Origin of the sequence: Methylomonas sp. LL1 (assembly GCF_015711015.1) — a bacterium.
Classification (GTDB): Bacteria; Pseudomonadota; Gammaproteobacteria; order Methylococcales; family Methylomonadaceae; genus Methylomonas.
Genome location: NZ_CP064653.1, coordinates 2,649,846 through 2,880,531 on the forward strand (window position 1 = coordinate 2,649,846; position 230,686 = coordinate 2,880,531).

Here is a 230,686-nt window from a genome sequence, read left to right on the forward strand (position 1 = left end):
TGCTGAATACCGTACTGAACTGGCAGCCGGATGCCGGTTGGAAAGATCGCGTGGTTCCGGAATGTGATCCGACCCAACTGATCCGCGACCAATTACTCGACTATGACAATGCCTTACAGACGGATGAAAAAGGCGTGTGGCTCGGATCAAAACGAGTAAAAACCCTGTCCGCCAAACGCACGCCCGACCATTTTTACTTCGGCAGCGCCAAGAGTTATCTGGGCGATATTTTGTCCGGTACCCGTGGTATCCGCCAGAATGCCTTGATCAGTCTGACCCTACATTACCCCGATGCCGAATCGACGCGCAGCAAACAGGAAGGCGTTCGGCAATTCATTACCAACCAGGTCAACACGCCGATTGCTCGATTCTTACCGGTATTGGTGCAGCGTAAACACAATTTCGACGTCTTGTTCGAAGCCTATGGCGACGGCGACCGACCGATTCGCAGTTATTTTGGGGTGCTGTTGTTCTGCGATGAATCTGATGAGGCGGCAGCTGTTTCGAATGCTCGGGTGTATTTTCGGGAACTAGGATTTCAGCTGCTGGAAGACAAATATTTCTGCCTGCCGTTTTTCCTGAACTGTTTGCCGTTTGGCCCCGAACGGTCGGCAATTGCAGATTTGAAACGCTACCGTACTTTGGCCACTCGCCATGCCATTCCCTTATTACCGCTGTTCGGCGATTGGGCCGGTACCGGCACCCCTACGTTGAATTTCGTTTCGCGCAACGGCGAACACATGGCCGTGTCGCTGTTCGATACCACCGGCAACTACAACCTCTGTATCGCCGCCGAGTCCGGTAAAGGCAAATCCTTCCTGACCAACGAAATCATCGTCAGCTATCTGACCGAAGGTGCGCAAATCTGGGCTATCGATGTTGGCCGCTCCTATGAAAACCTCTGCGAAGTGCTGGAAGGCGACTTCGTCAAATTCACCCACGGTTCGGGCATCTGCATGAATCCGTTTGAGATCGTGCAGAACTTCGAGGAAGAAGCCGACATGTTAGCGGGATTGGTCAGCCAGATGGCGGCACCGACCGAGAAATTAACCGACTTTCAAACCGCCGGCCTAAAACGGATTTTGAAGCAACTCTGGACCGAAAAAGCCCAGTCCATGTCGGTCGATGACATTGCCAAGCAACTGTGTTCCGAAACCGATCAGCGTTTGAAGGATGTCGGCGAGCAGTTGTTTCCCTTTACCACCCGAGGCGAATACGGTCGCTACTTCAATGGCCGTAACAATGCCAAATTCGCCAACGACTTCACCGTACTGGAACTCGAAGAACTCAAAGGTCGCAAGCATCTGCAACAAGTCGTTTTGCTGCAACTGATCTACCAAATCCAGCAGGAAATGTATTTGGGCGAACGCAACCGCCCGAAGATCGTCATCATCGACGAAGCCTGGGATTTGCTCACCGAAGGAGATGTCGCCAAGTTTATGGAACATGGCTATCGTCGGTTTCGTAAATACGGCGGTGCGGCAGTCACCATCACCCAGTCAGTGAACGATTTATACCGCAATGCCGCCGGCCGAGCCATCGTCGAGAACTCGGCCAATATGTATCTGCTCGGTCAAAAGGCCGAAGTCATCGAAGGCATGAAACAGGATCGGCGCCTACCGTTGTCGGATGGCGGCTATGAACTCCTGAAAACCGTCCACACCCTGCCAGGCGCCTATTCGGAAATTTTCTTCATCACCGAAATGGGCTCCGGCATCGGCCGCCTGATTGTGGATCCGTTCAAACGCATTCTGTTCTCGACCAAGCCGGAAGATGTTCAGGCACTGAAGCAGTTGCGTAGACAGGGACTCAGTCTGGGCGATGCCATTCAGCAATTAACAGACACACGCCAACCGAAATCACGGGAGTTTAACCATGGACGCTAAATCGCAATGGCTCAGCACTGTTTTGATTGCTGCCTGTTTGGGTGGAATCGGTGGGTGGTTTGCAGCTTATCAACAACTTCAGCAGCCACTGGCACGGCTGAATCTGGTTACACCGGTATTCGTACTGGACCGGGCCAAATTGATTCGATCAATTCCGCCCAACGCCAGCCAAGACCAAATGACCAAGATCGTCGATGACTGGCAAAGCCAGGCCAAAAAGCTCAGTGACGCGGGCTATCTGGTGATCGATTCTACGGCGGTGGTTACGGCACCTGACGATGTTTATGTCCGTCAAACCCAAAGGTGATGCGATGGACAAACCCATTACGATACGTCAAACATCCCACAGAAAGCCTATCGGCAAGTTCCTACTCAAGGCCTTGCCGATATTACTCTTCGTCTTGGCCGTCGAACGTTACGTTGGCCAACGCTTTCTAATCGGTGGCGATGATCAGGTTGATCGTTGTTTACCAGACAAATGGATCTATCTGATCGACACCTACAACAAGGACATCTGGCGCGGCGATCTGATGGCGTTTCGTGCCGAGCGCATGTCGCCGTATTTCAAGGACGGTCAGATCATCGTCAAAATTGCAGCGGGTGTAACCGGCGATCATGTTCAGGTCGACAGTCATCAAACCACGGTCAACGGTTCCTTGATCATCGAGGGTTTGCCGTTAGCGGAAAAACTCAAGAAACCCGCGTCGAGTTTCAAACGTGACGAAACCATCCCACCCGCCGCCTATTGGTTGACCGGCAAAACGGATAAGAGTTTTGACTCGCGGTATTGGGGCTATGTCTATGACCACCAAGTGATTGGGCGAGCTTATGCGCTATTTTGAATCCCTGTCCAATCGCCCGTGTCAGGTCGTGTTCTTTTGCTTGGCAAACGTATTACTGGTGGCCTCGGTGAATGCGGAAGAGGAATGGTTATCCAGATCGCAACGAATTCTGAATGCCTTGGATGGTCAAGCTAAGCCTGCGTGGCTGAATGGCAATCCTTATCAGTTGGAAGCAAACCGGCAAGCCCTGGAGGTGATACAGAACTCGAATGCCATGCAATCAATTTCAGCATCCTCAAACCCACTCGACAAAACGGTAACACCTCATCCTGGCAAACCGCTCAAAGTGGTGTTCGTTTCGTTTTCGCTCGGCGATACCGCATTGAAAGGCATATTCGAAGAGGCATCGGGACAGGACGATATGTTGTTGGTGTTTCGAGGCCCAAAACCCGGTCAAAAACTACCAGGTCTGTTTGCCGATCTGAAACGACTTCTGAAAGATATTGATCCCGTACCCAACATCGTCATCGATCCAGTTCGTTTTCAAAAATGGGCGGTAACGTCTGTGCCGGCCATCGTCGTCGAATCGCATGACAAGGCATTGCTGCAGGTGAAAGGTGTCAGCAGTTTGACCTGGCTAAACGACAAGTTCAAAGCCGGTACTAGCGGCGATTTAGGCCGATTGGGCGATGTCTACGACATCGCCGAAATCGATCTGCTCGAAGAAATCAAACGTCGGATGGCTGCGATCGATTGGCGGCAAAAGCAGCAACAGGCCATTGCCCGTTTCTGGGATCAGCAAAAATTCGAAGTGTTGCCAGTCGCGTTGGAAGATCGTGAGCGAGTAATCGATATGACGATCACCGCGCCGCGCAATCTGACTGCGCCGAATGGTCAGCTCATTGTCCGGGCCGGACAAACTGTCAATCCATTGGACAAAATGTCGTTCGGCTTATGCCTGATTGTGTTTGACGCCACCGAAACCGCTCAAGTCCAATGGGTTCGCCAATTGTCATGCCAGGACAAAAAAGCCCGCGTGATGTATCTGGCCACGTCTATGTCGCGTCAGGATGGTTGGGACGGCTTGAAAGCATTGGAAACATCGCTGAATACATCGGTGTACTTGTTGACGCCAGACGTGCGTAGCCGATTTCAATTACAACACGTACCGAGTCTGGTCGAGCAGACCGGCAATCGTCTTGTGGTTCGCGAACGAAAACTGCCGGCTTCGGTGGGAGAACGGTCATGAATTGCCTGATTTTCCCTTGGGCTTTTTGGCTGCTTATGGCACTGGTGACCAACCTTCATGCCGACACAACAACCAACGCCACCGATCCGCTGTGTGCCGATGCCGAGCTTTGGTCTGGCAAGCTGGTCACGGATATTTGCTGGAGCTGTCTGTTTCCAATTCGTGCGGCCGGTGCTTCGTTGGGTGGCGGTAATGTACCCAGTATCGCCACCGATGAGAAATTTTGCTTCTGCACCGATCCGATGGGCATACCACAATTGGGCATGACGGTGGGCTTGTGGAATCCTGCTCGGCTGATTGAGATCGTGCGCAATCCCTGGTGTTCGCCGGCACTGGGCGGACATAAAATCAGTGCCTCAAATGTACGACTGATCGCCACCACCGGCAAGGCGGATTTCGATGCCAGCGAAATGTCGTTTTTCAATTACCACTACTTCGCCTTTCCGCTGACCATCATGCTGGACCTGTTCTGGGATGGCCGTTGCAATAGCGACGGCTATCGGGACTTTGATTTGCTATATGTCTCGGAACTCGACCCAACCTGGAATAGCGATTTGTTGGCATTCTTTACCAGTCCGGAAACGGCGTTGTTCGCCAACCCGGTGGCGATATCGGCCTGTGTCGCCGATGCCGCAGCCGCCGCGACTGGAAATCCCCTGGATGCCTTGTTCTGGTGTGCCGGCGCTTGGGGCCATATGTATCCACTCTCAGGTATTTCTCCTACCAGCTACGGCACCGACCCGCGGATTACCAGTTTGCTGGCCACCCGTGCCACTGCGGCTTTGCATCGCCGGGGGCTGGCCTGGAAAACCTCAGGCAACGACGCCTTGTGCGGTGGGACAATTTATCCATTCATTCCCAAGTCGCAATACCGGCTGAGCATGTTTTATCCGGTCGCGGAAACTGAGTCCAATCATGTCATCGGCGAAACCACTTTCAAATGGGGTGCCGGCCGCACCTTTCCGGGGCCGGGCGAGGATCATCTCTACATCCTGTGGCGCTGGCAGGACTGTTGCGTGGGGTTGTGATGAGTTTCTGGGCATTATTCGAACCGCAGCGCCGGTTTACGCAGACACTGTCTGCGATTTTGTGCGTGGCGATGGCCTGGACGCCGTTTGGAGTGTCTTGGGCGGATGCCATGCAAAATTCAGCTAGCGAGGGTCAGCAGACCGGACAACAGCTTGTTGGCGGCTTTCAATTTCCGCTCGATACCGGCAGCGGGACGCTGACGTTGAACCCAGGCACTTCACAGGAAAGCGCCATTTCGATCGGCACACTGTTTCCGGACACAAACAGCGCCAATACATCGACCAGCGACTTTGCCAATCTCTATGGCAACAATCCCGGTACGCTCGCAGCGGGGCTAAATGCCCAAACCACCTTGAACGGCGAAAGCAGTTTCACCGGCGAAGCCTATCGGACCTTGATCGACAATGCCCACCAGTCGCATCCGGATTTACACAACGATACAGTCTGGAATGCCGGCGATCAGGTTTTTGCCAATTTCACGCCCTGGGCGCAGTCGTTTTCGGACTGTACCACGGTGACCACGCAAACCGAGACCAGTCATTCGGTCCGTATCCCCGACTATCAATTGTGTCTGCGCCAACCGACGGTGCCGCAAAGTTGTACGGCGACGCATCAAGTCAACGTAGAGACCCTACTCCGCTTTGTCTCCGGTAACGGTGGCATGTCTAGTTGTGGATCCGGCTGCATGGATTTGTATGTTGGCCGCGTTGGAGACAACTACTGGTCAGCCGGTTGCGGCGTATTCAATTGGGAAGTGACTTATAACGTCCTGCATCCGGAAGCCATCATCAGCGCCACACTGGAAGACGTCGAGTTCGATGATCATGCTCGCGTGTATTATGGCGGCAATCTAATTTACACCGGTTCGACCGGTTGGGGCGGCGCTTGCGAACTGAGTAATAGCTGGGTCGATCATCCCAATCGTGATGTCACCTATGCCTTCAACAGCACGGGCAACAAAGTCTTTAAACAGGAAACCATGGTCGGTGGTAATGGTGAAGGTTATTCCAGGATACGACTCCGATATGATTTGTCGAAACTGATCACCCAGGATCAATGGAGCTGGAGCGGTCCGAATTGCCAGAATTTGGCCAATGCCATTACCGACGGCATCTGCCAGGCTGGTAGTCAGTTGAGTTGTAGCAATGACCCGGCCAATGCCACCGGTTGTTATGTCGACTCGACTTCGCAAGTCATGGTCTGTGGTTCCGATTTAGCCCAAGCACCCGTGGCCAGTTCGACCGGAATTCGCAACACTTGCATGCGTATCGATGCCGCCGGGCAATGTGATTTGAACCAATACGGTCAATGCTGGACCGACACGGCCGGCACGCATTGCTTGGAGCCACCTGCCAACGGTATTCCCGCCAGGAGTTGTGACACTTTTGAGACTCAAGGCTGTTCATTCATCAAAAGCCAATGCCTGGATGTGTTGGCCTCCGGTACCTGCTGGGATAGCATTGATACCTATGACTGCGGCCAATCGGTTGGCATTCCCGGCATCCAAAGCAATACCCAGCAGCAATGCGCCGGACCGGTGCGCTGTATGGGTGAAGACTGCATCACGGTGAATCGCACTCAGAGTCAGGATTTCAGCAAAGCCGTCGCATTACTGAATAGTGCGCAGCAAATGGCCATGGATTTGCATTGCGACTACGCCAACGCCGATCTGCAACAGAAAGATCCCACCACTTGCCAAGTGTTCCAAGGAAAACCCGCCAGTTGCAAAATGGTCGGCGGCGCGCTCAGCTTGGTGGATTGCTGCGAAACGCCTGAGGGTGCTATGGGCTTAGGACGCTATATCGATTTACTGTTGGCCACCAGTCAATTGGATAATGCCGTCATGACCATGGACAGCACCTCCATCGTCCGTGGCGCCTGGGAAACCATGCGCACGCCGTTTACCCTGGCCGGCGATGCCTGGAATAGTTTTCAGGCGGATTTTGCCTCGGGCGTAAATGACTTGGTCGGTACCGATATGCTGAGTACATCCGACGTCGCCTCACAAGGCTTGCTGGACTCGCTGAAAGGCGAACTGATGAAATCGGTCGCGGAATGGATCGGTAATATCTTTGGCGAGGCTGCGGGTAATGCCTTGTTCAGTGCCGGCGGGCAAGCGGCTTTCGATTCGGCCGGCAATTTAACGCCGGCTGCTGAATCCGGCGGCGTTGAATTGGGTGGCGGCGCAGCCGTGGCAGGTGAAATGCTCAGTACCTTGATGACGGCTTATACCGTGGTCATGATCATCATCATGATTATCCAGATCGTATACGCCTGCGAACAAGAAGAGTACGAACTGGCGGCGAAAAAGCAGCTTAAAGTCTGTACCGACTTGGGTACTGTATGTGAAAGCAAGGTGGCAGGGCTTTGTCTGGTAAGAAAGGAAAGTTACTGCTGCTACAACTCACCGCTGGCCCGTATCCTCAACGAGCAAATCAAACCACAATTGGGGATGGATTTTGGTACACCTGAAAGTCCTGTCTGTACAGGGATTAAAGTCTCGGATCTGGATCGGGTCGATTGGACTCAAGTCAATCTGGACGAGTGGTTGGGCATTCTGGCTCAGACCGGGCATTTACCGACCGCCGCCAATGCTGCGTCCATGCTGAATCTCGATCAACTGACCGGTACCGGCAGCAGACTCAATCCACAAAAATACGGCGCCACCACGACCACGCGCCAAGATACGTTGACCCGCACACAAGGCCGCATGACCGATTTGGACGTCCCAACAGTCAAACGGCAGTCTGAATTGGAAGGCTGGGGCATGGGGCCGCAATAAATACGGCCGAGAACTTACTGAACGGCGTCTTTCAAGCCTTTGCCGGCTTTGAACGATGGCAGTTTGGCGGCGGCTATCGTGATTGCTTCGCCGGTTTGGGGATTACGACCTGTACGTTCGGCGCGCTCTTTCACTTCAAAAGTACCAAAGCCCACCAGTGCTACTGAATCACCCGATTTGAGAGCTGATTGTATAGATTGGGTAATGCCATCCAATGCGCGGCCGGCATCGGCTTTGGTTAGGTTGGCGTGGCTGGAGATGGCGTCGATGAGGTCGGATTTGTTCATTTTGGTATTCCTTGAGGTTAAAAAAACGTGTAATGATTTAATCTTATTTAATGGTATCGGTAAACATGAGCCCCTTCTACTTTAATCTGCTGGCGGTCTGTTTAATCTCATGACAACAACCTAGCCAACTGCGGATCGTTTCGCAGCAACACGCACCACTTGGCAACCGACGACAGCTCGGCATCGGGCCTGGTCATATCTCTTACTTGGAGAAGACAACTTTTGGCTTTCTCTTTTGCGACGGGGTTGCCACCGTTACCGCATTGTGATTTGGCTTTTTGGTACTGCTCGATCAAACGTGAAGCCTTAGTCCAAACCTTTCTACGCGCTTCCGTCAAAGGCTCATGCTCGTTTAACTTTAACCGGTTGACCGTTTCGGCCACACGCAATTTTTCCCACTCGGATGTTCCTGGTGCGGCGATAGCCTTGCCTTCCTCATCAAACGCCAGCAAGTTGACGTCACCGCAATCAATCGGATCCAGCAAATATTGAATTTCGGATTCTTCACACCGATTATCAAACGACGAACAAAGAGATCCGTCATTCAGCGGAAACCAACCGCCCTTTTTGCGATTCCCTACATTGCCGCAAGCCCGAAAATTCATGTAATCAAACGCCAGCCACCAATATCCGTCTCTGTCTTCACCGTCCGCGGATTTAGCTGCTTTTTTCGGGCGAAAATGCTCCACATCCAGATGTGAATAAACATCCCGAGCTTCGGAAAACCAGCACTTGCCACCGGACAACGCCAATAGCCAGGGTTTAAGCTTGCCCCAGTGCTGACTGTTGTCATCGATCAACATGTTTCGATCTTGCAAGTTTCCTGCACCATGATGCGCGGCCATCTCCGCGACCAGCCGATTAGACTCTGCAAGCCATTCCTGCCATTTTTGTTCTGACCATGGTGTCCAATCGGGGATATTGGCATCGGTCGGCAATCGATTTTCCAGATCGATAAATATCATTGCTCATCGTCCTCTTTGAGAATGGCGTTGATGATTTCATCGGCAATCACATCCTGTTCGGCTTGCTCCTCGGGTGACAATGCCGGTTTATGAAAACGGGTGTGCTGCGCCATCTTTCGTACAAACATTGCGTAATAAGGGTCTTTAAAATCAGCATTGGAAAACCCCAAATCGGCTAGTTCGGCGCTCAGGCGAGTGAGTTCGTCATTTTCTTCCTGCGTTCGCAGCGCATCCAGGGAAAATAAATAATTGCGCCGATGCAAACGCCGTTCGGTTTCCGCATCCAGTGTCGACGACAAGCCGAACAGGTCGCTTTTTAGCAAACCCGTTACGCCCATGCCTTGCGGATCGACATCCGGTGTATCGACCACCGTCTTGTTGCCTTGCTTACGCAGGATATGGACTTGCTCGCGTTTCAGGCTGCCGACCATCATGGGATCGTGAGTGGTAATAATGATTTGCGACTCGCCTTGACCAGCAATGCCGTTTACCGGCTTAAGTACACTTTCGATGTCATCGAAATAGCGCAATTTCCAGATGGGGTTCAGGTGGGTATCCGGCTCATCAAGCAGAAACAGACTTTCGCTACCTTGGGTAATCCGCATCAAACCTAGCACGGTCAAAATTTGCAATTCACCTTCGGAAAGCTGGGTAAAGCTAACCTTGCCGCCATGTTCGTCGCGTTTCTTGACCGTGATACGCACTTCCTCGATCAAATCGCCGATATAAGCGCCTTCGGCATAGCGGAAGAAGCTATCGGAACCACCGATCAGATTACCCAGCTCTTTAAGTTTGTCATTGCTGGGCACGAACAGGTAAAGCTGCTTTTGACGCTCCCGCCGGCCACGGAAATCGATCAGTTTAGTTTCCTCATGCTCGATGGGCGCCCAGGCCACTTGCCACAACTTGTCGAGGAACTCGCTAACGACATTGCCTCGCGCATACCAAAAGCGCGGATCGCCTTCCAAAATATCGTCGTCCTTTAACTCTCCGCGCAAGCGATGCGGCTGTTTCAATACGAACAAGGCCGACTCCAGCGATTCGATGTGCAGGTTATTCATCACCTTGGTAAACACCGGATCGTCCGACAGCAAACATGCCAACAACACCAACTGGCTATGGCCGCCCCGGCAATAAAACAGCCGGCGCAGCTTATCGTCGCCAAACTGCCTTAAGGTTTTGCTGTCCTCGCGCTTGCGCAGCTGCTCAATAACCCGGATATCCGACTCACTGGCGGTGAAATTGCGCAACAACTGTTCCGGCAACACTTCCTCGGCGGTAATCTCCTGGCGGCGATTGAATCGGCGTTGATGCTCCTGAAACAACGCCTCCAAACGTTCGTTGCGGCCCGAATAATAGGCAAAGATATGCGAAGGCAACAGTTCCTTGTGCTCCAGCAAATAACCTTGCGATTCCTTTTTGCCGTCCACCCAGACAAAAGGCCGTTTCTGTTTCGCCAAATCGGCTTGCAGCTGCACCTGAATCCCGCGAATGCTGTAATCCAGCTCGTAATCAAAACCGGCTTCACGGTCCAAATCCACATCCCTAAACAGAGTGATGATGGCTTCGATCAAGTTGGATTTGCCGGTACCGTTCTGACCGATCACGGCATGACTGCGAATGGTTTTTTCGCTTTCCCCGTTAGCTGATTGGAAAACCTCGCTGAAGGCGATTTCCACATCCTTCAGGTTTTTGAAGCTGCCGATCTTGATTCTTTGCAAGTGCATGGCTTATTCCATTCGCCTCGTATTCAGGCTGTCTCCAGCTGGCGCATATTGGCCATTTCCGGTTCCTGTATCCAGCCTTTGTCGACTTCCAATTTCAACTGGGCATAAAAGGCATCGATCTCGCCGCCGAAGCGTTGCCATAAATCCTTGGCGGCCATCTCGCCGTTTTGATGAGCGAGTATCGCGGCCAGTGGCGCTTGTTCCTTGGTGCTGGGCGGCGTACCCAGGCGCAATGGGGCGATCAGTTCGGTTTTGGGGGCTTTCAAGGGATGTTCCTCTTCTTCGGTGCGAATACCTGAAATCGCTGAAACACTTGCAGCAGCAAATAGCTCAGCAATCTTTGATGAATTCTCGATCTTCTCAAGCAATTGGTCGCAAATTATTCCATAGTGTTTTAATTGCCTGACGATTTCTTCGAGCACATCCGGTGGCGGTACTGGCACCGGAACACTTGCAACTTGGGATAGGTTGAGGCCTGGTTTGTCACCATAGATATATCGAGACAAAAACTTTCGCCCACCGTAACTATTCGTCATCCAGAAATGAATGAATTCACTTTGCTCAGGCTTTTTGATGCGAATTAGGGCTACATGCTGACTAACGTATGCATTAAAACCAAGAGCCGGCACACGAGCACATTTGCCGACATTCCCACCTGTGATAGTTAGCAATAAATCACCTTGTTGTACCAGTGAACGCTTACCTTCTGCTTTCTCCGGCAATGAAACAAAAGCTGGATTTTCAAAAATTAGAGCATCGTGTTTGATGTCTTGCGAACGGATGAATGCGTCGCCTGATGTTGATATATATCCCTTCCATCCTCTGGAACCACTGGTGATGTACTCTGCAAGTTCGCCAAGCGTCTGCCAATCCCATCCAACGGGAAGTAGCGGCAGCTCATCCTCTGACTTGGTGTCATTAATTGTTGAATTTGGCAGAAGCCACCCTCGTAGCGCCAAATCAAAAATGGCATCTCGAAGAGCCGCGACATCCTGCGGCGCTTGTAAAAGCTGACCGAAGTTGTCGGCAAGACGTGTCCAGTTGGTTTGCAGCTCACGCGGGTTGGTGGATGCGGCGACAGCTTGCAGGATGGATAGCCTTAGATTGTTTTGCAGGCTGCGGCGCTGTTGCTGCTGGAGTTCCAGCTCGTCGCACAAGGCCATCAGCTCATCGACCTTAGCGACGATGCGAGGAATCTCTTCCTTTGGTGGTAACGCAATTAGGATATTAGAAATAGAATCTTGATTGAGAGTATTGCCTTTGATTGCAGCCTTATTACCTGCTGAAATATCAAACCCATTCAAACATTTGAAAAAAAACTCTTTTAGAACAGCTGCGAATGGCTCAATCGTAATTATTGCTTCGTTGTGGTATGCGTCTATTCCCAGGATACACAACTTGCCAATCGTCAGTTTAAAGCTCATTAGTAGTGATCCGGCTGGAATTGGCGCACTTTTAAAAACTTCAACTCGTGCTACTTCTGATAAGGTTTCGCTGGTGGTACTAACAATCTTGCCATGCTGAAGGTCTGCAATAGAGAACCATGGGTAATCCCCTGTATTCCAGTATTTATTTTCCTTGCGAGATGGTGTCCGACCTGCAGAAAAACTACAAAGTTCGCCGAACCGGCACCACAGCCAATTGGGTGGAATTTGCCACGGACTTATGAATTGTTCATTACGAATTTTTCGATTAGTTCGTATTTCGCCCTGTTTACCAAGCGCTTCTCGACGCAACTGGATTTCGGTTAGAAATTCAAGCGCATTTTCAGTATCTTGTTGGGCTGTTAGTAGGCCTGATACCGCCAGGTGCAATATTAGCTCCCGCAACCGCGCGACTCCCGCCGGCGCATTGGCAATATGCCCAAACTCAGCCAAAAACTGCTTGGCATCCATCAGTCCATCTCCTCGCTGCGGTTCTCCAACCGCTGCCGTGACTGAGCGATGGCTTGATGCAGCTTTTGTTGCAGAATTTCCTTAGGCGGCAGTTCGGTCAGATATTCGGCGACGTGGATGCCGGTCTGATCCAGCTCCAGCAGTTCGATTTGTTCCTGCTTCTTGCCGCTACAGAGAATGATGCCCAGCGGCGAGGCTTCGCCGGGCTCCTGTTCATATTTCGCCAACCAACGTAGGTATAGCTCCATCTGGCCCTTGTCGGCGGCTTTAAAATCGCCTAATTTCAGGTCGATGGCGACCAGGCGTTTCAAGCGGCGGTTGTAGAACAACAGGTCGATGTAAAAATCGTCGTTGTCGATCTGCAAGCGCTTTTGCCGAGCGACAAAGGTAAAACCGGCACCCAATTCCAGCAGGAAGTTTTCCAGTTCGCGCAGGATGGCGTCTTCCAGGTCTTTTTCCAGGTAGCGATCTTGCAGGCCCAGAAAGTCGAGCACATAAGGGTCTTTGAACAGCAGATTGGGCATGATTTCGCCGGTTTCGCGCAGCGCGGCCAATTCGGCGGTCAATACTTCATCGGGTTGGCGTGATAGCGCGGTGCGTTCGAACAGCATGGAGTCCAGCCGACCTTGTAGGGTACGGGTGCTCCAACGTTCGGCTCGGCACATTTCTATATAGAATTCGCGTTTCAGCGGGTCGTCGATGTAAATCAGGCTGCGCAGGTGGGTCCAGCTTAATTGTCTACTCAGTGCGTAGACAATCTCTTCGGTTGGAAACACCTCGGCAAAGCGCAGCATGTGGCGCAGGTTTTTGCTGGAAAAACCGCGCCCATAGTCGGTTTCCAGCTGCTTGGCCAAGGTAATAACGATTTGTTCGCCGTATTCGGCGCGCTCGCCTTTGAGCACTTCGCGCTGGATGCGCAGGCCGATGTGCCAGTACAGCAGGGTCAACGCGCTGTTGACGGCGGTAGCCAGCTGAGCGCGGCTTTGGCCTATCAGCTGGCGAATATCGGTCAGCAGGGCTTGCGAGTCCGCATGATCGATGGGTTTCATACTTCAGCCTCGGCGGTAAAGTGGTGCGCCAACGCGGCGGCCAGCTCGCTTTTTAAATGGTTTTCGGTTTCCTCGATTTCGCCGAGCAGAGTTTTATATTTGTCCAGCAGTACGTCGGGATCGTGGCTTTCTTCCGCTGCGGTATTGGGATTTTTCAAATCCAGATTGTAGATCGGCCAGTACAGACGATCGCCGGCGGCCTGGGCATCGCGTGCGGCCAGTCGCAAAGCGTCAGCTTGTTCGCGCAAGCCGGCCATTTGCTCTTCCACTTTTTTACGATAGTCGGCATCGTTGACGCCGGTCAGCGAGGTGCGCAAATCCCTGACTTGGTTTTCTAGCGCGGCGGCCTGATTATTCAAATCCTCGGCCTTGTCCCAATGCGGCTTGGCGGCCGCTTCGGCTTGCTGTTTCAAGGTTTTAAAGTCGACTTTCCAGGCCTGCTCGCTTTCTATCCGGTCGGCGAAGTCGTTGTCCGCCTTACCCCACCAGGCTTTTTCGGCCTCAAATTCTTCCAGGCGGATCGGCTTGGTTTTGGAATAGCTTTTGTAGCCAGTCGGATACGGATGTTCGTAAAACCAGATGGCTTCGGTCGGCTTGCCTTTGTTGAAAAACAGCAGATTGGTTTTGATGGTGGTGTACGGCGCAAACACGCCTTTGGGCAGGCGAATCACGGTATGCAGGTTGCATTCGCTCAGCAGCAGTTCTTTGAGTTTGCCCTTGATGCCATCGCCAAACATAAAGCCGTCCGGCAATACCACGGCAGCGCGGCCGTCTTCCTTCAACAGCTTTTTGATGATCAAGGCCATAAACATGTCGGCGGTTTCGCGGGTTTTCAGATCGCCGGGATAATCGGAACCCACGCCGTCGTCTTCGTAGCCGCCAAACGGCGGATTGGTGACCAGACAATCGACTTTTTCGTTGGCACTCCAGTCGTTCCAAGCCCTACCCAGGGTGTTGCGACGTTCAATTTGGCTGGGTACTTCAATACCATGCAGCAACATGTTGGTGGTACACAGCAGATGTGGCAGCTGCTTTTTTTCCATGCCCCGAATCAGTTCCTCGATAGCGCGTTTATCGTCGGAACCCGATTTATCGCTCAGTTGGCGCAGAAAGTGGTCGATGGCGGCGGATAAAAAGCCACCGGTGCCGCAGGCCGGATCGAGCACGGTTTCGCGCTTCGCCAGGTTGGGATTGAGCGTTTGCACCATGAACTGCGTGATGGCACGAGGCGTATAGAACTCACCGGCATTACCGGCGCCACGCAGGTCGCTGAGTAGTTGCTCGTAGACATCGCCCAAGTGGATACGGGCTTTGAAGTCGTGGAAATTGATGGCTTCTTCCAGCTTTTCAATCACGGCCAGCATTTGCGGGCCGGATTTCATGTAATTGTTGGAATCCTCGAAAACCTGCTTGATGACTTTTTGGGTAGGGCCGTCCGCCGCGTCTATTTCCTTTAGCGTGGGAAACAGTTGGTTGTTGACGAAAGCGATCAGTTCGCTGGCCTGGATTTGCGGTTTCTTCTTGCCCTGGTCATCGGTTTTATAGGCAGCCCAATTGCGCCAACGGAGATTTTCCGGCAACGGCGATTGGTAGTCGGCATTGTCGTCTTCCCATTCTTCTTCGCGTTGGTCGAATACTTTGAGAAACAGCATCCAGGTCAATTGGCCGATACGTTGCGCGTCGCCGTCGACGCCGTCGTCCTTGCGCATGATGTCCTGAATGGATTTGATGGTACTGCTTAGATTCATGTTTTAGTGCTTATGTTGAAATACGTCGGCGGCAATAGCTCAGGCCGACTTTTGTTGTGTGGCTTCTTGATACAGCGCATTTTCCAGTTCATGGACGGCAAGCGCAAAGTTTTCCGCGCTGCCGAATATGCCGCGGCGAATTTGGGTTTTGGTGCCGATTTGGTCGAATGGCGGCAGTTCCAGCACTTTGCTGTCTTCAATGTCTTGAATGCCGTGATCGGCGAATTTATCCAGCAAGGCATCGAGTACGGCACGGGCTTGATCGCCATACTTGGAAAACACATCGCGTTTTTTGACTTGATTGGCGCGTTCGCGGCGGGTCAATGGTTTTTGGTTAAACGCCACATGAGCAACCAAGTCGAAAGCATCCAGTTGTTCGCCATTCGCTACGGCCTGCTGCAAGACTTCCAGCGGGATACCGAGGTCTTTGAGTTCTTCCAGGATAGCCTGCTTGCGCTCGGCTTCCGACCAACGGCGCAGAAAATCGGTCAAGGAACCGAATTGTGCTTGCAGGGATTTTTTGATGTCTTCCTTCAGCAGAACACGATAGTCCTCCGTAATCAGTTTGCCGTCGGCGTCCAGGTACTGCGAACGTTCAACAGCTACCTGTACGTCGATGTCGTCCAGTACGTATTTGATGCGACCCTCGCCACCGGTTCCTCCGCCAACGCCGGGTTCTTCCTCGCCGGGCACATAGGTTGGTGGCGTCGGTTCGGTAATGGTGGGCGGTTGGTCGTCGGGTGGAACCACAGGCTCGTCGGGTTTGGGTTCGTAAATAACCACGGGATCACCATCGAAGTCCGGGTCGGCAAACAACCGAGTCGCACCCTTGAAGTCCATGATGGTGAAGTAGAGCTTGTGGTAATCCTCGCGCAGACGGGTGCCACGTCCGATGATCTGCTTGAACTCGGTCATGGAATTGATGGTTTGATCGATGGCGATCAATTTGCAGGTTTTGGCATCGACGCCGGTGGTCAATAGCTTGGAGGTGGTGGCAATGACCGGATAAGGCTCGTCGTTATCGATAAAATAAGACAGTTGCGCCTTGCCTTCATTGTCGTCACCGGTGATACGTACCACGTAGCGGCGGTTGCTGGCCGCGGCGGGAATCAGTTTGACCAGTTCCTGACGCATACGCTCGGCATGATCTTGATCGTCGCAGAAGACGATAGTCTTGGCTTTGGGGTCGGTATTTTTCAGGTATTCCCATATCCTGCCGGCAACCAATTTGGTACGTTTTTCCAGAATCAGATTGCGGTCGAAGTCCTTGGTGTTGTATTGGCGCTGTTCAACGACCTGTCCGTTTTTGTCAATTTTGCCTTTTTCCGGCGTGTAGCCCAGGGCATCGGCATCGGTAACGATACGGATGACTTTGTAGGGAGCAAGAAAACCGTCTTCTATGCCTTGCTTCAGCGAATAGGTGTAGATCGGTTCGCCGAAGTAATGAGTGTTGCTGACGTCCTTGGTTTCTTTCGGTGTGGCGGTCAAGCCTAGGTGAGTAGCGGCTGTGAAATAGTCCAGGACTTCGCGCCAAGCCGAGTCATCGGCCGCACTACCGCGATGGCATTCGTCGACGACAATCAGATCGAAAAAATCGGCCGGAAACTGCCGGTAAATTTGTTTCCATTCTTCCTTACCGGTAACGGCCTGATAGAGGGCGAGATAAATCTCGTAATTTTTCTTCACCTCCCGATTACCGATTTTGTGCATGTTTTCGCCAAAGGGAGCAAAGTCTTGCTGCATGGTCTGATCGACCAGAATATTGCGGTCGGCAAGAAACAGAATGCGCTTTTTGGATTTCGCCTTCCACAAGCGCCAGATAATTTGAAACGCGGTGTAGGTTTTGCCGGTGCCAGTGGCCATCACCAACAATGCTCGTTGCTGGCCTTTGGCTATAACTTCTATCGCCCGATTGATGGCAACGCGTTGGTAATAACGGGGTTCGCGGCCGCTGCCGTCACTGTGAAAGGGTTGTTCGATTAGTTTAACGGCGGCAGGATCGGTCAAGCCTTTCCACTGTTGGTGCACGGCCCATAGTTCATCCTGACTGGGAAACTGCTCCAGGGCTAATTCCCGCTCTACAGGCTGAGTGAGTCCCGTGCGATCATGGAGCAGAAACCCGTTGCCGTTACTGCTAATGGCAAACGGGGCATCCAGTAATTCGGCATAAGCCAGAGCCTGCTGCATGCCATGCCCTACTGAAAATTTAGCTTGTTTGGCTTCTACAACCGCTATGGGAAGATTGGGTTTTGCATACAGCACATAATCGGCTCGTTTTGGCCCACCCTTGACCTCGGGGTTTTTGATCCGAGCCGCGAGTTTGCCGCGCACCATGACGCGGCCATCGGTAAGTTGCACTTCTTCACGAAATTGATGCTGTTGCCAGCCTGCTTGCTGGATCGCGGGCGTGATGAATTTGGTGCAGATATCGCGTTCGCTGAGGGTTAGTTTGTCCAAGCGTCTTTCCTTAGATTTAAGCGACTCCACGATAATCGGTAATTTTGCCTATCGTCCATAACCATTTTGCCGCGGCTATAAAGCCAACAATCGTTGAATCAGACATGGCAAGTTCCAAGTGACTACGCTCAATACGGCATAAAACACCCCGGAAATTACCATTGCAATGTACAAGGTCTTCTTACGTTTATTGAGTAAACTGAGGAAATTATCCTCTTTGTCCTTTCTTGAGGTGTAGTTTTGCAGCGTATCCAACCACTTTTGACTTTCTCTATAGGTCAGACTGACATCACGCCAATGCATGATTAGTTGAAGTGCGCAGGATAGGATCAGGTATCCGGCTAAAAATTTAACCACCAGAGAGAGCTCATCACTGATCAATAGAGACGCTAAGTTTTTTTGATCGAATTTTCCAATAAACGAAAAGCCGATGAAAACCAGTATTCCCAATATATCCCTGGTAAGAGACGCGACTAGGTCGCGAACTTTAGCCGCAAACAAATCAGCCTGAGCTTTCATATCCTTCATCAGCTCGCGCATCTCTTTATGGTAGGCATCCTTTCGCTCTAAAATGACGAATGCGTAGCTATCGCGAGCCTGCTGCAATGCAACATCCAGATACTCTTGCATACAGAAAAGCAGCGTGTCCTCAGCTTGGCTATCGATCGACAACCGATCCATTACGAGCTTGAGTCTTGTTTCCGGCCTCTCCTGATAAACCCAAGCAACCGTTTCAACTAATTTGGCAAGCGTCTGAGATTGGATAATCTGCCCTGGTTTCTCCAAGGGCATGGAAACCCGTTTGGTACCACGCAATGTTGCTTCGTATCGGCCATCGACACGTTTTAATTCTTGAACCAAACAAGCCGATAGAACCAGGGCGCTCATCTTGAGCAAGGGACCGGCGGTGTTTTCATTAATGACACCCCATGTCAGCGCAAAGCCGCTGGGGCAAACTCGTATCGATCTGTCTGCGGCATTGACATGAATCAGACCATGTATTTCGGACATCGGCGGCATGCTGACGGACTTGGCTTCCGGCACAGGGGCAGCGACTGGCAGTACCCATAAGGATTCACTGCCATAGGCATGCTGCAATCCATTGACCCTTATCGTCGTGGGATTTACAAAATCGGGCTCTGGACTGACAGGATGAACGAAAGGATCAACGGTTTCTAACCACCTGTGAAATCCATTTAGCGAAAAAAACAACAAGGTATCTTCAACATCTCGGGCTGGTACTTTTTTTGCCAGCGCAGATTTAGCCAAGACGAACCGCCACGGCTCGTCATCATAGGATGCGTCTGACAAATCATCTGACCCAAGATTTTGCGTGTCGGAAACTCGAATCACGCCAGCGCCAGAACAGTCCTCCTGGCTCAAGATATCCAGCAGTCGAGCAAGTTTGTTTCGAATAGCCCCATTCAAAGATTGCCCTTCAATAGTCAATCGACGACTTTCCTCTGTGACTACTGCAGAGTCAACGGCTAAGTCTTCAATGATGCCAAGCAAATCGGGGATAGTCATGGGTTATCAGTCTTTAGTTTCCAAACGATTCGTCAAAATTTTGATGAGTTTTCTGCCGCCCTCAACATTTTCGATCGTTATGCCAACGGCTTCATTATCGCCTTCGTAAGTTATGACGACCCCTTCCGCAGTCTGATAGATTTGTTTGCGCGCTTTTTGCGGTAGAGAGTCGGGTTTTGGCTTGAATCGCTGTCCGACAACACCTGCTTCCGCTAACTGCTGACGCAAGTCATTAATGAGTTCAGACTTTCTCCGGTCATCGTCATCACGGACGACCGCGTTGAGATACGCCTCTGTATCGAAAATGTCATGATCATTCAAATAATTTAGTGAGCGACCGGCGTAAGTGTTTGCATCCTCCCCCGGCGGCAAATCATCTTTAGGCAATTTTTTAGCCCATTGACGGACAGCGCTATGAGCAGACCGCGTCAGAACCGAATCCTGTTGCCGCTCTGTTACTCCCAGGAAGCCGCGAAAGTAATCGCTAAGGCCAATTCGCTTGGTTCTGTCAAAGGCCAAAACATCCCAAGCAAAACGATCAGAAACATCAATCAAGGCACATTTCTGTATTGCCGATTTGGTTTCGTTTAGCGAGTTTTCGATTTCTTCTACAACCGCGACTCTCTTACCTTCAAGTTCTTTATAACTATAGGAAAAGGAAGGCCGTTTATCCATTTTCACCAAAAACACCAGTTTCTTCCAATCGTTTGCTGCAGCGAGATACTTTACGGTAGCAACGACAAATACACCGGCAGCCATCTGTCCTTTATGACGTTCAGCAAAGTCGGATGTAATGTGACGAGATAGTTCTGTAAAGCGACCAGATTGTTCCACCAACTGTTCGCACTTCTCTTTAAGATGTACGGAATCCGGTTTAAAAACGTACTGAGTGCCTTCCGCTACATCTCGTAAGCGGTCCAAAAAGAAGGTTTTTTGCTTGCTCTGTAACTGAACTTCATCCAGGAAAACAACCTCTTGGTTTCCATCGGCGTCAGGTTGGATGATATGGAAAATAAACTCCACGATCTCCAAACTCTCCCTTTGCGTGTCACTTAATACTCCCTCAATCGACGATGGCATACCATTAGCTCCTTATAAGCATATTTATCTGGCTAATGATAGGCGGCTGACTAGCCATTTGTCACCCTAGAACATGGCCAATCGCAACTTTTTATGCAAAAGCGATGGTGCCCATGGAGTATTTGCCTTCGTCAGCTTTAGAATTATTGTCATGTATAGTTAGCAATAATTCTTAATAAATGTCAGGTATACCTATTTTCTGACCTATTTATGATTTGTCAGCGTGGATTAAAGCCATTCTGTATCAAACTTTTCCTGACCTTCTCTGCGACATTCAGCATCCGATGAGCTTCACCATCATCGACAGCGTTACTCCGAAAATCCGAGTATCCAACTCGCTTTAAGAACTGCGCCAAATCCCAAGCTTCCTGATCGGATAACTGAATCATCAAGAATATTTCAGGCGGTTGGCTTGTCATGTGGAACGAGCCTCATCGGCTTGTTTAGCCGAATAGCTTTCATCCGCAACTGATTCGTCTTCGGAAATGGATTCCGGCTCATCCTGCAGTCCAGATTCTTGCCGCGCCAAGCGCACCTCTTCTCCATGCCCTTGCGCATAGGCCGCCCGATGCGCCTGCCGTTCTATCGTGACAATCCGGTTGGCCAAGCGCTGCAAGCGTTGCTGCCAATGGTATCGGGCTTCCACGCAGTGCTTATTGTCGATGACCTGGCAAAGCCACAAGGTATCCATGACGATCATCAGTTGATCCAGTAAGCGAATCAGCTCGACGAACTGGGCAATCTGCGGCGAGGCGATCTTAGCGACAAATTCGGTCGGATGAGTGTAGGTCGGTGTTTCGGTTATGCCGTTGTCGGCTTTGAGTTTTTCCAGTCGGGCTTTTTCCTGCTGAAGCTGCTCGGCACAATCGGCGATCATCTTGCTGACAATGGCCTCGATTTCATCAATGGCTTGTTCCTGGCCGACGATGCGCAAAATCACATCGATCGCATACAGCGACTTGATCAGCCGGTCATAACTTTTGCGAATGACTCGAATCGCTTGCTCGCTATTGATCTTGAATGTGCGTTCGAATACGGGCCGGCTTATTTCAAGTCGAGCCGGTTTTACTGGGGCAGAAGCTTCAGCCATTTGCATTCCTTGATGAGTGTGGGATGGACTCCGATAGTAATCGAAGATTTTTTCATCCCTTTTGCAGCTAATGGTGAATTCGACATTAGCTGCAAGCTCACACCAAAACATTTCTGCTTCAATGCAGCCAAGTGTTATTGGCCGCAGCCTACCTGGTCTTTCCGGGCATTCATTTTTTGCCAGCAACACTTTCCCACTCTTCATGCTGTCTTTCCAGATAGCTTGATCCGGTTTCGGCCGGCGTTCCGTTTTTAAGCGGCGTCGATGGTTTTCATCGACGTGTCAGGTGCGTCAAGCCTGATGTGTGTTCTTTTTAACCCTGTTCTGGGAAAGCTTATCCCCAGTCGGGGTAAGCCTGCGGGACTCTACCCATCACCGCGCAGGTGGGTTTATTTCTTTTTTGTCGGGCGCGGCCGATTGGAGGATTTCATCATGGCAAGTCGTGGTGTGAACAAAGTCATATTGCTGGGCCGTCTCGGCGCCGATCCGGATATTCGGTATTTACCCAATAACGGCGGCAAGGTGGTGGCTATACGGTTGGCCACCAGTGAAGTCTGGAAGGACCAAGCCAAAGCCAAACAGGAACACACCGAGTGGCATAGGTTGGTGTTTTTCAAAAAACTGGCCGATACCGCCGAGCAGTATCTGCGCAAAGGCAGCAAGATCTATGTGGAAGGCAGTCTTCGCACCCAGCAATGGGATAAAAACGGCGAAAAACGCTACCGCACGGAAGTGGTTGTCCGTGAGTTACAGATGCTGGACCGTGCCGATGAAAACGGGGCGCCTCGTCACTCCAGTCAATCCTCTACCCCGCCAACTGCGGCAAATGTGGACGGCTTGGATGAGGACTTCGATGACATTCCGTTTTTCTGATTAGCTGTTTGCCATTGTTATCCGCTATTCAGATTGATCTTTAATTTACCCGCCTGGCAGCATCCGCTGTTTAGGTGTTTCACCCGATGGGGACGTCACTCCCCGGCTGGGGCATTGCGTCCTCTATTTTTTTAAGGAGACACGCCATGAGCAATCAACCTCGCAATAATCCTGTAAAAACCCGCAATCTGCCAATGCCCATCGATGTCAATCAGGTCTATGGCATTTCGGAGCAGTCCTGGAAAGTCCTCACCGACGTGACGTTCCCAACCGCTAGAACCCCGGAAGCCATCATGATGGCGCTGGATTACTGCAAGGCCCGCAAACTGGATATATTCAAAAAACCAGTGCATGTGGTGCCGATGTGGAGTGCCGCCTTGGGCCGCAATGTCGAAACCGTCTGGCCGTCCATCATGGAAATCCAGACCACGGCATCCAGAACCGGCCTTTGGGCTGGCATGGATAGACCGGTTTGGGGTCCAGATGTGACCAAAACCTTCACCGGACGCTACAAGGACGACAACGACCAATGGCAGGAATCTAGCGTTACTGTGACGTTTCCCGAATGGGTGGCGGTCACCGTGTACCGGATTGTTGGCGGCAAACGCTGTGCATTCACCGAGGAAGTGTATTGGCAAGAAGCCTATAGCACCGCCGGCGGCAAAAACTCACAAGTGCCCACCGCCATGTGGATCAAACGACCCAAAGGTCAGCTGGCCAAATGCGGTAAAGCGGCTTCGCTACGAGCAGCCTTTCCGGAGGAATGTGGCTATGCCGCCGAAGAAATGGATGGCAAAAGCATCGACGACATGAATGACAGCAGCGTGATTAACGGCACTGCCAGTCGTATCGACGAAGCGGACGTTATCGATGATGCAATTATCGGCAGCGTGGAACCACCGCGGGTGATTGATTTATCCATGATACCGCCCAAGGTACAAAAAGCGGTCAGTGAACTGGTTAGACGCACAGCCCTTGCCGGTGCCTGGAAAGCCGCCTACGACTATGCCAATAACAAGTTTGCGGGACTGGATTTGACCTATGCCATTGCTGAACTGGACAAGGCATCAGCAGCTGCTAAGACAGCATCGACTAAGGGTGATGTCAATCATCAGCCCATAGACGCTTCAGGTATGCCACCCGCTCATGATCCGGCTTCAGAGGCTTTGAACAAGGCTCGCGAGACCTTGGGGTCGGCACGCCAGTCATAGCCGTTTTAACTATCAACCACCGGTAAACAGCCGGTGATTATTTTCAACCCTACCAGGGCGTGCTGAATCGCCCTTGGGGTGAGATTCATGCCGCCCTTTTTGTTTAAGAGGAGATGTCATGAATGCCATTGATCAATCATCCAACCGCATACCGTGTCATACCGACTGGCATCGCTACGATTCACCCACGGTGATTCGCCGGCATGGCCGTGGTTACTTGGAGCGTAACTGGAGTCCGGGCAATTCTGTCCATGAAGTCCAAGCACCTACCAAGCCAGAACTGCAAAGTCTGGTGGAAAGCTACGGCGGTTTGGTCATGCCGACCCCAGATCTCGTGTTGCTGCTGTTTGCAGACTATCACTGGGCTCGGCGTTGTGAAAGCCAACTCATAAAACGCGGAATGTCGACACTGCGCCTAGGCTGCCATATCCAATTGCAGGAGTATCGGTGATGAAAGTCATCAATGTCTCTCAGCGATCGCCGGAATGGCGGTTATGGCGTTCACAAGGGCTTAGTGCCAGTGAGGCGGCGATCATTATGAATCGTTCGCCGCACAAGACGCCCTGGCGGTTATGGGCGGAAAAGACGGGGCTCGTGCTGGAACAAAGCCTGGACAACAACCCTTTGGTCCGAATTGGTATCGAACAGGAACCCGAAGCCTTACGCCGCTTTGAAGAAAAGCACGATGTAATGCTGCTACCCCTCTGCGGCGAGTCTGATTGGTATTCGCTGATGCGGGCGTCCTTCGACGGTTTGTCAGAAAACAACGAACCGGTCGAAATCAAATGCCCGCATGAAACGACTTTTCTGGATGTGGTGCTAAACCGCGAACAGTCTGAAGCCTATCAACTTTACTGGTGCCAGGTGCAACAGCAAATGCTGGTGGCGGATGCGCAGCGCGGCTTTTTGTTCTTCTATCACCAGGGTCAGGATGTGGAGTTTGAGATCGAGCGGGATGAAGTCTTTTTAAACCGGCTCGTCGATACCGCCATGGAATTCTGGTCGAACGTCAAACAGCGACAGGAACCCGAAAAAAATCCTGACCGTGATCTTTATCTACCCAAAGGCCATGCCGAACTGCAATGGCAGCAATTGGCGGCGAACTATCGCAGCCAGGCGTTAAAGATCGATGACCTGAAAGCCCAAATCAATGCCTTGGAAGCCAATCAATTCGACATCGAGCAAACCTTGGTGATGTTGATGGGTGATTTCATGGCAGCCGAGCATTCAGGTTTACGTGTCAGTCGCTTTCAGACCCAAGGCAGTGTGGATTACAAAGCGGTGATGAAGGCGCTACTGCCGGATGTCACCGAAGCAATACTCGACACTTACCGAAAACAACCGGCTAACCGCGTTCGCATTACTTGTCGGGATGACTCCGGCAGGCTGGCGGAAGTGCCTTTCGATGCGGAGGCGTTGAAAGACATGGTCGGTGCTGATTTCTGGTTCTGATCTCGGGTTTTGACGTCAGTGAGGAAAATTTAGTTGGAAAACAGTTTGGCTGTTTCATTCGAAACACGCTGAATCCGGTGTGAACCGGCGTTCCGCTATTGAGGCGGCATGAAGGTGAAACACTTTCATGTGTCAGGTGCGTCAAGCCTGGTTTGCAGTCCCGTCGGGGTTCATCACCCTAGCGGGTCATGGTGGCCCCTTTTATCAACAAAGGAGGTTCGCTATGAATAAAGACTTTTGGAAAAGCCTGTTTTGCTGGCTGGAAACCGCCAGTGTTGACGAGATTAGGCATAAGCAATGCGTGGTTAGGCAGATGCTCGGTCAAACCCGAGATCCGGATTTCAAAGCTGACATTCGCCGGATTTTGCGCTTTATGGACGAGGAAAACCTCGCCCGCGCGGAATTGGCGAACCTGATGCGAATTTCGGTATCGATGCCTCGCTAAAGGTAGTTTTGACAACGCTTTAACCTTTTTTCGTTCAACGTACTAAACCCCTGGCTAGCCAGGAATTTATCTCAACCCGACGGGGATACACTACCCGTCAGGGAAATGGTGTGTCTCGTGTTGCGGGTTTAACCCAAACATAAGGAGTTCACCATGTATCAATCCTATTCGATTGCCGATACCTTCGGCATTCCTGCACCGGCCTCCATGAAAGTGGAAGGCTTTATCCCTGGACAAAACGCCTATGTACCGGCGCAAAAACCCTATGTGTTTCGTAAGGATCACTTGCGCGACGTGTTGGCGTTTTTAGGCGCTCACAATGGCGACGGCTTATACCTGACCGGCCCTACTGGTTCCGGTAAAACCTCGTTGTTAGAGCAAGTCGCGGCGCGTCTCAATTGGGGCGTACATTCAGTCACCGGCCACGGTCGACTGGAGCTCAACGATTTGTTGGGTCAGTACATGCTGGTCGACGGCGGCGCGATGAAGTGGATCGATGGTCCGTTGACCCTGGCGGTTCGCTTGGGCCATGTATTGTTGATCAACGAAATCGATGCCATTGATCCGGCCGAACTGATTGGCTTGAATGAAATCGTCGAGGGCAAACCGTTGACGATTCCGCAGACCGGCGCTGTGATTACACCGCATCCCAAGTTTCGTTTGGTGGCCACCGGCAATAGTGCCGGTTCTGGTGATCAGTCGGGCTTGTATCAAGGTGTATTGCGTCAGAACCTGGCGTTTTTAGACAGGTTTCGACTGATGGAAGTCGGCTATCCCGAACCTGAAGACGAAATGAAATTGTTGGCCGATGTGGTGCCGAGCATGCCGGAAACGGTGCGCGAAAGCATGATCAAGGTCGCCAACCAGATTCGTAAAGTCTTCATCGGCGGCGCGGATGGCGGCGGCATGTTATCGGTGACCTTATCGACGCGCGGTTTAGTGCGTTGGGCATCATTGGTGGCCACCTTCAAAAGTGCGCCCAATGCTTTGGCCTATTCGCTGGATCGAGCCTTGACCTTTCGAGCCGAACCTGCCGAGCGCGAAGCGATTCATCGCATCGCCAAGGATGTGTTCGGCGATGACTGGCAGGTGTAATCATGGCTGCCTGGAATCTCTATCGTCATCGTAACAGTGATGGCAGCACTAAAGACTGGGCAGTCAGGAGTAACTCGGATGGTTCGATCACCACGCGTTGGGGGAAAACGGCAGATAGTTTGCCGGGCGTCAGTAACCGTTACGGACTTAAACAGCTCGACATCGAACGACAAAAACAGGCCAAGGGCTATGTGTTGGTCGGCGCAGTTGATATTGATGTTAACGGCAATGTGGTGTTTCCGGGTAAGACTCCGGCAATCCAACCACAAAACCCAGATCCTGAGCTAGTGCCAACACCACCGGTCGAGGCGCTGTATTGGACTATCGATTGTCGGGCAAAACAGGCCGTTCGAGTGGAATTGGGTATCGAGGTCAGGCGACTGATCGGCGCTATTCAAGCCTTGTCGGATGGCCATGCTACGCCTGAACTGGAGTGGAATGGCTGGCAACAATTCATTGATGCCACCCTCAATGCCGAAACCTTTGAACTAAGCGGTCAGATCAAATCAGCGCATGGTGTTTTTCCTTGGCTGTTTTTACTGGCGCTGAAAGCAAAAGACTTCAAGCGCGTGGAGATTGATATTGCCACCGAAACTGCCCGAGACCTCTCGGTTGATCTGAAAGTTGAACAGGACGTGCTGGCATTTTTCGGCACTGATCTGGACAGCATCAGAGAAACCGCTGAAGTCTTAGGTTTGCTCAAACCCCGATTAAATCTGGCAGCGGCCATGTCCGACACGGACGACTGCTGGTTTTAACCGGTTTGTACTTTTCATTTAACCCGAAAGGGGCACATCAGCCCCAGCGGGATGGGTGTGCCTCTCATTTTAGGAGGTTCCCATGTCTCATGAAACAAAAGTGATCTTAGACCGCGTGGTCTTGGTGAAAGTGGACGCCAATATCTACGGCGCCCGCAAGAAACTGAAAAAAGAAGACCTGGTGCTGGCCGACGGTAGCAAACTGCCGCCGGAGGATTTAGCAAGCCTGGGTTCCAAGCGATTGCTCGATCCCGATAAGCTGACAGTCTTTAACCGCCTGAAGAAGGAAGCCGAACGCATTTGCTTGCGCGTCGGCACCCGCTTTCTGGGTGGTTTTGCCGTGCCGGTTGAATCGGCCGCCAATATTACCGCGGAACTCGAGCGTATCGGGCTGGATTTTGCAGCGGCTAAAACCGAGTTTATCGCCGGTTACGATGCAGCGGTGACTGACTGGGTGGTTCGCCATCCAGAATTTGCCGGCATCATCGAGCAAGCGGTGGATTCAGTGGAGTTTGTCTCGACGCGCTTGTCGTTTGATTTTTTGGTGGTCAGTGTCGGGTTACCCGAGAGCTTGCCGCCGGCGGACGTCGCGCGCCTGGAAAGCAAAATCGGTTCACTCAGTGAGCAGATGTTCTACGAAATTTCCGTGGAAGCCAATCAACTCATCGAGCAATCGTTGCTGGGCAAGGAGCAAGTGACACGTAATGCGTTACGGCCGATTCGCCGCATGCGCGACAAGCTCGATGGGCTGGGCTTTCTGGATCATCGGGTCGCACCGGTCGTCAGCACCATTGACGACCTATTGACAAGAATCCCCAACAAAGGCGCCATTGAAGGCTGCATTTTGCAGGAGATTCTGGCCACGGCCATGCTGTTGTCCGATCCGGATAAAACCCGGCGGCACGGTGAAGGACTGTTGGCGGGTCAACTCCCCGTTGTTGAAGAGGCAGAAGTTGATGAAATCATCGATCACGCGGATTCCGAGCCAACAACTGTACCAACAGCACTAACACCTGTCATTGTTGAAACCGTTCCAGACAGCCCCGATTTTACCGATCTGTTTGACGGCATCTTTGACGATGAACTCGAAGCGGAATCGGCATCGGATGACTGGGCGATTGAGGTGTTGCTGGATAAAAGCCAGACCGACACTGCCACGGATGCTGATGAAGCCATCCAACCGGATGTTCAATCCGATCTGGTGCTGGTCAATGCTGATGGCGATGACGAGGAAGCTGCGGAGCATTCTGACCAGGACTACTGGTTCTGAATGAGCTGACGACATTTAACAATTCACCCACAGGGGCAAATTCATGTCCCGCTGGGGACATGGTTTGCCCAGTATTTTGGAGCACACCATGAAAAATAGAACCTTACACAATGCATTCCCCATCGTTGCGGCCGCCATTGGCAATCGCTTTGGCATTAAAGTCTGTGTCGGCGGTGATCAAGCCGAAACCGATGGCCAAACCATTTGGCTGCCGGCCTATGAGGGCGATGATCCTGATTACCAGGATTATGCCTGGGGCCTGTTGGCGCATGAAGCGGCGCATATTCGTTATTCGGATTTTACGCTGCGCTACGGGAGTTCGGTATTACGCCGGCGCTTATGCAATGCGATTGAAGATGTCCGCATCGAGCACGAACTGGCCAAGGACTTTCCGGGTACACGTCTGACAATACGCACGGTGATTGAAAAGATGATTGCCAAAGGCGACTTTGTGGCCAACAGCATTGATGATCATCCGGCCAATATTCTCTACAGCTTCGTGTTGAAAAGTTTGCGTGCAAGGGTACTTGGGCAATCTGCCTTATTGCCTTTGGTCGAGCAAACCGAAGTGGCATTAAAAACGAAATATCCGAAAGGTGCCGTCACGCGACTGAAAGGCTTGTTGTCCGAAGTGCCGCTGGGTTTGCAATCCGAGTCCGATTGCCTGCAATTGACGGATCGTATCCTGACCATGATTGAGCAGGAATTCGAGCAACAACGGCAGCGCAATCAGGCACAGCAATCGGCAGATGAGGACACATCACCTGAAACGGATGATGCAGATCAAGATGCTGGCTCAGCCGATTCGGAGCTTTCGGATTCAACAGAACAAGATGAACGTTTACCGACCGACACTGACGACGATCAGTCTTCAGAATCTGATGGTAAAGATAAATCGAATCCGGAAAATCCTGGCGATGAACCGACAAGGCCATCCGACAGTTCTTCATCCAACCCGCAAGGGGATGATGAAGAACACACGGAGATCGCTGATCCCATGGGCGTCTTGCAAACCTTGTTGACCGCTGGTGACAGTGACATCGACCAAGACCTGTTTGAATCCCTTAAATCGGCATTATCGTTAGCCGCTGAAAACGTGTCGGAACTGCTGATGCCCAATGGCAACGAGCCACCTATGGACGATCGAGCCGGTGAGTTTTTGCTGCGTAAGGTGCAAAGCGAATCGGGAAAAATCCGTGCCGCTTTGCAAGGCCTGGTGCAATCGCAAACCATCAGCCGCTCGCAACACGCTTGTCGTGGACGGCGGATGGATGGCAAGCGCTTACACCGCTTGCCACTGGGCGAAACCAAGCTGTTTCAGCGCAAACAGACCAAACCAGCACCCAATACGGCGATTCATCTGTTACTCGATAAATCCGAAAGCATGGGTTATCAGGTAACCGATAGCCAAGGCCAGCCCATCGGATCGCGTATGCCGATTGCGTTGGAAGCGACTTTGGCACTGGCGATGGCCTTTGAAGGTATTCCGGGGGTTAATCCTGGCGTCACTGCGTTTCCAGGCCATCAAGATGACTCGGTGTTCCGATTACTTGAGCATGGCCAACGCGTGAATGCCCGAACCGGCGCCTTCTCGCTGGCAGCCACCGGCAGTACGCCGATGACCGAAGCGATTTGGTTTGGTGCTGCGTCGCTGTTGCGTTGCCGGGAACCGCGCAAGGTGTTGATGGTGATGACCGATGGTCAACCCAACGACACCCTGAGCACACTGGAACTTTTGCAGCGCTGTCGGGATAGCGGTATTGAAACGGTCGGTGTGGGTTTGGGACTGGATGTCAGTCATCTATTCCCGATTGCCATCACCATTAACGATCTATCAGAGCTGAGAGCGCAATTGTTCGAACTCTCGAAATCGTTGTTGTTGGCGGCGTAAATCGCAGTCTGTTATCCGTAGCCCAATCCTTGGCTCAATGCCTTGGATTGTGGCTATGAGTAGCTGATTGAATCCGCAGTTTGCCGAATGTACTTGTCACACAACGTGTCCATTCGACAAACAGACACTTCATGCGTTCTTTCCAGAATGCTGAATCCGACTTCGGTCGGCGTTCCGTCATTAGGCGGCGAGCAAGGTGTTTCCTTGATCGTGTTGGGTGCGTTAAGCCCGATGTGAACCGCAGTTTGCCTTGGCAAATTGTCTGCAATTCATCCCGCTTCGGGCGACCATCGCCCGGCTGGGTGCTGTTCATTCGAAGTGTTTTCTTAAATTTTACAAAGGAGAACTTCAATGAACTTTATCTTCGGCATCATCATTTTGGCGATGTTCATCCTCGCATTGCGGGTGATTTGGGCAACAGCGTTGCAACTGCTGGCGATGCTTAAATCAGGCAAGGCAGCTATCAATCGCTATCGTGTTCAACGATCCGCCAAACGTTCACTGCCGGCCATCATGCCGCGCATAAACCATGACGTGGATTGGCTAGCGATGTCGGATTCGGTGCGTCAGGAAATTCATAGTCGCAACGCACTTTCCAATCGGCAAGTTGATCGATTGGATGTGGAGTTGCAGGTGAAAACCAAAACCATGGAACTGATCAAGGCAGATATTCAAATCGCCAAGCTGCAGCTGGAATTGGAGAAAGTCAGGCCGGCGGTGGTGTTGCAAGACATTGATTCCGGTAAACGGACTAAACGCTCGAAAAAAGCAACATCACTGACAGAAGGCGATTTAAACAAATCGTCACATCCGGTGCGTCAATTACGAACCGCTCTCAAGTCTGGCAATGTGCAAATGATTCCGGCTAATGAGCTCGCCCGCCATTGAAAACCGACCACTGAGCACCCGTTTGTGTTTTGACGATACGAACGGGGCTTCTGTCGACTGGTGCCTCAAACTGAGTCGTCAACAAGTCTGACGGTATCAATGCAGAAAGGTCTTGTTGGCTCTCGCGCCTGAGTTGGCGAATACGGCTCAACAGCGTCCAAGCAGTTTCTGGATCGTCAATATCGTTCAAGACTTCCGTTTCGGCGGCATCCAGATCGGCAAATAATTTTTTGCAGATTGGGGTGGTTTGATCGTTGGAATCCAGCGGAATTGCCATCGGCTTTTTCGTTGGAGACGCCTCCTTGGTCTGACTCAGACTGAGGAAATCAAAAATGCGCAAAATATCGTCAAACATGGCTAATTCTCTGCTATTTAATGAGTTTTAGCCACCATATACCGATTTTTATGCGAATTCAACCCCGCTGCATGAGGCAATTTTAGGCAATATTCAGCGTTTTTAACCATGCGGGAACCTCATCCTGCCGGGTGGTCGTTCCTGCGTTTTTTTGGAGGAAATGACCATGTCATTAATCGCTCAATCAAGCGTTAGCGCAACCATGACGGAAACCGGCACGGTTCGCTATCTGAATCAGTACCGCTGCCCCTACTGCCAAACCGAATGGGAGGATGTATGGGATTGCGGCTGTAACGATCGCTGCCCGGACTGCAACAAGGAGATCGAGCCTTATGAAAGCGCATTGATCGATGGTGAGTCGGCGGAAACCGAATTGCCAGTCGAAGAACCCGCCTCAGCCAATGTCACGGCGGCGGGGGTGAATCGGCTCTTCGTAGTCTCCTACGAAATCGACTATGTGCATCGCGTGTCGGTTGGTATCACTGCGGACAGTCCCGAAGCGGCACAACAGATTGCCGAACAGGCATTCAATGAAGCCAGCATTTGGGATGACACCGCTGCCATGCCGTTATTGTCTGATGAATATCATGAATTGGAGGGTGAAAGCCTGGTCTGGGAATGCGTTGCGGTTGAAGAATGGCCAGAACCGGATCATTCGGTACGGCAATTGAAGAAAGATCAAGCGGCCATGCAGGTTTGCCGGGGATTGGTTGAAGCCTATCAACAAGGCGAAGCCAAAGGCGGCAGTATCGATTGGGACGACTTGGATCAGTTAATTCCTCTGGCCCTACAAGCCTTGGGAAAACCTGCGCTGGAAATCCGATCCTGAAAAATGCGCGCGGTATTTATGTGCGCAATTTGTAAAAGCCTGAGTTAGCCAAGTCATTCGATTCGGCGCTCATTTTTATCCACCCAAACGGGAATGTCCTATTCCCGCTAGGGATGCGTGATGTTTCCGTATTTTTTGAGGACAACATCATGAAACACATCTTTGAACACACCTTCAGTACGGGTCATTGCATCCAATATCAGCGTTTGCCGTCCGGCACCTGTTACCACGCCGACACACCGGAACCGGTGGTCGAACTTTTGGAACAGCTTCGTCACAACCGGCGCAAAATCCGGCTGTATTACGGCGACCCAACAACCGGGCAGTCCTGGCTCGATGAGCACGATGTCATCGGCTGGATTGGTCGCTCGATGGGCACGATCAAAGTGCCGTTATTGATCGAACTGGGTGACATCGGTGGTCCGGCATTATTGGACCACTGCATTGTCCGTATCGACAGTCCTCGCCAGGTGCTTTACCAACACGAATATTTTCGAGTTGGTGACGTGAAACTGGTTAGAGGTGAGCTTAAACGCTTGCCCTGGGAAATCTGGATCGACGGCAGCATGCATGCCCGGTTCAAGGCAAAAAATGAAGCCCGGCAGTATCAGGACTTCATACAAGGCAAACGGTTTGCGTTGATCTAACGCGCCGTTTTGATTTTGACACTCGGTTAAGCCGAGATTTTTTATTTTACCCCTGCGGGATGATTCTATCCCGCCAGGGATAAATCTGTCGTCAGGGGTCTTATCGGAGATCACCATGATAGACAATCATCAGTATTATCCAACGCCTGAGGCTTTGAGCATCAAGGCTTGGGAAACCTTCAAGAACAAGAATTTTGTTCGTGTATTGGAACCTTCTGCAGGTGAAGGTCATTTAATAAAACCCAGGCCTTACAACCACTGGCAGAAAATTCCGGTCGATTGTATTGAAATCGATATCAGCAAGCACCCGATCTTGCGTTCGCAAGGCTATTCGGTAGTGGGTATGGATTTTATGCAGTTCAAAAGCGGCAGCCTGTATTCCCATGTGTTGATGAATCCCCCGTTTGCCGACGGCGCACAGCATGTGCTGAAGGCGTGGGAGATTTTGTTCGACGGAGAAATCGTGGCCATTCTCAATGCCGAAACCTTGAAAAACCCGTTTTCCAAGGAGCGAAAGCATTTAGTCCGATTGATTGAGCAGTTTGGCGAAGTCGAATACTTGTCGGCGATGTTTGCCGGCCAGGATGCCGAGCGCAAAACGGATGTGGAAATCGCGCTGGTCTGGCTGAAGAAATCCTCAACGTTTGAAGAAGAGCTGTTAGGCAACATCCTCGACGACTTACGTCGCGATCAAGTGAGTGCTGAGAGTTTGGCCGGCGATGACCAGCCCGTTCATGAACTGGCTTTAGCTAATGCCTTTATCGACAATGCAGTGCTGATGTTCAATGCCGCCGTCGAAGCGGCCCGGCAATCGGCATTCAGTGAAGCGCGCGCTATGCGCTATCGCAAGATGCTGGGGCAAACGCTCGGTGAATTGAATGGCGATGCGGCGGTCAAATCCACGCATACCACGCTGGATTGGGTGAAGAATCAGCTTTATACCGATTACAGCGATCTGAAAGATCGTGCCTGGTCGGGTATTTTGCGTTCCACGCAAGTCACCTCGCGGTTGTCGTCGTCGGCGCAAAAACGGCTGGAGTCGGATTTCGAGACGATTAAATCACTGGAATTCACCGTACCTAATATCTACGGTTTTTTACAGGGCATTATTGATCAGCAAGGCGATATTCAGCTGAGTATGGTCTGCGATGTGTTCGACTTAATCACCCGCTACCACAGTGACAACACGGTGTTTTTCATGGGCTGGAAGTCCAACGATAAACATCGCACGCTGGGCATGCGCATCAAAACCACCCGTTTTGTCATTCCGGGTCATGCCACCGAATCGTATCAAAAAGATTTGTCGTGGGAGTCCCAACGGATGCTGGCGGATTTTGACAAAGTGTTTGCGATGCTGGATGGCAAGTATGAAGCGGCTATAGGCTTGGAATCGGTTTTCCGAAATCACTTCCATGCCCTGCGAACCGGGCAAAGGATTAGCGGCAGCTATTTTGATGTTCGCTACTATCCGGGCGTGGGCACGATTCATTTCTTCCCCAGCAATAAAACGCTGATTGATCGGATGAATCGTCTGGTTGGCAATCATCGCCGTTGGCTACCGCCAACGGAAACCAAAGCCGGTACCGGTTTTTGGCAGCAGTTCGACCAAGCGGAAAAACTCGATAAGGCCTTCCGTACCGAAGTCAGTAAACACTGTAAACGGGATGGCCGGCATTATCACTTTGATCCATTTTGGGCGATCAAATACGGTGGTGAATCGGAACGGGAACATGGTCACGCCATGCTGACCCAAGCCATGAGCACTATATTGGCGAATCATGGCATTGATCCCGATAGTTTGCTGGATAGCGATCAAGACTCTATCCGGCAATTGGATTGGGATGGCCTGTCTGACAACAATTTGGCCTTAGCTTCATAGTCAGGGCGCAACACCTAAAGCATTACTTTTACATAACCACTGGTCTAACCAGTATCACCCGCCTCGGGGAGATGAACGACTCTCCCCAAGGGGTTAGTCTGTTTCATGTCTTTGGGGCTTTTTTATACCTGGAGATAACACATGAACACACAAACCCACGAAGTCGCGATGAAAGTTAACCAAGCCAATTTGGTTAAAAGTCTACGCTTCAGCTTCACCAACAAAACCACGGTGCTCGGCGAGCTCATCCAAAATGCCCGCCGAGCTAATGCAGCCATGGTGGTGATTAACTTTTGCCCTGAAACCAAAACGCTACAGGTTTTGGATGATGGCTGCGGCATCGACTCGATTGCAACACTACTGACAGTCGCCGAATCCGGTTGGGACGCAGACGTGGTTGCCCATGAGCATCCGTTTGGAATCGGAGTGCGACGTGAAGTCGTATAAGTAACTGTTTCGGCCGCTTCGGCGGCAATGAAACCTGCCATTCCCTTGGCAGTAGCCTACCGCCACATGCGGCCCTGGTAACAGGACGGTGTGAAGCTGGCGGGACAATGTAACCCATCCTCAATATGAGGTAAACCAAACCCGCGAGGGGGAAGTGTATCTGCGAGCACAACGCGGAAGGGGGCTAGGCTTGGTGGTACGGTTAACATATGTGAACTGTTGATAAACTCCGTGACGAACATAAGCCAAATGTGCTGACAGGCTTTAAACCAAAATGGTATGTGGCTGGCTGATCTGCTTCCGAGTCGGATCACAGGGGCATTAAAGCCACCGGAGAAAAGACAGAACCTAACCCACTGTTGTTATTTATGCGGAACACGGTAAACCCGATCCTTTGCCAGCGATGGCAAGCCGACCGCAAGGAAGGCCGATGGAGGGCGGGCATAGGATGGCGGAAAAAGCGAATGCTGCTCTGTAATGGGGTAGATAGGGATTGAAACATCATCCCGACTGGTAACGGTGCAGACTTCCGTTTGGTCTCTCGTCACGAGAGAGTTTGTAGAACCTTACCATAAAGGAGGAAAAGCAAATGAACGTCGTTACATCAGCGTGTGCAGCCTCCGGCTTTGAAGTGGACTGGCACAGTATCAATTGGGGCCAATGCCATCAACAAGTCAGAAGGCTGTAAGCGCGTATCGTGAAGGCAATACAGGAAGGCCGCTGGGGCAAGGTGAAAGCTTTGCAATGGTTGCTGATCCACTCGTTCAGCGGCAAGGCCATTGCCGTCAAGCGGGTGACTGAAAACAAAGGTAAGAAAACTTCGGGTGTGGATGGAAAAACCTGGTCAACTCCGAAGGCCAAATCTCAGGCGATGTTATCTCTCAGAAGACGGGGTTACCAACCGCTTCCACTGAGACGGGTCTATATTCCAAAGAGTAACGGGAAAGAAAGGCCACTGGGTATCCCGACGATGAAAGACCGGGCAATGCAAGCGCTATATCGGCTTGCACTGGAACCCGTATCGGAAACCACAGCGGATCCGAACTCTTATGGCTTCAGGCCCGAAAGATCCACGGTAGATGCAAGAGAGCAATGCTTCACGGTATTGAGTCGTGCGTATGCGCCGCAATGGATTTTAGAGGGTGACATTAAAGGCTGTTTTGACAATATCAGTCACCAATGGATGCTTGAAAATATCCCCATGGATAAATCGATACTCCAAAAGTGGTTGAAGGCCGGATACGTCTACCAAAACAAGCTCTTCCCAACGGAAGCGGGTACCCCGCAAGGCGGTATTATTTCGCCGACGTTGTCCAACATGACTCTGGATGGACTAGAAACCTTGTTAATGAACAGATTCGCCTTATCGAATAGAACCGGGCGGTTTAGTCATGGTATGGCAGCAAGGCATCAGGTCAACTTGGTTCGGTATGCAGATGATTTTATCATCACCAGTAGATCGAAAGAATTACTGGAAAGTGAAATCAGACCCATGGTTGAAAACTTCCTGCATGAGCGCGGCTTGCTGCTCTCGGCGGAGAAAACCAAGATCACGCATATCGACGAAGGCTTTGATTTTCTCGGATGGAATGTACGCAAGTACAAAGGGAAATTACTCATCAAGCCGGCTAAGAAGAATGTGAAGGCTTTTCTGGATGAAATCCGAGCAACGGTAAAGGCTAACAATCAAGCAAAGCAGACAAACCTGATAAGACTCCTTAATCCAAAAATCAGAGGATGGGCGAATTATCACAAAGCTGCGGTCGCTAAGGTTACTGCTCTTAAAGAAACTATTGCCATAACATGCTCATGCAAATAGTCAAGGAATTGAGCTTTAGGCGAAGTCTTATGACATTACATACTTAAAGAGCAGTATCTTTTCCAAGGTAGACAATGAGATTTGGAAATTGTTATGGCGATGGGCAGTGCGCAGGCATCCGAAAAAGAGTGGTTTATGGATTAGGCGAAAATATTTCAGTCCAAACGGCAGTCGCGGCTGGGGGTTTAATGCAGCCTTCTTGACATCAGACGGAAAACCGAGGCGAATGACACTGGTTAAGGCCACTGATACCGCTATTCGGCGACACGACAAAATCAAGAAGGACGCCAATCCCTATGATCCGAAATGGGAACCCTATTTTGAAGGCCGACTTGGTCTAAAGATGAGAGGTAGCCCGAAAGGTAAACGGCAATTGCTGATAATGTGGCTGGAACAGGCGGGAAAATGTTCGATTTGTAGCCAGCGTATTACGAAGGAAACGGGATGGCGAATCCATCACATCCTCTCAAAATCCAAAGGCGGCAAGGACAATCTATCCAATCTGACCCTAATTCACCCCAATTGTCTGTATAAAACCAAACCTAACACCGATAAGTAAGTTGTGTCACCGGTTTCCGCAAGGAAGCTTTGTAGAGGCTTGAGCCGGATGAAGGGAAACTGTCATGTCCGGTTCTTAGGGGAGGAAGCAGCAGCAATGCTGTTTCCTTACCCGACTTTTTATCGGCACTGTTTGCCTGTCGGCAAATCAGCGTCATGAGCAAAAGTGGTTCGATCGATATCGAAACCGGCCACATTTTGGCATTTAAGCCGGTGACGATCACGCCAGTCCAAGACTGGAATGGCATCACTAGCATTACCTTGCAGGATGTGGATATGGAAATGGGTCAAATTGCCACGACGCTGAAACGGTTGGCGCGCGGTTTCCCCATTCCAGTGCTGTTCAACGATCAATTGCTTGAACGTTCATGCGCACTGGATTGCGGGTTGGCCTTTGTCGACACCGAGATTGGCGCGATTTATCTGCATGGCATGGATCAACCCTATGGGGCGCAATATGAGTTCGATGTCTATCTGCAAGGTTTGCCCATTTATACCTCACACAGCTACACATCACATCGCCATATCATTCATCTGGATTCTTTCCGCTTTCATGCCCGCTTGCCGGATCGTGACAAGCTGGTGGATGAAGCCGATGTCATCAAACGCGTTAAAACCGTACTGGCGCAAACCATAGAACAGCGGTTTATCCAGATGAAAGCCACTCAGTCTGCCGAGGATTTCGTAGGTTTTTATGAAATGCTGCGGCATTGGGAGCTTCTGAAGTTACTCAATGATGTACCAGTAGTACCGCCCGAGGCTTTGCGCGAAATCATTGCGTATCCGGTTTGCGATACCGAAGTTTTTGATAACTTCGAGCAGCGGCCGGAAAAAGCCATGACCCGTGCAGAAATTATGGCCCGTGGCATCGTCTCGATTGATGATGACATCAAGCAGGACGGCGCCGGGCGTTTTATGTTTGCCTGGAGCCGAGACCATTTGCTCTATTACGGCACGTTGGATAGCGGGCATTGGCTCCATGCATTGGTTCGGCATCTTAATGATGAAGAACTGGTGATTGAACCGATCAATGAAAGCCATCAGGCTCAATTCCTAGGTGATTGGTGTTGGGTTCCCGTGCGTTTTTGCGAGGCTTACCGAATCCGGCTTGGGCAGGATGTTGTTGAGATCACGGATGAGGCTTGTTATCAAGGCCAGGAAAACGCCGATGACATCATTGTGCCCAAGGGTGATTGCTCAGCACAGGCATTGCAGCAAATGGCCAGCTTCAGAAGCGAATATGATGAATTTCAGGAATCGACCTTTGAAAGTGATTCGGATGCCTTCATCGCTTTTGTGGTGGCCAATACCGCCAGCGATCCGGTCAATGCCATGCAACGCTTGTTGCCGAATTTTTGCGGCTGTCCGGCGTTGTACGGCAAAGCCTTCGTGGTGGAGTTGGATCAGCAAGGCAAACCGGCTTCGGTGATGGCATATCCGACTGAATCGGGCCAAAAGCAAATCTTTCAAACCAGCATGGATAGTTAAAACTTGATGTGTGAGCGCATTATCCAGCCGGATAATGTGCTCATTTTCATTACCGAAAACAAGCTACCGATCCTTGTCTCCCTAAAAACATTGAGATGCACCTTCGAAATGCTATCTATCTACCAGTAGCCGCCCGCAACGCGTGATTCGGTCGAAACTAAACACATGCTCTCTTGGGCTTTCATAACATCGCCCAACCAATCTTCGCCGGTAATCCGGCTCGCCTTTTTCGAGATAAATAGTGGCGCCACATATTGGGCATACCGCCGAATACCGAACCAAGCGAACCACTCTTAAATCTCCATCTCGTAGCAGTTCGAACTGTGCAGACTGTTCATAAAAATTTGTGAATAGTTCATGGGCTACAACAATTCGATCATCCAACAATAATATCCAAGGCTTGATGATAGTGACCCAGGAACCATAAGGAATCACAAAAATACTTACCAGTAATGTCAAATCTTGCGTTGTCACCGGCCTGGGCACGGATAACGATAGCCATCCGGCATAAGCAATTAACACCGCGAACCCAGCTATGATTGCTAGCCAACCCAATATAACCCATACATGCCATTGTCTTAATTCGATTTGTCCATGCCGAAATAGCCAACTCGCGATCCAACTGGGTTTGACTTCACCCAGTTCAGTCATTTGGTAGTTGGCTTTCAACTCGGCTGCGTTGCTGCCAACCCGAACCGCCTCAATTGCTTGGGCTTCTTCCGTAATTTCCGGAACCGGCTCCGCCTTGATATAGAACGTCGTGAGTCGCCCCGGACCGCCCTTTGTGCTTTTTCGTTCCGGCTTCGGGTAATGCTGTAGCCCGCGTTTACGAGCAAACTCTACAATTTGCCCCTCGCGAGTTTCGCAATATTTCTTTAATGAGCCCGGCCAGTCGATCCATTTTTTAGGTTCGGCACTTTCTAAAGTTTCACCAACAGCGGCGACGATTTCTTCGGCTGTGAACCGTCGCTTCGACTCATCGAAATCCGCTTTCTTTAACGATTCCTGGGCTAACGCGCGCAATATGCGGTGGCCTTTTTCATCGCTTTTCTCACTATCCAGCCAGTCAATCAAGCATTGAATTACCTCGCGCATAAACCACCCCAAACCAGGTAACCGACAGTAACGGACTGGTTAGCGAATAGCCGATTCATAACAATGTCCTCCATAACAAATTCGAGATGAGCGATATAAAAATGATTTTGGAATGCACTTATTCAGGTCAAACACCAATTATGGCTCCATTTGTTGTAGGCAAAGCCTCTGATAAGCAGGACGAGATTAGAAGAATTTCAGGATCATTCAATCCATCAGGCCGAACAAATAGCCTGGCGTTATCAAAGTGGCCATCCATCACACGCCGAAAGAGGCATCACCAACTCAATAGGACAATTATTTTCAACAAAGCCAAATCATATCTATCGGGGGTTCCGGAGCTTTGTGACCCAAAACAGGTCACTTTGCGACCGGGACATTTGCGTGTTGTCTTCTTAGCATATCGACAACAGTCGTTAATCAACTCAGAGGTGTTTATGTCAACACTGGATGAAGATCTTGCCCGGTTAAATTTCGAATATCTCATGCTCGCAAGGGAATGCGCACGCAGTAATCCGGCGGAAACGGCCTGGCGCTTTGGATTAGATCGGGTTGGCATAGACCGTCTCGCCGGCATGACACAGGAGCAACTTCGTGAACGGGCCGAAAGTAGTCGTGCAGTGATTCAGTTATTGCCTGTCTATGCCCCAAGCAACTTGCCCATGGTTGCCTATGTGGATCTGCTCCAACCCAATATCACTGGAACCGCGGATGAAACCAATGCCCTTTAAAAACAGGCCAAACATTGGGGCAGACTTGCTATTGGCGGAAAAACTAATCCAACTCGGCGCCCGTCCTCCAATTGTCAGCCAACTCTGCCATTTAACTCGAAAGCAAAGCATCGCATTTTTTAAGACGGTACAAGGGCAAGCACCCAAACAAGGCATGCTGCCACACGATCATCAATGGGCCATTCGCTCGGCGTTCAACAACATTCATGCCTCGCTATTTTTAAGCATGATTGAAGACATCAGACACCGGCTTTCTACCCCGAACCTGGATGCGACCTTACTGGTTGCGGCCTATGAGATCTACAGCAACGTTGCTTCAAGAATGTTAGCTGATCGGCAATTTATCCAACCTAACTCCAGCCAACATTATCCGTTAGACATCAACCGGGCTTGGTATTTAATTACCCTGCTCTCTACGGGTGATTTGGTATTCATTCTTTGTGGACGTTGCCACGCCCGTTACCTGGGCATGATTCATCCTGATACCGCATTTAGTCAATGCCCTATCTGCGACGTGTGGACTGATCGCTCAGGTCGACGGCGTTGGGTTTCCGCAAAATCAAAAAACCACGCCTTGAACAAACCAAGCGCTCGCTAGAGACGATCCATCAGCTACTAAGGAGAAGTCGCATGCATATCGTTGTCGTTACAGCCACCCATTCCCAAATACCCCAGGCAATCCATGGCAAAAATCTCGCGCGACTGGCTCGCGAGTGCTTTGCCAATCAGCAATCGTTGACGATTGATTTTAAGGACGTCAAAACCATCACGCAGGGGTTTTTTCAGGAATTGTATTTTCCGCTGGTCGCCGAATTCGGATCCGATTATCTGAAATCTAAACTGAAAATAGTCAATATGGCGGGGTACATCGACAACATGATGCAGTTAGCATTCAAAAATCTCGAGGTCTACTTTGACAAACTGACGGCGATTGATCAAGTGGGTTGCGATGAAGAAATTTATGCCATGAATCAAGCCTGGCTCATCAAAGCCAGAGAAATCGCACGGGAGAATCCTGTGCTGACCGAATTAATCTTGGGGATTACCGATGAGGCCATGCGCTTGGCAGTTGGGCGTTTATCTTTAGAAGACATTGACTTCATTGCCCGCTCCAACTGGCTATGTTTTACCCCCCGATTTTCGAGTCAGTTTATACAAAACATCAACAGAGAATCGCCACAGATGGTGGAAGCCATGCTCGGATTAAGCGGCACTATTGATTAAGGGAGGCGGCGAATGCTCAAGAAATATCAACAACAAACCTTGGCAATAGAGCTGCTCAATCTCCACGCCAAGGTAAAAATTGTGCATCAGGCAACAGGCATTCCGATCAAGTTGTTGCGACAGACCTACCGACAATTACATGGCCGTTCGCCCAGTCGTGGATCCATCAAATTTTCCACCCGTGGCCTGACTGGAAGCCGGCGGAAATACAAGGACGTAACGCTGTTTGCCGTGTGCTTTCAGGCTGCTTCAAACAAATCGGCTGACAGTCAAATTCAAACACTGATAAGCGCTTTTGACGCCTACAAGCGTTCCTATCCTTCCGGGCAACTCGACTTTTCGGCTGCTTGGGTGGTGGCCCAGGACATCAAAGATAAAAAAGTTCAGATTTCGACATGCAAGAATTGTCGAGCCTGGGTTTTATTGAATGCTAGGGAAGATCTATCTGAGCGTTGCGGTGTGTGTAACAGCTCTTTGCAATTAGGTTGATCCTGTGAATACTGAAAGCGAACAAAAAACGACAGAAATTGCCAAAGAAAAAGAGTTCTTAAAAATCAGTGATATGTTGGAGAAATTAGGTGTGACTCGCACTCAATTTTGGCGAATGAGGAAGGCTGGCGAAGTACCACCACCGGTAATTAAGAATCCTCAAATGTGGCTAGCAAGCAAAGTAAACGCTTTCTATGAAAATAGGGCAAACAAAGAGAGTGACAGTTCGCTTTAGGTAGCGACTGCAATGCTTCTAGATCTTAATTCCAAACGTTACTATGACTTTGGCGAAAACACTTGCTTATGTGACGTACGTTTTTCAGATGGTAAACCGAAAAATTTTCGGTTTTAAGAGAAAAACAAAGTGACCATAAAAGTGACCACGCATAAAAAAAGGGCTTAGGTATTTATACCTAAGCCCTTGATTTATTTGGCTCCCCCGGACGGGCTCGAACCGCCGACCTAGTGATTAACAGTCACCCGCTCTACCGACTGAGCTACAGGGGATTAATATTTATTAACTTCTCAAAATGGCGCGCCCGGAGAGATTCGAACTCCCGACCGCTCGGTTCGTAGCCGAGTACTCTATCCAGCTGAGCTACGGGCGCCTATTTGATCCGCCTATTATGATTTTTTTTACTACTTATGTCAACTACTTTTTATCGATTTTTAAAGTGGCGGAGAGAGAGGGATTCGAACCCTCGATGCGCTTTTGGCACATACTCCCTTAGCAGGGGAGCGCCTTCGGCCTCTCGGCCATCTCTCCTAATCTTTGTTAAATCTCAGAGGCCTTGGATTCAGACTGCTCTTTCTTAATCCTCTCGTAGATTTCTTCCCTATGAACAGAGACATCCTTCGGAGCATTAACGCCGATCCGAACTTGATTCCCTTTTACGCCGAGAACGGTGACGGTGACTTCATCACCAATCATCAAGGTCTCCCCCACTCTACGTGTCAAGATAAGCATACCATCTCCCTACATGTCCAAAGCACTTTGTTTGCGAAACAAACTGAGCTGACAATTTTATTATCTTTTATCAAAAAAGGAAAGTTTATTTGAACTTTCTTTATCGGACTAAACGCTCTCATCACTGTAAAATGAAATTTGTATCAATAAAAACGAGAACTTGACATGCTGATTCAGTGGTACCCAGGTCATATGCATAAGGCCAGCAAGGAAATTAAACATGCCTTGCCGAATATCGACCTGCTCATCGAAATACTCGACGCCCGCATCCCCTATAGCAGTCAAAACCCGATGCTCGCCCAATTACGTGGCGATAAACCCACGATACGCGTGCTCAGCAAGACCGACCTTGCCGACCAAGAGCTGACTCGCCAATGGCAAACCCATTTGGAACTGGAGCAAGGCGTTAAAACGCTTACGACCACCACCCAGCAACCGGAAAGAATTAAACAGATCATCGATCTGTGCGGAAAAATGCTGCCGGAAAAAACCGAGGCCAACAAGGTAATCCGCACCATGATCATGGGCATACCCAATGTCGGCAAGTCGACCATTATCAATATACTGGCCGGCCGCACCATTGCAAAAACCGGCAACGAACCGGCGGTAACCAAACAGCAACAACGCATCAACCTGCCCAACAACATCGTGTTGTCGGACACACCGGGCGTGCTGTGGCCGAATGTAGAAAACCGCAATAGCGGCTATCGCCTGGCGGTTTCGGGCGCTATCAAGGATACCGCGTTTCAGCACGACGATATTGCCTTATTTGCACTGGAATATCTGCTAAAAGCCTATCCAGCTTTACTGCAAAACCGCTATCGGTTCGGCAGTCTCCCTGAAGATGCATTGGGTGCATTGCAGGCTATCGGCAAAAAAAGAGGTTGTTTGCGCGCGGGCCAACAAGTCGATCTGGATAAGGCCGCCAAACTGTTTTTGACCGAACTGAGAGCCGGCACCCTAGGCCAAATCAGCCTGGAAACGCCCGAGATGATCGCGGCCGAAATGATTGAACTGGCCGCGATCCGGGAAGAAAAGGCCGCTAAAAAAGCCGCCAGAAGACGCAAATAATCAGGACGCCAGCAGCATATTGTCCAGTGCCTTCTTCGCCAGTGCCGCTTGCTCGGCCGGCACGGACACCTGATTCACCACATGGCCGGCCGCCAGATTTTCCAGCACCCAAGCCAGATGTTGCGGATCGGTGCGGAACATGGTCGAACACATGCTCAAGGTCGGCGCCATGAAATGCACGTCCTTGCCCTGCTCCTTGCAATCCTGAGCCAGACGGTTGACCAGATTTAGTTCGGTTGCCACCAGCCAGCGGGTGTTGGGTTCGGCCTCGCGGACGATTTTCAAGATCATTTCGGTGGAGCCGATGTAATCGGATTTTTGGCAGACCTCGAAACAGGCCTCCGGGTGCGAAATCACGATGGTATCCGGATATCTTTCCTTGAACGCATCGATCTGCTCGGGTTGAAACGCTTGATGCACCGAACAATAACCTTTCCATAAAATCATCTTGGCATCGCGAATTTGTTGCTCGCTCAAGCCGCCCTGGGGCTTGTTAAAATCCCAAGTCACCATCTGTTCCAACGGTATACCCATCCGATAACCGGTGTTGCGCCCCAAGTGCTGATCGGGGAAAAACAATACTTTTTCGCGTTTTGCGAAGCTCCAATTCAGAATTTTTTCGGCATTCGACGAGGTGCAGACGATGCCTTCATGCTGGCCGCAAAAGGCTTTCAAATCGGCGGCTGAGTTAATGTAGGTCACAGGGGTGACGGTATTTTCCACATCAATGACAGTCGCCAGTTCGTCCCAGCACTGCTGAACCTTGAGCTTGTTGGCCATGTCGGCCATCGAACAACCGGCCGCCATATCAGGCAGAATCGCGATCTGTTCCGGCCGTGACAGAATGTCCGCGACCTCGGCCATGAAATGCACGCCGCAAAATACGATGTATTCGGCTTCAGATTGCGCGGCCTCGCGCGACAGCTTCAGCGAATCACCGAAAATGTCGGCATGTTTAAACACTTCATCGCGTTGATAATGATGCCCCAAGACAATGCAACGATTACCAAGCTTGGCCTTGGCTGCCTTGATGCGTTCATCGCACTCAGGGTCATCGAGTAGCGCATAGCCATGTATGGGAAGAGCGGTATCAGACATAAGTGTAACCAAAATCAATGTAAGGCACGCATCGCGCGCCATTTATCAAAACCCAAGAGGTACGCGACGTACTTCTACAAGACCATTAAACAACGCATCAATACAACGCATTTTGCAACAAATTCATGGCCGCCGGACCGCTTTGACCTTGTATGTATTGCAATACCACCGGCACGAACTGGCCGATCATGTTGGCGTCCATACCCAACGTTTGAAACGAGCCCGCTAGCACCGCCAAACTCCCCAGACCATTGGTTTGCTCCCCCATTAATCCGGCCGCTAAACCAAACAATGAGTTGGACGAGGTAGATTGGGGTACGGCGGACAAATATTGATCCATATCCGGCACATAACTACTCAGGCGCATAAAATCACTGGGGTTCATGCGCTGCTGGGCCAGCGAAAAAATCGATCCCACGCCGCCCATGGCTTGCCGAGAATTGACACCCAACTGTCCAGTCAAAACATCCACCAATTCCGGCTCCGGTGCCTGATACCCGGCTTGCCGCGCCCCCGAAGTTTGCCCCCCAGCCGAAGCAAACGTCTGCCCGCTAAATGGTTGCTCGGACGCACATCCCGCGACCAATAAGACCGTACAAACCACTGAAAGCGACATCCAATGAGTCATCTAGTAAACTCCAAAAACTAACTGTAACAACGGAAGACCGTGAATTGGGCCAGCAATTCAAACGATACAAATGAAAGCATCCGGCATAAGCCGCGCTAGCCATCGCTAACGCGGCCCGACAGACCTAGTCAACCTGTTTTTCATCCTTACCGGCGGGCTTACGTAAGCGGATACCCAGTTCCTTCAACTGCTCATCACTGACTAACGCAGGCGCGTTGAACAGCGGGCAAGCGGCGGTCTGGGTTTTTGGGAAAGCGATGACGTCGCGGATCGAACTGGCGCCGGTCATCAGCATCACCAGACGATCGAGACCGAAGGCGATGCCGCCATGCGGCGGCGCGCCATATTTCAACGCGTCGAGCAGGAAGCCGAATTTTTCGCGGGCTTCTTCGTGGCCGATGCCTAGAATCGCGAACACGATTTGTTGCATCTCGGTGCGGTTGATCCGGATCGAGCCGCCGCCGACTTCGGTGCCGTTCAGCACCAAATCGTAGGCGCGCGACAAGGCTTTACCGGGATCGGCTTTCAGTTCTTCGACCGAGCAGCTCGGCGCAGTGAAAGGATGATGAATCGCGGTGAAGCGTTGGGCTTTATCGTCCCAGGCGAACATCGGGAAGTCCACGACCCACAAGGGTTTCCACGGACCAGTCAGCAGGTTGCGGTCCAGACCCAGCTTGACCCGCAAGGCACCCATGGCTTCGTTGACGATATGAGCCTTGTCAGCGCCGAAGAAAATCAGGTCGCCGTTTTGGGCGCCGACTTTTTCCATGACCTTGGCCCAAACCTCATCCGGTGCGAACTTGATGATGGGCGATTGCAGGCCTTCGACGCCGGCGACCAGGTCGTTGACCTTGATATAGGCCAGCCCTTTGGCGCCGTAGATGCCGACGAACTTGGTCAACTCGTCGATCGTACTGCGGCTCATGTCGCCGCCTTTCGGCAGACGCATGGCTACTACGCGGCCGTGCGGATCGTTGGCCGGACCCGAGAAGACCTTGAAATCGACTTCGCGCATTTCGTCGGCGATGTCGACCAGTTCCAATTCAATACGCAGGTCGGGGCGATCGGAGCCGTAGCGGCTCATGGCTTCGGCATAGCTCATCACCGGGAATTTATCACCGAGATCGACGTTGATGATGTCCTTGAACAAACGGCGAATCATTTCCTCCATCACCGCCATGATCTGCTGTTCGCTCATAAACGAAGTTTCGATATCCAGCTGGGTAAACTCGGGCTGGCGGTCGGCGCGCAGGTCTTCGTCGCGGAAGCAGCGCACGACTTGATAGTAGCGCTCCATGCCGGCGATCATCAGCAATTGTTTGTAAAGTTGCGGCGATTGCGGCAAAGCGAAGAACGAATTCGGATGGGTGCGGCTAGGCACGATATAGTCGCGGGCACCTTCCGGGGTTGCCTTGGTCAGATACGGGGTTTCGATTTCAAAAAATTCGTTATCGTCCAAGAACTGGCGCAAATGACGAGTCACGTCGCGGCGCACCTTCATGCGCTGTTGCATCACGGTACGGCGCAAATCGATATAGCGATAGCGCAAACGAGTTTCCTCGTTGACTTCGATGTCGCTTTCCAGCGGGAACGGCGGGGTTTCCGATTCGTTCAACACTTCGATGTGCTTGCCCAGTACCTCAATTTGACCGGTGAACATGTTGGGATTATGCGTGCCTTCGGGACGGTCGCGGACGATACCTTCGATGCGCAGCACGTATTCGCTGCGCACGCTTTCGGCTATCGCAAAGCTTTCGGCCATATCGGGATCGAACACCACTTGCACCAAACCGGCTCGGTCTCGCAGGTCGATAAAGATAACGCCGCCATGGTCGCGGCGGCGGTGTACCCAGCCACATAAAGCGACGGTTTGACCTAGATGTTGGGTGTTCAATTCTCCACACTTGTGGCTACGCATATTGGTTCTCGGGTTAATCAAAAATTAGGTGCAAGGGACAAGATGAAAGATGAATGGCAAAGTTCTGCTTTTTTGCAGCTTTAGCCTTGAGTCTTTCGCCTATTTTATTAATGGCAAGCGCAGCTACCGCCGCAACCACCGCCGGTGGAGCCACTGCTTGAACTGGAACTTTCGCCGGCAACATTTTTCTTATTGCCGCTTTTAAAATCGGTTTCATACCAACCGCTGCCTTTCAAACGAAAGCCTGCGGCGGAAATTTTCTTTTTCAACTCTGCTTCATTGCAGGCCGGACAAACAAGCAACGGCTCGGCACCCAATTTTTGCAGGGCTTCATGCTGATGACCGCAGGCATTGCATTCATATTCGTAAATGGGCATAGCGACTCCAAAAAAAATCAAGAACAGGTTATGAATAGGGCTGACGCTTGAATTTTTCAAGGCCCGTGATGTTAGAATTAGGCCCATTTTAATCGAACTCGAATGAAGATGGCGCAAAAATGGATAAATTGATCGACAAATTGACAATTGCCCTCCCGGACGACTGGCATTTGCATGTTCGAACCGGCTCGATATTAAAAACAGTGATTAGGCATAGCGCGCGCCAATTCGGCCGCGCCATTATCATGCCGAACTTGAAGCCCCCCATCACCAGCGTCGAACAAGCCTTGCTCTATAGAAACGAAATCCTGGCGGCACTGCCGGCGGATTCGGCATTCCAGCCCTTGATGACGCTATACCTGACCGGTAACACCAGCAGCGAGGAAATCCAAAAAGTCGCCGAATCCGAACATGTCCACGCCTTTAAATTGTATCCGGCCGGCGCCACCACCAACTCCGACGCCGGTGTTGGCAATATCGAGGCCGTCTACCCGCTTTTCGCGGCGATGGAAAAACACGGCGTGCCCTTGCTGATTCACGGCGAAGTGACGAATGCCGAATACGACATCTTCGACCGGGAAAAAATCTTTATTGACTCCCAACTAAGCCAAATCACACAACAATTTCCGGCCTTGCGTATCGTCGCCGAGCATTTAACCACGCTGGAAGCCGTCCAATTTGTCGAAGCGGCTAATGACAATGTCGGCGCCACCATCACACCGCAACATTTATTGTATAACCGCAACGCGATCCTGGCCGGCGGCATTCGCCCACATTTCTACTGCCTCCCCATATTGAAACGCGAGCATCATCGCCAGGCCCTACTAAAAGCCGCCACCAGCGGCAATCCCAAATTTTTTCTTGGCACCGACAGCGCGCCGCATCCGACATCCCTAAAAGAAAACGCCTGCGGCTGCGCCGGTTGCTATAGCGCCCATGCCGCATTGGAATTGTATGCGGAAGCCTTCGAACAAGCCGGCGCGCTGGACAAACTGGAAGGCTTTGCCAGCTTTCACGGCGCGGACTTTTATCGCCTACCCAGAAACACCGGCACCATTACTCTGGAAAAAAACAGCTGGTCAGTCCCCGCCCAATACGAAGATACCGACAATCGGATCACCCCACTAAAAGCCGGCGAGCAACTGCATTGGCAACTAACCGCTGCCTGTAACGGTTGATTGCAACCCGGCTCGGCGCATATCAACCAACATTCGCTGACGAGCGACATAGCAAGATACTATGGTTTTTGCCTCCGCCATCCCCATTGACACTCCAAACTGTCAAAATAACTTAAAATAAATGTGTTTATAATAAATCATCCTCCTCTTTCCCCCAATCCGGCAAGGGTCACCCAAAGACAACCATAAATACGGCACATAATTTGCTATAATTTTGGACGTTTTAAACACCTAATTTCACCCCTTCCCGACTTAAATTACCACCTCATTTCATTCCCGCCATGCCATCCGTCTCTAAAGACCTTATTTACCGCTGGGGCGTTTTCCCTCTTTGGCTGTTACTCACCACCACAATTTTTTTCCGCAACCCGCTTCCGATCGATGAAACCCGCTACCTCAGCGTGGCTTGGGAAATGTGGCAACGCGGCGATTTTCTGGTGCCCTATCTAAATGGCCACACCTACAGCCATAAACCCCCATTATTGTTTTGGCTATTCGAGAGCGGCTGGAACTTATTTGGCGTCAACGAATGGTGGCCGCGCCTGATCGGCCCCCTTTGCGCCTTGTTGAATCTGATTTTGATTCGCCGTCTCGCCGGCAGACTTTGGCCCGATACCCCACTGATCGCCCTAAAAGCACCCTGGGTATTGATTGCCACATTACTGTGGACACTGTTTGCCAGCTCGACCATGTTCGATACATTGCTGACCTGCTGCGTGCTGCTGGGCATGATAGGCTTTTACGAGGCTGCCCATGCTTCATTCAACAAAGGCTGGGGCTATTTCACCTTGGCGATTGGCTTGGGCTTGCTGGCCAAAGGCCCGGTAATATTTCTACATTTACTGCCGACCGGCCTGTTGGTATTCTTATGGACCGAGCACGGCAGCATCAACAAGAAATCCTGGTACGTCTATCTGATATTGGCAATACTGGCCGGCTGCGCCATAGCACTCAGTTGGGCCATTCCCGCCGCCTCGGCCGGCGGCGAAGCCTATGCCGGCGAAATACTTTGGCATCAAACCGCCGACAGGACTATCAACACCAAAATACACGCCCGTTCCTTCTTCTGGTATTTGCCCTTCGTCCCCTTACTCGCATTTCCCTGGATTACCTGGCCTCGTCTTTGGCGGAACGTGCGCCTGACTAGCATTTCCAAGGATGCCGGCCTGAGATTCTGCCTAATCTGGCTACTGGCCGGACTATTGATTTTCTCTAGCCTGCCCAGCAAGCAATTACATTATTTAGTTCCGCTATTACCCGCCTTTGCATTAATGTGCGCCCGGATATTGAGCCTGCGGGATGCCCAACGCAAGCTACTCCAGGAGCTGCTACCTGCATTGTTCATGAGTTTGATAGGTTTATTTCTGATCATGCTCCCGCATGTTCCCGGCCTATCGAAACTCAAATGGGTACAACTGGTTCAACCTTACTGGGGCTTGAGCGTAATTACCATCGCCCTAACCCTGGCGGTACTCGTGGTGCATTTTCGAAAACTCTCGATCCTTTCCTTATCCACCGGCTTGGTCGCTACGATTTTTATCGGCTTTATTTTCTTCTTCGAATATACCGGCCTACAATATAACCTCAGGCCGGCCGCTTTAATGATTAAAGACTATCAAGACAAACAAATCCCAACGGCTTTTGTCGGCGACTACCAGGGCCAGTTTAATTTTCTAGGCCGCATGACCCAACCACTAACGGTGATAGCCCAGGAACAAGTTTCGGATTGGGCGCTGCAACATCCCAACGGCTATTTAATTTATCTGGAAAAGGACAAACCGGAACAAGCGGCTTATTCGCAACCTCATCGGGAACATTGGCTAATCTTCAGGACCACGGAGCAGGTCCTGTCGGCGAACCACTCTTAAACCTTGCTCAAAACACAGGTTTATTTTGGGTTAAAATACAAATCTTTAAACCTTTTACACCATTACAGGTCAAATTTGAGCACGCTCCTCTCCCACTGCAGAAGACAGGCCGAAGGGGATAAAAAACTGAATTTTGACCTGCAATAACTAATTAACTTAATGCTTATTTATTCATGAAAATTTCGGTCGTGGTTCCGGTTCATAATGAAACCGACAATGTGGAGACGTTAATTGCGGAGATTCATCAATCCTTGAACACTCAGGATGCTTACGAAATGATTTTTGTCGATGACGGCAGCACGGACGACACCCTGCTGAAATTGAATCGAGCCATGCAAACCTACCCGGCTCTGCGTGTTCTGCATCATCAAGACAGTTGCGGACAAAGCCGCGCCATTCACAGCGGCGTGACGGCGGCGCAATATGACTGGATCGCCACCCTGGATGGCGATGGCCAAAACGACCCGGCCGACATTCCCGAGCTAATTAATGCATGGTCCGCGCATGAATCCGACAAACTCTGGATGCTGGCGGGCTTTAGACACCGCCGCAACGACACCGGATGGCGCCGTTTTTCATCAAAATTCGCCAACGCTATCAGACAAGCCATCTTGCACGACCACACTCCCGATACCGGCTGCGGTTTGAAATTATTCCGCCGGGATAAATTTCTGGCTCTGCCCTATTTCGACCATATCCATCGTTTCATGCCAGCCTTGGTACAGATGAGCGGCGGCGAAGTGATTTCGGTCAAAGTCAATCACCGCGCCAGACATCACGGCCAATCCAAATACGGCACCCTGGACAGGCTGATGGCGGGCATCGTCGATTTATTAGGTGTTATCTGGCTGAAGAAGCGCCACAGCCTGCCGGTTGTCAGCGAGGTAAACCATGGACAATAACACCATTTGGCTAATTGTCGGCTTTGTCGGTCAAGCATTATTTTCCGCTCGTTTTCTGGTGCAATGGCTGGCCAGCGAACGGCAAAAGAAGAGCGTAATCCCGGTGATGTTCTGGTATTTCAGTATTTTGGGCGGCTCCACCCTACTGGTCTATTCGATCCATAAGGAAGATCCCGTTTTCATTCTGGGCCAAGCCGGCGGTTTATTGATTTATGCGCGCAATCTGTATTTTGTGGTCAGACACGCCAAGCAAGAGCAAACGGCGGGAACTTCCGAATAAGCGATTACGAAAACTAATTCAGGCACATTGTTGCGATTTAGTCCCGACATTTCTACACTTAGCCGATGTCGTCCTTCACTTCCAGCCGGGAGATTTACGATGCGCGGATTAATCTTTATATTAATGCTGATTTCGGCGACGGTCGAGGCCGAAGTATTTAAATGTACCGAGAAATTCGGCAAGACCATTTATCAAGCCAGCCCCTGCAAAACGGCCGCCAAGGAACAACAGCTCGACATCAAATCCAATCCCGCCAAGAACACGGAAGCCGAAGCGAAACTGGAAGCCATCCAGAACGAATACGAAAGCCGAAAAATCGCCCAGGAACAAAAGGACAAGGAACTGGAACAACAACGCATGGAAGCGGCGTCATTGGAAATTGCCAGACGCAATGCCATTGCCCAGCAGGAACAAGCCGAAGCCCAAAAAAGACAGGCCGAAGCCCTGGAAAGGCGAAATCAATATAACGACCGCCCAATCTACATCCTGCCCTCGACCATTCCCAACTCCCCGCCATTGCACCGGCATCCCGGATCGGCTACCGATTTCCCCAGAGCCGAACCGAGACTGCGGAATGATAGTCGAGACCGCCTGAACTCCGTCCGCCATGATGAAGCGATGACGGACCACCGGCGCGGGATGGACTAACTCAATCGCCCATCAGCAACCTCGCCGCCGCTATGGCTTTACGGACCTGTTCCGGCGCGGTACCACCAATATGGTTACGCGCGGCAACCGAACCTTCCAATTTCAAAATATCGAAGACATCGACGGCAATCGACGGCGCAAAGCCTTGTAGCTCCTCCAGACTCAGTTCGGACAAATCGCGCTGTGTTTCCAGCCCCAGGCGCACCGCCAGCCCCACCACTTCGTGCGCATCGCGGAACGCCATGCCCTTGCGCACCAGATAATCGGCCAGATCGGTCGCGGTAGCGAAACCGCGCTTGGCCGAGTGATACATATTTTCACGCTTGGCCTTGACGTGCGGCATCATGTCGGCAAAGGCGCGCAGACAATTGATCAAGGTGTCGGCGGTATCGAACAAGGGCTCCTTGTCCTCCTGATTGTCCTTGTTATAAGCCAAGGGCTGGCTTTTCATCAGCATCAGCAAGCCTACCAAATGTCCGGTCACGCGGCCGGATTTACCGCGCACCAACTCCGGCACGTCGGGATTTTTCTTTTGCGGCATGATCGATGATCCGGTACAGAACGCATCCGGAATATCGATAAAATCGAATTGAGCGCTGGCCCACAACACCAATTCCTCGGAAAAGCGCGATAAATGCATCATGATCAAACTGCCGGCCGCGGCAAATTCGATCGCAAAATCGCGGTCGCTGACCGAATCCAACGAGTTATAAGACGGCCGCGAAAAGCCTAGCAGTTCCGCCGTCATGAACCTGTCGATCGGATAACTGGTACCGGCCAGCGCCGCCGCGCCCAGAGGCATGATATTGATCCGTTTCTGGCAGTCTCGCAGCCTTTCCTGGTCGCGGCACAACATCTCGAACCAAGCCATCAGATGATGGCCGAAGGTGACCGGCTGCGCGACCTGTAAATGGGTAAAACCCGGCATGATGGTATCGGCCTCCTGCTCGGCCAGTTCCAGCAGCGCCATTTGCAGGCGCCGCAATTGAACCAAAATGGTGTCGATCTCGTCGCGCATATACAGGCGAATGTCGGTCGCCACTTGGTCGTTGCGCGAGCGGCCGGTGTGCAGCTTTTTACCGGCAATACCGATCAAATCGGTTAGCCTCGCCTCGATGTTCATATGCACATCTTCCTGCTTGATTGACCAGACAAATTCGCCGCGCTCGATTTCGCCGCCGATTTGCGCCAAACCGCGCTGAATGTCGGCCAACTCCTGTTCGGACAGAATACCGATTTTGTTTAGCATGGCTGCATGAGCCAGCGAGCCTTGAATATCCTGCCGTGCCATGCGCTGGTCGAAACCGACCGAAGCGGTAAATTCCTCGACGAAGGCGTCGGTAGCCTGGGCGAAACGAGCGCTGGAAAGTTTTTCGGTATTAACGGTGGTCATATCAAATCGAACCAAGAGACAAAAGAAAGGGCAATTATACCGTCCTTAACTTATTCGCCCGCCGTGGTGCATGATATTTTTTCAACATCTAAAATCCGCGCGCCGAATAGTTAGGATCATTGTTGGCCGATACAAAAAAACCGGCCACGACTGAAAGCCGGGCCGGTTTTTTAACCGGGATTCGAAAGCCTTGAATCAGGGCATGTACATGCCGCCGTTGACATGCAAGGTTTCGCCGGTAATGTAGCTTGCTTGTTCCGAAGCCAGGAAAGATACCGCATGGGCAATTTCTTCCGGTTGTCCCAGACGGCCCAGCGCGATTGAGCCCAAGAGCGCGTTCTTGATGTCTTCCGACAATTCCTTGGTCATATCGGTATCGATAAAGCCCGGCGCCACGGTATTGACGGTGATGCCGCGCGAGCCGACTTCTTTCGCCATCGATTTGGCAAAACCGACCATGCCGGCCTTGGCCGCCGCATAGTTGGCTTGGCCGGCGTTGCCGGTGGAACCGACCACTGATGAAATATTGATGATGCGGCCGTAACGGGCCTTCATCATGCCGCGCAGCACGGCTTTGCTCATCCGGAACACCGAGGTCAGGTTGGTGTTGATGATGTCATCCCATTCCTCGTCCTTCATCCGCATCAACAGGTTGTCGCGGGTGATGCCGGCATTGTTGACCAACACCGCCGGCGTGCCGTAGGAGTCACCGGATACTTTGATGAAATTTTCAATGTCGGCGGCATCGGCAACATTCAATTTAAAACCCTTGCCGTTTTCGCCCAGATAACTGGAAATCGCCTCCGCGCCGCTGTCGGAGGTGGCGGTACCGATCACGTAAAAGCCATCGGCAAGCAGTTTTTCGGCGATAGCGCGCCCGATACCACGACTGGCGCCGGTAACGATGGCAACTTTTTTATCCATGTAAGTGCTCCAACACGTTGTTTAATGATTCGGGATCGAACATGGTCATATGTATCGCATCCGGGGCGATGCGTTTGTTAAGCCCCATCAACACCTTGCCGGGACCACATTCGATAAAACCAGCCACACCTTGTTCGTGCATGAATTTAACGCTTTCCACCCAGCGCACCGGTTTGAACAATTGTTCTTTTAGCGCATAACGGATCACTTCCGGCGAACCGTGCGACTTAACATCGGCATTGTGGATCAATGTCACGTTCGGCATTTCGACATTGATTGCCTGCAAAATATCATTAAGTTTGTCGGATGCAGCTTCCATCAGCGCGCAATGCGACGGCACGCTGACCGGTAATTTCAACACCCGTTTGGCGCCCAATTCCTTCAATGCCAGCATGGCTCTGTCAACCGCGGCGGTTTCGCCGGCGATGACCACCTGCCCAGGCGCGTTAAAATTGGCGGCGGCGACAATTCCGCCGTTCGCCACGTCCATGCAGGCATTGACCACTTGGTGATCTTGCAAGCCTAAAATCGCCGCCATCGCGCCGACACCCACCGGCACGGCTTCCTGCATCAAGCGGCCGCGTTCGGCCACCAGTTTGATGGCATCCTCAAAAGCAATTGATTCGGAACAAACCAGCGCGGTGTATTCGCCTAGGCTATGACCCGCCATCCAGGCCGGACGGATCGGAGTTTTTTCGCACCAGACTCGCCACATCGCCACGCCGGCGGCCAACATGGCTGGTTGAGTATTTTGGGTTTGATTCAAATCGGCTTCGGGGCCGTTTTCCACCAGATTCCACAGATCAAAACCCAGCACATCGGACGCTTGTTCGAAGGTCTGTTTAACCCGAGGATAGGCGGCGGCTAACTGGGACACCATGCCAACCGATTGCGAACCCTGGCCCGGAAATACGAAAGCTAAATTATAGTTTTGTTCGTTCATAGACTTTGCCTAGTATTTAATTAGGGCCGAACCCCAGGTAAAACCCGCACCAAAGGCTTCCATCAACACCAACTGGCCTTTCTTGATCCGGCCATCACGAATTCCTTCGTTAAATGCCAACAACACGGATGCGGAGGAAGTATTGCCTTGATTCTCCAGCGTCAAAATCACCTGATCCATCGCCATGCCAAGTTTTTTGGCGGTAGCGGCAATAATCCGGGTATTGGCCTGATGCGGTACCAACCAGTCAATATCGCTCTGCTTTAGTCCGCTGGCATCCAGAGTTTCATCGACAATCCGGCCCAGGGTGTTGACGGCAACCTTGAATACTTCGTTGCCGCGCATGTTGATATAACCCGCTTCATCTTGCTTGGAAAACACCGCCACTTGCGGATTGGGGCAATACAACAAATCCTCGTAACCGCCATCCGAATGGATGTGGGTCGACAAAATACCGGGCTGATCCGATGCTGTCAGCAGGATGGCACCGGCGCCATCGCCGAACAGGATGCAAGTGCCTCTGTCGGTCCAATCAACGATACGAGAGCACACTTCGGAGCCAACTACCAACACATTTTTACTAAATCCGGACTTGATATATTGATCGGCGATACTGAGCGCGAAAACCGATCCGGAACAGGCCGCCTGCACATCAAAGCCGACACATTGGCTAATACCCAGGCGCTGCTGCAATAAACAGGCGGTGCTGGGATACACCCGATCAGGCGTACCGGTGGCGACGATAATCAAATCAATATTTTGTGCATCGATTCCCGCCATTTCGATGGCTTGCCGGGAGGCGATTTCGGCCATGCTGGACGCGGTTTCTTCCGAGCCGGCAATCCGCCGGCTCTTAATCCCGGTACGTTCGTAAATCCAACTATCAGAGGTATCCACCATGGTGGAAATATCATCATTGGTGCGGATGGTCTCGGGCAAATAGCCACCCGTGCCAATCACATTACTCCAATAGGTCATGCTGTATCCTTCTGGGCCAGAGCGATTTCAAGTTTTTCGCTGATTTTACGAATGACATCTTTCTCAACCTCTACTTGCGCCAGGTGAATGGCCGTTTCGAATGCCAACTCATCGGCACCTCCATGGCTTTTAATCACCAAACCACGCAAACCGATGAAACTGGCTCCATTATATAATCGCGGATCAATACTATCTTTGAATAATTTCAGTACCGGGTAGGCTACCAAGCCCGCCAACTTTGTGAACATGTTGCGGGAAAAGGTTTCCTTCAATTTCACGGCGATCATTTTTGCCGCGCCTTCTATCGATTTGAGCGCAACATTACCGACAAAACCATCGGTTACGATCAGATCGACTTTGACATGGCCGGCGTTGATGGAATTACCTTCCACATAGCCTATGTAGTTCAGTCCGGAGCTTTCCAACAATTTGGCGGCGGCTTTGACTTGTTCATTACCCTTCATATCTTCTTCGCCGATATTCAGCAAACCGACACGAGGCCGTTCGATATTTTCAACCGCCTTGACCACTTCCTCGCCCATTACGGCGAATTGGTACAGGTGTTCGGCGCTGGAATCGACATTACCGCCCAAATCCAGCACATGGGTGTGGCCAAAGGTCGACGGCAAGGCTGACATGATGGCTGGACGCTCGATGCCGGGAATCATTTTTAAAACAAAACGCGCGGTCGCCATCAAGGCCCCGGTATTACCGGCGCTGACACAGGCATCCGCCCGACCTTCCTTTACCAGATTGATGGCCACTCGCATCGATGAGTCTTTCTTGTTTTTCAGCGCCTTTTGCGGCGGCTCGTCCATTTCGACGACTTGCGAAGCATGCTGTACACTGAGCCGGTCTTTGAACTCAACGAGCGCATCGGACAACATGCCGTTCAATAACGCTTGATCGCCAACCATAATCAATTTTAATTGGGGATTTTTTCTTAAACTGGCCAGTGACGCGGGAACCGTCACTTGGGGACCGAAATCCCCGCCCATAGCATCAATCGATAGAGTTGAGCTCACGCTTTGGACCTAACCCTTGAAGTTGTAAAGGAGGAGACACATCGTTGATAACGTGCCATTTTTGATAGTTAACAAGCTCGATACTCTGTTAGAAACCGCAAACGATTCAAATGAGCCCGAATCAGCAAAAGCAAGCGACTGGTTTTCGCTGATTAGGCTTGTAAATGACCTCGGCGGCTACTAACAGCCGTCGGATTTTTACTCTTCGTCGATATTGCTAGCGATGATTTGACGACCTTTGAAAAATCCATCGGGAGTCATGTGATGACGCAAATGCATCTCACCGGTCAATGGATCTTGCGCCAGGGTTTTGGCGGTTAATGCATCGTGTGAACGACGTTGACCGCGTCTCGCGCGCGATACTTTACTCTTTTGTACTGCCATTTTTACTCTCCAGTTTTTTTAAGTTTGGCTAAAACAGAAAAAGGGTTATTGGTTTTGGTCCGGCTCTCGCCGTCAAATTCCGCGTCCGTGGAACTACGCCGCGGAATGCAGTCATATCCATGCTTTGGATAATCGGGCAGCGCCAGCAATATCTCGTCTTCGATCAACTCGTTAAGGGATACTTTTTCGCCGTCGAACAACAACGGCTCGCAATCGACCTCAAGCTTTTCGGCTTCTTGAAGCGAAGACACGACACCCAACTTGAACGACAAATCAATCGGCCAGGACAAAGCTTGCAAACAGGATTGACACTCCAGCACCAACGTAGCCTTAATGCTTCCGGATATTAGAGCCTGTTTACCCTGCTTGGCAAACAACACCTCGACTTTGACCTCGCCATCGTCGGCCAGAACCAAGTCCGACAAACGCCCGAGCGCGGCTACTTTTATCGCGCCGGATAAAATACTCCGCCTTTCGGCGAATAACAAAGGATCAATTAGGTCGGGAAGTTTGTCTGACATAACTGTACAATCATACAGATTACTCTTTGTTGCGTCAATCGGACAACCCCTTAACTTTCTCACGATATGCAAACACTTGTTCTGGCCTCAAGCTCAACATACCGCCACGACCTGCTGAAAAAATTACAGCTGGATTTCATCGCCTGCAGCAGCGCCATTGATGAAACCCCGCTAGCGGGCGAATCGGCCCATGCCCTGGCACTGCGATTATCGATAGCCAAGGCCCAAGCTATTGCCGATAAATTTCCGAACCACTTGATCATCGGCTCGGATCAAGTCGCGTGCCATGGCGACATGCTACTGGGCAAGCCCGGCAATCGGGAAAAGGCCTTTCAACAACTGAAAGCCCAATCGGGCCGGATCATCCGCTTTTACACCGGCCTTTGCCTGCTGAATAGCGCTAACAATGCCTGCCTGACAGACATTGACGTCTGCAATGTACACTTCAGACAGCTGAGCGATCGGCAAATTCAACGCTACCTCACGATTGAACAGCCCTTCGATTGCGCCGGCAGCTTCAAATCGGAAGGCTACGGAATCGTATTGTTTAACAAGATCGAGACTGAAGATCCCAATGCGCTGGTCGGCCTGCCGTTGATTAAACTGGTCGGATTGTTGGCTCAATGCGGCTTGGCAATTCCCTGAGACGGGTTTTTATCCGGCATCAGTTGCTCGAACATTTGCAGAAACTCACTATCAGCCCGCCGCATCACGTCCTCAACCTGATCCCGGCTCAGCCGCACAAAAGCCAAGGTTTGATCCGATATATCGACCAGCGTATGCTCGGTCGACCAACCGCCGCTTCTATCATCGACCAGCCGGCTGGCCAAACTGAGTAAATAGGCATCCAGTTTATAAACCAGCGCCGAATCCGGATTACGGTAACACCCTATCACTTCATACAACGATTCAGGCAGCCCCCATGCCTTGAGCAGCTCCCGCCCGACATCGGCATGGGTAAAACCGATAATCTGCTGCTCGAAACGGGGTAGCAAACGGCGGTCATGATCGATAGTCACCAACACTCTCAAGGCCTGCTCGGGCATCACCTGGTACAGCACCAACGAACCTATGTCATGCAACAATCCCGCCAGGAACAAACGCTCCGCATTCAGGACCGCGCTGCTCTTGGCCAATAACTTCATCACCACGGCACAATGCACGCTACGCATCCAAAATGCCGTCATATCCACCAAACCCGACGGAATTTTGGCGAACCGATCCACCACGCAAGTCGCCACTACCAGATTATAGAGATCATCGACGCCCACGACCGCGATGGCCCTGGAAATGCTGTCGATTTTGGATTGAAAGCCGTAAAAGGAACTGTTTACCAATCGCAACAAGCGGGCGGACAAGGCCGGATCCCTTGAAATGACCCCCCCCATATCCACCATCGAAAACCGGGGGTCGCGTATCATTTCGTTCAACTGAAAATAAATATCCGGCATCGAGAATAAATCCTTAGCCTCGGCGACCACGGCCTGTGCGGTTTCAAATTTCACGCTTAACTTTTCCCGTAGAGCCTTAACACATGCTGCACATAATTTTGGGTTTCGGGGTACGGCGGAACCGTATTGTTGTATTTCATCACCGCCCCCTCCCCCGCGTTATAACCGGCCACGGCCAGTTTCAGATTGGAATTAAACATGGCCAGCAAATCTTTTAGATAGCGGGTTCCGCCATCGACGTTTTGCTCGGCGTCGCGGCGATCGGTCACCCCATAGCGCCGCGCCGTATCAGGCATCAATTGCATCAAGCCGACGGCGCCCGCCGATGAAACCGCCAGCGGATTATAGGCCGACTCGGCCTGGATTACCGCATGCAGCAACTTGGGATCCATTTGATGCTTGGCCGCCGCCTTGGCCACTAAATCGTTGAACTTGAGTTTGTTACCGGCCATGAATTTAACATCCCTGGCATAAGTTTTAGGCCGGGTGCGGATAATCAGCCTGTAATTGAAGCCTTTCTTGGGCTGATCCGTGTAATAGACCCGCCCATCCGGGGCAACGTATTTAAAAATATCGGCGGATACTGGCGATGAAATAGATAACAGTAAAATAACGATCCGTAGCAATTTCATCCGCTTCACCACCTCGATAGACTCAACTCGCCGCGCTAATGGAGATCAGACTGGCCGCTTCGACGGCTTTTGCCCTCGCATCGGCCACATTATCGGCGGTAGCCAGCGCCACGCCCATGCGCCGGGACACAAAGGCCTCGGGCTTTCCGAACAGCCGTATCTCGCTATCAGCTACAGCCAGCGCCCGCCGCAAGCCCTGATAAACCACGGCCTCGGCATCGATACCGCCCAGAATCACCGCGCTAGCGCCGGTTTTATCCAGCTCGGTGTTAACCGGCAACCCCAAGATAGCCCGCGCATGCAGATCAAACTCGCTTTGGCGCTGACTGACCATGGTCACCATGCCAGTATCGTGCGGACGCGGACTGACTTCGCTAAACCAGACCCGGTCAGCCTTGACGAACAATTCCACCCCAAACAACCCCAAGCCTCCCAACGCCTCGGTGACTTTGCCGGCTATCTGTTGCGACAAGGCGATGGCGTTACCGCTCATGGACTGAGGTTGCCAGCTTTCGCGGTAATCGCCGTTTTCCTGGCGATGACCGATGGGCTGGCAAAAATAGGTCGCGATCCGGCCCTCGGTATCCAAGGCTCTAACGGTCAGCAAGGTAATCTCGAAATCAAACTCGATTTTGGCCTCGACGATGACTTTTCCGGTGTCGGCACGACCGGCGGCTTTGGCATAATCCCAGGCGGCTTGCAATTGCTCTGGACTTTTGACCATGGTCTGACCCTTGCCGGAAGACGACATGGTGGGCTTGATGAAACAAGGGTAGCCAATGCCCGCATCAACCGCCGCCCGCAATTGCTCGAATGTCTCGGCGAACGCGTATTTCGAAGTTGGCAACCCCAGTTGCTCGGCGGCCAGTTGCCGAATGCCTTCCCGGTTCATGGTCAATTGAATGGCTCTGGCATTCGGCACGATATTCACGCCGCCCTCGGCTTCGATCTCGGCCAAGGCGTCGGTGGCGATGGCTTCCAGTTCCGGCACGATAAAGTCCGGTTTTTCGGCGGCGATCACGGCTTTCACCGCCACGGGGTCGGTCATGTCGATCACATGGCTGCGATGCGCCACTTGCATGGCCGGCGCATGGCCGTAGCGATCGACCGCTATCACCTCGACGCCGTAGCGTTGCAGGGAAATAGCGACTTCTTTTCCCAGTTCGCCACTACCCAGCAAGAGAGCCTTGGTGGCGGTTGGACTGTTGGGGGTGCCTATTTTCATGTCGATTTGGCCAGATAATTTTCGATGTCTTGTTTGGAAAAACCGATTTTCTTCGCCACCCGGTCGGCATGACTGACCCTCGAAATGCCGGGAATCAGTTTGAACGTGGGCAACTCGTCGGCAAACTCAACTTGCATCGGCGTCGCCGTGCCTCGTTTGACGAACACATCGACCAATTGATGGTTATGGGTAATCAAAATGGTACTGTTGCCTTTGCGGTAAAAACCGTCCAGCACGTCAATGGACGACTGCATTTTCTCTTCAAAGGTAGTGCCTTCCGCCATTTCGTCAAGCACCAGCAAACTTTTAGCCGTGGTGGCCAGGAATATATCGCGAGTACGCTTCAGCTCGGTACCGAAGCGGCCTTCGCCGTCGTCCAGATGACTGATCTCCGGTGCCTGATAAAAAATCCGGTCCGCCACCGCCAGCAGCGCCGACTTGGCCGGCACATAACAGCCTATTTGCGCCAATAATTGTATTTGGGTGATGGTCTTGCAAAATGCGGTTTTCCCGCCACTGTTAGGACCTGTCACGCACAGCAGACGTTCCCGATCCATTGCAAAATCGTTGCCGACATAAGCGGGATTTTTATGGCCCAATACCGGATTTTTGGCATCTTCCAGCTTGATGGCGTGCCGATCGGCCGCGTGCATTTCAGGCAAGGCCATTTCGCTGCCATAATCTTCGGCGTATTTGATAAAGGCCAGCAACTCGTCCAGTTGCCCCAAGCCATCCAGCAACTCACCCAGCGCCGGGGAGTTTTTGTACCTCGCGCGGAGCGGTATGATGCAATTATCCCTGTCATAGCCGCCGATCACAGGAATATAAGCCAACATCAACGGCAGGAAAAACACCGAAGCGATCGAAATACCATCCTTGGAAAACTGAAACATGTCGCTCGGAAAAACCTGCACCAAGCCCCAGATGGCGGCCAGCACCATGCCGATCAACAACGGCTTGAACAAGGTCGGCCGGAATATGGTGGCCGGCGAAAACGCGTTTTTGCGTTCTTCCTTGCTTTGTATGCCTTTTTCGCTGTTGTAGACCGGCCCCACCATCAGCGAATAATCATTGCTTTCGGCAAAGTTGCCGATTTTATTGTATACGCTTTGCAGATAAGGGCTTTGCGGCGTGCCGGAGTTTTGAATGGCGCCGACCAGATTCAATACGAAGCGCACGCCGCGGTTGTATTGCTTGTAGCCGTAACCCTCTATTTGATTGTCTTCGCGCGCGGTACCGAAACTGCCCAGAAACTCGCCGAACAACAACACGTACAAGCGCTTTTCGCCGGCCGCGGCGTTGGCGACGATGTTCTCGACATTAGCCCGCACATCCGGATTGTCGCGTATCTCCCTCACGGCTTCCTGCTTGGCGGCTATCGCGTCAAGTTGGTCCAAGGGTTGCGTCAACGAACGGTACAACACGGTCTGGCCGGCGATAGTGCTGGCGTAGTTGACGTAGTCGAACAGTTCGTCGACCTCTATGGTATTAAAGGCGCCTTGATCAATCACCCCTTCCCCGGTCGGCAGCGGCTTGCTGGATCGAACCACCGGCCATTCATCGTTCCAACTTTGTAAGACGTTCTGTTGCATGCTGCCTCCCCCGGTTTTATGGTCCGCGCGTTACGCGGATTTTATTAATTCGGCCATGACTTCGACATGCGCGTCGCTGTCGTTCAGGGCCGGAATGTAGCGATAACTGTTGCCGCCAGCCTCGATGAAGATTTCCTTGTTGGCGATGGCGATTTCTTCCAGCGTTTCCAGACAATCGACCGCGAATCCGGGACAAACCACATCCACCTGCCGGATGTCCTGTTGCGGCAAGTCCCGCAAAACCTCGACACAATAAGGTTTCAGCCATTCGGCCCGGCCGAAACGGGACTGAAACACCAACTGCCATTGCTTATCCCGCAAACCCAGTTCATCGGCCAACAAGCGCGCCGTGGCCTGACAATGGTAAAAATAAGGGTCGCCCCATTCGGTCAACTTGGCCGGCAAGCCGTGAAACGACATCAGCAGCAGCGCGGCCTGGCCGTGACTTTGCCAGTGAGATCGAATCGAATCGGCCAAGGCTTTGATGTAAACAGGGCTTTGATAATAATCACTGATAAAACGCAACGACGGCATGTGTCGCCAACCGACAAACTCGTCGGCCACCACGTCGAAAATCGAAGCCGTGGTGGTTGAGGAATATTGCGGATACAGCGGCAGGATGACAATGTCCTCCACCCCCTGTTTGTTGAATTCCCGCAATTTCAGCCGCAAGGCCGGCTTGCCGTAACGCATCGCGCAATCGATCTGCAGCTTATCGTCAGCCAAGCGCTTTGCCAGTTTATCGCTCAATTGCCGGGTAAACACTACCAGCGGCGAGCCCTTATCGGTCCAGATCGAGCGATAGGCATGGGCGGATTTACGCGGCCGAAACGGCAATATAAAAAAATTTAATATCATCCACCACAGCGGCCTGGGCAAGTTGACCACCCGAGGATCGCCAAGAAACTCGCGTAGAAAAGCCCGAACATCGGAGGTGCTAGTTGTCGCCGGCGAACCGAGATTGACCAGCAATACCCCGGTTTTTTTTGCGCGCGCGTCGCTCATCACAGCTTATTTACGGTTGATCAAATTCAAGAATTCGGAGCGGGTGCTGATCTCTTCACGGAAAATGCCCAACATGACCGACGTCGTCATCACCGAATTTTGTTTTTCCACGCCGCGCATCATCATGCATAAATGCTTGGCCTCGATCACCACCGCCACCCCGCGCGCGTCGATCGCGGTTTCCACCGCCGTGGCGATTTGCCGAGTCAATTGCTCCTGAATCTGCAGGCGGCGGCCGTACATATCGACGATACGCGCCAGCTTGGACAGTCCCAGCACCTTGCCTTGCGGCAGATAACCAATATGGCATTTGCCGATAAACGGCAACAAATGATGTTCGCACAAGGAATACAATTCGATGTCCTTGACGATCACCATATCCTCGGTATCGGCCTGAAATATCGCTCCATTCAGCACCTCATCCAAGGTTTTTTCATAACCGTTATTCAGAAATTTGAAGGCCTTGGCCGCCCTTGCCGGCGTATCGCGCAAACCTTCCCGATTCACGTCTTCGCCAATTGCTTGAATAATTTTGGAGAAATATTCTTCCATCACCGCCCCCAGGTAAAAAAATGTTGTGAGTATACAGCATCAATTCGTAAACTCTAAGGCACGCAACAGCACGCCCTCGTCCGCACCGTTCTTATTGGCATTCTCGCTGATATGCCGGCGCCAGGCCCGCGCGCCATCCACGCCATGAAACAAGCCCAGCAAATGGCGGGCGATACAGTTCAACCGGACACCTTGCCGCAACTGCCCTTGAATATAAGGAATCATCGCCAATATCACTTCTTGCCTGGATTTAATTGGGTAGTCATCGCCGAACAAGCGGCTATCCACTTGACTGAGCAAATAGGGATTGTGATAAATCTCCCGCCCCAGCATCACCCCATCGACCCTGTCCAGCAGTTCCAGCGAGGCTTCCAGGCTGTTAATACCGCCGTTGATGATAATTTCCAGCCGTGGAAAATCCTGTTTCAACTGAAAAACCATCTCATAACGTAGCGGAGGAATATCGCGGTTCTGCTTGGGTGAAAGCCCGGAAAGCCAAGCCTTGCGGGCATGGACGATAAAGCTTTCACAACCGCCCGCCGCCGCCACCGATATAAACCGGGTTAACTCCGGGTAAGAATCCATATCATCGATACCGATACGCGATTTGATCGTGACCGGAATCGACGCTGCTTGCCGCATCGCCGTCACGCATTCGGCAACCAATTCCGGCTCGGCCATCAGACAGGCGCCAAAACGGCCGTTTTGCACCCGATCGCTAGGGCAACCGACGTTCAGATTGATTTCATCGTAGCCATAGTCTTCGGCAATTTTGGCGCACAGTGCCAGATCACCTGGATCACTGCCTCCCAACTGTAAAGCCAACGGATGCTCTTCCGGATTAAACCCTAAATGCCGCTGCCGGTTACCCTGCAAGATAGCCCCGGTCGTCACCATTTCGCTGTAGAGCAAGGCATGTCGCGACATCAAGCGATAAAAATACCGGCTATGCCTATCGGTCCAATCCAGCATCGGGGCAACCGAAAAACGTCTGTTGATTTTTGTGCTAACCATTCAAATTCTAAAACTGCTTAAATCGATATTCTGACAACATCGACGCCCGCCATCAAATTTAACCCTATTCCCAAGACCAGCCGCTATTGCATTGGGCTGCGGCCATTGACTTTCAACCTATCCCGCTTTATATCCGATCAAGCCGATTTTCCCGCATCGGAATACAATAAGTTCAAAAACCGGACCGAATAATATACAGCTTATGCATCAAGGCCGTTGTTGACTCGGCCATGCGCGTTTCAGGGAAGAAGAAACTCGATCCGCCTTTTTCCCGTTCCAGCCGCTTATGAAACTGTTTAATGTCGACTATGTTTAATCGCTCTTGGCCCATCCGGGTTTGGTTTTTGCTGCTGACGCTTAGCTGCTTGCCCATGGCGGCCTTGTCGGCTCCGGCCGCCCAACCCCATCTGGAAAAAGTCCTCCTGCAACTGAAATGGTTTCACCAGTTTCAGTTTGCCGGCTATTACGCGGCGATCGAGCAGGGTTATTTCGCCGAAGAGGGTTTAGAGGTCGAGATTATCGAGCGCGACCTTGAAAAAAGCGTGGTCAAGCAGGTGGTCAACGGTCAAGCCGACTATGGCGTCGGCGATTCGGGCTTGCTGGCCGAATACGCCGGCGGGGAACCGATTATTGCATTGGCGGCGATTTTTCAGCACAACCCGCTGGTGTTTATCTCCCGCCAGGACTCCGGCATCATCAGCCCCTATGAAATGGTCGGCAAGCGTATAATGCTGGACACCCTGAGCAGCAACGAAGCTCCGCTGAAAGCCCTACTGGCGGACGCCGACATCAGCAGCGCGGATTACACCCCGGTCAAGCAAAACGTTGATTACAGCCTGTTGAGCCAGGGCAAGGTCGACGTCATTTCGGGCTACATTACCGACCAGCCATACTATTTCAAACAACAAGGGGTCAAGGTCAACATCATCAACCCGCAGAATTACGGCATCGATTTCTATGGCGATATTCTGTTCACCAGCCACAATGAACTGTCCCGGCATCCGGGCCGGGCCGATCGTTTTCTGAGAGCCGCGTTGAAGGGCTGGAAATATGCGCTGGATCATCCCGATCGATTGATAGCGCTGATTCATTCCCAATATCATGGCCGGCTGCCGCTGAGTCATTTGCAATTCGAGGCCCAGGAAACCCAAAAACTGATTTTGCCCAATCGGGTTCCCCTGGGCCAGATCGATCCGCGCCGGCTGAAAATCGTCGCCGAGCATTACGCCAAGGCCGGACTCAAAACCAAGCTTTCGGAAGCGGAACTGGCGGCCTTCATTTATCGGCAAATACCGGGCGATTTGGAACTGACGGAAGCTGAAAAAGCCTGGCTTGCCACGCATCCGGTTATCCGGGTTGGCATAGACCGCGACTTTCCGCCCTACGAATGGATAGATCAAAATGGCAATTATGTCGGCATGGCCGCCGACTATATCAAGTTGCTCGAAACCAAACTGGGGATACGCTTCGAAATCATCGGCGATCGAAGCTGGATGGAAATCATGGACATGGCCAGGCGCGGCCAACTGGATATGTTGTCGGCGGCCGTCAAGACCCCCGAACGCGCCCAATACCTGACCTTCACTCAACCCTTCAAGGCTGGACCGGTCGTGATCATCGACAATGGCCAGGGCGGTTATATCGGCAGCCTGGACAATTTATCGGGCAAGCGAGTAGCCGTGGAAAAAGGCTACTTCATGCAGGAGTTACTGGAAAGACATCATCCGCAAATACAGCTGGTACTAGCCGACACCATCAAACAGGCGTTAAACCTGGTGATTGACGGCAAGGCCGATGCCTATGTCGGCGACGCCGGCTCCACCAACTATGCGATAAAAAAAGAAGGCCTACTCAGCCTGCGATTTTCGGGTCAAACCGAGTATCGCAGCCAGCACAGCCTGGCCATCAGCAAGTCCCAGCCTGAATTGTTTTCCATCATCAACAAAGCGATGCTGACTATCCCGGCCGAAACCAGCGATGCCATTTTTAACCGCTGGCTAGGCCTCCGCATCGAACAAGGCATCAAACTCGGCACCGTATTGACCTATGCCGCCGCGGTTCTGGGGTTTTTCCTGATTTTTGCCTATTGGTTGATTCGCCTGCAACGCGAAATCGGCAAACGCCAAGCCTTGCAGGAACGCGAACAGCACCGTACCAGGGTCATGCAATTACTCACCGAACAAAACCCATTACCAGAGGTGCTGGATAGCATCGCCCGCGATGTGGAAAACCTAAATCCCGGCATGCTTTGCAGCATTCTGCTGCTGGATGCCGACGGCCGGCACCTGCGCCAAGGCGCCGCGCCCAGCCTACCAGCCTTTTACAACCAAGGCATCGATGGAATTGCCATCGGCCCAAATGCCGGCTCCTGCGGTACCGCGGCATTTACCGGAAAGCGCGTGATCGTGTCCGATATAGAAAGTCATCCTTATTGGGCGGCTTATCTCGGCCTGGCCCACCGGGCGAAACTGGGCGCCTGCTGGTCGCAACCGATACTGTCGACCCAAGGCAAAGTGCTGGGTACATTCGCTATTTATCACCGCCAACCTCACCAACCAAGCGCCGACGATCTGCAACTGATCGAGGACGAAGCCCGCCTGGCCGCCGTGGCCATCGAGAAAACCGAGGCCAAATCCCGCTTGCAGTTGGCCGCCAGCGTTTTCACCCATGCGCGCGAAGGCATCATGATCACCGATCATGCCGGACTGATGATCGATGTTAACGAAACCTTCAGCCAGATCACCGGCTATCCGCGCGAAGAAGCCCTGGGCCGCAATCCACACATCCTGCAATCCGGGCGCCATGGAGCGGAATTTTACCAGGTGATGTGGCGGGAATTGCTTGAGTTCGGCTATTGGAGCGGCGAAATCTGGAATCGGCGAAAGAACGGCGAAATCTATGCCGAAATGCTGACCATCAGCGCGGTACGGGATGACAACGGCACTACCCGCAACTACGTTGCCTTGTTCACCGACATCACCGACATCAAGCAACACCAACAACAATTGGAACATATCGCCCACTATGACGCCTTGACCGGCCTGCCGAATCGGGTGCTGTTGGCCGACCGCCTGAAACAATCGATGATCCAATGCCAACGGCACCACTGTTCCTGCGCGGTGGTTTATATGGATCTGGACGGCTTCAAGGCGGTTAACGACAGTCACGGTCACGATGTGGGCGACGAATTACTGGTCAATATTGCTACCCAAATGAAATTGGCGCTACGCGAAGGCGATACCTTGGCCCGCATCGGCGGTGACGAATTCATAGCGGTTCTGGCCGGCCTGGAACAACCTCGGGATTGGCGGCCGGTGCTGGCGCGCCTATTGGCCGCCTCATCCAATCCGGTCAAGGTGCGCGGCATGTTATTGAATGTATCGGCCAGCATCGGCGTCACCCTTTACCCGCAAGACCAGGCCGATGCCGACCTTTTGTTGCGTCATGCCGATCAGGCCATGTATACCGCCAAACAAGCCGGCAAAAACCGTTTCCATTTATTCGATGTCGATCATGATACGGCAGTCCTCGCCCAACGCGAAAACCTACAATACATTCAAGAAGCCTTGGACCGAGGCGAGTTCGTCATGCACTACCAACCCAAGGTCAACATGAAAACCGGCGAAGTCATAGGCGCCGAAGCCCTGATCCGTTGGCAACACCCCCAACGCGGCCTATTGCCGCCGGCCGAATTTCTACCGATTATCGAAACCCATCCGCTCAGCGTGGAACTGGGAGAGTGGGTGATCGAAACCGTACTGACGCAAATGAGCCAGTGGCATGCCGCCAACCTGGCCATTCCGGTCAGCATCAATGTCAGCGCCCGTCAGTTGCAACAGGAAAATTTCATCGCCCGGTTGAAAGAACTGATAGCCGCGCATCCCGAGATTCCGCCCTCGCATATAGAACTGGAAGTGCTGGAAACCAGTGCGTTGGAGGACATCGCGCAAGTTTCGGAAGTCATGCATGCTTGTCAACAGATGGGGGTAGGTTTTGCATTGGACGATTTCGGCACCGGTTATTCCTCGCTGACCTATCTGAAACGGTTACCGGCCGGTTTGCTTAAAATCGACCGGAGTTTCGTGCGCGACATGCTGGACGATCATGAAGATCTCGCCATCGTCGAGGGCGTCATCGGCCTGGCCACCGCTTTCCGCCGGCGGGTGATTGCCGAAGGCGTGGAAACCGTCACTCATGGCGAACTTTTGTTACCGCTGGGTTGCGAACTGGCGCAAGGCTTCGGCATCGCCCGTCCAATGCCGGCCGCCGAACTGCCTGCTTGGATCGCCGATTGGCGCCCGCACCGGATCTGGCAATCCTGGCGCGATCGTCCGACCAACCGGGACGATGTGGTGTTGGTATTTACCGATGTCGAACATCGGCATTGGTTACGTTCGATAGAAAACCAGTTGACGGATAATATGACGATGCGGATGCCGCTGAATGCGCATGACTGCCATTTCGGCCGTTGGCAACAAGTCGAGGGCCTGCAACGCTATAAACATCACCCCGAAGTTCAACAGGTGATCCGCCTACATCATCAGTTGCATAGGAGCGGACAGGAATTGATTGACGCGCACGGACGAGGCGAAAGCATCGATTTTCCGGCCCGGCTGGAACAACTAAACCTTCTTCAGCGTGAATTGACCCTGCTCTTACGCAAATTGATTAATGGCGAGGTGCATCCGGCGAACGAGGACTGACCGTTACCCGGCATTCGTCAGAGGTAATTTATGGCAAAAATTTCCCTGAATTCATGTAGGGGCGATTTTAATCGCCCTGGGCGAATGAATTCGCCCACAGGACATTCGAATATCGGGAACTTATTTTTGACAGAATCCTAAGCTTTCAGCATGGCTTCGAATTGTTCGATCGAGACCGGTTTACCCAGCAAAAACCCTTGGTAATTCAGACAGCCCAGGCTCTCGAGAAAATCCTTCTGAAAACAGGTTTCAACGCCTTCGGCGATGACTTCCAGCTTGATACTCTCGGCCAGCGCGATGATCATCTTGGCGATGGCGGCATCGTTGGCGTTGATCAAAATCTCCCTGACAAAACTTTGATCGATTTTTAATTGATCCAGCGGCAACTGCTTCAAATAGTACAGCGAAGAATAGCCGGTACCGAAGTCGTCCAACGCAAAAGTCACGCCCTTGTTCTTCAGCTCGGTCATTTTGACGATAATGTCTTCCACATCGGTTGCCAATAAACTTTCGGTCAGTTCCAGTTTGAGCTTTTCCGGAGCCGCGCCCGATTCGGCCAATACGGCGAATACCTGATGAGCAAAGTCCGGCTGGCGGAACTGGCGTATGCTAACATTGACGGCGATGGTCAAATGCGAAAACGCCGGCCGCGAGGACCATTCCACCAATTGCGCGCAAGCTGTTTCCAACACCCAGCGCCCCAACGGCAGGATTAGCCCCGTTTCTTCCGCCAGCGGAATAAACTCGCTCGGCGACACCATCCCGCGCAACGGATGCCGCCAGCGCAGCAGGGCCTCCGCCCCCTTGATTCGGCCTTGATCGTCCACCTGAGGCTGATAATACAGATGGAACTGCTTTTCCCGCAGGCCATCGTGCAAGGCCTTTTCCAGGTCGGCGCGGGCTAAAATAGACTTCTGCATGGTCGGGTCGAAAAAACGCAGCGTGTTACGGCCCGCCGCCTTGGCTTGGTACATCGCAATGTCGGCCTGTTTTAGCAGCTCGTCTATCGAAGTTTCCTGGTTAACAAATAATGTCGCCCCTATGCTGGGCGTGCTGTGGTGCTCATAGCCATCCAACTGATAGGTCTTGTTCAGTTGGGCCAGGATTTTCTCGCCGACAATTTCGGTCTGAACCGCCGCTTCGGAGACATTCTGGCTGAGATCTTCCAGCATGATGACGAATTCGTCTCCCCCCAGGCGCGCCACGGTGTCGCATTCGCGCACGCTGGCAACCAGCCGCATGGCGACCTGTTGCAACAGCCTGTCGCCCTTATCATGGCCCAGGCTATCGTTCAGAGTCTTGAAATTATCCAGGTCCAGAAACAACAAAGCCCCAACCATTTTGCTGCGGGCATGAGTCACCAGCATTTGATGCATCCGGTCCCGCAACAAACGCCGATTGGGCAATTTGGTCAAGGGATCATAAAAAGCCAGACTTTTGATCTCATCCTCGGCCGCCTTGCGATCGCTGATGTCGATGTGGGTGCCGACGTAGTGCGTCACCATTCCGGTGTCGTCCTTGACCGCGGTGATGGTCAACCACTTGGGATAAATCTGGCCGTTTTTGCGTTTATCCCAGATTTCCCCTTGCCAGGTTCCGTAGCGATTCAGGCTTTCCCACATCGCGGCATAAAAACTGTCATCGTGCCGTCCGGATTTCAGGATGTTCATTTTTTGGCCGACCGCTTCCTCCGCCGAATAGCCGGTGGAGTCGGTGAAGGTTTTATTGACGCGCAAGATCACCGCATTGGCATCGGTAATCACCATGGCCTCCTGCGATTCAAAAGCTGTCGCCGCAATCCTGAACTCGGCCTCGGCCTGTTTGCGCTCGGTAATATCGATAGCCGATCCCACGTAACCGCCGAATTCGCCGTTTTCGTCGTGAATCGGCACGCCCTGATCGAGTATCCAGCGCCAATCGCCTTGAGCCCGCCGCATCCGGTATTCGGTCATGATCGGCTTATGGTCGAAAATATTCTTGTAATATTCGGAAAACACGCTGGCCCTGTCATCCGGATGTATCAGATTAGTCCAGCCGTCGTGGGTAATGGCTTGCTCGATGCCAAGACCGGTGAAATTCAGCCAGGTTTGATTGACGAAGGACGGATTGCCGTTGACATCGGTAATCCAAATCATGGCCGGCGACACATCGGACATGCGCCGGAATCGCTCCTCGCTGGCGCGCAAGGCATCTTCCATTTTTTTCCGTTGGGTAATGTCGCGCAAGGCGCTGGCAAAGAACAAGCCTTGCTCGGTCCGAATCGGACTCAGACTAATCTCCACATCGAATTCGGTGTTATCTTTTTTTAAGGCCACCACCGTCCGCCCGCTTCCCATCTCCCTGGTCATCGGCGTGACGGCAAACTGCTCGCGCAAGGCCGGATGAGCCGCGCGATAGCGCTCCGGCACCAACAGCTCTATCGTCTGTCCGACCAGCTCATCGGCGGAATAGCCTAGCAACAGCTCGCATTGATGGTTGATCATGGTAATAACGCCTTGTTGATTGCTGATCAACATCGCGTCGGGCGTGGCGTTGAATATCGCGCGCATATAAGTTTCGCTGGTTTTCAATGCCTTGGGACTTGGCAATTGCAGCAATTCCGGAATCAGCGGCCAAATCAGTATCGCGGTGACTATCGAAACCAGCGCGGTAACCAGCTTGATCGATCCATCCAGCCAATAAGCCGGATGCCAAATCGTCCAAATACTCATCAAATGCGTGGTGCCGCACAACAGAATAAAAGCGCCGAACAACACGAATACCCAGCGATAAACCAGATCGGTGCGCTTATAAACGAAATACAACAAGGCAAAAGGAATAGAATAATAGGCCAGCACAATCAGGCTATCGCTGATCACGTGCAACCATAAAACGGATGGCTGCCACAGATAACAAGCACCGTGCGGCATAAAACTGTTTGAGCCGTTGAATAAATCGAGTAACCAATCAAACATTATTCTCTCCTAATTTGTATGGGAGTTTAATGACAGAACAGCCGCTTGTCGAACCTTATACGAGCCGTGTTGGTCAAGGAATTTGACAGCGATACGCCGCTATACGCAGAATGCCGGAGCAGCCGTATATCAACGACACCGGCCTTCGAATCACGATCAACGGATGAAAAAACGTGCATGACTCACTATAAATTAGCGGCAACGGCTTTTCTGATTCTGGCGGGGACGGCCGGAACCACCCTCTACCTGCGCAACGGCAAATCCGAAGCCTCCACGCTGACACTTTACGGCAATATCGACATCCGCCAAGTGGAACTCAGCTTTCACGATCCCGAGCATATCGCGCAAATTTTGGTCAAGGAAGGCGAGCGGGTCAGCCAAGGCCAGTTATTGGCGGTACAAGCGTTGGAACGTTTTGGATATGCCCGCGACCAGGCCGCCGCCCGACTGGAAGTGCAGCAGCATGTACTCGACAAACTGTTACATGGATCAAGGCCGCAGGAAATCGGCAAGGCCGGCAGCGATGTCAAGGGCGCGCAAGCGGCGGTGACCCTGGCCCAAAAGGAACTGGGCCGTTTGCAACATCTGGCCGAGCGCAAACTAACCTCCGCCGAGTCGGTGGACAAGGCCAAGGCCCAATACGACGGCGCGCGGGAAAATCTGCAAGCCCTGAAGGAGCAATACGCCTTGACCAGCATCGGCCCGCGCCGAGAGGACATTCAGGCCGCCCAGGCCCAACTGAAAGCCGACCAAGCCGCTTTGCAACTGGCAAACCAATCCTGGCAAGATGCGCATCTCCATGCACCGCGAGACGGCATCATACAAAACCGCATTCTGGAGCCGGGCGACATGGCCAACGCCCAAACCCCGGTATTGACGCTGGCGCTGACCGATCCGGTCTGGGTCAGAACCTATGTCCCCGAAACCGAACTGGGCAAACTGCGCCAAGGCATGCCGGCCGTCATCAACAGCGACAGTTTTCCCGGCAAGACCTATCATGGTTGGGTGGGCTATCTCTCGCCCACCGCCGAATTCACCCCCAAATCGGTGGAAACCAGCGAATTGCGCACCAGTCTGGTCTATCAAGCGCGGATCTACGCCTGCAATGCCGATGAGCAATTGCGCCTGGGGATGCCGGTAACGGTACGCATCGACACCCTGCAAGCCCCGTCTAACCCTCCGGCCTGTCCCGGCGTATCGTGAACCAAGCAACCGAGCTCGCATTAAAGTTCGAAGCGGTCGGCAAATCCTTCAAAACAGGCCGCCGCCAGGTCCAAGCCCTGCGGGACTTAAACCTGTGCCTGCAAGGCGGCGGAGTTACGGCGCTGGTTGGTCCGGATGGCGCCGGCAAAACCACGCTGTTGCGGTTGGCCGCCGGCTTGCTGTTGCCGGATAGCGGCCGGGTCGAAAGTTTTGGTTTGAACACAATCGAGGCCGGCCCGCGCCTGCATCTGCAAACCGGTTACATGCCGCAACGTTTCGGCCTGTACGAAGACCTCAGCGTACTGGAAAACCTGAATCTGTATGCCGACCTGTACGGCATCTCCGAAATCGATAGGCAAACCCGCTTCGCCGAATTAATGCGGCTGACCGGGCTGGCCAAATTCAATGACCGCCTGTCCGGCCGTCTGTCCGGCGGCATGAAGCAGAAACTGGGATTGGCCTGCACGCTGGTCAACCGGCCTCGCCTATTGCTGCTGGACGAACCGTCGGTCGGAGTCGATCCGCTGTCGCGCCGCGAACTATGGCACATCATCAGCAGCTTGGTGGCCGACTTCGGCGCCACGGTGCTGCTCAGCACGGCTTACATGGACGAGGCCGAACGTTGCGACCATGTGGTGTTGCTGGATCAAGGCAGAATCCTAAAACAAGGCGCGCCCGCCGACTTCCATCGATTGGCCGCCGGTTGTAGCTACAAGGTGTCCAGCCCTATTCTGAACAACCGCCAAATCCGCCAGCGGATGGCGGAGCTTGCCGATGTGATCGACGCCGTGGTGCAAGGCGAAGGAGTGCGCGTGGTGTTGCGATCGGCCGTCAAAATCCATTGGCAAAACTATTTCAGCCCCGCCGACGAGGTAATCGGCGTTCCGTTACCGCCGCGTCTGGAGGATGCGTTTATCGGCATTTTACGGGAACACAACGGTGAAAAAATGCTCCCGGAACATGTTTGCCCCATCCCGGACAGCGAGAAAACGCAAACCAGGCCTGTGATCGAAGTCGATGCGGTGGAGCGCTGGTTCGGTGATTTTCAGGCGGTCAAAAAACTAACTTTTCAAGTGCAACATGGCGAGATTTTCGGCCTCCTGGGCGCCAACGGCGCCGGCAAGACCACCACCTTCAGAATGCTGTGCGGTTTACTGCCGGCCAGCAACGGCAAGCTGAAAGTCGCCGGCGTGGACTTTAGCCAAGCCCCGGCCCAAGCACGCGCTCGATTGGGCTATATGTCGCAAAAATTCTCCTTGTACGGCCAGCTTTCGGTGCGGCAGAACCTGGAGTTTTTCAGCCATGCCTACGGCTTGCGCAAGCGCTGGCGGCAAGAAAGGATAGCCTGGGCTCTGCAACAGTTCGATTTGCAGCCCTTTGCCGACAACGACAGTTCGGATTTACCACTGGGTTACAAACAACGGCTGGCGCTGGCTTGCGCCTTGATGCACGAACCGCAAATCCTGTTTTTGGACGAACCTACTTCCGGCATCGATCCGTTGGCCCGCCGTGAATTTTGGACCCGCATCAATCAGTTGGCGGCCCAAGGCGTCACCATTTTAGTGACCACCCATTTCATGGAAGAAGCCGAATATTGCGACCGTTTGTTGATCATGCGCGAAGGCGACATCCTGGCCGCAGGCACCCCGGCGCAAATCAAACAACGCAGCCAGGGCGATGCCAGTCAAGCTCCGGTCGACAGCATGGAGGAAGCCTTCATCCGGCTGGTCGAATCCAGTGGAGCGTCTGACTGATGCGGGTTACCCACCAACGCCTGCGGGGACTGATACGCAAGGAATTTTTACAGGTACTGCGCGACCCCAGCAGCCTGGCAATCGCCTTTGCGATGCCGGTATTTTTATTGCTGCTGTTCGGTTACGGCGTCTCCCTGGATGCCAAGCATATGCCGCTGGGCTTGGTGGTGGAAAAACCGACGGCGGAGACCCGCGAGTTTACCGGCGGCTTCGAGCAGTCCGAGTATTTCGAGAGTTATTATTTTAGCGACATGCCGACGGCCAGCCGCGCACTGGAAATGCGGCAAATCAACGCCATCATCCACTTACAAGCCGATTTCGAGCGGCGCCTGTACCAGCGGGAACCGGCGCCGATTCAGGTCATCGTCGACGGTGTCGACGCCAACACCGCCCGTCTGCTCAGCGGCTACATTCAGGGCGTTTGGGACAAATGGATCAACCGGCGAGGCGAAATTCGCGGCCTAAGATCCATGCGGGCGGTACGACTGGAAACACGGGTCTGGTACAACAGCGCCTTGCGCAGCCGGAATTTTCTGGTACCCGGCCTAATCGCGGTGATCATGACACTAATAGGCGCCTTGCTGACCGCGCTAGTGGTGGCGCGGGAATGGGAACGAGGCACCATGGAGGCGCTGATCGCAACGCCGGTCAGCGTGCGCCAAGTCTTGCTGGGCAAGTTGGTTCCGTATTACTTGCTGGGCATGGGGGGCATGTTGCTATCGATCGCAATGGCGGTATGGTTGTTCGAAGTGCCTTTGCTGGGTTCGCTGTGGGTATTGCTGGTTTGCGGCTCGCTGTTTTTACTGGTGGCGCTGGGCATGGGTCTATTGATCTCGATTGCGGCCAAGAATCAATTCGTCGCCGGCCAGATCGCCATCACCGTCACCTTTCTACCGGCATTTTTGCTGTCCGGCTTTATTTTCAATATCGACAGCATGCCGGCGGCGGTACAACTGTTTACCCATCTGGTCGCCGCCCGCTACTTCGTGGCGATTTTGCAAACCGTGTTCCTGGCCGGTAATGTCTGGGAAGTGATCATCCCCAATGCGCTGGCTCTGAGCTTGATGGCCGCGATATTCCTGGCGCTGGCTCTCTGGCACGCGCCGCGCCGGCTGGAATAAATTATGTGGTTGCGCATCCATGCCTTGTTAATCAAGGAATTCCTAAATCTGGTCAAGGACAAGAAAAGCCGCTTCGTGCTGATCGTACCGCCCATGGTGCAGTTGTTCGTGTTCGGCTATGCGGCGACTTTCGATCTTAATCAAGTACCGATCGCGATTTATAACCAAGACGCCGGCATCGCCTCGCGCGATTTGATCGCCCGCTTCAATGGCGCGCCAGCCTTCCGAGAAGTGCTGCGCATCGGGCACCAGGCCCAAATCGCCGAAGCCTTGGACAGTAAACAAGTCTTACTGGTGCTGCATATCGACCGGCATTTCAGCCGCGATCTATTGAGCGGGCGCCAGCCGGCGATGGTGCAAATCCTGCTGGACGGCAGGGACTCCAATACCGCGCAGATCGCGCTGGGTTATGCGCAATCGGTACTGAGCGACTTCAATATGAACTGGGCGAGGGAAAGGCACATCCCGCTAGCGCCGGCGACATTGCAAACCCGCGCCTGGTTCAATCCGAACCTGGAAAGCCGCTGGTTCATCGTGCCCGGCATCGTCGGACTGATGACGCTGGTGGTAACCATGATCGTCACCGCGCTATCGGTGGCACGCGAGCGCGAGCAAGGCACCTTCGATCAATTGCTGGTAACTCCGTTTACGCCAACCGAAATCCTGATCGGCAAGGCGATACCCGGTCTTATCATCGGCGTGCTCGAAGCCACGTTCGGTATCGTCATGGCGCTATTCTGGTTTCAGGTACCCTTGCTCGGCAGTCTGGCGGCCTTGTATCTGGGCATCGTGCTATACGTGTTCTCGGTAATCGGCGTGGGGCTGATGATCTCGTCCATGTCGGTCACCCAGCAGCAAGGCTTGCTCGGCGGTTTTCTGGTGATAGTGCCGGCGGTGATTCTGTCGGGCTACGCTACCCCCATCGCCAACATGCCGGAATTTGTGCAAACCCTAACCCTGATCAACCCCTTACGTTACTTCCTGGTCATCATCCGAGGCGTATTCCTGCAAGGCCTGGACAGCGCCGCGCTCTTCGACCAGTATTGGCCGCTGCTGATCATCGGCGTGCTATCGCTCGGTTGCGCGGGCTGGTTGTTCCGCCGGCGCTTGTATTGACTGGGCCGGGAAATCGGACAAGCTCTAACTCGGCGGCAAGGGTTTGATATTGCTCCGCTCCAGCCTCCCACCACAGCCGCATCAAAACGGCTCACTCGGGCGGATTTCATCGGCTTCGTCGAGCAATTTCAATATTTTCTGGTAGTCGAAATAATCGGCAAGGCGCGATAACGCACAACCCAATGTTGAGTCTGTCTCCTCGATTTGGGCGATAACTTTCGCGATGCGTTTGCAATCCAGGCTTACCGAGGCGTTACGCAGCTCTTGACGCAGCGTGGCGGGCAATGCGGCCAGATCCGCCGGCATCACTGGGAGGCTGGCGCCAGCAGGTGCGTCGCCTTGGTAGATGTATTTCAAGCCCAGCTGCCGGGCCAAACAGTCATAGATTTCGTCGAAGCGGTAAGGTTTACTGACAAAATCGTCCATGCCGGCATCGAGCATTTCCTGTTGTTGTTCCTTAAAGGCCGAGGCGGTAACGGCGACAATCTTGACCGTCTGTCCCTCAGGCAATCGCCGCAGGCGCCGAGTCGCTTCGATACCGTCCATCAGCGGCATTTGCCTGTCCATCCAGATCAAATCGGGACGCCAGCCTTGGAACAGTGTTAGGCATTGTTCGCCGTTACCGGCGATTTTGACCTCCAAGCCGAGGTCGGTCATCAGCCGGCTAAGCAGCAACTGATTCTCCCGCTGGTCCTCGACTATCATGATCCTATACCGGGGCTGGCCTGGGGCCAGTCCCGCCACTTCGCCTGGTTTGCCGGTCTCGCGTCCGAGAATGTCGACAGAACTTGCCGCTTCCACCGGCAGATCGATCCGAAACAAAGAACCCTTGCCTAACCGGCTTTCGACGGCAATGTTGCCGCCCATCATCTGCACGAATTGGCGGCTGATGGTCAACCCCAGGCCAGTGCCTCGTCGAACGTCTGTATTCCCGAGTTGCACGAAGGGTTCGAACATGCGGGGCTGGTCTTCCAAGGCAATGCCGGGGCCGGAGTCTTCGATTTCGACCAGTAAATGGCGTCGGGCATTATCCTTGACACCCAATCGCACGGTGATTTCGCCCTGTTCGGTGAACTTCACCGCGTTGTTGATCAGATTGATCAGGATTTGCCGTATTCGAGACTTGTCACTCCTGATATAGCGTGGGAATTCCGCCGACTGCTCTAGCCGCAACTGCAAGCCTTTTTCCTGGGCGCGGATTTTCATCATCTCGGTAACCTCCTGTACCAGGCCGCCCAAATCGAATGGCGTAATTTCCAGTTGCATTCGCCCAGCTTCGATCTTGGCCATTTCCAACACGTCGTTGATCAGATTCAGCAGGTGTTCGCCGCTACGGTTGATGATGTCCAGATTCTCGCGCTGGTTTAGAGTCAATTGCGGGTCGCGGCGCATCATGGCCGAGAAACCGAGAATGGCATTCATCGGAGTCCGCAGTTCGTGGCTCATGTTGGCCAGGAACACACTTTTGGCCTTGTTGGCCGCTTCGGCGGCATCGCGGGCCTGCAGCAACTCTCGGCCGCGCCGCGCCAGTTGCCGTCTATCTTCCTGAAACTGCTCGACGGCATGCGCCATTTCGTCGATCTCGTCGTCATTCGCTCGCGGCACGATAGCAGCGCCGTTACCCTCCCGCAGGTTGCGGCTGACATACTGGAGACGGGTCAAAACATGCCGCCCAAGAAATGTCTGAGCAACCAGCCATGCCAGCAGTAAACTGCCGGCCAGCAATATCTCCACCCAACGTTCGTTTCTTCGCGAAGCGTCCGCCAGTTCTCGCACGACTCTACGATACGCCACGCTGAATTGGGAATTCAGCACCTGCGCCGAAAGCACCATCGCGCTGGCCTGGCGGCTAAGTTCGTCGTCAAACGCCCGTTCCAACACTTGCCGCCCGGATGAGGTGCGTTGGCCGGCGGACGGCAAGGACGCTTCGGCCTGCAATCCGCTCTCCCGCAATTGCGCCACGACGTTGGCCGTATTGCGAAACAATTGGCTAGCCTGATGCAATTCGAGTATCACCGCATCGTTGCCGGCGGCGGCGAGCCGCTCCACCAGGTCGTCGAATAGATCCATCTGTTCGACGATGCCGGCATAGCTTGCGCGCATCCTGGCTAGCGAATCGGCGCTCGCCAGTTGATAGGACTCGCGTTCGATCAGCAAGGTGCGTTGAACCAAATCCTGTGCTTCCTGCATGCGGACCAGACGGTCTTCGGCCAGTAGCCGGACGCTGGCGGCCGAGGTCCGCAGTGCGTAAACCGCTGTCAGCCCACCGGCCAATATCAACAATGCCAATACGCCCGCCGCGATCAGGAACTGCCAGCGCAAGGACCTCGGCCATAAGCGGCGGTGAGTTGTCATGTTTTTCAGCGCTTCCAAATTTGCCGGTAAATATCCCGATAACCATTATCGGGATCGTAGCTCATCCGGGGTCCGCCGTCGAAGGCAATATTCCCCGCCGTCACCAAATGAACCGGAATGACATAGCCCGTGACGGCTTCGCCCGCCATCAGCCGATTCAATTCGTCGACCAATTGCCAGCCCTGGAGATTTAGAGGTTCGGCGACGGTCGCGGTTTGAAAGGTTCCGGCCCGGATGCGCAGAAAGGCGGCGGGACTACCGTCACCCGCGGAAAGCAGGCTGATGCTCCCGCTCGGCCTGCCCGCCTTGATCAACTCGGGCACCGCGTAGTCGAAGTAGATGTCATTGATCGCCAAGGCGTGCGTCCAGCGCATGCCGTAACCTGTCAGCAACTCTCGCGTGACCTCGGGCATTGCATCGGCGGCCCGCGAAATCGCCACATCCCGGATTTCCAACAAGGTGCACGTCGCGCACGCCCGCACGATCGCCGCCATCGCATTGGCCTTGGCCATGGCGATCTCGAAATTGCTGTCGGTGAGAATCACAACCCCAGCGGGGTCCCGAGCTTCGGCAATAGCCGCCAGCGCCGTGATGCGCGCGACCTCCAGCGGATCGGTGGACACATTGATCGCGACGGGGCCGTCCGCAATCACCCCAGCCGTCGGGGCGACATGCCAACCGACCATGGCAATACCTCGCTGAGCGAGCCCCGCCAGCCGCGTGCTCAGGCTATGAACATCGGCGCCGACGATGATCATGCCGTCCGGCCGCGATGCCGATGCGGCTTCGATTGCCTTGCCGCGCCCATCGGGCGTCCCGCCCGCATCGTAAACTCGAGTACTCCAGCCGATTACCTCGGCGGCTTCCCGGATACCCAGAGTAACGCCGAGAACGCCGCCGTTGCGCAAGTCCTCGCTGACAATCGCCACCCTCGCGCCGGCCCGTGCCGACGGTCCCGAACGTGGGCCGCCCCAGGGTAAACCGTGTTCTTGAAAACTGGCGAGAATTTGCTGTATCTGTGCCGGGGAGGTGGATACCGATATGCTCTCGACTCCATCCGCATAGCCAGAAACAGCGCGGAACAGGCATAAACAACCTACCGAGACTACTTGAAGAATGCGCGAAAACATGACTGATATTCCTCCGTTATCCGTCTTGCAACGGTTTACCGTTGCCGGCCCGGTCGAGCGCCATCAGGATCGCCGGATAGTCAAAATTCCCGAGTAAAGGGAAAGAGCATCACCCGGCATATTATCGATCAGCCCGGCTTAGCGTATCGTATTCGCCAATACGATGACTGTCCAGCCTCGGCCTACCCAACGTATCCTTGTGGTCGTAGCGGCGAATGGAACTTTGGGCGGGAATAGAATTTGCGCTTTATCCGCCGAGGCAGTGATCGCTATGATCTTTACGGCCTATCAGCGTAAGCGCCGAGCCGTTTCGATGCCGTCTATCACCGGCATACGCTTGTCCACCTGGATAAAATTGGGACGCCAGTTATGGAATAGTTTCAGACCTTTCGAGCCAATCCCGCCGATTCAAATCATATAGTTGCCTGGCTGATCAGTACGGGCCATCGAGAACTAATTTAACAATCAGCTTATGCTCCATCTATTCAACAACAAATCTTTTCAAACTTGCCGTGAAAGTCATGGCCACACGGCTTTCATTTGCCGGGGTGGCGCGGTGATTTCAGAATCGTTAGGTCTTAATTCAACCCTAATCAAATACTAATAATACCCTAACTTTTGAAAGGTAATCTGGGGGTGCTTCACTTCACTATCCCACGGCGACTGGAACTTGCATCCAGGTGCATAACTGGTCAGTTAATTCCATGCATCGGGAAAACTCGCCCTAACGATAGCCACCTTTCCAAGGAGACCATTAAATGACTGTCACAAACATACTTTATTTTAATAAGGAGCCACTTCCTGGCTCAAATGCACGACCGACCCAAATCCATAAGGGTGTAATGCTTGCGTTGTTGATCGGCGGTAGCGCCTTCTCCGTCGGTACAGTGTCGGCTGCCGGGGCGGGGGCAGAATGGACGACCGCTGGTGGTACGCCTGAAGGTACTCGTTATAGCGAACTGGCCGAAATTACCCCCGCCAATGCTGCTCAACTCAAGGAAGAGTTCTCGTTTAAAACCGGCGCCCATGGCAGCCACATGGGCGAACCGCTGGTGGTCGGTAATACCCTGTACGTCGTTACCCCTTTCCCCAACAAACTCATCGCTTATGACCTCACCAAGGGTCAGACCAAATGGACCTATGCCCCGCAAGTGAGTGAATACGCCAAGGGCGCCAATTGCTGCGGCGGGATCAATCGCGGCGCGGCTTATGCGGATGGCAAGATTGTTTTCAACCTTCTCGACAATACCACAGTGGCTGTCGATGCGATCACCGGCAAGGAAGTCTGGCGCAATCACATGGCTGATCCTCATACCGGCGTGACGATGACAGTTGCGCCGGTCATTGCCAAGGACAAGGTCATTACGGCCTCTTCCAGCGGCGAGATGGGGGTTCGTGGATGGATTCAGGCGTTAGATCTGAAGACAGGCAAATCACTATGGCGTGCTTATAACACGGGGCCCGACAAGGATGTATTGATCGGCCAGAATTTCCGGGATAACTCGGTTTACTACAAAGACCAAGTCGATCAAGGTGCGAGCAGTTGGCCGAATCAGCGGGCTTACTTACTGGGTGGCAGTGCTGCCTGGGGTTACCTGACTTACGACCCGGAACTGGATTTACTGTTCTACGGCACCAGCCAGCCCGGTGTTTGGAACGCGGAAATGCGTTGTGAAAAATCCGAATATGAGAAAAACCCGCGCAAGTGCGACAACAAATGGGGCGCCTCGATCTTTGCCAGAAAACCCGACACCGGCGAGGCGATCTGGGCCTATCAGTTCGTTCCGCATGACAGTTGGGACTACGACGCAGCCAGCGAGAATATCGCCGTCAATCAAACAATCACCGTAAGAGGCGTTACCCACGACAAACTGCTGGTCCATTTCAACAAAAATGGTTTTGCTTATACCTTCGACCGAGCGACCGGCGAAGTGTTGTTGGCGCCTCAGTTTGTCGAGGATGTGAATTGGGCCAATGGCGTCGATCTGACTACCGGATTACCTGATGTCAACGATGACATGCGTGTCCACCAGGGTGAATTGACCGAAAACATCTGTCCGTCAGTACTGGGCGGAAAAGGTTGGGAACCTGCCTCCTTCTCACCGAAGACCGGTTTGTTCTATGCGCCAACATTCAACCTGTGCAGTAACCTGGAAGCGCTAAAGGCCGAATTCATTTCCGGTTCTCCATACATGGGCACCGACTACAGCATCGGCGCGGCGAAGGATAAGAGTTATGCCAGCGAATTGATCGCTTGGGATGCCGCTAATGGCAAGAAAAAATGGGGCGTCAAGGAAAGCGCCTGGATCTACGCCGGCACACTGACGACGGCCGGTGGGGTGGTTTTCTACTCAACCAAGGAACCTTTGTTGAAGGCAGTTGATGCCAACACCGGCGAGCCTGTGTTTAGCACCAAACTGGAATGCAATACCGTTGGTAATCCGATTAGTTTCGCCGGTCCCGACGGTAAACAACGCATCGCCGTATTCAGTGATGATAAGTGTGCCGCCAACGCAGGCAGTGGTGACGACGATCACCAGTCTGGTAACGGCGGCTGGGTTCACGTCTACAAATTACCCTAATTGCCATGTTATTCACAGGTACGGAGCAGGGCCACATCTCCCAACGACCTCAGCTTTTGTCAGGCAGGACGCGCGCTTTACTCGCCGCTGTTTTATTGTCATGCGCGACCGCGGTGACGGCAAAAGACGAGCTCCGAGTTTGCGCGGATCCAGACAATTTGCCGTTCTCTAATCAGAAGCAGGAAGGCTTCGAGAATAAGATCGCCAAGTTGTTGGCCGCCGATATGCACGCGAAGCTGAATTTTTACTGGCAAAAGCAACGGCAAGGTTACATCCGTGAAACGCTTGGGGCGAAATATTGCGACGTGGTGATGGGGGTACCCTACGGTTACGAACGAGTGCTCTCTACCCGCCCTTATTACCGTTCCGGCTATGCCTTCGTCACGGCGAAGAACCGCAATCTGGCGTTCAAATCTTTTGACGATCCACGCTTGCGCGATCTGAAAATAGGCCTGCATGCTATCGGCAACGATGGTTCGAATTCGCCGCCGGCGAATGCTCTGGCTCGTCGAGGCATTGTCGAGAATATCGCCGGCTACTCCATGTGGGGCGAGGAATCAATAACAAATCCTCAAGCTCAAATCGTGGATGCTGTCGCCAAGGGAGATATCGATGTGGCCGTGGTATGGGGACCGATCGGGGGCTTTTTTGCCAAACCATACGGTAAGACCCTGGTAGTAACCCCCGTGCCCGCCGACGAGCAGATGCCTTCTCTGCCTTTCGCCTTCGATATATCTCTGGGCGTTAGAAAAGACGATCAAGCTTTTGCGGCGAAACTGGAAAAGAGCCTGGCGCGGAAGCAGCGTCAGATTCTGAACATTTTGACTGCTTACAAAGTACCACTTATCAAACCACTCAGGGGTTCCACTTCATCCCAACCAGACCCGGATCAGGTGGCCCTTCAAAATCAAAACACGAGGTAAATCAATCATGAGAGTTCTACCGAATATAGTTTATATCGCCTTAGGGCTAATCTTGTTCGCGGGCGGAATGAGCACCGCCAATGCGGACAGACCGAAATCAGAAAAGTCTTCAACATGGTCGACATCGGATTCAAAAAGCTCTAAGGGTACGAAAGGGACAGCCGGTACAACAATAACCACAACCCCTAATTGCATCACTCCTACCCAGGATGCCGCAGGGGAGGGTCGCCGAGCCTTTATGCGAATGAATTGCTATAGCTGTCATGGCATGGGCGCCCATGGGGGTAGCATGGGACCCAGCCTGGTTGGCGAAGCCGATGAAACCTCCGAGGCGGTTCTCAACGGGGAGGGCGAGGGGATGCCCTCTTACAAAAACAATCTGTGCCCCAATGATATTGCCAACCTGACGGCTTATCTACAATTGCTCGGCACGGGTACAGAACCGACTTTTGTGAGATGGTGGGAACCCAATCCAACCAGATAGGCATCCAGTGGATACGGGCGGCTAACTGACTAGTTGCCCGGTCCTTTAACCAGAGTGTCGAGCTATACTGCTACCAACAAGCCGCATAGTCGCGACAATAAGCCACCAACCTAAACAAAATCAATTTTTTATGAGGTATTTCGATATGAAATGGGAAAAACCGACCTACACCGACCTACGTTTTGGTTTCGAAGTTACGATGTATATCTACAACCGCTAACTAGCGGTTGATTCCTTGAACGTGGCTCGACAACGATGTGGGGCCACGTCTTTCCGCCCAAACTAAGTCATATCAGATAATCGATCGTGCTTATCCGGCTCTAGCATGGCTTGCATCCGCATGTGTTGCATCGTTAGTCCAGTCTGAATTTAGAGTGTTAGAGTGAGTGGCGGCGGAATCACGCGTTCATGTTCTTGTCTCAAAAAACGATCTTGCGGCGGGCGGACAGATGGTGATCCGAATAACTCTCGTGCTGATCCAAGCCAACGATCTCGCAATGGCCACCGTTGTGGTTGTACTCCCCCGCGAAGTGGTGGATGAACTCCATCACCGTGTGGTCGATTAAATCGGTCTCGCTAAGGTCGAAATACACGGTTTTGCGTTGAGGGAAATCCGCCAACAAGCTTTTCAGGGTGATGATGTTGGAGAACACCGCCGCGCCCGATACTTCGATGTGATAGGTATCGTCATCGGTCTGATCAATCTGGTAAGCCATCGAAAACGCATTGCGCAATTTCAGGCCGCGGCTAACGTGAATTGCCAGTTCGACCACGATGCCGATCGCCACCCCGATCAACAAATCGGTAGCCAACACGCCAAGTATGGTGATCACGAATACCGCGAAATGGTCGAGACCAACAGCCAGCATCTTGGCAAACTCCCTGGGCGAAGCCAGACGAAAACCGGTGAACACCAATAGGGCCGCCAAGGCGGACAACGGAATTTCATGGATCAGTTTCGGAAACAACGCCACGAAAATCAACAGGAACACGCCGTGAAAGAAGTTGGCCCACGCGGTTTTGGCACCGTTGTTGATGTTGGCCGAGCTACGGACGATTTCCGCAATCATCGGCAAGCCGCCGACCATGCCTGAAACCAGATTACCTATACCAACCGCGGTCAGATCGCGATTCAAGTTGGAATTGCGTTTATAAGGATCGAGCTTGTCCACCGCGGACGCGCTCAACAAGCTTTCCAAGCTACCGACCAGCCAGATGGTGATGACCGAAATCCAAAACTCGACGGTGGCGATTTTGGAGAAGTCGGGAAAATAAAAACCGGCCATGAAATTTTCCGGCACCGCAACCAGGAATGATGGGCCGACGGTAAATTGATGATGCGGCAGAATTTCCGCGTCCGGCAGAAATAGGTATTGGTGGATATGGTCCAGATCAAAAAACTGGCCCAATACCAGTCCCATCAACACCACCAACAGCGGCGCCGGAATCATTTTTAAGGTGGGATGCTTGATCACCGACCAGAGAATCAACAACAGCAAGCCCAACAAACCGATCACCGATACCTCGGGGTTCATCTCCATCAGGGAATGCGGAACCTCGGCAATAGTGCCGAACAAGGACTTGGCTTCCGGTTTAACGCCAAGCAAGGTATGAATCTGCTTGGCCATGATGATGATGCCGATCGCCGCCAACATCCCGTGTACCACGGACGATGGAAAAAACGCACTGAGTTTGCCGGCCTTGAAAATACCCATCAACACTTGCAAAACGCTGGCTACAACGATGGCCGCCAAGGTGTAACGGTAACCTGCCATCGCATCGCCCTGGCCGAGCGATTGCACCGCATCGACGATCACCACGATCAATCCGGCGGCGGGACCGTTGATGGTCATGTAAGAACCGTTGATTCGCGACACCACGACGCCGCCGATAATCGCGGAAATGATGCCGGACATCGGCGGGAAGCCCGATGCCATCGCGATACCCAGGCATAGCGGCAACGCGATCAAAAATACAAGAAAACCGGATAGCAAATCGCTACGCCAGTTCTCAATCAAACCGGGTATTCCCAGCCGTGGAACCGCAACACTGGAGGAAGTCAACATGGCTATTCTCTCAAACGCAGGAAAACCTTAGTAAAGCGAAAAATGTGCCAGCCTTTGATTTCCTACTCTTAGTCTTGAAATAGCAGGGATTTTTTAACGAATAGCGCGAATAGATATTCGGTCTAAACACTACCACAAGGGAACCATAGTCTAATTCAACCGGTTGTTCCTGGTTTATTCGCACCATTCATCAAGACCTAGGTTACTCTTGGAAAAAAGCATTGCGGCAAATCAGGGCATTTTTAGAGTTGGCACGTGCCATGCCGGATAAACGGAGAAGCATTAAGGTGATTTTGAGAAAGTTTGTATCCATTGTCGATGCCAAATATGTCCTTCGCTGAGCAGACTTGTGCCGAGCAAAGCCGAAGTCGTTGAAGCGAACTGTGGACTTCGGCTACGCTCAGTCAACGACAAATGACTTGGCTTAGTCAACGGCAAATTGCTTGGATTGGTCCAGTTATCGCCACAAATCGCCTAACACCCTGTTTGATTAGCGAGGTTTTGCTCCAAATGTCTATTTCCCTAGATGATATTGCTCACAACGATAGTTTCGCCCCCAATGCCGTCATAGCTCATATCGCCCATTGGCTACCCAGTCAGGGACCAATCAAGGATTTCATCCACCACAACACCTTGCATGCCGTGCAGGATCGTTTGTTTCACGAAGGCTTGGCGCTGGCGGCCAAGGTTTTCGGCGCCAAACGCCGGAGTCGATGCGTTATTGTTTTTCAGTGGTATCATCCCATCATGGATACTAGGCCTATGAGCGTTGGCCCTGTTTCTGAGTTTCTTGGGGGCTGGTCGGTTTTCCGGTCACGCCGGCGTTTCTGGGCGAAGACTTGCTGCTTGTGCCATGTAAGCTTTTTGAGCCGCGGTAGGTGGCCCCCCATCAATGGGACATATTTTCGCGGGAAATTGCCTTAGGACATAACCCTGGAGCGGGCATGAATTCATCCAAATTGTCGGTTTCCAATGTATTAAACAGCTTAGGGATAGATTTGCCAATAGCCACGAGATCGGAGGATAGCCAGGAGCGGTTATATCCGGAGAAGGCCCGAAACAGTCCGGATCGTTTAGCTCGTCAACACACCGTGGTCGGCCGAATTGAATCCGCGCAAGGGCCGGTGGTCGATGTCCGTTGTGACTATCTTCCCCCGATAGGCCAGGCCCTGGATGTAATCAATGGCGATGGGCAATATGTGCTGGTGGTGTTTCAGCACTTGGAGCCGACACTGATTCGGGCGATTGCATTGCATTCGGTGTCCGGACTGTATCGTGGCATGCCCGTTTACGATCGAGGCGGCGCGCTTCATGTGCCGGTCGATCCGTCCTGTTTGGGGCGCATGCTAAACGTTTTTGGCGATCCGCTCGATGGTGGTGCGCCACTGCCGTCCACGGCTTTTCGCGACATTCTATCCGCCCCGCCACTGCTGTCGGAGACCCTGCCGGCCTCGCAAATCCTCGAAACCGGCATCAAGGTGATCGATTTGTTGTGCCCGTTTGTACGCGGCGGCAAAACCGGCCTGTTTGGCGGTGCCGGTGTCGGCAAGACCGTGTTGATGATGGAGTTCATGCACGCAGTCAGTTCCGCAATGCAGGGTGTTTCCGTCTACGCCGGCGTCGGCGAACGCATGCGCGAAGGCCACGAACTCTGGCATGAAATGGCCGATGCCGAGGTATTGCCCAAGGCGTTGCTGGTCTACGGGCAAATGGACGAATCGCCCGGCGTGCGCTTTCATGTCGGCTATACCGCGCTGGCCTATGCCGAATACCTGCGGGATACCTTGGATACCGAAGTGCTGTTTTTAATGGACAACATCTTCCGCTTCGTGCAGGCCGGTAGCGAAATTTCCGGCTTGCTGGGGCGGATGCCGGCCACGGTCGGCTATCAGCCAACCTTACTGACTGAAGTGGCCTCGCTGGAAGAACGTATCGTTTCCACCAAGACCGGCTCGATTACTTCGGTGCAGGCCGTTTACGTGCCGGCCGACGACATGTCCGATCCGGCGGTGGCAACCATTCTCGGCCACCTGGATAGCGTGGTAATTCTGTCCCGCCAACAGGCCGCCAAAGGCATATATCCCGCCATCGATCCGTTGCGCTCCGGCAGCCGAATCATGGATCACCATATTGTTGGCGAACGTCATTATCAGGTGGCGCGAGCAGTGCGCGAGCACCTATCGCGTTATCGCGAATTGGAGGACATTATTGCCATGCTCGGCATCGAGGAGTTGTCGCCGGAAGATCGGCGCATCGTCGAACGGGCGCGGCGTTTACAACGTTATCTGACTCAGCCATTCACCACCGTTGCCGACCATACCGGCATGCCCGGTGTGCGAGTACCGCTGGCCCGGACTATCGCCGATTGCGAGGCTTTCATGGACGGCAAATACGATCAGCTCAGCGAAGCCGATTGTTATATGAAAGGCGCGATGCCCCAATGAAATGCTTCGCACTGACCTTACTGGATAGTCACGGCGGCGCGGAGTTTGAAAACATCACCCAGTTTATCGGCGCTGATGACCACGGTAGTTTCGGTATTTTGGCCGGACATATTCAAAGCGTCATGCTGCTACGTTATGGTTTAGCGCGTTTTTGCGATCAGAGCGGTATCTGGCACTATCTGGCCCTACCCGGCGGCGTATTGCGCTTTGCCAATAATCAACTCACTCTCACCACGGTGCGTTATTTTCTGGGTGACGACCGCGACGCCATCTGCGAACAACTGGCCGAGGAAATGGCGCGCGCGGATTCCGAAGTCCATACGGCCCGCGCGACCCTATCGGAAATAGAACGTTCGTTGGTGCGGCGACTGGCGGAACTCAGTAGTCACGGAGCCGGGGGAATATGACCATGAACTTTCGCAATAAATTAATCGAGCACACCCGCCGAGATCTACGGCGCTTGGACGACAAAACCCGCCGTCCGGCAACTTGGATCGGTATGTTGTTCTATGGCGGCACCTTGGGCCTGCTTTTTGTCGTGCCTATCGTGGCCGGTGCTTATCTGGGCCGTTGGCTGGACACGTTGGCTTCGGGTTATTCGGTGCGCTGGACGGTCAGCCTGATTGTGTTGGGCATCGTGGTCGGCGGCTATAATGTCGTGCGGTTTTTACAGGAAAAATCTTGAATATGCCGAAAGCAGGTTCCGATCGGGAGTTAAGCCAATGAACAATGCCGAGTCCGTTGCCGATGTCGTTTTTCGACTCGGCCCGCTAGCGATCAGCAACACCGTGTTGACCACATGGGGGGTAATGGCGGGTTTTGGACTGCTGGCCATACTGTTACGTTTGCCCATCAACGGACAACCGTCGCGCTGGCAAAATGCCATCGAAGCGATTGTGGTGGCGATAGAAGGCGCGATTGGCGAAGTATTGCCGCCCGCATCGGTACGGCGGGTACTGCCGTTTGTGGCGACATTGTGGCTGTTTGTGCTGGTCGCCAATTTGGTCGGACTCATTCCCCGCTTGCACGCGCCGACCCGTGATTTGTCCGCCACGGCCGCGCTGGCGGTGCTGGTATTCGGCTCGACGCATTGGTTTGGCATTCGCGACCATGGCTTGCGCAATCATCTCCGCCATTATGTCGAACCTAGCGTGATTTTATTGCCGTTCCATATCATTAGCGAATTGACCCGGACCCTGGCCTTGGCCATTCGGCTGTTCGGCAACATCATGAGCCTGGAAATGGCGGCCTTGCTGGTGTTGCTGATAGCCGGCTTTCTGGTTCCGGTACCGTTATTGATGTTGCATGTGGTCGAAGCCGTGGTACAAGCCTATATCTTTGGCATGCTGGCACTGATTTACATTGCCGGCGCCCTGGAAAGCACCGAATCCGAATCTTCCTCATCCGTGGAGAACAAACCATGAACGATCTGCATTTATTCAGCATGATTTCCACCGGCGTGGCCGGCTTGGTGATCGCCATCGGCACCATGCTGCCGGCCATTGCAATGGGCAAGGCCATCGCCAGCGCGTTGGAATCCCTGGCCCGGCAACCGGAGGCGGAAAAAACCATTACCCGCACCTTGTTTATCGGCTTGGCGATGATCGAATCGCTGGCGATTTATTGTTTGGTGGTGGCGTTGATCGTGCTGTTTAGGAATCCGTTGCTGGAATATTTTTTGAGTTGATGCCGAGCGCCCCTGCTTGGTTAGCCAAGCACCTTCGTCCTAACGATCACAAGGCCTATGCGTCGCCCCGTCCCATTAAAGTAGGGCTCCAGGGCGCGGTTGCTTGCCGGACAGGACGCCGTGAATACGTCCATGTAGGCTCGACAGCGGCATCCTTGCCGCCGACGCCTGCCCGACAAACAACCGCGCCCCTTCCTAATTTTAACTTTTAGAGAAACCACATGGGCAAAGCCATATGATGCAATTCGACTGGACCACCTTCATCCTGGAAATCCTCAACTTCCTGGTGCTGGTGTGGATACTGCACCGCTTCCTGTATCGCCCGGTGTTGGCGATGCTCGACGCCCGTCAACAACATATCAAGGATGAAACACTCCATGCCGAACAACTCCGTGGCGAGGCCGAAACCTTGCGCCAACAATACCAGCAGAGACTGGCGGATTGGACTCGGCGACAGGAAGATAATCACCACCAATTGCAAGAGGAACTAGCACAACTACGTAGCAGCGCACTGGAAGAGCTGAAGCAAACCCTGGCCGATGAAGAAACCAAATTGCAAGTCCGCAACCAGAGCCTGATTGCCGCGCGGGAAACGGCGTTAGTACGGGAAGCGAGCAGTACGGCCTACGCCCAGGCGGCGGCAATGTTACAACGGCTGTCTTCGCCTGAATTGACGCAAAGGATTGTCGATGTGTTTCTGGAGGATTTAAACAAGCTGCCGGACAGCGAAAGTGCCGCATTGCGCAAGGCCGCGTCGATGCTGATTGCGGCTTCCGCCGTCGAGGTGGTCAGCGCTCATCGGCTGGAAGAAAACCTGCGCGCCAGATTGACTCAAGCTCTATCGGCCGCCGCCGGGCAAACCTTGCCCATTAATTTCAAGCAAGACTCGGCCTTGATCGCCGGGCTACGCGCGGTAATCGGCGAGTGTCAATTGCATGCCAATCTGGCCGATGAACTGGCGTTTTTCAATCGCCAAATCCACCATGGCTGAAACAAACGCGGCTTATCGTTTCGGTCTGCGTCTATCCGAGCGCGGCTGCGTGGCCGGCATCGGCGACGGCATCGCCTGGATACGGGGTCTGCCATCGGCGCGGCTCGATGAGTTGATCGGTTTCGACGACGGCAGCACAGGCTTGGTGTTCCAGTTGGGCAAGGAAGTGCTGGGCGCGATTTTGCTATCGCAAAGCCGAGGGGTCACCGCCGGCATGGCGGTCCAGCATATCGGCCGCAAACTGGAAATCGGTGTCGGCGACGCCTTGCTGGGGCGGGTGGTCGATCCGCTCGGCAGTCCGCTGGACGGCATGCCTCCACCGGAGCTGCGCCAGTTTCGGCCACTGGAGGCTGCCGCACCTACTATCATTGAACGCGATTTTGTCAGCGAACCGTTATATACCGGCTGCAAGATCGTCGATACGCTGATTCCGATCGGCAAGGGCCAGCGCCAGTTGATCATCGGCGACGACGGCATCGGCAAAAGCGCGCTAGCGTTGGACGCAGTCATCAATCAGCGCGGCCGTAATCTGTTGTGCGTGATGGTGTTGATCGGCCAGCCGCGTTCCTCGGTGGCCGGCACGATAGCAGCGTTAAAACAGACTGGCGCCTTGGAATACACCGTGGTGGTGGTGGCCGAAGCCAACGCCCTGCCGGGCTTTCGTTATCTGGCGCCGTTTGCCGGCTGCGCGCTTGCCGAACACTGGATGCGGATGGGCCGCGATACGCTGGTGGTTTACGACGACCTGACCCGTCACGCCCAGTCCTATCGCGAACTATCGCTGCTGTTGCAACGGCCGCCGGGCCGCGAAGCCTATCCGGGCGACATTTTTTATTTGCATTCCCGGCTGCTGGAACGCTCCACGATACTCGCTCTGGAATACGGCGGCGGCAGCATGACTGCATTGCCGATTATCGAAACCCGCCAAGGCGAGTTGTCGGCTTACATTCCCACCAATCTGATTTCAATCACCGACGGCCAGATTTATTTGGAAAGCAAGCTATTCGCGGCCGGCATGCTGCCGGCTATCGACATTGGCCGCTCGGTATCACGCATCGGCGGCAAGGCTCAACATCCCGCCATCAAAACCGCCTCCGCGCATATCCGCCTGGATTTTTTACAGTTTCTGGAACTGGAGCTGTTCGCCCGCTTCGGCACCCGCTTGGAAGCCGGCGTCGAACAAAAGCTCCAGCGCGGCCGTTTGCTGCGCGAAATTCTGAAGCAAGATCGCCTGCAACCTTTATCCGAACAAGCCCATTTGGCCTGGCTACTGGCTTATGGCGAGGGCTTGCTGGAAGGGGTAAAACCCGAACAGGCGGCCGCCGTGCTGTCCGGCATGCTGGATCAATTACCGGCCTCCAAGCTGAAACTGGACACACCCAAACAGCAATGGCTGATTGAATTACGGCAATTGCTGGCGCAAAAACCATGAGCCAGCGCCGCGAAGTCGAAGCGCGTTTGGCCTTGTTCGACGAACTATCCGGTATTCTCGGCGCGATGCGGAGCTTTGCACTGGCGGAGTTGCGCAAAGTGGGTAAGCGCGAACCGGCGCAGCAGCGGGTGGTGGCATCGCTGGCGGCGGCGTTGGATGATTTGGCCGACTGCTTACCGGAACAGGTATCGAGCAATCCCGCTAGCGACATCTGGCTGCTATTCGGCTCGGTGCGTGGCTTTTGCGGCAGTTTTAATGAAGATGTAATGCGTTTTTGGCGAGCCGAAACCCAGCAACAAGGCCGGTTGATTCTGGTCGGCGAACGTTTGCATCCAATGATCGATGAGCGGGAGGCGTTGCAACGGCTTAACGGTGCCGATGGTGGCCTGGATGCGCCGGCGGCAATCGATCGAATCCTTGCCGCGATCGCGGAATTACGCGGTAGCTGCGGGTTCGGTCTGATGGCTTGCCTGCGGGACGAACGAGGCGCGCGCGCTCAACGCTTATGGCCCTTACCGGTCACTGCTCCAAATACCAACAGCAACAATCCGCCATTAACCTACCAACCGGCACGGGAAGTCGCGGCCGGCGTAGCCGAGCATTATCTGTTTCATACCTTGCTGGCTTTACTGCTGCGTTCGATTCGGGTGGAAAACCACATGCGCTTGATGCAGATGGAAACGGCCCTACGGCATTTGGAACGTGGTAGTGATGAACTGCAACGGCAACGCAACCGCTTGCGGCAGGAAGAAATCGTCGAGGAAATCGAACTAATGGTGGGGCGGCGGTGATCCGCATCATTAATTTCCGCCCGCGTGGAACAGGCATCAATAGGGCGGCAGGTCGAATAAATTCGACCCTACAACCGTTCCGGCTTATCAAAACAGCCTGTAAGGCAACAGTTACTCTGAAAGTAAAAAATTAGGAGGGTGTTTCTACTTTCTTGGACCGGGGTGATGCCGAGCCTGCATCAGGGTTAGGTTTACCCTGTTCTGTTTTGAACCCCACGGCACAGCTTCACCACGACATCGAAGCGGTATGCATCCACCCAGGTGGAGATGCCTCTGGCCTGCTCAGGGTATTGCGGGCGCAGGCGATCGATGATAGCTTGCACCGCGTCGGCATCGAGTAGCTCGGCGGCTTCGGCCAGTTCGGCGCGCACTGCCGGGCTCAGCGGCGACAGGTCGAGCGCGGCATGCGGCGGCATCAGCTCGTCGGTCGGTTCCGTGCCGTCCTCGGCGTATCGATAGCGCACACCCAGGAGATCGCCCATCACCCTAAATAAACGGGATTCCTCCACCGGTTTGGCCAGCAAATCGTCGCAGCCGGCGGCGAGAATCGCGTCCCTATCTTCCCGAAAGGCACTGGCGGTCAGCGCGGCGATTTTGATGGCGTTACCGCCCGATAGCGAGCGGATGATTTTGGTGGCTTCGTAGCCGTCCAGCACCGGCATGCGCATGTCCATCCAAATAAAATGCGGCCGCCAACTCTCGAAGCAGTCTATGGCCTGTTGGCCATTTTCCACGGCCTTGACCTCAAACCCGACACCGCTCAACAGCAAGGTAATCAACTCGCGATTATCGGGGTTATCTTCCGCCACCAACACCCGCACCGGCGGCTGATCCGCCGCCAAACCAACAACCCGGCTAGGAGGAACGCTAATCGCCGGCGCGTCGGCTTCGGGCAGCGGCAAACCGAACCCAAACACACTGCCTTGGCCCGGTTCGCTGTCCACTTCAATCTCGCCCCCCATCAAGCGGACGAATTCGCGGCTGATGGTCAAGCCAAGACCGGTGCCCTCGCCCTTGGCCACGCCGGCATCGGTCTGATAAAAGGCCTGAAATATTCGTGACAAATCGTCGGCGCCAATACCGACGCCGGTGTCGGCCACTTCGAAACGAATGCGTTCTTCCACCGCTCGCAAGCGCAAGGTGACCGAGCCGTGATCGGTGTATTTGACCGCATTACCCAGTAAGTTGATTAACACCTGGCGTAAATGATGGGCGTCGCCGACCACGTAACGCGGTAGCTCGCCGGACTGCTCCTTGTCAAAACGTAAACCTTTAGCCTCCGCGCGGACTCGAATCATGTCCTCGACCTCCGCCAGCATGTCGGCCAAACAAAAGATTTCGTTTTGCACGGTGGTTCGCCCGGCTTCGATACGGGAGATTTCCAACACATCGTTAATCAGCGACAGCAAATGGCGGCCGCTACGATTAATGGTTTCCAACTTGCTACGCTGAGATTCACCCAAATTGGGGTCCCGGACCATGATCTGGGCGAAGCCCAAAATGGCGTTGAGCGGCGTGCGCAATTCGTGCGACATATTGGCCAGGAACACGCTTTTGGCGCGATTGGCGGCTTCGGCGGCGTCCCTGGCGCTAACTAACTCCGCCTCGGCCTGTTTGCGCGCATCGATCTCGCCGTCGCGTTCGCGCACCTTGATTTCCAGGCCGGCGTAAAGTTCGGCCAGGCGATCACTCATCCGGTTGAAACTGGCCGCCAGCTCGCGCAACTCTCTCGGTCCCGCCGAGCCCGCCCTGACCTGAAAATCACCCCGGGCCATGCGCGTGGTTGCTTCCGTTAAGCCTTGCAGCGACCCGGCCAGTGTTCTGCCGAAATAAATGGCCAGCAGACTACTGACGCAGGCAAGAAGCGCCAACATCGACCAGCCAATGCGCCGCATCCGCGACAAGGGCGCAAAGGCTTCGTCGGCATCGATTTTGACCACCATGCCCCAATGCAAGGCCGGCAGATAGCGCCAGGCGGCGACTACCAAATGATGGGCGTAATCGTCTATCATCACTTGGTATCCCGAGTGACCGGTCACGGCGTTACGTATCGGCGGGGCGGCTTCGCCTATTGGAACTCGATAATGGAATGCCGCGTTTTTGATATGCCGCAACGGCGCTGTGAATAGCAGGTGTTCGCCATCCCGTTGCGCCAGCACCGTTTCGCCGCTAAGGCCCAAGCCGGTGCGGTCGGTCACCACCGATTCCAGCCTATCCCAGTTGAATTGTAAAGCCACCGCGCCGATGGGCCGGCCTTCACGCAGAACCGGGGCGACCAGAAAACTGGCCTCCCGGCCTTGGGAGGGGACGTAAGGCGCGAACATGGTCTGATTGGTTTGCATCAAATCCAGCGCGGTTTCCACTCCCTCCGCCAATTTCGATTCGCGGTAAGGCCCAGTCATTAGATTGGTGCCTAAATCGGATTCGCGGGCCAGCGAATAAATCACGTTGCCTTCGGTATCGACCAGCAATAAATCATGGTAGTTACCCGATTCGAGGTAGGCTTGCATGATCCGGTCGGTTTCTTCGATCGCATCACGATAAGCAGGGCTTTGCGCCCCCTCGCCTTGCCATAATCCGGTGAAACGGCCGATGGCATCGACGATGGTCGGCCGGCCGCTCAACAGTTTTATATCGTCATCGCGTTCCTGTAGAAAGTTGTCGATCTGATCGTACTTCTTATTGGCTATCTGCACCAGATTGGCGCTCACCGTTTCCCGCAGGGCCTGTTCATATATCCGTAAAAAATACCAGCCACCGCCCAGCAGCGGAGCCAGCGCCAACACCATAAACGCCAGCAACAGCCAGATACGGATGCCGATCTTACTCATGGCGCATTTCCTGACTGGTTAATCAACTCTCGCCAGGCCCGCTGGGTCCGATACAACGGAAAAGGCGTGGGGCGTAACGGCCATTTGGAGGCATAGACCACGTCGAAGCTACCCTCCGCGTTGGCCTTGCCGATTCTCACGCTTTTCCACAAATGCCGGCTGCCCGGATCGACCGCCAGAATGCCGGAGGGCGCCGCTATGCTTTGCCTCAGCACCAGATGATTGATCAAATCGGCATGTTCGCCGCCGCCTTCTCGCACGGCTTGCGCCCACAAATGAACGCCGATATAGGCGGCTTCTATCGGGTCCGACGTCGGCCTATCCGCGCCAAACCGGTTTCGATACGCCGCCACGAATCGGCGATTGTTTTCCCCCTCGAGATTCTGGAAATAATTCCACACCGCATAATGGTTGGGCAAGCGCAGTTCGGGCATGGCATGTAATTCGCCCTCGGCGATGCTAAAGGACAGCACGGTCTGATCGGATAAGCCCGCCGCGCGCAACGCCCGGAACAAATGCCGGTTACTCTCGCCATTGACGGTATTGACCACTACGTCGGGCCGCAATTGCGAAATTTCCTGGGCTATCTGACTGAAATCGGCACTGTCCAATGGACGGTAGCGTTCCGCCAACAATGTCGAGTGCGCGGCCGTGACCAGATCGGCGATGATGCGGTTGGCCATGCGGGGAAAAACATAATCCGAGCCGATCAGATAAACCCGCTTGCCCAAATGTTGCATCGCCCAATAAGCCCCCGGCACGATCTGCTGGTTGGGCGCGGAGCCGGTGTAAATGATGTTGGGCGATTGTTCCAAGCCTTCGTATTGCACCGGATAAAAAAGCAGATGGTTATGCTTTTCCACCACTGGCTTCAGCGCCTTGCGGCATTCCGAGGTCCAGCAGCCGAACAGCGCCGAGACGCCCTCGTCCACGATCAGCCGCTCGGCCTCGGCGGCGGCAAGCCTAGGATCGGAACGGCTATCGACTAGCCGCATTTCCAACGGCCGGCCGAGTAAACCGCCGCCGGCGTTGATTTCCTCGACCGCCAGCCGGACCGCATCGGCCAGCGGCGCCTCGCTCATCGCCATGGTGCCGGTCAAGGAATGGATTACGCCGATTCGTATCGCGGATCGCGGTTGCGGATTACACGACAGCAGGCTGGCCGCGACTAGGCCCACGCACAATTTCAACAGCATTAGTCGAATCATGCGCTGGGTCATGACTAGCCCCCCTCTCTCAACAGTTCCTGGCCGGTATCGGCGGCGGCACGTTGAATTTGTTCAAAGCGAAATTCGTTGACCAAAACTTCCAGCTCGCCGGCAACAGTGGGATGGTTCTGACGCAGGCTCTCGATGATGCCGGCAAAGGCGTCCAAATCCAGCGCTTCCGCCGCCTGTTTAATGGTGGCACGCAATTCCAGGCTTACTTCGCTCAGATCGAAAATCCGGTTCACCGACTCCGGCGCCGCTTCGGCGTAACGATATTGCAGATTCAGCAGATCGCCCATGATGCGGAATAGGTGCTCTTCCTCGAAGGGCTTGCTCAAAATATCGTCGCAGCCGGCATCGAGAATATCGCCCAAGCGTTCCTGAAATACGCTGGCGGTCAGCGCCACGATTTTCACCTGATCCCCGCCCGGCAAGGCTCGGATTTGGCGGGTGGCTTCATAGCCGTCCATCACCGGCATGCGGATATCCATCCAGATAAAATGCGGCCGCCACTCCTTGAAACTGGCGACGGCCTGGGCACCATTTTCGGCCCCGCGCACCTCGAAACCCACGCTACCGAGCAGGCGGACAATCAATTCCCGGCTATCGGCCTTGTCTTCCGCCACCAGTATGCGTACCGGCGCCTGTCCCTCGGCTAATCCCAAGACTCGCGCTTGCACGCTCGGGATAGCCGCCGCCACGGCATCCGTCGCCGGCAACGGCAACGAGAAGGCGAATACGCTGCCTTGGCCCGGCTGGCTTTCGACGCTGATTTCGCCGCCCATCAGCCTGACAAACTCACGGCTAATAGCTAGCCCCAAACCGGCGCCCTCGCCGAACGTGGCACCGGCTTCGGTCTGATAAAACGGCTGAAAAATACGCTGTTGCTCGCTGGGATCGATACCGGTACCGGTATCGATCACTTCAAACAGAATATGGCCCTCGGAGGGTGTCAGCCGCAGGCTGATTTGGCCTCGGTCGGTGTATTTGACCGCGTTGCCCAGCAGATTGATCAACACCTGCCGCAGATGGTGGGCGTCGCCCAATACACAGAACGGCAGCGTGCCCTGTTGTTCGACGACAAAATGCAGCTCCTTGGCTTCGGCGCGCTGCCGGATCATTTCCTCGACCGAACGCAAAATATCGGACAAGTCGAAGGGCTTGCTCTGTATCAACGTGCGGCCGGCCTCGATCCGAGCAATTTCCAGCACATCGTTGATCAGGGCGAGCAAATGGCGGCCGCTACGATTGATGGTCCGTAACTCGCCGCGATGGCGTTCATCCAAGGCCGAATCCCGTTCCATCAATTGGGCAAAACCGAGTATGGCATTCAAGGGCGTGCGCAACTCGTGACTCATATTGGCCAGAAACGCAGTCTTGGCCCGATTGGCGGCTTCGGCGGCTTCCTTGGCCAGGGCCAGTTCGGCGGTGCGCTGGTCGACCAGTTCTTCCAGATGGAAACGGTGCTCGGCCAGTTCCTGTTCCAGCCGGGCCCTATGCAAGGTATAGAGTATGGTTCTGGCCAGGCCGTCGTAACCAAAGTCACCCTTGACCAAATAATCGGCGGCACCGGCCTTTAAAGTGCTCAAACCAAAATCGGTATCGCTCTGGCCGGTCAAGACGATGATGGGGGTCGCGCCCGCGACCGTGCGGATACGGGCCACGGTGTCGATGCCGATTGAGTCCGGCAAGGTCAGGTCGAGCAGCACAATGTCATAATTGACAACGCCGATCCGGCTCACGGCTTCGGCCAGGGTTTGCACCCAAGCCACGGCAAAGCGAGCATTGCGAAAACCGCGCAAGGCGATTTGGGCGAGTCCGGCGTCTCCCGGCTCGTCCTCCACCAACAACACCTGAATTTGCGCAGTATCCAGATCGGTCATGGCTTATTTTCGCGCGGCAGCCTGGTCAACACAAACCAATAATCGCTCAATTGGGCGATGGCCCCGACGAACTGCTCGATGTCCACCGGCTTGGTGATATAGCCTGAGGCGCCATGCTTGAAGCTGGCCAGGACATCGCGTTCGACTTCGGAGGTGGTCAGCACCACCACCGGAATATCGCACAGGGCTTCGTCGGCCTTGATCGCGGCCAGAAACTCGTCGCCGTTCATCCGCGGCATGTTCAGATCGAGCAGGATCAAATTGGGGCGTGGCGCCGTCTCGTAGGGTGGCTTGCGCTGCAGAAAATCCAGGCCTTCGCGGCCATCGAGCAAATGGTGCAAGCGGCAATGCACCCGCGCTTCGCTCAAGGATAGGCGCACCAGATGGGCGTCGGCTGGCTCGTCTTCCAGCAACAGTATCTCGAATGGCTTGATCTCAAGTGTCATAGTTCCTCAGCTCCCGTTCGGCAGGTCGAAAACCACGGCGGCACCGCCCTGCGTTGATGTTTCGATACGAATCTTGCCGCCCATGCTTTCGACGATACGCCGCGCAATGGCCAGGCCTATGCCGGTCCCGGCCAAGGGATTCGGCCGCAAGCGTTCGAACACGCCGAACACCCGCTCCCGGTATTCCTCCGCGATGCCGGGTCCATTGTCCTCGATCCGCATCCGCACCCTCGATTCTACTCTTTCCGCGCTGATCCGAATCGATGGCGTCACACCGGCTGTTGTGTGAATCAAGGCATTGCCGACCAAAACCTCCAATAAATCGATCAGACGCGGTAAATCCAGTAATACCGGAAGCAACGGTCGAATGTCGAGTTGCGCACCACTGCGGACAATTAAGCCGGACAGATTGCGCCTGACTTCGCCCAAGGCGATGGTGGGAGCATTAGGCTGCAATTTGCCGCGCACCATGCCGGCGGCCAGATAGCGCTCGATGTCGCGAACCAAATCGCGCATGCGCCCCGCCCCTTGCTCGATGTATTGTAGAGACAGTTGCGCGTCGTTGTCCCGCTCGATCTGGGGGCCGATGCGCTCGCGTAGCCGTTGGGTAAAGGACAGCAGACGGCGAGCCGGTTCCATCAGATGATGCGCGGAAATGTTGGCAAAATGGGTCAACTCGGCGTTGGCGCGCTCAATGGCTTCGTGTTGATGCCGGAGTTGGGCGGCAATATTGGTTTTTTCCCGCAAGCGCCGGCGCGCCAACACGCCCCAGATCAGAATTACACTTAAACCCACGCACCAGATGGCGCCGAAAATCAACAGTCTCTGCCGAATGGTAGCGTTCAGTTCGTCCAGATACGGCCGCATCGGCACCGCCACGCCAACACCACCACGCACTTCGCCGAGCCGATAGCCTTGGAAAGCGTGACACTTCAGGCAACCTTGCTGCACCCGCATCACGCCCATCAGCCGTAAATACGGTTCGCCGCCGATCTCGGCAAACTCGAACACCTCCTCGGCGCCACGCTCGAACTGATGCATCGCTTCGGCTTCCCAGAGGTCGGGAGCATTTTGCGGATTCATCAGTTTGAAACTGGTGATCTTGCCTTTGATGCCGTATAACTCGCCGAATTCTTCCATCAACTGCCGCAACATATAAGCCGGGTTCATCAACGTCAGCTTTTTGCCGGACGGGGTCTGGATGTCGCGTTCGGGAATATGCGCTAGAGCCGGATTGGGCGGTGTACGTTCGTTGATGGGTACATAGACGCCGCCGTGCTGGGTAGCCCATAAACGAAAGGCCTTATCCTTGTTGAAATTAGCTCGTGCCTCCTTGCGCGCCAACGCCTCCGTATGTTGCCTGGCAAGCAGCGCATCATAGTACAAAAAGCCGCCGAGCAAGGCACTCCAGAGCAACAGCGCGATAAAGCCTTGCCATTTCAGATAGCGCAAGTCATTCATGGCTGCTCCTTGTCATCCGGGAATACGGCCGCGTTCAATGGCAGTTCGATCCAGAAGGTGCAGCCATGCCCTTCCCCCGCCGATTCCACGCCGATGCGTCCGCCATGGTGTTCGACAATCTTGCGGCACAACGCCAAGCCCACGCCGGTACCCTCGAAGCGGGACTGTGCCTGTAAGCGGGAAAACACCTGAAACAAGCGGCCAATCTGAGCCGGATCGATGCCCACGCCCCGGTCGCGCACTTCGCAGCGCCAAACTTTGGCTTGCAAACTGCCGTGCACATTGACCATCGGCGCTTGGCCGGCTTCATGATACTTGAGGGCATTGCCCAACAGATTTTGAAACAGGCGCACTATTTCATCGCGGCTGGCCATCAAGCGCGGCCAATTGCCGCTGATCTCGATCCGGCCCGCCGTCGCGACGCATTCGGGCTGCAAAAATGACAAGGCCTCGTCCAGCGCGGTGCGCGTTTCCAGCCAGTCCAACGGTTCGGTTTTACGGCCCACCCGGGAAAAATCCAACAAAGCCAGGATCATCGCGTTCATGCGCCGCGCGCCGTCCGTGGCGTAGTCCAAATATTGACGCGTATTGGCATCTAGCTTATCCCGCAGCGATTTTTCAATCAACTGCAGATAGCTGCCGATCATCCGCAACGGTTGCCGCATGTCATGGGATACGGCGTAGGCGAACTGTTCCAGTTCGGCATTGGAACGTTTCAGTTCGGCCTCGACCTGTTTACGCTGGGTAATATCCTCGTAGACACCTAACACGCCAAACACGCTGCCGTCCGGATTTTTCAACGGCAATTTACTGGTACGCACCCAAGACACCTCGCCATTGGTACGCGTAATCGACTCCTCGTAGCCGGTCTTGGCCAAGCCCGATTCCATCACCCGCCTATCGTCCGCTTGATAGATTCCGGCGCAGCCCCGCCAAGCCAAATCCTCATCGGTCTTGCCGATCAGGTCGCCCTGCTCCGCGATGCCACTGTCGCGCAGAAAGGGCCGGTTGCCGCCGAGATAAGTTAGATCAGTGGATTTCCAAAATACGCCCTGCGGAATGGTATCCAGCACCAGTTGCAGCATTTGCCGGGATTGAAACAGCTCTTGGGTGCGTTCTTGTACCCGTTGTTCCAGCTCGGATTGCAAAGCCTGATTGCGTTTTTGGCTCAGACTCGTGCTGACCACCCAATGGGCGAAACCGGTCAAAAAACGCAAGATTGCCGGCAGCCGGGCTTCGGCAATTACCGGCACTTCCGCCAAGGCGCTTAGATAAGCGGCTTGGTCGAAACCGAATTCGGCGGCTTGGCGCTTGAAAAAGTCCAGATCGGGCGGCGCCAGCAAAAATTGGCCGATGAACAGATTGGCGATATGCCGGCCTTCGATCACAATAGGCGCGGCGCAATCGGTCAGACCGTTGCGGCAACTGTAAATGGCGTAATCTTGGCCTTGTTGCATGGCTTTCGACAGCGAGACATCGCTTTCGATGCAACGGGCGCAGGCATCCGGCTGGGCGCGATGAAACTCCATGCACAAGCGCTGCCAGCGGCTTGAGGCCAGCACATGGGCATTCAGATCGATGATACACACCGGCAAGCCCACCACTTCCAGGAAGTCCTCGAACATTTGATTCAGTTGGCTAAAGTCGATCAGTTTCGCCAACTCGGATACGTCTTGCGGCAAGGCAGCATTCCAGTCGCTGCCGATCGGATCGCTCATCGCCGGAATTTGCGGCGGAGTGACGAACAGCCGATTATTGATAGTGGATGAAGCCGCTTGAACTTCGTTCATCGCTGGTCCTCCTCGGGCCGCCGGCATAATTCGATGATTTTTTCGAAGCGATAATCGCTCATCCATTCGCCGATCAGCCGAGCCAGTTGAGGGTAATCGGCCAGCATGCCGTCGACGATAGTCCTCACCGCATCGGTATCCAGCAGTTCGGCCGCGGCTTGCAATTCGGCGCGCAACGGCTCCGGCAAAGTGGTTAGATCGGCTGGCGAGGCGTTGCCAGGCTTGCTCGGCGCGCTGGCGGAAACGGCTTGGTCGGCATAGCGGTAACGCAGTCCGAGCAAGTCCCCCATCAATAAATATAAGCGCGTTTCGTCGATAGGCTTGGCTAGCATATCGTCGCAACCGACCGCCAGAATTGCCGCGCGATCTTCATGAAAGGCGCTGGCGGTCAACGCGACGATCTTGACCTCGTTCCCGCCCGGCAGCGCGCGAATGGCCTGGGTAGCCTGGTAACCGTCCAATACCGGCATGCGCATGTCCATCCAGATGAAATGAGGTTGCCAGTCTTGGAAGATCTCGATCGCGCGCCGGCCGTTGCCGGCCAACCGCACCTCGAAACCGGTGCTGGCCAACAAGCTGGCAATCAATTCCTGATTGTCGGGGTTATCCTCCGCCACCAGAATCCGCACGGCGGGATGGCCCGGCTCCAGCCCGAGTACGCGGCGTTGACGGGATTCGACCAGCGGCACGTCGGCTTCCGGCAACGGCAGGCTGAAGCTGAACACGCTGCCATGCTGCAACTCGCTTTGCACATGCAGCTCGCCGCCCATCAAGCGGACATATTCACGGCTAATGGTCAAGCCCAAGCCGGTGCCTTCGCCCTTGGCGACACCGGACTCGGTCTGATAGAAGGGTTGGAAAATCCGTTCCAGATCATTGGTTGCAATGCCGGGGCCGCTATCGCTCACCTCGAAGCGGATGCTGTCGGCGCCCGGCGTCAAGCGCAGACTAATCCGCCCCTGCTCGGTGTATTTGACCGCGTTGCCCAGCAAATTGATCAGCACTTGCCGTAAATGGTTGGCGTCTCCGTAAACATAGCGCGGCAATTGGCCACTGTGTTCGACGCTAAAACTCAAACCTTTATGTTCGGCCCGCAGCCGGATCATTTCCTCGATGCCGGTCAGGGTATCGTTCAAATCGAACTCCGCATTCTGCACCGTGGTGCGGCCGGCTTCGATACGGGAAATATCCAGCACATCGTTGATCAGCGCCAACAAATGCCGGCCGGCGCGGTTGATGGTTTCCAGATTATGATGCACATCGGCGGGCAGCCGTTGGTCGCGCTCCATCAGTTGGGCAAAGCCGAGTATCGCGTTCAGCGGCGTGCGCAACTCGTGGCTCATGTTGGACAGAAACACGCTTTTGGCCCGATTGGCTGATTCGGCGGTATCGCGGGCCCGTTCCAACTGTTCGGTGCGTTCCCTAACCAGCTGTTCAAGATGATGGCGATGCTGTTCCAGCTCGGCTTCGGCCTGTTTACGCTCGGTCAGATCGTAATTGATGCCGACCATGCGTAGCGGCTGGCCGCTTTGATCGCGTATGGTTTGCGAGGCGGCTTTCAGGTAGCGAATCGAGCCATCGGGCCAAACCACGCGGAACTCCAGCCCATATTCACGTTCGCCGCGCAATGCCTCTTGGATGTTTTGATCGACCCGGCTTCTGTCCTCGGCATGCAGTCGACTCAGCCAGGCATCGTAAGTGCCGGCAAATTGATCATGCCTAATCCCGTATAAGCGGCACATCACATCGTCCCAGATCAGTTCGCGTTTGACCACATCCCAATCCCAGATCCCGATAATACCGGCGCGAGTCGCCACTTGTAAACGTTCGGTGGCTAGACGCAAGGCTTGATCGCGCGCCGCCAGCGTGTCCAGCATATCGTCGAACGCGCGCGCCAGCCCGGCGGCTTCGTCGACACCGTCCAACCGGGCGCGCCGCCGGCTATCGCCCGCCTGAATCGCATCGCTTGCTTGGCGAATAACGTACAACCGCCGGGTCAAGCGCCAGCCCATGATACCGACCAACACCGAGCCGATCAGAATCGCCGCAGCGGCGAACACCAGGCCGTCGCGAGTAATGCCGGCCAGACGGGCGTTCAACGTTTGCTGGCCTAGCCCCACCCGGACCCAACCTATTTGATGGTTGCTCAACACAACAGGACTTAGCGCATCGACCAAATCCTTACCACGGCTAACAATGTAAGGCGTGTAAGAGATGCCACCGGCATCGATCTTGGGTAAATCAAGCACAAACTGATTCAGGCGGGCCGGGTCGCTGTGGGCGACGATCCGGCCGCGCAGATCCAGAATCATCGCGTAGACGAGTTCCGGATAACGGCGCTGAGCGTAAATAATTTCTTGCAGACCGTAAAAATCGCGGGCTTGCAGCCAGCCGGCGGACGAGGTGGCGACGCTTTGAGCCAGCGCAACGGCATATTCGCTCTGCCGCTCCAGCAGCAATGCCCGCTGGCGTTCGATGGCGCCCCACATAAACAAGGCCATCACCGCCGTAATGGTCAGGGCCACTCCGATTATCAGCTGACGGCGCAAGGAGCCGAACAACAGGTTCCTCAGACGCTTAAACATTGCAAGATCCGCCGGAAAACAACTGGATTAAAGTAGCGCGCGTTTTCATGGCTCATTTTTGCTCGACCGGGCGCACGCTTTTCTCGAACTCGGCCACGTAATTACGGACCGCGTCATAGCTGGCATCGTCGGCGGCATTAAAGCGCGCGGTCTCCATGCCGGCCAAAATCGCCTGGCCTTCCGGCGTGGTGTCCAAAGCCAAAATCAGCGCTCTCACGCTATCGCGAATACTTGCCGGCACGTCGTCGCGCGCCATCACTGAATTGTTCAACAATGACGGCGTTTCCCAGGCAACCGTCAATTCCGCCGCTTCGTTAGGATGGTCTCTCTGAAACAGGCGCCAAGGCGGCGGCCAGGTCGCGCCGGCGGCGGATTGGCCCAGATAGGCGTTCATGATCGACGATTCCTGCGAACCGACATAGCGGTTTTCAATATCGCGGTTCACGTCGATACCGTGCAGGTGCAGGTAATACTGGGGCATGATGCAGGCCGCCAGCGCGGTCCGCGACGGGTAACTTACCACCTTGCCTTTCAGGTCGGCCGGAGTCTTGATGCCGCCGTCCTTGCGGACGATGAACAAGCCCTTGAAGTCCTCGGCGTTGCCGGCCATCGCGATGACGTGATAGCCCAATTTGATCGCTTCCAGCGTTTGCCAGGGATTGGGCAGCAGAAACTCCGAATCGCGGGCGCGAAATTTGGCTTCATAGACCTGATAGTCGCGTGATGCCTCCAGCTCGAAGTGAACATCGGTGATTTGCTGGTTCAGGTAATCAATCAGCGGTTGGTAGGCTTCGGAAAGCTTGCTGGGATTATGCAAGGGATGAACGGCCAGCCGGTAAAGCGGCTTTAGCGGCTCGATCGGCTGGTCGCCGTATTGCGGCCCTTGCGAGGTATCGGTTTCTGTTTCCGATTGGCAGCCGACGAAAAAGACTAGCGGCAACAGAAGGAAAAGTATGACGCGGAGCGGCGCGTTCATGAGCTGCCATCCAGAGTGGCTTTAGGCATGGAATACCCCCGCTGCTCGAACAACCGCAAGCAGGCGGCGGCCACGTCCTGGTCATAGATGCTACCCGCGCCTCGGCGGATTTCCGCCAACGCCAAGTCCAGTCCCAACGCCGGACGGTAAGGCCGATCGGAAGCCATCGCTTCCAATACATCCGCCACGCCTATGACCCGTGCCTCCGGCAGAATTTCATCACCTTTCAGTCCGCGCGGATAACCGCTACCGTCCATCCGTTCGTGGTGCTGCAAAATCATGTCCGCTACCGGCCAGGGAAAATGCACCTGCTGCATAATGTCGCCGCCCACCTGCGAGTGGACTTTTATCAGTGAGAATTCGAGCTCGGTCAACCGACCCGGCCGAATCAAAATATCGACCGGCACATAAATCTTACCGATGTCATGCACCATGGCACCCAAACGCAAGCCCTCGATCGAGTTCGAGCTCATGCCCAACTCCCTGGCGATCTCGACCGCCATCAACGATACCCGCCATTGGTGGCCGGCGGTGTAGGGATCCCGCTTTTCGATCGTCATCGAAATAGCCAGAATGGTTTCTTCCAGCACGGCGGTGTATTTTTTCTGGCTCTCGTGTAATGACTCCAGCGCCGTCCGCAAATCACGAGTCCGTTCTTCGACAATATCCTGCAAATCGCGCTGCAACCGATACAGTTTCAAGTGTGCCCGCACCCTAGCCAGCACTTCTTCCATCTGAAACGGCTTGGACACATAGTCGACCCCGCCGGCCTGAAAAGCCGCCAACTTGTCTTCCATATCCTGCAAGGCGCTGATAAAAACCACCGGAATGTCGCGGGTCTGCTCGTCGCGCTTGAGTTGGCGGCAGACCTCGTAGCCATCCATCTCCGGCATCCGAATATCCAGCAGAACCAGATCGGGCGGACTGGACTTGATCGATTTCAAGGCGACAGCGCCATCTAGCGCCGGACGGACTTTGTATCCCGCCTGTTGCAAGATGCCGCTCAACACGCGAAGGTTATTGGGCTGATCGTCCACAATCACGATATTGCCTTGGCTGTCGATGGGGTTATTCATAGTGCGCTTCCTGACATTGAGCATGAACCTATGTAGCCATATTAGCTTAATCCGCTACATGGGTCATGCTCTCGATAGTTAGCGCCTAGATTAGTTCGTCCGCCCAGGAATTAGGTTTGTGGTTTTGTGGGATTTAGCGATTTTTGAACGGCGAGCGGGCTTGGTTTTATTGATGCGGTAAGGCTTATCTCGGACATCAATAGGGGACAAATAGCCATCTTTGGCCCCCTATTTTCAGTTTAACTTTCTAACTCACAAATTTTTTTAAATTCCGGAATTCCAGCCGTCAAACGTCCGCGCAGGAAATTAAACTGTCTTTGTAGTTCGTCTTCTGCATCGCCGACATTTTTAAACACTTGAACAACTTTTTGGTCATTCAACATATCCGGATGCTGTTCATCAATGAATTCGAGCACTTCCGCGTCCAGTTCAGTGATATTTTTCAACGCAACTTCCATTCTGGACAATACCGCGTGTAACTCAAAAAGATCTTTAGCCATAAATCCTCACAAAAAATAATTATCACCAAGGGTTCTGTTGTGTCTACACAAAGCCCTCATTTTTCAATCAAGCAAAACCCAACTCAACCAGGGTTCCATCCATCACTTCAACCGGCATGGCCGGTTTATTGTTCCGGCCCGAAACAGGCCGAATAATCCTTGCACACCTCGCAAGATGGGGCACGGCAGACGTAAAGCCCTTCGGCTTCGCATAATTGTTTATAGAGAAACTTCTTCCACTTCATATCCTTGCTGTTGCGCTCGGCCATTTCCGGGAAGTTGTGTTTCAACATGGCGGACAGTTCCTGGCGGCTCCACAGCCCCAAGTCTTGCCACAAATGATCGCTACCCAGGCAAGCGGCCACGATGACGGCGATCAGACATTCGGTTTCCGGGCTTTGGACGGCGGCAAAGCGGCGCAATAGCTGCTCCAGATCCTGTTTTTCCAGCATGCGGCTGAAATCCAAGCTTTTACCGGATGCGGCATCCGTAGCCAGATCATAACCGGGGAAGCGTTGTTGCAGCAGTTGCTCGAATTGCCGGTCGCTCAGGCCCAGTCTGTCCGGCAGTACGCCATCGCCAACCTGCCAACTGGCGATGATCCGGGCCAACCAGATGCAATTGGCCGAACCGTCGGCACAAGACAGCAAATCGTCATAATAGTGTTGCCGGGTGGGGGATGATTGGATCATGGCTAGCATGGCGGTAATCCTCGTAACATAGAATGTCGCACCGGTTACGCATGGGTATGCTGCAAGGCCAGTGAGACATTGTCAGGGCTGATTAATACTCGACGCGTATATCTTCGTCGCGCACGATCATCTGGCAGGCCAGACGCCATTCCGATGGCAGGTCGTCGACGATCATTTGTTCCAGTTCCGCCTGAGTCACTTTACCCAGTTGTTTCAGAACGGTTTTCTCTTTTTCGGTTAACGGACCTCCCATGCGTTGATTCTTTTTGTCGATGCTGGAAACCTTGACTATGCAAGTACCGCATTCGCCGTCTTCGCATTCGAACTGGATCGGAATTTTGTTTTCCAGCGCCAGTTTCAAAACCGTTTGAGTATGACTACCGGCCACGGCATAAACTGTTTTGTCCCGGTATTCGGGACTGGTGAATGTAACTAATGCCATAAAAATAACCTCACTGAATTAAACGGGTTTGACGGAAATTTTGCCGCCCAACACCTGGGCCTGGCAGGCTAGGCGATTATGTTTACCCGCCATGTTTTCCCGTAGAATCTTGTCTTCCAGCACCGAGGGTTCGCTGAGATGATTCCAGCCCTCGGTCACTTTCATCAGGCAAGTTCCGCAGTCGCCTTCGCGGCAACCGTAGGTAATTGCCGAGCCAACTTTTTCGGACACTTCGATAATCCGAGTCCCCGCCGGCACGGTGACGGTGACATTGATATCTTCAAACGTAATGGTCGCTTTGGCCATTGTTGATGCTCCTTAGTGGTTGAAATAAATCCGAAAACCGCCCAATCCGGCGCATTTCCGGTTTGACTTTCCATTGCCGGAAAGGCAATGGTTGTTCCCGTTTCGTCCTTGAAACGGAGATTTTGTGTCGCTATCGCGAAACAATCCCCTCACGCCAAATCGGCAAAATTAATCACCTTCGACTCCCTAACCCCCATCAACTCCTGCGCCAACTCCAAACCAAACGCCTTGCATTCGACGATTTCGTCGTCGGTGGGTATCAACTTGACCCGCAATCCGGGAATCGGCACCCGCAATTTGAGCCCGCGCAAACGGTCTTCCACCAGACGCACGCCCTCTCCGGTCCAGCCATAGGAACCGAACACGCCGCCCAGTTTGCTTTTCAGACTGACCACGGTCAGCGAGGACAACAAATCCCAAATCGGTTTGACCGCATCGCCGTTGATAGTCGGCGTGCCGAACACCAAACCGTCGGCCTCCTCGATCAGATCGACGAACGGTCCGACTTCGCCGCCTTCCAGGTCGTATAGCGACACCCGCACGTCTTCAACTTGCATCGCGCCCTGATAAATGGCTTCGGCCATGCGCCGGGTATTACCGTAAGAACTGATATAGAAGATCAGCAGGGTTTTCTGATGGGGGCTGATTTCGCTGTGCAGCGCCGGACTGGATAATTGACGGTAGCGCTGGATGTAGCGTTGCGGCCTATCCCGCAGGATCGGGCCATGAGTGGGAGCGATCAGGGTTAGCGGCAACGGTTCAATCAACTCCAGTGCCCGTACCACATATTCCTTGAAGGGCCGCATGATATGGGCGTAGTAATATTCGAACGAAAAGCGGAAGTCGCCGGCCTGATCGTTGAACAAGCGCTTGTCACAGAAATGGCAACCGAACACATCGCCGGAAAACAGCATGGCTTCTTCCGGTGCATAGGTGCATTGCGTGTCGGGCCAGTGCAGATAAGGAGTATGCAAAAACTGTAAGGTGCGGTCGCCCAACGATACCGAATCGCCGGTCAGCACCGGAGTAAAGCTCAAGTTCTCCTGCTTCAATAGGCCTTTCAGCATCGACTGGGCTTTTTGCGAGATGAACAACTGCGCTTGCGGCGCCCGCCGCATCAATTCCGGTAAAGCGCCGGTGTGATCCGGTTCCAGATGATTGAGTACGATGACCTTGATTTCGGCGTAATCGGCCACGCTTTCCAACCTGGCAAAAAAGTCGTCGGCAAAACCTTCCTTGACCGTGTCGATCACCGCCACCCCGTTGCTGCCGCGCACGATATAGGCGTTATAGCTGGTGCCGTTGGCGGTCTTCAGGATGATGTCGAAGGTTCGAAGATTAGGATCGAACGCACCTATCCAATGCACCCGCTCCGACAGGGCCACCGCCAGAGGAACGCCGTCGTCGTTCTCCAGGATTACGCCGTTCATGGCCGGCAAGCCTGTTGTTTATGCTGCTTAGGGCAGGTTTCCAGATCACCGATGGGCGAGCTTGCCGCGAGGCCCAACCAAGCCTCGATTTGTTCGGCATCGAAACCGGCTCTGCGATGGCCTTCCACTTCCATCAAAGGACGCCGGATCAAGATCGGATCGGCGATCATCCATTCAATGGCCTGGGTTTCACTGGCCGTTTCCGGATTGATCTCGCCATTCTTGATGGCCGGCGCGCTACGGTTAAACCACTCAGCCACCGGTAAATCGCCAAAAAACGAGCGTAGGCGCTGACGATTTTCCGCCCAGGGATGGCGTAGCAAATCGTGTACGACCAATAGGTGACCGGCGGCTACCAGTAACTGCTTTTGCCGGGTGTTATTGAAACAACCCGGCTTTTCGTAAAACTGGATGATGGCCATGGCCGTCAATGGGCTTGTAATTCAGCCATCGCCTCGGCCATGCGTTCCGGTGGTATGCCGGTCAATGAACCGGGTGGATTGATCGGCACACCCAACGAATCCAGAATCGCGCCTTCGATGGGGCAGATGCTGGCGCATTGCGGCAATTCGAAATCGCCTTCGCATTCGGTGCATTTTTTCGGATTGATCAGAAAATATGCCTCGGCTTTATAGATCGCCTTGCTGGGACACAGGGGCTCGCAGGCATAACAATTGACACAGGATTCAATGATTTTTAAAGCCATAATGTTTCATCCTTCATATTTCGTGGATTGATTTATCCGGCGTGGATCGGGTTACGCCCGCTGGGCGCAACCCGACTCTGGCCCGCCGGTTATGCGGTGGCGCGCTCCTCGGATTTGACTTCATCCAGCTTGCCGGCCGCGGCCATTTCCTTGTACACCGCCATCACGGCGTCTTCGATCGGTTCCATCGCGTGCTCGCCGTTCGGGATAATGCCGGCTTGTTCCAGCATGTCCCACGGCTCATAACCGATTTTCGAGCACAACACCGCTTCGCAACCTTCCAAGGCCCGGATAGTGCGTTGCAATACGCTTTCGCCGTCGCCGCAGGTGTCGTCGCCGCTACAATACAGATCAGTCTTGCGGTGACTCATGAAACGCACGCCGTCCGGCGAGGCTTCGTAGATTAAAAATTCCTTGGCATGACCGAAGTGCTGATTGATTACGCCTTGACCGCTGGTAGCAATCGCCATCAGTACCGGCCGGGTGTTCAACTTGGTCTCCGCGGCGTGTTTGGCGGCGGATTCGGCCGCGGCAGCGCGTTTGCTGTGCATTTCCTCGGCAATCGCTTCGTGAATGACCTTGCGTTTTTCCATCGCCGCCTGATAATCGATTTCCATTTCTTCGATCTTATCCAGCGTGAATTCGTCGCCCCGGTCCTCGCCCAGCAAACCAACCGCGTCGGCGCGGCATTGCCGGCAGTGGCGCATCATGTTCATATCGCCGGAGCAGGCGTCCTGCAAATCCATCAACTCGTCTTGGGTCGGGCCGCGTTGGCCCATCACGCCGTAGAAGGTGCCGTGCTCTGCTTCCGCGATCAGCGGCATCACGTTATGCAGGAAGGCACCCTTGGCTTTGACGGTTTTACTGACTTCGGCCAAATGTTTGTCGTTGACGCCCGGTATCATCACCGAGTTGACCTTGACCAAAATACCCTTGGCCACCAACATTTCCAGGCCTTTTTGCTGCTGTTCGATCAGAATCCGCGCGCCTTCGATGCCGTGGATGCGCTTGTTTTCCCAGAAAATCCACGGATAAATCTTGGCGCCGACTTCGGGATCGAGGCAGTTGATGGTGATGGTGACATGGTCAATATTGTGTTTGGATAGTTCTTCCACAGAATCCGGCAGTGCCAGGCCATTGGTCGAAACACACAACTTGATATCCGGCGCTTCGTCGCTCAGGCGACGGAAGGTTTCGAAAGTGCGCTCGGGGTTGGCTAACGGATCGCCGGGGCCGGCGATGCCTAATACCGTCATTTGCGGGATGGTGGCGGCTACCGCCATGGTTTTCTTGACCGCTTGATCGGGCGTCAGCAATTCTGACACCACGCCGGGACGCGACTCGTTGGCGCAATCGTATTTACGATTGCAATAATGGCATTGGATATTACAGGCCGGTGCGACCGCGACATGCATGCGGGCGAAATAATGATGGGCGTCCTCGGAATAGCACGGGTGGTTTTCCACCTTGGCGCGAATCTCGTCGGATAAATGGCCCAGTTGGTCATCGGTTGTACCGCAAGAATGGGATGAACAGCCGCCTGCGCTGGCTGCGGGGGTTTCGTTTAATACTGGCAGTTCCATAATCTTCACCTCACTAGTTTGTTAATGAGGTTAAAGCATAGAGCATGCCAGACTATAAGTTATTGTTTTTAATCATAAACACGATATTTTTGTTTGTGAAACTTGTCATAAAGTCCACAAACCCAATACCTGCCAATGTTTACTAGGCGACAAAGGCTTTTTGGCGCACCGGATCGGCAGTCGATTTTCCCCGGCAAGACGGACTCGTCGCTTATGAATGTGCGAATACATTCGCACCGAATGATACAACCTTCATTCGGTAGCTAGCGCCTTGAAACCGGTTGCCATGTCGCGAGCCAAACGGTTTAGGCATTCATTCAGCGCCGCCACCATTACCCGATAATCATCGGTAGAAGCCGGCAATCGGTAGCTGCTTTGTTCGCTCTTAACCAGCCGATCGTCTTGACTGATTTGCCATTGGGCGGTCAAACCCGCCTGGCCTTGCGGATCGACATGAAATTCCAGGATCCTCACCGTCAACCTGTATTGCGCCTGTTTAGCCCCCTGGTTATTGGACAACTGCACATCGGCGGGCAGCAGTAGGCTTAAATCCTGTGCCAAAACCCGGCTGATATTTTCATCCAACGCTTCGGCCCAGCGATGCAGTTCGTGCAGTTGATAGGTGTTTTTGCCGGTCGCGGTCACCATCTGCGACCGCTCTAAATAGTGTGGGATACGAACCGGAGCAATCGATACGCTCGGTTTGGCCGTGGCGGATACCGATCCGGCAGGTTCGGCATCGGTGACGGGCTCCAATAAATAGAATTGAGCCGGCGGAGTCGATCCGATGCAGCCGGCCTGCAATAACAGCAAGGAAACCGCCGAAATCCGCAAAATCGATTGTGCTGTTTTCATCATTATTATCCTTTAATTTTCCTTACCTGAAATCAAGGCTTCCGGATGCCGTTCCAGATATTCGCCCAGATCGCGGATAGCCCGCGCGGCCTGCTTCAAGGCCAGCAAGGTATCGGACAGCGCCGATTCCGGACCGACCGCATCGCCCACCTTCCGCATCGATTCTTCCGCCCTATTCAGGGCCGTGGTTGCCGCCTGCAAGGTTTTATCGGTACTGTTGAATACCTTCGGCAATTCGTTGTGAAGTTGTTTGACCATCGCCTGCGTGTCCTTGACCAGAGCTTCGGTGCTGACCATCGTAGCCGTCGTATTCTGTAACAGCGGTTCCAGATTACTGTTGAGAATGTGCATGGTGCTCTCAATGTCCTGCAAGGTGTTGGCCAGAGCAACCTGAGTTTTTTTCAAGTCATCAGAAGCCAAAAGCCTTTTGATTTCCCGCAGACTGTCGGCAAAATCTTGTACTATCTGATCCAACGGCATGGAACGCAATTTTTCCGCGACTTGTTCGGCGGTATTGCGCAGTTCGTCGGTTGCGGTCGGTAGACCGGGTATTTCAAGCATGCCCTTATACTCCAGCCCGGTGAATACCGGTAGCTTGCCGGGATGCACATCCAGATCGACATACAACAAGCCGGTCAACAGACTCTGCATTTCCAATCTGGCACGAAAGCCGATATCGACCATCTTAGCCAGATCGGCCTTTCTTTCTTTCTCGCTGACTTCGGTGCGGAAAGAAGAGCCGCCGGAGCTGTTTAGCCCCCCTCTATCGATTTCCACCACCACCGGCTTGAAAACCTTGTTGCGCTTGGGATCGAACAGCAGGCTAATTTCCTTGACCTCGCCGATCTTGACGCCCTGCATTTTGACCGGCGCACCGACTTCGAGCCCATTCAACGAGGAATCGAAAAATACCACGAACTGCATCTTATCGGCCTTAAAGCTTTGTCCGCCGCCGAATATCAACAGCCCTATCACCAATAATGCCAACGCGCCGAGGGTAAAACCGCCGATGGCGGCGGGATTGATGGGTTTACTCATACGGAAACAGCTCCTGTTGCGAGTGTCTTATCGAACATGCCCTTCGCCACGCGTCAAAAATTGAATGATCCTAGGGTCGTCCGACTCAGCCAATAGTTTTTTCGGCGCGCCGGTAGCCAGCATGGTTTTACTCTCCGAATCGAGAAATACCGAGTTGGTGCCGATCGCGAAAATACTGGCCAGCTCATGCGTCACCACTACGATAGTGGTGCCCAAGGTCTGACACAAACTGATAATCAGATCATCCAGCAATCGGGCGCTGACCGGATCCAGCCCGGCGGAAGGTTCGTCGAAAAATAGAATTTCCGGATCCAAGGCCATCGCCCGCGCCAACCCCGCCCGCTTTTGCATGCCGCCGCTGATCTCGGCCGGATAATATTCCTCGAAACCGGCCAGTCCCACCAGCGCCAGTTTATAGGACACCATGTCGGCGATTTCAGCCCGGCTCATACGGGTGAATTCGCCCAACGGCAGTGCAATGTTTTCGGCCAGGGTCAAGGAGCTGAACAAGGCGCCACTTTGATATAACACCCCGATCCGCCGCATGATGTTAATCCGCTGCCGGTCATCGGCATGCCAGAAACTCTGTTGATCGTAATACACATCACCTTCAGCGGGTTGCTGCAAGCCGATCAAATGTTTCAACAGGGTGCTTTTGCCGCAACCGCTGCCGCCCATCACGATAAACACCTCGCCTCGAGCGATACTGAAATTCAGGTCGCGCTGAATGACGAAATCGCCATAGGCCATGGTCAGGTGTTCGACGCTAATATGAGCCTGTTTCATTTGCTGGCCTCAAACATCCAGCCGATTACAGATCAAGGTCAGAATCGAATCGGCCACGACAATGTAAACGATACTGTCAACCACCGCCGCCGTGGTGGCATCGCCCACCGCCGACGCACTGCGTCCGCACTGCATGCCGCGCATACATCCGGCGGTGGCGATCAATACCGCGAATACCAAGCTTTTGAATAAACCCACCACAAAATCGGGCAATTGCACGGCTTTTTGAATTTCGTTGTAATACTGAATAAACGACACATCGAAGAAACTGAAACTGACTAGCGCCCCGCCCATAATCCCCATCAAGTCGGCATACAGGCACAGCAAGGGCATTACCAGAATCAACGCCAGCATTCTGGGCAGCACCAAGAACTCGGTCGGTGAAATTCCCATGGTTTTCAAGGCGTCGATTTCGCTATTGACATTCATGGTCCCCAATTGAGCCGCATAAGAAGCGCCGGTGCGGCCGGACATGATGACGGCCGTCATCAATGGCCCCATTTCCCTAACCGTACCCAGCGCCACCAGATCGGCGATATAAATTTGGGCACCGAACATCGCCAGTTGCAAGGCGCCGACGAAAGCCAGAATCAAGCCCACCAGCAAACTGATCAGGGTGGCAATCGGTAAACCGCCGGGGCCGGCATCCTGAATACAGATCAACAAATCAACCACTCTGAAGCGGGCCTTGCCGCGAAGCAAGGCCCAGACGGCCAGTAACGCCTCCCCGACAAACACGACCAGCGCCCGGCCATCCTTGCCCAAATCGAGCACCCGGTTACCGACAACCGCCAGCATAGACACATGTTGTTCGCTACGGCGCGCACCCACTCGCTCCGGCACCGCGCGAGCCAATTTCAATAGGCTTTGCACCCCGTCCGGCAACCCGGAACTGTCCATCGCAACAGACTGGCTATCGCAATAATCGGCGATTTTCAACAGATAGCAGGGCAATCGGCTGTCCCAATCCCGCAGCTCCGAAGCCTGCAACACGATACGTTTTGGTGCCAATCGGTTCAGTTCTTCGATTATCAGCCCGACCGGCTCGATCTCGGCATCGCGCAACCAATGACCGCCGAATTGTACGATCAGACTGGCATCGGAGGTCGACTCTATCCGGACCTTGCCTGAAACCTCGGGGCTGTCGATTTTGATTGCATCACTCATAAACCGCTCACTTCTGGACAGTTCAGGAATTGGTCAAAAACAACCGCCAGAAATGGTGGGGAGCAATATTGTAGGGGCGAATTGATTCGCCCAATAAAAGACCCCGTGGCGAATAAACTCGCCACTACGGCAGATTCTGATGAGATCAGAAAGCTTGTGGGCATTGCTGAAGCCAAATATATCGTTGACTAACCGGAGTCGAAGCGACCGACAGTTTTTTTGGATTGGATAAATTTATTGCCATAAATCACCTAAGAATATACAGGCGCCAATATCAGACAACCTGCTGTTTCTGTTGTAAAAATTGCAGCACATCTTCGTTATTGACTTGATAATAAATATCCTCGACCGCCACGACCACGTTAACCGAGTAAAAACTAATTTCGTCGCCCAGATAATAATAAGAAGACTGCCAGCCATCCTTGCGTCTAAACACTACGATCTCCCCCCTATCCTGTTCGATCAACACATACTCTTCCAGGCTAGGCAAAGCCTGGTAACGCAATCGTTTTACGGTTTGATCGAACTTACGCGTGGTTTTGGAAAGCACTTCGACCACGATCACGGGTGAGTTTTTGTAGTATTCGTTTTCATTATCCCGCTCGCACACCACCATCACATCTGGATAGAAAAAAGCCTCCCAGGCCTTAACCTTCATATCCGACATGAAGGTTCGGCAGGGTGTGCCTTTGAGTTTGCTTCTAAGCTCGCCAGCCATGTTCAGCGCCAGCAAATTATGATTCTCGCTGGCACCAGCCATTGCATAGACTTCACCGTCGATGTATTCATGCTTGGTGTCGGCAAGCAATTCGCCTTGCAGATAGCCGGCTTCGGTTATTTTTTCAGCATATTTTAAATTCATGACTGTAACTCCGAATCATCAAGGTTGGTCCTTAAACCGGCACACACTGCAAACCTTCGACTTTTTGAAATCCACGCGGCAATGCCGTGCCGCGATTGGCTCGATTGCCGGTGTATTGGGCGATGTCCATCGCTTTCAGCGTGACGAAACGCTTACCGGACAGGATTTTCAGCTCGCTGCCCGCCGTCAGCGCCGTAACCGCTACCACCGCATCCTTGCCGGAAACAATGTCGCCGCTCGGAATCTGGATCAATTTATTGCCCTTGCCTTTCGCCAGTTCCGGCAAATCCTGAGCGGGAAAAATCAGCAATCGGCCTTGCAAGGTCGCCACCGCCAGCAAATCATCGCTATTGGGAATCGGCGCCGGCGTCATCACTTTCGAACCTGTTGGCAGACTCAACAGCGCCTTGCCTGCCTTGTTTTTGCTCAGCAATTCCTTCAACTGCACCCTAAAACCGTAACCGGCATTGCTGGACATCAACAGCCAATCGTCCGACTGGCCGCTAAACACGTCGGTGAATAAACTACCGGCCGGTGGATTCAGACGCCCGGTCAGCGGCTCGCCCTGGCTGCGCGCCGACGGCAGATCATGCGTGGTGATGGTGTAAACTCGGCCGGTGGAATCCAGCACATAAGCCGGCTGGGTGGTGCGACCCTTCGCCGAAGATAAATAGGCGTCGCCGGCCCGGTAGCTGAGGCTTTCCACCTCGATGTCGTAACCCTTGGCAGCGCGTATCCAGCCTTTTTGCGACAAGATGATGGTCACCGGCTCGTTGGCGATCAGCTCGGTGGTATCCAAGGCTTGCGCGGCTTCGCGGGCAACGATGGGCGAACGGCGGTCGTCGCCGTATTTTTCCGCGTCGCGCTCGATTTCCTTACGGATCAAGCGATTCAGCAAGCGTTCGGAGCCCAGGGTTTTCTCCAGCGCCTGGCGCTCCTGTTCCAATTCGTCCTGTTCGCCGCGTATTTTCATCTCCTCCAATTTCGCCAAGTGCCGTAACTTCAATTCCAGGATCGCTTCCGCCTGCAAGTCGCTCAAGCCGAAACGCGCCATCAACACCGGTTTTGGATGGTCCTCGGCGCGGATGATGGCGATCACTTCGTCGATGTTCAGATAGGCGATCAGCAAGCCTTCCAGGATGTGCAAGCGCGCCAGCACCTTGTCCAGGCGGTATTGAAGCCGGCGGCGCACGGTTTCGGTCCGGAAACTGATCCATTCGGTCAGAATCATCCGCAGATTCTTGACCTGCGGCTTGCCGTTCAGGCCGATCATGTTCATATTGACCCGGTAATTTTTCTCCAGGTCGGTGGTGGCGAACAGATGCGACATCACCGCGTCGACGTCGATACGTTTGGTCTTGGGGATGACCAGCAAACGGGTAGGATTCTCGTGATCGGATTCGTCGCGCAAATCCTCGATCATCGGCAGTTTCTTCGCCAGCATCTGCGCGGCGATCTGTTCCAGCAACTTGGCACCTGAGACCTGATGCGGCAAGGCGGTGATGACGATATTGCCGTCTTCCAGCTCGTATTTGGCACGCATTTTCACCGAACCGTTGCCGGTCGCATACATTTTTTGAATGTCGGCGGCGGCCGTGACGATCTCGGCATCGGTCGGATAATCCGGGCCCTTGACATGCGCCAGCAAACCTTCCAGCGGCGTTTCCGGCTCGTCGAGCAATTGCAGGCAGGCAGCCGCGACTTCGCGCAGATTGTGCGGCGGAATGTCGGTCGCCATGCCCACCGCGATGCCCATGGTGCCGTTCAGCAGCACGTTCGGCAAGCGGGCCGGCATCAGGCTGGGTTCTTTCAGGGTGCCGTCGAAATTGTCGGTCCAATCAACGGTGCCCTGGCCCAGTTCGCTGAGCAAGGTTTGCGCGTAAGCCGTCAACCGCGATTCGGTGTAACGCATCGCCGCGAAGGATTTCGGGTCGTCCGGCGAACCCCAGTTGCCCTGGCCATCGATCAGGGGATAGCGGTAGGAAAAGTCCTGCGCCATCAATACCATGGCTTCGTAGCAAGCCGAATCTCCGTGAGGATGGTATTTACCCAAGACGTCGCCGACGGTACGAGCCGATTTCTTGTACTTGGCCAGCGCCGTCAGTCCCAGTTCCGACATCGCATAGACGATACGGCGCTGCACCGGTTTGAGGCCGTCGCCGATATGCGGCAAGGCCCGGTCCAAAATCACGTACATGGAGTAATCCAGGTAGGCTTTTTCGGTGAATTCTTTTAGCGGGAGTTGTTCGAAGTTTTCCTGTACACCCATTGTTTTGCGAATGATCCTGTGTGGTTAGTCGCCGACGCGACACGATTGAGAGGTGGACTAAAATACCACAGCCGGGAGGCCGAGGCCTTATTGGAAGAAAACTGCTGATGTTTAATCGGAAAAGTTTTAACGGTCGGCTTAACGGCAAGGTGCTTACATCAGCCAATCCGGCCGCAGCAGCATCGCCAGCGCCAACGCCACCATTACGCAGCCGCTGATCAGTTTCAGCCAGCGGCCGGATTGTTCGGTCAGTTTATGACTGCCGAGCGTGATAACGGCAATCGCCACCATCAGGGAATCGTCGGCAATATAGGCAACAATGTAGAGCAGCAGATAAGCATAATATTGAATCATGCTGAAGCCCTGCTGGCTGAGCACGGCGGTATAGATGGCCGGCAAACCGGCGGTGCAGAGCAGTTCGATGAAATTGACGAGCACGGCTAAAATGGCAACCGATAGCAGCGAAGCCGCCAAGGCCTCGGTCTGCAACAGTTGCCGCATGCGCGCATACAAGCCGGGTTTGGCCGCTTCCGGTATCGAGAACGAAAAACCTTGCTTGAACGCAAAGTAATCCTTGACATTGACCAGGCCGATCAACAAAGCCATGCAGGCTAAGGCCCAACGTACCGGATTGGACATGCCCATGATCAAAAACACGTTCAACCAGGCCGCCATGAAAGCGAAATACACCGCGCCACTAATTAACACAAAGGTACCCGCCACCAGCGCCATTCGTTGCCGGTTTTGCATCCGAATCAACAAAGACAACAAAAACAACAGCACCCACATCGCACAGGGATTGAAGCCATCCAGCAAACCCAAGGCCAGCGTGAACAGCGGCAAACCCAAGCGTTCCACGCTGATGGTCCCAAACCAGCCGCCATCGACCTGCTGACCCATGGTGGCTGCATTGTCGATAAAAGCCAATAGCGGTGGTCCGCTATTTTCGGCGCTGTCAAAACCGACGAATACCTTGCCGTGCATCACAAAGGTCGGCACTCCTGGAGGCCAGATGCCGGCCTGCCGAGACAGGTTAATCAATTCGATGCGTGCATCAGGTTCTTGGTCCAGAGAACGATAAACTATTTTGAGCTGTGGCCGCTGCTGGGCAATCCGGGGCAAATATTTCTTGGCTTCGGCGCAATGCGGACATCCGTCGCGTACATAGACCTGTAATACGCCTATATCAACCGGATTGGCGGCGGAAGCGCCGAAGGGCAATAACAAGCAAATCAAACACAGGCAGCCCAGTATCCAGCCGAGGCCGGGACTACATAAGCCGCCCGGCCGATTGATGGCCGCAAGGAATACCGACATACAAAGCCTCGCTTTAGGCTTTGTGCTCCAGTAAAGCCGTCATTTCTTCGCGTTGAATGACTTCTTTTTCCTGCAGCAATTCGGCCAGCTTATCCAGCTGCGCTCTTTTGGAAGTCAATATCTTGTGCGCGCGTTGCTGAGCATCCTCGATCAAGGCCTTGATTTCGGCATCAACCACGCGAGCTGTTTCCTCGCTGTAATTACGTTGTTCGGAAATATCGCCGCTCAAAAATTGCAGTTGTTGGCGTTGGCCATAAATCAGCGGGCCGAGCTTTTTACTCATGCCCAGGTAACAAACCATGTTGCGGGCAATCTCGCTGGCCTTTTCCAGATCGTTTTGAGCGCCGGTGGAAACACTATCCAGCGCCAGTTGTTCGGCCACCCGGCCACCCAACAAAATCGCCAATTGGTCTTTCAATTCGGGCTCGGTGGACAGGTATTTTTCCTCGACCGGCAATTGCAAGGTAAAACCCAATGCGGATACGCCGCGCGGAATGATGGAAATTTTATGCACCGGCTGCCCGGTGGGAACATTTTCCGCCACCAGCGCATGGCCGGCTTCATGAAAAGCCACTCGGCGTTTTTCGTCGGGTCCCAGCACCCTGTTTTTCTTCTCGGGACCCGCCATCACCCTGTCGATAGCCGCTTCGAAATCTGCCATCGTCACGGTATCGCGGCCGCCGCGCGCCGCCATGATCGCCGCCTCGTTGGCGATATTCGACAGATCGGCGCCGACGAAGCCGGGCGTGCGCTTCGCGACCGTAGTCAAGTCGATGTCCTTATCCAATTGCATGGCCTTGCTGTGCAGCTTCAGTATCGCGATCCGGTCGACCAAATCCGGTTTGTCGACCACGATTTGCCGGTCGAAACGGCCGGCGCGCAACAAAGCTTTATCCAGGATTTCTGGACGATTGGTAGCAGCCATCACCACCACGCCGGAGGTCGGATCGAAGCCGTCCATTTCGGTCAACAATTGATTCAGGGTTTGCTCGCGCTCGTCGTTACCACCCATGATCGCCGGACCACCACGGGAACGGCCAATGGCGTCCAATTCGTCGATGAAGATGATACATGGGGCTTTTTGCCGGGCTTGCTCGAACAGGTCGCGGACCCGGGCGGCGCCGATACCGACGAACAGCTCGATGAATTCGGAGGCGCTGATATTGAAGAACGGTACCCCTGCTTCGCCCGACACCGCCCGCGCCAACAAGGTTTTGCCGGTGCCGGGCGAGCCGACCAGCAACACGCCTTTCGGCATCCGGCCACCGAGCTTTTGCAGTTTTTCCGGCGATTTTAAAAACTCGATGGTTTCCTTTAGTTCCTGTTTGGCGCTTTCCGCGCCGGCCACGTCATCGAAGGTAATCTTGCCGGTTTCCTGTTGAATTTTGATTTTGTTACCGATATTCAAAAAAGACCGCCCCGCTCCTCCGGTCATTCGCGGCAACAACCACATCCAGATACCGGCGAAAATTGCGATCGGGATGATCCAGTTGAACAAAATATTGCTGAGCCAATTGTCGCCGCTTCTGACCACGTATTCGACCTTGTGGTCCTGCAGATTTCTGGTCAGCGCTTCGTCCCACAACGGTATCGTGAAGAAATGCTTGCCGATTTTCTTGTCTTCTTCCTTGAGGCTGCCATTGATAAAGCGCTGGGTGACGACGGCTTTGTCGATTTTGTTATCGTTGACCAGATTCAGAAACTGACTGTAGGGGATCTCCTGTCCCTGCGGCTTTTCTCCGCCGGCCAACAGCGACAGCACGATAATGCCCAGCACGAAATAAAGCACCAACCGGGAAGGTTTATTGACGGGAGCGTTTGGACCGGATTTGGCATCGGCATTTGCATCCGGCTTGAGCAGGGATTTGACGGCGTTTTCCAACCAGCCCCAGGCCAGACATAACCAATCCAACAACATTTTGTATATTTCGGTCAGTTTTTGCTTGTCTATCATGACGCCTTACTCCCGATAAAAAATGAAACTCTCCGCCTAAGCTACCTCAGCTATCGGAATTTGCCAACTAAGCCTGAGACAATTGCCGATAAGCGCCACTGTAATACAACAACGGTTCGCCGCCACGGCAAACCACTTTTTCGACTTCGCCGATCACGATCCAGTGGGTGCCGGCCTGAATCTGCTGGACCACCTTACACTCCAGGCTGACTAGCGCCTTGCTTAACAAAGGCGCGCCGTTATCGCCCGCTTCCCAAGTCACGCTGGCAAAGCGTTCCGCCTGGGTACAATTACCGGCAAATTGGTTGGACGCATCCTGCTGGTCGCTGGCCAGAATATTAACGGCAAAATGCCGGCTCTCCAACAACGCACCACCGGTATCGGTAATCTTGTTAAGACAAACCAGAATTTGCGGTGGATCGACCGACACGCTGCTGAATGAAGTGGCGGTCATGCCCTTGGCACCCTGATCGGCCGATTGCGCGGTAACCACGGTCACGCCGCTGGCCCATAATTTCAGGGCATTTTTAAATTGAATTGCATCTACGCTCATAAAATTCTCTTGGTTAAAACCGTTGCGCGATCAAGCATTCAACAGCTTTTTAAAATCGTAATGATAAATAAATCCAGGCAATGCGAATACCACAAACAGACACAGGCTGGCGACATAAAATTCCCACTGCTGGGTATGCAATCCACCGGTCATTTTATATTCCAGCGCCATCGCCAATAATCCGGTCAAACCATACCATACCAGCCATTCCAGCCAACGCCACCAGGCGGTTTTATTCAATTTGATGGTCAGCAAAAAGCGTTCGCTCAACCAGGGCAGATTGGCGACGACCAATGCCGCCGTCAACAATACCGCATAAACGCCGGTCTGCATCAGCCGTTTTTAGGTCGCATGTGCGGAAACAGCAATACGTCGCGAATACTCGGCGAATTGGTGAACAACATCACCAGCCGGTCTATGCCTATGCCCTCGCCGGCGGTCGGCGGCATGCCGTGTTCCAGCGCGGTGATGTAATCGGCGTCGAAATGCATGGCTTCGTTGTCGCCGGCTTCTTTTTCTTCCACTTGTTTCTGGAAGCGTTCGGCCTGATCTTCGGCGTCGTTCAACTCGGTGAAGCCGTTGGCGATCTCTCGACCGCCGACGAAAAACTCGAAGCGGTCGGTGACATGCGGATCGTTATCGTTGCGGCGCGCCAGTGGCGACACTTCCACCGGATAGGCGGTAATGAAGGTCGGATTCATCAGCCGGTGCTCGACGGTTTTCTCGAAAATCTCGATCTGCACCTTGCCCAAGCCATAACCGTCCTTGACCGGAATCTTCAAATTCTCGGCCACTTTCACCGCCGCTTCGCGAGTCGACAAATCGGCCAAGGTCAGTTCGGGATTGAAATGCAGGATGGATTCCAGCACCGTCATCCGCGCGAATGGTTGGCCGAAATCGTATTGATCGCCCTGATATTCGATGATGCTGTGGCCGACCACGTCCTCGGCGATGCCTTTCAGCAAGGCTTCGGTCAGGTCCATCAAGTCGCCGTATTCGGCATAGGCCTGATAGAACTCCATCATGGTGAATTCGGGATTATGGCGGGTCGACAGGCCTTCGTTACGGAAGTTGCGGTTGATCTCGAACACCCGTTCGAAGCCGCCGACCACTAGCCGTTTCAGATACAGCTCCGGCGCAATGCGCAGATACAGCTCCATATCCAGCGCGTTGTGGAAGGTCGTGAACGGTCGGGCGGTAGCACCGCCGGGGATGACTTGCATCATCGGCGTTTCCACTTCCAGGAAGTCGCGGGCGATCAAAAATTCGCGGATGTAATTAACGATCTTCGAGCGCATCAAGAAAGTCTTGCGGGTCTCGTCGCTCATGATCAAATCCAGATAACGCTGGCGATATTTGATCTCCTGATCGGCGATGCCGTGGAATTTTTCCGGCAGAGGCCGCAAGGCCTTGGTCAGCAGGCGAATGTCGTCGACCTTGACGCTCAACTCGCCGGTCTTGGTTTTGAACAATACGCCTTCGGCGCCGAGGATGTCGCCGATGTCCCACTTTTTGAATTGGTCGTTGTAGACGCCCTCGGGCAAATTGTCGCGTGACACGTAAACCTGAATTTGGCCTGACATGTCCTGCAAATGACAGAAACTGGCCTTGCCCATGATGCGGCGGGTCATCATCCGACCGGCAATCTTGACCCGAATCGGCTCGGCCAACAGTTCCTCCTCGGATTTTTCGCCGTATTCGGCCAGTAATTGGCCCGCCACCACATTGCGGCGGAAGTCGGTCGGGAAGGCAATCCCTTCCTCGCGCAGGCCGTTCAATTTTTCGCGGCGTTGTTTAATCTGTTCTTGTTCGTCGTGTTCGAGTTCTGACATGTCTTCTTAGTAAATTTCTAATGCTTAATAAATAATTTGGTTACGCCAATCGCTTTAATTTCTCAACAAAATATCTGGCACTTGGACAATTAGGATGCTGAGCAGCACGGGCTACCCTGAATTGATGGTGTTTGATAAATCTATCGGCAAAAGCGATTTTGCTGCTTCCGGGACCGCGACCAATCGTTTGCAAGCCAATTTCTTTTAATCGATCCCAAGGCATTGACGGTGTTTGCTCGGGAAAATCTTCAAAAAAACGGCCTTGCTTAGTCCAACTTTTCATCGCATCGGTATCGGCCAGAAACCAAGACTCCATGGCTTTTCGCGCAATAATCACTAAATCGAAATTATCGTTACCGATAATTTCTTTGCGTTTGGTGATGCATGGGGCGCATTTTTCCGGGTCTAAATCAGCCAATACAACAATCTTATCTGGATTATGTTGTTTCTTTAATAAATTCACATATAACGAGATATTCCGAGAACAAAGATTGCCGTTACCTTGAACATCAATAACGTGATCAATAACTTGCAATTGATAATCTTGTTTTAACCAGTCGCGAAAAGACTGACTTTCAACAAGTTTTTTATCCGAAGCTCCCTCAACAACGAATCCAACCGTTACCAAGGCAAGCCTCCATCGAGCAGATTAGACAGCCAAGCCTTATCTAATCCAAGAGGCGCTAAATCTTCGTCCGTCAAACCTTGCTCGACGGCATTTCTCATCCGAGTTTTGCCTTTCTGTTTATCGGCCAACCATAATTCCTTAAGCTGCAAGGCTCGTACCACGGCTTCGCTATGAGTCGACATCCAAATCGCCGATCCGGGCCGGCTATATTCCCGAATCAAGCTCACCAATTCGTTAATGGCCTTAGGATGCAGACCTCTTTCCGGCTCTTCTACCAAAGTGAGGCCATATTCCGGGCTATCCAATACGGCAACCAACAAACACAATGCGTAAATAGTTCCATCGGAAACCATATTTGCCGGAAAGAGCCGTCTGGTGCCGAGTTCTTTGAATAAAATAGCGGTTTTACTGTCCAGTTTTTGTCTTTCGGTATTAATACTCTCTATGCCAGGAATTATTGTTTCCATCCATTCCAAAATAATGCCTCGAAACTTTTCGTCTCTTTCCAGTCGCCCCAATACGCTGGCAAGATTATCGCCTTTGCTATTCAATATAGTAGGGTCTTGATCAGAACTATTCGGCTCTTTTGAACTGATTGAATCAATTCTATAAAGGCGTATATTTTTTAGAAACCCTCCTATTGGAGTTTCAGAAAATAAAAGTAATGCAGAATAATCGACGGGAAAGCCTTTTACTTCCAAAGCACCATAACTTCCTTCAACAGCTATTAACTCCGCCTTGCCATTTTTATAATCTTGTATTAATAAAGGAAATTCACTCCTCATTCGCCTCAACAAAGGTGTGCTATCTAAATACAATTCTTCCGTAATCGATGGGTTTTTATCAAATCCATCGATACTCAATACATACTTGAAACGGACTGTATTACCCTGATCTTTTAGACTAATATCAATTTCGAAATCAAAACAACGCGCTTTTGATTTACGACGCTTTTGTGAATAGACATGCTCATAGCCACCATATTTTCTCAGTGCATCCTGAATACCGTTTCGGACAAACAAACTAACGAAATTCAACGCATCGAAAAAATTACTCTTTCCACAGCCATTGGCACCAGCAAATACCGAAAACGGCTGGACATTTTCCAACACCAAGGAGTCGATACTTTTAAAGTTGGCGATCTTAAGATGATGGATAAAGTAGGAAGCCACTGTTTATAGTCCGCTCTTCAAACTCGCCTCGATAAACTGATCCAACGCCCCATCCAGCACCGCCTGGGTGTTGCCAGTCTCGACGTTAGTGCGCAAGTCTTTGATGCGGGATTGGTCCAACACGTAAGAGCGAATCTGGCTGCCCCAACCGATGTCGGATTTGGAGTCTTCAATCGCCTGCAAACCTTCGTTGCGTTTCAGCATTTCCATCTCGTAGAGCTTGGCTTTCAGCTGCTTCATCGCGGTGTCTTTGTTCTTGTGTTGCGAACGGTCGCTTTGGCACTGGGTGACAATACCGCTGGGATTGTGGGTAATCCGTACCGCGGATTCGGTTCTATTGACGTGCTGGCCGCCGGCGCCGCTGGCGCGATACACGTCGATCCGCAAGTCGGCCGGGTTGATGTCGATTTCGATGTCGTCGTCGATCTCCGGCGATACGAACACCGATGCAAACGAGGTATGGCGGCGGTTGCCGGAATCGAACGGCGATTTTCTGACCAGGCGATGCACACCGGTTTCGGTGCGCAACCAGCCGAAGGCATACGGCCCTTCGAACTTGATGGTGGCGCTCTTGATGCCGGCCACGTCGCCCGGCGACTCCTCGATCAACTCGGTCTTGAAGCCCTTGGCCTCGCCCCAGCGCAAATACATGCGTTCTATCATTGATGCCCAGTCCTGAGCCTCGGTGCCGCCGGAACCGGATTGAACATCCAGGAACGCATTGTTGGCGTCCATCTCGCCGGAGAACATACGCTGAAACTCCAAGCCAGCCACCTGCTTTTCGTAACCTTCCAGATCGGCGGCCACGGTATCGACGGTTTCTTCGTCGTTTTCCTCCACCGCCAACAACAACAGTTCTTCGGCATCGTTCAGGCCTTGTTCAAGCTCGATAATGGTGTTGACGATGCCTTCCAGCATGGCGCGTTCCTTGCCCATCGCCTGTGCTTGTTCCGGTTTGTTCCAAATCGCGGGGTCTTCCAACTCGCGCAGCACTTCCACCAAACGTTCGCTCTTGGCCTCGAAATCCAGATAGCTTTTCAGTCCGGCGCTACGCTCGCGCAAATCGGCTATTTTGTATTTAATCGGATTAATTTCTTGCATGAACCCTCAAAACCCAAGCAACACGCCGGGACAGCCCGGCGACTTGAAAAAATGAGTAATTATAAACGATTACGGTGCAAGGTTGGGCTGACGGTTTTTTAATGACCAGACCACACAGCCTATGCCGGCCAATACAAACGGAATGCTGAGCAATTGGCCGGTGGTCAGCGCCAGGCCGGTGTCGTACATGGCTTGCTCGGTTTTGAAATATTCCAGGAAAAAACGCACGCTGAACAACATGCCGATAAAACAACCGAAGGTAAATCCCGGTTTGTCGCCGTGCCTTTTGTAAATCAGCAGCGAAATACCATAGATCACCAAGTAACAAAAGGCTTCGTAAAGCTGCACCGGATGGCGCGGCAGCGGGTCGATCCGCGCGAAAATCACGCCCCAGGGTTCCTGGGTCGGAATCCCCAAAATCTCGGAATTGAAAAAGTTACCTATACGAATCAAGGCGCCGGCCAGCGCGGTCGGAATGCTGACCCTGTCCAACAGCCAGAAAAAGCCGTCGCCGTATTTGCGCCGATATAGATACAGGGCCAGAATAATACCCAAGGTGGCGCCGTGACTGGCCAACCCGCCTTCCCAGATCGCCAGAATTTTGATCGGATGCGACAGATAATAAGCCGGATCGTATAGCAGGGTATGCCCCAAACGGGCGCCGACGACGGTCGCGATCACCATGTACCAGAGCAAGGTATCCAGTTCCTCGACATTCTTGCCTTCGCGTTGATACATCCACTGCATGGTCAAAAAGCTGCCGACAAAACCCAACGCAAACATCAGGCCGTACCAGCGGATTTTTAAAAAGCCAAAGTCAAGTAAAATGGGATCGATGTTCCAGATGAAATGTTCCATGCGTATTCCGGGATAGATTTTGAGATCAGGCTAAAGGCCAATAATTGTATCGTTCAGCGGGCTTTTTCGCCTTTTATCTTTCAACTTATCATCTTTGACTTGATACTTGAACCTTGCCGTCCAGCACGCGCACCGGAAAGGTGGCGACGTCCTCATAGGCCGGGGCACACTTGACCTGGCCGGTTTTAATGCAAAAACGGGCGCCGTGGCGGGGACAGACGATTTCATCGCCGTCCAGTTCGCCGCTGGCGATTTCCGCGCCGTCATGGGTGCAAACATCTTCTATCGCGTAAAACTGGCCGTCGAGTTTAAATACCGCGACATCATAACCATCGACATCCACCACCACATGCTCGCCGTTTGCCAGCGCCGATTCGGCCACCACATCGATCCATTCACTCATGCTGTTACTCTCACTTCAAATAAATGTCATAGCGCAATAACTTGCCCCGCAGGCTTTGGCTGGGCATGCCGCCCAAGGATTCGGCGTAATCAGGACTTTTCACCACCACCCGCTTACCGGCAGCCGTCCAGGCTGCTTCGAACAAGGCCTCGCGATCCAAATCGTCGCCGAGTATGTCGCGCAAGATCGCCATCGATTTGCGCGTCGCCGCCGATTGTTTGCGTTTGGGCGGAAACATCGGATCGAGATAAATGCAATCGGGCTGTTCCGGCAAGTTTGCCAATACTTCGATCGCATTGCCGGCCATTAATGTCGGCGGCGACAATTCGCGCTTTTGCACCCAGTCTTTTTGCGCCAAACGCTCGAAACCGTCCCGTATCAAAGCCACCATCACCGGCGAGCGTTCGATGCAGGTGATTTGATAACCCATGCGAAACAGCGCCAGAGTATCCTGTGCCCAACCAGCGGTGGCATCGACGATGCTGGCGGTTTTCTTGCCGACCGCCTGGGCCAGCAGATCTTTTTTCGGCGCGGGATAGGAATGTTGTTCGCCGGGACGGGGATCTATCTCGACCAGCAGACCACCCTTTTTCAAGGTTTGTTTATCCAGCAGCTTCAAACAGCCATCGCGGTAGCACAGGAAGAAGTCGTAATGGGCGCTTTCGGCATCAGCCATGGCCGCCAGCAAGGGCAAGCCCAGCCTCTCGCCCAGGGCTTGCACGGAGCCTGCGTCGGTATCGCCGCATAGAATTGCGGTATTGTTCATCGGATTTTAGCCGGGTTTTGGCTATAGCCCCTACCCGGCCCACACAATTCGACCATGGCCGACCGCTTATTCGGTGGAAACGGCTTGTTCCTGATTTTTCAGCGCGGCATCCAACGTATGCCAAGCCAGCGTCGCGCATTTCACCCGGGCCGGATATTCGCGCACGCCGGCCAATACCGCCAATTTGCCGATCGCTTCCAAGTTGATTTCCTCGGTCTTGCCGGTAGTCATTTCATGAAATTGCTTGAACAGGGTTTCGGCTTCATTCTCGGTTTTGCCCTTGACGATTTCGGTCATCAGCGATACCGAGGCGGTGGAAATCGCGCAGCCCGAACCTTGGAAACTGGCATCGCTGATCACATGATCGTCGATTTTTAAAAACAGGGTCAGCTTGTCGCCGCACAAGGGATTGAAACCGTCCACCCGGCGATTGGCATTATCCATCACCCGAAAATTACGGGGATTGCGGTTGTGATCAAAAATCACTTCTTGGTATAGATCGCGTAAATCTTCAAACATTAGCCAAACACCTCTATTAAGGATTTGATGCCTTGCATCAACACATCGATTTCTTGGCGGGTATTGTACATTGCAAACGAGGCTCGCGCCGTGGCCGGCACGCCGTAAAAATCCATCACCGGCATCGCGCAATGGTGGCCGGCCCTGATCGCAATGCCCAGACTGTCGAGCATGGTGCCGATGTCGTGCGGATGGATGTGATCCAACGTGAACGACAAGATGCCGCCCTTCTCCGCCGCCTGGCCGATGATATTCAGGCCTTTGACCTGCAGAGCCTGCTCAGTGGCATAAGCCAGCAATTCGGCTTCGTAAGCGGCAATGTTATCCATGCCGATGGCGCTGACGTAATCAATCGCAGCGCCCAAACCAATCACTTCGGCAATCGCCGGGGTGCCGGCCTCGAATTTATGCGGCAAGCCGGCATATTCGGTCTTGGCAAAAGTCACTTGGCGGATCATATCGCCGCCGCCCTGATACGGCGGCATGGCTTCCAGTAAGGCCTGCTTGCCGTACATCACGCCGACACCGGACGGGCCGTAGAGTTTGTGGCCCGAGAACACGTAAAAATCGCAATCCAGGGCCTGCACATCCACCGCCATGTGGGGTATCGCCTGAGCGCCGTCCAACAGCACCGGAATATTTTTGGCATGGGCGGCGGCAACGATTTTTTCCACCGGATTGATGGTTCCCAGCGCATTGGACATCTGGGTGATCGCCACCAGCTTGGTTTTATCATTTAATAACTGCTCGAACTCGTCGAAAAGCAGTTCGCCTTGTTGATTCATAGGCGCGACCTTCAACACCGCACCGATCTGCTGGCAAAGCATTTGCCAAGGCACGATGTTGGCGTGATGTTCCATCGCGCTGATGACGATTTCGTCGCCGGCTTTGAACTGCGATTTGCCGTAGCTTTGCGCGACCAGATTGATCGCCTCGGTGGCGCCGCGCACGAAGATGATTTCTTTCGTGCTGGCTGCATTGATAAACGCCCTGATTTTTTCCCTCGCACCTTCAAACTTGTCGGTGGCTTTGACGCTCAAGGTATGCACGCCGCGATGAATGTTGGCGTATTCGTGGCTATAGGTATGCACGATGCTGTCTATCACCGCTTGCGGCTTCTGACAACTGGCGGCGTTATCCAGATAAACCAAGGGCTTATTGCGGATTTTTTCGCCGAGGATGGGGAAATCGGCGCGGATTTGTTCGATGGGAAATATGGTCATTGCTAACTTTTTGTATTCGTTGATTTTGTCTTAACTAAAAACTAGAATCGCCCGAGTCGATTCGTAAACTGGATAAAGCTATGTCTGCCGTCTTTCCGCAAAAACACCTCACCGACATCGCCGAGTGGCATCGCATGGGTGAAGCCGGGATTTTTCCACCCGAAAGCCACATGGAACTCATCGAAGGAGAAATTTTACATATGGCCCCGATTGGATTTAATCATGCCGGGCATCTTAATCGCTTGAATCGTCTCTTCAACCGTTTATTGGACGATCAGGTAGTCATCAGCGTTCAAAATCCTCTACAACTGGACGATCTTTCCGAACCCGAGCCCGATTTCGTATTGCTCAAACCGGAGGCCTCTTTTTATACAACCCGCTACCCAACCGCGGCCGACGTGCTGTTGCTGATTGAAGTTTCCGACACTACCCTGCGTTTCGACCGCAACCAAAAACTGCGGCTCTACGCCGGCCACAATATCACCGAATACTGGATCGTCAATCTGATCGACGACTGCCTGGAAATCTATCGCCAGCCGCAAGACGGCGATTACCTGGACAAATCCGTATTATCCAAAGCCGATAGCCTCAATTTACAGGCCTTGCCGAAAATACAAGTCGCAGTTTCGGCAATTTTATAGGCTTATCGCGGGAAACCTCGCCAACAATTGCTCCAATAACAAGGCTTTCAAGTCGGCATCCTCGATCTTATCGACCATTTCGTTAGCAAAGGCAAAGGTCAAAATGTTTCTGGCCGATGCTTCGTCTATGCCGCGCGACTGCAGATAAAACACCGACTTTTCCTCCAACTGGCCGACCGTGACGCCGTGCGAACATTTAACGTCGTCGGCATAGATTTCCAGTTGCGGCTTGGTATCGACTTCCGCGTCGCCGGATAACAACAGATTGCGGTTGTTCATCTCCGAATCACTTTGCTGCGCATCCTCGGCTACTACCACCCGCCCCTGAAACACCCCGCGCGCCCTATTGTCCAGCACGCCCTTATAAAACTCGCGGCTGATACCGTTCGGTTTCAAGTGATTGATGCGGGTATGGTTATCCAGATGCTGGCGTTTACCTCCCACGAACAAACCGTTCAAAGCACATTCGGCCGCCGTATCCAGATCGCTGTGAATATCGCAACGCGCCAACAAAGCGCCAAACGCAAAATTGTGATGGTTAAATCGGCTATCCGCTGCCTGTTTAACGTAGGTTCCACCAAAATGCTGGGCTTTTTCCGCTTCCAGTTGCACCTTGTACAGAGTTAAACCGGCGTTAGGTCCGAGCAGGCATTCGTTGACTGACGCAGTGAAATAGCTCTCGCAGCCTCCGACATAGGTTTCGATAATTTCGGCTTCGGCATGGTCGCCAATCGTTATCAAATTGCGGGTTGCGGCCAAGGCATCGGCTTCGGTCACCACATGCAAAATCTGGATCGGCTTATCCAAGACCTGTTTGGCGGAAACGTCGATCAACACACCGTCATCGAACCAGGCATTGTTGAAAGCGATCAGACTGTGTTCGCCAGCCGTAACGGCTTGTCCCAAATAACTCTGCACAGTCTCTGGTCTATCTTGCAACGCCTGCTTCAGACTCGTCACCGTCACCGCATCCGGCAAATCGGCCAGATTCGACAAGACTTCGGAAAAACGGCCATTCAGCAGCACCATGCACCAGGCATTTTCGAGCCGGAAAGCATTCAGCCAATCGGCATCCACGGCATCACTCGATGCTGGCCTGAACAAGGTTTTGTTCAAAACCGACAGATTGGTGTAACGCCATTCTTCCTCGCGGGTATTGGGAAAACCGTGCTCGGCAAAGGCTTGCAAGCCTTTATTTCGAAACTGTTGCAACCAAGGCAAATCCTGTCCCGGTAACAAAGCAGCAATCGCCGGATAGGCCGCCAAATAGGGGGTTGTAGGTTGTTCGCCGCTCATCATGCCGCCTGCCCTTCCAACCAGCTATAACCTTTTTCCTCCAGCTCCAGCGCCAGTTCCGGCCCGCCGGATTTAACGATCTTGCCGTCGGCCAGCACATGCACCACGTCGGGCTTGATGTAATCCAGCAGGCGTTGATAGTGGGTAATCATCAGGAACGAACGGTCGGGGCTACGCAAGGAGTTGACACCCTCGGCGACGATGCGCAGTGCGTCTATGTCCAGGCCGGAATCGGTTTCGTCCAGGATGCACAGTTTCGGCTCCAAGATCGCCGCCTGCAATATCTCGTTACGCTTCTTCTCGCCGCCGGAAAAGCCTTCGTTGACCGCGCGGTATAAAAACTTTTCATCCATCTGCAACAGCTTGACCTTACCCTTGACCAAGGCCAGGAAATCCATCGCATCCACTTCCGGCAGGCCGTGATGCTTGCGCATCGCGTTCAGCGCGGCCTTCAGCAAATAAATATTGCTGACGCCGGGAATTTCCACCGGATACTGAAACGCCAGGAACACGCCTTCGCGGGCGCGAATTTCCGGGTCTAATTCCAGTAAATTTTTGCCGTCGTAAGTCACGCTACCGTCGGTGAAGGTGTAGCCGGATTTGCCGGACAGCACGTGCGACAAGGTGCTCTTGCCGGCGCCGTTTGGCCCCATGATGGCGTGGACTTCGCCCGGCTTGATATCCAGGCTTAGGCCCTTGAGGATGGGCTTATCATTGATGGAGACGTGAAGATTTTTTATGCTGAGCATGTGTTTTTACCTAAATTTTAAATAATCCCGAACCTTATCGTTCCCATGCTCCGGCGTGGGAATGTAGCCCTTGACGCTCAAGCGTCACGATTGACTTGACTAGGTTGTTAAACCCAGCGTTGAATCTTTTGTTCCGTTGTGTCGCTATCGCGACGATTTTTCTAAAGTCGGTTCTCGGACCGACAGCCGAGATACTTTTCTTTGCTTGTCCAAAGAAAAGTATCCAAAAGAAACGACACCCGGATGCCGCTTGTTTCCTGCGCTCCTCGTGTTTGATCGGGGTTTTCCGAAAGGGCCTCCCAGCCCCTACGGAAAACGCGATGCATCCCTGCATCGCCCCTAGCGGGCAATTCCGCTCAAACCCTCCGGTGCTCGGCGCGGCATAACGGGAGAAAAACCATCGCGAATTCAAAAACATTCTAAAAATGTAGGTCCGATTAGCGAAGCGTAATCGGACGGATGTTTAGTATTCCAAACAGCTCGATAAACACCATCCCACAATATTTCCTCTCCGAAACTTCGGAAATAGAAATTCTATTAATTCAATTCATTTGTCCGATTACGCTTCGCTAATCGAACCTACGCGAGCTGAACCACAGTGAAGCGCATCGATCGCGAACGATGTGCATCCTATCGTCGGCACATCCTAAATATTCTTTCCACACCCCAAACATCCAACCACTGAAAAATCTCGCGGCGGAGTTTATTCCCCTTATGCCGCGCCGAGCACCGGAGGCTTTGAATGGATTTGCCCGCAGGGGCGATGCAGGGATGCATCGCGTTTTACGTAGGGGCTGGGAAGCCCCTTCGGAAAACCCCGTTCAAAGCCTTCGGCGCGCAGGATTTACGCGGCATGGGGTGTCGTTTCTTTTGGGTACTTTTCTTTGGACAAGCAAAGAAAAGTACCTCGGCTGTCGGGCCGAAACCCGACTTACAAATAACCCCGTCGCGACAGCGACACCTTAATACAGCAATGAAAGCTAGAGCTTTCAAGACTACGTTCCCAAGCCAGAACTTGGTAACCAGAAAAACCAATAATCAAATCCTATCGGCCGCCTGTTCCGCCAAAATCGCGGCATTGCTTTTGATCCCATCACATATCATCTCCAACGGCAGATGACTCAAATTCTGTTCGGAAAACGGATTTTGCAATTCCCATCCGATTCTATCCAACGACAACAACGGATAAGCCACCAGCAAGGCGATAAACGCCGACATCAAGCCGGCTTCGGCAATCAGGGAAAACGGCAACAGCAACAGATAAATCAAGATGAAGCGCCGAGTCTTGATCGCATACACCAAGGGCATAGGCGTCTTCAAGATGCGTTCGCAGCCGCCGAGATGATCGATCAATAGGCCGCGCTGTTCTTCAAATTGGCTGAACACGATCACTTCGACCCAATGCCGGGTCCGGGCCTGTTCCAGCAAAGCCGCTATCTTGCCGCTGATCAACATCGGCATGTGTCGGGCGTGGCTTAACTCGGCGATCTCGGCCTCGGTCAGCAATGGCTTCAGATCATCGAGATTTTTTTGCTGGCGCAAGGCCTCCTTCAATGCGAAGGCAAATGCCACGATCCATTTATTCATGTCTTGCCGCCACTGCCTGTCGTCGGGCCCATAATGCCAGGTCATCAACAGCAGATTCCGGCTTTGGTTGACGATGCCGCCCCATAACTTTCTGGCTTCCCACCAGCGTTCGTGACCGGCATTGGTCCGAAACACCAGCACCAGACCCAAGACCGCGCCGGTATATTCGAATGGCGTCACGGCAAGTTCGGGCAGTTTGTAAAAATGCAGATCGATCAACGCCAATAGCAGCGTGTAACAGGCCACGGCCAACACGCCGAGCAGAATTCGCGGGGTTACCGAGCCGCGCCAGGCCAGCGCGCCACGCAGAAAGCCCGGAGACTCTTGCTGATTGCTGAGTTCGTCGCTCGGTCTGGTCTGTAAATCTCGTAATGGCATAACTTCGCGGCCTTAACCGACCGCCCCTTCCAGACTGATGCCGAGCAAGGCTTGCGCTTCCACCGCAAATTCCATCGGCAGTTCCTTGAACACTTCCTTGCAAAAGCCGTTAACGATCATCGACACCGCATCCTCGGCCGACAAACCGCGTTGCTGGCAAAAGAACAATTGATCCTCGCTGATTTTGGAAGTGGTCGCTTCATGCTCGACCTGCGCCGACGGTTGCTTGACCTCGACATACGGAAAAGTATGCGCGCCGCATTTGTCGCCGACCAGCAGCGAGTCGCACTGGGTGTGGTTACGGGCGCTTTCAGCCGATTTGGCCACTTTCACCAAGCCGCGATAGGTATTTTGCGCCCTGCCGGCGGAAATACCCTTGGAAACGATGGTGCTGCGGGTATTCTTGCCGATGTGGATCATCTTGGTGCCGGTGTCGGCCTGTTGCAGGTTGTTGGTCAAGGCTACCGAATAAAACTCGCCGACCGAGTCATCGCCCAGCAACACGCAACTCGGATATTTCCAGGTAATCGCTGAACCGGTTTCGACCTGGGTCCAGGAGACTTTGGAGTTGCGGCCACGGCATTCGGCGCGCTTGGTCACAAAGTTGTAAATGCCGCCCTTGCCGTCCTTGTCGCCGGGATACCAGTTCTGCACGGTCGAATATTTGATTTGCGCGTTGTCCAAAGCGACCAACTCCACCACGGCGGCATGCAACTGGTTTTCGTCGCGCATCGGCGCGGTGCAGCCTTCCAGGTAGGAAACGTGCGAGCCTTCGTCGGCGATGATCAGGGTTCTTTCGAATTGTCCGGTATTGGCGGCGTTGATGCGGAAATAGGTCGACAACTCCATCGGGCAGCGCACACCCTTGGGGATGTAAACGAAGGAACCGTCGGTGAATACCGCCGAGTTCAACGCGGCAAAGAAGTTATCGCCGGGCGGCACCACGGTGCCGAGATATTGTTGCACCAGTTCGGGATATTCCTGCAAGGCTTCGGAAATCGGGCAGAAAATCACCCCGGCTTCCTTCAGCTTGCCTTTAAATGTGGTGGCCACCGAAACGCTGTCGAATACCGCATCGACGGCGATGCCGGCCAGCCGTTCCTGTTCGTCCAGCGGGATGCCGAGCTTTTTATAGGTGTCGAGCAATTGCGGATCAACTTCGTCCAAGCTTTTTGGCCCTTGTTTTTTAGACTTAGGTGCCGAGTAATAGCTGATGGCCTGATAATCAATCGGTTCGATCTTGAGCTGCGCCCAGTTCGGCGATGGCATGGTTTGCCAATGGCGAAAGGCTTTCAAGCGATATTCCAGCATGAATTCCGGCTCGTTCTTGACTTTGGACAAGCGGCGGATCACGTCTTCATCGAGACCCGGCGGGAAGGTGTCGACTTCCAAATCGGTAACGAAACCTTGCTTGTATTCTTGACTGATCAGGTGTTCGATTTCTTGGGCAGTGGCGGACATAATCGTTCTCGATAAATTAACGGTACAGGCGGCTGACGGGGATACTGACTTCTTCGGGCTGTTTGAACGGCATTATCATGTCCGCCAAGGTCACCGACTCCAAAGCATTGGCAATCTTTTGGTTGATCAAATGCCAGTTGCCCTGTATCCGGCAGCCACTGGCTTGATCGCAGCCTTTATGGGAAGCCGAACACTCGGTCAATGCAATCGGCCCTTCCAACGCGGCGATGATGGTAGCCACGGTGATCCGGTCAGGCTCTCTTGCCAGGGTATAACCACCCTTGGCGCCTCGAGTCGAGGCTAAAACCCCGGCCTTGGCCAGAATTTTTAAAATCTTGCTGACGGTCGGTAACGCAATTCCGGTCGCATCGGCCAATTCCAAAGCACCATGCAAGCGGTATTTATCTCTGGCGATAGCGCTTAAAATCACCGTCGCATAATCAGTCATCTTACTTAGCTTCAACATGGCCCTCTCACAATTGGGACCATTTTAGTCTTATTTAATTCCCCAGTAAAGAACTTGGTTATTAAATTTTGCCGCTTTTAAAAATCAGCGGCTATCTTAGCCAGCCTTTACGCCTGAAATACAGGTAGGGTAAAAGAATGGAAAAAGCCATCAATGCCAGGGCAAACGGATAGCCCAGCATCCATTGCAATTCGGGAATATGCTCGAAATTCATGCCGTAGACGCTGGCGATCAAGGTTGGCGGCAACATGGCAACGGATGCCACCGAAAAGATTTTGATGACTTTGTTTTGGTTGATATTAATAAAACCGACCGTGGCGTCCATCAAAAAGTTGATTTTGTCGAACAAAAACGCGGTGTGGCTGTTCAGTGATTCGATGTCGCGCAAAATTTGCTGAGCATCTTCCAACTGAGTAGGGGAAAGCAATTTGCGGCGGATCAAAAAAGACACGGCCCGCTGAGTATCCAACATATTGCGGCGGATTCGGCCATTCAAGTCTTCCTCCTCGGCGATGTCGGCCAGAATCCGTTCGGCATCCTCATCGCTGACATTCTGGCTCAATACCTTCTTACTAACGGCTTCCAGTTCGGTATAAATATTTTCCAACGCATCGGCGGAATATTCGGCTTCCGCGCCATACAGATCCAGCAACATATCCTTGCTGTCGGTGACGAAACCAGGCTGGGTTCGGGCACGCAAGCGCTGCAGGCGGAATACCGGCAACTCCTCGCTACGCACCGAAAACAAAATATCGCCACTCATCACGAAAGCCACCGGCACGCTGCGGGACTTGCCTTCCCTGTCCAGTAAAAAATCGGAATGGATATGGATTTCGTTTTGCTCGACGTAAAAACGCGCGCTGGCCTCCAGATCGGTCAACTCGTAAGGATCGGGCAAATCCAAACCGTAATGCTGGCCTATCAACAGCCGTTGCGCCTTGCTGGGCGCCAATAAATCGATCCAGATCGGATTGACGTCATACAAATCATGCCGGCAGGTGATGGCTACCTTGGATAATCTGCCATCGACCAATTCGAACGCACTCATCTGGCCCATGCCGCAATGCGGTTCCCTGTCGCCCACCAATTGCTCGCGCAGGGTATCGGAAATTTCCCACAACACATCATCCTGACGCGCCGCTTCGATTTGCCCCCACACCAATAGCGCATCGTCCAATGCCAAACTGGATAGGATTTGGCCAACCTCGACGGCGGACAGGCGCGCCAGCAGCGTACAGAGCTCCGCCATATGCTGTTTTTGTACCAGGGATATAACCAGTTTACGGCGGGGAAGCGGTTGATTTTGCACCATACTTTCGACAAGTCGGTGTTTTTTCAACAGATCGCTGACGGTTTGCAGTGACAATAGAGGCTCCGGAAAAGCAGGTTCAGGTTTCAATCACCATGATAACCGACTTTATCCGCCTCAAGGGTTGGATGGATGGGGAGATGGCGCTAGATCAGTCTTAAACCGGCTTTGCGATGCCGGATATCGATGCCTTCTATCATATAGATCATGTATTCGGCGATGTTTCTGCTGTGTTCGCCGCAGCGCTCCAGGGTTTTCATGATATGCATGATGTCCATGGCTCGGCCGATTAGCCGGGCATCGCTCAGCACAAAACTCAACTGATGTCTGATGCCCTCCTGCAGTTCTGTTTCGCACTCAATGTCATAATGCAACAACAGATACGCCTGCGCCGACTCACCCTTTTCAAACGCCAGCGTCAACTTGGTCAGCATAATTCTGACCAGATTGCCGATTTTGACAATATCCGCCAATAATTTGGGATTGGGATCGCTGGTTCTCGGATCGAACAACACACCGACCAACTTGGCAAACGCGGCAATCTCGTCGCCGATTTTCTCCAATTCGTAGGCGATTTTGGACATCGAGATAACCGCGCGCAAATCGCTCGCCACCGGACTATGCCGGGCCAGCACTTGTATGACTTCATTATCGATTTGGATTTCGTAATGGTTGATTCGGCTGTCCCGCTCCACCACCCGCAATGCCAATTCCATGTCGGCCTCGTCCATCGCCAGCATGGTCTGCTCCAGTTGGTACATCACCAAGCCGGCCATTTCGACAATTTGGCCGTGCAATTGATTCAGTTCGCCATCAAAAGCCTGCAAGGTATGGTGTTTGGAAAATTCATCGCTAGATGCGTTCATCGGTATAGTTCTCATTCGGCTCGGTTCAGCTTATGAAATCTAAGCCTGTAACATGACAGTTTGATGACAAATCGCAGGTTCAAGGTCCGGCCACACCAGGATCACGGCCGATTTTCGGCTTGGTCAAGCAAGGCCAAGGCATAAGCCCCCGATTACCGCCATTCAGCCTTGGCATTCAAAGCCACGGCCACCAACTTTAACCGCCGCGGACGATTACATCTTTACAGTTACGCCAGCCCTGCTAATACCAGAGCCGCACTCCCATAACCGCCCGCAGGCTGTGATGATGTTCGCGCAAGGACTCCTCCTCGACGTAATCAAAACCGATATAGGGCGCGAACTCGCGTTCGATCTCGTAACGCAAGCGCAAACCGGCCTCGAATTCGGTGACGCCGGCCTTGACGCCCCGGTATTGAATATCCTCGGCCGCGACATTGAGTTCGACACGCGGCGCCAAAATCAGCCGTTGCGTCAGCAATAGCTCGTAACCCAAACTCAAACGCCCCAATACGTTGCCGTTTTCGCTGATGAACATCGCGCTGTCGACCTCGATAAAATAAGGCGCCAAACCCTGGAAACCGATCACCGCATCAAAGGTACGCTCTGGCTCGAAGGCCCGCCGGGCGCCGATCTGAAAATCCCAGAAAGTATCGATGTTACGGCTATAAAGCATCTGTAAATCGGCCCGGCCGAAAATATCCTGGTCGGCGGAATAATCGCCCTCGGTTTTCAACCACAACTTGTGGTCGTCGTTACCGATCCAGTGCTGCACATCCCATTTGAATAAATGCAGATTTTCGTTGCCCTCGTACTCCAGCCGTTCGGCCTTGAAATGGCTGAAAATCATGTCGTCGTCCTGGGCATGCACAGCGTTGAACAGCAACGGCAACCACCCTAGCCCTCGTAGGAGCGGCTTCAGCCGCGATCGAAGACTTAACAAGGCCAGAATCGCGTCAGTGGAGGACATACCCGGCCTTTTCCACGATCAGCTTACGGAACATACCGGTATCCATGTGATACAGCAAATGACAGTGAAACGCCCATTCGCCCTCGGCATCGGCCAATACGTCCACCGTGGCGGTTTGGCCGGGCTTGACATTGATTACATGTTTTTTCGGATTGTACATGCCGTTGCCATTCTCCAGATACTGCCACAGGCCATGGATATGAATCGGATGGTTCATCATGGTTTCATTGACGTAATGAAAACGCACGCGCTCGCCAAGTTTGACCCGGACCGGTTCGGCATCCGAATATTTGATGTCGTCGAACGACCAGATATAGCGGTTCATATTACCGGTCAGACGCAGGGTAATTTCCCGGTTGGGCGCCCCCATCAGACTATGCTCGGGCTGTTCGGATTTCAGCTGCTGATAGCTTAACAGCGCATGGCTGGGGACGGATGGTTCGGACGCGTCCATCGGCGCACTCGAAGCGTGGCCGGAATGGACTTGCTGTTCGACGTTTGGCTCGGCGTCATGGCCGGCATGATTGTCGCCGGATACCGCCGCTGCTTCGCCGTGTCCGGTATGCTGCCCCTCCTGCTTTTCGGGCAAGAGCCGTTCACCGTGAATAGCATGCGTTGCCTCGGCCCCGCTCTGCCCATGCCGCTCGTGACCGCCATGCCCGCCCCCCATATCCTCCATCGTCAACAAGGTCATCGGCCGCTTGGTTGGAATCGGCGCCAGCCAATCTTCCCGAGGCGTCAGGCTGGCATGGGCATAACCACTGCGATCCATGGCCTCGGCGAAAATGGCGTAAGCCTGCTCGGTTTGCGGTTCGACCAGTACATCATAGGTTTCGGCGACCGCGATCCGAAACTCTTCGACATCGACCGGCGCCACCGGCTGACCGTCGGCGGCAATGACCCGCATCTTCAATCCGGGAATGCGCACATCGAAATGCGTCATCGCCGCGGCATTGATAAAACGCAGCCGTAATTTTTCGCCGGGCTTGAACAGATAACGGCCTTGCATGTCCGGCGTCCGGCCATTGATCAAAAATCGATAGGTCGCGCCGGTCACATCGGCCAAATCGGTCGGTTCCATCCGCATCTCCCCCCAGGCCAACCGGTCGCTAAGCGTTTCCCAAAAACCCAATCGGCCGATGTCGGCGAAAAAATCGCCTAGCGTGCGTTTTTGAAAATTGTAATAGTCGTTTTGTTTTTTCAGTCGCGCCAGGGTGCGGTGCGGGTCGGCTTCCGGCCAGTCGGACAGCATCACTACATAATCGCGGTCGGCCGTTTGATGCTGATGCCGGGGCGCGATAACGATGGCGCCAAACAAGCCTTGCTGCTCCTGCATGCCGGAATGGCCGTGATACCAGTAGGTGCCGCTTTGCTTGACTTCAAATTGATAGGTAAAAGTCTGACCGGGCGCTATGCCGTCGAAACTGATGCCCGGCACCCCGTCCATTTGATAGGGCAACACGATGCCGTGCCAATGTATGGATGTTTGTTCTTGCAGATGGTTGGTGACTTGCAAGTTTACCTGCTCACCTTCCCGCCAATATAGAGTAGGTGCCGGCAAACCACGGTTGGCAACCACGGCTTGCTGCGCTTTGCCGATCAACTGTACCGATTGCTCGCTGATGTCGAGATGATAGGTATCGGCACTGGCAAAGCTCGGACCGAAAGCTACAACAAGTGCGTAGGCTTTAACCAACGGCGGTAACCACATTTTGGCTTTGATCGGGGTGCAATGAAATAAATGCTGGATTGCCAAGATCACCTCGACCGAGTCTCAATCATGAATAAAGCATGTCAGGCTATTTTTGAAAAAGCTTGTACCCATTGCCGACGCCAAAACTATCGTTCGCCGAGCGGACTTGTGCTGAGCGAAGCCGGGGTAGTCGAAGCGAATAGTTGACTTCGGCTCCGCTCAGTCAACGGCGTTTTATTTTTGTTCTTCAGTCAACGGCAGTTTTTTTGGCTCTCAGTCAACGACCATTTCTTTGACACTCTGTCAACGGCGGTTTTTTTTGGATGGGGTAAGTTTATTGCGATAAATTACCCCAGCTCATGTTTGTGCGATGGACTTTGCTGTCGACGGCTGTGCGCGTCAGAGCATCGGCACCAAATCCAGCTCGAACATTATCGCATCCTCGCGGCCATGCTTTGCCGGATAATAGCCCTTGCGTATGCCGATTTCCCGGAAACCGGTCTTACGGTACAGATCAATCGCGCCGGGGTTGCTGGGTCGCACTTCCAAAAACAGCTTTTCCGCCCGCGGCCGGGCATATTCGATCAAATGATTCAGCATCTTGCGGCCGGCGCCTTGGCGCTGAAAATCGGGGCTGACACTGATGTTCATGACATGCGCTTCGCCGGCCATCACCGAGATGATGCAGTAGCCGACGATGGCATCATCAGCCGCCTCGCAGACCCAATTGACATAATTCATCGCCCGGAAACAATCCTTAAACACGCCTTCCGACCAAGGAAATTCATAGTTCAGCGCTTCAATTTTCAACACCTGCTGTAAATCGGCATGATCCATCTTGCGCAGCCGCAGCAAATCCTTGCTATCCACCGAATCCGGAAAAACCTTGGCATAGAATTCGCGATCGGCGTCGTAAACAAAAACATCTTTCAGCTTGTGTAGCAGTTTCCACATAGGTTAGTTTTCCAGCGATTGATGAACGGACAACGCAAACTGTAAGTCGTCCCAGGCTTTGGCTTTTTCGGTCAGCGCGCGCAACAAATAAGCCGGATGATGCACCACCACCAGCGGGATATTATCCAACTGGTGTCGACTACCGCGTAATTTTGCCAGAGGTTGTTGCGTGTTGAGTAAATTTTGCGCGGCAATCCGGCCGACGGCAACAATAATCTTGGGTTTTATCAACTCGATTTGGCGTTGCAGAAAGTCATGACAAGCGGCCACTTCCTCGGCCTGAGGGTCTCTATTGTTGGGCGGCCGGCATTTCAGCACGTTGGCGATAAAGACTTCTTCGCGCTTCAAACCTATCGCCCGCAGCATCTCGGTCAACAACTGCCCGGCTTTGCCGACGAACGGTTCCCCTTGCAAATCCTCGTTTTGCCCAGGCGCTTCGCCGATCAGCATCCAACTGGCCTGATGACTACCGACTCCAAACACGGTTTGAGTGCGGGTTTCGCACAGTTTACAGGCACGGCAGGCGGCGACTTCGCTGCGCAGGTCGGTCCAAACCTGCTCGCTGGCCAATGCAGCATGAGCGGGCCGGGTTGGCGGCGGCAGGTGCTCGGTGGCGATTGGATGACAATCCGCTGCTGGATTTACTACATTCGGTATATTTTGAAAATCAACCGCCGCCGAAGACTCATCGTAATGAGATTCGCCCTCCACCGCTTGCGGTGCTTGAACGGCAATGGGCGGATACCTGGAAACCCAGACATCTATACCCATCGCCTCCAGATATTGCAAGCGCGTCGCGTTATCCATCGTTATCGGTCAGACATCGCCCTTCTGCGGATGCTGTCGTTGGTCGCCGCTTTGCAGCTTGTTGACCGCATTGATATAGGCTTTGGCCGAGGCAATCACGATATCGGTATCGGCGCCGGAACCGTTGACGATGCGGCCGGCATGTTCCAGCCGCACGGTCACTTCGCCCTGGGCATCGGTGCCGTTGGTGATGTTGTTGACCGAATACAAGGCCAGGGTAGCGCCGGTTTTCACCAGGCTTTCGATGGCTTTCAAGCTGGCATCCACCGCGCCGCCGCCTTGGGCGCAGCCGGTCATTTCCTTGCCGTCGATGCGAATCGTTACCGTGGCGTTGGGCACTTCACCGGTTTCGGAACAGACTTTCAACGCCACCAACTTGATATGCTCGTCCTCGGCTTCGAAACCTTGTTCGGAAATCAAGGCTTGCAAGTCTTCGTCGAAAATTTCGTGTTTTTTGTCCGCCAATTGTTTGAAGCGAAAAAACGCATCGTTCAACTCGGCTTCGCCGGCAAAATCCACCCCCAATTCCGCCATGCGAGTCTTGAAGGCGTTGCGGCCGGAGTGCTTACCCAGCACCATGCGGTTGGTGGTCCAGCCCACGTCCTCGGCGCGCATGATTTCGTAAGTCTCGCGGTTCTTCAACACTCCGTCCTGATGGATGCCGGATTCGTGAGCGAAGGCGTTGGCGCCGACGATGGCCTTGTTAGGTTGCACCGGAAAACCTGTGATCGACGACACCAGTTTCGAGCAGGTGACGATCTCGCGGGTGTCCAGGCGGGTGTCGCATAGGAAAAAGTCCTGGCGAGTGCGGATCGCCATCACTACTTCCTCCAGGGAAGCATTGCCGGCGCGTTCGCCCAAGCCGTTGATGGTGCATTCCACCTGCCGTGCGCCGTTCATCACCGCCGACAAGGAGTTGGCGACCGCGAGGCCTAAATCGTTATGGCAATGCACCGAGAAAATCGCTTTGTCGGAGTTGGGTATACGTTTGATCAAATTGGCGATAGTGGCGCCAAACTGTTGCGGCATGCTATAGCCAACGGTATCGGGGATGTTCAAGGTCGTAGCGCCGGCGTCGATAACCGCTTCCAAAATCCGGCACAAGAAGTCTTCTTCCGAGCGTCCGGCGTCTTCCGGCGAGAACTCGACATTGTCGGTGTACTGGCGGGCGCGTTTCACCGCCCTGACCGCATACTCGATCACCTGATCCGGCTGCATGTTCAGCTTCATCTGCATGTGGATTGGCGAGGTAGCGATAAAGGTGTGAATGCGCGAGCTTTGCGCGCCTTTCAAGGCTTCGCCGGCCCGGTCGATATCCTTGTCCAGCGCCCGCGCCAAACCGCATACCGTGCTGTCTTTAATCACATCGGCCACCGCCTGCACAGCTTCGAAATCGCCCTGGCTGGCGGCCGGAAAACCGGCCTCGATCACGTCGACTTTCATCCGCTCCAGCGCCCTGGCAATCCGCACTTTTTCGTCGCGCGTCATCGACGCACCGGGACTTTGCTCGCCATCGCGCAAAGTGGTATCGAAAATTATCAATTTGTCTTTCATGAGAACTCCGTCATGAAACGTTCGGCTCAATGCGCCGAGTAACAGGAAAAGGGTTTATTTTTAGGTAGATAGAATGTGCGCCCCTCAGGGCAGCAGCAGCCTTAAAGACAGGGCGAACGGAAAGCCGCCGGGGAATGGCAAGCAAATCAAATCAGCAAAATGAATGTGTGACTGAGCGTTCATGGCTAGGAACTATACTGCATTGCGGTAATAGGCTCAAGTATCCGATTGCCACTGGGTGCGATTCAAACTGAGGCGTAATTTAAGAAACGCTACGCGAAGCCAGTTTTGAAGTCTGTTTTCGTGCCGAATGACAAAATTAGTGAAAAATGGTCGATTGATTTTGAAGTGATTTTTCATGATTTGTGTCACACACCATACCCACTTTTGTCCCAAAAAATGAACTCCGGATTTTGTGCCACTAATATTGAAAAATTTCGCACCTTGCGAATTCCGCTGAAATCCGCCAACGATTCCAATTTCAACACCGTCAGGCAAACCCGCCAGCGGCGCCGACCGGCCATTACCCGCCCTTCAACGATTTCACACTGGCGGTCGCAATGCCTCATTGCTGACGTTCAAACCGTTGGACTACAACACTATCTTAAGCAAGATTAAGGATAAAGATCGGCCACCTCTTTTATCGTTTCATCGTCTTTATAGGCTTCGGACATTTTCACTTGACGAATAAAGTCGCGGGCCTGTGGTGTATCAAGATCACCGATTGACTTCAGCGCCATGGACTTGTCGATGTTGTATTTTGTTTCGTAAATGGTCTTTAGTAAAGGGAATTTCTCTTTCGCGCCAAGAATGCCGAGTGCGGAGATTGCCGCCTCGCGCATAATCGTTTCCTCGTGAGAGGTCAGGCGAACCAACGGTTCGATGGCTGCTGGGTTATTGGTATAGCCAAGCTCTAAAACTTTTAGATACTGTTCACTCGCCGCATCGGCTGAACCTGGCATGATGGATTTAACAATCTTTTCCACAGTTTCATTCGAGGCGGCCCGTTTGAAGACATGTGCATTCAGTTTAGCCGCGATTTCCTTCACCACCACTTCAAGCGGAATTTGGTAACAAGGCCGCTCCACTTCCCTAAATGCCCAAACCGGCACCTTGCTGTTTTTGAAATAGGCGGTAATACGCTGCGGGGCACCACTACCGATTAAATCCGCACTAAACGTCGTGAAGGTGTGATAAGGGGAAAATCCGCTGGTGCGCAAATTTCGGATACGGTAGTTCAACACTTTCAATTTGAGATCCGAGTTCTCTCCTTTGTCGTAGGCAACCTGTATACCCTGTGCATTTAGAACACGAGCCAGATTGTCGCCCAGATAGTTCATTTCGTCACCCATGTCGGGTAGCTCGACTGACAAGGTGCCCGCATTCAGGGGTTTAGCTTCGCCGGTACGTGCATCTGACAATCCGAATGAACGTGTTTCTGTTGTTAACACCGAGGTATAAACATTGTTCGGTGGTGGTACAGGCTTAATATTAAAGCTCTTGGTGCACCCGGATAGCAGCAAAGCAAACACAAAAACAATGAATTTTAGGCTTAGGGTGTTTAGCTGAATTGCCATGATATTGCATCCTTTATCAAAATGATTGTATTGGAACATATACGGTGCTCATGTTGGGGAGGTCGGACAAGGCACCCTAGTTTTGTATGGAGCAATAGTACTAGAGTGTTACTAACCTATTAATCATTTTCACTGCCAAAATGAATTCTATCTCTATCTCTATCTCTATCTCTATCTCTATCTCTATCATAATAATTATTTTTGTCTCAATCCATCTGCAAGGATACTCATCACAATCTAGCCAGATTAACATAGAAACAAATCTAAAGTCTGACATTGAAAATGTTCAAACACAGGCTTCCGGAAAATATGAGAAAAAATATACAGAATGTGCTTGGATTGAATTAGCTGATCCTAATTCTTAGCCTTATTTATTCAAAATTATTCTGCTTCATTTTTGCATCAATGGATGGAAGGAATTAATGGAGACATCCAGATTAAAAAACCAATCCCTATAATATCTAGCGGCATTGTAATTGGGATAAGCCCATACCATAAAGGATTTTCTTCGTGCTCTTTAAATAACTTAGAGATTGAAATAATTCTTAAGTTATATGGAACATTAAGAGTTACATCATTACCTGAATAAAATTCTACTTTCGGTGCGGTTACAAGCAAAAGGCATGGTTGGAGTAATGAAGTATCGCAAAGGTATGTACCCGAAATCGCATTAGTATCGTAAACCGGATATTGTTCAAAAATTATAAATGGCTGGTCTTTTTCTATCATTTCCTTAATTCGTTCACCTGTAAATCGAAGCGCATCATTAGTTGCTATATCGTTTGGAGATTTAATAACTTCCAAAGAAATGCCATTGTCGTTCATTTCTTGGCACCCATGTCTAGCTTGAATTGATATATCATACTCCTCTATAGAAGAGCGTTCTTTACTGTTATCTTCAATTTCAAATATTTTTCTTTGCTGATAATCAATTACACCGTAATTTTTGTAAATAACGATATCTATAGGAACTTCAAGAAATAGTTCTCTTTCCTGTTCCTTTGGAATAGTTTCATCCAATATACAAATCAAAAATTTTTGATTATTAAGCCGTGCACTCTGCAGACTGTAACGTTCTAAGCGTTTTTCGCCTTTAGCCTTATCGAGAACTATCGACGTGCACCCCTGCATAAGTATTAACAATATTAAAAATACTGCATTCATTATAAAAACCAATTTTTTCAATATAGCTTTTTCAAAACCCAAGCAAAGCAGAAATTATTGTATTTTCCTATCCGATTTACTTGGGCTTTAGTTGATAAAAACAAATAACAGTAATATGGTTTTATTAGTTTTCAAAAGATCTCATAGCATAAACAAATAGAGACTTGATTTATCTGTCTTAAAAAATACTCAATTTATATTAATTCAAAATCATGCTTTTTTCGCGCTAAAAAGCCATGGCATATTGAGCATTGGAACTGTTAAATAACTTGTTTATTATTGATATTATTAATCAGCTTAGTAAGCTTCTCCCATAGCCTCTGCAGCCCGTTGCGCCATGAAACCATGTACCGTTTTGGTGGGATGGATGCCATCCCAGAATAGATAGGTATCGGGTTTTTTGCAGGTGAACGGCGGTTGATTCGGCGTGATGCAGACGTCTGTTACATTAGTAATCCCAAACAGTTTTGAGCCGTTGTCTACTTGATCCGCGATTATCTCTTCTAGTAGACCGTACAGATTCAGAGTGCTGATCTTAATATCTGGTAAGACCGCGAGTTGCGCCTGCAATTGTGACAATGCAGCATTGAAGCCAGCCGATAACAAATTGGCGTTGTAGGCAATGGTATATTCGCTTGGAGTTGGCGGTGGCGTGAACAATTGATCGAGCAAGCTAACCGTTGGTGTATGTGCGATGTTGGGAACATTTACCAAAACAAAGTGCCGAGCGCCAAAGGCATAAAGCGTTTGCATTGTTTCCGCAATCTGGTTAATCGCTTGTCCGATCAGATATTCGGCCGCTTGCTGATCATAGGTTTCCAGCAATACATTCAATGCATCCCGCACGTCATTACCGCCTATTTCTATGACGAATAAGGTGTCGCCGGAAATTGGCGTTGAGACACCGATTTGATAATCGGTCAGGTAGGCATTAACTTGATCAGATAGATTAAAACGACAACGGATAACGGCATTAGCCGGCGTATCGTCCGTCACTGGCCGAGCGCGCGCACCCCCAACGGCATAATTGCTGGCTTTCAAGCCAGAATTCAATAACGCTGGCCTTACCGTTCCTGACAATCCTTGTCCAAACGCAAATTGTTCTATCCAGGTTTTACCATTGGTAAGCTGGTGTCCTCCACGCGCATAAACGCCATCCGGCACTAAAAGCTCATAGTACTCGTCTTCGATCTGCAATTTATCCATTTGGTCGTAAGGCGGCTTGTTTAACGGCACACCCAAATTGCACTGACCGAAGCCCAATTCGGTTGCGTTATTAATCAAGGTAAACGCATTGCCCGTGTCGCTTAAACTGCTTCCGAAAACTACGATTCTATCGTAGCTGGATGCCTTGGCCAAAACCGCAGGTGCGCATGCCAAAGATACCGTCAACAGACCAATTCTTATAATTTTTATACCGTATTGCATAACAACCTCCCAATAGAGATTTTTTATGGTTGGGAATACAAATGTGGCTTAATCGAAGTAAATCTAGGTTAGATTTACTTCGACGAACGGCAGGTGATTTTTTGAAGGTAAATGGTGGTGTTACTAAAAAATGCCATCACCATTGAGTACAGATTAAAAACCGAATCACCTGGTATGACGTTAACGATGTCATTTCGGTAATCCGGCTTTCCGGGTAAGGGATCCGCGACTTTCCGTCCCTACCTTACGATAGGTTTAGCTTTTAATTTTTATGTATTATTTAGCACAGAATTTCTAACATATCTACAGAGTAAAAATATCAACTTTTGAATTCCCGCCTGGCTGAGTAGCAGTGGAGGCAGAATCTGAATTTCAGCTCAGCGCGAATTCAGAGACATACTGAAAATGATGATAGTCCGATTTGGGTCGAAACCAGATATTAACTAATCATTGGTCGAAATAAGCTGCAAAATCCATCGATTGATGCGGTATCCCGATAATGTCGATTCCCAAGGGATTGAGCACATAAAAAATCAAATGAGAACCTTGTCTAAAATAGTAATATCCTTCTGCAATCGCTGCGAAACCTTGGAAACGAAGCGCTAGCGAGTGAAGGTTGAGTAGTCCCTGGAAGCCGTAGCGCCGGGCGGTTTTTCGACTAGAAAAACTGCAAGGCATCGCGAAACGGCGTCGAGTCATGCGAGAGCCAAGGCTTTGACCCCCTTGTTGGGTCAAAGCCGAGGTGACGCGGACGGCCAGGGCCGCCGCAGGCAATCACGTGGCGGTGTAGGCGCGATTGCTAGCCAAGGATGGCTAGCAATCTTTCCCGCCGGAAGCCGACACTCGCCGAATCCGACCGATGTTTGCCTAGATGTGGATGCTTGGCTAACCAATTAAACCGTTTATCAATGTCTGCCAAATAGCGGTTCCGCTACGACTTACCCCATTTTGCCGCCGTGTAGCGGCCAATGCTCTTCAAGTCACTAAGCGCCCTGGGGGTAATGCCATTACCCCTCGTTATCCAGCTCCCTAATAAGGGCGGCAACAGTATAATCCTGTACAAATTCACCTTTACTGGCTTGCGCAGCGCCCTCTGCAAGATGCGTTCGTAACGCTGCTAGTTTATACTTGCGTTCCTCAAGTTCCCGCAAAGCATCCCGCACAACCTCACTTGCCGAGCCGTAGCGGCCACTGGCGATTTCACTCCTAATAAAGTTTTCCCAATGTTCCCCAAGACTCAAGCTAGTAGTAGCCATAATAAACACTCCAGTATTCATATATAACAAATCTGAATATATCACGCCCCACTGCCTGTTTCAATGAACAGACCTTTCCAGAAAACCATGTCATTATCCTACTGTCGGCAATACATTCGACTAATGTCATTGGTAAACGTCGATAATTGGTCGCGGTAGGAATACCAGTTGCCCAGTACCCCCCGCACAGATCCCAGCTCCTCCCTCGAATACGAACGTCAAAGCGGTAACAAGAATGGGGATGTAATAATCTAACTCTGGGGAAGAAGCACGAGGTAATGCGCATGAACTCGGCTAAAAAGCCAGTCGCCTTAGCCGAGTAAACTGCCGATCAGCGGTGATTGCAGCAATATCGCTCCGGCAATCATTAGCGCACCGGTTAAAACCGCCCATAGCGTGCGCTTGTTGTTGTGGCGTAATTGTTTGCGCAGTTGGTTCATTTCCAAATTATGCTGCTGTATTTGTTGCTGCATCTGAGCATTGCTTTGCAAGGCCTGAAACACCAGCGCCGGAATTTCCGGCAGTTGCTCGGTGATTTCCGGCAGCTTGCTCAACAACTCCTTGATTTTCGCCGCCGGTCCCAGGCGTTGTTTGAACCAGTTTTCCAGAAACGGCTTGGCGGTTTGCCATAAATCCAGGTCGGGATAGAGCTGCCGTCCCAAGCCCTCGATATTGAGTAAAGTCTTTTGCAACAACACCAACTGGGGTTGCACCACCATATCGAAACGGCGGGCGGTCTGGAACAGTCTCAATAACAGCAAACCGAAGGAAATGTCTTTCAACGGTTTCTCGAATATCGGCTCACAGACGCTGCGTATCGCCGCCTCGAATTCTTCCACCCGCGTGGTCGGCGGCACCCAGCCGGATTCGATATGCATTTGCGCGACGCGGCGGTAATCGTGGTTGAAGAAGGCCAGAAAATTTTCCGCCAGATAGCGTTGGTCGGTATCCGATAGACTGCCGACGATGCCGAAGTCCACCGCCAGATATTTGTCCGGCAGTTCGACAAAAATATTGCCCGGATGCATATCGGCATGAAAAAAGTTATCGCGGAACACCTGGGTAAAAAAGATTTCCACGCCGCGTTCGGCCAGTTTTTTGAAATCGGCATTGCCGTCACGCAAGGCCTGAATGTCACCGACCGGCACGCCATGGATGCGTTCCATCACCATCACTTTGCGGCGTGTCAGCGGCCAGTGTATTTCCGGAATATACAGCGACTCGGATTTTTTGAAATTATTGCGGATCGCGCTGGCATTGGCGGCTTCGCGCAGCAAATCCAGCTCGTCCAGGATGGTTTTTTCGAACTCGGCCACCACTTCCATCGCTCTTAGGCGCCGCGCATCGCTCCAGAACCGCTCGGCCAGACGCGCCAGTTCATAGAGCAAGCCCACATCGGAATGGATTTTATCTTCGATATCAGGCCGCAACACTTTGACGATGACTTTTTCGCCGGTTTTCAATTTGGCGGTATGCACCTGCGCCACGGAGGCGGAAGCCAAGGGTTGCGGCTCGAAGTCATCGAAAGCTTCCTCAATGGTTCGTCCCAATTGCTGCTCAATGATGCTACGGGCAATATCGGCGGAAAACGGCGGCACCCTATCCTGCAGTTTAACCAGTTCCTCGGCGATGTCCTCGGGCAACAAATCCTTGCGGGTGGACAGCGTTTGCCCGAATTTAACGTAAATCGGTCCCAAGTCTTCCAGAGTACGGCGTATTCTGATGCCGCGCGACTCCGTCGGCTTGTTGAACCAATAGGTGGGTGAAAAAAACGCCAGATAGCGAATCGGTCTAAACAAATGGGTTTTAAGGACAATTTCATCCAGGCCGTGAGACATCATCACCCAATTGATATGAATGAGGCGCATGAGAATTTTAATGCGAAACACGGTGGGTCCTTAGGTTATTGGGGCTAGGAGGCTTTATTCAGGCCGGCGGCCAAACGCTCGATCCGAGCATTAAGCCGGTCGACATCGGAACGGCAGGCATCGATCCGTTGGAACATCAGTTCGGCTTCGGCCTTGGCGGGTAAGTCGCGAGTTTCTTCCTGCAGAAACTCTTCCAGATTCAAGCGAAAACTGGTCAAGGTGTGCTGGGTCCAGTCTCGGCTGCCGCGCAGCAAGCCACTCAAGCGCTGAGCAAAACGGTCGCCGGTGTAACGCGCCAGTTTGGCTTCCAGATTGATGTCCAGCTTTTCGAACAAACGCTGTAATTTATGGGCAAGTTGAGTATCGCCTTCGATCCGGACTTCGCCCTTGAACAGCGCACGCATCGGCGTGGCACTTAACCCCATCAATCCCAGCGCCGACAGCGAACCGCTTAAACCGGCATCGACCTCGCCGGCATAATTTCCCAGAAACTGGATTCTGTCATGAGTCGGACACAGGTAAAGGGTTTCGTCGAAAGGAGTGATATGGACCGCTATCACTTTACCGGCCATCGGCGCCAGTAATTGCTCCAGATGCTCGTCCAACCCCAGATAACCATTAAAAGCAGTTTCCAAGGCACCGATCAATAAGGGTTTGATATGACTCAAATTACCGGTCATCAGCCTGCCTGTTGTGCGAGTTGTTGCAGATAGTCGCGCATGTCTTCATTATTGACTCGGTGGTAAAGGTCGACCACGCCGACGCTCAAACCTATAGACTCGAAGCTAATGCTGTCGCCGAGGAAATAATGCTCGGCAAACCAGTTTTGCGCACGGCGGAACACTTCGATTTCGACATGGTCCTGTTCGATCAACACATATTCCAGCAAGCTGGGCAAGGCTCTGTAAGCCGCCAGTTTGGTGGTTTTGTCCAGGCGGCGGGTGTTTTTGGACAACACTTCGACAATCAGGGTGGGTTTTTCGGTGTAATAGTCGTTGCCTTGATCGTCGTCACACACTACCATCACATCCGGATAAAAGAAGCAGCCTTCGGTTTTGACTTTGATTTCCGAGGAAAAAGTCATACATGGACTGGCTTGCAGGTGATTGGTGACCATTTGCACGCAATTGCTCACTAGCAAACTATGGTTACGACTCGTCCCCGCCATCGCAAACACTTGGCCGTCGATATATTCGTGCCGAAGCTCGGCGATCAGCTCGCCTTGTAGATACTCTTGCTCGCTGATATAGGAATGAGCCCGTTCAAGCGCCATAAAACCTCCTAAGCGTGGGGCGGCCTTAAAACTTATAACCTCTATGCACGGCCACGATGCCCTGGGTCATATTGAAATACTCGCAACGCTCCAGGCCGGCTTCTTCCATCATCCGCTTCAATTCGTCCTGTTTGGGATGCATGCGGATCGATTCGGCCAGATAACGGTAGCTGTCTTCATCCTTGGCAACGATGGCACCGATTTTCGGCAGCAGGTTAAACGAGTAAAAATCGTAGACCTTTTCGGTGATCGGATCGATGGGATGAGAAAACTCCAGCACGATTACCCGCCCGCCCGGCTTTAGCACCCGATACATGGAGCGCAGCGCCGCATCCTTGTCGGTAACGTTACGCAAACCGAAACCAATACAAACGCAATCGAAGGTGTTGTCGGCAAACGGCAGGCATTCGGCGTTGACTTGGGCATAACGGATATTGCCGGCCAATCCGCGATTGATCAACCTATCGCGGCCGGTGCGCAACATGGCGGCATTGATGTCGGCCAGCACCACTTGACCGCTCTTGCCGACCCGTTTTTCGAACAGCGTGGTCAAATCGCCGGTACCGCCGGCCAAATCCAGCACGTGATCGCCCTCGCGAATATTCGCCAGCTGTACCGCCACCCGTTTCCAGATCCGGTGGATGCCCAGCGACATCAAATCGTTCATCACGTCATACTGGCTGGCAACCGAATCGAAGACACCGCGTACCAGCGCGACCTTTTCCTGCTTGGGAACTTGTTTAAAACCGAAATGGGTGGTGTTGTCGTTTGTCATGAGTCGAATTAATGGTTTGAGGGCGATTTGCGGCTGATGCCGGCGGCCGAAAGTTGCTCGAGATAGGCGGACCACAGCAATGGAAATTCCGAGCCTAATTTATACAATAAATCCCAGGAATAAATCCCGCTGTTATGGCCGTCGCTAAAGGTCAGCGCAATGGCGTAATTCCCCACCGGCCGAATATCGGTTATCGAGACATCCTGCTTGCCGATTTGCAGCGTTTCCTGACCCGGACCGTGGCCGACGGCCTCGGCGGACTGGGTATAAACCCGCAGATATTCGCTGGGCATTTCGAAAATACTGCCGTCGTCGAAATGGATTTCCAATACCGCCGACAGTTTGTGCAGCTTGATTTCGGTCGGCGAGCAATGACAGGGCGTTATTTTTAGGCGCATGGCTAGAGAATATAGCGGCTCAAATCTTCGTCGGCCGCCAGTTCCCGCAGATGCGCATCCACATAGGCAGCGTCGATACGAATGGTTTTTTCCAGCAAATCCGGCGCATCGAAGGAAATTTCCTCCAACAACTTTTCCAATATGGTATGCAAACGCCTAGCACCGATATTTTCCACGCTTTCGTTGACCTGCCAGCCCAACTCGGCAATGCGTTGAATGCCATCGTCGCTAAAACTGACCTCGACCCCTTCGGTGGCCAACAAGGCTTGATATTGCTCGGTCAACGATGCATCCGGCTCGGTCAGAATGCGGACGAAATCTTCCGCGCTCAAGGCACTGAGCTCGACCCGAATCGGGAAACGGCCTTGCAATTCCGGAATCAAATCGGACGGCTTGGTCAGATGAAACGCGCCAGAGGCGATGAACAAAATATGATCGGTCTTGATCATGCCGTATTTGGTACTGACCGTGCTGCCTTCCACCAGCGGCAGCAAATCGCGTTGCACGCCTTCGCGCGAGACTTCGCCGCCGCCCATTTCCGAGCGCTTGCAGATTTTGTCGATTTCATCCAGAAACACGATGCCGTGCTGCTCGACCGATTCCAGCGCGCTTTGCTTGATTTCGTCTTCGTTGACCAGTTTGGCGGCTTCTTCTTCCTGCAACAGTTTCAGAGCATCCTTGATCTTCAACTTGCGGGTTTTGGTGCGGCCGCTGCCGAGATTTTGAAACATACCCTGCAACTGGCTGGTCATTTCTTCCATGCCGGGCGGCGCCATGATCTCGACACCCACCGAAGGTGCGTTGACATCGATCTGAATCTCCTTATCGTCGAGGCCGCCCTCGCGCAGTTTCTTGCGCATTTTTTGACGGGTCGATTCTTCCGTCTCCGACAACATGCCACCCTCGGCCCTGGGCAATAATATGTCCAGTACTTTTTCCTCGGCGGCATCGGCGGCGCGGTTTTGGACTTTTTCCATCTCCGTCATCCGGGTCATCTTCACCGCGGTATCGACCAGATCGCGAATGATGGACTCGACGTCGCGGCCGACGTAACCGACTTCGGTAAACTTGGTCGCTTCAATTTTGATGAACGGCGCGTTAGCCAGACGCGCCAAACGACGGGCGATTTCGGTTTTACCGACGCCGGTCGGGCCTATCATCAGAATATTTTTCGGCGTGATTTCCTCGCGCAATTCAGGCGCCACTTGGCTACGGCGCCAGCGGTTGCGCAACGCAATCGCCACCGAGCGCTTGGCATCGGCCTGGCCGATGATGTGTTTATCCAGTTCGCTGACGATTTCTCTAGGGGTCATTTGACTCATGGTTTTACTCGTTCTCCGACGCTTGCGGTTCCGCGTCCAATTCTTCGATGCGCAGATTATGGTTGGTATAGATACAGATGTCGGCGGCGATATTCAGGGATTTTTCCACGATCTCCCGCGCGCTCAAATCGGTATTATCCAGCAATGCCCTGGCGGCGCTTTGGGCGAAGGCGCCACCGGAACCGATGGCCATGAAATCGTGTTCCGGTTCGATCACGTCACCGGTACCGGATAAAGTCAACAGGGTTTTGGCATCGGCGATGATCAATAAAGCTTCCAATTTACGCAAGGCCCGGTCGGTACGCCAGTCCTTGGCCATTTCGACGGCGGCGCGGGTCAGATTGCCGCGATGCTTTTCCAGCTTACCTTCGAAATGTTCGAACAAGGTAAAGGCATCGGCGGTGGCTCCGGCAAAACCGGCGATGACTTTATCGTGATACAAGCGCCTGACTTTACGGGCATTGCCTTTCATCACGGTATTGCCCAAAGTCACCTGGCCGTCACCGCCTATCACGACCTTGTCCCCGCGCCTTACGGCCAGAATAGTGGTGCCTCTAAGTTCTATGCTCATTGCTTATGACTGCTAATCAGAAAAGCCGGCAATTTTACATGTTCTGAATCGCGATGGGTTAGAAGTTTAGAGTTCCCACACCCGCGCAGGGGTTGTTTAGTCATTGAATTGTGCGGCAAAACTGATTAAAGTTCAGCTCGATAGCATAATAAAAACAAAACTATTCAGTGTGCCGTACGATCCCTTCTCCCGGCGGGAGAAGGTTAGGATCAGGGGATAAAACAAGCGTTTTGCCACGCTCCAGCGTCGCCTTACCCTAGCCTCTCCGGCTGGAGAGCAAATGTTGTGCTTCGCGCCGAATAGTTACATAAAAACAACATCAAGAGGCCCGCTATGAAAATATCCAAACTCCGGAAAAGCGCCATCCTACCGCTCACCCTGCTAGTCTTTGCCCAAGCCGCATCGGCTGTCACCCCCGCCGAGGAAGAAGAAAAAAAATGTATAAAACCAAAATTCAGGGATTTTGTGCCCGCCCCCAAATCCGAAGTTAAGCCGGAATCGGAGATTTCCTTTCATATCAACCACATTGCCGACCCACTACACATCAAAGCCAATGCTAAAAACATCCCGCTGAAGCTTGAGATCGTGGATAAAAAAACCTTTTATTACGTAAAAGCCAAACTGCCGGAAGAATTAAAAGATGGTTACGCCCGTATCCATGTTCAAGCCAGATCGGCGGAAGGCGAGTGCATCGGCCAGGATGGCTGGCTGATCAAGATCACCGACAACCCCAGCACTCCGGCCGCCGATGCAAAGCAGGCCGCAGCGCCGGCGGCAACGGAATAACTGGCCAGACTTAGCCGCGCCTAGCCTACACCGGCCCACCGGAATCTTGCCGGCCTCCGCTCCGAGCCGGGGTTTACCGCCCCGGCTCTCGACCCACCGTTACAGTGCCTAACCCGATAAAATCGAGATATTAAGCCTACCCATCCCCTATTCATCGAAGGCAGAATTATCCCGGATAATTTAGGCCGGCTATACTGAACCGAGTCAGCGACTGTTTCGGATTCAGCCATGAAAATTCACCATCTCAGCCCCGAAGAAGCGTTGGAAAGTCTGGAGTCGAGCCCCGATGGCCTCGGCGATAGCGAAATCGAGGAACGCCTGCACGAATACGGCTACAACCGGATTGAGGAAGCGCAAAAGCAATCGCAACTACTGTTGTTTGCCCAGGAATTCCTGCATTTTTTCGCCCTGATTTTATGGCTGGCGGCCGGACTGGCATTTTTCGCCGAATCTCAGCAACCCGGCGAAGGCATGGCCGCACTGGGTTATGCCATTCTAGGGGTGATCCTCATCAACGGCTGTTTTTCGTATTGGCAGCGCCATCAAGCGGAACAGGCCATCGCCGCCCTACAAAAATTACTGCCGCAACAGGTCAAAGTGATGCGCGACGGCAATTTGAGCCTGGTATTCGCCGACGAACTGGTGCCCGGCGATATACTGGTGCTGCAAGAAGGCGATAATGTCCCGGCCGATTGCCGATTGCTGGAGGCGTTTGCCCTGCGCGTCAATAACGCCACCATTACCGGCGAATCGCTACCCAAGGGCCGCGATGCGCTGCCCTCGGCGCTGGAAGACATGACGCAAAGCCGTAATATCCTGTTGGCGGGCACCTCGGTGGTCGCCGGCGAAGGCAAGGCCCTGGTGTTCGCCACCGGCATGCATACCGAATTCGGCAAAATCGCCCATACCCTGAAATCCACCACGAAAAACCTGTCGCCGCTGCAAATTCAGATCAGCCGCCTCAGCCGCTTCGTGGCGATACTGGCGACGCTGTTGGGCGTGATGTTTTTCCTGATAGGTCAAGCCATCGGCTTATCGTTCTGGGAAAACTTCATGTTCGCGATCGGCATCATCGTCGCCAATGTACCGGAAGGCTTGCTGCCCACCGTGACGCTGTCGCTGGCCATGGCGACCCAGCGCATGGCCAAGCGCAATGCGCTGATTCGGCATCTGCCGTCGGTGGAAACCCTGGGATCGACGACGGTCATTTGTACCGACAAGACCGGTACGCTGACCCAAAACCGGATGGCCGTTAAGCAAATATTTCTGGACAACCGCCATCTGCCGCCCGAGCAACTGGACGGCGACAGCCTGCAACATCATGCCGCGTTTTTGGCCTGCGCCGCCTTGTGCCATAACCTGAAACGCGTGGAGGCCAAGCAATTGCTTGGCGACCCGATGGAAGTGGCCTTGGTCGAAATGGCGCATGCCCAGGGCATGCGGATAGATTATCCCAAATTCGACGAAGTGCCGTTTGACACCGACCGTAAACGGCTGTCAACACTACACAACACCCCTCAAGGCAATATTCTGTATTGCAAGGGCGCGGTTGAGTTGGTGCTGCCACGCTGCCAACAAATCATCATCGACGGCACCGTTCTCGCAGTCGACGAATCCCGCCGCAAACAAATCATGACGGCCCAACAAACCATGGCCGATCAAGGCCTGCGCGTATTGGCGCTGGCCTATCGGCCATTGCCGCTGGTTATCGAGGCCGAACCGGATCGGAACATGATTTTTAGCGGACTGGTGGGACTGGAAGATCCGCCGCGGCCGGAAGTGGCCCAAGCCATGGCACAATGCCATGCCGCCGGCATCAAGGTCATCATGATTACCGGCGATCACCCGCATACCGCTGTAGCTATCGCTCGGCAAATCGGCTTGGTCAAATCCGATAATCCCAAGGTCATCGGCGGCGAACGTTTGAAAAAAATGACCGGCAGTCAATTACAAACCGCCTTGAATGCGTCGGAGATCATTTTCGCCAGAGTCGGCGCCGATCAGAAAATGCATATCGTCGAGGCCCTGCAACGCAAGAAGCATGTGGTCGCGGTCACCGGCGATGGCGTCAACGATGCGCCGGCATTAAAAAAGGCCGACATCGGCATTGCGATGGGCAAGGCCGGCACCGATGTCGCCAAGGAAGCGGCCGACATGATCTTGCTGGACGACAACTTCGCCAGCATCGTCGCCGCCATCGAGGAAGGCCGGGCGGTATTCGACAACATCCGCAAGTTTTTGACCTACATTCTGACCTCGAATATTCCGGAAGTGATCCCCTATCTGGCCTTCGTGCTGTTCAAGATTCCGCTGCCATTGACCATCATGCAGATTCTGGCGGTGGACCTGGGTACCGACATGCTGCCGGCACTGGGTCTGGGGGTGGAAAAACCGGATGCGGGGGCCATGAACAAACCACCGCGTTCGCAAAAGGAAACCCTGATCGACTGGCGCCTGCTTGCCAGGGCTTACGGTTTTTTAGGCGTGCTGGAAGCCACGGCGGCAATGGCGGCATTTTTCTTCGTGCTGAATCGCGGCGGCTGGCAATATGGCGAAATACTAGGCAGGCATGACAACCTCTACCAACAGGCCACCACCGCTTGTCTGACCGCAATCATCATGATGCAGGTAGTCAACGTATTTATTTGCAAGCAGCGCCAGCGTGGGCTTTTGTCCACCTCATTGCTGGACAACAAGTTCATTCTGGGCGGAGTCGTGGCCGAAATCACATTGATTTTGCTGATTGTCTACACACCTTGGGGCAACCTGCTATTCGGCACGGCGCCGATCGAGATGGAAGTCTGGCTATTCGGCCTGCCATTCGCGGCCGGCATGCTGCTATTCGAAGACATCAGAAAATGGCTGGTACGGCGTTTTCAATTATTCCCGCTTAAAATTGAAAGGGCGGTTCTGCGCCGAGGCTCGAGACAGAACAAACGCCCCGCTCTTGCGGCCCTGTTGTCGCTGTTGCCGCTCAGAAAAACGCCTAAATGAGGAAAATCAGTACCGCGAAGCATCGGCGCAACAGCTGCGCAGTCTCAACTTCCAACCAAGACTTTACTCTGAAAGTAAAAAATTGGGAGGCCGCGGTTGCTCGTTGAGCCTACGTGGACGTATTCACGGCGTCCTGTCCGGCAAACAAGCCTGCCCTTAAGTCACTTTGATGGATCGGGGTGATCTAAGTCTTCATGAGCGTTACTGTTCACCTTGGTCATGCTCAATAACCGGGCGTTGACCTTATTGCGTCGGCGTTTGCACGTTGCCGGCCACATCTGGATCACGACTGCGCAGTAGTTGCCGGGTCAGTTGCCTCATCCTGAGATCCTTACCGTTCAAAGCGGCACGTAGCACCCGGTCGGCAGCCGGATCGCCTTCGGCCCTATCCAATAACAAAGCCAGGGCCTGCAAACGGATGCCGTGGTCGGCATCGCGGCCGGCCAGGTCGGCCAGCAGGTCGACAGGCAGCTCGCCGCCAACATCGCGCAGCATTTCCAGGGCCCGCATCCGCACCGCCACGTCGCGGTCACGCAAGGCTTGCAACAAGGCCGGGTTGACGCTTCCGTCGGCGTAGGTCAAGGCTTCTAGCGCGGCATGGCGTTCGGCGGCGTCGAAGGCGTTGACCGCACTGTCGGCCAGCGCCGATGCGTCGTCGACATCCGGCGCGCCGCCAGGCTGCGCCATAGTCTGACTCGCGGCGGCGATGCGCTCAGCGCCAATAATCAACAGCAATTGTTTTCCGGCGCCTTTCGCCGAGCGATCCGGAAGCATTACATACGACAAACCGGCCAGGGCTTGCGCCATGGCGGCTTCCGGGGTGGCTCGCTCCAGGCGCATCGCCAGACGACTGTCGCCATCCGGCAACACGCTGCCCAACCGAACGCCGGCCAGCGCCGCCAAGCCGTCCACTACTTGCTTGCGGGGGCAATGATCTGCGACTCCGCTCAGCAAACCATGGTCCACGGTCAATGCAGCGCACTCTGCCCCGGCAGCGGCCGTAGCGCACAAGCTACCGGCTAGCAAGCCCAGGGCGGGTAAGCAAACGGAAAAGCCGGCCCGGTTTGGCAAACCAACGATATTAGCCATGGCTGGTGCGCTGGGTCGGCGTTATTGGACTTGCAAGGCCAGATTGTCGCCGCCGTCGTAACAACCGTTACCACCGATGGCTTTGCCGCCGGCCTGGGTGAAGGCCAGAAAATTACCGCTATAGCTCATCGGTCCGGAACAATTTAATGCGCTGCCCCATTTTGTCGTCAAACGATTATTCCTGACAATGGCATTTTGCCCGGAAACCGCGCTATTGTTGGCCTCGACCACGTTGTTTTCGATCAGACCACCGATCACATAACTGAAGATACCGGACAACTGGCTGCCGCGTACCTGGTTGTTGCGGGCAATGCCGGTGTGGCTGCGCAATTCAATACCCGACCCGCCGACGAAGCCGATGTCCAGGTTCTCGACCAAGCCGTTTTCAACCAAAACGCCGTCCCCCCCGGCGCCGAAAATCCGACCGTTACGCACCACGTAACTGACGCCGGCCGGCGCCTGGCCGTTATCGGTAAAGCGAACGCCATTGCCGTTGCCAATGTTGCAAGCAGTTTCAGGCCCGCCATTCTGGCCTGGGCAATAGGCCGGCCCGATGATGGAGAAACCGTTCAAATCCAGCGTTACCCCGCCCACGGTACTGACGATACCGTCCGTATTGGTATTCGGCAGCGTCAAATTGCCGCTGAGCTTGTAACTGCCGGGTTTAGTGATTTCCACCGGAAAGCCCGGCGCGTCGCCGGGCGTGACGCCGCCGGCCAGGGCCTTGGCCTGGTCGATCAAAATAACGCCGTCCACGGCTTGGGCGCTTGCAGACAGGACAAATAGTGCGGCGGTTAGAGTCAATTGTTTCATGATGGCATTCCTGGTAAAGAGAGTTAAACAAAAAGCGTGGATGTTATTTTTGCGTCCTTATAACGGCTTACATAGCCAGCGACCCAAAAGCCCAGGCCGATGAGCCACAAGGATCCCGGCTCCGGCACGGTGCCGATGGGATTGCCGCCGGGGATGTCGCCGTTATCGCCATTTCCCGGACTCCCGCCGACGTCTCCATTACCGGCATCGACCAACCCGCAGCCGCTGATGCAAACCAGGCTGTCGAGGCTGCCGCCGATTTCGAGATCGGGCGAAAACAGCGCGAAGGTCGGCCAATCGAAGGCGTCTAAATTCGGCGCCTCGGTCGGCAATAAATCGCTGCCGAACAACGCGGCCAGGCTGTCGTACAAATTCAGTTCGATGCGGGTGCCGGCGCCGTCGTCGCCTAACACCAGGTAGCCATCGCCAAGGCCGGCATAGTCGTTGAGTATCGACAGACTGAACAGTGAGCCATAAAGGTCATAGCTGGCGCCGCCGAGAAAGTCGATACTAATGCCGTAATTCGGGCCGACGCCTTGATAAGTACCGGTGTGAGCGCCCGGATTGACGTCCTGCCAACTACTGTCGTAAGTGAACAAGCCCGTGAAGCTGCCCCACCCGGTGGCATAGGGATCGTTATCGACGCTGCCGCCGAAACCGATGGTGATTTCCGCGCCTGAGGCCTGTGCCGATAAGCCCAGTGCCAACATCGCCGCATACCAGTGTTGTCGTTTCATCTATCCGTCCTGTCGAATCTAGCGTTGTAAATGAACGGCATGGACGGTAATCGGCCCATGCCGGATGAGCCTTTCGGCCTCGGAAAACAGTATGCAGGGGCTGTGTATCAAACGAATTTCAGCTTGGTTTCATTTGTTTCAGAGGCAGATGGGACGAAATTTCTGGGTGCGAGGGGAATTGAAGTGCAGGGTACGTTGAAGTTATCAATGCGGCGTTGCCACGCTTAAGATGCTGTCGCAAAAGTTAGGCGGGCTGAATGCAATGAAGTCCAGCATCTTGATTTTGTTGGGTTACGCTATGCTAACCCAACCTACGTTTTGACTTTATTACGCATCCTTAAGGCGGCGTTGCTTAACCGGGAAGGCGGTGAGAATGATAGGAACGGGGCCGTTTTGCTTTACGGTATCCGCCGCAGCCGGAATCGGTAGGAAAGCTTGCTGCCCGGCCAAGGCTGGCTGGCGGTTCCCTTGGGTAGCCACTCGCTCCAACGCTCGAAATCCTCGTCCGGATGCGCCGGCAGAGGCAACAAAAAATTTTGCGCGTACTGGTTGCCGATTTGCAAATCCAGCACCCGTTTGCCGCGATCGCCCAGCAACGGCAACTCGCCCGCGACGATCCAGCGACCTTCCGCCTCCCTGGCCTGTTCGATTCGTAATATGCCGGCATCGCTCCGACGCACGGTTTGATTATCAATGCAGGTCAAGTTTAACGACGAAATCGAGCGCTTGAAATGGTCGGTTGCACCGGCCGGTAGGCGGACCTCCACTTCCAACGCCAACGTCTGGCCGGCGATGGTTGGCGCAATATCCGCTCTCCATCGGCACAGTCCGGCGATGCCCAGTGCGAGTACCATTACAATGGCGACGGCGATACTCAGCGCCTTGAAGAAACCGCCCGCCGAATGCCCCCATTTCAAACCGCACACCGCGCCGGCCGCCAAACCAACGCCGCCGCCGGCCAGCGCCACCCCGGCGATAAAATACCCCGACTGACCTTCGCGGCTGGATATTTGATACCAATCGACACAGGCCTCGCCAAGCCTGGCAAAGGCCAGCAAGCCGACAACGCCGCTCGGCAAGGCGACCAGCGCCGCTTTCAACAACGACATTGCGCCAACGGCAACGATACCGCCCGTGGCGGCGAGCAAGGAGATTTTTGTCGATTTCATGTTAAACAACTCCTTATCAATGATCCGTATCCGGCGCGGCGCCAAACATCGTCTCGTGCATGCCCTTTGATACTTCGGCTTCAAAGGCATCGCCCAGGCGATGTATCAACGCCTTCTGCAACTTCGGGTCGCCGGGTTGGTCCGGCCAATAGGCTAGGCCGAACCCCGCGACATAGAAGCCGTCGGCCAAGACCACGACATCCTCGCCCTCGATCGCGAAGCTCCGCGTCACTTGCTGCGAATATTCCATGCGAAAATCCGGCTTGCGCTTGGCACCGGGGAAACGCGCCAGGAAGGCCGTGAAGGCTTCGGTCTGATCGGTTGTTACGTTGGGCATCCGGAATTCGGGCGAATTGACCACGTAAATCCCCCGCCTGGGCATAGGCTTGAAGTCCGGCCGCTCGGCCAAATGGTCGAGGCCGTCTTTCCCGAGCCGCCATTCGAAATGGTGCAGGATCCAGTCCGCGTCGATGTCCTCGAACCGGGCAAAGCGCATGCGCGCCGGATCGATAGGTAGCCGGCGCCAGTCCTGACCACCCAGTTCAGCCACCGCCAACACGGGCTGCTGATCGTGGTCGGTAGCCGCCAACCTAGCCAGCGAACGTCCATCCGGCGAGAATACGATCGCCCGCGGCGCGTAAGGTGCGAAAAGATCGAAGGGCAAGCGGGGAATCGCGCCGGCTCGGCGGGTCGCCGTATCGTAGACGCAAGCATTGCCCAACAGCAGTTGGCGCGCGCCGGTCAGGCTGCGGTAATTCGGCCCGTGGTACGCCGTGCCGGCACCCAGGCCGGCCAGCACCCGCACCTCGTTCTCGCCGCCGAAGCTCTTGCACACCACCGGCGCCAGCAACTGGCCAGCCTCCTGATGCAAGACATGGAATACGCTGGCGTTGTTCGGGTCGCCCACCAGCACCAGCAGATCAGGCACCGCGCCGTCGCCGACCGCGAAAATTGCATGGACCGCCTCGGTGCGCATTGGCTGGTCCAAGCCCATGCCCGTGAAACTGTCGATGACCAGCGGCTGTCCCCGCCAACGCAGGGACCAGCTTTCGTAGCTGGATTCGCGGTCATAATTGGCGCTACGCATCTTCCGAGTTTGGATCGTTACTTCGATGTCGCCATAACGTTCGCTCCGCTCGACCAATGCTTCGGTTTGTTCGGAACTGATCGCGCATCCCACCAGCAGCGTACTGACCAGGCAACCGGCCCAGCGCGATAATCGGTTATTTGCCATGATTTCCACCGTTTTGATGCTTGGCAATCGCCTTAAAGTTTCGCCAGCAACGCATCGCGAATCTCGCTGTCGTTGAGCATGCCCTGGGTGCCCAGCGCATAGGGGCAGCGCATTTCCAATACGCCGGCGTCGAAGTGAATGGAACGTGCTTCCATGTCGCCGACATTTTTCAGTTTGACCAGCTTCAAGCCATCGCGTACCGCTTGCTTCCCCATCTCGTCGATGCAAATCATGCGCAAGGCCATGTTGAGCCGATGGCAAGCGATGTTGTCCAGAAAGTTCAGCGCCGCGCCGTCTTCGGCCAAGCTGTCCCAATCGACTTGATACGGAATCGCCGCTCCGCAAATTTCTTCGATTTCGCGTTCGCGTTCCGGCAAGGTGATGTCTTGCAGCTCCTTGATTTTACGTCGTTCGGCCAGTGCCATGATGTTCTCCCGTGTTCGTTTAAAGTTTGGATGACTATTTTCCCGTTCGCCGATAAACGGCGGGCTGGGCTTCCCCGTCTTCGAGAATTTCCAGCCGGTCGCCGTCCAAGGACTTTATCGTCATTCCGGCGGCAGACCCATCGTCCGTCTCGCCCGGATAGAGCAGCAGCAACCGGCAGCCTTGAATTTGCCATTGGCCATCGACCAGTTCCGGACGGCTATGCAGCCAGGTATCGAAGCGGCCCCGGCCTTCGGTTTGGCCTTTTTCGAAGGCAATTTCCTCGAACGCTCCGAGCTCGGATACAATTTTCCAGGCGCCGGGCAAACGCTGCGCGTAACCGGCGCACCTGCTTTGCGAACATTGCCAGTTCTGTAGATCCAGCAGACGCTTGCGGTAGACGGCGGCCAGGCAAGCCTCGTCCAGGCAATCGTTACGGATTTCACGCAACCAGCGTTGTTGAGCTTCCTTAACTTCCCCGGCGGGGCAACGTCGGGTCGTAGCGGCATAAACCGCGCCAAGTTGCTCGTCCAGATGGCTCAACTCGCCGTCCCGGCAGATGAGACTTTCCACCGGCGCCTTGGCCTTGGCGCAGTCGAAACCGGCCGCGTGGGAGGTAACGTGGTATACGCCGAATCCCGCCAGCCATAGCCCCATCAGGGCAATTCGCAGACGTTTCATACCGAGGCCTCCTCGATTAGGCGACACAATCGGCGGATTGCGAGCAGGCGCTCGGCCGAGTTTTCAGTGTTAAAGGTCAGAAAAAACGGTCGCATCGCCAGATCGAACGGCTGTTGCGCCAACCCGTGCAAATAGGCGAGCAAGGCCGCGAAATGCACCGCCACGTCGCCGTCGCGCCGCTCCAGGCCTCGCCACAATGCTTCGATCACCGGCGCCGTCGGCAAATCGGCGGCCAAATCAATCGCGTCGCTCAAATCGTCCGCCCAGCTTGCATTTTCCAACCGTTCGGCAACGCTGGCGCTTTGAGCATCCTGATCGATCAGGGCCGGCGCTCGCTTCATCAACGCCAGGCGCACCGATGGATTGCCCCGTTCCGCCGCAACGGCGAGCGCCGCCCGCGCAGTTTCGCTATCGAGCGCGATCAGTGCTTCGACATCGCGCCAGTCATTGACGCCGCGAACTAGCAATAACGATTCGACTTGCCAGCGATCCTCTACGGACATCCGCGCCAGCAGCGCGAGGTCGTAGCCGACGCCGTCGTGCCAACGCTGGTAATTCATCCCCATACTGGCGGTGAAGCGACGAAAGGTTTCCGATTCCTCGGCAATTGGCAATGGCGAATTATGGACAGTGCCGTTGCCGACATATCGACCTGCTTCGTCGTAACGCATCAGCGGATAACTGGCGTCGTTTGCGGCTTGGTCCCGGTCATTCATTGCATTAACCCCCTGAAACTAGCGCCGCCCGCCGAATAGACGATGTCGTCAACCCGCCAAGCATCGGCCTCGCGAATCAATCGATACCGCAAGCGCGAGTCAAGGTCCGCGCCGGAAAACTTGACCTCCACCTCGGCCTTATCGCCGGCAATCCGCGCCGGTTGCACGGCAAAGCGGGGCGGATACTCCTGGCTGTCGGTAAAAGGGTCGCCGTTGATTGCCGGCACTTCATCGCTCGGCTGGGATTTGGCGAGATAGACGTTGGCCGCTTGCCACAAGCCCTCCGACAAAAACGGCCGCTTGTTTGCCAGCGTTTGCGCGGAAAATCCCATGCCCCCGGCAAAATGCGCTTCCAGCAAACGCTGCACCACGCCTTCCGGCGCCTTTGCCGCCGCCTTCGCGCCCGGCGCCCGCGACAAACTCCACACCCGGTTGTCCAGGCCGATCAAAACGGTATCTTCATCGGCATAATGAAAGTCGAACACTCCGCTATCGCACCATAGCGAGCTGCTGTTCAGCGGAAACCGGATTAATCCCAGCGCCAGCGCCGCCCGTGTCGCGTCGCCGGGCAGATTTCCTTGAAACAAGCCGGCTGCGGGCAATTGGATAAGCTCGCTCGACGCATTCTTGCAGGCAAATGGCTTGGGACCATCAACGCTATTGCCGGTCACCGTCAGCGTCCGTCCGGTCAAATCGGCCGCCCCTGGCAGCGGCGCGCCCCAGGGCGCCGGTAGGGCATGGGTAAAACGCCAAACGTCACGAAGCGTGGCGTCGACATCCTTGGCCACCACTTGGTTGCTTAATGCCAAACCCACCACTAACCCCACGGCGATGCCATTGCATAAGTGCCAGGATGCAAAAAGATTGTTCGAACTCATGCTGCCTCCACGATGCCGTCGTTGAAACGGCGTGCTTGTTAAGGTTGCAGTGTATCCCCACCGCGTTTCAATCCGATTTCTAAATCGGCTGGTTTTGTTTCAATTGTTTCGGGGCCGGCGCTGCATCAACAACAAGCCCATCAGCGAACTCAGCATCAACCAGGCCGAAGCTGGCAGCGGCACGGCGGCGACACCTATACTGCCGTGGCTGGCGATTTTGGAGAAATCCAGCAGACTTCTGTCCAGGCCGGCGACGCTGATGCGGCTGGCGTCCAAATGACCGCCGAAGCTTTCGAAGCCGAACAATTGCCAGACGCTGGCCGCAACCGGCAGGCCTTCCAGACGAAACACCAGGGCCAGGGTGCCGTTGAAATCCAGATGGCCGATGTTCGCTAACTGATCGTATTCGCTACCCGGAGTGGAGCCGAAGATTTCCATGGTCAGTACCGAGCCCTCGCCGTAGCTGACGTTGCCGTGGTTGAAATCGACTCTGGCCGAACTGTTACCGGGTTTATGGCCGGCGAGAAACTGGATGTCGCCGCTGAAGCTGCCGGCGCCCTTGACATCGTCTATAAAAGTCAGCAAACCCGAACCGGCGACGCTGCCGTTGTTGCTGAAGTCGCCGGCGATCAGCGCGTTACCGCTGAAATTCAGGGTTTCGCCGTTGCCCAGCGCGATGCCGTTGGCCGCGTCCAGTCGACCGCCGTCGGCTATGCTGGTTTGAACGCCCAGTTGCGCCTGGTCCTGATCCAGCAGGATGATCCGGTTGCCGCCCACGTCCAGCTTGCCGCCGTAATCGAAACCATCCGCCGACAAGTAATCGCCCACATTTAAAGTACCGCCTTCGGCGCGAATGGTGTTGCCGGCGGTGCCGCCGCTGATGGCCGCCAGCACCGAACCCTTGCCGCTCAGAGTGCCAATGCCGGTCATGTATAAACTACTGTTCGAGTCGGCGATGACCATGCCGTTATCCACGGCCAGCACGCCGGCGCGGACAGTGCCGCCCTTCAGATACAGCGGCGCAACATCGGACAAAGTCAGTGTGCCGTCGACATCCAGGGTTTGATTGGCATGGAGCGTGGAAAACGGCTTGTCGTTTGCCATCCCCAGATGATGATCGCCGAGCAGGTTGACGGTACCCCGATACCAATTGAATTGCGCGCCGTCCTCCAGCATCAACCCGCCGGTGCGCAGCACGCCGCCGTCCAAATTCAGCACGCCGCCGTCCTTGATCCAGGCACCCCTGGCATTCAAGGTGCCGCGAACACCGATATTGACCTCTCCGCTATTCAGATACAGCTGTTCATTGACTTGCCAACTGGAACCCGTGCCGGCTATCAAGACGGCACCATGATTTCCCGTCAGACCGACAATAGCGTAATTATTGACGACCTTGCCGCCATCGGCGATGGTCAGGCTACCGTTGCCGTCATAGCCAAGTACGAAGTCGTCGGCACCGGTGGTTTCCAGCAACGAACCATTGCCCGACACCCTGATCTCGCCGTTGGAGCCATCCGTCCAGCCAACTTGTAGCGACTTGCTAAGCACTTTTCCGCCTCCGACGATGTCGAGGGAACCACCCAGCAAAATGTCATCCCCGTTTTGCCATAATGACTGCGGACCGGCCACGGTCAACGCATTTGAATAATGTAGATTGGCATGCCGGGAGGTCATTTTTCCGCCATTGGAGACGTTGATTTCGCCAAGGGTGTTCAAATAACTTTTGATATTCCATTCGGAGCCGGCGCCCGTCACGGAGACGTGGCCGGTGCCGCCGATATTGCCGTCGCCGCCGCTGATACGGCTGCCCGTCTCGATAAAAAGCTCGGCGGCGGTATCGCCGCCGACATTAACCGCGTGGTTGTAACCGTATTCGATTTCGAATAGGTAATCGACGCCATTGCTCAATGTCAGACGGCGCGAAGCAATCGTCAAATCCTGATTGCTGTTTACGCCGATTCCGGCGGAACCGCCATCCCAGGTCTGATCCGCGCCGATCGCGACGGGCAGGTTGAGGGTCTGCATTTTCGCGCTTTTGTTGACGATGTTACCGGTGCTGGTGATTGCCTTGCCGTTTAAAATGTAAGCGCCGGAACCGGCCGCAAAAGTGATACCGGCAATGGAAAGGCCGGAGATGTCATTGTATGGAGTAAGGTCGTTGCTGCCTTGAAACTGCAGCGAGTCGCCGCTTATCGGAAACGACGCGGGAAGATTCCAGTTGGTATCGAGGAAATTAGGCGAATTGCTGTAATCGACAAACCCCCAGTTGCTGTTCAGCGCACTGCCATCCCAGATGCGGGTAGTAGCTTGAGCGGATTGAAGAAACAGGCCGGAGACTAAAATACCGGACAGGGCCACGGAAAGTGGCCGGCGTTTGAATGGCGATGGATACATGATCGGGCTCCTAAAAGTCGGTAAATGCAGATAACGGCGGCGAAGCCGGTCACCGGTTTCGCAAGCCCTGCCGGCAGTATAGGGAGCGCTTGTAACAATCTGGTTTCGTTTGGGCGGGTTTTTGTTTCAATTGTTGCGGCGGCGGATAAGATGGCCCGCCAAACAAAAAGGCACCGCCGGCATCCTTGCCGAACGGCGCAAACTGAGAAACAGGGGCGAATGAATTCACCCCTACAAGCCGATCCGAATTCAGGCTTGAACGACTACCCGGCGACGTTGATTGAACAAGCCCCCCAGCAGCGAAGTCAGCATCAGCCAGCCCGATGCCGGCAGCGGCACGGCGGAGGTGGAGGCTACCGACAGGCTGATGTGGTTTGCGTCGCGCAACAAGTCGAAGTGCAGACCGGCCAGTTCCGGGAAAAATATCTGGCTGAAGTCGCCCAGAAAACTATCGGCTTCGATTAGCGTGAAGAGATCGCCGGCCTTGGCCGAAAAGCCGTTCCACAGCGTGATGTCCAGAGCACCGCCCAGATTCAACACGCCGTTGACGTCGAAGGCATCGTATTCCGTGCCGCGCTGGTAACCGCCGATTTCCATGGTCAAGGTATTGCCGGTGCCGAAGCTGACATCGCCGTCGACCGACATGTAGCCTGGGCTATGGCCGGGACGCAGGTCGCCCTCGAAGAACACCTGTCCGCCGCCGGTAAATTCGCCGTTTCCCGACACCGTGCCCAGGAAGATACTGCCGGCGCCGGTGGCGGTTTTGATTTCGCCGTCGTTGACCATGTCGTCGTAGAACACGCTGGAGGTACCGAGGCCGGTGATGGCGATTTTGCCGCCGTCGTGGTTAACGATGTCGCCGGAGATGTCGTTGTAGCCTCCGGTCAGCGCCACACTGGCAACGTTGTGCAGGCCGCCGTTGAAACGCAGCGTGGCGTTGCGGCCGGCGATCACACCGCTGTTCGGGTAATTGGTCAAATTGCCGTTGACTTCCAGCTCGCCGCTTATCACCTCCATCTTGCCGACATTGGCGTGGTTATCGCCGTCGACCAGCAGGTTTTGCCCGGCGGCGACGCGGATTTCGCCTTCGTTGCCGAGATTGGCGTGTATCGCGCCATTGCCGGTCAACACGCCGCCGGCTTGATTGATGACGTTATAGGCATAGAGATTGTCGGCGACGATTTTACCGCTGCTGTAGACATCGCCGTTGATGCGGCCGTCGCCGGTCAGAATGCCCTTGCCGCCGATCATCAGATGGAGGCTTTCCGGGCTGATGTCGCCGCCGTTCAATTTCAACGTGGTGTAACCGTCTAAGTTTTGGGTGCCCAAGGCTAGGCCCTTGATTTGCGCATTGGCGGCGGGGCCGATCACTGTTTTGGAGGTATCGCTATCCAGGCTGACTTGTTGCAATTCGCTGGGCCGCATGTTCCAGTCCCAGTTCGCCGCATCGTCCCACGAGCCGTTATGGGCGCCGGTCCAGATCGATTCGGCGATGGTCAGCAAGTAGCCGAAACCCTTGCCGTCCTGAGAATGGGCCAGGCCGACGATCTGGCCGTGCTCGTTGATGTCGGTGGCGCTGATCAAGGTCATACCGGCGGCCGGATCGACCAGATCGTTCAAATCCTTCATGCCGGAGGATGCGGTCCACAAGAAGGCGCCGCTCGAAAAACCGGACCAATCGCGGAAGGCGCCGACCACTTGACCATTGTCGCTAATGGTATCGGCGTGGTAAGAACTGTTGGCCTTGAAGCTGTCCAGTTTATGGGCTTGGCCGTTTTCCCAGATCACCGCATGGCTATACAGACCGCCATTGCCGCCGTAACCGACGGCTACCCCCTGACTGTTGATGGCGTTGGCGACGGAATACCAATCGTCAGCATATTGCGGCAGAAGGGTCGTGCTTCCACCGGAATAAAGTGCCGCCTGGGCGTTTTGCCCCGACTGGTAACCGGCGGCCGTGCCGCTATCGTTGATGGCCTTTCCGTAAAAACTAACGGTGTCCGTCCAGATTCCGGACACGGTGTCATATAGGTTGTTGCCGATTACCATCGTCCCATTGTTGTTGATCGCCATAAAGTCCGATGTGTTGCCAAGACCCACTTCCGTCACGGTACCGTTAATCCAGTAAGTGGGGCTGTCGTTGCCTTTAATGCCGCCGTATGAGCGGCCAATCACCACGCCAGCATCGTTGAGGTCCACGGCTGACGCATCGGCTATTCCCTGCGGATTGGCGGCGTGCGGCAGGTAAGTAAAGGCGCCGTTACGCCAGAGCCATGCCTTATATTCCAGCCCCAGCTGAGTGCCGACCACATCGCCATGATTGTTGACGGCGGCGGCCATCATGTTTTGGCCCAACAAGTCCAGTTGAGCAGCCGGCACGGCTTGAGCGGTATCGACGGCGAGAGTGGCGGCAATGGCGACGGTTAATGCGTTCAATTTGAAGAAATTCATGGTTGCTGCTCCGAGTTAAAAAAATCGCGACGGGCATTTCGGCCGTCCGTGGGAGCAGTCTAACCAGCGCTTGTATCAATCGGGTTTCGTTTGGGCGGGTTTTTGGTTTCAATTGTTGCACCGGCAAATTAGCTGGCGCGCCCAGCCCGGTGAACAGTTGGCCGGAAGAAAGTGGGCACCGGCTTCCCCCGCCGGATAAGCGATGCCGGCGATGATCGACTCAAACTGGCCGCTACCCTCGTCGCCAATCCCAAGGACGCTTGACGGCTGTTTGGCATGGACAGCACAGACGGCTGAAGCCTTTTGCCCTGGTTGAAACAAACGAAACAATGGCTGAAGTACGATTGATACATGGCGCGGCGATACTGCTATCCACAGAACGGGAGTCACGGTGCGCACACCGGACCTACGATTCCCGTCAAATCAATCACGAGCCATAGGAGCATTCGATGTCGATCTACACAATCCCCCAAATTACTCTGCAAACGATGCCGCGTTTCCGGCCTGATCTTTCAGGTTGGCTGGATGCCGCGGCCAACTTCGGTTTGGTGATGCCGCTGGGCGCCGCCAGCGCGGTGTCGCTGGTGCCGCTGGTTGCTACCGGACAGGTTTCCCCGCCGTTGGCGCTAGCGGCCTTTTTGTGCGTCTATTCGAGCTATCTGATCGATCACCTGAGCGATGTCGGGCGGCTGGACGCCGGGCTGGCGTCGTCCCGGACAAAAACACTCGCCCGCATTTCGCTATTCAGGGGCCTAGGTCTCTGCGCTTATCTACTGTCGATGTGGTTGACGCTAAACTGCGCCGGTCTAAACGCGGCCATGATCCTGCTGTGTTTCCCTTTATCCGTGACCTTATATGCGACCCCGCTATTCGGCCGTTTGACGCGCGGCCTGTTCGGCTACCGGCGGTTCAAGGACATACCCGGCTTCAAGTCGATTTATACGGCATTTTTCTGGGGCTTGTTGATGGTCTATGCCGCCGTTTTCGTCGGTGGCACCGAGCCGCATATCGTCGGTTTTTTCTTCACATACATGCTGTTGTCCGATGTCGTCAATACGGTGTTTTGCGATTACAAGGATCTGGAACGGGACCGCGCCGAAGGCGTACTCACCTGGGTGACCATGCTCGGTCCGGCGCGTACCACTCGCTTGCTGAAACAAATCAACATTGCCGCCTTCGGATTGCTGATGCTGGCCGTCGCCGCGCACTGGATGCCGCACTGGTTGCTGGCGTTGGGAGCGGTTCATCTATATGTCCATGCCGTGATCGGCCAAGGCCATGCCATCACCGTTAACGGCGGTAATCCAGGCGATGCGCTGATGGATGCCGCGCTCGTTTTGTGGTTGCCGTTTGCCCTGCTGGGCATATTCATCGGCCAATAAGCACACACAGGAGGAAATGCTATGTCTACACAGGAATCTTGGTGGTTTACCCTATCGGGTTCGGCTTCGGCTCTGCTATGGATCGTCGCCTACGGGCTGATTATTCGGCGCGGTTTCAAGGACCGCAGCTACGGCATGCCGTTCGCTCCGTTATGCGTGAATATGTCTTATGAGCTGATTTTCGGCTTTGTGTATCCCGATCAGCCGCCCATGAACTACGCAAACCAGGTTTGGTTCGCGATCGATTTGATCATTTTCTACCAGTTTATCCGTTTCGGAAAAAGCGAGTTCGAACGGCTGTTCCCGCGCGCCTGGTTCCTGCCTGCCGTGAGCTTGAGCGTGTTGCTGGCGTTCGGCGGCGTGCTTGCCGTGACGCTGGAGTTTCACGATTTCCACGGTAACTACACCGGTTGGGGCGATCAATTGCTGATTTCAATATCGTTCATCTGGTTGTTGGCGCGGCGCGGCAGCGTCGCCGGACAGTCGGTGTATATTGCGCTGTCGCGTATGCTGGGCTCGATCGTGCTAATTCCGGGACAGATGATCCAGGGGCCGGCGGATTCGGTACTGCTTGGTTTTATTTATGTGAGTTTCGCGACACTCGATGCGATCTACATCGCGCTGCTGATCCGCCAATGCCGCCTGGAAGGCATCAATCCCTGGCGGCGGCTGTGATGGGTGAAGCGCCAATTCGCCGAGGGTATTGTCATCGAAGCAGGATACGGCATGAATAATCGAGCAAACATCTGCCCCGGTTGCTTGCGCTATCGCCTCGCTTGCAAAGCTTCGGCGATTTCCAGGCGCAGGATCCGGCGTTGGTCAACATTGCCTAGGCTGTCTTCCAGATAGCTGATGCGTAGCGGCAAGCCGTCGCTCAGATCCAGCGGCGGCATTTCTACGTTGCGAAAACCCGGCTGGGCATGGTCGCGGTAATAGCCGAACAACACGCCATCGACGGTGAAATTTTCCCACATCACGGATTCCGCGCCAGCGAGGTCTTTATCGGCTCTCCGCCTCCAATAGCCGCACAGCATACCTTCGGCGACTTTGACTCGTCCGCTTTGCAGCGCCTCCAATAACCGTTGCCTTTCCCAGCATGGCGATGCAGAGAAATAAGCCGCGGCCAACAACATGGCGACACCGAGCCAGGCCAGCCAAAGCCGGCGCCGATACCCGAACAGCGCCGCCATGACCGCCGCCGCCAGCCAGGCAACCGCCAGCCACCAACCGCCGTCCGCACCGGACTCGTTGCCTAAATCGTAAATCAACCGATAGGAACCCATCGCCTCCGCCCCATCCAACAGAATTGAAGCGATAGACCGCACCGCTTCCCCGGCCGGCGATAATACCGGAGAAGCGTATACAGATGACTTACAGATCGAAAAAAAACTTACTTTTTGGAAGGATTTGTAACTTGGCTACGGGAAACAGACGTTCGAATTCTAGGATTGCATTCCGAAAAGAGCCCCTCCTTGCAGTCCGAGGCTATCCTCGCCCTCCTATCCGACATTTAAGCTTGGCTTCAACGCAAAGCCGCTCTATCCGTTTACGCGCCTCGGCCAGCCACGGCAGGCCGGTTTCATGGGGGAGAAATTCACCATTGGGCGGCAGCGGGCAACGGGAGACATCGGCGCAAAAACACTCGCCAGTCGCAGCCATGGTTTCGATGACCGCAACGTCGCACCAACACCGGCTCGGATCGAGACTAACCCGGCCATCGCGGACGCTCAGGCAGTCTTCGCCGAGCAGGCCGCGCAGGCGGTGCAAATTGGTATGCAAGGCTCGTTTCGCGGCATCGCCGTCGGCATCGGGCCACAGCGCATCGGCCAAGACCTCCTGGCCGACGTCCCTGCAACCGAAGCCGATCAAGGCCTTTAGCAACTCCAACGGCTTGACCGGTGCCCGGCTGGCGGAAAATGCCAAAGGCTTGCCGTCGAGTCGGATTTCGAAGCGTCCCAGCGTCTGAATACGCACCGGCCACGGCCAGCCGTCGGCCTGTAATGGCGGCCGCTCCGGCAATAAATCGTGCCTTCGAATCAGGCCCTCGACGTAATCCAGAGCCACGCCCCGCGCCAATGTGGCGACGCAATAGCGGGCCAAGACCGGCCGCTGCCAGTGGATGCCGTAACAATTCGCCAGACCGTAACGCTTGCCGAACGCAAAAAACTCGGCGAGCGCACGCGACATTACATCTTCGTCGCCAAGGCTCTCGGCCAATTCCAGTTCGGCGAACAATACATCCCAATGGGCGACGACCGAGCCGCATCCCGGCGCGGCCGCCTTGGCTTTGTTCATGGCCGCCAACGCGCCGGCCGCATCCTGTTCGGCCTGACAACGCCAAACCGCCGCCAACAAGGCATACGAGGCGCAGGACAGAATTTCGGTGCGCGCGGCGTAGCGCTCGACTTCGCTCGCGGCATCGACGACCGCGGCATCGTCGCGCCTGGCCCTGGCTTCCAGCAGGCGCAGGAAATGATATTGATAAGCATCGTAGCCGCGAGGCATCGCCATGTAGGGCAATAGCGCCGCCAGCGCGTCGGCCGCGCCCTTGCGGTCACCGGCATAGGCCGGAATCAACACGGCCTGTAACTTGAAATAACAATCGAGAATGCGCACGCCACTGGTTTCGGCGAAACTCAGCGCGCGGCACAAGACTTGTTCGAGGCCGGCCATGTCGGCAGCCAACCAGTAGTGGAAGGCGTGCATGGTTTCCCACATCAAACGCACCAGCGGCGGCGTTGCTTCCCCCAGGCTGTCGGCGGCGAAACGCGCCGCCAGGCGTTCGGCGCGCAAATTATCGCCGCGAACGCCCAACCAATACATCAACAGATTCGATGCGGCGGCAACCTTGAGTTGAGGATCGCGAATGCCCGGCGTCAAGTCTTCCAAGCGCGCCGCGATGCCCTCCAGACCCGGCGTATCGGGATGGCGCAAGGTGGGCAGGAACAACGAAAAGGTCAACACGCCGGCTTCCAGTTCCGGATTCGGAAAAGCCGGGAAGCGCTCGCGCAACGCCGGCAGGACGGCCAGCCAAGGATCGGCGGCGGCAATACCCTCGAAAGCGAAGATGAAGCTGGCGCCAATCGCGATCCACGCCGAATAACAACCCGCGGCATCGTCCGCTACATCGAAGCCGGCGAACGCCATGGCGTAAAAGCGCCGTGCTTCCTCGGGGTTAATCGGCAAGCGGCAGGCGCCTTGAAAATAGCGTAGCCAGGGGCGACGGTCGAGTTCCGTTTCCGGCAAGGCCGCCAACCAGGCCGCAAGACCGGCGATCCGCCCGGCGGCGTGTAGTGTCGGCGCCAATACCAACAGCGCATCGGCCATCGCCGCCCAATCCTCGATCGCTAAAAACCGTTCGATACCGGCTTCGAAATCGCCATGCGCGCACAAGATCGAGGCCGTCCGCGCGGTAAGCTCGCGCCAACGGCTGGAAGCATAGTGACGGCTGGCGCGGGTCAGCAGAAACTCGCGAAACAGGGGATGGAATTCGTAACAACCGCTGCCCCGATGGTAAACCGTAAACAGATTGCGCCTGGCCAGATCCGCCAGCAAATTCTCGGCGTCGGCGCGCCCGGTCAATTCGGCGGCACTGTCCGGGCGGATTTCTCCCAGCAAGGCGCATAACATCAAAAACTCAGGCAATTCCGCTTCCAAGCCGGCCAGAATTTCGGCGGCAAAAAAATCGAACAACAAGGGATCGTCGGCAAGTCGATTTCCACCCTCGATGTCACCGTGTTCCAGCGCCAAGACCAAGCCTGCCGCCCAGCCGCCGACGCGCCGGTTGAGCAGTGCGGCCCGATCGTCGTTCATGGCGTGGCCGAGACGATTTGCCGCCAACCTCCTGCATTCGTCGTCGTCCAGACGCAGGTCTTGCCAGCCGAGTAACGAAACTTCGCCGCTCAGCCTCATCCTCGCCCATTCCGCCGGCGGTTCGTTGCGGCTGACGACGATGACCTGGGCGTTGGCCGGTGTTTCTTCCAAGCCATGGCGCAGCAAAACGTGTAAGGCCGCGTTGGCCGGCAAGTCATGGTAATCGTCCAGCACCAGCAAACGGCAATCCGTCTGCCACAGGCGGCGGAAGAAATTACGGGCGAACACCGGCAGCCCCAAGGCATATTCAGGCGTCAACAACGGCAAAGCTTCGTCGTCGGACATAAACCTGCCGGCGGCCAGACTTAGATAGGCAAAAAATGCCGCCGGTTCGGCATCGCCGGCATCGATGTGGTACCACAAGGCCGATTTGCCGCGCGCCTTCAACCAGCTGGAAACCAGCGAGGTCTTGCCGGAACCCGCTGGCGCGGCGATCCAGACCAGACGTGCTCCACTATCCAATTTTGCGAACAGGCGCGGGCGCGGCAGACAGCGTTCGGCCGACGGCGGGGTCAGTTTAAAAGGCAGAGTGTTGGCGGTTAACAGATTCATGGACTTATCGTAACAGTTCTTGCGCTAGCATTTTCAGTCGCCCGCGTCATCGGGAAAGTATCACTGCTGTTCGTTTCGATTCGGTTTCCGCCGCGTTGCTTTGGTTTCACCGCCCCGGAGAATTGTTTCAATTGTTGCAATCGCTGACTTAGCGGAAATTTACCGGGATAATGGAGTGCCATCCCCCTTTATACGAGACTTTGGCCATGACATCCCTACCCCGACTGCTGTTTGTCGACGATGAACAGGACCTGAGAGAAATCGCGTCCGAATATTTCGGCACCCAATACAGCGTGGAAACCGCCAAGAATGCCGCGGCCGCGCGTATCGCAGTGGAACGCAACAAACCCGACCTGGCGATACTGGACATCCGCATGCCAGGCGAGGACGGGCTATCGCTGGCCAAATGGCTGCGTGTCCAGCACCCTGAAATCGGCATTATCATGCTGACCACCGCCGCCGATGTAGTCGATCGAATCATCGGTCTGGAAATGGGCGCCGACGATTATGTCGCTAAACCCTTCGATCTGCGCGAACTGGCGGCACGGGTCAAGAGCGTGTTGCGCCGGGTCGCCGACCGGGCCGAGGCCACCTCCCAACCCAAGACGGCCGGCAAACAAGTCGCCCTGGGCCGCTGCATGCTGGACTTGCGAGAACACCGCCTGTACGGTGCCGACGGCAACGAAATCGCCATAACCGCGATGGAATACGACTTGCTGAAAGTCTTCGTCGAACATCCCAACAAGGTACTCAACCGCGACCGCATCATGGAACTGGCCCACCATCGCGGCTGGGACGTATTCGACCGTTCGGTCGATCTGCGCATCATGCGCCTGAGGCGAAAAATCGAATCCGACCCGGAAAAGCCCGAGCTCTTGAAAACCGTGCGCGGTACCGGCTATATGCTGGTGCAATCGTGACTTGGCTGGAGCTTGATTGCGCCGAGCCCGATTGCCGGCTGGAAAACCGTTACCGCAAACTCAGCATCCTGATCGCGCTACCGATGTTCGTCTTGGTGGCGATACTGGCGGGAGTGGAATACTGGTTACTGCGCGCACACACCCTGCAAAGTCTGGCCGAAAAAAACGCTGCGGTAGCTCAGGAGCTGGAAACGCTGATCCGCCGTAGCGGCGATCATCTGCGCCGCATGCAAACGGCTTACACCGATAGTTCGCCGGCTGTTAACGGTGAACTGCACCGTCATTTCGCCGCTTCCGGACCGGAAGGCCTTTACAGTCTGAACAGTCTGCCGCCGGCATTGCAAGACCAGACCGGCCAACTGCTCTGGCGCGGCGGGTCGGCGGATCAGGGCAAAATGATTTTGGCGGGTTTCGAGGCGTTTTCGCGGCTCTGCCGTTTTGATCATGCTACCGAACCGGGATTTTCGCATTCCTATTGGCTGGCGGCCAACGGCGATTTTTTTGGCGTTTATCCCTGGCAGCCCTCAAACGAGGCGCTAGCATGGTCCGGCTTCTCCATCAATAACCAAGGGTCTGCCGCATTGACAGGCGAACTGTTCCGCAAGGCATTGCCTGACCGTAATTTCAACGGTCAGAACTTCTGGCTATCGCCTCGCCCGTCCGGCGGCCCATCGGCGACATTACTCCATGCCGCGCCGGTGCTGGCCAGCGCCAAATTGGCCGCCGTCGTCGCCGTGGATTGGCCGCTGACCGAAGTACAATCCGCCTTGAAGCGCTGGTCTTCACCGATCGGCCGGCTGCTGATTCTGGATGAAAACACCTATCTGTTGGCCGACAGCGCCGGCATGAAGGCCGGCAGCATCTTGCAGTTGCCTCAACTCAAGCTGCCCGGACTCGACCGCAGCCAGATCGACGCAGGACTGGCGGCCGGAAAGCCCCTCGCCACTCGTGGCGGCGTGTTGATGGCGCGTGACGTAAGCGGCGCGCCGTGGCATTTGGTCACACTGGTGGACGAAGGCGAATTGGCCGGCTTGCTATGGCCGCAGCTGTTGCCCTATGCACTGATATTACTAGCCTTGGGCGCTACGTTATCACTGTCTTTATTTGCGTTGCGCCGCGAGTTTATTACCCCGGCTTTGTCGTTGGTGACCTATTTGCAACAACTGGCCCGCGACCCCAAATCTAGCGAGCCTTCGGTACCGAAATTGTGGCAACCCTGGGTGAAGGTAATCAGCCACACCTTCACCTCGCACCGCTCGGCCTTACAGCAATTGCGGGCCGGCGAGGCTTTCAAGTCGGCGATCGTCGAAAACTCGATGCTGGCGGTGATTTCGATGGATCAACAAGGCATGGTCATGGAATTCAACCGGGCAGCGGAACAGGTTTTCGGCATCAGCGCCGAACAGGCACTGGGCGCCGATTTGGCCGACTTGATCATCCCCGAACGCTACCGGGCCGCGCACCGCGCCGGTTTGCAACGGCATATCGAAACCGGGCGCTCCAAGGTCATCGGCGCGCATCTGGCCTTGAGCGCCCTGCATGCGGACGGTCACGAATTTCCGATCGAATTGACGATTTTCGTGACCCCGGTCGGCCAGCAAAGCTTTTTTACCGCCTTCGTCGCCGACCATACTCAGCGCAAGCAAGCGGAAGAAGAGGTCGCCCGCCAACGCGAAGCCTTGCGGCAAAGCGAAAAACTATCGGCGATGGGCGCACTACTGGCCGGCGTCGCGCATGAGTTGAACAATCCGCTAGCAATATTGATGGGTCGCGCTGCCTTGCTGGAGGATAAAACCCAAGACTCCGAATTGCAGAACGACGCCGCGCGCATCCGTGCCGCCGCCGACCGCTGCGGCCGCATCGTCAAAACCTTTTTGTCGATGGCTAGGCAAAAGCCGGCCGAACGCAAATGGACTCTGCTGAACGAGGTCGCCACCGGCGCAGTGGAATTGCTGGGCTACGGTCTACGTTCGGCGGGGATAGATCTGACGCTGGAACTGGACCCGGATTTAGCACCGGTAGAGATGGACTCCGACCAAATTGGCCAAGTACTGGTCAATCTGGTGGTCAATGCCCAGCAAGCCTTGTCTTCGGCCGTCCCTACCCCCCGCTTGCGATTGCAAACCGGCCAGGAAGCCGACGGCCAATTCCTGCGCGTGGCAGACAATGGACCGGGCGTGCCGCAGGAACTGTGCGAGCGGATTTTCGACCCGTTTTTCACCACCAAATCGGAGGGCACGGGCACCGGCATCGGCCTATCGGTGAGCCGGGCGATTTTGCGCGAACACGGCGGCGAATTGGTGTTGGAAAAAACCGGTTTAGGCGCCTCGTTCTTGCTAAGACTACCGATCAATGAGCGTCGTGCCAGGCCACGCGGCGCTAAATCGGCAAACGAACGGGAAGAGATCTGCCACGAAGGTATGGCACTGGTCGTCGATGACGAACCGGAAGTCGCCGCTGTGCTGGCCGATATTTTGCGCTCGGCGGGTTACGAAGTCCATGTCGCATCAAGCGGCAATCAGGCCATGCAATGGCTGGAACAAAACCGCTGTAACCTGCTGTTTTCCGATGTGCGCATGCCGGACATGGACGGCATCACGCTGTGGCGAACTTTGCGCGACCGCCACCCGGAACTGGTCAAGCATATGGCCTTGGTCACCGGCGACACGTTGTCCGCCAACATTGCGCCGCTGATTGCCGAAACCGGACTACCGTGCCTGGAAAAGCCGTTCCTACCGGAGGAAATCTTGCAATTGGCCGCGCGGATCGAAGTTTGACCGCTGTGAATTCAATCTAATCATTAAGCCTCCTTGGCATGATAAAAATGCCTATAAGACCTTTCTACGCCTTACGTCCGGTAAATGCCCGCGCTATTACTTATACTTCATCGACAAGGAAGCCGGCCCGTGTCCTTCCGTTTGCAGTTTTACTGCAATGAACAGTCGTGGCTTGAAACCGGAACCGACATGCTCAACTGATTATTTTAGGATTGTTGGGGGCCGACTTACTGGAGAGTCGAAATGTTTGCATTGAAACACCGGCACATCTGACCCGGCGCCATAACCCGAATAAACCGTGCAAGGCAAACCGGCTACGCCATTTGCCGCCCCAAACACTGGACACGCTCTATCTGTATCGTTCAGGTTGATTTCAGGGGCAATTTTAGACATTTCCGTAGCAGAGACTAATAAGTTAATCTATTTCCGCAATTAAACACTAGGACAAGTTCAACTTTGAAACCCCTTAGCAATCATTAGCATGGAGTGAACTATCATGACCGAATGGCACCAAGGTGACGCAGAAATGGCCATCACCCTCACGCGCGAGCGATTAAATCGGGCAATGGATTACAAATCCAAATACGACGCCGATGAACATAACCTGTGCCTGGCACTGATCCTGTTTAAGGATGGAAGTTCGGACGTACTAGCCGCCTATTCCAATGATAGCGCCATTCCCGAATCCATCCGGCTTGGATTAAATTTGATACCTAATTTGTATGCAGCCCTACCCAAAAATGAACGTTTCGGCTGCGACGGTATGGCGCAGTACCACACCGAACCGAAACTACTAAACTACCTTTGCGCCAACCCAAGCCTGCATCAAAACACCTTCCCCTCTCCCGCACCTAAGAGTTTTTATAGATCCATACTGGCCGGGCAGCGTGAGCAGGCTTCCAGACAGGCGCGGATGATGAAGCGAACCGAGGATATTGCCTCTCTCACCTTAGTCACCGAAATCGATTGCTGTCCGACTTGCACGGCACACTCAATTAACCGCTTTCGAGCACTGTTTCCCAACACGCCGCTTCATACGATAGAGCTTGGCAAGAAGGTAGCCGAAAAGAGCCCACCTCAACTCAAAGAGGTAAAGATCACAAAGATGAAAACCAATCTGAAAAAATAGGGGACGAAAATGTGGCTTAACTACTCGCTTCGCTGGGCGGGTTATTCAATCCGCACAAATCTCTTTATCGCTTTCGAGACCGTTAAAACGTTCAGGCCGGTTGTAAACCCCGGCCTGCTCAATCGTATCTCATCACGCACCTTATCGCATTAGCTTGGCTTATAGCCATCTTACCCGACGATTAGCAAGGCAATATAAGGTACGAGGTTGAATAGAAAAATTCCGATTTTGTAAATTGCCATTCCGGAATAATGGATGGCGTCGAATTTCTCAATTGACAAATGAAACCAGCGTCCGTGCAACCGAAGTAGCCAATCGTGAGCGGTTATAAATAATAAAGCCCAAAAAAGCAGCAGACCGTAGTTTATGACGGTACACCACAAAAGGGCATCATGCACTAATTCAATGTTCATGCGCGGCACTCCAGGGTTGCCTCAAAAAGCAACTGGATGCTATCGATAACGAGCAAAAACAGCAAATCGAATCCTAGTGCGGATAAAAAAGTCTATATACCAATAGCGCGTTCGCCACTCATTCACCGCTACGGCCGGACCAGCGGGACAGCAGTTCCGGGTAGGCGCGCAAGGATTGTTTGATTGCCACGATGTCGAAGCAATCGACTTCCGCCTGCAATTGAGCGGCAAAATCCACCACAACCGTCAGCGCATATTGCCGGCCGATTGCCGACAGATTGGCGGCGAACGCTTGGATTTCGGTCATGTCATTGTTGCCGGCAATCTGTTTACATTGATCGGCCAGCTTTTCCAGCGACCCCATGGCCAGCGGCAAGGCTTGCAACTCTGCCGGCGACAGTTGCGGCGAATCGTCAACGGCCGCTGCTTCCTCAATAATTTCATACGGCAGGAAGCGTTTCAATTCGGCGATTAAATCGGCTTTTAATACCGGCTTCCTTAAATAGCCGTCGAAATGCACGCTTTTGGCGCGCTCGTATTCGTCTTGCATCACAGAGGCGGTCAAGGCGATGATGGGGGTCCCGGAAAAGGTCTTGATGCGTTCCGCCGCCTGATAGCCATCCAGCACCGGCATGCGGATATCCATCAGCACTAAGTCGATGCCGCCTTGCGTGACCTTGTCTATGGCTTGCTGGCCGTTTTCCGCCTCCGACACCGATAACGGGCTGCCGACAAAGCATTCCCGCAGCAAGCCGCGGTTGTCCTCAATGTCGTCGACCACCAAGACACTGGCCGGGTAAAACTGGATGTGTTCGTCAGGCTGTTCGGTTTCAGGCTCGCGTGCCAGGCTGGAGACATCCACATCTTTTAGATGCAGGGTAAAGGTCGAGCCCCTGCCCTGCTCGCTGACCAGGGAGATTTCGCCACCCATCATCTCGGTCAAACGCTTACTGATGGCCAAGCCCAAACCGGTACCACCATACTTACGAACGTCTTGGCCTTCCAACTGCTCGAATTCCTGGAAAATTTGTTGCTGTTGATCAGGAGAAATGCCGATACCGCTATCCTCGACATCGATATACAAGTCCAGCTTGCTGCGAATGACGTCTTCATTGCCGACTCTGGCCCGCAAACAAATATGGCCGCGCTCGGTAAATTTGACGGCATTGCCGATCAGATTCAGCAGGATTTGCCGCAGCCGGGTGGCGTCCAGCAACAGATTTTCCGGGATGCGCGGATCGATATCCAGCATAAAATCCAGATTTCGCTCCCGCATTTTCATCATGAAAATTTGCCCCAGTTCGTTGAACAGGCCATGCGGATTACAGATGCTTTTATCGATACGCAACTTGCCGGCCTCAATCTTCGACAAATCCAGAATGTCGTTAATCAGCGCCAATAAATTGTGTCCGGCGCTTTGTATGGTTTTGACGAAAGATTTCAGCCGGTCTTCCTTGACCTGCTCGTTCAGCAACTCGGTAAAACCGATAATAGCGTTCAAGGGGGTACGGATTTCGTGGCTCATATTGGCCAGAAACTGCGACTTGGCCCGGTTGGCGTTTTCCGCCTGCAGCTTGGCTTTTTGCAAGGCGGCTTCGGTGTGTTTGCGCTGGGTAATATCCCAGTTGACCCCGGTGATTTTCAGCAAATGCGTATCGGTTTCGACACTGCAGGCGCCACTGTAGATGCTACGGATTTCGCCATCGGGGCGGACGGCGCGAAATTCGATGTGATCCTCGCAACGCTCGGCTTGCAGTTTTTCCATCGAATCGAGCAGCAAGACCCTGTCGTCCGCATGCACGTAGTCCAGCCAGGTATCAAAATCCAGTGGCTGGTTTGTGGGTATGCCGTACAGTTCGAACATTTTGGCATCGAAAATCAGCCGTTGCGGTTCGGTGATATCCAGTTCCCAGACCCCTAGCGACGCCACACCGGCCGCCAAGGCAAAACGTTGGTTCAACAAGCGCACCTGCTGCTCGCTTTGCTTGCGGCGGGCGATTTCCTTGCTGAGCTTGCGGTTCCAGGCAAAAATCAGCAGCAAGGCCAGCAGAAACGCGCCGACGACCTTCACCAATAACACGTAATCGGTCCTGGCGGCAAAACGTTCCTTCCCCCAATGATCGCTGATGGTTTGCCGTTCGTTTTGGTTAATCGAGTCCAGGGCCCGGTTGAACAGGTCGACCAGCAGCGGGTAATCCTTGCGGATGCCGAAACCCAGTTGGGTCATAAATTCGGTTTTGCCGACGATGCGCACGTTATTGATGCCCTGCTCGCCGATATGGTAGCTAGCCTGCGCCAAGGTACACAGCAAGGCGTCGACCTGGCCGGTCGACACCGCCGTCAAACCGGCTTGCACTGTATCGACATTTTGAAACCGGATGTCCGGATAGGCCTGAAAGATGGCCGGGTTATAACCATAATCCTTGATCACCGCCAAACGGCGCTGTTTGATTTGGCCGATACTGTCGACATAGTCCTCGTTGTCGCGCATCACGATAACCACCGGGCTGCTCAAGTAGGCCTGGGTAAACGCCAGCCGCGCGGTCAATTCGGAATCCACCGTCTCCGATAACACATCAATCTCGCCGTTTTTGGCTTTATCGACGGCTTCCCGCCAGGTGCGAACCGGGACGATATCGAAGCGAATACCAAGTTTTTGCGCGATCAGCTGTAAATATTCGTCAACGATACCGATGTAGCGGCCATTATTATCGAAGGCTTCATAAGGCAACCAGTTCGGGTCGCCGCTGAAACGAATCAGCGGATGTTCCGCCAGCCACTGCCGCTCGGCGGGGTTGAGTTCTAAAACCTCATTAGGGCGTTCGGTATAGCCCAGCCAGCGGTCGTTCAGGTTTTGCAGTTCCTTGGGCGGAATTGCCAACAGGGCTTTTTGCACAACGGACAGCAGCAGCGGTTTGTCGCTCGCGACCGCCATCTGCAACTTGCGTATCTCGCCGGATGGCAGCGGTTTGAAGGGGTGGATGGAACTGATGCTATTTTGTTTCAACAAATAATTCATCACCGGATAGGTCTCGAGCAACACATCGGCCTTGCGCTCGAGCACCGCCTGAATCGCCGCCATTAAATGTTCGGTTTCCAGAATTTTCAGCGTCGGAAAGTGTTGTTTGACCTCATCGATTTGGGCAAAACCCTTGGGAATGGCGATGGTTTTGCCGCTCAAATCCGCCAGATTCCGAGCCTTTACGGATTCGTGAATAAAAAAATACGCCAGGATTTGTTGATACGGTTCGGTAAAGTCGAGATAGGCGTCGCGTTCGGCGGAATAAAAAAGCGCCGGCAACAAATCGATCTCGCCGACCTTGGTTTGGGCCAGCAATGTGTCCCAATTGTCGATTCTGGCCTGAAATACCAGGCCACTTTGCTGGCTGATCAGTTGCAATAGATCCGCGCTGAATCCGCTATGCTTGCCCTGTTCATCGACAAAATCGTAGGGCGGCCAGTCTTTCTCCGCGCCGTATACCACCACGGGATGCTCGCGCAGCCAGGCTTTTTCCTCGTCACTCAACTGCAGCGACATGGCGGCGTCCCGCACGCTGGGCTGATAAAAAAAACCGTTGTCGACGTTATTGGTTTCGCTAAATCCCAGCCTGCGGTAATACTCCGCCGCCAACCGATAGCGATCCGGCTCGATAGCGCCGAGCGGCACCCATTCCGGAATCATCATCTGACGGGTGGCGCTGGCTTCGTAACGCAAATGCGCTTCCGACAGGCTGTTGGTGTAGCGTTTTCCGATCAATTCGATCATGCGTTCCGGATGCGCCAGCGCATATTGCCAGCCCTTGATGGTGGCACGGTGCAGTGCGGCAACCCGCTTCGGATGTTCGGCCAATTCTTTTTCGGTGGTGAAAAGATTGTCGCCGTAAAAATCGATGCCGTAGTTTTGCGGCTCGATGATGTTGATCTCTATGCCTTGCTCCCGCATCAGAAAAGGTTGCGAGGTCGAATAGGCGGACACCACGTCGACATCGCCAGCGATAAACGCCTGATACACGTTGTTGCCGAATTCAACTCGCTCGAATTTGTCCAAGGCACCCAGCGTTTTCAGCAGCAGAGCGTTTAACGAGGCATCGCCTTGATTGGTGGTGTTGAAAGCCAGTTTTTTGCCCGCCATTTCGTAAGGGCTGACGATGCCGGATTCGCGGCGGGCAATGAAAACCAGTGGTGAATGCTGAAAAAATTGATTGACCAGCACCACCGGCTCGCCCTTCAAGCGGTAAATCAGCAGGCTACTATCGGAAACCCCGTATTCGGATTCGCCGCGTAACACCTGCTCCACAAAATCCCGCTTAAAATCGATTTCCTTTAGCGTGACATCCAGGCCTTCGTCGCGAAAATAGCCTTGCTCGATGGCGGCATAATAGCCGGCGAATTGAAAACTGTGTTGCCATTTGAGCTGAATGCTGATTTTGTCGAGTTCGGCGGCGGCTGGCCAGGCGGGAAGCAACAGCCAGGCTAGTATCAGCAATCGAAATAACAGCGGGCAATTGGCGGTAGCGGTTTTTATAGCATTTAACCGGATATACAACACGGACTCCCGTCGCCGGGCTCATTTGGATTGGGTTATGGCAATGAATTCGTCCAAATGGGCTTGAAAAATATCCACCAATTCCGGGTCGAACTGGGTTTCGCGGTGTTCGATGATGTAGTTGACCGCAGTGTCGATATCCCAGGCCTCCTTGTAGTGGCGCTTATGGGTCAGAGCATCGAACACATCGGCCAAGGCCACGATGCGACCGTAAATATGAATCTCCGGCCCTTTTAAACCGCGGGGATAGCCTTTGCCGTTCCATTTTTCGTGATGTTCGTGGGCAATAATGGCGGCGGCCTTGATTAATTTGCGGTTGGAATGGGAGAGTAATTGGTAGGCGTTGGAGGTGTGATGCTTCATCATCACAAACTCCTCCTCGGTATAGCGTCCAGCCTTGTGCAAAATTTCCAGTGGAATGGTCATTTTGCCGATGTCGTGCATCGGCGAGGCGTGGTAGAGAATCTCCATGTCTTCTTCATTCAAACAGGGATGGTATTTTGCCAGCAAGGCCGAATTTTCCGCCACTCGCTTGATGTGCTTGCCGGTCTCGTCCGAGGTGGATTCCATCAATTCGGCCAGGATGAAAATCATCTCCTTCTGGCTGTCTTCCAGTTCCGACAGCAGGCGAACCTTTTCGAAATTGGCCTTGGCGGATAGGTCCAGATTGTGTTTTAACAGCAACTGCTTGGCATGATACAGCTCCAGATGTGTTTTAACTCTGACCAGTAGTTCGTTGGCATGAAACGGTTTGGTGATGTAGTCGACGCCGCCCAGGTCGAAGCCCTTGGTCACCGAATCCACGTCGACCTTGGCGGTTAAAAAAATCACCGGAATTTCCCGGATGGCGGGGTTGGCTTTCAGTTGCTGGCACACCTCGTAACCATTGAGGTTGGGCATCATGATGTCCAGCAGTATCAGATCGAAACTCTGAGGCTCCTGCTCAATCAAGCGCAGCGCTTCAGCGCCGGTGCTTGCAAAGGAAAATTGGTAATTTCCCTCCTTGAGGATGTTCATCGCCACCCGTATGTTATCGACAACGTCATCGACAATTAGAATGCGGCTGTTTCTTAACATAATGGTAATTCCCTGGTTTAGCGAAGCCCTTGACGGAGGCGCGGCGGCAGTGCCGCCCGATACCTCGCGCACGTTAATACGGCAGCAAGCCGGAAACATTAACGAAACCAAAAGTGACGGCAAATTTTAGTTTCCGAAGTTTAGGCGATAAAGGCAGATAATTCTAGCTTGGCCGAATGGATACGGCGACACTCGCGCAAATACTTCCGCAGCGCAGGCATAACCGGTTGGCGAAGGCAAGGCCGTAAGGTGTAGGGCGTTTTCGCGATAGCAAAATGCCGTGTGGTTTGAAGTCTTGGCGGATTGCCTAACGGCGAATCCGCTTTACGGCCTTCGAGCACTGTTTCCCAACACGCCGCTTCATACGATAGAGCTTGGCAAGAAGGTAGCCGAAAAGAGCCCACCTCAATTCAAAGAGGTAAAGATCACAAAGATGAAAACCAATCTGAAAAAATAGGGGACAAAATGTGGCCTGCCCCCTATTTCTTTCTAAAGACGGGCTAACGGCTTAGAAAGCCCACCCAGTGCAGTTTCCCTATGCTAAGGCAGCGGATGCTGTTCCAAATTAGCGTTGACGATTTCCTGATGCACGGAAAACACTTCATCGGAGTTAGGATCGACTTCGACACGCAGCCAATGCACATCATCGGCGCCAAAGGTTTCCAAGCGGGTGGCGTTTTCGATGCGGCGCTTGCTGATGCTGCCCAGCAGCGGCTTATCGACCCGGTAATAATGCGAATCGCCATGCGCCAGAATAACCGGTTTGGCGAAACCAACCACTTCGCGCTCAATGACCGCCAGGATTTCTTCGAAACCACGACGTCCCGCATGACCCTTGGCTAATTCGAAGCCAGGATTGGCTTGAAACATCAACAAAACACCGCGCGCCTTTTCCTGCTTGGCTTTAGCAAAAGTTTCTTCTATCCAGGCTTGCGCCGCCGCAATACGCCGCGCGGCTTCGTCATCATCAGCTGCGCTACGGGAGGCAAAAGGCGCCAATGCATTATTGCTGCCGACGATATGCACGGCGGCGAACATCACATGCTGTTCCATCCAACGGGTATTTTCAACAAACTCGGCATGGGCTGAATCGTCGGCCTGCGTCTCGACCCGCATGCTTTTTTGGCCCAGGCTTAAACCGGCAACCGGATAAAACACTTCCCGCAACTTATCCAAGCGCTCCAGGGGCAGATAGCTGCCGTTGTTGGCGCGGTGGCAGTCTGTCCATTCATTATCGCCCGGTGTCAAAATGAATGGCATGTTAAAGCGCTGAAAGCGTTGCAAACGATCGGTAAACATTTCATCCGAACACAAAGTGGAGCCGTTTTTGATGTCACCCGCATGTAATACCCACTTCAGTTGTTTGTTGGCATTGATTTCGTCTATGACGTTATCAAGCTTCCAAAAATCGGCCGGTGCATAAGGCGCATCGCCGATCAAGGCAAATTCGAATTTAGCATAGCCTTTGCCATGGCGATGCTCGTCATCGGCTAGGGAGGGCTGCGCAAAAACAGCCCCGCACAAGACAGCGGATGTCAATAATTTGAGCGTTGGATTTTTCATCTTCACTTCCTGACAAGGTAAAAAAAAGACCGAGAACGGCTGGCGAAACAGGTCCAGTGTGTCGATGGCAAATGACAGGAGGATGAAGGATTGGTTAAGGTTTTGAGACCATAAGCTGGCTAGCTCGGTAGAGACTCTGTTCAAAGTCAACGAAAATGTATTGTTTTTTACTCCGCTATCAATGAGCGCGCCGGGTGGAAACGAGAAATGTAAATAATTTGCCCGAAAGTACGCCTTAACGTACGACCAGGCTTTCGATCTTGTCTAAGGTGCCAATTACGCAAACTTTAACCGCCAGCGAAGCTCGTGTGAACCTCTACCGTCTAATCGATCAAACCGCAAAATCGCACCAACCCATTGCGATCACCGGCAAACGCGCCAATGCGGTGTTACTCTCCACCGAAGATTGGTCGGCCATACAGGAAACCCTCTATTTGCTCGGCGTCCCCGGCATGCGCGAGTCCATTTTAGAAGGCATGGCGGCGGTAGGGCGACAATAGGCGAAGCCGCATTGGACTGTTTAACATTCGGCGCAAATCCCCGTTGGTTATTGCGCCTTACGGCCTTGCATTCCTAGCGGCTTCAGGGCTTTATCTATCACCTGCAGATTTGTTCCTAGCGTTTCTGGGAGAATACCCAGCTCTTTTGGTGGCATTCCCAATAGCATTGGGCTATTGCCTGGAATCGCTGGATAGGCTCCTGTTCATGATAGCTATTTGCCCAGCACTGCTGGGGAGTTATCTAACGACGCCGGGGATTTTCCCAAGGTTGCTGGATATGATTCCAGCACCAGCAGCGATGTCACCAGCACAGTTATTGGCAACTCTGCGCCAACATCCAGCAAAAGGGATGCTGAAGTGAAGTGGAAGGGGGCGCTGCTCTTGGATGCTAAAATGGGCGAGAAAGGCATTTCCCTCTCGAAGCAGGACATGCGGAAAGCCGAAGCCTGCTTAGCAAAGTACCATTTTTATTATTTCCCAAGATAACAGACTTCAAATAAAGGTATGCGATGCATACCCTACATAACTTTCAAAAAACTCAAGAGCAGCATAAATGATCAAGTTTTCAAGTGCAATATTAGATAATTTTGCTCCAACTTTATCCAAGCTTAGTAACATTACACTTCCAGATTTGACAAACTATGATTCGCAGTCATGTTTTTGGGTGCAAAACTATCTGCTTTCTACAGAGTTTCGTGCAAGATATCCGGACCCATATCATCAAATAGCAATGTCTTATATGCGAAGAGTTGAAGCGTCATTTCGAGAATATGAGTTGGCTAGAACATCGTTGATCTCTTACGTTTCTGGTGAGCGGGAAAAAGTATCAACATATTTCTCAAGCATTTATCATTTCGAACAATTAGTATCTCAATCGTATCAAGCATATATGCTAATGAGGCATCTTCTGCATAATGAGACAGGTACAAAATACAACGAATTATTTAAATCTAGTGATGGTTCTGGGCTTAGTCGGTTATACAAAATATATAACTACATCAAGCATTGTGACGAAAAACTTTATTTAAATAAATTCCCAGAAAATGCATCAATTCCAATATGGCTTACGAATACTTGTATCTGTTGTCAAGAAGCTGAATTAAAATATGAAGAAATAATTGAAATGCTCAAGGATTTAGCCAATGGAGCCAATCGCTTTGGCGATCCCGAAAAGCTGATGGAAACGCCATAATTGGCCGTAAGGCGCATTCGTAGGGCGTCAATACGCTATCGCTAATGCGCCCTACAAATCTTCGCAAATATTAAACGCTTTCGAATTCCACAGCGGGGTTTTCTACCGTTTTGCCACGCCGAGCACCGGAGGATTTGGCGGGATCAGCCCGCCAGGGGAGCGGCAGGGATGACGCTCGTTTTCGGAGAGCTAGGGCAGCCCTTCCGAAAACCCTCGCCAAATCCTTCGGAGCGCAGGATACAAGCGGCATCCCGGTCGCCTGCTGACTCGTACCATCCAGGCACTCGCACTGCGTGCGCCGGTGGCGTCCAAATCTGCTCCCGGCAGATTTGTCTTTGGATACTTTCTTTTGGCGACGCACAAATTTGCCAGGAGCAAATTTGAACAGCCAAAGGCTGGCCCGTTAGGACGAAAACCATGGATGTTTTTCGTAGCGAAAGTATCACGGCCGTCGGTCCGCGAACCGACTTCAAAATCAGGCCGTTACGACAGCGACAGAAAGCTAGAGCTTTCAAGCCACCGATTTCCAAGCCGGAGCTTGGAAACAAGAAGAAAAATATTGTTCAGCAGGCGTTCCAGGTCGAAGCCGGTCTTGAACTCGGCGTGAAATTGCTCATGGATGCCGCGATGGCGATAACGCTTGGACCATGGCTTCGTCGTCATCCTAACGGATTCACCAACCTTTCAGTTCGATGTCCGGCCAAGCTCCCCCCGACCCATTCAACCGAATCAACAGAGCCGATTGCGACCCGGATATGGTCAAAAAACTCTCCCCATCAATAACGAATCTTGCCTTCCAACCGGTTCCAAGCCGAAAAAGGCGATCCGGCCTCGGGCAAATCAAGATAACGCATCGCAATATTGCGTTCGGCCGGCTGCTTGGGGATTTCGTCGTAAATGAAACTATCGTCGAAACCCGCCGCTGCGGCATCATGACGGTTGCAGGCGAAATAAACCGCTTGCAGGCGAGCCCAATAGATCGCGCCCAGGCACATCGGACAGGGTTCGCAACTGGTATAGAGGATACAATCGGTCAATTGAAAATCGCCCAACCGCTGGCAGGCCAGGCGAATCGCCATGATTTCGGCATGGGCGGTGGGGTCGAGGTTGGGTGTGACCCGGTTGCCGCTGCTGGCGATGATGCGCCGTTCCTTTACCACTAGCGCGCCGAAAGGCCCGCCGCCATCGGCTACGTTTTGTCTGGCCAGGTCGACGGCTTGTTGTAAAAAATCCTCGTGCATTTACAGCCCCAATGGATTGCCGGGATCGATACCTTCCATGAACGGCAAGCGCCGGTCTTCGTTGGTGATCTGGTAGACCTTGCCCAGCCAGTTATTGAATACGGCCTTGGCCGAGTCGCGCCAGGTAATATCCAGGTGCTCGACTATCCGTTCTTCCGGCATTGCTTGCAAGGGCTGAGCGCTAGCCTTGGCACTTTTCACATGTTCGGCATAATCGGCCAATATGCCTTGCACGTATGGGTCGAAGTAATGGTCGGGGTACGGCGGATAATCATCGCGCTCGCCGTTATAAAAACGCAGCACTTCGCGTTTGTACTCTTTTAGCAAGCTGATGTCGTCGTATTCCGGGTGGCCTTGAAAAAACACGATGCGGAAGCCATCCGGACTGACCGCCAAATGCACGCCGGCCTCTTCGCTAGCCACCAACACCTTTAGGCCATGTTTTTCCATATCGGCTTGAAACACTTCGTTATACCTGGAATGCGGCACATCGAAACGGGTATTGATTTCGGCAATCAACGGATGATTGCGGTCGATCACCTTATGCGAAAACACCCCCCAGCGTTTGGCCGGCAAGCGGGTACGTTCGACGCCGTAACACCGCTGAATCAAGGCATGGGTGGCCAGACAAGAGCAGAGTATCGAGGTCACGTTCTGTTTGGCCCAGGCAAACACTTCGGTCAAGGGCTGCCAAAACGCTTCGTCCTGCAAATGATCGTGGGTGACATTGGCGCCGCTGATGATTAAGGCATCCAAGCCGTCCCGCTTGATTTGCTCGAAGCTTTCATAATATCGATGGATGTGCTCCCAGGCGGCCGGGCTTCTTTCCAAGCCCTCTATGGTAAAAGGATGCACATGAAACTGGGCGATCTGGTTGCAGGCGCCGACCAAGCGGAAAAATTGGCGTTCGGTGGCTTCCAGCGCCGCATCCGGCATGATATTCAACAGCCCGATATGCAGTTCGCGTATGCACTGGTGGCTGGCGCGATCCGGCGTCAGTATTTCCTCGCCTTCATCGTGCAAGCGCCGGAAGGTCGGTAAATCGGTATGAGCGACTAACGGCATGGCAAAAATCCGCTCATGCGTCTTGCAGCGCAATGGCCCGCGCAATCAGTTGCATAAAATCGTCTTCGCTGGTCACTTTGGCGACGTCGTCGCCATTGACGGTATAACCGTATTGGCGGGCGATCGCTTCGTAGCGCGGCACTCTAGCCTTGAACAACTCAGGGAACACCCAGCAAACGAAATCGTCCGGATTGATCTGGTCGGTGGAAGCATAGCCGCGTTGACGCATGAATTCGCTGAGTTTTTCATCGACGAACTCCGGGCGGTAATACAACGGCTTGGGCTCTTTTTTAGCCCGTTCGATGATGGTCTGTTCCAGCGCCGGCGGAATTTTGATGTAGACGATTAGCGTATGTTTCGCCAAGTTTTCCAGCACTTCTGGACAATCCAGCTCACAAACGCTACCGCCGGCATCGTTGATGAAGTGTTTGTAACCATAGATGGCTTCGGCTTTATGAATGAAATCGGGCACGTCGTTCATCGCGGCGATCTCGGCCTGATGATGAAGTGCTTGCCTGCGCTTGAACTCGGCCAGCGTCAGGCCGCCCTTGGCCGGATCGCCGATCTTGCCCAGAAAGCTGGATACCGGGGCCAGATTTTCCACCGTGATGTTGCTGCAAATATAAATCGAGTCGGATTTGAGCAGATCGCGCAAAAAAGGCACACCCATCGCCTGCTGCTTGATGTTGTCGAGTATCGGTTCTTCCAGATACTTGGTGCCAATGCGGTAATCGCCGGAATAATGAAACCATTTGTCCTTGGGCAACTTGCTCGACAGGGTGGTTTTGCCGGCACCGGACATTGCCAGCAGGGTAATACTCTTGGATTCCCAGTCCAAAAATTGTTGCGGGGTCATTTTCATAATAAAGCTTACTCAGTCCAAATAATCGCTAATATCCAAGTCTTCCCGCTCCGGTCGCGCATGCACATCCGTATCCGAATAACCTAAATCGTCGGTTTCCAGATCGTCGAACGGCGCGCTCCAATCTTCCGGGTCTTCTATGTAATCAAAGGTCGACGCGTACCATGCGTCGTTATCGTATTCGCCCAAATCGCCATTGGCGTATTGCACGTCGATGGTTTCGTCTTTTGTATCAATGGCCACGACTTTAAAGGTCAAATTATTTTCAAAGTCTTTATACCAACGGCCTATGACCGGATCTGTAATGGTTGTCATCGTCGCATCCTCGCTGGGGTTGATCGTGGGGCTATCATAGCCGAGTTTTTCCGGGCAGTGTAAACAGACAGAAAAATTTGCCGGGCGAATTCATTTAGAATAGCGGCAACTTCTATTCCCACAAAAACAGGCCATGACCGAAGAACGCATTATCGAACTGGAAATAAAACAAGCTTATCAGGAGGATTTGATTCAGGCATTGAATCAGGTGGTTGCCGATCAACAAAAGCAAATCGGCAAACTGGAAGAAACTTGCAAATTATTGCACGACAAAATCAAGAGTCTGGCGATGGCGGAACGCAACCCGGCCATCATCGACGAAAGGCCGCCGCATTACTGATGGGGCACCGTCACCCGGTTAAAGCTAAATCCGGTTTAACCGGGCAACAGGGTGCATTCACGACCCTTGCTACGCAATTTTTTACAAAACGTCCGGGCCTGGTCCTGATCGAGCGCGGTCCACTCGGCCCGCCAAAATTGCCTACCTTTCATTCTGAGCCTGACAATATGCGGTTCTCCGCCTTTTGCCGCGGAACCCAAGGCATAGCGGGCTTGTTTTAAATCGACGTTGGCATCCGTTCTTCGGCTATGGTCGCCCAACATCACGGCCCAATTATCCGCCGAAGCATGGCTGCGGTGATTTCGCGTTTTAGCGGCATGCCTTTCGGCCGATCTTCCGGATGAACCTGGATTGATCTCGATCGCTTCCGCTTTGCCGGAACCACTATCGGCCCCCATCTGTTCCGCGCTTCCGGCGCACCGATTCGACGACAGCTGAAACGGCGGCGGTGCGAAGTTGCTATTGGTCAATTGTTCGACCGGCATGCCAAAAACGCCCGCCTGGGATTTTTCAAAACCCAGATCCAGTAAATTACCCATCTGATGAAAGCGTTCGCCGCTGCTGTGCGCGCCCAACAACACACCAATCAAACGCCGGCCGTCACGTTTGGCCGAGGCAATCAGGTTATAGCCCGAGCCGCAGGTAAAGCCGGTTTTTAAGCCGTCGGCATCGGGATAGGTTTTTAAAATCTTGTTGGTATTGGGCAATACCCGGCCTTTATAGGCAAATTCGGTAGCCGAAAAATAACGGTAATATTGCGGAAAATCGCGAATCAGCGCCGCCGACAGCAATGCCAAGTCACGGGCGCTACTGATCTGGCCTTCGTCGGGCAATCCGCTGGCATTCTGAAACGAACTGTTATACATGCCCATGCCATGGGCCTGCTGGGTCATCATCGAAGCAAAATCAGATTCGGTGCCGCCCAAGCGCTCGGCCAATAATACAGCCGCATCATTGGCGGAACGGGTAGTCACGGCCATGATGGCCTGTTCGACGCTAATGGTCTGGCCCCGGCGCAAACCCAATCGGGAACTGGGTTGGCGGGCCGCATGAGCCGAAACGGTCAGTTGTTCATGCAGTTGCAACCGTCCGGCTTCCAGCGCGGCAAAGGTCATGTAGATCGTCATGACCTTGGTCAATGAAGCCGGATACCAGCGCTGATTCGATTCGACTTCATGAACCACGCGCCCGCTATCGGCATCGATCACGATTGCCGCATAGCGGGCCGAGGCATCGGCGCCATAAAACAGCAGATAAGCCATTGTAAATAATGTAATTTTTTTGTTCAGTGCGAATTTCAACGGCTTAATTCTCTGCGATGTGACGGCTTAAGTATTTGATCGCGCTATTTAATCAGAATTATCGATTTCGAAAAAGACCCAATTTACCCGCGGATGCACAGTTTTAATCTGTTGCTCCATGGCGTTGATTAAATCCACCGCTTCGGCGACGGTCAAATCCGGCAATAATTCGGCTTTGATGGCGATCAACACTTGGCTGCCATGATTGATGGCCCAGAGATTAAGCAGCTTGACCACCGACGCTTGCTGCCGCAAATAATCGGAAACCGCGTCGCGAATCTCGGCATCCGCTTCGCCCAACAACAAGGAGTGCACTTCTCGCCCCACCAGCAAGGCAACTATTACCAACAACACCCCTATCAAAACCGATCCCATGGCGTCATAAACCGGATTGCCGGTCAACATGGTCAAGCCCAGCATTACGGCGGCAATGACTAACCCCAACAAGGCGGCCAAATCTTCACCGACCACCACCATCAATTCGCTGGAATAGGTCTCCTTGAACCAGCGCCATAAGCTACGACTAGCCTTTTCCTGCCGCAACGCCGACAGCGCCCCCTTCAGCGAAAACGCCTCCAGCACCACGGCTATCAACAAAATCAACAAGGCGATTTCGGCATTTTCCACTTCATGATGCTCACCAAACCGCAACCAACCCTCATAGATTGAGAACAAGCCTCCGACCGAAAACAAGGTAATCGCCACCATCATCGACCAGATGTAAGACTCACGTCCAAACCCCATCGGGTGCTGGACTGTTGCCAGACGCGCCGAGCGTTTCATGCCGACGAACAACAACACCTGATTGCCGCAATCGGCAAAGGAGTGAATCGCTTCAGCCAGCAACGAGCCCGACCCGGTCCACAAAGCGGCGCCGGTTTTACTGATGGCGATACCCAAATTAGCAGCAAAGGCATAAGCAATGGCTTTTGTAGAATTATCGTGAGACATGGTTTTGATTAAGCTAGTTGAAATCCAAGGAGGCGACCGCCCAATAATATTTATTAAGGTTTCCACCTTACCAGCAGCCAAGTTTAGTCTATTCCCCAAACCTGATAACGAAAAATCATCTGCTCTTATCGGTCGGGTCAAGACTCAAAAATTGGCAGAAAACGAGGGATATTTGTCATTGCATATCCACTAGGAATTAGCAATGATGTTAGTCAGACTTCAAGGAGCCCGACATGTCGACGTTCTCTTTTTCCAGGCCCGAAAGCTTCAAATTTGAATGCCGCACCATAGGCATCGTTGTGTTTCCGGGCGTCGAGGCATTGGATATCACCGGCCCCTCCGAAGTGTTTAATTTCGCCAATCTGAGCTTGCAAAAACAAGGCATCTCCGAACACAACATTTATTCGATCAAACTGTTAGCGAAAAAACCAGGTCCCGTCACCACCATGTCGGGCCTGCAACTAGTCGCCCCGGATGCTTATGGCGATTTGAATGCCGAAATCGATACTTTGCTAATTCCAGGCGGGGATATGGAACAAGTGTTATCCGACACAAAACTGATCGACTGGATCAAGGCAATGTCTCCCAAGGTTCGCCGCTTGGTTTCGGTCTGTACCGGCGCCTTTTTACTTGCCGAAGCCGGTTTGCTGGAAGGCTGCAAAGCCACGACGCATTGGAATTACTGCCAGCGACTCGCCAGAGAATACCCCGGCATTCAAGTAAAGCCGGATTATATCTTTATCCAGGAGGGACACATTTTCACATCGGGCGGCATCACTTCGGGCATTGATCTGGCGCTTGCATTATTGGAGGAGGATTGGGGCCGAGATTTGGCGTTGTTTGTAGCGCGTTTTTTAGTCGTATTTTTAAAGCGCCCCGGCGGTCAATCGCAGTTCAGTAGCTATCTTGCCTGTGAAGCCAGCCAACGTCCCGACCTGCGCGAGTTGCAGGCTTGGATTATCGAACATGTCGACCAGGATATGCGTATCGAAGCACTGGCCGAACGCATGGCCATGAGTCCGCGTAATTTTGCCCGGTTGTTTTTAACCGAAACCGGCATGACCCCAGCCAAATTCGTGGAAATGACCCGGATCGATCGAGCTAGACACTTGCTTGAGACAGGCGAACTTTCGGTGGAAGCCATAGCCAGCCAAACCGGTTTTAAGGATGCCGAACGTATGCGGCGGGCATTCATCCGCCTACTCGCGGTCAATCCACGCCATTACCGGCAGCGTTTCGGCCAATCGACTACCGCTTAGGCGATTTGGGAGATTTCTATTTCTCCAAATAACGGAATTTAGCGCAGGCAAGGGCGTAAGCCGAAGCCAGGTCAGTATCTTAAAGCCATATTCCTCAAAAGTTTTCGCAGAAAACAGCCGGCATCGTCCCATTCGTTGCCATTGCATTCTATGGCTTTATTCAGTCCACTCTAATCACAAGGAGTCAACCATGCGTATCTTACTCGTCTCCACCGCATTTTCCGGACTCACCCAGCGCTTTTATACCGAACTGGACGATGCCGGCTATCAGGTTTCCGTCGAATTGCATCTTGAGAACGAAGCGCAATTACTGCAAGGGATACAACTTTTTCAACCGGATTTGATTATTTGCCCTTTTTTGACCCGACGCATACCGGAATGCGTTTATCAACAATACCGTTGCCTGATAGTACATCCAGGCATCAAGGGCGATCGCGGCCCCTCATCACTGGATTGGGCCATACAGCAAGGCCATGAGGAATGGGGGGTGACACTATTGCAAGCCGCGGCCGAGATGGATGCCGGCGACATTTGGGCCAGTAAAACATTTTCGTTGAGGAAGGCCTGCAAAAGCAGTGTATTTAACCGCGAAGTCACTCAAGCCGCCGTCGATTGTCTATGGGAGGCCTTGAGCTATTTCGATGCCCCTAATTTCAAACCCGAACCGTTGGATTACGATAATCCCAAAATCAAGGGTCAATTGCGCCCGCAGATCAAACAAACCGACCGCCGGATAGACTGGAAAAAACATAAAACCGACGACATCCTGCGGCGTATCCATGCGGCCGACGGCTGTCCGGGAGTATTGGATGACATGTTCGGCAAGACGTTTTATCTATTTAATGCTGATAAAGAAACAAAATTGCGCGGCAAACCCGGCGAGATTATCGCCGTCGCCGGCCACGCCATTTGCCGGGCGACTTCCGACGGTGCAATATGGATTGGCCATTTAAAACCCAAACAAGCGGACGGCCAAGGCATAAAACTGCCTGCCACCCTAGCCTTGGCGGATCTTTGGCCGAAACCGAAAACCGGTTTAGCGGGTTGGATAACCATGCAGCCGAAAACTCTGGAAATCGACTACACCATACCCGGCAGACAATTAGCTTGTCAGGAAGTCTGGTACGAGTTGGACAGCGAAGCCGCCTATCTTTATTTTCCGTTCCATAACGGTGGCATGAGCACCGGACAATGCCGGTTATTGCTTGAGGTATACCGACACCTGGCAAGCTTGAATATCAAAGCCATCGTATTAATGGGCGGAGAAGAGTTCTGGTCCAACGGCATTCATCTCAACCATATCGAAGCCGCCGCCGATCCGGCCGAAGCATCCTGGCAAAACATCAATGCCATGGATGATCTGATTTATCAAATCATTACCACACAGGATAAATTAACCATCGCGGCGGTGGCCGGCAATGCCGGGGCTGGCGGCGCCATTCTGGCGATCGCACCGGATAAGGTAATAGTCAGGGATGGCGTGATTTTCAACCCCCATTATAAAAACATGGGGGGACTGTACGGTTCCGAATATTGGACCTACTTGCTACCCAAACGGGTCGGGCAGACGCTTGCCACTCAATTAACCGAAGGGTGTCTGCCTATCAGCGCCAAAAGAGCTTGGCAATTGGGCTTGGTCGATAAAGTGCTTGATCAACAACATTCGCTGTTTTATGCCCAGGTCAAACATTGGGTAACCGCCTATCTGAGCACTCCATCGGAACTGGACATTCTACTCAGCGAAAAAGCCGACACCCGTCGGATGGATGAAGCCGGCAAACCGTTGGCGACTTACCGCAAATTTGAGCTGACGCAAATGTATCGCAACTTTTATGTTGACCATGCCTATCATCAAGCAAGAAAAGATTTTGTGTGCAAAAAAGCACTGCAGCAAACCCCGCTTAATATCGCCAAACATCGGCAAGACCAGCCCCAAAAACCGTTGCAAGCCCTTGGAATCACGAATTTTGCTTGGCAGGATACTTATGCCTTGGGCGATGAAATCATCGACCGAGAACACAAAAGTTTTTTCGAATTAGCGACAAAACTGACGGATGCCTCCAACAAGGAGGCTATGTTGAATACGATGTTTGATTTACACGAGCACGTCAAAACCCATTTTGGCGCGGAGGAAAATGCAATGAAGCAAATAGGGTTTCATCACTATCAAAGCCATGCCAAGGAACATAATCTCATGCTGGAACAACTGATCCAGTTGACTCGCAAGATACAACATGACAACTGCAAAACGCGGGATACACAAAGATTTATCGACAAGTGGACCAAGCATATTTTGCATGCCGACATGGCATTTAACCAGCATTGGAAGGAAATGACCAAATACTGTATTTAGCCTAAACCATTGGCGTCATCGACTCGTACCGTAGATACCGTTAACGATCAGTCACTGCTCGGACTTGAATTCAGGCACCAGGCCTTTCAGCAAGGTCAAAATCCGCTGTTGATCCTGCTGCCGGCAGGCCTGGGTCAACTCCTGAATTTGTCTAAACCAAGCGTCGTTGTCGTAAACCCTGGCCTTAGCCAAGCGTAACTTGTTATAACCAGTTTCCATCAGAGGCTCTTCATCGTGAAACAACTCCTCATATAACTTTTCGCCGGGCCGCAAGCCGACAAACTCGATTGGAATATCCTGGCCCGGCACTTTCCCGCTCAAACGTATCATCTGTTCGGCCAAATAGACGATTTTCACTGGTTCGCCCATGTCCAGCACAAACACTTCGCCGCCCTCGCCCACGGTTTCGGCCTGCATGATCAGTTGGCACGCTTCCGGGATGGTCATGAAATAGCGGGTAATATCCGGATGGGTCACGGTAACCGGACCGCCGGCCTGGATTTGCTCGCGGAACAACGGCACCACGCTGCCGGCCGAATCCAGCACATTGCCGAAACGCACGGTCATGAAGCGAGTAGTGCCGGTTTGATTCAGGTTTTGGCACAGAATTTCGGCGGCCCGTTTGGTCGCCCCCATCACATTGCTGGGATTGACCGCCTTGTCGGTGGAAATCAGCACAAAGCGCTCTACTCCGCCGGCAATCGCGGCTTCGGCCACGATTTTGGTGCCTATCAGGTTGTTATGCACCGCTTCGCGCACCTGTCCTTCCAGCAACGGCACATGTTTATAAGCGGCGGCATGAAATATCACGTCCGGTTTCCGGCTATCAATCAATTGCCGCACGGCCAACGGATCGGCCACGTCGCCCAACACCGCCAAATGTTGCAACTGTCCATTCAACCGGGTCAAATCGGCATCAATCTTATACAGATTGTATTCGCATTGATCAAACACGATTAGCTTGCGTGGCTGTAATCTGGACAGTTGCTTGCAGAGCTCCGAACCTATCGATCCGCCACCGCCGGTTACCAAGATGGTTTTATCGGCCAAACTGGATTTCATACGTTGCCAATCCAGGCGCACCGGATCGCGGCCCAGAATATCCATGATCGATACGTTTCTAAGATTGGCCTTGGTCACCGCGCCGCTGAGTAATTCCTTGACCGAAGGCAGGGTTTGAAACGGTACGCCGCAGCCTTCGCAAATTTCCACGATGCGGCGCATTTGGCTGTCGCTAGCCGAAGGCACCGCGATCAACACCACCTCGATATCCCATTGCTCGACCAAATCGGGTAATTGCTCGACTCGGCCGGCCACCCGGATACCACGAATTTCGCGTTTGAATTTAGCCGATTGGTCGTCGGCAAATATAACCGGGATGTAACCGCTATGGGGGTTGGATAATAAATCCCGCGCCAGCATCTCGCCGGCGGAGCCGGCACCGATGATCAAGGCCCGCTGGCCGATGCGCTCGACGACCGCCCGCTCTTTCCAAAACCGATAAACGAATCGAGGAATGCACAGCAAAGCCAACAGCATCAGCATATACAGCGGCATCACCGATCTCGGCAAGCCCTCCAGACGATTGTAAAGAAACAAGCATCCGGCGATAAAGAAGATACCGGTCGCCACCGATTTAGCGATACGAACCAGATCAGGCATTGATGAAAAACGCCAAACGCCCCGATAAAGACCGAATGCACAGAACGCGGAAACCTGAATCGCAATCACCACCGGCGAAAACAGCAAGGCCGAATAAAAATATTCATCCGGGATCACATCCAGATTGAAACGAAACCAATAAGCCCCAAACCAGGCCAGCGGCACCATCAATAAGTCATGGATAAATATCGAGGTGCGCGAGCGAAACTTGAAGCTCATGCAACCGCCTCATCGGCCCGACCCGCTTTAAAGCGATAGGCCAGATAACACAGCGGCAGATAGGCCAACATCAGTCCGAATAAGGCATGGGAAGGATGCAGAAACACCAGCCATGATAGCGGTAACAACCAGAACAAATTAATCGCCCAACTCGCCAATAGCACCTTTAAATGTCCGTATTGCTTGGCGGCCTGCTGATAGGTATGTGAACAATGGGCGTCGTACCATTTTTGACCGCTAAGGAAACGATACAGCAAGGTGTAGGTCGCATCCACCACGAAAATACCGAACAGAATCAAGCCGCAATACAACAACACGGCCGCCTGCCGCGCGGCCATCAGAATCAAAAGCCCCAGCAACAAGCCCAGAAAGCCACTCCCCACGTCGCCCATGAATATCCTGGCCTTGGGCCAATTCCAGCACAAAAAACCTAGCGAGGCGGCGGCCAGACTGATGCTGATCCGAAACAAACCCTGATCCAAATAAAATAGATAGCCGGCCAAAGCCAGCGACACAAACAAAGATTCGGACGCGGCAATTCCGTCGGTACCGTCCATAAAGTTAAACAAATTCAAAAGCCACACCAAAAACAGCACACCTAGCGGATAACCCAGCCACGCCAGATCCACGATCCGTCGATTCAAAAAACCATCGATCGGCGTCGGTAGCAGCAACAAGGGTAAGCCCTGTAGAAAAATCAGCGCCATCAGCGCCGCCAACACATGAGTTAAAAAGCGCCAGCGCGCGGCAACATGTCCATGATCGTCGCAAAAGCCGATGCCGGCCACCAATAAACCGGAGCTCAGAGCAGCCAGTTCGATAACATCGATACGGCTCGTGAAAAACAGCATGAGCAATGCCGCCATAAAAGCTAACACAATGGCTAAACCGCCGCCGCGCGGGGTAGGCACGGTATGGGAACTACGTTGATTGGGAATATCCAACACTTTGCGCGACAAAGCATAGGAACGAATCACGCCAGTCAATAGGATTGAAACTAGCAGTACAACAGCAAAATGCAATAACACGCTATTTTGAATTCAGAAAACGGACGATGTCCGGTAGGGATTGTTGAAGAGTATGTTGGGGCCTAAAACCCAATTCGCGTTCGATTTTAGCAGACGAATACCAAGCCGAACCGGTTAATTTTTCCAGCGCGGCGCTATCGAAGGGAAAACGGCGCCCTATCAACTGACCGATAACATCACCCGTTTTAGCCAAGCCATTCAGAAAACCCAACGGTATTTCCCAGCTAATCGGCGACTTGCCCAGCGACGCTCTGATCCAATCGTACATTTGCCGGGTAGAATAGGTATTGCCATCGGTGACGATGTAAATCCGTCCGGCGGCTTCCGGTTTGTCGGCCGCCAGCAGTGCCGCACGCGCCACATCGTCCACATGCACCATCGAACGGCGATTATGCAGTTCCGGCAAGGGCGGAAATAAACCGCGCCGTATCGCCTTGATCATCCGGGGCAGATTGCCTTTGTCGGCATTGCCGTAAACCATGCAAGGCCGAATCACCACCGGATGCGGCACATAACCGCCATGCAAAACCAGTTGTTCGGCGGCGTATTTCGATTGCCCATAAGGGCTATCGGCCAGAGTATCATCCGCTTCATCCATCGGTTGCCCCTCCCGACCGCCAACGGCTTTCACGCTACTGAAAAAGATGAAACGCTTGACTCCAGCTTGCCGGGCGGCTTCCAGCAATTTGCGGGTTCCTTCGGTATTGACCTGGCTATATTCGATCGGATCCTGACGATTTTCCGACAGGGCGTGGGCCTTACCGGCCAGATGGAAGATAGTATCGACGCCCGCGCACAAACCGGCGGGACAGTCGTCAATAGCCAACTCCATAGAAAACTGATTAGGCGAATTACTGAATGGACCATGACTTAACGTTCTTATCGTAAACCCCTGGCTAACCAGTAACCGGCAAAGCCGGGCGCCGATGAAACCATTTGCACCGGTGACAACAACTTTTTTCGTCATAGTATTTCGCGATGAAGGTCCAAAGTTTGGGACAATACGATGCCATCCGAGAACACCTGTTCCACTCTCAGACGTCTCACATCGCCCCCATTTGCATTCCTAAATCCTGATTCAAAATCAACTTTTCCATGGCGGCTGATTCAACGCTTGGAATTGATGAAACTAAAAAAGAATGAACTAGAGATTTACTCAATGCAGTGTCTCACTGATGTACGCCAAATACTGTAATATTGGCTAAGTTTGGGCAGCTTAGAATATCAATCCAGCTTTAATTAGGTTCTATGATAACAGGCTCGGAAGATATGATCATGCGCGTATCGAGACCAGCAGTGCGGTTAAACTTTTAACCATAGACTTTGATGCGGCACAAAGCTCCTGTGACTACGATTTGTGGCGCAATACCGCTTGTAGTCCAACATATCCGCTCCATTTTTTGATAGAGTTCAACATTAACAGGTAACTTGTTAAGACTGAAAGCCTAGCCATCGCGCGCGAAATACAGCTCACCGCATCTTATTTTTCGCCCATTCGGCTAAATCGGTATTTTAACCCTTTAGCGAAGAACTGCCGGACGAACAACACTCAAAGGCTTAAACTACCGCGGTTCAAGCGACTATTCCAAAACCTTAAACTATTTCCCTGATGGAACCCAAAATACATTTATTCCCGTATTTTCAGCCTATCGTTAGTGTTGCCAACGGCAAAATAATCGGTTACGAGGCACTGGCCAGACAATTCGACACCAATAACAAAGTCATTTCCGCCGGTTCGTTGTTCGCCTCACCCAAACTGGATGCAAAACAACGTACCGAATTGGACCGCCAGGTTCGCTGGCAAGCCCTGCAAAAATTCGCCGAACTCGATTCCAATACTTATCTGGCGATCAACATTTCCGCCGCCTGGATAGATAACTTACGCCATCTCAACGCCCTGCCCACGTTAAACATGCTGGAACAGCTGAACATTGATCGTCAGCGTATCATCGTCGAAATTACCGAAGACCATGCCGACCTGGGTAAACTGAAGGAAATCGTCAAACGTTATCGTAAACAAGGCCTGCGCGTGGCTCTGGACGACTTTGGCACGGGCTCGTCGCAACTGGAACGGGTGATGGCCATTCGACCCGACATCATCAAGATCGACATGCGTTTGTTCAAACAGGCTACCAAGGGCGGCATTGCCAGCGAGGTGGTGAATCTGATGACGCGCCTGGGCAAGCGTACCGGTTGCCAGATTATTTGCGAAGGCGTGGAAACCGACGAGGAATTCCTATTCGGCCTGAACTGCGGCGCCCAGTTCATGCAAGGCTATCTGTTTTCGCCGGCACACCCCGAATTCAAGCCGCCTAATTTATACGAACAACACATTACGTCGTTACGCAATAAATTCCTGAAAAACACCCTAACCAAACTGCAAAGCAAAGTCAGCGCCATCAATACCACCAAAGCCTTGATTTATAGGCTGGCCAAAACCTTGCAGGGCGACTTCAATCTGAACGAACTGGCCAGTTGGAATTTCACCCAAAGTAACGTGATCCGTTTTTACCTGTGCGACAACAAAGGCTACCAATCCTCGCCCGATTTTAATTTTGTCGAAGACAAATGGTTCACCGACCCGCGCAAGATTGGCTATAACTGGTCCTGGCGCCCCTATTTCTTTCAACTGCTGGCATTGGAAGCCAGCGGCGATCGCGACCGTATTATCACGTCGGAACGCTACCGTGACTTCGGCAGCGACTTACTCTGTAAAACCCTGTCGTTACGCCTGGATGCCGACCGCATCTTGTTGGTCGACATCATTGCCACCGAATAACCCAAACTGGAACGCAATATGAACTACTGGCTCATGAAATCAGAACCCGACGCCTTCGGCATAGACGATTTGGAGCAACGCCCCGGCCAAACCGAACATTGGGACGGTGTACGCAATTATCAGGCGCGCAACATGATGCGCGATGAGATGAAAGTCGGCGACCAAGTGTTTTTTTATCACTCCAACTGTGAGCAACCCGGCATCGTCGGCATCGCTCAAGTCTCCAAGGAGAGCTATGCCGATTTCACCGCATTCGATCCGGATGACAAACATTTCGATCCGAAAAGCAACCCGGACAAACCCACTTGGTTCATGGTCGACGTGCAATTCGTCAGAAAGCTCAAGCGCACCATCAGCCTGCGGGAACTCAAGCAAAAATCGGAATTGGCCGACCTGGCTTTGGTAAGGCGCGGCAACCGGCTGTCGATCATGCCGGTCAGCCAACAGCAATGGCAGTTTATTTTAGGTTTGGAATAAGGTCGCGATGACAAAAACACTCATGCGATGCCGGAACCAGCATTAAAACAGTTCAAAGCAAACCGGCCGGATTTAGAGCCAGCCAAGGCTTCATCCGGCTGAGTCCTTCAAATGATCAATCGACTTGCTTATCCGAGCTTTTTCCGCGCCAGAAATAAATACCCGTGCCGATTGCTCCAATCACCAGTAGCAGCATCAAAATCGGATGCTGATAAAACATATCGAAAAAGGCACCGGTACCTTGCGAGGTAGCTCGATAATATGGCCCCATGCTGCGCTCCTAATCTAAACAGTTGATTCAACGGATGCCGATTGAATCCCTGGTTCAGGGTTTTCATGCCATAACAGGGAAACCCGGCACACAGTTAACCGGCCTGATTTGGAACATACCATGGAAATAGGCTTTGTCCAGGCACACACCCCGAGAGACGATGGGCGTCCCGCATGAAAATAGACCCAACCTAACCACACGGCGTCGCAGCCCCGCCCGCGAACAAACGATAGGCCGGATTGCCGGTTTCCCGCTGATATGCCAAGTTCAGCGTATCCAGACCGTGTTCAAAAGTCCGGCAATCGGCTTCGGTAATTTGCAAACCGATCAACACCTTGCCAAACGCGGCTCCGTGATTGCGGTAATGAAACAGGCTGATATTCCATTGGCTACCCAACGACATCAAAAACTTTAACAGTGCCCCCGGCCGTTCCGGAAATTGCAGGCTGTAGACGCTTTCGTTCAAATTGCCGGGGGCATGGCCGCCGACCATATGCCGGATATGGTCCTTGGCCAATTCATTGCCGGTCATATCGGTCACCGCAAAACCTTCGTTCAGCAACTGCTCTATCAATTGCTGCCTGTCGGCCTCAACGCCGCTACTGGTAATCCCAACGAACACCTGCGCCATTTGGCTATCGAAGTAACGGTAATTAAATTCGGTGATGCCGCGCTTGCCTAGGGTTTTGCAAAATTTCAAAAAACTACCCGGCGCCTCAGGGATTGCTACCGCCAGCAATATCTCGCGGTGCTCCCCCACCAACGTGCGCTCGGCCACGTAACGCAGCCGGTCGAAGTTGATATTAGCGCCGCTATCTATCGCCACCAGGGTTTGCTGGGTCACGCCGTTTTGTTCGACATATTTTTTCAAACCGGCCACCGCCAAGGCACCGGCCGGTTCGGCCACCGAGCGGGTATCGTCAAAAATATCCTTGATCGCCGCGCAGATTTCGTCGGTACTGACGGTGATAACCTGGTCGACATATTGACTGGCAATCCGAAACGGTTCCTCGCCGATTTTTTTGACCGCCACGCCATCGGCAAATAAACCCACTTGCGGCAATTCGACTCGCTGTTTGGCCTTCAAAGCCTGATTCAAACAATCGGCGTCGTCCGGCTCGACCGCGATCACTTTGATTTCCGGCCGCACGAACTTGACATATGCCGCGATCCCGGCCACCAAGCCTCCGCCGCCTACCGGTACGAAAATGGCGTGAATGTCGGCATTGTGCTGACGCAGAATTTCCATCGCCACCGTGCCCTGCCCGGCTATGACGTCGGGATCGTCATAAGGATGGATGAAGGTCATGCCTTTTTCCTTGACCAGTTCCATCGCATGAGCAAAGGCATCGTCATAGGAATCGCCATGCAACACGATCTTGGCGCCACGTGCCTTGACCGATTTGACCTTGATTTCCGGGGTGGTTTTCGGCATCACGATCAAGGCTTTGATGCCGAGTTTTTTCGCGGCCAGCGCCACGCCCTGCGCATGATTGCCGGCCGACGCAGCGATCACGCCATGAGCGGCTTGATCCGCCGTCAACGAGGCCATTTTGTTATAGGCCCCGCGCAGTTTGAAGGAAAACACCGGTTGTAGATCCTCGCGCTTCAAATAAACCCGATTCTCCAACCGCTCCGACAGCGTCGGTGCAAAATCCAGCGGCGTTTCCTCGGCCACGTCATAAACTTTTGCCCGTAATATTTTTTCTATGTAATTGTGCATTATTGTCCTCGGCAACGGCTTCATGCGTTGCCCACCTCCTACATCCATGTAGTCGTAAAAACAGCTGAGAGATTGACCTTAATCGGTTATTATCCCACACAAACACGGTCGCACCGCCGTGTCGGATTTAAAAGCAAACCCTCGTCAGGAAGAAAAACAATGACTCAAGATGAATTAAAAAAACAAGTGGCCGCGGCTGCACTGCAATATTTGAAAAATGTCCCGATCATCGGCATGGGTACCGGCTCGACCGTCACTCATTTGATCAATCAACTGGCCGATTGTGATTTCAAACACGACATCGAAGCGGCGGTTTCCAGCTCGATCAAAACCACCGAGCATTTACAATCGATCGGCATCAAAGTGCTGGAACTGAATCAAACCGGCGACTTGGAAGTGTATGTCGACGGCGCCGATGAAGTGACTCCACACAAAAAAATGCTGAAAGGCGGCGGCGGCGCGCTGACCCGCGAAAAAATCATCGCCGGCGCCAGCAAAAAATTCGTCTGCATCGTCGACGAAACCAAGTGTGTCGACGTGTTGGGTAAATTCCCGTTGCCGGTCGAAGTGCTGCCGCTGTCGCGCAGCTTTGTCGCCAGACAACTGGTCAAACTGGGCGGCCAACCGGAACTGCGCATCAACAAGGAAACCGGCAAACCCTACATCACCGATAACGGCTGCGAAATTCTCGACGTTCACAACATGAACATCCTAAATCCGGTCGAGATGGAACAAGCCATCAACAATATTCCAGGCGTGATCACCAACGGCCTGTTCGCGATGCGCGACGCGGATGTGGTGTTGGTAGGCAAAGGTTCGGAAGTGATTAGCTACTAAGCAGCACTTTTATTCCAGACAAAAGAAAAACCGCCCCGAAGGGCGGTTTTTTTATGGGCAACGATTGCGCCAAGGCAATTTATGCCTTGCGGCGTTTCAGGCCGATGAAACCCATCAATGCCGAACCGAACAACCAGACCGCGCCAGGAACGGGAACAGCGGCCGGGGTGACCGAAACAAGATTGGGAGAACCGTCATAAATACCAGTCAAGGTATCCACCACATAGCCATCTTGTGCGCCGTTCACGCCGACGCCGGTTAAATACTGATAACGGCCAGTGCCTTCGAACCAATTGGTGGCAATGCCCTCTACAGCCGCATTCCCCATTGCCGTTCTCGAGATGTCAAACCCGAATAAAGTCAGATCCGTGTAGGCCTGACTGAATGCCGATACAAAAGCATTGCCCGAAAAGGATACACTGAATGCACTGATTTCGCTTAAGCCTTCAGCGAAAAACGTAGCCCCCTTGATATATCCATCATGATTCAAATCTTCCCCTTCGAACGCCCCGGTAATTGTAGCGCCACCGGTGAAACCGGTCTGAGTGAATGTATATAACGCCGCATTCGCCGCGGAAGCAGAAAAAATCAAACCCGCAACCGCCGCAATCGATAACAATTTTTTAATCATGCCGATTGCCCTTTATTGTGCTGGAGTTGATGGTAATTGTGGATTGAAGCGGGTTCCGTTGGTGACCCCTTGCACACCGAAATTGTTACCAAAACTACCGACGAAGGATTCTTTGTTAGGTGAAAATTGCAAATCGAAATTGGAATCGATGTGGACGACTCCGGGAACGGGGTCAAACCCCATGGTCACATCGGCCGAACAGTTGGTGTTCATGACTGCGGTACCATGCACGGGACCATTGTAGCCGGGTTGGCCGGATGAGTTAGTACCGAATACACAGGTTCCGCTTAGCACGCCCGCATTAATGTTGATTTCGCAACGGCCGTTATGATTGAGTGTTTGGCTATTGACCGCTGCGTTATAAACCACATAACTCCCATTCAGATTAGCCTGAGTACATGGGGTGATCGGTCCGGCTTGAACTTGGCCCGCGATGAAAAGAGTGGAAGCGACAAACAAGATTTTTTTCATGACATTTTCCTTATAATTATTTTTCAGTTAAAAACTCACTGATTGAATCCAATTCGTCCCCCGCATCAAATTCAGAACCAAATCAACAGGTTAAGAGTGCAAAAACATTCCGCTTAACCTGGGGTCTATGATAAATCTTAAATAAGAAACATTACCAGCCGCCGCCCTATGCCAAACGTAGTCTTTCGGATGCCAAACGTATTTTGTTTCATAATTCACGCCGAAAACCGTACACTGTGGCCCATGGCATGGTAAGCCGATAACCTTGATCGAGTCCTTGACGACATGACAATACAAACACGCCCACATTGCTCGTTTTTTGGCGCTTGATCCTGCCGCCATGGATATCAAGTTGCCCTTGAACGCGAATCCGCAACTGGCCGTCAACAAAGCCGGCGGCGACGGCTTAAACCTGAAAATGCATCAATTGCTGGAAGCCAAGGTAGTCGACACTCAGATCATGCTGAACACGCTGGCCTTGAAAGTGGCCGACAAAACCCTCACCGTACGCACCGAGCAACCGCTGACCTTGCAAAGCGGACAGACCCTACAATTACAAGTCGTCAAACTACTGCCGCAGCCTGAATTTAAAATCCTGCCGCCAGCCTCGCCTCAAACCGCGCAGCTTGCACCCCCACTTGCACTGGACAACTTGATCCTAAAATTGGCGAGTCAGCCCGCTTCCGGCACACCCGATACAACTATCAAACTAAGCGATCTGCAAACCGGCCAACAGTTACCAGCTAGCATCATCAGCATCGCCAACAATAAAATCACCCTACAACTACTGCCCATGCCGGTAAACAGCGGACTGCCGTCAACACCAGCGACCATGACGCCGGCCAATCTTCTGCTGACATTGGATGCCAAACAAATATTGCCGCCGACCACGGCCAACCATCCGACAGCCTCGGCACCGCTAGCCACAAGCCTTGCGACGGGAACTCAGCTCACCTTGCAAGTCGTAAAAGCCGGCGACAAACCCACTTTTACGGTTTTAGCCACGCCCATCGATAGCGAACGACAAATCATCGAGGCCTTCAAACAATTATTGCCAATCCAAGCCTCACCGGCACCGTTGATTACTCATCTGCAACAAGCCTTGCCCGAACTGCTGACCGACGCCTCGCTGGCCGAAACCCTAAAAAATCTGGCCCAGAAAATTTTGAGCGGCATACCCGCCAGGCCACAACTCACCGAACCGACACAACTGAAACAAGCGGTTAACGCATCGGGCTTATTTCTGGAAAGCAAACTGGCCGAGCTGTTGGCGGGCAGACAAGACTTTTCCTTGCAAGACGACTTCAAACTCAAACTGAGTAAATTGATCCATCTACTCAACCAGGAATTGGCGGCCGAAACCGGCAACAAATCGACCGAGAACAGCGAAACATTGAAGGAAAGCCTGCAAAAAGCCCAGAGCGCGTTCGCCAAACTCACGCTGGACCAACTCAACTCGCTACCCAAGGATGACTCGCCCAAACAGGGCTGGGTATTGGAACTGCCTTTTTTTCATAACGACGCCGCCAACAGCGTAAAAATTGAAATCGAGCGCGATAAAAGCGGCCAAAGCGATGACCCGCAAAAAAACTGGGCCGTCAGCATTACCATAACCCCGCCCGATCTTGCTACAATACACTGCAAAATTTCCTGCTACGACGGCTCCGTCAATACCCGCTTCTGGAGCGAAGCCGCCGACACAGTAGAGAAAATCAACGCCCACCTCGACTACCTAAAACAGCAGTTCGAGCAAAAAGGATTAACAACCGGATTTATGGAAGCCCACCAAGGCCTGCCCGCACAGACTGACAGCATTAAAACACCCGTGCCCCATCTGCTAAGCGAAAAAGCCTGAACACACTGCCGCAAATACACCAGGACACTGCATGGACACTCAATTTGCCATTGAATCGCGTCGTTCCGTCGAGCAATTCGCCCCGGCTCATAGCTTGATGAAACAGGAAATCGAATCGCTATTATCGTTAGGCCTATTGTCGCCGACCGCCTTGAATATTCCGCCGCGCGGCTTTGATTTCGAGTACCTCCGCATGGTCCTACACCCTGATCGAGCCGGCAACGGCCGACCAACCATCAATCAAGTAGTCATCAGCGACCGCTTTGCCTAACCCTCCACCCCAATTTTGTAACCGATGACCCAGACATTAAAAACCGGCCCGACCGAACAAGTCACCCTAACCCAATTCATTATCGAGCAACAACGCGGCCTGCCGGACGCTTCCGGCACCTTTACCCTGCTGCTGAATAATATCGTCACCGCCTGCAAACAGATCTCCCATCGCGTCAACCGCGGCGCGCTGATCGGCGTATTGGGTAGCGCCGAATCGGAAAACGTGCAGGGCGAGGTGCAGAAAAAACTCGACATCATCACCAACGACATCATGGTCAAGGCCCTGGACTGGGGTGGACACTTGGGCGGCATGGCATCCGAGGAAATCGACGATCCGATCAAAATCCCCAAACAATATCCGAAAGGCAAATATCTGGTGTTGTTCGATCCGCTGGACGGCTCGTCCAACATCGACATCAACCTGACGGTCGGAACCATTTTTTCGGTGCTGCGCTGCCGCGAAGGCGTGGAACCGGAAACCGAGGATTTCCTGCGCAAGGGTACCGAACAAGTCTGCGCCGGCTTCGTGCTGTACGGCCCGTCGACCATGCTGGTGCTGACCACCGGCAAAGGCGTCAATGGTTTTACCTTGGATCAGGATATAGGCGAATTCATCCTGACTCATCACAACATGCGCATCCCGGAAGACACCAGCGAATTTGCCATCAACATGTCCAATCAACGTTTTTGGGAGCCACCGGTCAAACGCTATATCGACGAATGCCTGGCCGGCGAGGAAGGCCCGCGCGGCAAGAACTTCAACATGCGTTGGGTGGCCTCCTTGGTGGCCGACGTATACCGCATCCTCAATCGCGGCGGCGTGTTTCTCTACCCCTACGACTTACGCGACCCGGATAGGCCCGGCAAACTGCGCCTGATGTACGAGGCCAATCCCATGGCTTTCATCATCGAACAAGCCGGCGGCGTTTGCAGCACAGGCCAGGAGCGGGTGCTTGAACTAAAACCGCATGACATACACCAACGAGTACCGTTGATTTTCGGATCCAAAAATGAAGTCGAACGCCTTATCAGCTATTACCAACAACCATCCAACGGCTAGAAACTTGAACGCGTCCCATAACCAAGTTATTTGCAGCAACTGCAGTCTCGATAACATTTGTCTACCACGCGGCTTGTCTCAGGCCGAAATCGACAACATCAGCAAAGTGGTTAAAGCCCGAAAAACCCTGCAACGCGGCGATTTCATCTATCGCGAAGGCGATAATTTCAAAGGCATACTGGCGATCAAATCCGGTAGCGCCAAACTGATTGCCAACGACAACCACGGCAATGAGCATATCCTGAACATATTACTGCCCGGCGAATTATTGGGCTTCGACGGCTTATCCAACGAACGCCACGGCTGCGCGGCGATTGCCTTGGAAACCATGACCTTTTGCATCCTGCCGGCCGACAATATCGATCAACTGTTCCAGAACCTGCCCGGCCTGACGCGTGAACTGTTCCGCCATTCCGGCGAAAAAATGCTGGAAGATAAAAATCAGCTGGTACTCAGCAAACGGCCGGCGGAAGAGCGCCTGGCCTATTTTCTGATCAGTTTGTCGGAGCGCCTGAAACGCCGGGGATTTTCGTCGTCGGAATTCAAACTATCGCTGACCCGCCAGGAAATCGGCAATCATCTGGGCCTGGCCCTGGAAACCGTCAGCCGCTTGTTGAAGAAATTTCAGGATGACAATTTGATCGTGGTGCAAAACCGCTTCATTCAGATCAAAAACCTGAGCTTATTGAAAGGATTGCTGCAACCGGTGGATTGATGCCGCGGGCTGGGATTTGCGTTGTTGGTCCCAGCCTATGAGCCGCGACCATCCTTCAAAATTTGCTGAAGCTGTCTGGTTCTTTCGCGGGTCAGTTCAGCCTTGCTAGATAATAACAACAGGGGATACATGCTACCCCAGCAGATCCTTACATCCTCTTCCGCGCATGCAAACCTTGCTTCTAGGTCGGCGTCACGAAATGATAGCCAAGCTTTTTGGGCGAGACGCAGTTTGCTAATAAATAACGGGGCATCAGCCTCTTTTTTGATCAGAGCCTGATAGGTTTGATTTAACTCTTGATCCGCCTTAGCAAAGTCATCACTCGCACAAGCGTTAAGCTCTAATTGGTTCCCAGCTTCATTACATTTGATCTCATCATCGGCCCATGATGCTATTGGAGCAAGCGCGATAACGAACCAGAAAACTATTTGATGCATAGAGCAACCTCGGCAACGAAAAACTCAATCAATGTAGGATATGCATCGCGTACCTGTTTCAAATATTAAACGGTGCGAAATATCCGAAGAAGGTACGCGATGCGTACCCTACCCACTGGTTCCCAAACTCCGGTTTGGGAACAACGTCTTGAAAGCTCCAGCTTTCATTGATTTGATCAGGAAACAGGCGCTTTCAAGATCGGGTAGCCAAGTTGGAGTTTGGCTACCAAGGCGCCGTAAGGTGTAATCTGTAGGGCGTCAATAGGCGATAGCCGTATTGCGCCGCATGCCGGGTTTTATTCATTCGGCGCAATGCCCGTTGGTTATTGCGCCCTACGCGGGCTAAGGGGCGCGCCGCTTGGCTGACTTTAACGAAGCCTGCGCACCCTGGTAAAAAACAAAACTTCAAAACGGCTAGCGGGCGGCGCGTCCCTTTGAGCGCTGGGTTAGGTTGCGGACCCATTGTGAGCACCAATATGTTTTGCTCCGACCTTGAAAAGGAGCCAGGCTGAAACGGGCACTGTAACGAACGATAAGAGTTGACACCAAAAGAGACCAACTCCGAGCCAGGGCAACAACTCGACTGTACCAGCAGAGCACTGTGCAAGGTTTTTGAGATTGCCTTGGCATTCGAAGTATTCATACGCCCAAACGGCTAACTGCCAACCGCCGAGTGTTACAGCAGCGGGTAATAATGCAAACATGTATCGAAGAAACCATGACATACAAGCAACCTAACAATTGATTAGTAGGCAAATCTGCCTGATAAGTTGATATTGAGCGTATTTTCAGGCACTTTCACCCCGATATTCCACATACATTGTGTAAATTTTTCTCGATAAGCATCGCATGCGCGACTAAGCCAATGTCAATTCTTAATCCCAACACCCTTGTTCAACAACCACAAACTGAACACACTCAAAAACACAATAAACCCCACTGTCATTGCAAACGCCAGCACGACATCGACATCGGTCACGCCGATCAGGCCATAGCGGAAGGTATTGATCATGTACAAAATCGGGTTGCAGCGGGCAATGCCTTGCCATAGCGGCGGCAGCATCGCCAACGAGTAAAACACCCCGCCCAAATAACTCAATGGCGTCAACACGAAGTTGGGGACGATGGAAATATCGTCGAAACTGTCGGCGAACACCGCATTGATAAAGCCGGCCAAGGCAAATATCGTTGCCGTCAACAACAGCATGGCACCGGCGATTCCCCAGTGGGTGACGCTAACCTGGGTAAACAGCATGGAAATAGCCGCCACCACCGCGCCGACCATCACGCCCCTGGCGATACCGCCGCAGACATAACCGGTCAATATTACCCAGTTGGGTACCGGCGCCACCAACAGTTCCTCGATATGATGCTGAAACTTGGTGGAATAAAACGACGACACTACGTTGGAATATGAATGACTGATCACCGACATCAATACCACTCCCGGCACGATGTAATCCATGTAACTGACGCCATGCACGCTGCCGATGCGCGCGCCGATCAGCCTGCCGAAAATCAAAAAATACAAGGCGGTGGTGACGGCCGGCGGCAACAGCGTTTGCGGCCAGATGCGGGTAAACCGGCGAATTTCCTTGAACAGGATGGTGCGAAAGGCGACGGAATACATCATTGCACCAGATCGATAAACAGTTGTTCCAGACGATTGGATTTGTTCTTCAGACTCAATACCTCGATCCGCAATGCCGACAACTGCTGAAACAGGCGATTGAGCCCCAGGCTTTTCGGCACCGCCACATTCAACACCCGGCTATCGGCTAATTCGATGTCATAGCCGTCGATCACCGGCGCTTGCTCCAGGCTTTGCCCAATATCCAAGACAAAATGATCGGTATGTATCCGGTTCAACAGACTGTTCATGGCCGATTTTTCGACGATTTCGCCATTATTGATAATGGCGATATTGCGGCACAGGCTTTCGGCTTCTTCCAGATAATGGGTGGTTAAAATGATGGTGGTGCCCTCGCGGTTGACCTCTTGCATCATCTGCCACATCGAGCGGCGGATTTCGATGTCCACCCCGGCGGTCGGCTCGTCCAGAATCAGCAGACGCGGTTTGTGTACCATGGCTCTGGCTATCATCAAACGTCGCTTCATGCCGCCCGACAAGCGCCGGGATACCGTATTGCGCCTGTCCCATAAATCCATTTGTTTCAAACATTGTTCAGTTTGCGCCAGCGCCTGTTTGCGCGGAATCCCATAATAACCGGCCTGATACAACACCACGTTTTTGACGGTTTCGAACTGGTTGAAATTGACTTCCTGCGGCACCAAGCCGATGCTGCTCTTGGCTTGTTCATTATCCTTGTTCAAATCATGACCGAACACTTGCACCACGCCGCTGGTTTTAGTGACCAGCGAACTGATAATACCGATCAAGGTCGATTTGCCGGCGCCGTTGGGGCCGAGCAACGCAAAAAAATCGCCGCTATCCACCTCGAGATCCACGCCTTTCAAAGCCTGGAAACCGTTCTTATAGGTCTTTTTTAGATTCTGAATGGATAAAGCCTTCATGGGGTAGTTTATAATGCGACAACTAGAACAGGCGCGAGACCAATGGACAACGCCTAACGCCGGGAATTTTAACAAAATTCCCGATGCCGCCTCAGCCTAAATCAGGAACATAACCGTGCCTACTCCCATACCCACCAGTGTTGCCGCCGTCGATCTGGGTTCCAACAGCTTTCATATGATCATTTGCAGCCTGAAGGACGGCAAATTGCAAATCATAGACCGCTTGAAGGAAATGGTACGCTTGGCGGCCGGCTTGAGCGAAGACAAATATCTCGACCAACCCACTCAGGAAAAAGCCCTGGCCTGCTTGGAGCGTTTCGGGCAACGCATCAATAACTTCGCCCCCAACAGCGTGCGCATCGTCGGCACCAACACCTTGCGCCTGGCTAAAAATTCCCAACAATTCATCCGCAAGGCGGAAAAGGCTCTAGGCCATCCCATCCACATCATTTCCGGCATCGAAGAAGCCCGCTTGATCTATCAAGGCGTCGCGCATAGCCTGTCCAGTAACGCCAACAATCGCTTCGTGATGGATATAGGCGGCAGCAGCACCGAATATATCATCGGCCAACACGATACGGCCCACACCAAGGAAAGCTTGAACATGGGTTGCGTTACAGTCAGCCAAAGTTTTTTCAAGAACGGCGCCATTTCCAAAAAAGCCTTTAAAAAAGCCACATTATTCGCCGAACACCATTTGGAGCCGTTTCAGGACACGTTCAACAGCAGAAACTTCGACGAAGCCATCGGCGCTTCCGGCAGCTTGAAAGCCATCAGCAATGTGCTGGAAACCTCCGGCTTCAGCAACAACGGCATTACGCTGGACGGCCTGGAACAACTGGTCGCGCATTTACTGACACTACAACACATCGATCAAATCAACTTTCCGGCGCTAAGCTTGGAACGGCGTCCGGTGTTCATCGGCGCGGTGGCCATTGTCCATGCGACGTTCAAAACATTGAACATCCAACAAATGACCGTGTCCGACGGCGCCTTGCGCGAAGGCCTGGTGTATGACTTATTGGGACGGATTTACGATCACGACATCCGCTCGCAAACCAGCCGGACCATCGCCGAACGCTATCACACCGACATCCGCCATTCGGAACAGCTCAAGGAAACCCTGCGTTACATGGTGGCGCAACTGGAACATCATCCTTGCTTTGACGACAATTCGGCCAGTCTGCAATTCCTGGAATGGGCGGCGGATTTACACGAAATCGGCTTTGAAATTGCCCACAGCCAATATCATAAGCATAGCGCCTATATCATTGAAAACGGCGACCTGGCAGGCTTCTCCAAACAAGATCAGCAAATTCTGTCCCGGTTGGTACGCAGTCACCGTAAAAAACTCAGCCAGACCAGATTCGAAGACCTGCCTAGCCCCTGGGACCGGCACGCACCGATCATGACCATTCTGTTCAGGCTGGCGACGGTATTGCACCGCAACCGCCACAGCCAGCGTCCAGACTTTCAGATCAACATCGACGATAGAAACATACAACTGACCTTCCCCGAGCAATGGTTGGAACAAGCGCCGTTGACCCAGGCCGACCTCGGCCAGGAAGTACAATACCTGAAAGAAGCCAGGTTCAATCTGGCCTTTTGATCGATGTTCAAATCGTTAAATATCCCCAAACCGGTCAGAATTCTGCTTTATGCCGGCCTGATATTCATCCTGCTGTTCAATTTGTTATTGTTGTTCGCGATTGACGACACACCCTTGTTGAAAATGCACCAGGGCCTGAATCGCGACGACATCCAACGCGCCAAGCAAATCCTGCATCTGACACCGGAAGAACGGGACCAAATCAAGACCATCGTCCTGAATCAAAAAGACATCAACATCGCCGTCAATTACCTGCTGAATCACTTCTTCGAAAATACGGTTCAGATTCAGGTGGGGGAGCAAATCATTTTTGCCCAAATCGCGGTGTTCGTGCCCAAGACCATTTGGGGGCAATATCTGGATTTCAGCTTCAAATTGCTTCAAACCGATACCGGCGTCAAAATCAAATCCTTTAAAATCGGCGAAATATCGGTTCCCGACCCGGCGGCGAATTATCTGATTCCGGCCATTGCGCATACCACTCCGCTACGCAAATACTGGCAACTGGCCGATAACTACGTCAAGGACATCCGCTTCACGCCGGACGGCCTCCAAATCAGTTATCTGGGTTCCATGGTGCAAGCGGCCAAGCAACTGGCGATTCAAAAACACCGCGAATATCCTAACCTGCATTTGTACCAACAACAGATCAACGACATCGTCAGCCAACATGATCCTGCCTGGCGCCTATCCCTGATGGAGTTGTTGCAACCCTTGTTTTCATCCGCCTATCAGCGCTCGACGGATGACAACGCGATTCAAGAAAACCGCGCGGTGATCATCGCGGTGGGCAGTTACATCTACAAACACGAATTACGCCGTTATTTACCGCTGGGCCTGGTTTACAGCAAGGAATACCAGGTGTTTGCCTATAAACGCATCGACATTCCGCAACACTTTATCGCATCGGCCCTGTTGGCGGCGGTGGACGCCTCGTTGTTGAGCGAGCAATTGGCCGTAGACAAGGAACTGGGCGACGCCGAACAAGGCAGCGGCTTTAGCTTCATCGATTTGACCGCGGACCGGGCCGGCACCCGCTTCGGCCAGCTTGCGATCGCTTCTCCGAAACAAGCCCGTGAGCTGCAGCGCCAGCTATCGGAAGCCAAGGATTACACCGCCATCATTCCGAATATCCAGGGCTTGCCGGAGCAAATGGACGAACCGACATTCAACAGCCGATTCGGCAATACCGGCAGCCAGCCCTATCGGGATATGATTGCGGAAATCGATAAACGCATCGCGGACTTACCGTTGTATCAAGCACGTTAATTTTGAATAGCCCTCGGTTCCGCTGAATTGAGTCGGCTCAACCCTGCCCTACTCAATCACAATCGATAGTCACTAGCGAAATGTCGTCATGCGGAGCCACCCCATCCAGAAAAGTCGTCAAACCCAGCCCGACCTGAACCAGTCGATCATCCGCCGCCGCATCGCCCAGTATTTTCGTTAACCGGACTTCGCCGAACACCTCGCCGTCAGCCGCCGTCGCCTCGACCAAGCCATCGGTAAACATAATGACTTGGCCCGGCATGGTCCAGGTCATGGTTTCTATCGATGCATCGAATTCGTTGTCTTTAAGAATACCCAGGGCAAGATGCCTGGAATGCCAGTCGCGGACAACGTCCCCCCCGGCAGTCATGAACAATGCGGGCGGCAGCCCGCCGTTCCATACCTGAATCGTACTCAGGTCGGGATCTATCGCGACTAAAATGGCCGCGACGAAATATCCTGGCGGCAGGATGCGATTCAAGCGGCTGTTTATGCCCCGGCATAGAATTTCCAGCGATGCATTGCTCTCGGCGAATTCAAAGAATGCTTCAACCAACGGAATGGCATTCAACGCCGACGACAAGCCATGACCGGTCACATCGGCCAACAGCAGATACTGCCGTCCCGTTTCAGTCCGCACCACCGACACTACATCGCCGCTGAAGGCGCCCGCCGGCATATTCAGGTGCCCTATGCCCTGATCGGCCAAATCTTGATTGCGAGTCAGTTGTCGCATCATGTACTGAGCCAAACCGATCTCTTTTTCGGTTTTGTCTTGGTGCTGTTTCAGTGTTTGCAGCGCCTCGAACAAGGCATTTTGCATGGCCGCAATGCGTTGCATCGCTTGAATCTTGTATCTCAGGATGGACAAGTTGATGGGCTTGACGATGTAATCGTCCCCGCCTGCCTGCAAGCCCTCGATCTGATCCTCCGGACTGTCAAGCCCGCTGGTCATGATCACCGGGATCCAACGCTCCTTGGATAACTCCCTGAACTGTCTTGTAACTTCGTGACCGCTCATTCCCGGCATCATGACATCCATGATCACCAGATCCGGCGTTTTATCCCTAAAGAGCCGAATGGCTTCCTCGCCGTTTCCAGCCGACCTGGCCTGATGTCCGGTATTTTTTAAAAAGCGTTCCAACAAAATCCGGTTGGCGGGTTCATCGTCCACGATCAGAATCTTCAGGGAGGTGGAATTCATTTCACATTAGCGCTTACGTGGATTACCGGCCATGATGACCATTCAACTATCCAGAAATCCGAGGAATGTCTCGCCGGCCTCGCCTTTCAGCGCCGAGCAAACAGCCTTAATGTCATCCAGGGAAAAGTAAAAAGGTTGATTGCCGAGCGGACCGTTCGAGCAATCGCTCATAGCAAACCCCATTGCCCAGGTTGCAAAACATCTTTTCGGGCTATCCGTCTCAAGCACCACCGTGACGTCGGTATGGCGCGAGTCGCGCCGAATATTGGCAAATAAATTTTTTATATCGGCTTCATCGCCTTCAATCATCTGCATGATCTTTCCTGCGTGATACACCAGCAATCCGGAAATCCTATGTTGATAATTTGCGCTTTGAGCCTTATTTAAAATATTCAACAAATCGGTTTCCACAAATTCAAATGCGGAACGGCTGGTATAAATCAATTGATGACAAGCCATGTAGATAGATTCACGCAAAATGTCGGTTATGAGTGGAGAGTTTGACATACCGATTAGGGCGTGTCACCAATCATTACGAGGCGGGAATCGACAGAGAAATTACGGAACGCATTGCCGAACGCGGCATAAAAAAGGGGCTTTTCAGCCCCTTTTAGTTTCCGGCGGATTAGTTGAATGTACTGCCGGGCGTGCCTGGCAGGGTCGGCATGGTTTGTTTCGGGAATTCGCCGGTCAATGCATTCAGGAATGCCACGATGTCTGCGGTATCGTCGTCGGATAAATCCTTATCCAACTGCAATTTGGCCATCAGT

Annotated in this window: 209 protein-coding genes, 3 tRNA genes, 1 pseudogene and 1 riboswitch (2 of these 214 only partly in view); of the genes and pseudogenes, 78 read left to right on the plus strand and 135 right to left on the minus strand. The window is 53.3% G+C overall.

The window, feature by feature from the left end; all coding sequences use genetic code 11:
* The 6 genes in view from traC to traN are tightly spaced (at most 40 nt apart) and all read left to right on the plus strand, a layout consistent with a single transcriptional unit that may run on beyond the window.
* Window positions 1-1,886 carry the 3' portion of a type IV secretion system protein TraC gene (gene traC, locus IVG45_RS12320; protein WP_196434119.1) on the plus strand. The gene continues 529 nt to the left of window position 1, outside the view, so the window shows 1,886 of its 2,415 coding nt (coding positions 530-2,415); its start codon lies off the left edge, out of view; it ends in the stop codon at window positions 1,884-1,886.
* A complete protein-coding gene (locus IVG45_RS12325) occupies window positions 1,876-2,193 on the plus strand; it encodes a hypothetical protein (protein ID WP_196434120.1) in 318 nt (105 codons plus the stop codon). Before traC ends, IVG45_RS12325 begins: the two co-directional genes overlap by 11 nt.
* Window positions 2,171-2,728: a signal peptidase I gene (gene lepB / locus IVG45_RS12330; protein WP_230874568.1), complete on the plus strand. Its 558-nt coding sequence runs from the start codon at window positions 2,171-2,173 to the stop codon at window positions 2,726-2,728. Before IVG45_RS12325 ends, lepB begins: the two co-directional genes overlap by 23 nt.
* Window positions 2,729-2,768: 40 nt before the next feature.
* A complete protein-coding gene (locus IVG45_RS12335) occupies window positions 2,769-3,917 on the plus strand; it encodes a TrbC family F-type conjugative pilus assembly protein (protein WP_230874569.1) in 1,149 nt (382 codons plus the stop codon).
* Window positions 3,914-4,945: a TraU family protein gene (locus IVG45_RS12340; RefSeq protein ID WP_196434122.1), complete on the plus strand. Its 1,032-nt coding sequence runs from the start codon at window positions 3,914-3,916 to the stop codon at window positions 4,943-4,945. Before IVG45_RS12335 ends, IVG45_RS12340 begins: the two co-directional genes overlap by 4 nt.
* Complete coding sequence (traN, locus tag IVG45_RS12345; RefSeq protein ID WP_196434123.1) at window positions 4,945-7,728, plus strand: conjugal transfer mating pair stabilization protein TraN; 2,784 nt, start codon at window positions 4,945-4,947, stop codon at window positions 7,726-7,728. Before IVG45_RS12340 ends, traN begins: the two co-directional genes overlap by 1 nt.
* A gap of 14 nt (window positions 7,729-7,742) precedes the next feature.
* On the opposite strand, the gene IVG45_RS12350 is transcribed toward traN, so the two are convergent.
* The 11 genes from IVG45_RS12350 to IVG45_RS12395 form a co-directional block, all read right to left on the minus strand.
* Window positions 7,743-8,015 carry an HU family DNA-binding protein gene (locus IVG45_RS12350; protein WP_196434124.1) on the minus strand — a complete coding sequence of 91 codons (273 nt, stop codon included), beginning with the start codon at window positions 8,013-8,015 and terminating at the stop codon, window positions 7,743-7,745.
* 107 nt (window positions 8,016-8,122) lie between these two features.
* Window positions 8,123-8,953, minus strand: coding sequence for a hypothetical protein (locus IVG45_RS12355; protein WP_230874570.1), 831 nt, complete (start codon window positions 8,951-8,953; stop codon window positions 8,123-8,125).
* 23 nt (window positions 8,954-8,976) lie between these two features.
* Complete coding sequence (locus IVG45_RS12360) at window positions 8,977-10,707, minus strand: AAA family ATPase (RefSeq protein ID WP_230874571.1); 1,731 nt, start codon at window positions 10,705-10,707, stop codon at window positions 8,977-8,979.
* Window positions 10,708-10,730: 23 nt separating this feature from the next.
* The gene (locus IVG45_RS12365; RefSeq protein WP_196434126.1) at window positions 10,731-12,602 is read right to left on the minus strand and encodes a restriction endonuclease subunit S; all 1,872 of its coding nucleotides are present in this window, start codon (window positions 12,600-12,602) and stop codon (window positions 10,731-10,733) included.
* Window positions 12,602-13,651, minus strand: coding sequence for a PDDEXK nuclease domain-containing protein (locus tag IVG45_RS12370; protein WP_196434127.1), 1,050 nt, complete (start codon window positions 13,649-13,651; stop codon window positions 12,602-12,604). Before IVG45_RS12370 ends, IVG45_RS12365 begins: the two co-directional genes overlap by 1 nt.
* A complete protein-coding gene (locus IVG45_RS12375) occupies window positions 13,648-15,399 on the minus strand; it encodes a class I SAM-dependent DNA methyltransferase (RefSeq protein WP_196434128.1) in 1,752 nt (583 codons plus the stop codon). The genes IVG45_RS12370 and IVG45_RS12375 overlap by 4 nt, the downstream gene beginning before the upstream one ends.
* A 39-nt stretch (window positions 15,400-15,438) precedes the next feature.
* Window positions 15,439-17,856, minus strand: coding sequence for an EcoAI/FtnUII family type I restriction enzme subunit R (gene hsdR, locus IVG45_RS12380; RefSeq protein WP_196434129.1), 2,418 nt, complete (start codon window positions 17,854-17,856; stop codon window positions 15,439-15,441).
* Between the two features lie 75 nt (window positions 17,857-17,931).
* Window positions 17,932-19,383, minus strand: coding sequence for a hypothetical protein (locus IVG45_RS12385; RefSeq protein WP_196434130.1), 1,452 nt, complete (start codon window positions 19,381-19,383; stop codon window positions 17,932-17,934).
* Between the two features lie 6 nt (window positions 19,384-19,389).
* The gene (locus IVG45_RS12390; protein ID WP_196434131.1) at window positions 19,390-20,463 is read right to left on the minus strand and encodes a nucleoid-associated protein; all 1,074 of its coding nucleotides are present in this window, start codon (window positions 20,461-20,463) and stop codon (window positions 19,390-19,392) included.
* Between the two features lie 218 nt (window positions 20,464-20,681).
* Window positions 20,682-20,882 (minus strand): DUF7706 family protein, encoded by a 201-nt coding sequence (locus IVG45_RS23010; RefSeq protein WP_442923305.1) that lies wholly within the window; start codon window positions 20,880-20,882, stop codon window positions 20,682-20,684.
* A complete protein-coding gene (locus tag IVG45_RS12395; RefSeq protein ID WP_196434132.1) occupies window positions 20,879-21,553 on the minus strand; it encodes a hypothetical protein in 675 nt (224 codons plus the stop codon). The genes IVG45_RS23010 and IVG45_RS12395 overlap by 4 nt, the downstream gene beginning before the upstream one ends.
* Before the next feature lie 432 nt (window positions 21,554-21,985).
* On the opposite strand from IVG45_RS12395, the gene ssb reads away from it, so the two are divergent.
* From ssb to IVG45_RS12445, 10 genes are all read left to right on the plus strand, one after another.
* Window positions 21,986-22,426, plus strand: coding sequence for a single-stranded DNA-binding protein (gene ssb, locus IVG45_RS12400; protein ID WP_196434133.1), 441 nt, complete (start codon window positions 21,986-21,988; stop codon window positions 22,424-22,426).
* Between the two features lie 146 nt (window positions 22,427-22,572).
* A complete protein-coding gene (gene bet / locus IVG45_RS12405; RefSeq protein WP_196434134.1) occupies window positions 22,573-23,637 on the plus strand; it encodes a phage recombination protein Bet in 1,065 nt (354 codons plus the stop codon).
* Between the two features lie 118 nt (window positions 23,638-23,755).
* Window positions 23,756-24,088 carry a hypothetical protein gene (locus IVG45_RS12410; RefSeq protein ID WP_196434135.1) on the plus strand — a complete coding sequence of 111 codons (333 nt, stop codon included), beginning with the start codon at window positions 23,756-23,758 and terminating at the stop codon, window positions 24,086-24,088.
* Window positions 24,088-25,089: a YqaJ viral recombinase family nuclease gene (locus tag IVG45_RS12415; RefSeq protein ID WP_196434136.1), complete on the plus strand. Its 1,002-nt coding sequence runs from the start codon at window positions 24,088-24,090 to the stop codon at window positions 25,087-25,089. Before IVG45_RS12410 ends, IVG45_RS12415 begins: the two co-directional genes overlap by 1 nt.
* A 223-nt stretch (window positions 25,090-25,312) precedes the next feature.
* The gene (locus tag IVG45_RS12420; protein ID WP_196434137.1) at window positions 25,313-25,534 is read left to right on the plus strand and encodes a hypothetical protein; all 222 of its coding nucleotides are present in this window, start codon (window positions 25,313-25,315) and stop codon (window positions 25,532-25,534) included.
* A 153-nt stretch (window positions 25,535-25,687) separates the two neighbouring features.
* Complete coding sequence (locus IVG45_RS12425; RefSeq protein WP_196434138.1) at window positions 25,688-26,629, plus strand: AAA family ATPase; 942 nt, start codon at window positions 25,688-25,690, stop codon at window positions 26,627-26,629.
* Between the two features lie 2 nt (window positions 26,630-26,631).
* Window positions 26,632-27,387, plus strand: coding sequence for a hypothetical protein (locus IVG45_RS12430; protein WP_196434139.1), 756 nt, complete (start codon window positions 26,632-26,634; stop codon window positions 27,385-27,387).
* 82 nt (window positions 27,388-27,469) lie between these two features.
* Window positions 27,470-28,657 (plus strand): DUF3150 domain-containing protein, encoded by a 1,188-nt coding sequence (locus tag IVG45_RS12435; protein ID WP_196434140.1) that lies wholly within the window; start codon window positions 27,470-27,472, stop codon window positions 28,655-28,657.
* Between the two features lie 88 nt (window positions 28,658-28,745).
* Window positions 28,746-30,548: a VWA domain-containing protein gene (locus IVG45_RS12440; RefSeq protein ID WP_196434141.1), complete on the plus strand. Its 1,803-nt coding sequence runs from the start codon at window positions 28,746-28,748 to the stop codon at window positions 30,546-30,548.
* Between the two features lie 351 nt (window positions 30,549-30,899).
* Window positions 30,900-31,436: a hypothetical protein gene (locus IVG45_RS12445; protein ID WP_196434142.1), complete on the plus strand. Its 537-nt coding sequence runs from the start codon at window positions 30,900-30,902 to the stop codon at window positions 31,434-31,436.
* Here IVG45_RS12445 and IVG45_RS12450 read toward each other — a convergent pair.
* Window positions 31,414-31,791, minus strand: coding sequence for a hypothetical protein (locus tag IVG45_RS12450; protein WP_196434143.1), 378 nt, complete (start codon window positions 31,789-31,791; stop codon window positions 31,414-31,416). The two genes, IVG45_RS12445 and IVG45_RS12450, sit on opposite strands and share 23 nt — an antisense overlap.
* Before the next feature lie 166 nt (window positions 31,792-31,957).
* Between IVG45_RS12450 and IVG45_RS12455 the strand changes: the two genes are divergently transcribed.
* The 7 genes from IVG45_RS12455 to IVG45_RS12485 all read left to right on the plus strand — a co-directional run bounded on the left by IVG45_RS12455 (window position 31,958) and on the right by IVG45_RS12485 (window position 39,458).
* A complete protein-coding gene (locus tag IVG45_RS12455) occupies window positions 31,958-32,620 on the plus strand; it encodes a hypothetical protein (protein WP_196434144.1) in 663 nt (220 codons plus the stop codon).
* Window positions 32,621-32,769: 149 nt separating this feature from the next.
* Window positions 32,770-33,267: a hypothetical protein gene (locus tag IVG45_RS12460; protein ID WP_196434145.1), complete on the plus strand. Its 498-nt coding sequence runs from the start codon at window positions 32,770-32,772 to the stop codon at window positions 33,265-33,267.
* Window positions 33,268-33,382: 115 nt separating this feature from the next.
* Entirely contained in the window at window positions 33,383-35,146 is a 1,764-nt protein-coding gene (locus IVG45_RS12465) for a DUF4942 domain-containing protein (protein ID WP_196434146.1), read from the plus strand.
* Window positions 35,147-35,287: 141 nt separating this feature from the next.
* Window positions 35,288-35,593, plus strand: a complete 306-nt coding sequence (locus IVG45_RS12470; protein WP_196434147.1) for an ATP-binding protein — start codon at window positions 35,288-35,290, stop codon at window positions 35,591-35,593.
* Between the two features lie 697 nt (window positions 35,594-36,290).
* Window positions 36,291-37,412, plus strand: coding sequence for a group II intron reverse transcriptase/maturase (ltrA, locus tag IVG45_RS12475; RefSeq protein ID WP_269059620.1), 1,122 nt, complete (start codon window positions 36,291-36,293; stop codon window positions 37,410-37,412).
* Between the two features lie 226 nt (window positions 37,413-37,638).
* The gene (locus IVG45_RS12480) at window positions 37,639-37,971 is read left to right on the plus strand and encodes an HNH endonuclease signature motif containing protein (RefSeq protein ID WP_230874850.1); all 333 of its coding nucleotides are present in this window, start codon (window positions 37,639-37,641) and stop codon (window positions 37,969-37,971) included.
* Window positions 37,972-38,126: 155 nt separating this feature from the next.
* Window positions 38,127-39,458, plus strand: a complete 1,332-nt coding sequence (locus IVG45_RS12485; protein ID WP_230874572.1) for a hypothetical protein — start codon at window positions 38,127-38,129, stop codon at window positions 39,456-39,458.
* Window positions 39,459-39,569: 111 nt separating this feature from the next.
* Here IVG45_RS12485 and IVG45_RS12490 read toward each other — a convergent pair whose 3' ends face one another.
* Window positions 39,570-40,553, minus strand: a complete 984-nt coding sequence (locus IVG45_RS12490) for a hypothetical protein (RefSeq protein WP_196434149.1) — start codon at window positions 40,551-40,553, stop codon at window positions 39,570-39,572.
* Between the two features lie 86 nt (window positions 40,554-40,639).
* Here IVG45_RS12490 and IVG45_RS22675 point away from each other — a divergent pair, with 86 nt between their 5' ends.
* From IVG45_RS22675 to IVG45_RS12515, 5 genes are read left to right on the plus strand one after another with little or no spacing between them, the layout of a single operon-like run.
* Complete coding sequence (locus IVG45_RS22675) at window positions 40,640-41,284, plus strand: flagellar transcriptional regulator FlhD (RefSeq protein WP_230874573.1); 645 nt, start codon at window positions 40,640-40,642, stop codon at window positions 41,282-41,284.
* A complete protein-coding gene (locus tag IVG45_RS12500; protein ID WP_196434150.1) occupies window positions 41,265-41,882 on the plus strand; it encodes a FlhC family transcriptional regulator in 618 nt (205 codons plus the stop codon). The genes IVG45_RS22675 and IVG45_RS12500 overlap by 20 nt, the downstream gene beginning before the upstream one ends.
* A 32-nt stretch (window positions 41,883-41,914) precedes the next feature.
* Window positions 41,915-42,508: an STAS-like domain-containing protein gene (locus IVG45_RS12505; RefSeq protein ID WP_196434151.1), complete on the plus strand. Its 594-nt coding sequence runs from the start codon at window positions 41,915-41,917 to the stop codon at window positions 42,506-42,508.
* Window positions 42,509-42,520: 12 nt separating this feature from the next.
* The gene (locus IVG45_RS12510; protein ID WP_196434152.1) at window positions 42,521-42,997 is read left to right on the plus strand and encodes a FlhC family transcriptional regulator; all 477 of its coding nucleotides are present in this window, start codon (window positions 42,521-42,523) and stop codon (window positions 42,995-42,997) included.
* Window positions 42,998-43,001: 4 nt separating this feature from the next.
* A complete protein-coding gene (locus tag IVG45_RS12515; RefSeq protein WP_196434153.1) occupies window positions 43,002-43,232 on the plus strand; it encodes a helix-turn-helix transcriptional regulator in 231 nt (76 codons plus the stop codon).
* 196 nt (window positions 43,233-43,428) lie between these two features.
* On the opposite strand, the gene IVG45_RS12520 is transcribed toward IVG45_RS12515, so the two are convergent.
* From IVG45_RS12520 to csrA, 4 genes are all read right to left on the minus strand, one after another.
* Window positions 43,429-43,504 (minus strand) — tRNA-Asn (locus tag IVG45_RS12520).
* A 24-nt stretch (window positions 43,505-43,528) separates the two neighbouring features.
* Window positions 43,529-43,605: transfer RNA gene (locus IVG45_RS12525), tRNA-Arg, on the minus strand.
* Between the two features lie 67 nt (window positions 43,606-43,672).
* Window positions 43,673-43,763: transfer RNA gene (locus IVG45_RS12530), tRNA-Ser, on the minus strand.
* A 9-nt stretch (window positions 43,764-43,772) separates the two neighbouring features.
* Window positions 43,773-43,964, minus strand: coding sequence for a carbon storage regulator CsrA (gene csrA, locus IVG45_RS12535; RefSeq protein WP_196434154.1), 192 nt, complete (start codon window positions 43,962-43,964; stop codon window positions 43,773-43,775).
* Window positions 43,965-44,129: 165 nt separating this feature from the next.
* Between csrA and ylqF the strand changes: the two genes are divergently transcribed.
* Window positions 44,130-45,035 (plus strand): ribosome biogenesis GTPase YlqF, encoded by a 906-nt coding sequence (gene ylqF, locus IVG45_RS12540; RefSeq protein ID WP_196434155.1) that lies wholly within the window; start codon window positions 44,130-44,132, stop codon window positions 45,033-45,035.
* Here ylqF and nadA read toward each other — a convergent pair whose 3' ends face one another.
* The 4 genes from nadA to IVG45_RS12560 form a co-directional block, all read right to left on the minus strand.
* Entirely contained in the window at window positions 45,036-46,133 is a 1,098-nt protein-coding gene (gene nadA, locus IVG45_RS12545) for a quinolinate synthase NadA (RefSeq protein ID WP_196434156.1), read from the minus strand.
* A 97-nt stretch (window positions 46,134-46,230) separates the two neighbouring features.
* Window positions 46,231-46,761, minus strand: a complete 531-nt coding sequence (locus tag IVG45_RS12550) for a DUF2780 domain-containing protein (protein WP_196434157.1) — start codon at window positions 46,759-46,761, stop codon at window positions 46,231-46,233.
* A gap of 124 nt (window positions 46,762-46,885) precedes the next feature.
* Window positions 46,886-48,679 (minus strand): aspartate--tRNA ligase, encoded by a 1,794-nt coding sequence (aspS, locus tag IVG45_RS12555; protein ID WP_196434158.1) that lies wholly within the window; start codon window positions 48,677-48,679, stop codon window positions 46,886-46,888.
* A gap of 107 nt (window positions 48,680-48,786) precedes the next feature.
* The gene (locus tag IVG45_RS12560) at window positions 48,787-49,056 is read right to left on the minus strand and encodes an FmdB family zinc ribbon protein (protein WP_196434159.1); all 270 of its coding nucleotides are present in this window, start codon (window positions 49,054-49,056) and stop codon (window positions 48,787-48,789) included.
* A gap of 119 nt (window positions 49,057-49,175) precedes the next feature.
* On the opposite strand from IVG45_RS12560, the gene pyrC reads away from it, so the two are divergent.
* From pyrC to IVG45_RS12585, 5 genes are all read left to right on the plus strand, one after another.
* Window positions 49,176-50,234, plus strand: coding sequence for a dihydroorotase (pyrC, locus tag IVG45_RS12565; RefSeq protein ID WP_442923306.1), 1,059 nt, complete (start codon window positions 49,176-49,178; stop codon window positions 50,232-50,234).
* A 281-nt stretch (window positions 50,235-50,515) separates the two neighbouring features.
* On the plus strand, window positions 50,516-52,102 hold the full coding sequence (locus tag IVG45_RS12570) for an ArnT family glycosyltransferase (protein ID WP_196434160.1): 1,587 nt from the start codon (window positions 50,516-50,518) through the stop codon (window positions 52,100-52,102).
* Window positions 52,103-52,275: 173 nt separating this feature from the next.
* Complete coding sequence (locus IVG45_RS12575; protein WP_196434161.1) at window positions 52,276-53,004, plus strand: glycosyltransferase family 2 protein; 729 nt, start codon at window positions 52,276-52,278, stop codon at window positions 53,002-53,004.
* Entirely contained in the window at window positions 52,994-53,284 is a 291-nt protein-coding gene (locus IVG45_RS12580; protein WP_196434162.1) for a lipid-A-disaccharide synthase N-terminal domain-containing protein, read from the plus strand. The genes IVG45_RS12575 and IVG45_RS12580 overlap by 11 nt, the downstream gene beginning before the upstream one ends.
* Before the next feature lie 99 nt (window positions 53,285-53,383).
* On the plus strand, window positions 53,384-53,932 hold the full coding sequence (locus IVG45_RS12585; protein ID WP_196434163.1) for a DUF4124 domain-containing protein: 549 nt from the start codon (window positions 53,384-53,386) through the stop codon (window positions 53,930-53,932).
* A 1-nt stretch (window position 53,933) separates the two neighbouring features.
* On the opposite strand, the gene argH is transcribed toward IVG45_RS12585, so the two are convergent.
* The 7 genes from argH to IVG45_RS12620 all read right to left on the minus strand — a co-directional run bounded on the left by argH (window position 53,934) and on the right by IVG45_RS12620 (window position 60,100).
* Window positions 53,934-55,325, minus strand: coding sequence for an argininosuccinate lyase (gene argH / locus IVG45_RS12590; protein WP_196434164.1), 1,392 nt, complete (start codon window positions 55,323-55,325; stop codon window positions 53,934-53,936).
* 195 nt (window positions 55,326-55,520) lie between these two features.
* Entirely contained in the window at window positions 55,521-56,249 is a 729-nt protein-coding gene (gene fabG, locus IVG45_RS12595; RefSeq protein WP_196434165.1) for a 3-oxoacyl-ACP reductase FabG, read from the minus strand.
* Window positions 56,242-57,192: an ACP S-malonyltransferase gene (gene fabD / locus IVG45_RS12600; protein WP_196434166.1), complete on the minus strand. Its 951-nt coding sequence runs from the start codon at window positions 57,190-57,192 to the stop codon at window positions 56,242-56,244. Before fabD ends, fabG begins: the two co-directional genes overlap by 8 nt.
* 9 nt (window positions 57,193-57,201) lie before the next feature.
* Complete coding sequence (locus IVG45_RS12605; protein WP_196434167.1) at window positions 57,202-58,170, minus strand: beta-ketoacyl-ACP synthase III; 969 nt, start codon at window positions 58,168-58,170, stop codon at window positions 57,202-57,204.
* Window positions 58,167-59,168 (minus strand): phosphate acyltransferase PlsX, encoded by a 1,002-nt coding sequence (gene plsX / locus IVG45_RS12610; RefSeq protein ID WP_230874851.1) that lies wholly within the window; start codon window positions 59,166-59,168, stop codon window positions 58,167-58,169. Before plsX ends, IVG45_RS12605 begins: the two co-directional genes overlap by 4 nt.
* A gap of 225 nt (window positions 59,169-59,393) precedes the next feature.
* Window positions 59,394-59,579, minus strand: a complete 186-nt coding sequence (gene rpmF, locus IVG45_RS12615; protein ID WP_196434169.1) for a 50S ribosomal protein L32 — start codon at window positions 59,577-59,579, stop codon at window positions 59,394-59,396.
* Between the two features lie 2 nt (window positions 59,580-59,581).
* The gene (locus IVG45_RS12620; protein WP_196434170.1) at window positions 59,582-60,100 is read right to left on the minus strand and encodes a YceD family protein; all 519 of its coding nucleotides are present in this window, start codon (window positions 60,098-60,100) and stop codon (window positions 59,582-59,584) included.
* Window positions 60,101-60,166: 66 nt separating this feature from the next.
* Here IVG45_RS12620 and IVG45_RS12625 point away from each other — a divergent pair, with 66 nt between their 5' ends.
* On the plus strand, window positions 60,167-60,745 hold the full coding sequence (locus IVG45_RS12625) for a Maf family protein (protein ID WP_196434171.1): 579 nt from the start codon (window positions 60,167-60,169) through the stop codon (window positions 60,743-60,745).
* Here IVG45_RS12625 and IVG45_RS12630 read toward each other — a convergent pair.
* The 7 genes from IVG45_RS12630 to dusA are packed head-to-tail and all read right to left on the minus strand — an operon-like array spanning window position 60,721 to window position 67,571.
* Entirely contained in the window at window positions 60,721-61,605 is an 885-nt protein-coding gene (locus IVG45_RS12630) for an HDOD domain-containing protein (protein WP_230874574.1), read from the minus strand. The two genes, IVG45_RS12625 and IVG45_RS12630, sit on opposite strands and share 25 nt — an antisense overlap.
* Before the next feature lie 2 nt (window positions 61,606-61,607).
* The gene (locus IVG45_RS12635) at window positions 61,608-62,183 is read right to left on the minus strand and encodes a lytic transglycosylase domain-containing protein (protein ID WP_196434172.1); all 576 of its coding nucleotides are present in this window, start codon (window positions 62,181-62,183) and stop codon (window positions 61,608-61,610) included.
* Between the two features lie 22 nt (window positions 62,184-62,205).
* A complete protein-coding gene (gene purT, locus IVG45_RS12640) occupies window positions 62,206-63,408 on the minus strand; it encodes a formate-dependent phosphoribosylglycinamide formyltransferase (protein ID WP_196434173.1) in 1,203 nt (400 codons plus the stop codon).
* Window positions 63,405-65,000 carry a MutS-related protein gene (locus tag IVG45_RS12645; protein ID WP_196434174.1) on the minus strand — a complete coding sequence of 532 codons (1,596 nt, stop codon included), beginning with the start codon at window positions 64,998-65,000 and terminating at the stop codon, window positions 63,405-63,407. The genes purT and IVG45_RS12645 overlap by 4 nt, the downstream gene beginning before the upstream one ends.
* Before the next feature lie 30 nt (window positions 65,001-65,030).
* Window positions 65,031-66,005, minus strand: coding sequence for a ferrochelatase (gene hemH, locus IVG45_RS12650; protein ID WP_196434175.1), 975 nt, complete (start codon window positions 66,003-66,005; stop codon window positions 65,031-65,033).
* A 6-nt stretch (window positions 66,006-66,011) separates the two neighbouring features.
* Window positions 66,012-66,569 (minus strand): GTP cyclohydrolase I FolE, encoded by a 558-nt coding sequence (gene folE, locus IVG45_RS12655; RefSeq protein WP_230874852.1) that lies wholly within the window; start codon window positions 66,567-66,569, stop codon window positions 66,012-66,014.
* A gap of 27 nt (window positions 66,570-66,596) precedes the next feature.
* Entirely contained in the window at window positions 66,597-67,571 is a 975-nt protein-coding gene (gene dusA, locus IVG45_RS12660) for a tRNA dihydrouridine(20/20a) synthase DusA (protein ID WP_196434177.1), read from the minus strand.
* Window positions 67,572-67,870: 299 nt separating this feature from the next.
* Here dusA and IVG45_RS12665 point away from each other — a divergent pair, with 299 nt between their 5' ends.
* Window positions 67,871-72,274: an EAL domain-containing protein gene (locus IVG45_RS12665; protein ID WP_196434178.1), complete on the plus strand. Its 4,404-nt coding sequence runs from the start codon at window positions 67,871-67,873 to the stop codon at window positions 72,272-72,274.
* A gap of 137 nt (window positions 72,275-72,411) precedes the next feature.
* Here IVG45_RS12665 and IVG45_RS12670 read toward each other — a convergent pair whose 3' ends face one another.
* Window positions 72,412-75,228: a sensor domain-containing protein gene (locus IVG45_RS12670; RefSeq protein ID WP_196434179.1), complete on the minus strand. Its 2,817-nt coding sequence runs from the start codon at window positions 75,226-75,228 to the stop codon at window positions 72,412-72,414.
* A 177-nt stretch (window positions 75,229-75,405) separates the two neighbouring features.
* Between IVG45_RS12670 and IVG45_RS12675 the strand changes: the two genes are divergently transcribed.
* Genes IVG45_RS12675 through IVG45_RS12690 form a run of 4 tightly spaced genes read left to right on the plus strand, consistent with a single transcriptional unit; the run spans window position 75,406 to window position 80,422 of the window.
* On the plus strand, window positions 75,406-76,431 hold the full coding sequence (locus IVG45_RS12675) for an efflux RND transporter periplasmic adaptor subunit (RefSeq protein WP_196434180.1): 1,026 nt from the start codon (window positions 75,406-75,408) through the stop codon (window positions 76,429-76,431).
* Complete coding sequence (locus tag IVG45_RS12680; protein WP_230874575.1) at window positions 76,428-78,185, plus strand: ATP-binding cassette domain-containing protein; 1,758 nt, start codon at window positions 76,428-76,430, stop codon at window positions 78,183-78,185. Before IVG45_RS12675 ends, IVG45_RS12680 begins: the two co-directional genes overlap by 4 nt.
* Window positions 78,185-79,306: an ABC transporter permease gene (locus IVG45_RS12685; RefSeq protein WP_196434181.1), complete on the plus strand. Its 1,122-nt coding sequence runs from the start codon at window positions 78,185-78,187 to the stop codon at window positions 79,304-79,306. The genes IVG45_RS12680 and IVG45_RS12685 overlap by 1 nt, the downstream gene beginning before the upstream one ends.
* Window positions 79,307-79,309: 3 nt before the next feature.
* Complete coding sequence (locus tag IVG45_RS12690; RefSeq protein WP_196434182.1) at window positions 79,310-80,422, plus strand: ABC transporter permease; 1,113 nt, start codon at window positions 79,310-79,312, stop codon at window positions 80,420-80,422.
* Between the two features lie 81 nt (window positions 80,423-80,503).
* On the opposite strand, the gene IVG45_RS12695 is transcribed toward IVG45_RS12690, so the two are convergent.
* Both IVG45_RS12695 and IVG45_RS12700 read right to left on the minus strand, forming a co-directional pair.
* Window positions 80,504-82,777 carry an ATP-binding protein gene (locus IVG45_RS12695; protein WP_196434183.1) on the minus strand — a complete coding sequence of 758 codons (2,274 nt, stop codon included), beginning with the start codon at window positions 82,775-82,777 and terminating at the stop codon, window positions 80,504-80,506.
* 5 nt (window positions 82,778-82,782) lie between these two features.
* Window positions 82,783-83,907 (minus strand): substrate-binding domain-containing protein, encoded by a 1,125-nt coding sequence (locus IVG45_RS12700; protein ID WP_196434184.1) that lies wholly within the window; start codon window positions 83,905-83,907, stop codon window positions 82,783-82,785.
* 758 nt (window positions 83,908-84,665) lie between these two features.
* Between IVG45_RS12700 and IVG45_RS12705 the strand changes: the two genes are divergently transcribed.
* The 4 genes from IVG45_RS12705 to pqqA all read left to right on the plus strand — a co-directional run bounded on the left by IVG45_RS12705 (window position 84,666) and on the right by pqqA (window position 88,116).
* On the plus strand, window positions 84,666-86,489 hold the full coding sequence (locus IVG45_RS12705) for a PQQ-dependent dehydrogenase, methanol/ethanol family (protein WP_196434185.1): 1,824 nt from the start codon (window positions 84,666-84,668) through the stop codon (window positions 86,487-86,489).
* 5 nt (window positions 86,490-86,494) lie between these two features.
* Complete coding sequence (locus IVG45_RS12710) at window positions 86,495-87,412, plus strand: substrate-binding domain-containing protein (RefSeq protein WP_196434186.1); 918 nt, start codon at window positions 86,495-86,497, stop codon at window positions 87,410-87,412.
* 244 nt (window positions 87,413-87,656) lie between these two features.
* The gene (locus tag IVG45_RS12715; protein ID WP_196434187.1) at window positions 87,657-87,896 is read left to right on the plus strand and encodes a c-type cytochrome; all 240 of its coding nucleotides are present in this window, start codon (window positions 87,657-87,659) and stop codon (window positions 87,894-87,896) included.
* 145 nt (window positions 87,897-88,041) lie between these two features.
* On the plus strand, window positions 88,042-88,116 hold the full coding sequence (gene pqqA / locus IVG45_RS12720) for a pyrroloquinoline quinone precursor peptide PqqA (RefSeq protein ID WP_196438022.1): 75 nt from the start codon (window positions 88,042-88,044) through the stop codon (window positions 88,114-88,116).
* A 199-nt stretch (window positions 88,117-88,315) separates the two neighbouring features.
* Here the strand turns inward: pqqA and IVG45_RS12725 are convergent, their stop codons facing one another.
* Entirely contained in the window at window positions 88,316-89,962 is a 1,647-nt protein-coding gene (locus tag IVG45_RS12725) for a SulP family inorganic anion transporter (protein ID WP_196434188.1), read from the minus strand.
* Window positions 89,963-90,472: 510 nt separating this feature from the next.
* Between IVG45_RS12725 and IVG45_RS12730 the strand changes: the two genes are divergently transcribed.
* The 9 genes from IVG45_RS12730 to IVG45_RS12770 all read left to right on the plus strand — a co-directional run bounded on the left by IVG45_RS12730 (window position 90,473) and on the right by IVG45_RS12770 (window position 97,307).
* Window positions 90,473-90,886, plus strand: a complete 414-nt coding sequence (locus IVG45_RS12730; RefSeq protein WP_196434189.1) for a putative inorganic carbon transporter subunit DabA — start codon at window positions 90,473-90,475, stop codon at window positions 90,884-90,886.
* Between the two features lie 20 nt (window positions 90,887-90,906).
* Window positions 90,907-92,406 (plus strand): F0F1 ATP synthase subunit beta, encoded by a 1,500-nt coding sequence (gene atpD, locus IVG45_RS12735; RefSeq protein WP_230874576.1) that lies wholly within the window; start codon window positions 90,907-90,909, stop codon window positions 92,404-92,406.
* The gene (locus IVG45_RS12740; RefSeq protein ID WP_196434190.1) at window positions 92,403-92,813 is read left to right on the plus strand and encodes a F0F1 ATP synthase subunit epsilon; all 411 of its coding nucleotides are present in this window, start codon (window positions 92,403-92,405) and stop codon (window positions 92,811-92,813) included. The genes atpD and IVG45_RS12740 overlap by 4 nt, the downstream gene beginning before the upstream one ends.
* A 2-nt stretch (window positions 92,814-92,815) precedes the next feature.
* Window positions 92,816-93,091, plus strand: a complete 276-nt coding sequence (locus tag IVG45_RS12745) for an AtpZ/AtpI family protein (protein ID WP_196434191.1) — start codon at window positions 92,816-92,818, stop codon at window positions 93,089-93,091.
* Between the two features lie 37 nt (window positions 93,092-93,128).
* Window positions 93,129-93,830, plus strand: coding sequence for a F0F1 ATP synthase subunit A (locus IVG45_RS12750; protein ID WP_196434192.1), 702 nt, complete (start codon window positions 93,129-93,131; stop codon window positions 93,828-93,830).
* A complete protein-coding gene (locus tag IVG45_RS12755; protein WP_196434193.1) occupies window positions 93,827-94,093 on the plus strand; it encodes a F0F1 ATP synthase subunit C in 267 nt (88 codons plus the stop codon). The genes IVG45_RS12750 and IVG45_RS12755 overlap by 4 nt, the downstream gene beginning before the upstream one ends.
* Before the next feature lie 235 nt (window positions 94,094-94,328).
* Window positions 94,329-95,084, plus strand: a complete 756-nt coding sequence (locus IVG45_RS12760; protein ID WP_196434194.1) for a F0F1 ATP synthase subunit delta — start codon at window positions 94,329-94,331, stop codon at window positions 95,082-95,084.
* Window positions 95,044-96,516 (plus strand): F0F1 ATP synthase subunit alpha, encoded by a 1,473-nt coding sequence (locus IVG45_RS12765; RefSeq protein ID WP_196438024.1) that lies wholly within the window; start codon window positions 95,044-95,046, stop codon window positions 96,514-96,516. Before IVG45_RS12760 ends, IVG45_RS12765 begins: the two co-directional genes overlap by 41 nt.
* Window positions 96,513-97,307 carry a F0F1 ATP synthase subunit gamma gene (locus IVG45_RS12770; RefSeq protein ID WP_196434195.1) on the plus strand — a complete coding sequence of 265 codons (795 nt, stop codon included), beginning with the start codon at window positions 96,513-96,515 and terminating at the stop codon, window positions 97,305-97,307. Before IVG45_RS12765 ends, IVG45_RS12770 begins: the two co-directional genes overlap by 4 nt.
* A 191-nt stretch (window positions 97,308-97,498) precedes the next feature.
* On the opposite strand, the gene IVG45_RS12775 is transcribed toward IVG45_RS12770, so the two are convergent.
* From IVG45_RS12775 to IVG45_RS12950, 36 genes are all read right to left on the minus strand, one after another.
* Window positions 97,499-100,138 carry a hybrid sensor histidine kinase/response regulator gene (locus tag IVG45_RS12775; RefSeq protein ID WP_196434196.1) on the minus strand — a complete coding sequence of 880 codons (2,640 nt, stop codon included), beginning with the start codon at window positions 100,136-100,138 and terminating at the stop codon, window positions 97,499-97,501.
* Window positions 100,135-101,358 (minus strand): urea ABC transporter substrate-binding protein, encoded by a 1,224-nt coding sequence (locus tag IVG45_RS12780; RefSeq protein WP_196434197.1) that lies wholly within the window; start codon window positions 101,356-101,358, stop codon window positions 100,135-100,137. The genes IVG45_RS12775 and IVG45_RS12780 overlap by 4 nt, the downstream gene beginning before the upstream one ends.
* Before the next feature lie 2 nt (window positions 101,359-101,360).
* Window positions 101,361-103,229 carry a response regulator gene (locus IVG45_RS12785; RefSeq protein WP_196434198.1) on the minus strand — a complete coding sequence of 623 codons (1,869 nt, stop codon included), beginning with the start codon at window positions 103,227-103,229 and terminating at the stop codon, window positions 101,361-101,363.
* Entirely contained in the window at window positions 103,226-103,675 is a 450-nt protein-coding gene (locus IVG45_RS12790; protein WP_196434199.1) for a response regulator, read from the minus strand. Before IVG45_RS12790 ends, IVG45_RS12785 begins: the two co-directional genes overlap by 4 nt.
* 6 nt (window positions 103,676-103,681) lie before the next feature.
* Window positions 103,682-105,136, minus strand: a complete 1,455-nt coding sequence (locus IVG45_RS12795; protein ID WP_196434200.1) for a sensor histidine kinase — start codon at window positions 105,134-105,136, stop codon at window positions 103,682-103,684.
* A complete protein-coding gene (locus IVG45_RS12800; protein WP_196434201.1) occupies window positions 105,133-106,926 on the minus strand; it encodes a PocR ligand-binding domain-containing protein in 1,794 nt (597 codons plus the stop codon). Before IVG45_RS12800 ends, IVG45_RS12795 begins: the two co-directional genes overlap by 4 nt.
* Window positions 106,923-109,511 (minus strand): ATP-binding protein, encoded by a 2,589-nt coding sequence (locus tag IVG45_RS12805; RefSeq protein ID WP_196434202.1) that lies wholly within the window; start codon window positions 109,509-109,511, stop codon window positions 106,923-106,925. The genes IVG45_RS12800 and IVG45_RS12805 overlap by 4 nt, the downstream gene beginning before the upstream one ends.
* 52 nt (window positions 109,512-109,563) lie before the next feature.
* On the minus strand, window positions 109,564-110,487 hold the full coding sequence (locus tag IVG45_RS12810; protein WP_196434203.1) for a phosphate/phosphite/phosphonate ABC transporter substrate-binding protein: 924 nt from the start codon (window positions 110,485-110,487) through the stop codon (window positions 109,564-109,566).
* A complete protein-coding gene (locus IVG45_RS12815; RefSeq protein ID WP_230874578.1) occupies window positions 110,484-111,563 on the minus strand; it encodes an HD domain-containing phosphohydrolase in 1,080 nt (359 codons plus the stop codon). The genes IVG45_RS12810 and IVG45_RS12815 overlap by 4 nt, the downstream gene beginning before the upstream one ends.
* 239 nt (window positions 111,564-111,802) lie before the next feature.
* Entirely contained in the window at window positions 111,803-112,063 is a 261-nt protein-coding gene (locus IVG45_RS12820; RefSeq protein WP_196434205.1) for a hypothetical protein, read from the minus strand.
* A 125-nt stretch (window positions 112,064-112,188) separates the two neighbouring features.
* Window positions 112,189-112,764: a nitrogen fixation protein NifQ gene (locus IVG45_RS12825; RefSeq protein ID WP_196434206.1), complete on the minus strand. Its 576-nt coding sequence runs from the start codon at window positions 112,762-112,764 to the stop codon at window positions 112,189-112,191.
* A gap of 82 nt (window positions 112,765-112,846) precedes the next feature.
* Window positions 112,847-113,197 (minus strand): 2Fe-2S iron-sulfur cluster-binding protein, encoded by a 351-nt coding sequence (locus IVG45_RS12830; RefSeq protein ID WP_196434207.1) that lies wholly within the window; start codon window positions 113,195-113,197, stop codon window positions 112,847-112,849.
* Window positions 113,198-113,215: 18 nt separating this feature from the next.
* A complete protein-coding gene (locus IVG45_RS12835) occupies window positions 113,216-113,503 on the minus strand; it encodes a 2Fe-2S iron-sulfur cluster-binding protein (RefSeq protein ID WP_196434208.1) in 288 nt (95 codons plus the stop codon).
* Window positions 113,504-113,652: 149 nt separating this feature from the next.
* The gene (locus IVG45_RS12840) at window positions 113,653-114,933 is read right to left on the minus strand and encodes an FprA family A-type flavoprotein (protein ID WP_196434209.1); all 1,281 of its coding nucleotides are present in this window, start codon (window positions 114,931-114,933) and stop codon (window positions 113,653-113,655) included.
* A complete protein-coding gene (locus IVG45_RS12845) occupies window positions 114,930-115,355 on the minus strand; it encodes an ArsC/Spx/MgsR family protein (RefSeq protein WP_196434210.1) in 426 nt (141 codons plus the stop codon). Before IVG45_RS12845 ends, IVG45_RS12840 begins: the two co-directional genes overlap by 4 nt.
* Window positions 115,356-115,360: 5 nt before the next feature.
* Complete coding sequence (locus tag IVG45_RS12850) at window positions 115,361-115,639, minus strand: 4Fe-4S binding protein (RefSeq protein ID WP_196434211.1); 279 nt, start codon at window positions 115,637-115,639, stop codon at window positions 115,361-115,363.
* Between the two features lie 89 nt (window positions 115,640-115,728).
* A complete protein-coding gene (gene nifB / locus IVG45_RS12855; protein ID WP_196434212.1) occupies window positions 115,729-117,222 on the minus strand; it encodes a nitrogenase cofactor biosynthesis protein NifB in 1,494 nt (497 codons plus the stop codon).
* 252 nt (window positions 117,223-117,474) lie between these two features.
* A complete protein-coding gene (locus IVG45_RS12860; RefSeq protein ID WP_230874579.1) occupies window positions 117,475-118,080 on the minus strand; it encodes a PqiC family protein in 606 nt (201 codons plus the stop codon).
* 9 nt (window positions 118,081-118,089) lie between these two features.
* Window positions 118,090-119,115, minus strand: a complete 1,026-nt coding sequence (locus tag IVG45_RS12865; RefSeq protein ID WP_196434213.1) for an MlaD family protein — start codon at window positions 119,113-119,115, stop codon at window positions 118,090-118,092.
* 27 nt (window positions 119,116-119,142) lie between these two features.
* Window positions 119,143-119,901, minus strand: coding sequence for an ABC transporter ATP-binding protein (locus IVG45_RS12870; protein WP_196434214.1), 759 nt, complete (start codon window positions 119,899-119,901; stop codon window positions 119,143-119,145).
* Window positions 119,902-119,910: 9 nt separating this feature from the next.
* Complete coding sequence (locus IVG45_RS12875; protein WP_196434215.1) at window positions 119,911-121,068, minus strand: MlaE family ABC transporter permease; 1,158 nt, start codon at window positions 121,066-121,068, stop codon at window positions 119,911-119,913.
* A 274-nt stretch (window positions 121,069-121,342) separates the two neighbouring features.
* Window positions 121,343-121,930: a Uma2 family endonuclease gene (locus tag IVG45_RS12880; protein ID WP_196434216.1), complete on the minus strand. Its 588-nt coding sequence runs from the start codon at window positions 121,928-121,930 to the stop codon at window positions 121,343-121,345.
* A gap of 31 nt (window positions 121,931-121,961) precedes the next feature.
* The gene (parC, locus tag IVG45_RS12885; RefSeq protein ID WP_196434217.1) at window positions 121,962-124,199 is read right to left on the minus strand and encodes a DNA topoisomerase IV subunit A; all 2,238 of its coding nucleotides are present in this window, start codon (window positions 124,197-124,199) and stop codon (window positions 121,962-121,964) included.
* Between the two features lie 153 nt (window positions 124,200-124,352).
* On the minus strand, window positions 124,353-125,516 hold the full coding sequence (locus tag IVG45_RS12890) for a glutaredoxin family protein (protein ID WP_196434218.1): 1,164 nt from the start codon (window positions 125,514-125,516) through the stop codon (window positions 124,353-124,355).
* A gap of 13 nt (window positions 125,517-125,529) precedes the next feature.
* Complete coding sequence (gene ftsH / locus IVG45_RS12895; protein ID WP_230874580.1) at window positions 125,530-127,470, minus strand: ATP-dependent zinc metalloprotease FtsH; 1,941 nt, start codon at window positions 127,468-127,470, stop codon at window positions 125,530-125,532.
* 67 nt (window positions 127,471-127,537) lie between these two features.
* Entirely contained in the window at window positions 127,538-128,023 is a 486-nt protein-coding gene (locus IVG45_RS12900; protein WP_196434219.1) for a flavin reductase family protein, read from the minus strand.
* Between the two features lie 30 nt (window positions 128,024-128,053).
* The gene (locus IVG45_RS12905) at window positions 128,054-128,356 is read right to left on the minus strand and encodes a DUF2818 family protein (protein WP_230874581.1); all 303 of its coding nucleotides are present in this window, start codon (window positions 128,354-128,356) and stop codon (window positions 128,054-128,056) included.
* Window positions 128,356-129,855: a lysine--tRNA ligase gene (lysS, locus tag IVG45_RS12910; protein ID WP_196434220.1), complete on the minus strand. Its 1,500-nt coding sequence runs from the start codon at window positions 129,853-129,855 to the stop codon at window positions 128,356-128,358. The genes IVG45_RS12905 and lysS overlap by 1 nt, the downstream gene beginning before the upstream one ends.
* A gap of 40 nt (window positions 129,856-129,895) precedes the next feature.
* Window positions 129,896-130,483 (minus strand): DUF4276 family protein, encoded by a 588-nt coding sequence (locus IVG45_RS12915; RefSeq protein ID WP_196434221.1) that lies wholly within the window; start codon window positions 130,481-130,483, stop codon window positions 129,896-129,898.
* Window positions 130,477-131,655: an AAA family ATPase gene (locus tag IVG45_RS12920; protein ID WP_196434222.1), complete on the minus strand. Its 1,179-nt coding sequence runs from the start codon at window positions 131,653-131,655 to the stop codon at window positions 130,477-130,479. Before IVG45_RS12920 ends, IVG45_RS12915 begins: the two co-directional genes overlap by 7 nt.
* A gap of 3 nt (window positions 131,656-131,658) precedes the next feature.
* On the minus strand, window positions 131,659-132,756 hold the full coding sequence (gene prfB / locus IVG45_RS12925) for a peptide chain release factor 2 (RefSeq protein WP_196434223.1): 1,098 nt from the start codon (window positions 132,754-132,756) through the stop codon (window positions 131,659-131,661).
* A gap of 69 nt (window positions 132,757-132,825) precedes the next feature.
* Window positions 132,826-133,614, minus strand: coding sequence for a prolipoprotein diacylglyceryl transferase (lgt, locus tag IVG45_RS12930; protein ID WP_196434224.1), 789 nt, complete (start codon window positions 133,612-133,614; stop codon window positions 132,826-132,828).
* Window positions 133,615-133,702: 88 nt separating this feature from the next.
* Window positions 133,703-134,017, minus strand: coding sequence for a non-heme iron oxygenase ferredoxin subunit (locus tag IVG45_RS12935; protein ID WP_196434225.1), 315 nt, complete (start codon window positions 134,015-134,017; stop codon window positions 133,703-133,705).
* A gap of 10 nt (window positions 134,018-134,027) precedes the next feature.
* A complete protein-coding gene (locus IVG45_RS12940; RefSeq protein ID WP_196434226.1) occupies window positions 134,028-134,783 on the minus strand; it encodes a class I SAM-dependent methyltransferase in 756 nt (251 codons plus the stop codon).
* Between the two features lie 66 nt (window positions 134,784-134,849).
* A complete protein-coding gene (gene sufU / locus IVG45_RS12945; protein WP_196434227.1) occupies window positions 134,850-135,302 on the minus strand; it encodes a Fe-S cluster assembly sulfur transfer protein SufU in 453 nt (150 codons plus the stop codon).
* A complete protein-coding gene (locus IVG45_RS12950; RefSeq protein ID WP_196434228.1) occupies window positions 135,302-136,525 on the minus strand; it encodes a cysteine desulfurase in 1,224 nt (407 codons plus the stop codon). The genes sufU and IVG45_RS12950 overlap by 1 nt, the downstream gene beginning before the upstream one ends.
* Before the next feature lie 80 nt (window positions 136,526-136,605).
* Here IVG45_RS12950 and IVG45_RS12955 point away from each other — a divergent pair, with 80 nt between their 5' ends.
* A complete protein-coding gene (locus tag IVG45_RS12955) occupies window positions 136,606-137,166 on the plus strand; it encodes a Uma2 family endonuclease (RefSeq protein ID WP_196434229.1) in 561 nt (186 codons plus the stop codon).
* Here IVG45_RS12955 and sufD read toward each other — a convergent pair.
* The 12 genes and pseudogenes from sufD to IVG45_RS13015 form a co-directional block, all read right to left on the minus strand.
* Window positions 137,161-138,462 carry a Fe-S cluster assembly protein SufD gene (gene sufD / locus IVG45_RS12960; RefSeq protein ID WP_196438028.1) on the minus strand — a complete coding sequence of 434 codons (1,302 nt, stop codon included), beginning with the start codon at window positions 138,460-138,462 and terminating at the stop codon, window positions 137,161-137,163. The two genes, IVG45_RS12955 and sufD, sit on opposite strands and share 6 nt — an antisense overlap.
* A pseudogene (gene sufC / locus IVG45_RS12965) lies at window positions 138,462-139,151 on the minus strand (Fe-S cluster assembly ATPase SufC); the annotation flags it as partial. The gene sufD and the pseudogene sufC, both read right to left, overlap by 1 nt.
* A 1,098-nt stretch (window positions 139,152-140,249) precedes the next feature.
* A complete protein-coding gene (locus tag IVG45_RS12970; RefSeq protein WP_196434231.1) occupies window positions 140,250-141,176 on the minus strand; it encodes a bestrophin family protein in 927 nt (308 codons plus the stop codon).
* Window positions 141,177-141,188: 12 nt separating this feature from the next.
* On the minus strand, window positions 141,189-142,637 hold the full coding sequence (gene sufB, locus IVG45_RS12975) for a Fe-S cluster assembly protein SufB (RefSeq protein WP_196434232.1): 1,449 nt from the start codon (window positions 142,635-142,637) through the stop codon (window positions 141,189-141,191).
* A 16-nt stretch (window positions 142,638-142,653) separates the two neighbouring features.
* Entirely contained in the window at window positions 142,654-143,103 is a 450-nt protein-coding gene (locus IVG45_RS12980) for an SUF system Fe-S cluster assembly regulator (protein ID WP_196434233.1), read from the minus strand.
* 91 nt (window positions 143,104-143,194) lie between these two features.
* Window positions 143,195-144,469: a magnesium/cobalt transporter CorA gene (gene corA / locus IVG45_RS12985; protein ID WP_196434234.1), complete on the minus strand. Its 1,275-nt coding sequence runs from the start codon at window positions 144,467-144,469 to the stop codon at window positions 143,195-143,197.
* An 89-nt stretch (window positions 144,470-144,558) separates the two neighbouring features.
* Window positions 144,559-145,278, minus strand: coding sequence for a phosphate signaling complex protein PhoU (gene phoU, locus IVG45_RS12990; RefSeq protein WP_196434235.1), 720 nt, complete (start codon window positions 145,276-145,278; stop codon window positions 144,559-144,561).
* A 241-nt stretch (window positions 145,279-145,519) separates the two neighbouring features.
* Window positions 145,520-146,245 carry a copper resistance protein B gene (locus tag IVG45_RS12995; protein ID WP_230874582.1) on the minus strand — a complete coding sequence of 242 codons (726 nt, stop codon included), beginning with the start codon at window positions 146,243-146,245 and terminating at the stop codon, window positions 145,520-145,522.
* Window positions 146,232-148,001, minus strand: a complete 1,770-nt coding sequence (locus IVG45_RS13000; RefSeq protein WP_230874583.1) for a copper resistance system multicopper oxidase — start codon at window positions 147,999-148,001, stop codon at window positions 146,232-146,234. The genes IVG45_RS12995 and IVG45_RS13000 overlap by 14 nt, the downstream gene beginning before the upstream one ends.
* A 336-nt stretch (window positions 148,002-148,337) precedes the next feature.
* Complete coding sequence (gene rimI, locus IVG45_RS13005; protein WP_196434236.1) at window positions 148,338-148,892, minus strand: ribosomal protein S18-alanine N-acetyltransferase; 555 nt, start codon at window positions 148,890-148,892, stop codon at window positions 148,338-148,340.
* A 3-nt stretch (window positions 148,893-148,895) separates the two neighbouring features.
* A complete protein-coding gene (locus IVG45_RS13010; RefSeq protein ID WP_196434237.1) occupies window positions 148,896-149,699 on the minus strand; it encodes a uracil-DNA glycosylase in 804 nt (267 codons plus the stop codon).
* A 9-nt stretch (window positions 149,700-149,708) separates the two neighbouring features.
* Complete coding sequence (locus tag IVG45_RS13015; RefSeq protein ID WP_196434238.1) at window positions 149,709-151,253, minus strand: 2-isopropylmalate synthase; 1,545 nt, start codon at window positions 151,251-151,253, stop codon at window positions 149,709-149,711.
* Window positions 151,254-151,541: 288 nt separating this feature from the next.
* Here IVG45_RS13015 and IVG45_RS13020 point away from each other — a divergent pair, with 288 nt between their 5' ends.
* A complete protein-coding gene (locus IVG45_RS13020) occupies window positions 151,542-151,871 on the plus strand; it encodes a hypothetical protein (RefSeq protein ID WP_196434239.1) in 330 nt (109 codons plus the stop codon).
* On the opposite strand, the gene IVG45_RS13025 is transcribed toward IVG45_RS13020, so the two are convergent.
* The 12 genes from IVG45_RS13025 to hslV all read right to left on the minus strand — a co-directional run bounded on the left by IVG45_RS13025 (window position 151,868) and on the right by hslV (window position 162,885).
* Window positions 151,868-152,830 carry a HEAT repeat domain-containing protein gene (locus IVG45_RS13025; protein WP_196434240.1) on the minus strand — a complete coding sequence of 321 codons (963 nt, stop codon included), beginning with the start codon at window positions 152,828-152,830 and terminating at the stop codon, window positions 151,868-151,870. The two genes, IVG45_RS13020 and IVG45_RS13025, sit on opposite strands and share 4 nt — an antisense overlap.
* A 402-nt stretch (window positions 152,831-153,232) precedes the next feature.
* A complete protein-coding gene (locus IVG45_RS13030) occupies window positions 153,233-154,015 on the minus strand; it encodes a hypothetical protein (protein ID WP_196434241.1) in 783 nt (260 codons plus the stop codon).
* Window positions 154,016-154,291: 276 nt separating this feature from the next.
* Complete coding sequence (locus IVG45_RS13035; RefSeq protein ID WP_196434242.1) at window positions 154,292-155,422, minus strand: SGNH/GDSL hydrolase family protein; 1,131 nt, start codon at window positions 155,420-155,422, stop codon at window positions 154,292-154,294.
* Window positions 155,423-155,615: 193 nt separating this feature from the next.
* A riboswitch (cyclic di-GMP riboswitch) is annotated at window positions 155,616-155,692 on the minus strand.
* 177 nt (window positions 155,693-155,869) lie between these two features.
* Window positions 155,870-156,121: a type II toxin-antitoxin system RelE/ParE family toxin gene (locus IVG45_RS13040; protein ID WP_196434243.1), complete on the minus strand. Its 252-nt coding sequence runs from the start codon at window positions 156,119-156,121 to the stop codon at window positions 155,870-155,872.
* Between the two features lie 308 nt (window positions 156,122-156,429).
* Complete coding sequence (locus IVG45_RS13045) at window positions 156,430-156,678, minus strand: type II toxin-antitoxin system ParD family antitoxin (protein ID WP_230874584.1); 249 nt, start codon at window positions 156,676-156,678, stop codon at window positions 156,430-156,432.
* 311 nt (window positions 156,679-156,989) lie between these two features.
* On the minus strand, window positions 156,990-158,546 hold the full coding sequence (gene ubiB, locus IVG45_RS13050; RefSeq protein ID WP_442923312.1) for a ubiquinone biosynthesis regulatory protein kinase UbiB: 1,557 nt from the start codon (window positions 158,544-158,546) through the stop codon (window positions 156,990-156,992).
* 44 nt (window positions 158,547-158,590) lie between these two features.
* Entirely contained in the window at window positions 158,591-159,226 is a 636-nt protein-coding gene (locus IVG45_RS13055) for a ubiquinone biosynthesis accessory factor UbiJ (RefSeq protein WP_196434245.1), read from the minus strand.
* Window positions 159,226-159,819 carry a Uma2 family endonuclease gene (locus IVG45_RS13060; protein ID WP_196434246.1) on the minus strand — a complete coding sequence of 198 codons (594 nt, stop codon included), beginning with the start codon at window positions 159,817-159,819 and terminating at the stop codon, window positions 159,226-159,228. The genes IVG45_RS13055 and IVG45_RS13060 overlap by 1 nt, the downstream gene beginning before the upstream one ends.
* 25 nt (window positions 159,820-159,844) lie before the next feature.
* Entirely contained in the window at window positions 159,845-160,594 is a 750-nt protein-coding gene (gene ubiE / locus IVG45_RS13065) for a bifunctional demethylmenaquinone methyltransferase/2-methoxy-6-polyprenyl-1,4-benzoquinol methylase UbiE (RefSeq protein ID WP_196434247.1), read from the minus strand.
* An 8-nt stretch (window positions 160,595-160,602) separates the two neighbouring features.
* Window positions 160,603-160,992 (minus strand): gamma-butyrobetaine hydroxylase-like domain-containing protein, encoded by a 390-nt coding sequence (locus IVG45_RS13070; RefSeq protein WP_196434248.1) that lies wholly within the window; start codon window positions 160,990-160,992, stop codon window positions 160,603-160,605.
* Window positions 160,993-160,994: 2 nt separating this feature from the next.
* Window positions 160,995-162,314 (minus strand): ATP-dependent protease ATPase subunit HslU, encoded by a 1,320-nt coding sequence (hslU, locus tag IVG45_RS13075; protein ID WP_196434249.1) that lies wholly within the window; start codon window positions 162,312-162,314, stop codon window positions 160,995-160,997.
* Between the two features lie 4 nt (window positions 162,315-162,318).
* Window positions 162,319-162,885: an ATP-dependent protease subunit HslV gene (gene hslV / locus IVG45_RS13080; protein ID WP_196434250.1), complete on the minus strand. Its 567-nt coding sequence runs from the start codon at window positions 162,883-162,885 to the stop codon at window positions 162,319-162,321.
* A 333-nt stretch (window positions 162,886-163,218) separates the two neighbouring features.
* Here hslV and IVG45_RS13085 point away from each other — a divergent pair, with 333 nt between their 5' ends.
* Window positions 163,219-163,671 (plus strand): hypothetical protein, encoded by a 453-nt coding sequence (locus IVG45_RS13085; RefSeq protein WP_196434251.1) that lies wholly within the window; start codon window positions 163,219-163,221, stop codon window positions 163,669-163,671.
* Between the two features lie 228 nt (window positions 163,672-163,899).
* Window positions 163,900-166,665 carry a cation-translocating P-type ATPase gene (locus IVG45_RS13090; protein ID WP_196434252.1) on the plus strand — a complete coding sequence of 922 codons (2,766 nt, stop codon included), beginning with the start codon at window positions 163,900-163,902 and terminating at the stop codon, window positions 166,663-166,665.
* 243 nt (window positions 166,666-166,908) lie between these two features.
* On the opposite strand, the gene IVG45_RS13095 is transcribed toward IVG45_RS13090, so the two are convergent.
* The 11 genes from IVG45_RS13095 to IVG45_RS13145 form a co-directional block, all read right to left on the minus strand.
* The gene (locus tag IVG45_RS13095) at window positions 166,909-167,754 is read right to left on the minus strand and encodes a HEAT repeat domain-containing protein (RefSeq protein WP_196434253.1); all 846 of its coding nucleotides are present in this window, start codon (window positions 167,752-167,754) and stop codon (window positions 166,909-166,911) included.
* 21 nt (window positions 167,755-167,775) lie between these two features.
* Window positions 167,776-168,567, minus strand: a complete 792-nt coding sequence (locus IVG45_RS13100; RefSeq protein WP_196434254.1) for a hypothetical protein — start codon at window positions 168,565-168,567, stop codon at window positions 167,776-167,778.
* Between the two features lie 23 nt (window positions 168,568-168,590).
* Window positions 168,591-169,304, minus strand: coding sequence for a PEP-CTERM sorting domain-containing protein (locus IVG45_RS13105; RefSeq protein WP_196434255.1), 714 nt, complete (start codon window positions 169,302-169,304; stop codon window positions 168,591-168,593).
* 398 nt (window positions 169,305-169,702) lie between these two features.
* A complete protein-coding gene (locus IVG45_RS13110) occupies window positions 169,703-170,473 on the minus strand; it encodes a hypothetical protein (protein WP_196434256.1) in 771 nt (256 codons plus the stop codon).
* A gap of 16 nt (window positions 170,474-170,489) precedes the next feature.
* Window positions 170,490-171,707: a hypothetical protein gene (locus IVG45_RS13115; protein WP_196434257.1), complete on the minus strand. Its 1,218-nt coding sequence runs from the start codon at window positions 171,705-171,707 to the stop codon at window positions 170,490-170,492.
* Window positions 171,708-171,739: 32 nt separating this feature from the next.
* Window positions 171,740-172,132 carry a hypothetical protein gene (locus tag IVG45_RS13120; RefSeq protein WP_196434258.1) on the minus strand — a complete coding sequence of 131 codons (393 nt, stop codon included), beginning with the start codon at window positions 172,130-172,132 and terminating at the stop codon, window positions 171,740-171,742.
* Window positions 172,133-172,166: 34 nt separating this feature from the next.
* Window positions 172,167-172,811, minus strand: coding sequence for a lysozyme inhibitor LprI family protein (locus IVG45_RS13125; protein WP_196434259.1), 645 nt, complete (start codon window positions 172,809-172,811; stop codon window positions 172,167-172,169).
* Window positions 172,808-173,527, minus strand: coding sequence for a hypothetical protein (locus IVG45_RS13130; protein ID WP_196434260.1), 720 nt, complete (start codon window positions 173,525-173,527; stop codon window positions 172,808-172,810). The genes IVG45_RS13125 and IVG45_RS13130 overlap by 4 nt, the downstream gene beginning before the upstream one ends.
* Window positions 173,524-174,405, minus strand: a complete 882-nt coding sequence (locus tag IVG45_RS13135; protein WP_196434261.1) for a DUF3828 domain-containing protein — start codon at window positions 174,403-174,405, stop codon at window positions 173,524-173,526. Before IVG45_RS13135 ends, IVG45_RS13130 begins: the two co-directional genes overlap by 4 nt.
* 99 nt (window positions 174,406-174,504) lie before the next feature.
* The gene (locus tag IVG45_RS13140) at window positions 174,505-176,799 is read right to left on the minus strand and encodes a hypothetical protein (RefSeq protein ID WP_196434262.1); all 2,295 of its coding nucleotides are present in this window, start codon (window positions 176,797-176,799) and stop codon (window positions 174,505-174,507) included.
* 249 nt (window positions 176,800-177,048) lie between these two features.
* Window positions 177,049-179,250: a hypothetical protein gene (locus IVG45_RS13145; RefSeq protein WP_196434263.1), complete on the minus strand. Its 2,202-nt coding sequence runs from the start codon at window positions 179,248-179,250 to the stop codon at window positions 177,049-177,051.
* A gap of 449 nt (window positions 179,251-179,699) precedes the next feature.
* On the opposite strand from IVG45_RS13145, the gene IVG45_RS13150 reads away from it, so the two are divergent.
* Window positions 179,700-180,632: a hypothetical protein gene (locus IVG45_RS13150; RefSeq protein WP_196434264.1), complete on the plus strand. Its 933-nt coding sequence runs from the start codon at window positions 179,700-179,702 to the stop codon at window positions 180,630-180,632.
* Window positions 180,633-180,653: 21 nt separating this feature from the next.
* A complete protein-coding gene (locus IVG45_RS13155; RefSeq protein WP_196434265.1) occupies window positions 180,654-181,307 on the plus strand; it encodes a transmembrane-type terpene cyclase in 654 nt (217 codons plus the stop codon).
* Between the two features lie 89 nt (window positions 181,308-181,396).
* Here the strand turns inward: IVG45_RS13155 and IVG45_RS13160 are convergent, their stop codons facing one another.
* On the minus strand, window positions 181,397-181,957 hold the full coding sequence (locus IVG45_RS13160) for a hypothetical protein (RefSeq protein ID WP_196434266.1): 561 nt from the start codon (window positions 181,955-181,957) through the stop codon (window positions 181,397-181,399).
* A gap of 160 nt (window positions 181,958-182,117) precedes the next feature.
* Window positions 182,118-185,057, minus strand: coding sequence for a hypothetical protein (locus IVG45_RS13165; RefSeq protein WP_196434267.1), 2,940 nt, complete (start codon window positions 185,055-185,057; stop codon window positions 182,118-182,120).
* A gap of 206 nt (window positions 185,058-185,263) precedes the next feature.
* Here IVG45_RS13165 and IVG45_RS13170 point away from each other — a divergent pair, with 206 nt between their 5' ends.
* From IVG45_RS13170 to IVG45_RS13180, 3 genes are all read left to right on the plus strand, one after another.
* Entirely contained in the window at window positions 185,264-185,977 is a 714-nt protein-coding gene (locus tag IVG45_RS13170) for a response regulator (protein ID WP_230874585.1), read from the plus strand.
* Window positions 185,974-188,754: a hybrid sensor histidine kinase/response regulator gene (locus IVG45_RS13175; RefSeq protein WP_196434269.1), complete on the plus strand. Its 2,781-nt coding sequence runs from the start codon at window positions 185,974-185,976 to the stop codon at window positions 188,752-188,754. The genes IVG45_RS13170 and IVG45_RS13175 overlap by 4 nt, the downstream gene beginning before the upstream one ends.
* A gap of 496 nt (window positions 188,755-189,250) precedes the next feature.
* The gene (locus IVG45_RS13180; RefSeq protein WP_196434270.1) at window positions 189,251-189,883 is read left to right on the plus strand and encodes a hypothetical protein; all 633 of its coding nucleotides are present in this window, start codon (window positions 189,251-189,253) and stop codon (window positions 189,881-189,883) included.
* Window positions 189,884-190,053: 170 nt separating this feature from the next.
* On the opposite strand, the gene IVG45_RS13185 is transcribed toward IVG45_RS13180, so the two are convergent.
* The 4 genes from IVG45_RS13185 to IVG45_RS13200 all read right to left on the minus strand — a co-directional run bounded on the left by IVG45_RS13185 (window position 190,054) and on the right by IVG45_RS13200 (window position 197,482).
* Window positions 190,054-190,296: a DUF6868 family protein gene (locus tag IVG45_RS13185; protein WP_196434271.1), complete on the minus strand. Its 243-nt coding sequence runs from the start codon at window positions 190,294-190,296 to the stop codon at window positions 190,054-190,056.
* A gap of 118 nt (window positions 190,297-190,414) precedes the next feature.
* The gene (locus IVG45_RS13190) at window positions 190,415-194,842 is read right to left on the minus strand and encodes an ABC transporter substrate-binding protein (protein ID WP_196434272.1); all 4,428 of its coding nucleotides are present in this window, start codon (window positions 194,840-194,842) and stop codon (window positions 190,415-190,417) included.
* 21 nt (window positions 194,843-194,863) lie between these two features.
* The gene (locus IVG45_RS13195; RefSeq protein WP_196434273.1) at window positions 194,864-195,919 is read right to left on the minus strand and encodes a response regulator; all 1,056 of its coding nucleotides are present in this window, start codon (window positions 195,917-195,919) and stop codon (window positions 194,864-194,866) included.
* Window positions 195,920-196,459: 540 nt separating this feature from the next.
* The gene (locus IVG45_RS13200; protein ID WP_196434274.1) at window positions 196,460-197,482 is read right to left on the minus strand and encodes a metallophosphoesterase; all 1,023 of its coding nucleotides are present in this window, start codon (window positions 197,480-197,482) and stop codon (window positions 196,460-196,462) included.
* 275 nt (window positions 197,483-197,757) lie between these two features.
* Here IVG45_RS13200 and IVG45_RS13205 point away from each other — a divergent pair, with 275 nt between their 5' ends.
* The 4 genes from IVG45_RS13205 (at window position 197,758) to IVG45_RS13220 (ending at window position 199,957) form a co-directional block, all read left to right on the plus strand.
* Window positions 197,758-197,982 (plus strand): type II toxin-antitoxin system Phd/YefM family antitoxin, encoded by a 225-nt coding sequence (locus tag IVG45_RS13205; RefSeq protein ID WP_196438032.1) that lies wholly within the window; start codon window positions 197,758-197,760, stop codon window positions 197,980-197,982.
* 216 nt (window positions 197,983-198,198) lie between these two features.
* Window positions 198,199-198,468 carry a hypothetical protein gene (locus IVG45_RS13210; RefSeq protein ID WP_196434275.1) on the plus strand — a complete coding sequence of 90 codons (270 nt, stop codon included), beginning with the start codon at window positions 198,199-198,201 and terminating at the stop codon, window positions 198,466-198,468.
* A 67-nt stretch (window positions 198,469-198,535) separates the two neighbouring features.
* Window positions 198,536-199,174, plus strand: a complete 639-nt coding sequence (locus IVG45_RS13215; protein WP_196434276.1) for a hypothetical protein — start codon at window positions 198,536-198,538, stop codon at window positions 199,172-199,174.
* 417 nt (window positions 199,175-199,591) lie between these two features.
* Window positions 199,592-199,957, plus strand: a complete 366-nt coding sequence (locus IVG45_RS13220; protein WP_196434277.1) for a hypothetical protein — start codon at window positions 199,592-199,594, stop codon at window positions 199,955-199,957.
* Here IVG45_RS13220 and IVG45_RS13225 read toward each other — a convergent pair.
* Genes IVG45_RS13225 through IVG45_RS13240 form a run of 4 tightly spaced genes read right to left on the minus strand, consistent with a single transcriptional unit; the run spans window position 199,951 to window position 202,657 of the window.
* The gene (locus IVG45_RS13225; protein ID WP_196434278.1) at window positions 199,951-200,415 is read right to left on the minus strand and encodes a nucleoside deaminase; all 465 of its coding nucleotides are present in this window, start codon (window positions 200,413-200,415) and stop codon (window positions 199,951-199,953) included. The genes IVG45_RS13220 and IVG45_RS13225 overlap by 7 nt on opposite strands.
* Window positions 200,416-201,480 carry a homoserine O-succinyltransferase MetA gene (metA, locus tag IVG45_RS13230; protein ID WP_196434279.1) on the minus strand — a complete coding sequence of 355 codons (1,065 nt, stop codon included), beginning with the start codon at window positions 201,478-201,480 and terminating at the stop codon, window positions 200,416-200,418.
* A 13-nt stretch (window positions 201,481-201,493) separates the two neighbouring features.
* On the minus strand, window positions 201,494-202,342 hold the full coding sequence (locus IVG45_RS13235) for an ATPase (protein ID WP_196434280.1): 849 nt from the start codon (window positions 202,340-202,342) through the stop codon (window positions 201,494-201,496).
* Between the two features lie 12 nt (window positions 202,343-202,354).
* Complete coding sequence (locus IVG45_RS13240; protein WP_196434281.1) at window positions 202,355-202,657, minus strand: DUF6763 family protein; 303 nt, start codon at window positions 202,655-202,657, stop codon at window positions 202,355-202,357.
* 133 nt (window positions 202,658-202,790) lie between these two features.
* On the opposite strand from IVG45_RS13240, the gene IVG45_RS13245 reads away from it, so the two are divergent.
* Complete coding sequence (locus IVG45_RS13245) at window positions 202,791-202,997, plus strand: SlyX family protein (protein ID WP_196434282.1); 207 nt, start codon at window positions 202,791-202,793, stop codon at window positions 202,995-202,997.
* 35 nt (window positions 202,998-203,032) lie between these two features.
* On the opposite strand, the gene IVG45_RS13250 is transcribed toward IVG45_RS13245, so the two are convergent.
* Both IVG45_RS13250 and IVG45_RS13255 read right to left on the minus strand, forming a co-directional pair.
* The gene (locus IVG45_RS13250) at window positions 203,033-204,298 is read right to left on the minus strand and encodes a D-alanyl-D-alanine carboxypeptidase family protein (protein ID WP_230874586.1); all 1,266 of its coding nucleotides are present in this window, start codon (window positions 204,296-204,298) and stop codon (window positions 203,033-203,035) included.
* A 48-nt stretch (window positions 204,299-204,346) separates the two neighbouring features.
* Entirely contained in the window at window positions 204,347-205,249 is a 903-nt protein-coding gene (locus IVG45_RS13255; protein WP_196434283.1) for a cation diffusion facilitator family transporter, read from the minus strand.
* Between the two features lie 233 nt (window positions 205,250-205,482).
* On the opposite strand from IVG45_RS13255, the gene IVG45_RS13260 reads away from it, so the two are divergent.
* Both IVG45_RS13260 and IVG45_RS13265 read left to right on the plus strand, forming a co-directional pair.
* Window positions 205,483-206,508 carry a GlxA family transcriptional regulator gene (locus tag IVG45_RS13260; RefSeq protein WP_196434284.1) on the plus strand — a complete coding sequence of 342 codons (1,026 nt, stop codon included), beginning with the start codon at window positions 205,483-205,485 and terminating at the stop codon, window positions 206,506-206,508.
* A gap of 190 nt (window positions 206,509-206,698) precedes the next feature.
* Window positions 206,699-208,861 carry a hemerythrin domain-containing protein gene (locus IVG45_RS13265; protein ID WP_196434285.1) on the plus strand — a complete coding sequence of 721 codons (2,163 nt, stop codon included), beginning with the start codon at window positions 206,699-206,701 and terminating at the stop codon, window positions 208,859-208,861.
* Window positions 208,862-208,912: 51 nt separating this feature from the next.
* Here the strand turns inward: IVG45_RS13265 and IVG45_RS13270 are convergent, their stop codons facing one another.
* From IVG45_RS13270 to IVG45_RS13280, 3 genes are read right to left on the minus strand one after another with little or no spacing between them, the layout of a single operon-like run.
* Window positions 208,913-210,742: a polysaccharide biosynthesis protein gene (locus IVG45_RS13270; RefSeq protein ID WP_196434286.1), complete on the minus strand. Its 1,830-nt coding sequence runs from the start codon at window positions 210,740-210,742 to the stop codon at window positions 208,913-208,915.
* A complete protein-coding gene (locus IVG45_RS13275; protein ID WP_330165358.1) occupies window positions 210,739-211,719 on the minus strand; it encodes an MraY family glycosyltransferase in 981 nt (326 codons plus the stop codon). The genes IVG45_RS13270 and IVG45_RS13275 overlap by 4 nt, the downstream gene beginning before the upstream one ends.
* Before the next feature lie 52 nt (window positions 211,720-211,771).
* Window positions 211,772-212,737 carry an NAD-dependent epimerase/dehydratase family protein gene (locus IVG45_RS13280; RefSeq protein ID WP_196434288.1) on the minus strand — a complete coding sequence of 322 codons (966 nt, stop codon included), beginning with the start codon at window positions 212,735-212,737 and terminating at the stop codon, window positions 211,772-211,774.
* A gap of 642 nt (window positions 212,738-213,379) precedes the next feature.
* On the opposite strand from IVG45_RS13280, the gene IVG45_RS13285 reads away from it, so the two are divergent.
* Window positions 213,380-214,549, plus strand: a complete 1,170-nt coding sequence (locus tag IVG45_RS13285) for an EAL domain-containing protein (RefSeq protein WP_196434289.1) — start codon at window positions 213,380-213,382, stop codon at window positions 214,547-214,549.
* Window positions 214,550-214,567: 18 nt separating this feature from the next.
* A complete protein-coding gene (locus IVG45_RS13290) occupies window positions 214,568-215,026 on the plus strand; it encodes an EVE domain-containing protein (RefSeq protein WP_196434290.1) in 459 nt (152 codons plus the stop codon).
* Window positions 215,027-215,141: 115 nt separating this feature from the next.
* On the opposite strand, the gene IVG45_RS13295 is transcribed toward IVG45_RS13290, so the two are convergent.
* Together IVG45_RS13295 and ilvA are read right to left on the minus strand one after the other, a co-directional pair.
* Window positions 215,142-215,297 carry a hypothetical protein gene (locus tag IVG45_RS13295; RefSeq protein ID WP_196434291.1) on the minus strand — a complete coding sequence of 52 codons (156 nt, stop codon included), beginning with the start codon at window positions 215,295-215,297 and terminating at the stop codon, window positions 215,142-215,144.
* Between the two features lie 190 nt (window positions 215,298-215,487).
* Complete coding sequence (ilvA, locus tag IVG45_RS13300) at window positions 215,488-217,020, minus strand: threonine ammonia-lyase, biosynthetic (RefSeq protein WP_230874587.1); 1,533 nt, start codon at window positions 217,018-217,020, stop codon at window positions 215,488-215,490.
* Window positions 217,021-217,179: 159 nt separating this feature from the next.
* Here ilvA and rpiA point away from each other — a divergent pair, with 159 nt between their 5' ends.
* Window positions 217,180-217,857, plus strand: a complete 678-nt coding sequence (gene rpiA, locus IVG45_RS13305; RefSeq protein WP_196434292.1) for a ribose-5-phosphate isomerase RpiA — start codon at window positions 217,180-217,182, stop codon at window positions 217,855-217,857.
* A gap of 79 nt (window positions 217,858-217,936) precedes the next feature.
* Here the strand turns inward: rpiA and IVG45_RS13310 are convergent, their stop codons facing one another.
* Together IVG45_RS13310 and IVG45_RS13315 are read right to left on the minus strand one after the other, a co-directional pair.
* The gene (locus IVG45_RS13310) at window positions 217,937-218,488 is read right to left on the minus strand and encodes a PEP-CTERM sorting domain-containing protein (protein WP_196434293.1); all 552 of its coding nucleotides are present in this window, start codon (window positions 218,486-218,488) and stop codon (window positions 217,937-217,939) included.
* A gap of 12 nt (window positions 218,489-218,500) precedes the next feature.
* Window positions 218,501-218,959 carry a hypothetical protein gene (locus tag IVG45_RS13315; protein ID WP_196434294.1) on the minus strand — a complete coding sequence of 153 codons (459 nt, stop codon included), beginning with the start codon at window positions 218,957-218,959 and terminating at the stop codon, window positions 218,501-218,503.
* A gap of 340 nt (window positions 218,960-219,299) precedes the next feature.
* Here IVG45_RS13315 and IVG45_RS13320 point away from each other — a divergent pair, with 340 nt between their 5' ends.
* The 4 genes from IVG45_RS13320 to IVG45_RS13335 are packed head-to-tail and all read left to right on the plus strand — an operon-like array spanning window position 219,300 to window position 222,862.
* On the plus strand, window positions 219,300-220,814 hold the full coding sequence (locus tag IVG45_RS13320; RefSeq protein WP_196434295.1) for a flagellar hook-length control protein FliK: 1,515 nt from the start codon (window positions 219,300-219,302) through the stop codon (window positions 220,812-220,814).
* A gap of 31 nt (window positions 220,815-220,845) precedes the next feature.
* Window positions 220,846-221,085 (plus strand): hypothetical protein, encoded by a 240-nt coding sequence (locus IVG45_RS13325; protein ID WP_196434296.1) that lies wholly within the window; start codon window positions 220,846-220,848, stop codon window positions 221,083-221,085.
* Between the two features lie 24 nt (window positions 221,086-221,109).
* Window positions 221,110-222,147 carry a class 1 fructose-bisphosphatase gene (locus IVG45_RS13330; RefSeq protein WP_196434297.1) on the plus strand — a complete coding sequence of 346 codons (1,038 nt, stop codon included), beginning with the start codon at window positions 221,110-221,112 and terminating at the stop codon, window positions 222,145-222,147.
* Between the two features lie 4 nt (window positions 222,148-222,151).
* Window positions 222,152-222,862, plus strand: a complete 711-nt coding sequence (locus IVG45_RS13335; RefSeq protein ID WP_196434298.1) for a helix-turn-helix domain-containing protein — start codon at window positions 222,152-222,154, stop codon at window positions 222,860-222,862.
* A gap of 35 nt (window positions 222,863-222,897) precedes the next feature.
* Here the strand turns inward: IVG45_RS13335 and IVG45_RS13340 are convergent, their stop codons facing one another.
* The 3 genes from IVG45_RS13340 to IVG45_RS13350 all read right to left on the minus strand — a co-directional run bounded on the left by IVG45_RS13340 (window position 222,898) and on the right by IVG45_RS13350 (window position 225,834).
* The gene (locus IVG45_RS13340; RefSeq protein ID WP_196434299.1) at window positions 222,898-223,299 is read right to left on the minus strand and encodes a lysozyme inhibitor LprI family protein; all 402 of its coding nucleotides are present in this window, start codon (window positions 223,297-223,299) and stop codon (window positions 222,898-222,900) included.
* 868 nt (window positions 223,300-224,167) lie between these two features.
* Window positions 224,168-224,932, minus strand: coding sequence for an ABC transporter permease (locus IVG45_RS13345; RefSeq protein WP_196434300.1), 765 nt, complete (start codon window positions 224,930-224,932; stop codon window positions 224,168-224,170).
* Window positions 224,929-225,834 carry an ABC transporter ATP-binding protein gene (locus IVG45_RS13350; RefSeq protein WP_196434301.1) on the minus strand — a complete coding sequence of 302 codons (906 nt, stop codon included), beginning with the start codon at window positions 225,832-225,834 and terminating at the stop codon, window positions 224,929-224,931. The genes IVG45_RS13345 and IVG45_RS13350 overlap by 4 nt, the downstream gene beginning before the upstream one ends.
* Window positions 225,835-225,949: 115 nt before the next feature.
* On the opposite strand from IVG45_RS13350, the gene ppx reads away from it, so the two are divergent.
* Window positions 225,950-227,443 (plus strand): exopolyphosphatase, encoded by a 1,494-nt coding sequence (gene ppx / locus IVG45_RS13355; protein ID WP_196434302.1) that lies wholly within the window; start codon window positions 225,950-225,952, stop codon window positions 227,441-227,443.
* A 3-nt stretch (window positions 227,444-227,446) separates the two neighbouring features.
* Window positions 227,447-228,712 carry a hypothetical protein gene (locus tag IVG45_RS13360; RefSeq protein WP_196434303.1) on the plus strand — a complete coding sequence of 422 codons (1,266 nt, stop codon included), beginning with the start codon at window positions 227,447-227,449 and terminating at the stop codon, window positions 228,710-228,712.
* Between the two features lie 52 nt (window positions 228,713-228,764).
* Here IVG45_RS13360 and IVG45_RS13365 read toward each other — a convergent pair whose 3' ends face one another.
* The 3 genes from IVG45_RS13365 to IVG45_RS13375 form a co-directional block, all read right to left on the minus strand.
* Window positions 228,765-229,916: a fused response regulator/phosphatase gene (locus IVG45_RS13365; protein WP_196434304.1), complete on the minus strand. Its 1,152-nt coding sequence runs from the start codon at window positions 229,914-229,916 to the stop codon at window positions 228,765-228,767.
* Window positions 229,917-229,958: 42 nt separating this feature from the next.
* On the minus strand, window positions 229,959-230,375 hold the full coding sequence (locus IVG45_RS13370; RefSeq protein WP_196434305.1) for a BLUF domain-containing protein: 417 nt from the start codon (window positions 230,373-230,375) through the stop codon (window positions 229,959-229,961).
* A 166-nt stretch (window positions 230,376-230,541) separates the two neighbouring features.
* On the minus strand, window positions 230,542-230,686 hold the 3' portion of the coding sequence (locus IVG45_RS13375; protein ID WP_196434306.1) for a cytochrome-c peroxidase. It continues 863 nt past the right edge of the window; the window shows 145 of its 1,008 coding nt (coding positions 864-1,008); the start codon falls outside the window, past its right edge; the stop codon is at window positions 230,542-230,544.

Coding starts and splice junctions, on each gene's coding strand:
- IVG45_RS12325 (WP_196434120.1), top strand. CDS start 1,876: ATGGACGCTAAATCGCAATGGCTCAGCACTGTTTTGATTGCTGCCTGT.
- lepB (WP_230874568.1), top strand. CDS start 2,171: ATGTCCGTCAAACCCAAAGGTGATGCGATGGACAAACCCATTACGATA.
- IVG45_RS12340 (WP_196434122.1), top strand. CDS start 3,914: ATGAATTGCCTGATTTTCCCTTGGGCTTTTTGGCTGCTTATGGCACTG.
- traN (WP_196434123.1), top strand. CDS start 4,945: ATGAGTTTCTGGGCATTATTCGAACCGCAGCGCCGGTTTACGCAGACA.
- IVG45_RS12350 (WP_196434124.1), bottom strand. CDS start 8,015: ATGAACAAATCCGACCTCATCGACGCCATCTCCAGCCACGCCAACCTA.
- IVG45_RS12360 (WP_230874571.1), bottom strand. CDS start 10,707: ATGCACTTGCAAAGAATCAAGATCGGCAGCTTCAAAAACCTGAAGGAT.
- IVG45_RS12365 (WP_196434126.1), bottom strand. CDS start 12,602: ATGGATGCCAAGCAGTTTTTGGCTGAGTTTGGGCATATTGCCAATGCG.
- IVG45_RS12370 (WP_196434127.1), bottom strand. CDS start 13,651: ATGAAACCCATCGATCATGCGGACTCGCAAGCCCTGCTGACCGATATT.
- IVG45_RS12375 (WP_196434128.1), bottom strand. CDS start 15,399: ATGAATCTAAGCAGTACCATCAAATCCATTCAGGACATCATGCGCAAG.
- IVG45_RS12385 (WP_196434130.1), bottom strand. CDS start 19,383: ATGACTATCCCCGATTTGCTTGGCATCATTGAAGACTTAGCCGTTGAC.
- IVG45_RS12390 (WP_196434131.1), bottom strand. CDS start 20,463: ATGCCATCGTCGATTGAGGGAGTATTAAGTGACACGCAAAGGGAGAGT.
- IVG45_RS23010 (WP_442923305.1), bottom strand. CDS start 20,882: ATGACAAGCCAACCGCCTGAAATATTCTTGATGATTCAGTTATCCGAT.
- IVG45_RS12395 (WP_196434132.1), bottom strand. CDS start 21,553: ATGGCTGAAGCTTCTGCCCCAGTAAAACCGGCTCGACTTGAAATAAGC.
- ssb (WP_196434133.1), top strand. CDS start 21,986: ATGGCAAGTCGTGGTGTGAACAAAGTCATATTGCTGGGCCGTCTCGGC.
- bet (WP_196434134.1), top strand. CDS start 22,573: ATGAGCAATCAACCTCGCAATAATCCTGTAAAAACCCGCAATCTGCCA.
- IVG45_RS12410 (WP_196434135.1), top strand. CDS start 23,756: ATGAATGCCATTGATCAATCATCCAACCGCATACCGTGTCATACCGAC.
- IVG45_RS12415 (WP_196434136.1), top strand. CDS start 24,088: ATGAAAGTCATCAATGTCTCTCAGCGATCGCCGGAATGGCGGTTATGG.
- IVG45_RS12420 (WP_196434137.1), top strand. CDS start 25,313: ATGAATAAAGACTTTTGGAAAAGCCTGTTTTGCTGGCTGGAAACCGCC.
- IVG45_RS12425 (WP_196434138.1), top strand. CDS start 25,688: ATGTATCAATCCTATTCGATTGCCGATACCTTCGGCATTCCTGCACCG.
- IVG45_RS12430 (WP_196434139.1), top strand. CDS start 26,632: ATGGCTGCCTGGAATCTCTATCGTCATCGTAACAGTGATGGCAGCACT.
- IVG45_RS12435 (WP_196434140.1), top strand. CDS start 27,470: ATGTCTCATGAAACAAAAGTGATCTTAGACCGCGTGGTCTTGGTGAAA.
- IVG45_RS12440 (WP_196434141.1), top strand. CDS start 28,746: ATGAAAAATAGAACCTTACACAATGCATTCCCCATCGTTGCGGCCGCC.
- IVG45_RS12445 (WP_196434142.1), top strand. CDS start 30,900: ATGAACTTTATCTTCGGCATCATCATTTTGGCGATGTTCATCCTCGCA.
- IVG45_RS12450 (WP_196434143.1), bottom strand. CDS start 31,791: ATGTTTGACGATATTTTGCGCATTTTTGATTTCCTCAGTCTGAGTCAG.
- IVG45_RS12455 (WP_196434144.1), top strand. CDS start 31,958: ATGTCATTAATCGCTCAATCAAGCGTTAGCGCAACCATGACGGAAACC.
- IVG45_RS12460 (WP_196434145.1), top strand. CDS start 32,770: ATGAAACACATCTTTGAACACACCTTCAGTACGGGTCATTGCATCCAA.
- IVG45_RS12465 (WP_196434146.1), top strand. CDS start 33,383: ATGATAGACAATCATCAGTATTATCCAACGCCTGAGGCTTTGAGCATC.
- IVG45_RS12470 (WP_196434147.1), top strand. CDS start 35,288: ATGAACACACAAACCCACGAAGTCGCGATGAAAGTTAACCAAGCCAAT.
- IVG45_RS12480 (WP_230874850.1), top strand. CDS start 37,639: ATGACACTGGTTAAGGCCACTGATACCGCTATTCGGCGACACGACAAA.
- IVG45_RS12485 (WP_230874572.1), top strand. CDS start 38,127: ATGAGCAAAAGTGGTTCGATCGATATCGAAACCGGCCACATTTTGGCA.
- IVG45_RS12490 (WP_196434149.1), bottom strand. CDS start 40,553: ATGCGCGAGGTAATTCAATGCTTGATTGACTGGCTGGATAGTGAGAAA.
- IVG45_RS22675 (WP_230874573.1), top strand. CDS start 40,640: ATGAGCGATATAAAAATGATTTTGGAATGCACTTATTCAGGTCAAACA.
- IVG45_RS12500 (WP_196434150.1), top strand. CDS start 41,265: ATGAAACCAATGCCCTTTAAAAACAGGCCAAACATTGGGGCAGACTTG.
- IVG45_RS12505 (WP_196434151.1), top strand. CDS start 41,915: ATGCATATCGTTGTCGTTACAGCCACCCATTCCCAAATACCCCAGGCA.
- IVG45_RS12510 (WP_196434152.1), top strand. CDS start 42,521: ATGCTCAAGAAATATCAACAACAAACCTTGGCAATAGAGCTGCTCAAT.
- csrA (WP_196434154.1), bottom strand. CDS start 43,964: ATGCTTATCTTGACACGTAGAGTGGGGGAGACCTTGATGATTGGTGAT.
- ylqF (WP_196434155.1), top strand. CDS start 44,130: ATGCTGATTCAGTGGTACCCAGGTCATATGCATAAGGCCAGCAAGGAA.
- nadA (WP_196434156.1), bottom strand. CDS start 46,133: ATGTCTGATACCGCTCTTCCCATACATGGCTATGCGCTACTCGATGAC.
- IVG45_RS12550 (WP_196434157.1), bottom strand. CDS start 46,761: ATGACTCATTGGATGTCGCTTTCAGTGGTTTGTACGGTCTTATTGGTC.
- aspS (WP_196434158.1), bottom strand. CDS start 48,679: ATGCGTAGCCACAAGTGTGGAGAATTGAACACCCAACATCTAGGTCAA.
- IVG45_RS12560 (WP_196434159.1), bottom strand. CDS start 49,056: ATGCCCATTTACGAATATGAATGCAATGCCTGCGGTCATCAGCATGAA.
- pyrC (WP_442923306.1), top strand. CDS start 49,176: ATGGATAAATTGATCGACAAATTGACAATTGCCCTCCCGGACGACTGG.
- IVG45_RS12570 (WP_196434160.1), top strand. CDS start 50,516: ATGCCATCCGTCTCTAAAGACCTTATTTACCGCTGGGGCGTTTTCCCT.
- IVG45_RS12575 (WP_196434161.1), top strand. CDS start 52,276: ATGAAAATTTCGGTCGTGGTTCCGGTTCATAATGAAACCGACAATGTG.
- IVG45_RS12580 (WP_196434162.1), top strand. CDS start 52,994: ATGGACAATAACACCATTTGGCTAATTGTCGGCTTTGTCGGTCAAGCA.
- IVG45_RS12585 (WP_196434163.1), top strand. CDS start 53,384: ATGCGCGGATTAATCTTTATATTAATGCTGATTTCGGCGACGGTCGAG.
- argH (WP_196434164.1), bottom strand. CDS start 55,325: ATGACCACCGTTAATACCGAAAAACTTTCCAGCGCTCGTTTCGCCCAG.
- fabG (WP_196434165.1), bottom strand. CDS start 56,249: ATGGATAAAAAAGTTGCCATCGTTACCGGCGCCAGTCGTGGTATCGGG.
- fabD (WP_196434166.1), bottom strand. CDS start 57,192: ATGAACGAACAAAACTATAATTTAGCTTTCGTATTTCCGGGCCAGGGT.
- IVG45_RS12605 (WP_196434167.1), bottom strand. CDS start 58,170: ATGACCTATTGGAGTAATGTGATTGGCACGGGTGGCTATTTGCCCGAG.
- plsX (WP_230874851.1), bottom strand. CDS start 59,168: ATGGGCGGGGATTTCGGTCCCCAAGTGACGGTTCCCGCGTCACTGGCC.
- rpmF (WP_196434169.1), bottom strand. CDS start 59,579: ATGGCAGTACAAAAGAGTAAAGTATCGCGCGCGAGACGCGGTCAACGT.
- IVG45_RS12620 (WP_196434170.1), bottom strand. CDS start 60,100: ATGTCAGACAAACTTCCCGACCTAATTGATCCTTTGTTATTCGCCGAA.
- IVG45_RS12625 (WP_196434171.1), top strand. CDS start 60,167: ATGCAAACACTTGTTCTGGCCTCAAGCTCAACATACCGCCACGACCTG.
- IVG45_RS12635 (WP_196434172.1), bottom strand. CDS start 62,183: ATGAAATTGCTACGGATCGTTATTTTACTGTTATCTATTTCATCGCCA.
- purT (WP_196434173.1), bottom strand. CDS start 63,408: ATGAAAATAGGCACCCCCAACAGTCCAACCGCCACCAAGGCTCTCTTG.
- IVG45_RS12645 (WP_196434174.1), bottom strand. CDS start 65,000: ATGCAACAGAACGTCTTACAAAGTTGGAACGATGAATGGCCGGTGGTT.
- hemH (WP_196434175.1), bottom strand. CDS start 66,005: ATGAGCGACGCGCGCGCAAAAAAAACCGGGGTATTGCTGGTCAATCTC.
- dusA (WP_196434177.1), bottom strand. CDS start 67,571: ATGGTTAGCACAAAAATCAACAGACGTTTTTCGGTTGCCCCGATGCTG.
- IVG45_RS12665 (WP_196434178.1), top strand. CDS start 67,871: ATGTCGACTATGTTTAATCGCTCTTGGCCCATCCGGGTTTGGTTTTTG.
- IVG45_RS12670 (WP_196434179.1), bottom strand. CDS start 75,228: ATGTTTGATTGGTTACTCGATTTATTCAACGGCTCAAACAGTTTTATG.
- IVG45_RS12675 (WP_196434180.1), top strand. CDS start 75,406: ATGACTCACTATAAATTAGCGGCAACGGCTTTTCTGATTCTGGCGGGG.
- IVG45_RS12685 (WP_196434181.1), top strand. CDS start 78,185: ATGCGGGTTACCCACCAACGCCTGCGGGGACTGATACGCAAGGAATTT.
- IVG45_RS12690 (WP_196434182.1), top strand. CDS start 79,310: ATGTGGTTGCGCATCCATGCCTTGTTAATCAAGGAATTCCTAAATCTG.
- IVG45_RS12695 (WP_196434183.1), bottom strand. CDS start 82,777: ATGACAACTCACCGCCGCTTATGGCCGAGGTCCTTGCGCTGGCAGTTC.
- IVG45_RS12700 (WP_196434184.1), bottom strand. CDS start 83,907: ATGTTTTCGCGCATTCTTCAAGTAGTCTCGGTAGGTTGTTTATGCCTG.
- IVG45_RS12705 (WP_196434185.1), top strand. CDS start 84,666: ATGACTGTCACAAACATACTTTATTTTAATAAGGAGCCACTTCCTGGC.
- IVG45_RS12710 (WP_196434186.1), top strand. CDS start 86,495: ATGTTATTCACAGGTACGGAGCAGGGCCACATCTCCCAACGACCTCAG.
- IVG45_RS12715 (WP_196434187.1), top strand. CDS start 87,657: ATGAATTGCTATAGCTGTCATGGCATGGGCGCCCATGGGGGTAGCATG.
- IVG45_RS12725 (WP_196434188.1), bottom strand. CDS start 89,962: ATGTTGACTTCCTCCAGTGTTGCGGTTCCACGGCTGGGAATACCCGGT.
- IVG45_RS12730 (WP_196434189.1), top strand. CDS start 90,473: ATGTCTATTTCCCTAGATGATATTGCTCACAACGATAGTTTCGCCCCC.
- atpD (WP_230874576.1), top strand. CDS start 90,907: ATGAATTCATCCAAATTGTCGGTTTCCAATGTATTAAACAGCTTAGGG.
- IVG45_RS12740 (WP_196434190.1), top strand. CDS start 92,403: ATGAAATGCTTCGCACTGACCTTACTGGATAGTCACGGCGGCGCGGAG.
- IVG45_RS12745 (WP_196434191.1), top strand. CDS start 92,816: ATGAACTTTCGCAATAAATTAATCGAGCACACCCGCCGAGATCTACGG.
- IVG45_RS12750 (WP_196434192.1), top strand. CDS start 93,129: ATGAACAATGCCGAGTCCGTTGCCGATGTCGTTTTTCGACTCGGCCCG.
- IVG45_RS12755 (WP_196434193.1), top strand. CDS start 93,827: ATGAACGATCTGCATTTATTCAGCATGATTTCCACCGGCGTGGCCGGC.
- IVG45_RS12760 (WP_196434194.1), top strand. CDS start 94,329: ATGATGCAATTCGACTGGACCACCTTCATCCTGGAAATCCTCAACTTC.
- IVG45_RS12765 (WP_196438024.1), top strand. CDS start 95,044: ATGAACTGGCGTTTTTCAATCGCCAAATCCACCATGGCTGAAACAAAC.
- IVG45_RS12770 (WP_196434195.1), top strand. CDS start 96,513: ATGAGCCAGCGCCGCGAAGTCGAAGCGCGTTTGGCCTTGTTCGACGAA.
- IVG45_RS12775 (WP_196434196.1), bottom strand. CDS start 100,138: ATGAGTAAGATCGGCATCCGTATCTGGCTGTTGCTGGCGTTTATGGTG.
- IVG45_RS12780 (WP_196434197.1), bottom strand. CDS start 101,358: ATGACCCAGCGCATGATTCGACTAATGCTGTTGAAATTGTGCGTGGGC.
- IVG45_RS12785 (WP_196434198.1), bottom strand. CDS start 103,229: ATGACCGATCTGGATACTGCGCAAATTCAGGTGTTGTTGGTGGAGGAC.
- IVG45_RS12790 (WP_196434199.1), bottom strand. CDS start 103,675: ATGACACTTGAGATCAAGCCATTCGAGATACTGTTGCTGGAAGACGAG.
- IVG45_RS12795 (WP_196434200.1), bottom strand. CDS start 105,136: ATGAATGACTTGCGCTATCTGAAATGGCAAGGCTTTATCGCGCTGTTG.
- IVG45_RS12800 (WP_196434201.1), bottom strand. CDS start 106,926: ATGAACGAAGTTCAAGCGGCTTCATCCACTATCAATAATCGGCTGTTC.
- IVG45_RS12805 (WP_196434202.1), bottom strand. CDS start 109,511: ATGTTTAAGCGTCTGAGGAACCTGTTGTTCGGCTCCTTGCGCCGTCAG.
- IVG45_RS12810 (WP_196434203.1), bottom strand. CDS start 110,487: ATGAACGCGCCGCTCCGCGTCATACTTTTCCTTCTGTTGCCGCTAGTC.
- IVG45_RS12815 (WP_230874578.1), bottom strand. CDS start 111,563: ATGAATAACCCCATCGACAGCCAAGGCAATATCGTGATTGTGGACGAT.
- IVG45_RS12820 (WP_196434205.1), bottom strand. CDS start 112,063: ATGGCTAAAGATCTTTTTGAGTTACACGCGGTATTGTCCAGAATGGAA.
- IVG45_RS12825 (WP_196434206.1), bottom strand. CDS start 112,764: ATGCTAGCCATGATCCAATCATCCCCCACCCGGCAACACTATTATGAC.
- IVG45_RS12830 (WP_196434207.1), bottom strand. CDS start 113,197: ATGGCATTAGTTACATTCACCAGTCCCGAATACCGGGACAAAACAGTT.
- IVG45_RS12835 (WP_196434208.1), bottom strand. CDS start 113,503: ATGGCCAAAGCGACCATTACGTTTGAAGATATCAATGTCACCGTCACC.
- IVG45_RS12840 (WP_196434209.1), bottom strand. CDS start 114,933: ATGAACGGCGTAATCCTGGAGAACGACGACGGCGTTCCTCTGGCGGTG.
- IVG45_RS12845 (WP_196434210.1), bottom strand. CDS start 115,355: ATGGCCATCATCCAGTTTTACGAAAAGCCGGGTTGTTTCAATAACACC.
- IVG45_RS12850 (WP_196434211.1), bottom strand. CDS start 115,639: ATGGCTTTAAAAATCATTGAATCCTGTGTCAATTGTTATGCCTGCGAG.
- nifB (WP_196434212.1), bottom strand. CDS start 117,222: ATGGAACTGCCAGTATTAAACGAAACCCCCGCAGCCAGCGCAGGCGGC.
- IVG45_RS12860 (WP_230874579.1), bottom strand. CDS start 118,080: ATGATGAAAACAGCACAATCGATTTTGCGGATTTCGGCGGTTTCCTTG.
- IVG45_RS12865 (WP_196434213.1), bottom strand. CDS start 119,115: ATGAGTAAACCCATCAATCCCGCCGCCATCGGCGGTTTTACCCTCGGC.
- IVG45_RS12870 (WP_196434214.1), bottom strand. CDS start 119,901: ATGAAACAGGCTCATATTAGCGTCGAACACCTGACCATGGCCTATGGC.
- IVG45_RS12875 (WP_196434215.1), bottom strand. CDS start 121,068: ATGAGTGATGCAATCAAAATCGACAGCCCCGAGGTTTCAGGCAAGGTC.
- IVG45_RS12880 (WP_196434216.1), bottom strand. CDS start 121,930: ATGAATTTAAAATATGCTGAAAAAATAACCGAAGCCGGCTATCTGCAA.
- parC (WP_196434217.1), bottom strand. CDS start 124,199: ATGGGTGTACAGGAAAACTTCGAACAACTCCCGCTAAAAGAATTCACC.
- IVG45_RS12890 (WP_196434218.1), bottom strand. CDS start 125,516: ATGTCGGTATTCCTTGCGGCCATCAATCGGCCGGGCGGCTTATGTAGT.
- ftsH (WP_230874580.1), bottom strand. CDS start 127,470: ATGATAGACAAGCAAAAACTGACCGAAATATACAAAATGTTGTTGGAT.
- IVG45_RS12900 (WP_196434219.1), bottom strand. CDS start 128,023: ATGAGCGTAGATGCAATTCAATTTAAAAATGCCCTGAAATTATGGGCC.
- IVG45_RS12905 (WP_230874581.1), bottom strand. CDS start 128,356: ATGCAGACCGGCGTTTATGCGGTATTGTTGACGGCGGCATTGGTCGTC.
- lysS (WP_196434220.1), bottom strand. CDS start 129,855: ATGTCAGAACTCGAACACGACGAACAAGAACAGATTAAACAACGCCGC.
- prfB (WP_196434223.1), bottom strand. CDS start 132,756: ATGCAAGAAATTAATCCGATTAAATACAAAATAGCCGATTTGCGCGAG.
- lgt (WP_196434224.1), bottom strand. CDS start 133,614: ATGGAACATTTCATCTGGAACATCGATCCCATTTTACTTGACTTTGGC.
- IVG45_RS12935 (WP_196434225.1), bottom strand. CDS start 134,017: ATGAGTGAATGGATCGATGTGGTGGCCGAATCGGCGCTGGCAAACGGC.
- IVG45_RS12940 (WP_196434226.1), bottom strand. CDS start 134,783: ATGAACAATACCGCAATTCTATGCGGCGATACCGACGCAGGCTCCGTG.
- sufU (WP_196434227.1), bottom strand. CDS start 135,302: ATGTTTGAAGATTTACGCGATCTATACCAAGAAGTGATTTTTGATCAC.
- IVG45_RS12950 (WP_196434228.1), bottom strand. CDS start 136,525: ATGACCATATTTCCCATCGAACAAATCCGCGCCGATTTCCCCATCCTC.
- IVG45_RS12955 (WP_196434229.1), top strand. CDS start 136,606: ATGTCTGCCGTCTTTCCGCAAAAACACCTCACCGACATCGCCGAGTGG.
- sufD (WP_196438028.1), bottom strand. CDS start 138,462: ATGAGCGGCGAACAACCTACAACCCCCTATTTGGCGGCCTATCCGGCG.
- IVG45_RS12970 (WP_196434231.1), bottom strand. CDS start 141,176: ATGCCATTACGAGATTTACAGACCAGACCGAGCGACGAACTCAGCAAT.
- sufB (WP_196434232.1), bottom strand. CDS start 142,637: ATGTCCGCCACTGCCCAAGAAATCGAACACCTGATCAGTCAAGAATAC.
- IVG45_RS12980 (WP_196434233.1), bottom strand. CDS start 143,103: ATGTTGAAGCTAAGTAAGATGACTGATTATGCGACGGTGATTTTAAGC.
- phoU (WP_196434235.1), bottom strand. CDS start 145,278: ATGAACGCATCTAGCGATGAATTTTCCAAACACCATACCTTGCAGGCT.
- IVG45_RS12995 (WP_230874582.1), bottom strand. CDS start 146,245: ATGTCCTCCACTGACGCGATTCTGGCCTTGTTAAGTCTTCGATCGCGG.
- rimI (WP_196434236.1), bottom strand. CDS start 148,892: ATGTGGAAACTGCTACACAAGCTGAAAGATGTTTTTGTTTACGACGCC.
- IVG45_RS13010 (WP_196434237.1), bottom strand. CDS start 149,699: ATGGATAACGCGACGCGCTTGCAATATCTGGAGGCGATGGGTATAGAT.
- IVG45_RS13015 (WP_196434238.1), bottom strand. CDS start 151,253: ATGAAAGACAAATTGATAATTTTCGATACCACTTTGCGCGATGGCGAG.
- IVG45_RS13025 (WP_196434240.1), bottom strand. CDS start 152,830: ATGGCAATTCAGCTAAACACCCTAAGCCTAAAATTCATTGTTTTTGTG.
- IVG45_RS13035 (WP_196434242.1), bottom strand. CDS start 155,422: ATGCAATACGGTATAAAAATTATAAGAATTGGTCTGTTGACGGTATCT.
- IVG45_RS13040 (WP_196434243.1), bottom strand. CDS start 156,121: ATGACTCGACGCCGTTTCGCGATGCCTTGCAGTTTTTCTAGTCGAAAA.
- IVG45_RS13045 (WP_230874584.1), bottom strand. CDS start 156,678: ATGGCTACTACTAGCTTGAGTCTTGGGGAACATTGGGAAAACTTTATT.
- ubiB (WP_442923312.1), bottom strand. CDS start 158,546: ATGCGCCTCATTCATATCAATTGGGTGATGATGTCTCACGGCCTGGAT.
- IVG45_RS13055 (WP_196434245.1), bottom strand. CDS start 159,226: ATGACCGGTAATTTGAGTCATATCAAACCCTTATTGATCGGTGCCTTG.
- IVG45_RS13060 (WP_196434246.1), bottom strand. CDS start 159,819: ATGGCGCTTGAACGGGCTCATTCCTATATCAGCGAGCAAGAGTATCTA.
- ubiE (WP_196434247.1), bottom strand. CDS start 160,594: ATGACAAACGACAACACCACCCATTTCGGTTTTAAACAAGTTCCCAAG.
- IVG45_RS13070 (WP_196434248.1), bottom strand. CDS start 160,992: ATGCGCCTAAAAATAACGCCCTGTCATTGCTCGCCGACCGAAATCAAG.
- hslU (WP_196434249.1), bottom strand. CDS start 162,314: ATGAGTCAAATGACCCCTAGAGAAATCGTCAGCGAACTGGATAAACAC.
- hslV (WP_196434250.1), bottom strand. CDS start 162,885: ATGAGCATAGAACTTAGAGGCACCACTATTCTGGCCGTAAGGCGCGGG.
- IVG45_RS13085 (WP_196434251.1), top strand. CDS start 163,219: ATGAAAATATCCAAACTCCGGAAAAGCGCCATCCTACCGCTCACCCTG.
- IVG45_RS13090 (WP_196434252.1), top strand. CDS start 163,900: ATGAAAATTCACCATCTCAGCCCCGAAGAAGCGTTGGAAAGTCTGGAG.
- IVG45_RS13095 (WP_196434253.1), bottom strand. CDS start 167,754: ATGGCTAATATCGTTGGTTTGCCAAACCGGGCCGGCTTTTCCGTTTGC.
- IVG45_RS13100 (WP_196434254.1), bottom strand. CDS start 168,567: ATGAAACAATTGACTCTAACCGCCGCACTATTTGTCCTGTCTGCAAGC.
- IVG45_RS13105 (WP_196434255.1), bottom strand. CDS start 169,304: ATGAAACGACAACACTGGTATGCGGCGATGTTGGCACTGGGCTTATCG.
- IVG45_RS13110 (WP_196434256.1), bottom strand. CDS start 170,473: ATGAAATCGACAAAAATCTCCTTGCTCGCCGCCACGGGCGGTATCGTT.
- IVG45_RS13115 (WP_196434257.1), bottom strand. CDS start 171,707: ATGGCAAATAACCGATTATCGCGCTGGGCCGGTTGCCTGGTCAGTACG.
- IVG45_RS13120 (WP_196434258.1), bottom strand. CDS start 172,132: ATGGCACTGGCCGAACGACGTAAAATCAAGGAGCTGCAAGACATCACC.
- IVG45_RS13125 (WP_196434259.1), bottom strand. CDS start 172,811: ATGAAACGTCTGCGAATTGCCCTGATGGGGCTATGGCTGGCGGGATTC.
- IVG45_RS13130 (WP_196434260.1), bottom strand. CDS start 173,527: ATGAATGACCGGGACCAAGCCGCAAACGACGCCAGTTATCCGCTGATG.
- IVG45_RS13135 (WP_196434261.1), bottom strand. CDS start 174,405: ATGAGTTCGAACAATCTTTTTGCATCCTGGCACTTATGCAATGGCATC.
- IVG45_RS13140 (WP_196434262.1), bottom strand. CDS start 176,799: ATGTATCCATCGCCATTCAAACGCCGGCCACTTTCCGTGGCCCTGTCC.
- IVG45_RS13145 (WP_196434263.1), bottom strand. CDS start 179,250: ATGAATTTCTTCAAATTGAACGCATTAACCGTCGCCATTGCCGCCACT.
- IVG45_RS13150 (WP_196434264.1), top strand. CDS start 179,700: ATGTCGATCTACACAATCCCCCAAATTACTCTGCAAACGATGCCGCGT.
- IVG45_RS13155 (WP_196434265.1), top strand. CDS start 180,654: ATGTCTACACAGGAATCTTGGTGGTTTACCCTATCGGGTTCGGCTTCG.
- IVG45_RS13165 (WP_196434267.1), bottom strand. CDS start 185,057: ATGAATCTGTTAACCGCCAACACTCTGCCTTTTAAACTGACCCCGCCG.
- IVG45_RS13170 (WP_230874585.1), top strand. CDS start 185,264: ATGACATCCCTACCCCGACTGCTGTTTGTCGACGATGAACAGGACCTG.
- IVG45_RS13180 (WP_196434270.1), top strand. CDS start 189,251: ATGACCGAATGGCACCAAGGTGACGCAGAAATGGCCATCACCCTCACG.
- IVG45_RS13185 (WP_196434271.1), bottom strand. CDS start 190,296: ATGAACATTGAATTAGTGCATGATGCCCTTTTGTGGTGTACCGTCATA.
- IVG45_RS13195 (WP_196434273.1), bottom strand. CDS start 195,919: ATGTTAAGAAACAGCCGCATTCTAATTGTCGATGACGTTGTCGATAAC.
- IVG45_RS13200 (WP_196434274.1), bottom strand. CDS start 197,482: ATGAAAAATCCAACGCTCAAATTATTGACATCCGCTGTCTTGTGCGGG.
- IVG45_RS13215 (WP_196434276.1), top strand. CDS start 198,536: ATGATCAAGTTTTCAAGTGCAATATTAGATAATTTTGCTCCAACTTTA.
- IVG45_RS13220 (WP_196434277.1), top strand. CDS start 199,592: ATGGATGTTTTTCGTAGCGAAAGTATCACGGCCGTCGGTCCGCGAACC.
- IVG45_RS13225 (WP_196434278.1), bottom strand. CDS start 200,415: ATGCACGAGGATTTTTTACAACAAGCCGTCGACCTGGCCAGACAAAAC.
- metA (WP_196434279.1), bottom strand. CDS start 201,480: ATGCCGTTAGTCGCTCATACCGATTTACCGACCTTCCGGCGCTTGCAC.
- IVG45_RS13235 (WP_196434280.1), bottom strand. CDS start 202,342: ATGAAAATGACCCCGCAACAATTTTTGGACTGGGAATCCAAGAGTATT.
- IVG45_RS13240 (WP_196434281.1), bottom strand. CDS start 202,657: ATGACAACCATTACAGATCCGGTCATAGGCCGTTGGTATAAAGACTTT.
- IVG45_RS13245 (WP_196434282.1), top strand. CDS start 202,791: ATGACCGAAGAACGCATTATCGAACTGGAAATAAAACAAGCTTATCAG.
- IVG45_RS13255 (WP_196434283.1), bottom strand. CDS start 205,249: ATGTCTCACGATAATTCTACAAAAGCCATTGCTTATGCCTTTGCTGCT.
- IVG45_RS13260 (WP_196434284.1), top strand. CDS start 205,483: ATGTCGACGTTCTCTTTTTCCAGGCCCGAAAGCTTCAAATTTGAATGC.
- IVG45_RS13265 (WP_196434285.1), top strand. CDS start 206,699: ATGCGTATCTTACTCGTCTCCACCGCATTTTCCGGACTCACCCAGCGC.
- IVG45_RS13270 (WP_196434286.1), bottom strand. CDS start 210,742: ATGAGCTTCAAGTTTCGCTCGCGCACCTCGATATTTATCCATGACTTA.
- IVG45_RS13280 (WP_196434288.1), bottom strand. CDS start 212,737: ATGACGAAAAAAGTTGTTGTCACCGGTGCAAATGGTTTCATCGGCGCC.
- IVG45_RS13285 (WP_196434289.1), top strand. CDS start 213,380: ATGGAACCCAAAATACATTTATTCCCGTATTTTCAGCCTATCGTTAGT.
- IVG45_RS13290 (WP_196434290.1), top strand. CDS start 214,568: ATGAACTACTGGCTCATGAAATCAGAACCCGACGCCTTCGGCATAGAC.
- IVG45_RS13295 (WP_196434291.1), bottom strand. CDS start 215,297: ATGGGGCCATATTATCGAGCTACCTCGCAAGGTACCGGTGCCTTTTTC.
- ilvA (WP_230874587.1), bottom strand. CDS start 217,020: ATGCACAATTACATAGAAAAAATATTACGGGCAAAAGTTTATGACGTG.
- rpiA (WP_196434292.1), top strand. CDS start 217,180: ATGACTCAAGATGAATTAAAAAAACAAGTGGCCGCGGCTGCACTGCAA.
- IVG45_RS13310 (WP_196434293.1), bottom strand. CDS start 218,488: ATGATTAAAAAATTGTTATCGATTGCGGCGGTTGCGGGTTTGATTTTT.
- IVG45_RS13315 (WP_196434294.1), bottom strand. CDS start 218,959: ATGAAAAAAATCTTGTTTGTCGCTTCCACTCTTTTCATCGCGGGCCAA.
- IVG45_RS13320 (WP_196434295.1), top strand. CDS start 219,300: ATGGATATCAAGTTGCCCTTGAACGCGAATCCGCAACTGGCCGTCAAC.
- IVG45_RS13325 (WP_196434296.1), top strand. CDS start 220,846: ATGGACACTCAATTTGCCATTGAATCGCGTCGTTCCGTCGAGCAATTC.
- IVG45_RS13330 (WP_196434297.1), top strand. CDS start 221,110: ATGACCCAGACATTAAAAACCGGCCCGACCGAACAAGTCACCCTAACC.
- IVG45_RS13340 (WP_196434299.1), bottom strand. CDS start 223,299: ATGCATCAAATAGTTTTCTGGTTCGTTATCGCGCTTGCTCCAATAGCA.
- IVG45_RS13345 (WP_196434300.1), bottom strand. CDS start 224,932: ATGATGTATTCCGTCGCCTTTCGCACCATCCTGTTCAAGGAAATTCGC.
- IVG45_RS13350 (WP_196434301.1), bottom strand. CDS start 225,834: ATGAAGGCTTTATCCATTCAGAATCTAAAAAAGACCTATAAGAACGGT.
- IVG45_RS13360 (WP_196434303.1), top strand. CDS start 227,447: ATGTTCAAATCGTTAAATATCCCCAAACCGGTCAGAATTCTGCTTTAT.
- IVG45_RS13365 (WP_196434304.1), bottom strand. CDS start 229,916: ATGAATTCCACCTCCCTGAAGATTCTGATCGTGGACGATGAACCCGCC.
- IVG45_RS13370 (WP_196434305.1), bottom strand. CDS start 230,375: ATGGCTTGTCATCAATTGATTTATACCAGCCGTTCCGCATTTGAATTT.